The following is a 230686-nucleotide window of genomic DNA, read 5'->3' as shown; positions in this document are numbered from 1 at the left end:
AATGTTGTCTGAATTAATTCATGAAGGTGAGATATATCGTTTGATGAAAAAAAATATCATCATCTATAAACAAAGACGCGATTATTTATGTGAACTCCTAACTGAATATTTTTCAGAAATTATTCAATGGAAAGTTCCTTCGGGAGGGTTAGCTATTTGGTTAGAGTTTCAATCGAATATATCTTTAGTAAAACTAGCAGAAGAAGCAGAAAAAAATAATTTATTTCTACCAAAAACGATTTTGTATCAAGATAGAAACACCTGTGCTATTCGTTTTGGATTTGGACATTTAGAGATAGAAGAGATAGAAACTGTGATTAAAAAATTAAAAAGTGCTTATAATAAGGTTGTTGATCTTCTTGAAAACTAATTTTATTTTATCCGATTAAGATATTAACAACGCAATTTTGCCTGCTATTTTTTGATACTTTTATAACATGTTTGCACTCGTAGATTGTAATAATTTTTATGCTTCTTGTGAACGGGTTTTTAATCCGAATTTACAAGGAAAACCAATTGCTATTTTAAGCAATAATGATGGTTGTGTTATTTCTATGAGCGATGAGGCTAAGAAATTACAACTGCCTTTTGGTGCGCCAATTTTTAAATGGGATGCATTCTGTAAAGCAAATAATATTACCGTTTTATCTTCTAATTACCCTTTATATGGAGATATGAGTTCTAGAGTTATGAATATTCTTGCAGACTTTTCACCAGATGTAGAAGTCTATTCTATCGATGAATCTTTTTTGAAATTAGATGGTTTCGAAAATTATGATTTGATTGAATATGCAACCAAAATGAGAAGCAGAGTTCTAAAATGGACAGGCATACCAACTTGTGTAGGAATTGCACCTACAAAAGCATTGACAAAAGTTGCCAATAAAATTGCACGTTCTAACCTAAAACAATCGAAAGGAATTTGTGTAATTGATTCTGAAGAAAACAGAATTAAAGCATTAAAATGGACCAAAATTGGAAATGTTTGGGGAATTGGAAGTCGTTTAAAAAAACGATTACAAGCAAAAGGTTGTGTAACTGCGTATGATTTTACACAATTACCAAGTGATTTGGTTTTAAAAGAGTTTTCTATTGTAGAATGGCGTTTACAAAAAGATTTACAAGGAATTTCTAAAATTCCGTTAGAAGAAGTTTCATCAAAAAAGATGATTGCAACAACCAGAAGTTTTGAATATACATATTCTGATATTGATAATATTAAAGAACGTATTTCTACGTTTGCAGCAAGTTGTGCAGAAAAATTACGGAATCAAGAATCGAGTTGTCACATGTTAATTGTGCAACTTTCTAGTGATCGTCATAAAAAAGAAATGCAACAACATAGAGAAAGTACAACGGTTGTTTTTTCTTATCCAACAGATTCTACTTTAACGATTGCTAATGCTGCTGTAGCTGCTGTAAAATCTATTTTTAAAAGTGGCATAAAATATAAAAGAGCAGGCGTAATTGTTACTGGTTTAGTACCTAATGATAATTTTCAACTGAATTTATTTTCAAGCGAAAACCCAAAACACAAACCTTTAATGTCTGCTATTGACAAGTTGAATAAAAAGTTTAAATCTGATAAAATCAAATTAGGAAATCAAGATTTAAATCGAACTTGGAAAATGCGTCAAGAAAGATTATCTTCTAAATTCACGACAAATATTAATGAGATTATAACTGTAAAATAAACCTTCTTTTTATGAATGATAATTATAAAATTTTAGCTGTTTTTGAATATTCAACAGAAGCACATGTTACAAAATCGAGATTAGACTCAGAAGGTTTTAAAACGATGTTGATGGATGAAAAAACAATAGATTCAGATCCTTTAATTAGTAATGCAATTGGTGGCGTAAAACTATTAGTTCATCAAAATGATTTTGAGAAAGCTCTTAAAATTTATAATGAAATTAGAACCTATCAAAAAGATAAAAACGGGAATGATATTTTTTGTCCTAAATGTAATTCTAGCAGCGTGTTAATTGCTCCTATTCAAAGAAAAAATGTGTTTTATATGTTATTTCCTTTTTTTGAGAAGACAAGACACATCTGTAATGATTGTAAGACTATCTTTTAATTGTAAAATAATATCTAAAAGATTTAAAGAAAAGTTATAATTTGCAGTCAAATGAAAACAATAATAATGAAATATTTTACACTACTTTTTTTAATTACAATAGGGCTTTTAACAGGTTGTAAGGACACTGAAAAAGCAAAGCCTACAGAAGAAAAAGTTTCTGTAGAAAGCATAGCATCTTCAAATGCACATGAAGTTGTTGTACTAGAAAAAATAGCAGCCGGAGGATATATTTATCTTAAAGTTTCTGAAAATAATAAAGAATATTGGATGGCAATACCAGGTAGACCGATAGAAATAGGAGCTACTTACTATTATGACCAAGGAATGGAAATGGGGAAATTTGAAAGTAAAAGTCTAAAACGAACTTTTGAAAACATTGTTTTTGCTCAAGGTGTTAGAGATAATAAGGATGCAGTTAAGACTGCTACAAAGAAAATTATTAATAAAGGGAATTCAAAAGTAGTTAACGTTGATAAAGCTGCTAACGGAATACGAATTGCAGAACTTTTTGAAAACCCTGAAGCATATCAAAACAAACAAGTTATTATCAAAGCAAAAGTTGTAAAGGTTAATAACGGAATTATGGGTGTTAATTTTATGCATTTACAAGATGGTACAAAAGGAAACGGCCAATTCGATATTACAGTTACAAGTAATGATAGGTTTAGAGTTGGTAGCGTTGTTACCATAAAAGGAACTGTTGTTTTAAATAAAGACTTTGGAGCAGGTTACTCTTATGACGTACTTGTTGAAAAAGCCGTTATTTTACAATAAAATCGAATAAATTCTATATATCCGATTTTTATCATGCTGATAAAAATCAGCGACTATTTGCAAAATCAGCGGGAAAATAAATATAAAAGGAAATTGTCCCGCAGATTCAGCAGATTTACGCAGAATAAAAATAAATATTTGTTTTTTGTAACGTTACAAAGTAGACGCCGTAAAACAACAATTTATGGGTTTATGATACTTAGGGATAATCAAAAATAAATTTAAAGAAGAGCTGTAATTTACATTCAAATGGAAACATCTAAAACACTTACTTTTTTTACACCAAAAGCTTCCACTGGAAATGGAGCTGTATTTGTAGATGTTGGCATTTCTGCCGGATTTCCATCACCTGCAGATGATTTTAGAGAAACCAGAATTTCTTTAGATGATGAGCTTATTCAGAATAAAGACGCTACTTTTTTTGCAAAAGTAAAAGGTCAATCTATGATTGATGCTGGTTTAGACGACAATGATTTATTAGTTATTGATAGAAGTTTAGAACCTGCAAACAATAAAATTGCAGTCTGTTTTTTAGATGGTGAATTTACTGTAAAGCGTTTACGAGTAGAAAAAAATGAAGTTTGGTTACAACCAGAAAACCCTAATTATCCGATTATAAAAATTACTGAAGATAACGACTTTATGATTTGGGGAATTGTAACTAGCGTCATAAAAAAAGTATAAATTTCTACCTTACCTTTTATTCTTTTCTACAAAAAGAATACCTTTATTTAAAAATTTAAAATATGGAAAATACGTTTCAAAACAAAGTATTATTAATTGAATCTACAGATCAAGTTCGTGTAGAATTTTACAAAAAAACATACGCACACGTTGCTGGTGGTGTTTTAGTATTTGTGCTTTTTGAATATTTATTACTTCAAAGCAGTATGATTGTAGACTTTATGATGTCTATGACACAAGGTTGGCGTTGGTTAATAATGTTGGGTGGTTTTATGCTAGTTACAAATTATGCAGAAAGTACCATTTTAAAAACATCCGATAAAAACACACAATATTTGGCGTATGCGCTTTATATTTTTGCACAAGCACTTATTTTTGTTCCGCTTTTATACATCGCAATTTACTATACAGATAGTTCAGAATTGGTGCAACAAGCGGCAGTAGTTACTTTGGCATTATTTGCTGGTATATCTGCAGTTGTTTTTGTTACTAAAAAAGATTTTTCATTTATAAAAGCAGGTTTAACTGTTGGCTTTTTTATTGCAATGGGATTAATTGTTGCAGGTTCTTTATTTGGTTTCGATCTAGGTTTATGGTTTTCTGTAGGAATGTGTGTATTGGCTGGAGGTTCTATTTTATATCAAACTTCTAACTTGGTAAATAAATACGGAACAGAAGATTACATCCCTGCTTCTTTAGGTTTATTCGCATCATTAATGTTACTTTTTTGGTATGTTTTACGAATATTTATGTCTAGAGATTAAGATTTAATTTTATATAAATTTAAAGAAATCAGTACTTTTTAGTGCTGATTTTTTTTGCTTAAAATTAAAATAATTATCATTTTTAAATATTTTATTATTGTTTTTCGATAATTTATATATACATTTGTGAAAATATTTAAAGAAAAAAACCATGAAGTTTAAAAACGTATTGTATTTAGTAGTCTTATCTATAATGTTAAGTAGTTGTGCAGGAGCAAAAGTAAGAAAGATCCTTAAAGTGGGAGAAGTTACTCAAAAAAACTACAAAGTAACATTTCCGTTTGAATATACTAAAACAGGACATATTCTTTTAAAAGTAACAATTAAAGGGGAAGTTTATGATTTCATTTTAGATACAGGGGCCACTAATATTATTTCTAATGAATTAGCAGATAAATTAAATCTTATTACTGCTGGTTCATCTGATATAGCTGATATTAATGATAAGTCAGCGAATTTAGCATATGTAAAATTAGATGATATTGAGGTTGGTGGAATAAATTTTAAAGGAACTATAGGTTCTATATTAGATCTTAAAAAAGGAGATCTAGCTTGTTTAGAAGTTGATGGACTAATAGGTTCTAACCTAATGAGACATGCAGTTTGGGATTTTGATTTTCAAAACAAAATGATAACCATTACTGATAACGAAGAAACTTTAAATATACCAACGGATCATTCTGAATCAAAAATATTTGTAGGTGATGCCTATCAAGTATCAATTATTACAAAAGTAAATGGAGAAAAGGTATTAAATAATGTAATAGATTTAGGGAATTCTGGTGATTCTCATTTGAGCTATAAAGTTTTTAACGAACAAAAAGAATCAAAAAAAATTAGCAAATCTATTAGAGGTTCTGGTGGTTCTGGTTTTGGAGCTTTTGGAAAAAGTGCAAAATTAAGAAAATCACATTTGGCTAGAATTGAGAGTTTTAAAATAGGAGATTATGATATAAACGATGCTATTGTTATCGTAAAGGATCTAGACAATAATATAGGATTAGAATTTCTTAAAAATTATAGAGTTATTTTTAACTGGAAAACAAAAAGTTTAAAACTAATTAAACAAAGTAAAAGAGAAAAAAATGAAGGAGTCGCTTTTGGTTTTAACCCTACATTTGAGAAAAACAAACTCTTTGTTGACTATATATATGATGATATTGATGCCTCAAAATTTTTAAAATACAGAGATCAAATTCTAAGTATAAATAAAATAAATTATTCACACGTAACGCAAGAACAATGGTGTAAAATTGTACAAAATGGTCTTTTCAACGATGTAGAAACGAATACGATAAAAATAAAGGTATTAAGAAATGGTCAAGAACTTGAATTCATTATAGAAAAAGCAAAATTACTGTAACGCTCTTAAATTTATTTAATAAATTTAGAAAAAATAAAACTTTATGAAAAAAATTATTTACATCTGTGCAAAGTCTTTCTTTTACATATTTAGTACTTTCTTTTTGTTTGTATTTTTATTTTCAATTTTATCATTAATTGAACAGTATCGGTTTTTTGACGCTCCTTTTGTAGATGTTTTAGAGAATGACGTAAATGGTTTTAATGCCCAAATTAGTATTCCATTTATAAAAGGAGTTATTAAATACCAGTTTTCGTATACGATTATTTTTATGTGGCTTTGGCTATTGTTTTATTCAATATACTTTTATGTGTTAAAAGAATTTTTTAAGATTTTTATAGAAGACGAGCTGTTTACAACAAAATCTTTAAATAAACTTAAAATATTCTTTAGACTAAATTTTATTCCAATCATTTTAAATACTGGTATTATAATTATGGGTTGGATAGAAAATGAAAAAGTTAGTTTCGAAGAAGAATATTTTTATCTTTTTATTCACTCTTGTATAGCACTTATAATTTATACATATATCGATATTTTTAAGAAAGGGCAAAAACTACAGGAAGAAAACGATTTAACAATATAATATGGCAATCATAGTAAACTTAGACGTAATGCTTGCCAAACGCAAAATGCGGAGTAAAGAATTGGCAGAAATAATTGGTATTACAACTGCAAACTTATCCATTTTAAAATCGGGTAAAGCAAAAGCAGTTCGTTTTTCTACTTTAGAAGCAATTTGCAAAGCATTAGAGTGTCAACCTGCAGATATTTTAGAATATATAGAAGATTAATTCAAGTTTCTTTTTTCAACAAAAAAACGCTTTAAAAGCTGCGAACATTCGTTTTCTAAAATTCCTGCTACTACTTTTGTCTTTGGATGTAACGTAGTATTTAAGTTTTTAAAACCTCTTTCTGGTTCTGAAGCTCCATAAACAATCTTACCAATTTGAGCCCAATAACTTGCACCAGCGCACATTTGGCAAGGCTCTAAAGTAACATACAAAACACACTCTTTTAAATACTTTCCGCCTAAAAAATCTGCAGCAGCAGTAAAAGCTTGCATTTCTGCATGCGCAGTTACATCTGTCAATGTTTCTGTTAAATTATGTGCTCTTGCAATAATTTGATCTTTAAAAACAATAACAGCTCCAACAGGAACTTCGCCTTTATCAAAAGCAGTTTCTGCTTCCTGTAAAGCTCTTTTCATAAAATAAGTATCGTCGAAAGGTTGTATCATTTTTTTGAATATAAAAATCAATATTACAAAATTTGATGTTGTATTTTTGTGTTTGAATGAAGAACTTATTAGAAAACATATCAAATCCGTCTGATTTAAGAAAATTAAATCCAGAACAATTAACTCAAGTCGCAAAAGAATTGAGGGCATTTATTATTGATATTGTATCTACAAAAGAAGGTCATTTAGGTGCTAGTTTAGGTGTTGTAGAAATTACAATTGCTATTCATTATTTATTTGACACTCCTAATGATTTATTGGTTTGGGATGTTGGCCATCAAGCATACGGACATAAAATTTTAACGGGAAGAAAAGATAATTTTCATACCAATAGACAATTTGGTGGAATTGCAGGTTTTCCGTCAATAAAAGAAAGCGAATTTGATGCTTTTGGAGTTGGGCATTCATCAACTTCTATTTCTGCAGCATTAGGAATGGCAATTGCTTCTAACCTAAAAGGAGAAATAGAAAAACAACATATTGCTGTAATTGGTGATGCTTCTATTGCTAGCGGAATGGCTTTTGAAGCCTTGAATCATGCAGGGGTTTCAAATGCGAATTTACTCATCATTTTAAACGATAATGCTATTGGAATCGATCCTTCAGTTGGTGCTTTAAAAGAGTATTTAACAAAGGTAAAAACCGATAAAAGATTAGCAGTACAAAATAATATTATAAAAGCGTTGAATTTTGATTATTCAGGTCCTATTGATGGACATGATTTACCAAAAGTTTTATCAGAATTAGAAAGATTAAAATCTGTAAAAGGGCCTAAATTTTTACATGTAATTACCACAAAAGGAAAAGGTTTACAGCAAGCAGAAGAAGACCAAGTTACCTATCATGCTCCAGGGAAATTTGATAAAATTTCTGGAGAAAGAATAAAAAAGGAAGAAAGTTTATATACCAAATATCAAGATGTTTTTGGAAAAACAATTGTAGAATTAGCTGCTCAGAATGATAAAATTGTTGGTATTACACCAGCAATGTTAACAGGAAGTTCACTAAAGTTTATGATGGAGAAATACCCAAAAAGAACTTTTGATGTTGGTATTGCAGAACAACATGCTGTAACTTTAGCTGCAGGAATGGCGACACAAGGTTTAATACCATTTTGTAATATTTATTCTACGTTTTTACAACGTGCTTACGACCAAGTAATTCATGATGTAGCATTGCAAAACTTACCTGTTGTTTTTTGTTTAGACAGAGCAGGTTTGGTTGGTGAAGATGGAGCAACACATCATGGTGTTTTTGACTTGGCATATTTACGTTGCATTCCTAATCTAATTATTTTTGCGCCAAGAAATGAAATTGAATTGCGTAATATTATATACACTTCTCAATTAGTATTAAAAAATCCGATTGCAATTCGTTATCCAAGAGGAACAGGAACTATTATTGATTGGCAAAAACCTTTTGAAAAAATAAAAATAGGAAAAGGAATTCAATTAAAAAAAGGAAGTAAAACAGCAATTCTATCTGTTGGAACAATTGCTAAAAATGTTTCTGAAGCATTTAAGTTAATAGATAAAGACTTCGATAACCTCAACTCAAGCTCTTTATTTTCTCATTACGATATGCGTTTTGTAAAACCTTTGGATGAAAATTTATTACATACTATTTTTTCAACCTATAAAACAATTATTACAGTTGAAGATGGCACTATAAAAGGTGGTTTTGGAAGTGCTATTTTAGAATTTGCTTCTAACAACAATTATCAACATAAAATAAAGAATCTCGGAATTCCTGATGAATTTATCGAACACGGAAGTGTTTTAAGATTACAAAACGAAATTGGTTTAGACTCAGATAGTCTAGCTAAAAACTTTCAATTATTATCATAAAAAAAGACGCTTTTAAGCGTCTTTTTTTATGATAAATCAATATTTTCAAATCATTACATCGGAACTCCTCTTGTTTTCTTTTTAGTCAGTACTACTTTAATATACTTCTGTTTTCCGTTAATCAAACAACTAACTACAGCTTCGTTTTCATTTAAAACAAAAGGAATCTTCTCTTCTTTAGACACCTCTTTTTTATGATCCTTTTGAGCATCAGACACAAATCTATCCGAATTACTCTTATTTTTAAAAAAAGCCTGATAACTCCCTAAACCTTGTAATTTAAGACTGGCATATTTGTCCTTAAAATAAACGCCTTTTAGTTCAATCTTTTTATCATCAAGAGTATCACTTTCATCCATTTTTAAAAAGACACTAAAGCCAGAACCTCCACCTTTTACACCAGAGGACCAAGAACTATAAGATGAATCCGTAAAACTTAAAACAGGTTTTTTTTCTAATTTATAAGTATTTGCACACCCAAAAAGTACAATTAAAAAAAAGACGCTTAAAAGGTTAATTTTAGACATAATTTTTAATTAGTTTTTAATAAACTTAAAATTTTGTTGTTTACCATCAACATTTAACTTGACAAGATAAACTCCAGAATTCAAGTTTTCTACATTAATTTTTTTGTTTTCTACGGCTCCTTTTTTAACAACCTTTCCTGTAATATCAGAAATATTATAAATCAGGTTCTTACTTAAATCTAAGGTACTACTCTGTAGGTTTAATTCCTTTTTAGTAGGATTTGGATAAAACGATAATTCAATTTTATCACTATTATAATCAGAAGTAGAAAGTGTACCTTTTACAGTGGTTTCAAACATTCCATTACCATGAGTTCCAATTAATAATTTATTGTCAGAGGGTCTATATGCTAAACTACTAATTAAAGCAAGCCCTATATTATCTGCTCCTTCCATTTCCCAATCTTTAGTTGTAGGATCTGTTGAACTATACAAACCTCTTGCTGTACCTACAAAATAAACAATTTCATCTCCCACTTGTGTTATTGCTGCAGAACGAATTGAATGTGCAGATAAATTTCTTTCAACTAAAGTCCAATTTGGTGTTGCTGTAGTTGCATTTGTTGACAAAAATATACTAGGAATATCATAATTAGAATAAACCGCTAAAACAATATCTGGGTTTGTAGGATGAATTGCAATGTCATTAACTATTGCACCTGCTGAAGTTGTTGCGCCTGATGGTGTAATATTAATAGCCTCCGTAGTTAAACTTGTTAAATTTTGTGGATCGTTAACTTTAAAAACACCTCCGCTACTACCTCCAATTAATAAAAAACTAGTTAAAGAATTGTATGTTCCTCTAGTTGTTTCAAAAGTTCTTAAATCTTCGGAAGTACTTAAGGTACTTGCATTTACCCAAGTATCTGAAGCAACTGAAGCAGCATTACTTGTTCTATATAATTCACTTTTTGCAGCATAATATAAATTATCATTATTATCTGGATCTAAATAATAATAGGTAACAAATTGGGCATTCTCTTCTACTGGAGCGTCAGTAGGTGTAATTTCTCTATAAACATTATTTGGGTAGTTTGTATAAATTACTCCTTGTTGATAACCCAAAAATAATTGTGTATCTAAATCTGCATTTCTTCTTGCTATACCAACAGCAACTCCATCACCAGGTCCAACACTACTCATTGTAGTATTATCTATTAAACCTGCATCTGTACCTCCCATAGTTGTTCCATTATCTTGTGCTCCTCCTAAAACCATATTACTTCCGCTTAAAGGATCTATAGTAACATGATAATATTGATAGGTAATGTAATTATTATTTAAATTTTCCCAGACTACATCTGTAGCTCCAATATTTATAGTTCTATGCACACCTCCATCTGTTCCACTAAAAAGTTTGTTTGTATCATTTGTGTCAAACTCTATAACATGAATATCTGGATGATGTTCTACACCACCTTCATCATAAATATAATAACCAGAATTATTTTTATATCCTCCTATTCTAACGAATGTAGCATCAGTTGTAATGTTTGCTATCTTATAAATATTTGTACCACCAATTACTACAAAATTTTCATTATCTGGTTTTACAGACACCACAAGATCATAACCTCCTTGAACTGCAAAAGGATCATTACCCGGAGAATCTCCATCTGGCTCATCTGGTAATTTAGAAGAATAATCTGTCCATGCACTTGTTGCAGGGTTATATTGCCATAAATCTGCTTCTTTTCCTTCAGAATTTCCATTTACATATAATGCATAGATCATTCCATCAACAGAAGGTGCTTCGCCTAAAACTATTCTTCCTGTAGCTGCCCAATCAGTTGGAGTACCATTCTTAGAAATCTGAGACCAAGAACCATTTCCTGTTAGTGATAACCAAACTCCTTCTAAATCTGTACCTCCAGCAAAACTTGCGTATACTTTTCCGCTTGTTGTAACAACTACATCAGTAAAACCTAATGAGTTACCAGGTAATTGTAGTTCTATCGTTAAACTAGTTCCATCATACCTATAAATTCTACCAGTTGTAGCAATAAATAAATCACCAGTTATTGAATTCACTTCTAGTGCATTTGTATAATCAAAAAAACTATCAAAAATTGTATGATCAGAATCTGTACCAGGTATAATACTCCAAGTTAATCCACTATCAATAGATTTCCAAACACCTTGTCCTCTAAAAGTCGCTGTCTTTAATGAAGCACTGTTTCCAGACCATTCTCCAGTAGCATAATACCATATATTTTGAAAACCTACTCTTGTGTCTTGTGCTAAAGCTGTAACGTTATGGATTTCACCTGAAGGACTTACTTTTGTCCAGCTTGTTCCTCCATTTGTGGTTCTAAACACACCGCTACTAACACCTCCAGAAAGTATCGTATTACTAGTCGCATCAGAAACATCTACAGCAAAAGCTCTTGTTCTTCCTCCTAAATTAGAAGGGCCTCTTGTTGTATAGCTACTAGAAGTAGTTCTTTGAAGTCTTTTTTGTTTCATTAGAGATAAAGACATATTATTCTCTTTTGCTTTCTCTTCCAGAGGAATTTCTCCTGTTATAGGGTTTCTCTGCATATTTAATTCATATTTTTCTCTTTCAATGTTATATAATGCTCTCGCATTTTCAGGTTTATTTTTTTGTTTGATTTCAACTTCTGGAATAATAACCGATGACTCGCTTTTGTTACTTTGTTTTGTAACATAAAAAATAGCGATTGCTATAATAGCAAAGAATGGAATTAATAATTTTTTTTTCATAATTTTATCTACTTTTTAATAAAGGCAGGTTGTGCAATTATTAATTATTTTAAATAATATTTCCCGTTAATTTTTTATGCATTCTTATTGCATAACTGTCTGACATTCTAGAAACATAACTACAAATTTGTAGTATTCTATCGTATAAACTAGCTGTTTCTGTTTGATACTCTTGTGGTAATAAATTTAATACTAATTTATCAAAATTAGAAGAATTTCCATCAAATTTATTATTTAAAGCTGTTACAAATACATCTAACAAGTCAGCTATAATTCTATAACCTGCTACTTCTTTTTCAACAACCTCTTTACTTCTATAAATTTTATCAACACTTATCTTAATGATGTCGTTAATTTGAGCCTCATACTTACATTTATCTAGTAAAGATTTTTCGAAAGTTCCATTTAAAAGCGCTTCTTCGTTTTCTAAGAAAATAGTTACAGCTTCATCAATTAATGACCCAATAGCTAAAGCTCTTAAATATGCTGTTCTATCTGTTGTATGTTTTAATGCGTAATATTTATCTCTATCTATATTTTTCACCAATTTAGACATATACTCTAAAGTATAACTTTCATCAATTAAGCCTAAATTAATTCCGTCTTCAAAATCGATAATTGTATAACAAATGTCATCTGCAGCTTCTACTAAATAAGCCAACGGATGTCTGTAAAATGAAACAGACGAAGTCGATTTTTGTTTCATTCCTAGATCTTTAACTACATCTAAAAATTCTTTTTTTTCTGATTGAAAAAAGCCATACTTTTTATCAACAATATGATTTGTAGGTTTTTTAGGAAGACTTTCTTTTGGATATTTTAAGAATGCTCCTAAAGTTGCATAACTTAAACGCAAACCTCCAGAAATACCTTCTCTAGTTTCTGTTAAAATCTTAAAACCATTTGCATTTCCTTCAAAATCTATTAAATCTTGATATTCTTTTTCTGTTAATTGGTCTTTGTATTTTGAGCCATTTCCTGACTTAAAATACTCGCCAATAGCTTTTTCTCCAGAATGCCCAAAAGGCGGATTACCAATATCGTGCATTAAAGAAGCAGTACCTACAATAGCACCAAAATCATTAAAAGTATATCCTAGTTTTTGTAAATTCGGATGACGTTCTAACAACTCTTTACCAACTCTTCTACCCAAAGTTCTACCAACTACAGAAACCTCTAAACTATGTGTTAAACGTGTATGTACAAAATCGGTTTCCGATAAAGGAATTACTTGTGTTTTATCTTGCAGACTTCTAAATGCTGATGAAAATATAATTCTATCAAAATCTACATCAAAACCCAAACGGGTTTCGTCTTGTGCTATTCTTTCGCGTTTTTGGGTGTCGCCAAAGCGTTTTAAAGAAAGGAGTTGTTCCCAGTTCATTGTTTTATTTTAATTATTCAAAAATACAAAAAAGAAGCTACATAAAATTTCTTGTATTTATCAAAATAGTAATTGGCTACCAAACAAGTTTAGCCCAGATTGAACGGTTTGTTTGAGCTCTTTTTTATTCTTTTTTTGGAATAAAAAAAGCGAGTAGTGAAAGCTGGAAATAGCTTCAAAAAAAAAAGAGAAGTATTTCTACTTCCCTTTTTATGATCTTTAAATTATGAGATTTCTCCGTAAAGTCGAAATGACAATTTTACAAAAATTATTAAACTATCCTTCGCAAGAAGCACATTCTTTCTTTTGTTTAAATTTCTGTGCAGCATTCATACTGTGTTGGTAATACATAGATTTTACACCTAATTTCCAAGCATTTACATACACTGCATTTACTTCTTTAATTGGCATATCTGGATGCACCATAATATTTATAGATTGTCCTTGATCTATATGATTTTGTCTATTTGCTGCTTGATAAACAATTACATTTTGATCTATTTCTGAATACGTTTTAAAAACATCTTTTTCGTGTTCTGATAAAATACTTAAATGCTGAACAGATCCATCATTATCTCTAATACTTTTCCAAATATCAGAAGTATTTTGTCCTTTTTCTTCCAATAATTGTTCTAATACTGGATTCTTAATCGTCGTTTTAATCTTCGCAATATCTTTTACATAAATATTAGACCAAATTGGCTCAATACCCTGAGATACTTGTCCTAAAATAAAAGCAGACGATGTAGTTGGTGCAACTGCATTTAATGTTGCATTACGTCTTCCATATCCTTTTAAAACAGCTGGTTCGCCATACATTTTTGCCATCTCTTCTGATGCTTTGTATGATTTTTCTTTAATTACTTTAAATATTTCACTGTTTAAAGCATAAGCTTCTGCGCTATCGAATCCAAGCATTTTAGATTGTAATAAAGAATGCCATCCTAAAGCACCTAAACCTAATGCTCTGTTTTCTTTTGCAAAATTATATGCTTTTTCCATAAAACGAAACGTAAACTGATCGTCTCTATCTTCTGAATCTTTATATACTTCTAATTTATTGATAAATTCTTGCATTACTGCATCTAAAAAGAAAGCCAATGTTTCTACAGCATCTGTATCTTTCCATTTGTCATAATGCACCAAGTTAATTGATGATAAACAACAAACAAAAGACCAATCTTCGTTAGAAGGTAACATTATTTCTGTACAAAGATTACTTGCATAAATTTCGTGGCCTTTGTCTTTATAAACATCTACCGTTCCGTTATTTGCATTGTCTCTAAAAAGAATATATGGATACCCGATTTCTCCTCTTCTTTGTAATACTTTTGCCCAAAGACCTCTTTTTTCTACATCACCATCAATCATTTCTTGCATCCATTGGTCACTTACCGTAACACCGTGCGTTAATTCTTGAATTGGATTTCCTTCTGTTCCTATTTCTAAAAACTCTTTAATATCTTGATGATCTATTGGTAAATATGGCGAAAAACGACCACGTCTTACAGAACCTTGACTTACAACATCAACCATTTTTTCAAACAATTGCATAATATGAACCGAACCAGATGATGAACCATTATTTTTAACATCGGCTCCTCTTTCTCGTAATTTACCAAAGTAACCAGATGTTCCTCCACCTAATTTAGACATCATACCAACTTCTGATTGTGAGAATAAAATATCTCCCATATCATCTGCAACGTGCGAACCAAAACAACTTATAGGTAAACCTCTCTTTTTACCAAAGTTAGACCAAACTGGCGATGCTAAAGAAAAATACCCAGCAGCCATATATTTGTAAAACTTATCAGAAAAACCATCAATCTTTAAAATACGTTCTGCATTATCTGCAATTTCACGTATTCTTTCTTCTGGTGTTGTATTTCCTGTTAAATACCCTGACTCTAAAAATTTACGGCTATTATCTGTTAACCATTCAATTTCTGGTTCATTATTGTTTTTAAGCATTTCTTTTCGAGCAGCATTTCTTGCTTTAATCATTTTTTCGTACTCAGTAAGTTCGGTCGTAGTGGTCTTTTGATCGTGTAGGTTCATAGTTTAAAATAAGTCGTCGCTAGTTATACTTTTAGTTCTTTTGCTATAGTTTATAGATCTCTTTACGAAGAAATCACCGTGTTTGGTTCCAATAATTTCATCATCAAACCAATCTGTTTTAGATAATAATGTTTCGTCTACATCAAATACTTTTGAGATACCAATACTCTCTAAAGAGTTATTAAATCTATTTTTTATGAATTCTTTAATTACATTTTTAGGTAAGAAATCTAATTCTCCTTTTTCAAAAATCCAATCAATTAGTTTACTTTCAGAAAGAAAAGCTTCTTTACAAGTTTCTTGTACTAATTTATTATGATCTTCATTAAACCAATCTGGATTTTCTTCTTTAATAATTTTAATAAGGTCTATACCAAAATCTCCATGAATTTGCTCTTCTTTAGAAGTAGCTTCTACAACATTAGAAATTCCTTTTAATACATTTTTATGCTTATTAAAAGCCATAATAATCAAAAACTGAGAAAATAAAGATACATGCTCTATAAATAGAGAAAATAAAATTATAGACTCTGAGAACTCTTGATTGTCTTCGCTATTTACGTTTTTTAAAGCTGCTTCTAAGTAACTAACACGTTTCATAATTACAGGCTTCTTCTTTAAGTTTTTAAACTCATTGTTTAACCCTAAAATTTCTAATAAGTGTGAATACGCATCATGATGACGAACTTCACTTTCTGCAAACGTAGCTCCAACAGAACCAATTTCTGGCTTTGGCATCTTTTTATAGATGTCTCCCCAGAAAGTTTTAACAGCAACTTCTATCTGAGAAATTGCTAACATTGTATTTTTTATCGCATTTTTTTCTACCTCAGTAAGAGATGTCTTAAAATCTTGAATATCGCTTGTGTAATTAAATTCTGTATGAATCCAATAAGAGTGTCTAATAGCATCTACATATTCTCCTAAAGCAGGATAATCATATGGTTTTAGATTTATTCTCTTTTCAAAAATATTAGGCTTTCTACTTCTTGTTTGTTCATCTCTATATAATATGTACGCCTTTGCAACATCATGAAAAGGACTATCCATTAATTTATACTCTACAATGTCTTGCACTTGCTCAACAGTTGGAGTATAACTAGGTTCATTTAACTTTCTTTCTAGTAAAGTTCCATTAACAATATTAGTTATAGCAATAGCGTCTTCTCTAGTACCATTATTAACACTTAGCATTGCTTTTTCAATTGCGTTAATAATTTTTTCTAACTCAAAAAGGGTAGTTTCAGAGTCTCTTTTTATAATCTGGGTAATTTTCACGGTAAATGGATGTTATTTGAAAGTTAGATAATCGCCAAGAACGACTTCTACAAAGATTGGTTTTTTTGTTCCAAAATGAAAGCCATACTTATTCACAAAACCCTTGAAGTTTTTAACAAATTAGTCCTTTTTGCAATTTAAAGGCCTAAAATTTGATTTTTTTAAGAATCTTACTATCAAGATAATATCAATTAAAAAACGCTACAACTACTATTTCTATTGACATTCTTAAACCACCGTAAACAAAGGGTTTTTTATCACAAAAAACCACCATAAACATTCATTTTTATGACATTTATTTTTATCAAAATTGATAAACAAAATTATTTAAAACAGTCTTTTTGTAAAACCAATTAATTATAACCTTATATTTGTACTATTATTAACATTTATATTATATTATTTTGAAAAAAGGAACAGTAAAATTCTTCAACGAATCTAAAGGATTTGGATTCGTAACAGAAGATGATTCAAACACAGAGTACTTTGTGCATGTATCAGGATTAATTGACGAAGTTAGAGAAGGTGACGCAGTAGAGTTCGACCTTAAAGAAGGTAGAAAAGGTTTAAATGCAGTAGACGTTAGAGTAATCTAATTCTATTCTTTTAAATTTTTTGAAAAGAACAAGTCGCTTAATTTTTTAAGCGGCTTTTTTTTGTCTTATTTTTACAGAAACATTTACCCTAAATGAAAAATAAATTCTCAAAAACTGTACAGATTGCTATTATATCTGTTTACTTAATTTTTTTAGCAGGTTCTGTTGTTAGAATGACAGGTTCTGGAATGGGTTGTCCCGATTGGCCAAAATGCTTTGGTTATTACATTCCACCAACTTCTGAAGAACAAATAACTTGGAAACCAAACTCAGAATTTAAAGAAGGTTTTATTATTATTAAAGATGAAACTTTATTTGTTGCAGAAAAAAACATTAAAACTTCTTCTGAATTCAACAAAAATAATTGGGCAAACTACACAAAACACGATTACGCTAAATTTAATAAATATCATAGTTGGACAGAATACATCAACAGATTATCTTCTGTTTTAGCTGGCTTTGTTTTCTTATTTCTAATTTATGGAGCAGCAAAATTTTGGAAAACCGATAAAAGGATTCCTTTTTTAGCTTTTACAGCATTCTTTTTAATGTTAGTTGAGGCTTGGTTAGGAAAAACGGTTGTAGACACTAATTTAAAACCTACAATTATTACCATTCACATGGTTATTGGCTTAGTAATAATTGCACTTTTACTACAACTAAAATTTAATCTTTCTGATAGAAAAAAAATATACAGATACAATGCTGTATTTAATAAACTACTAATTGTTTCTGTTGTATTTTCTTTGATTCAAATTGCAATGGGAACCCAAGTAAGACAATTTATAGATGAACAAGTAAAACAACTAGGTTTCGAAAACAAGAATTATAGTTTGATGGATCCAAGTTTTAAATTCTATTTTCATAGATCGTTTACAATTGCAATTGTATTGGTAAACTTAGGTTTATTTTACCTAAATCAAGTAAAAAACTTAGGTTACAAACTCGTAAATTGGATTGTTTTGTTAATCTTTATAGAAACGATTACAGGAATATTAATGTACTATGCAGAATTCCCTATAGGAACACAAGCTATACATTTATTGTCTGGTGCTATTTTATTTGGATTGCAGTTTTATCTGTGGTTGCAGAGTAAGAAGACGGTTAGTAATTAGTAATTACTAATTATCAAGAATAAAAAGGCTTAGACAAACTCAGTCTGACAATTGTTAAAAATTATCAACTTTAAACCTTTGTCGCTTTGTAACTCTAATACTAATTACGGATGTGCATTTACCCAAACTTCACCATCTGAAAAATATTCTTTTTTCCAGATAGGAACCGTTTCTTTTAAAGTATCAATTGCAAATTCGCATGCTTCAAAAGCAGCTTTTCTATGCTTGGACGAAACAGTAATTATAACAGGAATTTCACGAATCTGTAACATTCCTTCTGCGTGATGAATTGCAATTTTTTTGATATCGAACTTTTCTAAAATCAAATCTGCAATTTTTTGCATTTCTTTAATTGCCATCGGTTTGTAAGTAGAAAAATCTAACTGTGTAACTTCTTTTCCTTGTGTATCATTTCTAACAGTACCAATAAAAGCCGAAATTCCACCACAAGAATCATCTTCTACAAAACGGTAGCATTCTTGTAAATCTAATTTTTCTGAAGTTATTTTTATTGAAGTTCTTATCATTCCTTGAGATACTGAAACATTTATTCTGAATTTAGTTCAGGAAGTTCAGTACTAAGGCAAAAATAGTAAAACAAAGTTGTATTTTTGCAAATCAAAACTTTGAAAAATAGTAAGTATGAAAAATATATTTAGAATTGTAAGCATATTAGAAGGAGTATCTTACTTATTATTACTTTTTATTGCAACTCCAATGAAACATTTTCAAGGTGATGCTTCTTATGTAAAGATGTTAGGAATGCCTCATGGAATCCTTTTTATGCTATATGTTGTTTTGGCTTTTATGCTTAAAAAAGAAATGAATTGGGATAATAAAACTCTCGGAATTGTTCTACTTGCTTCTATTTTACCTTTTGGTACTTTTTATATTGATAAGAAGTATTTAAGATAATCTTCATTAAAAGAAGTTGACCACATAGACACATAGAAAACATAGTTTTGTGAGTAAGAGTGTTTCTTCCCTTTGGGAAGATTAAGATGGGCTTTTTTCACCCTCCACTTACAGGAGGAATAATGGCAACTACATCATTCTCTTTTAAAACTAATTCATCAGTTGCATAACTTTCGTTTACAGCAATTGCATAAGAATCGATGTTTTCTAGTTGAGGATATTCTTCTTTCAATAAACTCTTAAAACTTACAACAGTTATACCTTCAACAACTTCTAAATCTAAATTTGAAGTTCCTATTAAATCTGTTGTAATTCCGAAAAGTAATATTTGAATTTTCATACTTCAAAATTAATTAAAACATACTTAATCTAAACAACAAACCATCGTTTTTAATTCCTCCATAGTTAGAACGAACATAATCTATTCGTAAAAAACGCCATTTCCCAAAACCGATGTTATCTAAACCTACAGAATACTCTGTATACGGATTTTTACCAGCCATAAATAAAGTTTTTGCACCTCCCACTAAATGGAAATTCAATTTATTTATCAACGGAATTTTACCCAAAATTGCTCCTTTAAAATTATGTTCTACGTGTGCTTCTGCATATTTATCATTTGTATAAAACTTATAATACTCTAACAAACCAAAACTATTCAATTTACCATCTAAAGGAAACCTAAGCTGATTTCCATTTGCTTGTAATTTATCCATAAAAGCAAGATATTTCTTCTTAACAAATATTCCTCCTCTTATATTATATGAGAAATTTCCATAATTACCTGCACTAATATCTTGTCTTAAATTTGCAGTAAATAAATCTGAATTATACTCAGAATTTGACGCTCCAAAAGTTTTTCTATAATTTACATTTAATGATGGATATTTATCATTTCCGATATTTTCTTTTCTATCAGGGTAAGACAAATATTTTTGATTAAAGATAAAAGTTGCTCCAACATTTAATGTTGCTATTTTATGCTCTGTAAAAGCTGCATTTGTAAAATCTGTTGGGTCTAATGGATTATTAGAAGTATAAGGTTCGTTTTTACTTTGACGAGCAAAGGAATAATCAGTTGTATTAAACAGTGGTTTTCTATTTGCATACTCTAAAGATGAAGAAAAATAAACTCCGTTTTTAATTTCTTCTGAATAACTAATTCTACCAAATTCCTTTTCATATATTTTTAAATAATCATTTCTATAAAACAAAGAACTAATGGCATTATTTAATCTCATAATAGGATTTCTATCATTAAATTGAGGTGTTGTAATACCTCCAGAAATTGTCATTCTAGGTTTAGAAAGGTTATTCCATTTTTTACTAAAAAAGAACGTTGGTCTTAAGCGTTTATCAGATAAACCATAATTTGCTTTTATTCCTGCATTCCACCATTTCCCTGTTTTATTTTGTTGATTAAAGTAGCTAAAACCTAAAGAAGTATTAAACCCTTGAACCGTATTAAAACCTAAATCACTTATTAAACCATTGTAAGATAGAGACCACTTTTCGTAAGAATTTCGATATGTATATCCTGTTATTGGCGAAAGTAAATTAAATTCATTTTGCTTTTTATTTACAGAGTCTAAATACTTCTTAGACTTACGAACAACCTTAATACTATCTTTAATTTGATAATCTTTAACCTCCTCTATCGTTAAAGGCACTGGTCTTAACTTATTCCAATAAAGAGAATCTTTTTTTGTAGCCTCTTTCTCAAAAGTTAATACTTCATTTGTAAATGTATTTTCTTCATATACAGGTTTAAAATTATAATCTGAATATGCGTAAGAAAATTTTCCACTAGGTTTAAAACCAAAAACAGAAATATCGAAATCTATTGTCTGACTGATTAAAACCCACGCATCTATTTCTTCTGAATAATTGTAACCTTGTTTTAGTTTTAGTAAATTTACAACAGGAATGTTCACTTGCGCTCCTGTTGCAACAATATCTGCACCGTACAAAGCCCAATCATCTTCTACAACATAAATAAAACCATCAAAAACTCGATCGTTTTTTCGCTTAGGAATCAATTTTATTTTGTTGATTAATTTTCCGTTTTTATCATAAAAAGTCCCTTCTAACTTAAATCGATAATAACTAAATGCATTTGTAGAAATTGGAGAAACCAAATTATTAAAAACTTCTACACTATTATCATACAAATTAATATTAGACTCTTCTGCCCTATTAAAACTGATACCGTTGTCTTGCCCAGAAACTTTAGATGCAACTATTCTCTCTTTAAAATTCTTCGGCTTTTTTTGAAAACTAATATCAGACACCGTTTCAGACAGATAAATAATTCCTGTTCTTGTCGAATCTAAACCACCTCCAAAATCTCCAGTAGTTTGCCCAAAGAACTTCTCTGGTGCATCTTTAATTTTCATTAATCCTCTAGAATAAAACTTAGCTGTGTAATTAGAATACTTATCTGTATTCTTCTCTTTATTTGCAATTACATTTCTAATAATTCTATTAGCAGGATTATCTTTTGTAGAGATAGAAATTTCATCTAACTGTACATTTTCTTCTTCTAATTCTACATTTAATTCAAAAGGAAAAGAGGTAATATTTACTTCCTTTTTTAGTGTTTTATAACCTAATATTTGATAAATAATGATGCTTTTTCCTCTTTTAGAGATATTTAAAACATAATCTCCATTATCATTAGAAGTAGTTCCTGTAACCGTTTTATCTAAATAAATACTAACAAAAGACAAAGGCTCTCCTTTTTTATCAGTAATCTTCCCTTTTACCTGTCCAATAATTGTTGACGTAATAAAAAGTAACAGTAGAAAAGTAATTTTTTGCATAGTCTAGGTTTAGTTAATAGACGCAAACATAAAGTTTATGTTACAAGAAAATGTTTAACTTTTGTTAAACCAAGTATAATTTTTTCTTAATTTTAATGGACTTGTTTTTAATTCTTTATACAATAATTAGCTTTTAGTAGAGTCCCTTTTTATAAGTTCTGTTTCTAAAACCAATTCTTTATAGGTAATTGTTTTCTTTTGCTTTCTCGCTTTTATTTCTTTATATAATAATTTAAAAGCGTTTTTACCCATTTCAAAACCTGGCTGATTAATTGTTGTTAAAGAAGGTGAAATTACAGAAGACATAAACCAGTTACTAAAACCAACAATACTAATATCTTCTGGTACTTTAACACCCAGTTTAGCAAATTCCGTCATTGCACCAATAGCAACTAAATCTGTATTTATAAAAATACCATCAACATCTTTATGGTCTTTTAATAGTTGTCTTGCATTTTCCTTTCCTTCCTCAAAACTCATATCTCCACACTGATTAACGTATACTAAAGAAGGGTCGTACTCTAAATTATTATCTAATAAAGCTTTCTTATAGCCAAGAAATCTATCTATAGAATTTTGAGGCAACAAAGCCCCTCTAAAATGAGCAATTCGTTTACAACCAATATCAATTAAATGTTTCGTTGCTATATACGCAGCCTTTCTATCATCAATAATAACCTTAGAACACTTTACCACTTTGGCAATTTTATCAAACATTACTAAAGGAGTTTCCTGTTCAATAATTTCTGTTAAGTGCTTAAAATCTCCTGTTCCGTTAGCTAAAGAAATTAAAATTCCATCTACTCTTTTACTAAGTAATAAATCTATTTGCTTTTTTTCTAACTCGTAAGATTCATCAGACTGAAGAATAATTACCAGATATCCTTTTTTTTCTGCTTGAGAAATAATTCCTTTAATAACACTAGAAAAAAAGTGATGCACAATTACAGGTATAATTAAACCTATAATTTTAGATTCTTTAGTTCTTAAATTAACGGCAAAAGAATTTGGTTTATAGTTTAATAAAGAAGCCGTTTCTCTCACCAACTTTCTTGTTTTTTTACTTACATCTGGGTAATCTTTTAATGCTTTTGATACGGTTGTTATAGAAATACCTAGCTGTTCTGCAATTTGTTTTAGTGTTACCAAAATATAATTGTTTATTTTTTAGAGTAAATATATGCTTTATTACCTTATAAATATAGTAAATTACCTCAATCGAAAACGTTTTCGTTAAATCGAAAACGTTTTCGATTTAAGAATTTGATAAAATTATACTTAATAAATTTAATTTTACTCAATATACAATTAACTATTTATTAAATTCACAATTACAATGAAAAAACAAATACAATTAAAAAGACTGTTTTTAATGCTGTTGGTATTTACATCTTCAGCCTTACTAGCACAATCTACTATTTCTGGATCTGTAAAAGACCAAAATGGTGAAATGATTCCAGGAGTTAACATTATACTTAAAGGTACAATGTTAGGAACAACAACAGATTTCGATGGAAATTACGAAATTAAGAATGTAGAAAACGGAACTTATAGTTTAACAGCTTCTTACATTGGCTTCGATAACTATACTAAAGAGGTTATTGTAAACTCTTCTAAAGTAACTTTAAATATTGTTATTAAAGAAAATGCCCAATCTTTAGATGAAATTATAGTAACAGGAGTTGTAAATCCTAAATCTAAATTAGAATCTAGTGTTTCTATTTCTACTATTGGACTTAAACAAATAGAACAAGCTTCTCCAAGAACAACTGGTGAAATTTTTAGAAACATTCCTGGTATTCGTGCAGAATCTTCTGCAGGTGAAGGAAATTCTAACTTTAACGTACGTGGTGTACCAGTTTCTTCTGGTGGATCTAGATATTTACAATTACAAGAAGATGGTTTACCTTTAAATTTATTTGGAGATACTTCTTTTGGTAATTCAGATAACTGGTTAAGAGCAGATAGAAATGTTGCAAGAGTAGAAGCTATTAGAGGTGGTTCTGCATCTACGCAAACATCTAATGGTCCTGCAGGGATTATCAATTTAATTAGCAAAACAGGAAGCACAGAAGGTGGTTCTGTAGCTACAACAATGGGATTAGATTACAATACAAATAGAGTGGATTTTGAATACGGAACTCCTCTAGAAAATGGTTTATCTTACCATATTGGTGGATTTATGAGAACTGGAGAAGGCCCAAGAGCTACTGGTTTTAATGCTAATAAAGGTGGACAAATAAAAGCAAACATTACAAAAAGATTTAAATCTGGTTACATTCGTACTTATTTAAAGTTTTTAAATGATAAAACGGCAATGTATATGCCAATGCCAATGCTATTATCTGGTACAGATGCAAACCCAACTTACGGTAACTTACCTGGTTTTGATATTACTACAGATGCTTTACAATCTAAATATTTACAAGAAAGTTCTGGTCCAACTAGTAGTGATAGAAACAGAGCTTCTAGAGATATTAGAGACGGGAACAATGCAATATCTAAATCTGTAGGTGTAGAGTTTTCTTTTGATCTTGGTGATGGATGGAAAGTTAGAAACAATGGTAGAGTATCTTTAAATAACGGTGCATTTATTGCTCCTTTCTCTGCAGGTTTTGGTGAAACTGATAGCTTTGTTGCAGGTCTTCCAATTCCTCAACCAGCAACTTTAAGTTATGCTGATAATGGTGATGCTTACAATCCTTCAAATGGTTTAATTCAAAATATTCACGTATTTGATACTACAATAGACGATTTAAGTAATGTAATTAACGATTTAAAAGTTAGTAAAAAAATTAATGATAACGTATCTGTTACGGCTGGTTATTTTACTGCAACTCAAAACACAAAAATATCTTGGCAATGGAATTCTTTCTTACAAGAAGTTAAAGGTGGTGGAGATGCAAGATTAGTAGATGTAGATGGTTTATCTAGAGGTGGTCAATATGCATACGGAACACCTGTTTGGGGTAACTGTTGTCAACGTAAATACAATACACAACATACAGTTAACGCTCCTTACATTGCAATAGATGCAGATTTAAGTGAAAAATTAAACTTTTCTGGTAGTATTCGTCGTGATAATGTAAGAGTAGATGGAACTATTGCTTTAGGAAATGAAACAGGCGAGTTTGATGTAAACAGCAATAATATTATTGAACCAATTGAAATGGCTGTACCAATTGTACAACCAAATCAAAATCAAATTATTTCTGATAAATATAGTTACACATCATATTCTGCAGGTTTAAACTACAAAATGAATGATGACTCTGCTGTTTTTGGTAGAATAAGTTCTGGTGCTTCTGGAAGAGCTGCAGATAGAAATGGTTATAATACTGATGGAACTGCTGATGTACAGTATGATCAAGTTTCTCAATTTGAAGTTGGGTATAAAAGACGTTTCGAAAAAGGGAGTCTTAACGTTACTGGTTTTTCTTCTATTACAGATGAAGCTGCAGGTTTTGAGCTTCAAAAAACAGTAGGTAGTAAATATACTGCAACTGGTTTAGAAGTAGAAAGTGCTTTTGTTTTTGGTGACCTATCAATAAACGGATCAGCAACATATACAAATGCTAAAATTAAAGAAGATAGAGGTGGTAATGGAGCTAACGATGGTAATAAACCTAGAAGACAAGCAGATTTACTTTACAGCATTGCTCCTACTTACAATTTTGGTGTAGAAAAACAACATTTACTAGGATTTACAGTCTTAGGAACTACAGAATCTTATGCTACAGATACAAATGATTTAGTACAGCCAGGTTACGCTTATATTAACTTCTTAGGAAGAGTAGGACTTACGAAAGGCTTATCATTATCTTTAAACATAAACAACCTTTTTGATACAGTTGGTATTACAGAAGTTGAAGGTCAAGATGGTATGGCAATGAATGGAACAGATCGTTATGTAAGAGCAAGATCAATTACTGGTCGTTCTTCATCTTTATCATTACAGTACAGTTTTTAAAGTTGATTAATTATTAATTGAAGTTTGAATTATTGAATAGAGCCAATATTATTTTCTATTGGCTCTTTCTTTTTCTAATTTGATTTCATTAGTTTAAAAAACCTATTATGTTTAAAAAACCCAATTTAAGTTTTTGGCAAATCTTTAATATGAATGTTGGATTCTTAGGAATTCAATTCAGTTTTGGATTACAACAAACGGCAGTAAATCCTATATTTTCATTTTTAGGAGCTCATCACGAAGACTTACCTCTGTTAAATCTAGCAGGTCCAGTTACAGGTTTAATTATTCAACCTATAATCGGAGCTATTTCAGATAAAACATGGTCTCCTCGTTGGGGAAGAAGAAAACCGTTTTTTCTAATTGGGGCATTAATAGGAAGTTTATGTTTATTTGCTTTTCCTTACAGTCCATCCTTATGGTTTGCAGTTGGTTTACTATGGATTCTTGATGTTGGAAACAACATGGCAATGGAACCTTATCGTGCTTTTGTAGGTGATAAATTACCAAACAAACAATTAAGTTTTGGTTACCAAATGCAAAGTTTATTTGTTGGTGCTGGTATTGTTTTGGCAAATGCTTCCATTTTCCTTTTTCAAGATTGGTTTGGAGGAGAAGAAACAGCAAGCGAAACAGTAACATCTATTCCACAATGGTTGTATTATTCATTCTTTATTGGAGCAGTATTATCAATTGCCACAATACTTTGGTCTGTTTTAAAAACCCCAGAAATACCTCCTTCTGATAAAGAATTAGAAGAAATTAAAAAACACAATGCATTACCCTTTGTAGAGAGAATAAAAACTCCTTTTACAGAAATTGTTCAGGCAATAAAAGACATGCCTAAATTTATGTGGAAATTATCTGCTGTTTATTTATTTCAGTGGTATGCTTTATTTATCTACTGGCAATTTATTTCTCCAATGTTTGAAGAAAGCCTGGGCTTTAACAAGTCTGAAGCTTTAAGTCAAGCTGCAAAAATGAATACAACCTACAATATTTCAACTATTGTTTTTGCATTAGCATTAGTCCCATTTGCATTAAAGTGGGGAGGAAAAAAAGTATATATATTAAGTCTATTTTTTACAGGAATAGCAATGCTTAGCATCCCTTTTATACAAGATCCAGTACTAGTTCTTTTACCAATGATTTTATTTGGTATTGGTTGGGCTGCAATGATGGGAATTCCATATTCTATGGTTTCAAAGATTGTACCTCAAGAAAGACGAGGCGTTTATATGGGAATCTTAAATATGATGATTGTAATTCCTATGGGAATTCAAACTGTAACTTTTGGACCAATAGTAAAAAACCTATTAGATAACAGTGCTGTTAATGCAATATTATTAGGTGGTGTATTTTTTGTTATTGCAGGTTTTTTAGCATTCAGACTAAAAGAACCAAAACCTATTGTTGAATAAAAATAAATCTATCAGTTAGTTTAAAATAGATTTATTAAGAAAGAAAAATAATTTTGAAAAATAATATTAGAAATATAGACATCTTATGTGTGGGTGAAGTTTTAATTGACTTTATCGGGCATCAAAATGATGTACTCATAAACGAAACTAGAGATTATCACAGATATTTAGGTGGTTCTCCTGCTAATGTTGCCATGAATTGTAAAAGGTTAGGATTAAATTCAACCATGGTTTCTGCTGTAGGTAATGATGGTTTTGGAGAGTACATTTTTAAAAGATTAGAAGAAGTTGGAATTAATCCAGAAAACATCAAAAAATTAGATAATAAGTCTACAAGTGTCATTTTTGTATCAAAATCTAACGGAACACCAGATTTTATTCCTTACAGAGATGCAGATTGCTCAATTTCTGAAGATCAAATTACTGATGAAATGCTTTCTCAAACAAAAATTTATCATACAACTTGTTTTGCTTTAAGTAAAAAACCAGCACAAACTACCATCTTAAACAAAGCTGAAGAGGCTTTTAAAAAAGGCTGTAAATTAAGTGTCGATTTAAATTACGCTAAAGAATTATGGAACAGTAAAGAAGAGGCTTTAGATGTTATTAAAACGTATTGTAAATTTAATCCTTTAATAAAAATTAGTGAAGATGATATGTTAAGGCTTTTCGAAAAAGAATTACCACATCAAGAAATATTTAATTTCTTTCATAATTTAGGAGTAGAAACAGTTTGTTTAACCTTGGGAAGTAAAGGTGTGAAGCTTTCTCAATTAAATAAAGAAATCATTCATTTACCAGCAATAAAAATAGAAAACGTAATGGATACAACAGGAGCAGGAGATGCTTTTTGGTCTGGTTTTCTATTCGCTTATATTAAAGAAAAACCAATACAAGATTGTTTACAAGTAGCTTTAAAATTAGCTGCTTTAAAACTTCAAAACGTAGGTAGATTACCTGATAACATTAATATTTTATCTAAACTTTTATAAGTTACTAAACAACATCCTTCTTATGATAAAAGAAAACAGCAACATTATTTCTAACGGAGTAATGCTAAACGCTTACCCAGATAGTATTGGTCATAAATTAAGTGACACTGTAAATATGCTTCAAAACGAAGCCTTTAAAGATGTGTTTTCTTTATTTTATGTATTGCCAACTTTTTTTAATAGCGATTTAGACAGAGGTTTTTCTGTAATAGATTATAATTTAAATGAAGAATTAGTTTCTAAGTCAGATTTAAAAGCATTAGAAAATTTAAATATTGAATTAAAATTTGATATTGTTCTAAATCATTTATCTGTTAATTCTCCTCAATTTAAAGATTTATTAAAGAATGGAGAAAACTCTAAATACAAAGATTTTTTTATCAACTGGAATACTTTTTGGAAGGAAAGTGGAACCTTAAATAAAGAAGGAATTGTTATACCGAAAGAAGAATTTCTTAATAAATTATTTATGAGAAAATCTGGACTTCCAATTTTAAAAGTTCCTTTTCCAGATGGCAAAGAAAAACCTTATTGGAATACTTTTTATCAAGAAATAAATCAACAAGAAATTGATGTAGAAGATTTAAAAAGCATCAAAAACATTAGTAATTTGGATGCTCATTTAATTTGTGATAAAGTAATTTTTACAATTATAAACAACATTGATTTAGCAACTTTTAATTTTAAAGCATTTGAAAAACACAAAAAAGAAATTCTTGAAATTGTTTATAAAAAAAGAACTTTTTTAGGCCAAATGGATGTAAATGCCAAGTCTGAATTGGTTTGGGATTTTTATGAAGAAACTTTGGCAAAAGTAAAAAGCTTTGGTTGTAAAATTTTACGCTTAGATGCTTTTGCTTATTTGCATAAAGAAATTGGGCAAACTAATTTCTTCAACAAACCAGGAACTTGGAATTATTTAGATAGAATTAATGAAATTGCGAAGAAAAACGATTTAATTCTTTTGCCAGAAATCCATGCAGAATACGGTATAAACCTACATGATGAAGTTGCAAAAGAAGGTTATCAAATTTATGACTTTTTCTTACCAGGATTAATGATTCATACGCTTGAAACATCATCTAATAAAGCAATTGTTACTTGGGCTAAAGAAATTATATCCAAAGGTTATAAAACAGTAAATATGTTGGGTTGCCACGATGGAATTCCTGTATTAGATTTAAAAGGAAAAGAAGTTAACGGAACTTATAACAAAGGTTTGTTAGAAGATGCTGAAATAGAATCTGTAATGAATACTATTATAGAACGAGGTGGTAGAGTAAAAAATTTATACGATCCTTCAGGAAAGAAAATTTCTTATTACCAAGTTAACGCTACTTTTTTCAGTGCTTTAGGCGAAGATGAAAAAAAACTATTATTAGCAAGAGCCATTCAAATGTTTATGCCTGGAATTCCTCAAGTTTGGTATTTAGATATTTTTGCTGGTAAAAATAATTATGAAGCTGCAGACAAAGGCGGAAGTGGTGGACACAAAGAAATTAATAGAACTACATTAACAAATAAAGATATTGAAGAAGGTCTAAAAACAGCTATTGTTTTAAATCAGCTTAAAATAATGCGATTAAGAAATACATCTAAAGCATTTTTAGGTAACATTAAGATTAACACTTCTAATGAAAACGAACTAGATATTATCTGGGAAAACGGTAATGAATTTGCACAATTGAAAGCAAATCTTACTACTTATACTTTGGCAATAACTTTTTCAGAAAATGAAATAACTAAAAAAATGACTTTCTAAACACTGCTTCAACAGATTATTCTTTGTTTATTTAATTTACTCTTTCAATGAAAATCATATATTTGTAAGTTAAACAAGCAAACAACAATTTTATGAGCGATTCTAGAAAGAGACACGAAGCTTTACTATACCACGCAAAACCAAAACCAGGAAAAATTGAAGTTGTTCCTACTAAAAAATATGCTACTCAGCACGATTTAGCTTTAGCATATTCTCCAGGTGTTGCAGAACCTTGTTTAGAAATTGCAAAAGATAAAAACAACGCTTATAAATATACTGCTAAAGGAAATTTAGTTGCTGTAATTTCTAATGGAACTGCAGTTTTAGGTTTAGGAAACATTGGTCCTGAAGCCTCTAAACCAGTAATGGAAGGAAAAGGTTTGTTATTTAAAATTTTTGCAGATATAGATGTTTTTGATATTGAAGTTGATACAACTGATGTAGAAACTTTTATACAAACTGTAAAAGCAATTGCGCCAACTTTTGGAGGAATTAACCTAGAAGATATTAAAGCTCCTGAAGCTTTCGAAATAGAAAGAAGATTAAAAGAGGAATTAGATATTCCTGTAATGCATGATGATCAGCATGGAACAGCAATAATTTCTGCTGCTGCTCTTAAAAATGCAATTGACATTACAGAAAAAGACATTAGTAAAGTAAACATTGTTGTTAATGGAGCTGGAGCAGCTGCAATTTCTTGTACACGTTTGTATTTAAAACTAGGTGTAAAAAGAGAAAATGTGGTAATGTGTGATAGTAAAGGTGTTATCAGAAAAGATAGAGGAAACCTTACTTCGCAAAAAGCAGAATTTGCAACAGATAAAGATTTAAATACTTTAGATGAAGCAATGCATAATGCAGATGTTTTTATTGGTTTATCTAAAGGAAATGTAGTTTCGCCAGAAATGCTTTTATCAATGGCAAAAGACCCAATTGTATTTGCTATGGCAAACCCTGTAGCAGAAATAGAATACGATTTAGCGGTTGCTACAAGAAAGGATATTATTATGGCTACTGGTAGATCAGACCATCCTAACCAAGTGAATAATGTACTCGGATTTCCGTTTATTTTTAGAGGTGCTCTAGATGTGAGAGCAACTAAAATTAATGAAGAAATGAAAATGGCTGCTGTACATGCTTTAGCTGATTTAGCAAAGAAATCTGTACCAGAGCAAGTAAATATTGTGTATGATGAAGTCAGTTTAGCTTACGGAAGAGAATATATTATTCCAAAACCATTTGATCCTAGGTTAATTTATGAAATTCCACCAGCAATTGCAAAAGCTGCTATGGATTCTGGTATTGCTTTAGAACCAATCGAAGATTGGGATAAATACCGAGAAGAATTAATGGAACGTTCTGGTTCTGGAAGTAAAGAAATTAGACTTTTACATAACAGAGCAAAAAGCAATAAAAAACGAATTATTTTTGCTGAAGCAGACCATTTAGACGTTTTAAAAGCTGCACAAAGAGTACATGAAGAAAGACTCGGTAACGTTATTTTATTAGGACGTAAAGACGTTATTTTAGAATTAATGGAAGAAATTGGCTTTATTGCTAATGTTCCTATTATAGACCCAAAAACTGACGAAGAAACACTACGTAGAGAGCGTTTTGGAGAAATTTATTGGAAAAACAGACGTCGTAAAGGACGTACATTATCTGAAGCACAAAAATTAATGCGTGAGCGTAATTATTTTGCTGCAATGATGGTAAATGAAGGTGAAGCGGATGCTTTAATTACAGGATACTCAAGACCTTACCCAACAGTTTTAAGACCTATTTTAGAACTGATTGAAAAAGATAAGGGAATTACAAAAATTGCAGCGACCAACCTTATGTTAACAAAACAGGGGCCTTTATTTTTATCAGATACAACGATTAATGTAAATCCGACTGCAAAAGATTTGGTAAAGATTTCTCAAATGATGGGGAACTTTGTTAAAATGTTTGGTATGAAAGCAAATATGGCAATGGTATCGTTTTCTAACTTTGGATCTTCAGATTCTGAAACTTCTAAAAAAATTAGAGAAGCTGTTTCGTATTTACATCGTCATTTCCCTGATACAGTAGTTGATGGAGAGTTACAAGCAGATTTTGCCCTAAACCCAGAAATGTTAGCAAAAGAATTTCCTTTTTCTAAACTAAATGGGAAAAAAGTAAATGTTTTAATTTTCCCTAATTTAGAATCAGCAAATATTACTTACAAATTATTAAAACAAGTAAATAACGCAGAATCTATTGGACCTATTATTTTAGGTTTAAGTAAACCTGTACATATTTTACAATTAGGATCTAGTGTAGATGAAATGGTAAATATGGCTGCTTTGGCTGCTGTAGATGCACAAGAAAAAGAAAAAAGAAACAACAAATAAAAATGGCTACATTAGAAGCCTGAAAAACAGTTCTATGATTACACAAATTAGAGGAAGATTAGTAGAGAAAAACCCAACAGAAGTTGTTGTAGATTGCAATGGTGTTGGCTATTTACTCCATATTTCACTAAATACTTTTTCTAGCCTACCAGATGATGAAGCTGTTATTTTATATACACATTTATCTATAAGAGAAGATGCACACACACTTTTTGGCTTTTTTACGAAGACAGAAAGAGAAGTTTTTAAATTATTAATTTCAGTTTCTGGTGTAGGACCAAGTATTGCAAGAACTATGTTATCTTCTATGACCGCAGAAGAAATACAACATGCAATTGCTTCAGAAAATATTCCGCTAATTCAATCTGTAAAAGGAATTGGAGCAAAAACAGCACAAAGGGTCATTGTAGATTTAAAAGATAAAATTCTAAAAACCTTTAGTATTGATGAAGTTTCTACATTTACGAACAATACCAATAAAGATGAAGCGTTATCTGCTTTAGAGGTTTTAGGCTTTAATAAAAAGCAATCTGACAAGGTTGTTTCTATGGTTTTAAAAAATAACCCAGATGCTTCCGTTGAAAATTTAATAAAATTATCTTTAAAGAACTTATAATAAATTGAGTAATTTTTTAAAAAGAACATTCTTATTTCTTGCTTTTGCTTTCATAGCAAACATTTCTGTGTATGCGCAAACAAGTGAAAAAAATGATTCTTTATCCGTAGAAAAAGACAGTCTAAAATTAAGATATAATTTTAAAAAAGAGCAAACTGGTGGTCTCTTTTTAGATTATTTGGCAACTAAAGAAATCATTTTTGACAAAGATTTAAACAAATACGTAATTATAGAAAAAATAGGTGATTACTATACAAGAACTCCTGTTTTTCTTACTCAAAAAGAATATGCAAAATATCGCTTAAAGAGAGATATGACGCAATACTTTAAAGACAAAGTAAGTGCTACAAATTCTAAGAAAAAAGGTTCTAAAGATGCGCAAAAAGATTTATTGCCAACTTACTATGTGAATTCAGATTTTTTTGAAACTATTTTTGGAGGAAATGAAGTTAAAGTAACTCCAACTGGAAGCCTGAATTTAAAATTAGGATTTATTTATCAGAATACAGAAAACCCACAATTATCAGAAGAAAACAGAAGTAGTTTTACTTTTGATTTTGATCAACAAATTAATGCTAGTATTCGTGCACAAGTTGGTACACGTTTAGATTTCACAGCAAATTACGACACACAATCTACTTTCGATTTTCAGAACTTAGTGAAAATTGGTTATGAGCCTACTGAAGATGATATTTTACAAGGAATTGAAGCTGGTAATGTTTCTATGCCAATTAAAAACTCTTTAATTAATGGTGCTCAAAGTTTATTTGGTGTAAAAACACAATTAAAATTTGGTAACACCAATATAACCGCTGTTTTTTCTCAGCAAAATTCAGAAAGTAAAACCGTTGTTGCAGAAGGTGGAGCTTCGATTCAGGAATTTGAATTACAAGCAACAGATTATGATAATGATCGTCACTTTTTCTTATCACAATATTTTATTGATAATTATGCGAACTCATTAAAAAATTATCCACTAATTAATAGTCAAATAAATATCACAAGAGTAGAAGTTTGGATTACCAACAGAAACGCGAGTACAGAAGATTATAGAAGTATTGTTGCTTTTGCAGATATTGGTGAATCTGATACAGATGTTTTGGTAAATCAAACTGGTGAAGTACAACCAATAGGTTCACCACCAACAACAACTGGTGGAAATATTCCAGCAAACGGATCTAATAATTTATCAAGTTTATTAACACCAACTAATGGTATTAGAAGTATTTCTACCTTAAATAGCACATTAAGCTCTTTTAGTAATAATCAAATGAATGAAGGTACAGATTATTCTGTATTAGAAAACGCTAGAAGATTAGACCCAAATGAATTTACCTTAAATTCTCAATTAGGTTTTATTTCTTTAAATAGAAGATTAAATGATGGTGAAGTTTTAGCAGTTGCTTATGAATATACAGTTGCTGGAGGTATTACAAATAGCTCAGATACTTCTTTTAAAGTTGGTGAATTTTCTAATGATGGAATTTTAGCACCTCAAACTTTAGCTGTAAAATTATTACGTAGTGAAATTTTAAAAACAAAAAGAGATAGAGTTGTAAATGGTGTTACTATTGAAGAGTCTTTTCCTACTTGGCGTTTAATGATGAAAAACGTGTATGCATTAGGTGCGTATCCTTTATCACAAGATGGCTTTCTTTTTGAAATACAATATAGAGATGATCAAACAGGAATTCCATCTAACGTTTTACAAAATGCACAAACTGTTGGAATCCCAAATTTACCATTAATTCAAGTTTTAAAATTAGATCAACTAGACCAAAGTCAGTTTAGATCTGCTGATGGGTTTTTCGATTATGTTGAAGGTATTACTGTAAATTCCCAGAATGGATATATCTTTTTTCCAGAACCAGAACCTTTTGGAAACGATTTAGTCCAAAAAAACTCTAATGATATTGGTTTAGATGAAACTGTAGATGAATCTTATTTATTTAAAGAATTATATTTAAACACCAAGATTAACGTACAGAACAATTATCAAAATAAAGATAAGTATTACTTAAAAGGATATTTTAAATCAGAAAATTCTGGCGGAATTCCGATTGGCGCATTCAATGTTCCTAGAGGTTCTGTAAAAGTAACTGCTGGAGGGAGGCAATTAGTAGAAGGAGTCGATTATGTTGTGGATTATCAATTAGGTCGTGTACAAATTATAGATCCAGGTTTACAAGCATCAGGGACTCCAATTAGCGTTTCAACAGAGAATAATGCTGTTTTTAATCAACAGAGAAAAACCTTTATGGGTGTAGATGTTGAACATAAGTTTTCTGATAAATTTATAGTTGGTGCTACCATCTTAAATGTAAATGAAAGACCAATTACAGCAAAAGTTAATTTTGGTTCAGACCCAATTAACAATACCATGTTTGGGGCAAATATAGATTACGCTACAGAAGTACCTTACTTTACAAAACTAGCAAATAAATTACCTTTTGTAGATACAGATGTACCTTCTAACTTATCAGTTAGAGCAGATATGGCTTATTTATTACCTGGAACGCCAAGTGGAATAGATGTAACTGGTGCTGCAACAACTTATATCGATGATTTTGAAGCATCACAAATACCTATTAGTATATTATCTCCATTAGATTGGTACGAAGCTAGTACACCTCAAAATAAAGCAAATGATGTTTTTAATGGAACAAGTAGCGATTTAGATTACAATTATAAAAGAGCAAAATTAGCTTGGTATAATGTAGATCAAATTTTTTATGGAGCTGGAGACACACCATCAAGCATTAATGCTGATGAGCTTTCTAGAGCAGAAACAAGACAAATAAATTACGGCGAATTATTTCCTAATGTACAATTAGATATCACTCAAAACTCTTTAATTAGAACATTAGATTTAGCTTATTTTCCTGAAGAAAGGGGTTCTTATAATTATAACCCAAATGCAACTTTTATTGGTGAAAGTGTAACCTTACCAAATCCGGAAACAAACTGGGGTGGAATTATGCGTCCTTTAACTACAAATAATTTTGATCAAGCAAATATTGAGTATGTTCAATTTTGGGTAATGGATCCTTATGAAAATTACTCAATGACTAATGAAGAAGGTTTACCTGCAGGCATGAATCCTACAGACCCTTCAAATCAAATTGGAGATTTATATATTAACTTAGGTAACGTTTCTGAAGACATCTTAAAGGATAGTCGTAAAATGTATGAAAATGGAATGCCAGAAACTGGTGGAGATATAAATACAAACGCAACAACTTGGGGTAAAGTACCATCAAACGCATCAATTATTTATGCGTTTAATGAAGAAGATGACGCAAGAACAAATCAAGATGTTGGTTTTGATGGTTTAAGTGATTTAGAAGAAAGAGGTCTTGATGGAATTAGCGGAACTAATTACGCGAACTTAATTGATCCTGCTTCAGATAATTTTCAATTTTTTAGAGGTGCTGAATTAGATGCAATTGATGCTTCTATTATTACCAGATATAAAAACTACAATAATACTGAGGGGAATTCACCAACATTAAATCAATCAACAGAAACGTATCCAATATCTTCAACAACATATCCAGATGTAGAAGATATCAACAAAGATCAAACAATGAATACCGTAGAAAGTTACTACGAGTATAAAGTTTCTATGAATAGAAATGATTTAGTTGTTGGAAAGAATTTTATTGTTGATGAAAAAATAACCAATGTTACTTTAGATAACGGAGGAACTCAAAAAACAACATGGTATCAATTTAGAGTTCCTATAAGAAGTGGAGTATCTGTAAATGAGATTTCTGATTTTAATAGCATCCGTTTTATAAGAATGTATTTAACAAATTTTAAAATGCCCGTTGTAATTAGAATGGGTGAATTAGATTTGGTACGTGGAGATTGGAGACGTTATACTAAAACTTTAGACGAAGATCTTACAACTCCTATCGATTTAGATGATGATGAATTAAAAGATTTTGAAGTAGGTGTTGTTAGTATAGAACAAAACGAAGGAAGCTACATACAACCTCCAGGAATAGAAAGAGAGCGTTTACAAGGAAGTACAACTGTACAATTACAAAATGAACAATCTGTTACCTTAAAAGTAAACAACTTGCCTGCAAATGAAGCAAGAGCAATATATAAAAATATTAGTATCGATTTAAGACGATTTAAAAACTTAAAAATGTTTATGCATCTTCAAAAAAATGAAGGAGCACTTGCTATAAATGATGATGACTTTTCTGCAATAATAAGATTAGGAACAGACTTAAATGACAACTACTACCAAATAGAAATGCCTTTAAAAGTTTCTACAAACGGAACTTCTGCTTTAGATCTTTGGCCAGAAGCAAATAACTTAGATGCTTTTTTAGAAACTTTTGGGTTGGTAAAACTAGAAAGAGATAAAATAGATTTTTCAATTATAGATTTATTTACATCAACAGAACAAGACCCATCAATACCTTATACTATTTCTGTAAAAGGAAACCCAACTTTAGCACAATTAAAAACAATTGTATTAGGAATAAAAAATAAAACAACTGCACCTATAAGTGGAGAAGTTTGGTTTAATGAATTACGTTCTTCAGGGTTTGATAATGATGGTGGTTGGGCAGCTGTTGTAAATGCTGATGCTAATTTTGCTGATGTTGCAAACGTATCATTATCAGGAAGTATGTCTACAATTGGTTTTGGTAACGTAGAAGACAGAGTAGGACAACGTAGTTTAGATGAAACTAAACAATACGATTTTGCTACCACTATAAATTTAGGTAAGGTTTTTACTCCTAAAGAATGGGGAATTCAATTACCAATGAGTTATAGTGTAGGAGAAAAATATATTGATCCAAAATACGATCCTCAATATCAAGATGTAGAATTGGCTGATGCTTTAGAAGCAAATGATAATAGTGAGTTCTCTAGAGATTATACAAAAAGAACAAGTATTAGTTTTACCAATGTTAAAAAGAATAGAAATCCTAATTCTACTAAAAAACCTAAATTCTACGATGTAGAAAATTTAGCAGTTTCTTACGCTCATAATAAAGAGTTCCAAAGAAATTACAACATTAAAAAACGTATTAACGAAAGTGTTAGAGCTTCTGCTTCTTATAACTTTAGTTTCGATTCTAAACCTATAGAACCTTTCAAAAACTCTACAGCTTTAGAAAGTAAATACTTTAAACTAATTAAAGACTTTAACTTTAACCCTATTCCTAAAACATTTGCTGTAAATTCTAGCATCAATAGAAATTATAACGAACAGCAATCTAGAAACTTAATAGAAGGATTATCTCCTCAACCAGAATTAAAACAACGTAGGTTTATGTTTGATTGGGACTATACGATTGGTTTTGATTTAACAAAGTCGCTACAATTAAACTTTAACGCAACAAATAGTTACTTATACGATACCTTTAATAACAGTGATGATATACAAGTATTTGACGATTTCTTTAATACAGGAAGAGCAAATCATTATCACCAAAAATTAAACGGAACGTACAATTTACCAATTGATAAAATTCCTTTTTTAAAGTTTATAAAAGCAGATTATGCCTATACAGCAGATTTCGATTGGCAAGCAGCACCACAAAGCACAATAAATATAAATGGTGTTGATGTTTCTTCTGTAGAACTTGTTGGAAACGTTATTCAGAATGCAAATACACACAATATAAATACAACACTAAGTTTTGATAAAATTTATAAAAGCTTAGGTTTCGAAAAATTATTATTAACCAAAGCGCAACGTAAAAATTCGAAAGGGTTAAAAGGTACTGGTTTACCAAGAACTCCGGGAAGGGTTAATAAAAATAAAAAATTATCTATAGGTAAGAAGATCTTAAAAGGAACTTATGATATTCTAACTTCTGTAAAACAAGGAAAAATAAGTTATTCAGAAAATAACGGACAATTATTACCAGGTTATAGTGAAGATATTGGCTTTTTAGGAGGAGCACCAAGTTCTTTTGCATTCGGAAGTCAAGTAGACATTAGAAATAGAGCTTTAGAAAATGGTTGGTTTGTAACAAGAAATCAAGGTGATGAATATTATAGTAAAACGTTTAGTAAAACGCATTACAATAAATTAGATTACACATTTACTTTAAAACCAATAAAAGATTTAAATATAGATGTTAGAGGAAATAAAATTCAAACTAGAGATATTTCTCAGCAATTGGATTTACTAAGTGGTAGCAATCAATTTGAAGACACACCTTTCTTTGAAACAGGAAACTTTAGTACAAGTTATTCTATGGTATCAACTGCATTTACAGATGGAGATGCTTTATTTCAAAAAATGAGAGATTATAGAAGTATTCTTTCAAACAGGTTAGCTACAGAAAATGGAGTACCTGTAAGTGGTTTCGGAGAGAATAGTCAACAAGTTTTATTACCAGCTTTTATGGCTGCATATTCTGGTAAAAGTCCAGATAAAGTAAATACAGGGTTGTTTAGAAATATTCCAATTCCTAACTGGACATTACGTTATAACGGATTAATGAAGTTCAAGTTCTTTAAGAATAACTTTAGTAATTTTGTAGTTTCACATGGTTATAGATCTTCATACACAGTATCTAGCTTTACCAATAACTTACAATATGATGCAAATAATCCTTATGGAAATATAAATGTTGCAGACAATTATGAACCTGAATTATTAGTCGCTGCTGTTACTTTGGTTGATGAATTTTCACCTCTAATTAAATTAGACATGAAAATGAGAAATTCTTTTTCATTAAGAGGAGAAGTAAAAAGAGATAGAACACTTACCATGAATTTTAACAATAGTACTTTAACTGATATTAAGGGTACTGAATTTATATTCGGAATGGGATATGTTTTTAAAGATGTAAAATTCAATACACGTTTTACAGGAAAAAAACAAACCTTAAAAGGTGATATAAATTTAAGAGCAGATGTATCTTTAAGAGATAATTTAACACAAATTAGATCTGTAGATGAAGATAATGATCAAATTAGTGGTGGTCAAAAATTATTTTCCATTAAATTTACAGCCGATTATAGATTGAGTAATAGTTTAACAGCATCGTTTTATTACAATCATCAAACATCTAAATATGCAATTTCTACCACTTTCCCTAGACAGGCTATAAATGGTGGATTTAATATTATTTACAACTTAGGAGGAAATTAAAAATAACAACATCAAATTATTAAAAGAATGAATTTACCATCAGAATTAAAATACACTAAAGACCACGAGTGGATTAAAATTGAAGGCAATGTAGCAACAGTAGGTATTACAGAATTTGCGCAAGGCGAATTAGGAGACATCGTTTATGTAGATGTAGACACTTTAGATGATACTGTAGAAGAAGGCGAAATTTTTGGATCTGTAGAAGCTGTTAAAACAGTTTCAGATTTATTTATGCCTTTAACTGGTGAAGTAACAGCTTTTAACGAAGAATTAGAAGACGAACCAGAATTAGTAAATTCTGATCCTTATGGTAAAGGTTGGATGATTAAAATAGAAATGTCAGATAGTTCACAAATAGCAAACTTATTAGATGCAGAAGCTTATAAAGAGCTTATTCAAGGATAATTTTTTTATCATAGCTATAGGCATCACAATTAGTATTGCATATTTAAGCTTGATGAAAATGCCAAAAATTGAAGTAAGCTATAGTAATATTGATAAAGTGTATCATTTATTTGCTTACTTTATGCTGAGTTCTTGTTGGTTATTCTCTTTTTATAAAAAACCAGCTCTAAAATACATAATAGTAATTTTTTGTGTAATTTATGGCATAATTATTGAAGTATTACAACACACATTAACTTTGTATAGAACAGGAGATTTTAAAGATGTCCTTGCAAATACATTAGGAATTGTCTTAGGATTGTTAGTTTTTAATCTAATTTTTAAAAAAATTGACTATAATTCATAATAAGACTTGTAATTAAACAAATAATTTAATTAAATTAGCGAACTATTAAAAACTCTTTACAATGGAAATCAAGAAAAACCCAAAGTCAAACTTAGAAAATTATAGCAAGATTTTTATGCAAATCGGTTTAGTTTTAGCCCTTTTTGTAACTTATGCTTCAATAGAAAAGAAAACTTACGATAGAAATATTGGAGACTTAGGTTCTGTGAATATGAATGCTGATATGGAAGAAGAAACGGTAATTACTGAAAGAGTAGAGCCAGTAAAACCAAAATCTCCACCACCACCAGCTCCAGAAAAAATTGAAATTGTTGAAGATGAGAAAGAAGTTGAAGAAACTGTAATCGAATCTACTGAAACAGATGAAACTGAAGCTGTAGAAGTTGAAGAGATTGTAGAGGTTGAAGAAGTTGAAGAAGTTGTAGAAGATGTAAGTTTTATGATTATTGAGGATGTACCTGTATTTCCTGGTTGTAAAGGATCTAAGGCTGAACTAAAAGCTTGTTTTAGTAAAAAGGTTCAAAAACACTTCTCAAGAAAATTTAATACAGATTTACCTAATGAATTAGGTTTGTCTTCTGGTAGAAAAAGAGTATTTATTGGTTTCAAAATAGATAGACAAGGTAATGTTGTTAATATTAACGCAAGAGCTCCACACCCAAAAATTAAAAGTGAAGTTATTAAAGTAATGAAACAATTACCAAAAATGAAACCAGGTAGACAAAGAGGTAAACCAGTTGGTGTAAAATATAGTATTCCTTTTACTTTACTTGTAGAGTAAAACAATATTAAAAATATATAAAAACGTTTAGAATGTTATTTCTAAGCGTTTTTTTTATGCCCTAAACTTAGCTTAAAAATCATCAAATAAAATTCTAAACATTACTTATAAAGCTAGAAAAGACCGTAATTATGGCTAAACAATTTATTTATCAATATAAAATTTCAAATAAATTTGATATATTTACTACATAAAAATTTAAATACATATAAAAATCATGGCTATAATGAAGGTTATTGAAGTATTAGCAAATTCTGAAAAAAGTTGGGAAGAAGCTACAAGAAAAGCAGTGAAGCAAGCAGCAAAATCTGTAAAGAACATTAAATCTGTATTTGTACAATCGCAAAGTGCTGTTGTTAATGGTGATAATGTAACAGAGTTTAGAGTAAACTTAAAAATTACTTTTGAAGTAAATTAAAAGCATAAAAACGAACTACTAAAAAGCGATTTAATATTAGAATTAGATCGCTTTTATTATTTTAAACCATATAATCATGAATGAAATACAAATCATCTTTATTAGCTTAGTTGCATTAATACATATTTACATTGTTTATTTAGAAATGGTTATTTGGACATCAAAGAACACGATGAAAGCTTTTGGAATACAAACAAAAGAGTTTGCAGAAGAAACAAAAGTAATGGCTGCTAATCAGGGTTTATATAACGGATTTTTAGCCGCAGGTTTAATTTGGTCGTTAATTGCTGATAAAGCAGATGTTGCAATGTTCTTTTTAGCTTGTGTTGCTATTGCTGGAATTTATGGTGCTTATTCTACAAAAAAGATTCGCATACTATATATACAGACTATACCAGCAACTTTAGGTATAATTTCAATCTTATTATTATAACTAATTTCTTCATTCTTCAACAAGAAACCATTATTTTTGCATTTAATTTCTAAGAAAAAAATAAAATGAAAGAATATATTGAATATTTGAAAAAGTTAGTCGTTGAGTTTACTCCACAAGTATTAGTAGCATTAGCAATGCTAATTATTGGTCTAATAATTATAAAACTAATTGTAAAGGCTTCTAGAAAAGTAATGGATAAAAGCGGTATTGACATTACACTTCAAAAATTTTTAGGAAACCTAATTGGTTGGGGATTAAAAATAATATTAATAATAGCTGTTATTTCTAAACTAGGTGTAGAAACAACTTCTTTTGCAGCAATTCTAGCAGCAGCAGGTTTAGCTGTTGGTTTAGCGTTACAAGGATCTCTTGCCAATTTTGCAGGTGGTGTTTTAATAATGATTTTCAAACCTATTAAATTAGGAGATTTAGTTGAAGCACAAGGTGAAATTGGTGTAGTAAAAGAAATCGAAATTTTTACAACAAAACTTACTGGTTTATCTAACAAAGAAATTATAATTCCAAACGGAACTTTATCTAACGGAAATATTATAAATTATTCTACAGAAGGAACTCGTAGAGTAGATTTAACTTTTGGTGTAGATTATGCTGCAGACATTAAACAAACAAAAGATGTTTTAATGAGTGTAATAACTTCTCATCCTAAAGTATTAAAAGATCCTGCTCCTGCAGTTACTGTTTCTGAATTAGCAGATAGTTCTGTAAATTTTGCAGTTAGACCTTGGTGTAAAACTGAAGACTATTGGACCGTATTTTTTGATGTAACAGAAAGTACTAAAATAGCTTTAGATAAGGCAGGAATTGATATTCCTTACCCACATCAAGTAAACGTTAAAAAGTAGGTTTCTTTTTCTTTTCAGGAATAGCAACAAAATCTTTTAAATAAAAAGGTTCAAAATAAGCGACATCTTCGATGTCGTTTTTTTTGTACTTATTATATGATAAAATTGCCATTTCTTTAGATGAAGGAAATTTATCATCAATAAAAACAGCATTTTTATGAGTGATTATTTCTTTACATTTATGAGCACCATCACCTAAAAAATAAACTTTACTCGTTTTTAAATATTCAGAATAAGAGTTTTCATCAATAATTTCTGCTTTAATCTCTCTTACTTCGTTATAATTTACATCAAAAACAGCAGCAAAAACTTCCATTCTTCTTGCATCTAACATTGGCACTATAATTCCTTCATCAACAGAAATAGCATTTGCTAAAGATTCTAATGTTTTTATAGAGATTAATGGCTTGTCAAAAGCAAAACAAAGCCCTTTTGCAGCAGAAACTCCAATTCTTAAGCCCGTATAAGAACCTGGGCCTTTACTTACTGCTACAGCATCAATTTCATTAGAATTAAGATTTGCTTCTTTTAAAATATCAACAATAAAAGGATGTAAAACTTCTGCATGAGAATAATTACCATTATTCAATTCTTTTATTGCTAAAATTGCTCCGTTTCTTGCAAGACTTACAGAACAGTTTTTTGTTGCAGTTTCTATGTTAAGGATTATTGCCAACTTGTAAATTTTTATGCAAATATAAGTGATAGAAAAAAGAAAACCTCGCAAATATGCGAGGCTTCATCAGTAATCTTTATTTTGTCTAATCTAAAACTAATTCTCCAGAATAGAATTGTAATACTTTCGTTTTAAAAACATAATCATATTTAGAACGAATAAGAGTTGCTTGTGCATTTACCAAACGTGTTCTAACTTGATCGAAATCGAACTGTGTCATTGCACCATAATTATATCTTTCTTGTGCATTTTTAAAAGCCTCTTCTTGTGCTTCTAAAGATATTTTAGCTGCTTCATAAGATTTTAAAGCTGTTTTTACATCTAAAAAGGCCTGTTCTATGGTTTGTTTTAAACTTAATTTTTCGCTTTCTAATCTTGTTTCTGAAATTTCTTTATTAATTTTAGATTGTGCTACTCTATTTTTAGTTTGAAAACGGTTAAATATTGGAATATTTAAAGAAAGACCAATATTATAACCTAAATTATTATCAAGCTGATTAGTAAACCTGTTATCTATCACAAAAGGATTACCTGTTGCATCTACACCTGCAAAAACTTCTGGTTCACCAAGAGTTGTATTATAAAAAGTATTTGCACCAAAAGAATAACTTAAAGTAGGTAAAAAAGCTCCTTTAGAAATTTCTATGTTTAAATCTGAATTTTCTATTGCTAATTTTGCTCTTTCTATTTCTGGCATTCTATCTAAAGATTTATTGTAGACAGTTGATGAGTTTTTGTAGAACAAATTAGCAGACGGTGTACCAACATCAATAGAAGAAACATCAAAACCTTCTACAGAAACCTGTAATAATTGCGCTAAATTTAACAACGCTAAATCCAATGCGTTTTCTTGAGATATAACAGTTTGTAGATTAGTAGCTGCAGTAGATTGTGTATTTAATAAATCTCCTTTAGCAATTACTCCTGACTTAAATCTACTTTCAGCAGCTTCAATTTGTTTTTTACTGATTTCATACTGAACTCTCCCAGCACTTAGGTTTTCTTTCGCAAACAATATATTTAAATACCCATTGACAACAAATAATGAAATATCATTTTCTATTTTCTTTAAATCTAAAAGACTTGATTCTACACCTAATTGAGCTTGCTTATATGTATTTGTATTTCTATAACCATTAAATATAATACCACCTCCATTTAATCCTAATGATAAGCTATATCTATCTGCTGAACTTCTAGTATTGTCTCCTCCGGTAGATAAACCAAAACTTCCCGAATTATTTAAATTACCATTAAAGTTTGGTAAAAAGTTTCCTTTAGTAAATTCAACATCTTTTTTAGCAAGTTCTAAACTTAATTTATTTTGTTGAATTGAAATATTTCTCTCTAAAGCTTGATCTACACATTCTTTAAGAGTCCATTTTTTTTGTGAAAAAGTAGCGACAGAAATTAACAGTGCTACAAATAGGATAAGTTTAGTTTTCAAAACGTATTATTTTTAATTGATAAAATATATTATACACATCAAAAAAAGAATTCTCTTGATAGTTTATATAGGACGACTAAAAGTAAAATTTGTTACAAGAAATTACACTTATATAATGTTAAATTTTTCCCTTTTTTTTATATCTATAAATAGCATAAAATAAAACACCAATTAAAAGATAAGGAAATACCATTAGATAGGTTATTCCATTATTAACACCTTCTGCCATAAAAACATCTCCGTTTTCTACAACTGCTTTACACATGGCACATTGTGAGAATGAAAATTTTGATGTAAAAACCATCAATAAAACTAGTAAAATGCTTTTTTTATACATAATAAGGAGAAATCATTAAATAGACAACAACACCAGTAATAGCAACATAAAGCCATAAAGGAAATGTAATTTTAGCAATTTTTTTATGCTGTGGAAAATTTCCTAATTTTGCTCTCATAAATGTAGTTAAAACAAACGGTATTATAACTATTGATAAAACAATGTGCGTAAAAAGAATAAATAAATAAATATATTTTATAACACCCTCACCACCAAAACTAGTAGAGTCTGATGTCATGTGATACCCAATATACATTACTAAAAAAAGTAAAGAACAACCTATTGCAAAAGTGGTTAATTGCTCGTGTAACTTTTTATTTCCTTTTTTTATTGCAATTACTGCTGCAATTAAAACAATTGCTGTTAAACCATTTATAGACGCATAAATTGGTGGTAAAAAAGTTAAAGGTTCTACATTAAAACCTAACTTTCTTAAATTAACAAGAAATAAAGCTGCTACAGCTATAGGAATAACAATAGATAATCCTGTAATTATTTTCTTGTACTTTTTTTCTTGTGATAAATTACTCATTCAATAAAATTTTAATATCCTCTTTTAATTCAGTTATTTGATCTGCAAAAGTTTGTTCTTTTAATGCTCTGTAATACATAATTGGGTTTCCATACTGATCTTTTCTAGATCTAATATTCCCTTCTTTATCTACCAAAGCAAACAAACCAGAATGTTCAAAACCTCCATGATCTTCATCTCCTTTTCCTACATACAATTTAAATCCTTTGTTTGATAAAGCATAAACTATTTCTTGAGATTTACCAGTTAATAAGTTCCAATTCTTATGTGTTATCTTATGTTCTAAAGCATAAGCTTTCATTACTTCTGGAGTATCAATCTCAGGAGTTATTGAAATGGATGCAATTCCGAAATCATTATTTCCTTTAAATTCATTTTGAATCTTTAACATCTGTTTATTCATCAAAGGACAAATAGTAGGACACGTTGTAAAAAAGAATTCAACTACATATACTTTTCCTTTGTAATCATTATTACTAATAGTAATTCCGTTTTGATTTATGAATTCAAAATCTGGAACCTTATTAAATTTGAATAAACTACTATTTGTACTAGTTGATTTCTTATCAATTTTATTCAATCTATCATCTTGAACAAGATCGTTTTCATCTATTCTTCTATCTAAGTTTCTAACAACATAAATTCCGAATAAAAGTATAATAAAAGAAATACCTATGTAAGAATACTTTTTTTTCATAACCCAACTTCTTTTCTTTGTGCTTTATTTTCGTTTTTCTCTTTAAATGCAGCATAGTACTCATAAAAAAGCACTAAAATATCATCTTTCATTATCTTATTTAAGTCTGCAACAGAATTCATATCATAACCAAGAATTTCTCTGTTTGGATTTTCTTTATCATCTGCACGCCCTCTTAAATCTCCATTTTTATCAACTAAAAAAGTTTTAAAAGTATACGACGAACTAGAAAGTGGATAACTTGAATTAAAACTAGCATGCAAAGCAGAAATATCTTCCTTACTACCTGGAATAAAATTCCACTTTACCATATCTGTAAATGCACTAATTTCCTTTTTAAGTTGTTTTGCTTCCTCCTCTTTTCCTTCAGGATAAATAGCAATTATTTGAAATTTATTATATTCAATAAATTTCTTGTAGATTTTTTCATTCAAGTTAAAGAAACCTCCTTTATGAGCATTCATATCATCACCTAAAAAACAAACTACAGAAATATTATCTTTAAATGTTTTTGCAGCATCTATTGTAGAAATATCAACAACATTTGTAGTAGCTACAGGTAATTTAGTAAAGTTGTTTGTTCCTGTAGACATTAATAGAAAACAGATTAAAGGAAAAATAAACAGTAAAAATAATACAACTCTTTTTTTTGTAAGTTTCATCATCTATATTTTATTGAAATACTGAATAAAGTTTAATGCAAAAAAAAGGTGGATAAAACCACCTTTTTAATTTTTTAAATTACCATTTTACAAGTGGGGCTAATGTGCTGTGTAAATAATTACCTTCTATTAACATAAGAGCCATTAAATAGCAGATTAAGAAAACGGCTGTCCAAACGATTGAACGTCTAAACCATTTTTTCTCACCCTCTAAGTGCATAAATGCCCATGCAATGTAATATGCTTTTACTAGTGTTAGAATAATAAACATCCAGTTTAAAGGACTTATACCTAAAAAACTAGTTAAGTGTAAAGATGCAGGTTTAACAATACCAAATGCAACCTCTACAGTTGTTATTACTGTTAATATTATTAAAACTACCCAAATTCTTTTTGTGTTCGATTCGTGTGCGTGTGCCATTTTAATTTCTTTTATAAATTAAACTAAATAGAAGAATGTGAATACGAATACCCAAACTAAATCTACAAAGTGCCAATATAATCCTACTTTTTCTACCATTTCATAATGTCCTCTACGTTCATAAGTACCTAGAATAACATTGAAGAAAATAATGATATTAATTATAATTCCTGAAAGCACGTGAAATCCGTGAAATCCTGTAATAAAGAAAAAGAAATCCGCAAAAATGGTATTTCCATATTCATTTACTTGCAAGTTTGCACCCTCAACAACTAATTTAGTTTTAGCTAACTGAGCCAAACCTTCTTCTCTTGAAAGAATTATTTTTTGTTTGGTAACAGGATCTATCAATTCGGAACGAACTAGTATCTCTGAATTAGATTTATAAGAATTTTGAATTTGAGCTATAGAATATGTAGCTATAGTTCCTTCCTTCTCAAACCATAATCCGTTTTCTCTTTCGTGTTGAACTCTTCCATCGGTTCTTTCTCCAACAACAAAGTCTGACAAAGCAATTTGATGACCATCTTTTACAAATTGTAAAATTTTACCATCAGTAGTTTTTACTGCTCCATAAGATCCATTAATAAAGTTTTTCCACTCCCAAGCTTGAGATCCAACAAAGATGATTCCAAAAATAATAGTAGCAAACATATACCAAGCTACCTTTTTTTGTTTCTTTTGATGACCAGCATCAACAGCTAAAACCATTGTTACAGAAGAAACAATAAGAATAAATGTCATTAATGCAACGTAATACATTGGTGCATGTACACCATGCAATCCAGGAAAGTGAGTAAACACTTCATCGGCAATTGGCCAAGAGTCTATAAATTTAAATCGTGTTAAACCGTAAGCTGCTAAAAAACCTGTAAAGGTTAAAGCATCAGAAACGATAAAAAACCACATCATCATTTTACCATAACTTGCTCCAAATGGTCGTTGTCCACCACCGCTCCAAGTTTCTTTACCATCTTCAGGTATAGCAATATTTGCTTCCATATAATAATTTCTATTAATTAGTGTTCTTAGTTAGTGCGCCAAAAATAGCTATTTTTCATCACCTAATAAAATAGAAAAAGAAAAATAGGTAAATCCATAGTATATCTACAAAATGCCAAAAGATTGCTCCTAGTTCAAAACCAAGCATATTGTCTGATTTGTATTTGTATTTAAAATGATTATAAATAACAACCAAAAGCACTAAAAGACCTGCTAACAGGTGTAAAACGTGCATAAATGTGATTCCTATTATAAAAGATGTTGACACCGTACTTTCTGGTCCTGTAAAAAAAAGACCAACACTTTTTAATTGATTAAAACCAACATATTGTTGCCACACAAATCCTATTCCTAGTAATAAAGTTGCAATAACAAACACTAATGAGAGTTGTCTTTTATCATTTTTTAAGAATTTTTGCGACAAAAACAGCGTAATACTACTTGCAACGATTAGAAAAGTACTTATATAAAATGCTCGTGGTAAATCAAAAGAAACCCAATCATCTCTTTTCATACTTATTACATATGCACTTGTTAATCCTGCAAAAAACATCACCATACTAATCATGGAAATCCATAACATAGGTTTTGCCGATTTTCTCTTAGCAACCGTTAATTCTTCTTGTAAATCTTGTTCTAATATCATTATTAATGTAAAAATTTATCTACTACGTATATAATTTGCACTGCTGTAATATACAAAACACTTGATAACATAAGTTTTCTTGCATCAATGTTTTCTTCACTTTTATGTAATTTAAATGCAAAGTACAGCATATAAATCCCCAACAAAGCAACAATTACTGCTGTTATAGGATGAATATAAAATGCTCCTGATAATTTTAAAACGGGTGCAATTGATACAAGTATCATAATTATAGTGTAAAATATAATCTGTTTTACTGCTCCTTTGTCTTTTTCTCCCATAGGCAGCATATTAAATCCTGCTTTTTTATATTCTTCATCTTGCAACCAACCAATTGCCCAAAAATGAGGGAATTGCCAGAAAAACTGAATCATAAATAAGAAACCTGCTTCTAAACCAAAATTATTAGTGGCTGCCACCCAACCTAACATAAAAGGAATTGCTCCTGGAATTGCACCAACAAAAACAGATAATGGTGTTACTGGTTTTAAAGGCGTATAAACACTTGTATATAAAAATATAGAAATAGCACCAAACAAAGCTGTTTTAGGGTTTATACTATATAAAATTGATAAACCAAGGATTGTAAATAGAATTGCGATGGTTAATGCAACATTAACAGACATTCTACCTGTTGGCAAAGGTCTATTTTGTGTACGTTTCATAATAGCATCTGTATCTTTTTCTATAATTTGATTAAATGCATTTGATGCACCGACCATAAAGAAACCACCAATAGCTAAAAGAAAAAGTGTAAAATAATTAACGACATCTATTGCTAATAAATATCCTGCAACAGAAGAAAAGACCACACTTAAAGACAAACCAACTTTTGTTAGTTGTTTAAAGTCAGAAAAAATAGCTTGCATAGATGTTGTATTGTTTGTAATTAGTGTTGTGCTCATTTTACAAAATAGTCTGCAAAGATATTTGATAATTATGACTTTACAATGTTTTTAGCCAGCTTTTAACTTTTACATATAAAAAAACCCACTCAATAAATTGAGTGGGAAAATTGCTATGAAAAAGAAAAAGTGTGATTTAATAAAAAATCACACTGCAAATATATATAATATTGTTTGTTAATACCAAATAAAGATATAAAATTTAAAAATCAAAATACCAATTAAATAAATCTGCTTTTACCCCTACACTAAACCACACATTTGATCCTGAAGGAGAGCTTATTATAGGTGTATCTGGTGAGAAATTTCTATAAGATAAACTTGCAAATAGATTTGTATTATTAGATGGGTTTATTAAATAGTTAGCTTGTATATCTGCAATAAATATGTTTGCAGTGTTACCTTGAGCAATTTCAATACCGGTATCCGCTAACCTATCTTCATAAGATTGATAAAGATCTCCACCATAACTTATTATTTGATCATCTAAATCAAAACCTTTTTTACCTAAGATAATTTTAGCACTACCACTCCATCTATCTTTTTTATATCTCGCAATTGCAATTGCTTCCCAAAAGTTAGCTCCCCATAAATGCCCAAGTGGCTGACTATAGTTACCATAATTTAAAATTGGCGATTTATGTGCAAAAGTATAAGGACGAGCACGATTGTATTCTAATTGTAAAAATAAATCTTTAACATTAAAAGCATCAAAATACTTTGCTCCCATTTGGTAAGCAAACTTATGTTTCCAATCACTTAAATCACTAAAGTTTCCAAAAGAAAACTCATCAATCATAAATTGAGAATATAAAGAAATATTATCGTTCAGTTTATATTTTCCTGTTAAACCAATAATTGCATTACCTGCATCTTCACCTCTATTAAACTCTAAAGATCTATAAAATATTATTGGATTTAAAAAACCTGCATCTATACCATTTTCTCCAGCAGAAATTGCTGTTTCAAAAAAGCCTAAATTTAATCGATCTGTAATATTAACACTCAAATAATGGGCTGCTACGTATTTTCTTGCATGTTCATTTGGGTCAGAAACAGAACTAATAGATGGTTCTGTATTCCACATCCAAATATTTGTGTATTGAAATTTCCATAAATCAACCTTCATTTTTAAATAGGTTGTTGGAGAAGAAACATCTGATAAAATAAAAGATCTATAACCATCTCCAATAAAGTTTTTACCATTACCAAATTGAAATTGCATGTGTTTATTTGGCGTGTATGCTAAATAAGCCTCTGCAACAGGATAATCATGAGAATCTGTTCTATGTCCTTTAGTCTTTCCTCTACCAGGAACTAAACCTTCTGAATTTTTAGGTTTAAAATTTGCTGCTGGGTTTGTAACGTAACTATTTACATACTCTGCAAACCTACCTTGACTTTCTGAATACGTTGTAGAGAATGAAAAATTATTTCCAATTTCTCCATTAACATTTACAATTCTAGAATTATTGAATGTATACGCTAAATCTGAATTATCTTTTCCTAACTGAACATCAAATAGAAAGTCTACTGTTAACCAATAATCTTCCTTTTTAATTTGTAATAAATGTTCGTTCCAAACTTTATTACCTAACCAAGTTCTTTTATTTGGTTTTAAAAACTTTTTCTTCTCTTCTGTTAAGTTATAATACTCACCAACTTCATTGTAAGTATATGGTTTAGAAGCAGTATGTGTTCCTTTTGCTTTATGTAAAGCAAACTCATAGTCTACATAGTTCTTATGCGTAAACGGAATATTTAATTTACTGCTATGCTCTAAAAAGGTAGAATCTGCAATTCTATTTTTTTCCACAACATCTAATAAGTTTTCTTTCTTAATTTCTATTGAAGGTTTTACATCGTAACTAATAGAATTTTCTATTATAGGAAACTTAATAGGAAGTTCGAACTTCATTTCTATTGCGTGGTTATTGTACCAACCTGGAGTAATTTTCGGAAAAACTTTAAAAGCTCTTTTTACTTCTTCTCTAATTCCTTCATAAGGAGTGTTAACGTAAATCAATTTAAATTCACCTTCTGCAGTAACTGCAAAAATAGTATTAACTGTTCCATTAAAACTTTCATTTTCTACAATTGCTGGAGTTTTAAATTCTGCAAAAAAATGTTTTCTTGCTGTTGTGTAGAAACAATCTTTTAAAGATTCTATTTCAGCTCCTTTACAGACATCAAAGATTGGATATCTTTCTTCTTGAGCAAAAAATAGTGTGGGAAATAATAAAACTAGAAATACGTATTTTTTTATCATCCTATAATTTTATAACAGTGTTATTTTTTAATTGATATTTTTGATTGCTTTCCTTACAAATTGCAATTCCGTTTTCATTAAACTCTAAAGTATGGCCATATTCACTTACCCAACCAATTTGTTTTGATGGGTTACCAACTACAAGTGCAAAAGGTAAAACTTCTTTAGTAACGACAGATCCTGCTCCAATAAAAGCATATTCGCCAATAGTATTACCACAAACAATCGTTGCATTAGCACCAATACTTGCACCTTTTTTTACTAAAGTTTTTTGATATTCGTTCTTTCTTTTGATAGCACTTCTTGGGTTTATCACATTTGTAAAAACCATTGAAGGACCTAAAAAAACATCATCTTCACAAATTACGCCTGTATAAATAGAAACGTTGTTTTGTACTTTAACATTTTTACCTAAAATTACTTCTGGAGAAACCACTACATTTTGACCAATATTGCATTGTTCACCAATAACACAATTAGACATAATATGACTAAAATGCCAAATTTTGGTATTTTTTCCAATACTGCAATCTGCATCTATTACAGCGGTTTCATGTGCAAAATAATCTTTCAAAATTAGTAACCTGAATTTGAATTATTTTCTTTATTAACAATCTCTTTAGAAGATGATGTACCAATTCTATCTACTCCTAATTCAACCATTTTTACAGCAGTTTCATAATCTCTTACTCCTCCAGCTGCTTTTATTTTTAATGGCTTTGCATTTTCTACTATTAACTTCATAGTTTCAAACGTAGCTCCATTTGGCAAATTGTTTTCTGTTTTAAAAAAACCAGTTGATGATTTTACAAAAACTTTATCTGCATTTTCTTCACCAAAAACATCAAAAACAATGTCTTTAATTAATTGCGAAATTACAATTATTTCTTTGCTTGTTAAGGCAGCTACCTCAATTATCCATTTTACAACCTTATTATTAGCTAAAGAAAGTTCAATTCCTTTTGTAATTTCATTTTTAACTAAATCTATTTCTCCTCTTTTAAAAGCTTCATAATTTACCACAAAATCTAACTCATCGGCACCTAAATTAATCGCTTTTTGTGCTTCTTCTAATTTTTCTTCAACGGTATAAGTTCCTTCATGAAAGCCAATAACTGTACCTATAAGGTTACTTTTACTTGCTTCTTGAAGCATTTCTTTTGCTAAAGGAATATATTTTGCACGAATCATTATTAATTTATAATCATACAAAATAGCTTCTTTGATTAGATCAATAACTTTTTGTTGATTCTCTTCTTCTGAAAGGTTTGCTTGACTTGCTGTTTTTAAGTAAGTAGCGTCTAAATATTGATTGATTTCCATATTACAAAAATAATAAATTATAAACCGTTTTCAACAAAAAACCCAACCAAATGGTTGGGTTTCTATATTACTCAATTTTAAAAGTAATTGGTAATAAATATCTAACTTTTACTGTTCTACTATTTTGCTTACCTGGTTTAAACTTTGGAAGCTTATTTATAATTCTTTGAGCTTCATTTTTTAATTTTTTATGAGGCGCTCTTATTTCCACATCTATAATACTTCCTTTTTGGTTGATGATAAACTGTGTTTGTATTCTATGATTACCAGAATGTAAACCTAATTCGTTTGCCAAAGAAATATCGAAATTACGTTGCACAAATTGCTTCATTTTTTTATCAAAACAAACTTTATTATCTTCTTTTGATAAATTTTCACATCCTTTAAAAACCGGTGCGTTTTGTAAATTCACAAAAGGAACTGCATCTTCTGGGTTAAATTTCTCAGGTTCTTTTACTACAACTAAAGCTTTAATATCTATTATGGTTGGGAGTTCATCAGGAGTATCATCAAAAATAATTTCTTTAATAGTATTATCTCCTTTTACAACTTCATCAATTAAAAGCGGTGCTATTTTTACTATTTCTGCTTTAGGAATAACTTTCGGTTCTCTTTTAAAAATAACGTCTGCGTCTGGTTCTATATTAACCACACTACCTTTATCTAAAAAGACACAACTTACAATAGTCTTTTGTTCTGTTTTATACTCTAAGGCTACATATACTACAAAGAGTACTAAGACCAACCCTAACTGCATAAAAATGTTAGAGAATTTCTCTAATTGTTTGCTTGGTAACTTTTTTACATTTTTCATAATCAGAAAGTTTTTAAATGTTAAGACTTTGTTAAAACAAAGAATATGCCACAAAAAAAAACATCACTAAAAAGTGATGCTTTTTTAATATAAATTGGTTAACCCCCTACAGTTAATCAATCAATAAACTTAATTCATTTTTATTTTTTGCATTTCCCCCAAAACGCTCTACAAAAGTAAGGGAAACAAACTATTTAAAAATTCACTTTTGTATGAATGGCACTAAATACTGTATAAATTGCATAAAAAATAAAATAAAGAATATCTATCAAATTAATAAAGCAACCTAAATTCAAAAATTACAGTATCTTTTATATTAATAGAAAAATTAGAGTTTTACAGAGTTATCTTGGATAATTATCAAATAAATTAAATTAGATCTTTTAATAACTAAAAATATATAAATGAATTCCACTAAAAAAGCATCACTAAATAGTGATGCTTTTTTACTATAAATTGATTATCCCCCTACAGTTAATCAATCAATAAACTTAATGTTTTCTTAAATTTTTGCATTTCCCCCAAAATGCTTTACAAAAGTAAGAGGAACTATCTGTTTTAAAATTCACTTTTGTATAAATGGTTTTAAATCCTGTATAAATTGTATTAAAAACAAAGCATCTTGTATTTTCTATTTAATTAAAACAATCAAAATGTAAATATTATAGTATTTTTGGTTAAAACATTTTTTATGCTAACATCAGTTATTGTTGATGACGAACCAAAAGCAATACAAGGTTTATCTTGGGAATTATCAAATTTTAATGACCAAATAAATGTAATTGCTACTTTTAATGACCCTGAAAAAGCTTTAATTTATTTAGCTAATAATGAGATTGATTGCCTGTTTTTAGATATTGAAATGCCAACTATGGATGGTTTTCAGTTTTTAAAGAAATTAAAATCTCGAGATTTTGCTGTAGTAATTACAACTGCTTATAATGAATATGCTATTAAAGCATTAAAAAACGATGCTATAGATTATCTATTAAAACCTATAGACACTGATGATTTAGAAGAAACTATAGCAAAAGTAAAGAAGTATAATATTAGATCTTTAAACTCTAACAAAGTAGAAAAAGTATTATTGAATTTTAATGAAAAATTAAACAATAAAAAAATTACAATTAATACAGATGGTAAACTAATTTTTTTAGAGCCTGAAGAAATCCTTTTTATTGAATCTGATGGGAATTACTCATCAATTTATACTACAAATAATAAAAAAATTGTTGTTACAAAAAAGCTGAAAGAAGTTAATACATTACTACCAGAAGAAGTGTTTTTTAGAATTCATAATTCTTATATTATCAACTTAAAAAAAGTGAAAGAATTCTTAAAAACAGATGGTTATGTCGTTTTAGAAAACAATCAGAAAATACCAGTTTCTCGCCAAAAGAAAGCAGAGTTTTTAGATAAATTTTAATTTATGAAGTCAAAATTATTTACGCTTACTTTTTTGTTTTTAAGTATTATCTCTTTTTCTCAAAAAAAAGAAAAAAATAAACAAATAGAATACCTTGTTGAGAATAAAATTTCTTCTTTAGATATTATTGACTCTGTTTTTAGAAAAAAAAGAGAAGACAAAGACCTCTTAGAACAACTAGTAAAAAGAAGTAAAGAAAACGCATATTTAGAAGGGCAGTTTTATGGTTCTAATGCTCTAGGCAGGCATTATAGAGATCGTTCTCTTTTTAACAAGTCTCTTTTTCAATATGAAAAAGCATTAATTATTAGCGAAAAAATAAAAGATACCGTTTCTGAAGTAAAAGTATTAAATGCTATTGGTTCTGTTTACAGAAGACAAGATGATATTAGAAATGCTTTAAATTATCATCAAAGAGCATTAGATAAAGCTATTCGTATTAAGAATCCTACAGTTAGTATTAAAAAAAGTATTAGTATTTCTCAAAATAGTATTGGTAATATCTACGTTTCTTTAAGACAATATAAATTAGCACTAAATGAGTTTAGCAAATCGATTATTACACAAAGAGAACTTGGTCATCAACTTGGTCTTGCTATTAACTATCAAAATATTGGAAGAGCAAATGAAGGCTTAGGTAATTTAGATAAAGCACTTTTAAATTATCACAAATCTTTAAATTATAACAATAAAATAGATTCTAAGCTTGGTAGAATAATTTGCGGATATAGAATTGCGAATATTTTAATAAAACAAAAAAAGTACAATCAAGCTCTTACTACTGTAGATACCGTTTTACAAGCAGCAATCAAGGAAAACGACAAGTATTATCTGTCTAAAACATATAATGCTTTAGGTTTAGCTCAATTACACTTAAATAAACTTACTGCATCTAAAGATAATTTAACTACAGCTTTAAATATTGCAACAGAATTTAACATACAAGCTATTATAGTTCAAGCAAATGAAAACCTAGCACTGTTAAATGACAAGAAAAAAGATTATAAAAAGGCTTACTTTTATTACAAGAAAGCAAAAGAAGAAGGTGCTAAAACACTTAACGACAGAAACGTACTATATGTCAGTGAGTTAACTAGTAAATATAACAAAGAACATAGTGAAAATCAAATAAAAGATTTAGCAAAAAAGAATCAGATTGCTCAATTACAAATTACAAGAAACAGAAACTTATGGATTATGGCTTTAAGTATTTTTGCTTTAACTACTGTAGTTGTCTTTTCTGTTAGTAAACAAAAACGTTTAAAAAATGAAAAAAGAATTCTTTCATTAAAACAAGATGCTTTAAGAAGTCAGATGAATCCTCACTTTATGTTTAATGCCCTAAATTCTATTAAACTATACATTATTGAAAACGATAAGAAAAAAGCGACTTCTTACCTAAACAAGTTTTCGAAATTGATGCGAAAAATACTAGAAGCTTCTTCTATACAAGAAACTACGTTAGCTGAAGAAATAGAAACGATGGAGCTTTATATGAGTATAGAGAATATTCGTTTTTCAAATGAAATAGACTTTTCTGTTATAGTTGATCCTTCCTTAAATTTAGAGTCGATAAAAATTCCACCTTTAGTGTTACAACCTTTCTTAGAAAATTCTTTATGGCATGGTTTATCTTCGAAAGGAAAAGATAAAAAGATGACAATTCATATTCATAAAATATCTTCTGATTATATTCAAATTGATATTGCAGATAATGGAATTGGACGTGATGCTGCTGCAAAAATAAAAGCTGAAAAATCTATTAATAGAAAATCTGTAGGAATAAATTTAACAAAAGATAGATTAACCAATTTCTCAAAGAATTTAATAAACGATTATTCTATAATTTATAAAGATTTAAAAGATGAAAATAATAATGCCCTAGGAACTAAGGTTGTTATTAAGTTCCCATTATTTTAAATGCTTTTCAGCTACTTTCTCTAATTCGTCATACCAATCTTGTCCGAATTTTCTTACTAAGGCTTGTTTTACAAACTTATATACGGGTACTTGTAACTCTTTCCCTAAAGAACAAGCATCATCACAAATTTCCCACTTGTGGTAATTTACTGCAGAAAACTCGCTATATTCTTTAACTCTTACAGGATATAAATGGCAAGAAACAGGTTTTTTCCAATCTATTTCACCAGAATTGTAAGCTTCTTCAATAGCACAAAGCGCAGTATTTTTTTCATCAAAAATTACATAAGCGCAATCAGCTCCATTAATTAAAGGAGTTTCTAACTCTCCCCATTCACTTGTAACCCAAGTTCCTTCTTTTTCAATTACATCTATTCCTTCTTTTCTTAAAAAAGGTTTTACTTTGGGATAAATTTTTTCTAAAATTTTAGTTTCCTCTTTATCTAATGGAGCACCAGCCTCACCATCTACACAGCAAGCACCACCACATGCAGAAAGATTACACACAAAATCTTTTTCTATAATATCTTCTGAAACTATTGTTTTTCCTAGTTGAAACATACCGCAAAAATAGTATTATTTTTTTCTATAACTTTACGTTTAGCTAAACTAAGTTTTTTAATTTTGCATAAATCTAAATTCATTTATCATGAACTTTAATCTAAAAGAAATTATTACTGCCTTTATGGTTCTTTTTGCTGTAATCGATATTATTGGAAATATTCCAATAATTATTGATTTACGTAGAAAATCTGGACATATTCAATCTGAAAAAGCATCAATTATTGCAGGTTTCATTATGATCCTTTTTCTTTTTGTAGGACAAAGTTTACTTCATTTTATTGGTATCGATGTACATTCTTTTGCTGTTGCAGGAGCATTAATTTTATTTTTTATTGCTTTAGAAATGATTTTAGGTATTACTTTATATAAAGATGACGCAAGTTCTTCTGCTGTTACTGCTACCGTTTTCCCACTAGCTTTTCCTTTAATTGCTGGTCCAGGAAGTTTAACAACGTTACTTTCTTTAAGAGCCGAATTTGCTATACAGAATATTATTGTTGCTGTTGTTTTAAATATGATCGTTTTATACATCGTTTTAAAAACATCCTCAAAAATTGAAAAATTAATTGGCCCAACAGGAATTCAAATAATACGTAAAGTATTTGGTGTAATCTTATTAGCTATTTCTGTAAAGTTATTTGCAGCAAATATTAAAATGCTTTTTTAAAATGAAATTTGATGCTCTTATTATTGGTGGTGGTGTATCTGGAATGCAATGTGCTTTAGTATTAGGTTCTGCAAAAAACAAACCTTTTGCTAAACCCAAAAATATAGGGATTATTACACATCAAAGAGCTTCTCACTTACAAGATGCTTTATTTAATAATGTATTAGGCTTACCTCCCAAAACTTTAGGGAAAGATATTTTAATAGAAGGTAAAAAGCAACTCTCATCTTTATATCCTCATGTTAAACAAATAAAAAATGAGAAAGTTGTATCTATACTAGAGGATGTAAATGGTTATCAAATAATATCCAATAACAACACCTACATAAGTAAAATAGTAATTATTGCATTAAACTACTCTAAGCCCTTTACAATAATAGGTCTAGACGACTTAATAGAACCTCATCAAAGAGCAAACCCTACAAAAGATAGAATTCAACTTAAAAACAATAATCACCTTATAAGAGAAGGTTTATATTGTTGTGGCACCATTGCTGGCTGGAGAAGTCAGTTTGCAATTGCAGCAGGAAGTGGTGCAAGTGTGGCCACAGACATACTTACGTTATGGAATAACAAAAGACCTACAAAAGTACATGATAAAGTATGATGGAAATCATATTTTAAAGCCCTTATAGTTTATAATTTTACAGTCATAAATCAAATTATTAAGAATTTGATAATTTATGGCAAACTATTTTAAGTAATATTATTAAAATCATAAACTTTAAAAGGGTTACAAAATGGAAATTAAAAAAAATCCAAAACAACAATTAGAAAATTACAGTAAAATTTTCTTGCAAATAGGGTTAGTACTTACCTTATTTATCACCTACACATTAATTGAGCATAAGACTTACGAAAGAAATGATTTAAAAGGCTTAGGTCAAGCAAACATGTTTGATGATATGAAAGAAGATATTCCTATTATCGAAATTCAAGAAGTAAAGCCACCGCCAAAAAACACACCTCCACCTGTAGTTGAACAAATAACAGTTGTGGAAGATGAAAAAGAAATCGAAGAGACTGTAATTGAATCTACAGAGACAGATGAAGATGAAGGTGTAATTATAGATACTGAAGATATTATTGAGGTTGAAGAAGCTGAAGAAGTTGAAGAAGATATTCCTTTTATATTAATTGAAAATGTACCTGTGTATCCAGGTTGTAGAGGTAACAATACAAAACTAAAAAAGTGTTTTACTAAAAAAGTAACTGAACACTTTGGTAGAAGATTTGATACCAATTTAGCAAATGAATTAGGTTTACAACCAGGTAAAAAGAAACTATTTGTAATTTTTACAATTAGTAAACAAGGTAAAGTTATTAATGTTAGAGCTAGAGGACCACACCCAAGACTAGAGAAAGAAGTAGTCAAAATAATTACCTCACTTCCAAAAATGACCCCAGGTAAACAAAGAGGAAATCCTGTAGGTGTTAGTTACAGTATACCCATAACATTTGAGGTTAGAACATAAAAAAAGAAATCCAGCTTAAAGCTGGATTTTTTTTTGCTAAACAAATTACTCAACAAAAACAGACTCCTTCTATTTCTAAATATTATGTAAACCATTAACTACACTTCCCTCTTCTTTACAACAAGAATATTATATAAAAACACCCACCTATTCATTTTATTAAAATCCTTAAAAACATTTGCATCATCTGGTTCAAGTTATTGAAAAATATGGTGCTGATAAAGGAATCTTAAATTATGTTTTATTTAATTTTTTATGATCTAAACATAACCTCAGTAAACACCTTCTTTCTCACCCATAATGGAAAGATTAAGAAAATTACCTATTGAATTTCCTTAGAATCTTATATATCTTTATAGTGTACTTATTAGTATATGTATAATTGATTTTTAACCCTCAAAAACCTTTATTATGAAAAAATTACAACTACTTATTACAGTTATAATAATAACTTTTTCAACTGGAGCCCAAGACTTAGCATTGAATACTCAAGCGAGTAATTATGATAACGTTAATTATAATGAAGCTAATAAAAAGATCATTCCTTTATTAGAGGAAACTACTTATACTTATAAATATAAAGGAGATAATGTTTTAGTCGTTTTTACTAAAAACAGACATATAGAATACTTTAATAATAAAAAACATTCTATAAAATCTAATCTTGTATGGACTTCTGAAACGGAATGCGAGATGACAATACTTGAATCTAATCTACCGAATTTCCCTTTTAGAAACGGAACTAAATTAAACATGAAAATTAATAAAGTTAAAAATGGGTATATCTATTACCAATCTACTTTAGGTGGTAGAAGCTGGACAGGTAAGATGAAAAAATTAAACTAATCCTTTTCATATAAAAAAAAGAGGGCAAAGGAGATCGTTCTTTGAGATATGGGGATATCTTTAACTTTCTTCTACCTCTTTCTTATTAAACAAACCCCCTTGCAAAGATCCAGCTTATAGCTGGATCTTTTTTTATAAAAAACAAATTGATCAACAATAAAAACTTATTAAAAGTCCTCTTTTTTTAACTCTAATTAGAAAGATTAAGAAAATTACCTATTGAGTTGCCTTATAATCTTATATATCTTTATAGTGTACTTATTAGTATATGTGTAATTGATTTTTAACCCTCAAAAAATTTTTATTATGAAAAAATTACAGCTACTTATTACAGTTATAATAATAACTTTTTCAACTGGAGCCCAAGACTTAGCATTGAATACTCAAATGAGTAATTATGATGACGTTAATTATAATGAAGCCAATAAAAAGATCATTCCTTTATTAGAGGAAACTACTTATACTTATAAATATAAAGGAGATAATGTTTTAGTTGTTTTTACTAAAAACAGACATATAGAATACTTTAATAATAAAAAACATTCTATAAAATCTAATCTTGTATGGACTTCTGAAACGGAATGTGAGATGACAATACTTGAATCTAATCTACCGAATTTCCCTTTTAGAAACGGAACTAAATTAAATATGAAAATTAATAAAGTTAAAAATGGGTATATCTATTACCAATCTACCTTAGGTGGTAGAAGTTGGACAGGTAAAATGAAAAAATTAAACTAATTATTTTTATATAATAAAGCAGAGGACAAAGGAGATTGCTCTTGATACGTAGGGGTCTCTCTAGCTTTCTCCGATCCTCTTTCTTTATGACGTGAACCCCCTAGAAAATCCAGCATAAAGCTGGGTTTTTATTTATAAAAAAAACTTAACAAAAGAGCTTCTTTTTAATCTTGATTAGAACGATTAAGAAATTCACCTATTGAATTACCTCACAATCTTCGATACTTTTATAGTGTACATATTAGTATATGTACAATTTACATAAACCCCCAATTATGAAAAAAATATTATTTACTTGCTGCTTTATGCTTGGTCTTTATAGTTATAGCCAAAACAATATAGAAATATCTCTACAACAAGATGTAAGACTATTCTTAGTAGGAGACAACAAAGGAAACGATCCTTTAACTGTTAATCTTTTATCTAAGGTTGAAATTCCTGTTTACAATCTTAAAAAAAACCATTTATCAACTTACCTTTCTTTAGAGTATGCAGATTTAGTTGGTAAAAACTACAAGCGTTACGCTATTGGTGCAGGATATGTTGTTAAAAGTGTTTATGGAAAAATAGGTGCTGGCGCCTATGCAGATTATGGAAAAATATACAGACAAAAAGAAGGTTTTTACAGTTTTAGCCTCAGTGGAGAACTTAACTACAAAATAAATAATAAGTTAAAGTTAATTTGTACATGGCAACTTACAGAAAGAGAAGACTTAAAAGTACTTTATAACTGCGAAGAAGATTATATAGTTAGTGGTTTTATTGGAATAAAATATCGACTATAAATTAAACTATTAAAAAAACAATAGAGGACAAAGGAGATCGCTTCAGGAGATGTGGGGATATCTTTAACTTTCTCCTACCCTCTTCCTTATTAAAAGATCCGGCTTATTGTTGAATCTTTTTTTCTATAAAAACACAAATTACTCAAATTAACAAACTCACTAAAAATCATATTTTTTTATCTTAATTGAATGAATAAGAAAATTACCTATTGAGTCGCCTTAGAATCTTATATATCTTTATAGTGTACTTATTAATATATGTATGATTGATTTTTAACCCTCAAAAAATTTTATTATGAAAAAATTACAACTACTTATTACAGTTCTAATAATATCTTTTTCAACTGGAGCACAAGATTTAGCAATGAATACTCAAGCGAGTAATTATGACAATGTTAATTATAATGAAGCGAGTAATAAAATAGTTCCTTTATTAGAGGAAACTACTTATACATACAAATACAAAGGTGATAATGTTTTAGTTGTTTTTACTGAAAACAGACATATAGAATATTTTAATAATAAACAACACTCTATTAAATCTAGTCTTTTATGGACTTCTGAAACGGAATGTGAAATGACGATACTTGAATCTAATCTTCCTAATTTTCCTTTTAGAAACGGTACTAAATTAAACATGAAAATAAATAAAGTTAAAAATGGTTATATCTATTACCAATCTACCTTAGGTGGTAGAAGCTGGACAGGTAAAATGAAAAAATTAAATTAATGTTCTTTATATAAAAGAATAGGGGACAAAGGAGATTGCTCTTGATACGTAGGGGTCTCTCTAACTTTCTCCGATCCCCTTTCTTTATTTAAATGAACTTATTAAAAAACAGAATTGATTAGTAAACTTGATAAAATAAAAAATTAAAAGAATACATTTTTTCATGTAAAAAGAATAGAGGAAAAAGGAGATTGCTATAGACACGTAGGGGTTTCTCTAACTTTCTCCAATCCTCTTTCTTTTTTATTTGAATCATTAAAAACAGATTTTATAGTTAGACGGGGAAAATAAAAAAAACAAACAAAAATATTTCATATAAAAAATAGAGGACAGAGGAGATTGCTCAAGATACGTAGGGGTCTCTCTAACTTTCTCCATTCCTTTTTCTTTATTATATGAACCCCTAAAAAATCCAGCTTTAAGCTGGATTTTTATTTTATAAAAAAACAAATTATTCAAATAAACAAACTCACTAAAAATTATATACTTTTTTACCTTAATTGAAAAAATAAGAAAATTACCTATTGAGTTGCCTTAGAATCTTATATATCTTTATAGTGTACTTATTAGTATATGTATGATTGATTTTTAACCCTCAAAAAATTTTATTATGAAAAAATTACAACTACTTATTACAGTTCTAATAATATCTTTTTCAACTGGAGCACAAGATATAGCAATGAATACTCCAACGAATAATTATGACAATGTTAATTATAATGAAGCGAGTAATAAAATAGTTCCTTTATTAGAAGAAACTACTTATACATATAAATATAAAGGTGATAATGTTTTAGTTGTTTTTACAGAAAACAGACATATCGAATATTTTAATAATAAACAACACTCTATTAAATCTAGTCTTTTATGGACTTCTGAAACGGAATGTGAAATGACAATACTTGAATCTAACCTACCTAATTTTCCTTTTAGAAACGGTACTAAATTAAACATGAAAATAAATAAAGTTAAAAATGGTTATATCTATTACCAATCTACATTAGGTGGTAGAAGTTGGACAGGTAAAATGAAAAAAATAAACTAATACTTTTCATATAAACAAACAGAGGACAAAGGAGATTGCTCTTGATACGTAGGGGTCTCTCTAACTTTCTCCTATCCTCTTTCTTTATGATATGAACCCCTTAAAACAAAACTTATAATTAGACCTAATAAAACAAAGAATTAAACGAACACATTTCATATAAAAGATAGAGGACAAAGGAGATTGCTCTAGGTACGTAGGGGTCTCTCTAACTTTCTCCAATCCTCTTTCTTTATGATATGAACCCTTAAAAAATCCAGCCTAAAGCTGGATTTTTTTTATATTAAATAAAATCTCAAAAATCTTCTCTTCAAAAAAGGTTTTACTTAGAAATTTTTATGGATTTATTTACTCCTAAGATTAGAAGATATTTGTGTATCTAATTAGTAGATTATTGAAGAATATGATATTGGTATTTACTTCTATAATTTTATTAAAAGAAAAGTAAAACTAACCTATTAACACCTAACTTTTTGTAATTGCTAAACTTAGTCAAAATAAAAAGATATTAGAATTGTTAAATTTAAAGAAAAACCACTTTTTAGTTAAGCTGCTTTAATCGTTTCAATTAATTTATCAAAATCATTCGCTTTATCGAAAAAAGCAGAAGCTCCATATCTTAAACAAATTTTTTTTAGTTCTGTATTTACAGAAAAAACAAAAACTTTAGTTTTTATTTGTTTTTCTTTAATCAATTTCAATAGCTCTAAACCACTTCCATCTGGCAAATTTAAGTCAAGGACAATTACACCAAAATTAGTAACATTTAAAAAAGAAATTGCTTCTTGTAAAGTTTCTGTTAAATGAAGAGCACCTATACCACTATGTTCTTTAGCTGCATTAACAATACTTTCCCCAATAAAAGGGTTATCTTCTACTATTAATAAATCCGTTAATGTTGAGTCCAGTACCAAAGCTAGATAATTTAAAAAAGTTAACGGGGGATATATTCAAATATACGTCTATTTTATAGATATTTATATTAAATAATCGTTAATTTATTCATTTTTACGAAGTAAAATATTGATACAATAATTCTTAAATATCTAATGTGGTTAATCCTTTTTGAATAGCATATTTTGTTAATTCAGGAATAGTATGTAAATCTATTTTTCTCATAATATTATTTCTATGAACATCTATCGTTTTTGAGCTTAAAAACAATATTTCTCCTATCTTTTTAGAAGAATTTCCTTCTGCAATTAACTGTAAAACTTCTTTCTCTCTAGAACTCAAAAGTGCTTTTACAATATCTTCTCCACTTTTAAGTACCGCAAGAAACTCTTGGTTAATGTCTTTTGATAGGTATCTTTTATTTTGAACTACGGTAGTAATTGCTGTAATCAATTCATCTGCATCTCCATCTTTTAACAAATAACCAAAAGCACCCGCTTTAAACATACCTTGTATAAATTGCTTACCAGAATGCATAGAAAGACCTATTATTTTTATGTCTGGTTGCGCTTTATGAATCTGTTTTGCTGCTTCTACTCCATTCATACCAGGCATTGCAACATCCATAACAATAACATCTGGCATTAATTTTGAAGATACTTTTATAGCTTCTCTACCATCAGAAGCTTCGCCAATTATATGCATATTCGACCTTTGTTCTATAATATTTCTCAAACCATCTCTAAGTAATTTATGATCGTCAACTAATATTATTTTAATTTCGTTTATATAAGTCATATAGCTAAAGGTATAAAAATTTTAACAGATGTTCCTGTATTTATTTTTGATGTTATTGTAAACTCTCCTTGTATGTTTTTAACACGTTCTTGAACAGCAAATAATCCGAAACCAGATCCTGAATGATTTTGATAATCATTTAATGTAGAAGTATCAAACCCACCACCATTATCTGTAAGGATAATATTAATTCCGAGTTTGTTTTTATCAAGATTTAAAGTTAATAAAGATGCATTGGCATATTTTACAGCATTTTTTATTACTTCTTGTATACACCTATAAAGTAAAATTGAATTAGCATCACTCAGTTTAATACTATTTACATTACTATTAACGATACATTCAATCTTGTGAGTAGCTTCCACATCCTCTAACAACCAATTTAAAGCATCAATAATACCTAATTGATATAAAACTGGTGGTGAAAGTTCATAAGTAATTTTACGGCTATTTTCTAAAGCTTCAGAAATATGTGATTCAATAAATTTTAAATCTTCATTAATGATTTTTAACTCAGATTTCTTTTTCATTTCATTAATTTTCATTTTTGAAATAACTAAAGATTGACTTAAATGATCGTGTATATTTGATGCGATTTCTTTTTTCTGTTTTTCTTCTATCAAGGTCATTTCAGTAGTCATTTGTTGAAGTGATGTTTGATATTTTTGAATTTCTAATCTTGCTAAAACCCATTCTGTAACATCTCTAGAAGAGGTAACAAAATAACTAATTTCATTATCTTTATAAACGGGAGACGACAGAGATTCTAACCAAATATAATGCCCTTGTTTATGACGAACTCTAAAAGTAGCAGCATCTTCTACACCATTAGTAATTCTTTGTTCCATAGCATCTACTAAAGACTGAATATCATCTTTATGGACTAGATCAAAAATTTGTTTACCTAAAAAATCGGACTGTTCATAACCCAATAGACTTTTTATAGAAGGACTAATATACGTAAAAGTACTATCTAGCTCTTGCAAACAGATTATATCGTTAGAATTGTTAGTCAATAGACTATACATTTCTTCGGCTTTTTCAATTTCACCAGTTGCTAATTTCTGCTCTGTGATATCTTGATTACTACCCGTTAAACGAATAACATCTCCATTATCTCCAAAAACAGGTTGACAAATACCTCTTATCCATTTTTGCTCTTCATTAGGCGGACAAATTCGAAACTCAATATCATAAGGAATTCCTTTAGTAATCCCTTTGTCTACTGAGCTTTTAAATAATTCTAAATCATCTTTATGAATTCTGTTTAAAAGGATATCCAACCCAGGTGCGTCTTTCTTTAAATCAAACCCCCATATAAAAAACATTTCTTCAGACCAAGTTGATTTTTGATAAGATATATTAAATACCCAACTACCAACATTTGCTAATTTTTCTGCTTCTTTTAATTTCTCTATTGATTTTCTTTTTTCTAACTCTGCATCTTTTATGCTTTGTATACTTTGTATACTTGCAGGAACTGATTTTTGCTCTAATTTTGTTTTTGGAATAGAAACAGAAAACAATGCTATAAACTCTTCTCCTTCTAAAGTTTTAAAATTTACTTCTGAAGTAAACGTTTTTTCTTTATTCCATATTGCAGCTAAAAGATTACCAAATACTTTGTAAGCCCCTTTACCAAAGGTATTTTGAATACCACCTAAAAATTGTTGATAATCTTTTGCTTTAAATAATTCTAAAGTAGCTTTGTTTACTGTATTTACTTTCACTTTTTCAAGTAATGAAAACAATACTTCTGGATGTTGTTCTAAATATATTTTAAAATTAGGTATCTCAAGTTTTCTAAGTTCATCTATTTCTTTAAATACATCCGTTAAATCTTCGTTCCAAATAGAAATTGTAGCATTCTCAAATAATCGTCTATAATTATCTTTTATTCTTAAATGTTCTTCTTCAATCTTTTTTCTATCAGAAATATCTTGTATAACACCTCTTCTACCAACAATTTCATTTTGGTCGTTATAAACAGGCTGAACTACCATTCGTATCCAAGCTTCTTTTTTCTTTATATTATTAAATATTTTTAACTCAATATCATAAGGGTTACCTTTAGAAATAAGTTCAATGTTGGCTTGCTCAAATTCTTTTATAAATTCTTTATCAATAATTGATATACTTTCATCTCTTGAAGGAACTCCATCTTTTATATCAAATCCAAGAATATCATAAACATAATCAGACCATATAATAATATCATTTATAGTATCATACCCATAATATCCTATTTTTGCTACTTTACTAGATTCTTTTAAGGAGTATTCACTTCTTTCTAACAGTTCTAAAGACGTTTTAATTTCTTGTCTAGATGCTTCTAATGCAAGTTGTGCTACTTTAGAAGCTGTAATATTCTGAAAAGTACCTCTTCTTCCAATAACTACGTTTTGGTCGTTATATACAGGCTGAACAACACTTCGTGCCCAAACGTCTTCTTTTCTTTGGTTGATAAATTTCAACTCAATATCATAAGAAGTACCATTCGTTTCAAGTTCTAAAACAGATTCTAATATCTTATTTTGTGATTCTTCATCAAAAAGTGTTAGAATTTCACTTCGTGGCGGAATTTTCTTCTTTGAATCAAATCCAAAAATTTCATACAAATAATCTGACCAGACAAAAGTATCTGATGCAATATCAAATTCTAAATGCCCCATTTTAGCCATCTTACTTGCCTCATTCTTAGAACGCTCACTTTTCCCTAACATTTCTAGAGATATTTGAATCTCTTGTTTAGAAAGCTCTATTTCAAATTGTGCATTTTTAGAAATTGTAATATTCTGAGTAACCCCTCTTCTACCAACAATCTCATTTTGTTCATTATAAACAGCTTCAGCTATGTTTCGTACCCAAACCTCTTCATTTTTTAAGTTGGTTATTTTCAACTCAAGATCATAAGGAATTCCTTTTAAATCAAGATCTAAAGTAGCTTTTTTCATCTTTTTCTGAGATTTTTCATCAAAAAGTGGCACAATTTCTTCTCTTGGAGGAACTCGCTTTGTTTTATCGAATCCAAAAATATCATATAGATACTCAGACCATATAAAAACATCTGTTGCAATATCATATTCATGGTACCCAATTTTAGCTACTTTACTCGCCTCATTCTTGGTATATTCACTTTTTTCTAACTCATATAAAGAGGTTTCAATCTCTTGTTTAGAAAGCTCTAACTCAATTTGTGCATTTTTAGAGGCTGTTATATCTTGTACAACACCTCTTCTTCGATCAATTTCATTTTGGTCGTTATAAATGGGCTGAACTATAAGTCTTACCCAAACCTCCTCATTTCTTAGGTTTATTAACTTCAACTCTAAATCAAAAGGAATACCTTTTAAATCAAGATCTAAAGTAGCTTGTGTCATCTTTTCTTGAGATTCTTTATCAAAAAGTGGCACAATTTTTTCTCTTGATGGTACTTCTTCTTTTGGGTCTAACCCAAAAATACGATAAACATAATCAGACCATTTATAATTTTTGGTTGCAATATCTTGTTCCCAATACCCAATTTTAGCTACCTTACTTACCTCATTTTTGGTATATTCACTTTTTTCTAACTCATATAAAGAGGTTTCAATTTCTTGTTTAGAAATCTCTAACTCAATTTGGGCTTTCTTAGAAGCTGTTATATCTTGAGTAACACCCCTTCTTCCAACAATCTCGTTTTGGTCGTTGTATACAGCCTGCGCTACATTTCTAACCCAAAATACTTCGTTTTTAAAATTTATTAATTTCAACTCAATATCAACAGAAGTACCTTTAGAATCAAGCTCTAAAAGAGCTTCTGCCATTCTTTCTTGAGATTCTTTATCAAAAAGCGGCACGATTTCTTCTCCTGGGGGAACTTCTTCTTTTGGATCTACTCCAAAAATATGGTAAATATAATCAGACCATATATAATCATTCGTTGCAATATCATTTTCCCAATACCCTATCTTAGCTATTTTACTCGCTTCATTTTTAGTAAATTCACTTCTTTCTAACTCATATAAAGAGGTTTCAATTTCTATTTTAGAAATTTCTAAATCAATTTGTCCTTTTTTAGAAGCTGTAATATCCTGAAAAACACCTCTTCTTCCAACAATCTCATTTTGGTTGTTATATACAGGCTGAACAACAATTCTAGCCCAAACTTCCTCTTTTCTTAGGTTGATTAACTTCAGCTCCAAATCAAAAGGAACTCCCTTCGAATCGAGTCCTAAAGTGGCTTCTTCCATCTTTTTTTGAGATTCTTCATCAAAAAATGCTGCAATTTCTTTTCGTGACGGAACCTTCTCTTTTGGATCGAATCCAAAAATATGATAAAGATGCTCAGACCAAATAAAAGTATCCGTTGCAATATCATCTTCGAGGTATCCTATTTTAGCTATCTTACTAGCTTCGTTTTTAGAATACTCACTCTTTTCTAACAAATTAAGAGAAGTTTTAATCTCTTGTCTAGAAAGTTCTAATTCAAATTGTGCATTTTTTGAGGATGTAATATCTTGCATAACTCCTCTTTTACCAATAATTTCATTTTGTTCGTTATAAATTGGTTGAGCTACATTTCTAATCCAAACAGTTTCATTTCTAATATTTACAAAATACAATTCAATATCATAAGGAATGCCTTTAGAAGTAAGACCTAAAGTTGCTTGCACTATTTTTTCTTGAGATTCTTTATCAAATTTATCTAGAACTTCTATTCTCCCTGGAACTCCATCTTTAGGATTTGAACCAAAGATATAATGAACATAATCAGACCATATTACACTATCTGTTATAAAATCATGTTCCCAATATCCTATTTCAGCAATTTTACTTGCTTCACTCTTAGAATATTCACTTTTTTCTAACAGCTCTAAAGAAACTTGAATCTCTTTTTTAGATAGTTCTAATTGAAACTGTGCGTTTTTAGATGCTGTAATATCCTGTATAACACCTCTTCTTCCAATAATCTCATTTTGGGCGTTATATACAGGTTGCACTACATTTCTTACCCAAACTACTTCCTTTCTTAAATTGATAACCTTTAACTCAACATCATAAGGCATACCATTTAAATTTAGATCTAAGGTTGCTTGTGCTAGCTTATTCTGAGATTCTTTATCATAAAATTCCAACATTTCTTTTCGTGTTGGAATTCCGTCATTAATATCTATTCCATAAATAGTATAAACATACTCAGACCATGTAAATAAATCTTTAGCAATATCATATTCCCAATACCCAATCTTAGCAATATTACTGGTCTGTTCTAAAGAATAATCTTTCTTTTCTAACAACTCTAAAGAACTTTCAATTTCTTTTTTAGATCGTTCTAATTCAAACTGTGCCTTTTTCGAATCTGTAATGTCTTGCATAACACCTCTTCGACCAACAATTTCATTTTGTTTGTTGTATACAGCCTGAATTACTCTTCGTTCCCAGACTTCTTCATTTTTTAAATTGGTAAATTTCAATTCAAGATCATAAGAAGAATTCTTAACACCAACATCTTTTACAGCTTGTGCTATTTTTTCTTGAGATTCTTTATCGTATAATGATATGATTTTTGTTAGTAATGGAATTTCGTCTTTTGTATCTAATCCATAAATTTGATATAAATAGTCAGACCACGTAAAAGTCTCTGTTGCAATATCAAGTTCCCAATACCCTATTTTAGCTATCTTACTTGCTTCGTTTTTAGAACGTTCACTTTTCCCTAACAAGTCTAGAGAGGTTTTAATTATTTCATTTGCTTCTACTCTTTGGGTAATATCTCTAGCAGAAGTAACAAAATAGCTAATTTCTTTCTCTATATAAACAGGAGAAGTTAGATATTCTAACCAAACAAAATGTCCGTCTTTATGACGAGCTCTAAAAGAATAAACATTGTCTGTAATTTCTCTACTAAATACTTTTTGTTCAATCGCATCTTTTAAAGACTGAATATCATCATTATGAATTATACTAAAAATTTGTTTCCCAATAAATTCTGATGGTTCATAGCCTAATACTTTCTTAATAGAAGGACTCATGTATTTAAAAGTACTATCTGGTTCTTGCAAACAGATTATATCATTAGAGTTATCAGTTAATAAACGATACAACTCTTCAGCTTTTTCAAGCTCATTAGATGCTCGTTTTTTTTCTGTAATATCTTGATTGGTTCCTTTTAAAAGAACCACGTTACCTTTATCATCTAATATTGGCCTACAGATAGATCTAATCCATTTTTCCTCATCGTTAGGCAAACAAATTCTATATTCAATATCATATGGGACTCTCCTGTTATAAACTAACTCAGCAGCGTTCAAAAATAATTCTCGATCATCAATGTGAATTCTATTTAGAATTATATCTTCATTTGGTGTAATTTCATTTAAATCAAAACCCCAAATGCGATACGTTTCGTCTGACCATTCTGATTCTTTAGTTACAACATTAAAAAACCAGCTTCCTACTTTAGCTATTTCTTGAGCTGCATTTAAATCTTTTATAGATTCTCTTTCTGCTGATTTTGCATCTTTTATGTTTTGAATACTTTGAATACTAATAGGAATTGTTTTTTGTTCTATTTCTGTTTGAGGAATAGGAATAGAAAATAATGCTACAAATTCATCTCCATTTAGTTTTTTATAATTTACTTCTGATGTAAATGATTTCTTATTGGTCCATATAGATTCTATTAGTTTTATAAATACCTTATCTGCACCTTCACCAAAAGTAGTGTCAATATTATTAAAAAAGTCTTCACTGTTTTTTGCTTTAAACAATTTTAAAGTGGCTTTATTTACACTATTTACAACCACTTTTGAAATTAATGATGATAATACTTCTGGGTTTTCTTCTAAATATATTTTAATATTAGGTATGTCTAATTTTCTAAGTTCTTCTATTTCTTTAAAAACTAGCGTAAAATCTTCATTCCAAATAGAAATTGTTGCATTATCAAACAAACTTCTATAACTATTCTTTATCCTTAAGTTTTCTTCTTCAATTATTTTTCTTTCAGTGATATCTTTAGTAACTCCAAAAACATTCTCTTGAGAATTTTTTTCAAGAGCCATAATATATAAGTTTCTAATTTCACCAGACGGTCGCTTTATTCTAAACTCAAAAGGAACAAACATTTTATCTATTAATAATGAGCTTAAACCTTTCTCTAGTTTATGTAAATCTTCAGGTAATACCGTTTTCATTACATTATCATTAGAAGGATAAAAATTCTCTTTAGTTACTCCATAAATATGATACATTTCATCAGACCATTCTGCTTTATCTGTTGCCATATTCCATTGCCAACTACCAATATGGCTTAATTTCTGCGCCTGATTTAAAGCATCATTTAATTCATATAGTTTTTCGGTTTTATGATCTAATTCGTCTTGTCTTCGTTTTTGTTCTGTAATATCTTGGTTAACTCCGTTTAAACTAATCACCTCACCATCAGAACCAAAGATAGGTTTACAAATAGATCTTATCATTTTTACCTCATCATTGTCTAAACAAATTCGATATTCAATATCATATGAAGCTCCTTCACTATAAACTAATTCTGTAGCGGTATTAAAAATATCTAAGTCATCTTTGTGAATTCTACCTAAAATAGTATCTCCATCTGGTGTTGGTTTTTTTGGATCGAAACCCCAAATGCGAAATGTTTCATCAGACCATTCTGATTTTTGACTTGAAAAATCATGGAACCAGCTTCCAACATGGGCTAATTCTTGAGCGGCGTTTAAAGTATTGTTTAATTTATAAAGTTTTTCGGTTTTCTGGTCTAACTCATCTTGTCTTAATTTTCTTAGAGTAATGTCTTGAAAAACACCTCTTCTTCCAACAATTTCATTTTGCTCGTTATAAATGGGCTGAACTACATTTCGCACCCAAACTTCTTCTTTTCTTAAATTGATTAATCTCAACTCAAGATCATAAGGAATACCTGTTGAATTAAGTTCTAGGTTAGCTTGTTCTATCTTTTTTTGAGATTCTTTATCATAAAGTGCTAGAATTTCATTTCGTGACGGAATTTCTTTGTTTGATTCGTACCCAAAAACAGAATAAATAGAATCTGACCAAACAATAGTATCAGTTGCAACATCAAACTCCCAATAACCAATCTTAGCCATTTTACTTGCCTTATTCTTAGAAAACTCAGTTTTTTCTAATAAATCTAGGGAAGTTGATAATTCAAGTTGTATTTTTTTAGATTCTGTAATATTGTGTAAAACACCTCTTCTACCAATAACTTCGTTTTGCTCGTTGTATACAGGCTGAACTATAGTTCTCAGCCAAATTTCTTCTTTTCTTCGGTTGATTAATATCAACTCAAGATCATAAGGAATATCCTTCGAGTCAAGATCGGAAGTGGCTTTTAATAACTTTTTTTGAGAGTTTTTATCAAAAAACACCAACATTTCTTCTCGTGTTAAGGCATCTTCTTTTGGGTCTAATCCAAAAACATGATAAACATAATCCGACCATGTAAGAAGGTCTGTTACACTATCATATTCCCAATACCCAATTTTAGCCATCCTACTCGCTTTACTCAAGGAGTATTCACTTTTTTCTAATAACTCTAAAGAGTTTTTAATTTTTTCATTTGCAACCACTCTTTCTGTAACATCTCTACCAGTTGAAACAAAATAGCTAATTTCTTGTTCCTTATAGACTGGTGATATTAAAAATTCTAACCAAATAAAACGTCCTTCTTTATGACGAACCCTGCAAGAAATAACATCTACAATAACACCATTACTAAACACTTTCTGTTCAATTGCTTCCTGTAAAGGCTGAATATCATCATTATGAATTATATCAAAAACCTGTTTACCTAAAAACTCTGATTGCTCATAGCCTAAAAGATTTTTTATAGAAGGACTGATATATTTGAATGTACTATCTGGTTTATGTAAACAGATTAAATCAGTAGAATGATCTGTTAATATACGATACATCTCTTCAGCTTTTTTAATCTCGTTTTCTGCAGATTCAAACTTTTGCTTAAAGGTTAGTAATTTAAATACATCTTTTGTTTTCAAGAAAGTTGATTCCTTTTCTTTTAGATCAAAATATTTTAAATAAACATAAAAAAGAATACTGTAAAAAATAACAAAAACTCCTTTTGAAATTAAACCAGATATTATAATAAAATTTAAGTTCTCAAAGTCAGAAAGAGCAAAGATTGAAAAAAAAGCAGTATCGAAACTCACTACAATTAACATCGTCAAACAAATCTGCAAGAATAAAAACTTCACTCGTTTCGATATAAATTCGAACATAATTATTATCAACAAAGAATCTAAAAAGAGTACTATTGTACCAATAATTAAAACCTTTCCACTAATATCAAAAAGACTTGTTGATACATTAAAAGGGTTATGTGTTGATACTTCTCTAAGACTCCACCCCAATGTCTGTAGAATAATAGCCATTATTACGTTTACAATAAATAAGGCGTAAATTATTTTTCTTGTTTCACTAGCGTCTTCTTTTATATATATGATTAGCAATGCAAAAAGACTTGCTGTAAAAAAAACGGCAGAACCTGGTGATACAAAAAAGTTATTAGTAATTGATACATAAACAGTACTTGTTAGAAATACCTGCACGAATTGAAATAACCCCAAGCAAGCGAATAAAACACCTATTCCTAATCGTCTTCGAAGTCGAAATAATAAAAGTATTGTAAAGGCAACTAAAGTACCTTGTAAAAATAAGATTGCTATCTGAGAATAATTCATAACTTAAGATTTTTAGAGGTAGACCTTAGAATTAATTTCTACTAATAATTTTTTAATGCCTAAGATAGGCATAATTTCTATCTTATTTTAAACATATAATCTTGTTTAAAATATTTAAATTGATGTCAATCAAACTCATAAATTGTAATTATGACTTTTAAAATTAAAGAAAATATTCCCTTAGTTTAATTTAAAATATACTTATTTATTTTGGTTATAAAGAAGAAAAAAGAAAGGACTTAAACATTGTTTTATTGAAGAATAAACTGCCTTTTTTTGATAACATTTTCAAGTAAACCTGTGTATAAAGTTTGTTAAAAATACCTATTGTTTTTGAATTTTGGGAATAAAAAAATCCAACTAAAAAGCTGGATTTTTCTTTATATCAAAAAACAATACTAGCTACTCAACAGTAACTGATTTTGCTAAATTTCTTGGTTGATCAACATTTTTCTCTAACATTACAGCAATATGATATGATAATAACTGAAAAGGAATTGTAGTTAATAAAGGTGTTAATGCTTCTTCCGTTTCAGGAATTTCAATAACATGGTCTGCTATTTCTTTAACCTGTGTATCTCCTTCAGTAACAATAGCAATTATCTTACCTGATCTTGATTTTATTTCTTGAATATTACTAACTACCTTTTCATAATGACCTTTATTTGTAGCAATGACAAAAAGCGGCATATTTTCATCAATTAAAGCAATTGGCCCATGTTTCATTTCTGCAGCAGGATACCCTTCAGCATGAATGTAAGAAATTTCTTTTAACTTTAAAGCTCCTTCTAAGGCAACAGGAAAATTAAATCCTCTTCCTAAATACAAGCAATTTTTAGCGTCTTTATATACAGCAGCAATTTCTTTAACTTTTTCATCAATCTTTAAAAGCGCTTCTACTTTTGCTGGAATTAATTCCATTTTTTGCAAATACATTCTAAAAGCAGAATCAGACATTGTTCCTTTTGCTTTTGCTAATTTTAAAGAAATTAATGTAAGAACAGTAATTTGAGTTGTAAATGCTTTTGTTGAAGCTACTCCAATTTCTGGTCCTGCGTGCGTATAAGCACCAGCATGAGTTTCTCTTGCAATAGATGAACCTACAACATTACAGATTCCAAAAACAAAAGCTCCTTTAGATTTTGCTAATTTAATAGCGGCTAAAGTATCTGCCGTTTCACCAGATTGAGATATTGCAATAACAACATCATCTGGTCTTATAATAGGATTTCTATATCTAAATTCTGATGCGTACTCAACCTCTACAGGAATACGTGCCATATCTTCTAATAAATACTCTCCAACCAAACCAGCATGCCATGAAGTACCGCAAGCAATAATTATAATTCTATTGGCGTTCAAAAACTTATTAATATTGTCGTCTATACCAGACATTTTAATAATACCTTCTTTAGGTAACATTCTACCTCTATAAGTATCAATAATAGCTTTCGGTTGTTCATGAATCTCTTTTAACATAAAGTGTTCATAACCACCTTTCTCTATTTGATCTAAACTCAGTTTAAGTTTTTGAACATTGGTATCAACCATAGAATCGTCCTTAATCTTACGAATTTTTATGCCTTTACCAATCTTAATAATTGCTAATTCTTCATCTTCTAAATAAATAGCATTTTTAGTATACTCAATAAAAGGTGAAGCATCTGAAGCCACAAAAAACTCTTTATTATCTTTTCCTACTCCAATAGCAATAGGACTTCCTAAACGAGCTACTACCAACTCATTTGGCTTTGTTTTATCAAAAACAGCTATAGCATAAGCTCCAATTACATTGTTTAAAGCCAATTGCACAGCTTGTCCAAGTTTGCAGTTTTCTTGCTTCTTTACTTCCTCTATAAGATTAACAAGAACTTCTGTATCTGTATCACTTTTAAAGGTATATCCTCTAGAAATTAATTCTTTTCTAAGAGAATCATAGTTTTCTATAATTCCATTATGAACTATTACTAAATCTCCAGACTGTGAAAGGTGTGGATGAGAATTAACATCATTTGGAACTCCGTGAGTCGCCCAACGTGTGTGTCCAATTCCTATATTTCCTTTTCTTCTTCCTTCTTCTTTATTAGTTATTGCTTCTAAATCAGAAACTTTTCCTTTCGTTTTAGACAGCTGTATATCTTTACCATCATACATCATTATTCCAGAACTATCATACCCTCTGTACTCTAGTCTCTTTAGACCATTAACAACAATTGGGTACGCATCTCTAAAACCAATATAACCCGTTATTCCACACATAACAATTCTTTTTTTTGTTAATTGATTATTTTTTTTCCTCTGAATACGAAATCTTTAGTTCCATCTTTTTATCATCATTAATAGCAGAATGATTAAAAAGAGTAACAGCTTTTGGGTTCCAATTAAAATTACTAAAAACAGTATCTGTAACTGCCTGTAAATCTGTCGCGTTGATTACTTTTAATCTTAAAGTTGGAGAATAATCTGTCTCTCCACTTAAAATATCTGAAATATAATCTGTAATTCTAAAAGTATATTTCTCTGGTTCACCGTCACTATTCCTTTCTAATAAACCACCAAAAGTTGTTGTGCCTTCTGTATAAACATCTTTAATATGACTATAAACTGGGTTCGCACTCTCGTCACTTTTATATAGAAATAATTGATAAGGTATTGCTGTAATATCTGCCGATTGATTAATATAGACTGTTAAAGAGGCATCGTTAATTAATAAATTTTTAGCTCTTAATTCTTCTATCTTATCTGCTAATCCATTTCCATCAGTGTCAGCTCCAAAAATATTTATTGTAGCTTCGTTTCCTGCCGCTCCTTGTAATATCACATTTTCATTTACAGGATATACTTTATCTTCCATCTTATAAGTACTTGCTCTGATTCCTGATAACAAAAAACTATCATTTTTCTGAATTGTATCTATAATTGCACCTCCTGTAAAAACAGTATTTGTATAATAAACTTCTATTGATGGTCTAATTGTACTACTAAAATTAAGAGAAACTAAAGAACCTTCGTCTCCTGTTGCTTCTAAAATAACTCCTCTAAAGTAATTATTAAATGCTCCTTGAGAATTAAATTCTGATGATTCATATTTATCTAAAAATAATTCTTTAATTTTATCTTCTTTTAAAGGTATTACCGCAAAAGGAAGAGGAATTGTTGAAGTTGTAGAACTTGTGTAACTAATAGTGTCGTTAGAAGACAACGCACCATTACTTAACCATCTTTTTATTACAATTGCTGTATCTGTAGCTTTTGGAATAAACTGAAAATTGTTACTAATATTTAGCTCAGTTCCTGTTTTTTCAAATACATCATTAGAATAATAACTATTTATTTTTGCAGGATTTGCTGGATCTAAACTACTTAAATAAGTACTTGTTTCATAAATATTTAAATTAAATGCTTTTGATTTATCACCAATTATAGAATCTAAATCATAACCAGTACTATCATCATTTAAAGTTGCTTGGTAGGGTAATCTTAAGAAAACAGTATCTATTGTAGTTACAACTGTAGTATCAGAATCATAAACATTTGCATCATCAATTACTTGAAAACCTGTATTGATTAAAAGTTGTGAAACAATTGAAGCTTCAATTTTCTCATAATCATCACTTGCATGAACTCCTAATAAATATTGCCCAGGTTCTGCAGATAAATTATCTGATTTAACCTTAGTAATAGCACTATTATTCATCTCAACATCTACAGTCATAGAACTTGTAGAAAATTTTGTATTATCAATAATACTTGAACCAATGTCTGTAAAATCTTTTTCACAAGAAATAACAGCTGTAAACACCAATATTAAAGCGACAACATATGTGCTTTTTTCAAAAATTCTCCTCAACATATAATAATTAGTTCGCTGCAATTAAATCAGCATAAAAATTTAAATAACTTTCTTTCATGTTTTCAACTTGATGCTCTAAAACAGGTATTTCCTTTCCTTCTAAGAAAGTAGACAATTCTTCTGAAATTGTTTCACTACCATGTATAATTGCATCAGAGTTTTCAATGGCACTTTTTAATATATTAGTAAAGCTAGGTATTTTAACTGTTGCTATTTTTTCGTCATTTATGTTATCAAACTCTAACTTTTCAGCTAAAGCTTCATCTAAACTACCTTCAAAAGGGTTATCGTATAAAGAAGTAATAATTTTACTTTCTGTAAACAAAGGTTCTTCTTTATAAAATTCTTTTAAATAAAGAGGTAAAAGAGAGGCCATCCATCCATGAACATGAATAATATCTGGCGCCCAGTTTAATTTCTTTACAGTTTCTACAACTCCTTTTGCAAAGAAAATTGCACGCTCGTCATTATCTTCAAACAACTCATCATCTTCATCTGTAAAAACGGCTTTCCTTTTAAAATATTCTTCATTGTCTATAAAATAAACTTGCATTCTTTCTTTAGGAATAGAAGCTACTTTTATAATTAAAGGCATATCCATGTCGTTAACTACCAGATTCATACCAGATAAACGAATTACTTCGTGTAATTGGTGTCTACGCTCGTTAATAACGCCAAACCTTGGCATAAAAATTCTTGTTTGTACACCTTTAGAATGTGCGTTTTTGGCAACATTAAAAGCTGTTGACGATAATTCTGTTTCTGGTAAATATGGAACTACTTCCGATGAAACAAATAATATTCTCTTGTCCTTCATTAAATCAATCTCTTTTATACGAAGCGCAAAAATACAAATTATTATGCTAATATCGTGTTAAAATGGTAAGTTTGCAGACTTTACTTAATTTCTAAGGATGAAAATATTCAATACTAAACAAGAAATAAAATCTTACTTAAACGCTCAAAATGAGGCTAATAAAACTATTGGTTTTGTCCCAACTATGGGTGCATTACACGAAGGTCATTTGTCCTTAATTAAAAAAGCAAAGAAGAAAAATGACTTAGTTGTTGTCAGTATTTTTGTAAATCCCACTCAATTTGACAATAAAGAGGATTTAGTAAAATACCCAAAAACTTTTAAAAATGACACTAAATTATTAGAAAGTGTATCTTGTGATGTCTTATTTTTTCCTTCAGTGGAAGAAATTTATGCAGAGAATATTTCATCTGAAAAATTTGACTTCGATGGTTTAGAACATCAAATGGAAGGAAAATTTAGAGATGGTCATTTTGATGGAGTTGGTACCATTGTAAAAACATTGTTCGAAATTGTAGCACCTCATAGAGCCTATTTTGGTCAAAAAGATTTTCAGCAGCTACAAATCATTAAAAAAATGGTAAAAAAGCATCGTTTAAATGTTAAAATTAAAGGATGTGCTATTTTTAGAGAAGAAGATGGTTTGGCTATGAGTTCTAGAAATACAAGACTTACTAAAGAACATAGAACTGCAGTACCTTTTATTTATAAAACGCTAAAAAAAGTTCGTAGTAAATTTGGCACAGAAAATGCTACTAAAGTAACTGAATGGGCAGAAAATCAATTTAAAAAACACCCTTCTTTGGAGTTAGAATATTTTACGATTGCTGATGAAAAAACATTAGAAACCGTAAAAAAGAAAGAATCTAACAAAAAATACCGCGCTTTTATTGCAGTATTCGCAGGAGAAATAAGATTGATAGACAACATTCGATTAAAAAACGATTAACCAAAAAAAATAGTATTTTTGCCATATGTTAGTACAAGTTGTAAAATCAAAAATCCATCGTGTAAAAGTTACAGGTGCAGATTTAAATTATATAGGAAGCATTACCATTGATGAAGATTTAATGGATGCTGCCAACATTATTGAAGGAGAACGTGTTCAAATTGTGAACAATAATAATGGAGAGCGTTTAGAAACATACGCAATTCCAGGACCTCGTGGAAGCGGAGAAATTACATTAAACGGAGCTGCTGCCAGAAAAGTTGCTGTAAATGATGTTTTAATTCTAATCGTTTACGGATTTATGGACTTTGAAGAAGCAAAAAACTTTAAACCATCTTTAGTTTTTCCTAACGAAAAAGATAATACACTTACATAGGTTTGAATATTAAAAAGATTTTAAAAATCATATTACCTCTCGTTTTGGGAGGTTTTTTAGTTTGGTACTCTATCTCTGGTATTTCTTTAGAAGTATTAGGTAAATATTTTAAAGAAGCAAAATATGGTTGGATAGCTTTAGGGCTTTTCTTTGGTATTTTAAGCCATTTATCTAGAGCTTACAGATGGAAATTTATGCTAGAACCATTAGGTTTTAGACCAAAATACACAAACAGTGTTTTAGCAGTTTTAGTTGGTTATTTAGTAAACTTAGCATTGCCAAGAGCAGGAGAAGTTTCTAGAGCATTGGTTTTAACAAACTACGAAGACGTTCCGTTTGAAAAAGGATTTGGTACCATTGTAGCAGAAAGAATTGCCGATTTAATTATGATGTTATCCATCATTGTAATCACACTTTTTGTGCAATTCGATTTTATTTACGAGCTCTTAACAAAGAATTTCAATCCTACTAAAATCATTATTGGTTTAGCAGTTGTAATTCTTGGTTTTTACATATTAACTTCATTTGTAAAGAAAGCAAAATCTGGATTTTTATTAAAAATAAAAACCTTTGTTTCTGGTTTAGCAGAAGGAGTTACCAGTATTTTTAAAATGAAAAATAAATGGGCGTTTATCTTTCACACCGTATTTATTTGGGTAATGTATATTGCAATGTTTTGGGCAACAATCCCTGCAATTGAAGGTTTACACATTCCTTTTGGCGGAATTTTAATCGGCTTTATTGCTGGTGGATTTTCTATTGCTGCAACAAATGGCGGAATTGGTTTATACCCAATTGCTGTAGCTGGCGCCTTGGCTTTGTTCGATATTCCTACAGAACCTGCAACCGCTTTTGGTTGGATTATGTGGACCGCACAAACTGCAATGATTATCGTTTTTGGAGGTTTGGCATTTTTACTTTTACCAATTTACAATAAGAATAAATAACTTCGAATGATTTTTTTTTAAAAAATTGTATCGAGAAGTTGGGCGTTCCCTAAAGGTCGCGCTTTCATTACTCGCTTTTTTATAAAAATAAAAAGAGTTCAAACACGCCATTCAATCGCTAACGCGAGTGTTTGCTAACTTTTAGAAAAATAGAGCAGTAAACTCCTATCTTTTAATTCATTATCTTTGATAAAAAGCAACTTCTATGGACTCAGAAGAAAAAAGAAAAACCTTAGAGAAACAGAATTCAGAAACAGATAAAAATGTTTTGAATGAAGTAGCCGCTATCTATAATGTTTCAGACAACATTATTTCTGATGAACATAAAAAAATATTAGACCACAGATTAGAACTTCACAAAGAAAACCCAACAAGTGGTAAAGATTGGAATCAAATAAAAGCAGATTTATCAACTAAATATGGCGTTTAAAATCGTCATTAAACCAAAAGCTGAAAAAGAACTTTTAGAAGCTTTAGATTGGTACAATACTAAAAACATAAATTTAGCCGCAGAATTATTCACTGAAATTTCAATTGTTTTAGATACAATTAAAGAAAACCCAAATCTATTTCAAAAAAGATATAAAACTATTAGAATTACTTTTACAAAGAGGTTCAAATACGGAATTCATTATACTTTAGAGAATAACATCATTTTCGTTCACGCAATTCTTCATACAAGTCAAAAATCACCAAAATAAAAGTTATTTTTAGTTTATCCATTACAACTGATAAACTTTGTAACTTTGTTACTTTCAAACCTTGCAACTTATATAAAAATGGCTAAAACCAAAACAACTTTTTTCTGTCAGAACTGTGGAACGCAACATGCAAAATGGGTAGGGCAATGTGGTGCTTGTAAAGAATGGAATACCATTGTAGAAGAAGTAATACAAAAAGAAGAAAAAAGAGTTTGGAAACAGTCTACAACTGCAAAGCAGAACGTAAATAAACCTTTAAAAATTGCTGATATTCAGTTAAACCCAGAAGAAAGAGTTGTAACTAATAACAACGAATTAGACACCGTTTTAGGTGGTGGATTGGTAAAAGGTTCTGTAACACTTTTAGGAGGAGAACCAGGGATTGGTAAATCTACTTTATTATTACAAGTTGCTTTAAATATCAGTCAGAAAGTATTGTATGTTTCTGGAGAAGAAAGTCAATCTCAAATAAAAATGAGAGCAGACAGGTTAGAAGCTAATAGTTCTAATTGTTTAATCCTTACAGAAACCAACACACAAAATATCTTCAAAAATATTGAAGAAACAGAACCAGAAGTTTTAGTAATAGATTCTATTCAAACATTACATACAAGTTCCATAGAAGCTTCTCCTGGAAGTATTTCTCAAATTAGAGAAACTGCTGCAGAACTTATAAAGTATGCCAAAGAAACTGCAACTCCGGTTTTATTAATTGGACATATAAACAAAGATGGAAACATTGCTGGACCAAAAATTTTAGAACACATGGTGGATGTTGTTTTACAATTTGAAGGAGACAGAAATCATACTTACAGAATTTTAAGATCTCAAAAAAACAGATTTGGATCTACATCAGAATTAGGAATTTACGAAATGCTTTCAAACGGATTAAGAGAAATCTCTAATCCGTCTGAAATTTTAATTTCTAAAAAAGATGCTGATTTAAGCGGAACTGCAATTGCTTCTACTTTAGAAGGAATTAGACCTCTAATGATAGAAGTACAAGCCTTAGTTTCTACTGCTGTTTATGGAACACCTCAACGTTCCACAACCGGTTATAATTTAAAAAGGCTAAATATGATTTTAGCGGTTCTCGAAAAAAGAGCCGGTTTTAAATTAGGTGCAAAAGATGTCTTTTTAAATATTACTGGAGGAATAAATGTAGATGACCCAGCAATAGATTTAGCAGTTGTTGCTGCAATTTTATCGTCTAACCAAGATGTTGCCATTAACCCAAATGTTTGTTTTGCCGCAGAAGTTGGTTTAGCGGGAGAAATAAGACCTGTTTCTAAAATAGACCAAAGAATTACAGAAGCAGAAAAGTTAGGTTACAAAACTTTAGTTGCCTCTAAATACAATAAGATTTCTTCTAAAAACCACGGAATAAGATTGGTTTTAGTTGGTAAGATTGAAGAAGCTTTTGCAACCTTGTTTGCTTAATTTTTTTTCTTTAAAATTGATTAGCAGTAAGACAGAAAATAACTAACTTTTAAATAACAACGATTATTCTAAATTTTAGAATATAATAAAACAGGAAAACATATTGTTTTCCTGTTTTAATCTAGAAAATTTAATGGTTTATAAAAATTTACCATTAGCATCAGTTTTAACTTTTAAGCGTTTGTTACCATTCTCTAAGGTTAATTTATATACTTTTTTAGCCTTTTTTTTATCATCACTATAACTCACTAAATAAACATCTTTAGAGATTACCCATTTTGGAAAACGCTCTACAACAGCTGTTGCTACTTTTTTTGGTATTGCTATATTTTTATACTTTTCTATAGTACGAGTAATATTACCAACTTTATCATAAACTGCAACAATTTTTCCTTTAGGAATAAAAAATGAAACTGTATAGTAATCATAATCATCATCATAAAAATCTGATTTTGTTACATCATAAGCAGCAGCTTTTCTTTGTAGTAATTTAACTGGTACAGCTACTTTTTCAGAATTAATCTTATCTAAATACCTATAATTTCTAGATAGAATAGTTATTTCAGACAACTCTATTGGATCTTGGGCAAATGCTGGCAGAGATATACCAACAACAAATAATAAAATAATTAATTTCTTCATAATTTATTTTTTTAAAATTATTAACAATAATGGATATTTTCACATCCTTTTATTCAAAATTAATACACTTATTATCTTCCCACAATGACTCTAGTCAGCTAGATAATAATGATTTATAAATAATTATTATTCAATTATTTAATAGACTACTCTCACTTAGAAAGAGTTATTGATAAGATATGTAAATATGGAAACCCTCTACATCAGTTGTTTTGTCAGACGTAATGTCTAACGAAAATATTATAGACACTTCTCATTTTTCCTGATTTTCGCTAACGTTAACAGTGATATAACGCCCGTTTTAATCACTTATATAAGTAGTTATTGAATTCAGTTCATCTCACGTAGAGGAGTTCGTTTTTTTGAGGTGAAAAAATCAATAATAAAAAAGCTAATTTCAATAAAGCAGATAGCCAACAAACAAGTTTAGCCCGGATTGAAACGGCATCCTTTTTGCTTTTTTGCAAAAAGATATAGTGGAAAGCAGGAAATAGCTTCTAAAAATAATTTATCTTTTAATTTTTCCAGAAGTATTACCTCCCATTAAACTCGTTACGTTTTCTACAGAAACCATATTTACATCTCCTTCTACTGTATGTTTTAATGCACAGGCAGCTGTTGCAAAATTTAAAGCGTCCATATCATTATCATAATGTAATAATCCATAAATTAAACCAGAAGCAAAGGCATCTCCAGTACCAACACGATCTATAACATGTGTTACATCTAATGTTTCTGCTTTAATAAATTTTTTACCATTCCACATTTTACCTTGTATTTGTTGATGTGAAGCACTAATAGATTTTCTTGTTTTACCTACAACCTTTTGAATTCTTGGAAATTTTTCCATTAATAATTTAGCTGATTTACTAAATCCACCTCCAAATTCTCCAATACCAAACATTTCATAAATTCCACGATTACTAGAAATTACAATGTCTGTGTTTTTGACTAATTCTGGCATAACTTCTTGCATGGTTTTACCGTATTTCCACATATTTTTACGCGAATTGATATCACCAGAAACTTTAATACCCATTTTATTTGCAGTTTTTATAGCTTCTAAACAACACTGAGCAGCACCTTCTGAAATTGCTGGCGTAATCCCTGTCCAATGAAACCAATCTGCACCTTCTAGCACTTCTTCCCAATTGACCATTTCTGGTTTTATTAGAGAAAAAGCAGATCCTTCTCTTTCATAAATGACTTCACTAGGTCTATGAACAGCTCCTTTTTCTAGAAAATATTTACCGATCATATTGTCTTCATAAATAACATCTTTTGTACCCAACCAATGTTTACGTAAAAATTGAGTAGCTGCTTTGCCAAGCGCATTCTCTGGAAAACGAGTTACATGAGCTGCTTGCATACCCAAATAACCACAAGAAATTGCAACATTTGCTTCACCTCCACCATAGACAAGGTCTAAAGAAGTTGTTTGAGAAAATTTTGAATATCCTGGAGGAGATAAACGCATCATTACTTCACCAAATGTTATCAATTTTTTAGCCATCTTACTGTGTTTATTTTTTGTTAATTTATTCTGTTTGAATATATTCAAAAAATAGGAAACTCACAATAATATTGGATTCAAAAGCCTACTAGTAAAAAACTGTATAAAACAAAAAACCGAACATTTCTGCTCGGTTTTCATCAATTTTATAATACGTTTCTGAATTACACATCGACAAGCTCAGTGTAAGAATTTAGAAGAAATTATTTCTTATTTACAATTTTAATATAATTATCTAAAGCCATTGTCATAGAAGGTGTTTCTGGTGAAGGTGCAGTTATATCGCACTTTAAACCTGCTTCTGTAGCTGCTTTCACTGTAGAATTACCAAATACTGCAATTCTTGTGTTTTTTTGTTTAAATTCTGGAAAATTCTTAAATAAAGAATCAATTCCTGATGGGCTAAAGAACACTAAAACATCGTAAACAACATTTTCTAAATCAGATAAATCACTAACTACAGTTCTGTATAAATCTAATCGCGTCCATTTTACTCCTAACTTATCTAATTCTGTAGGAATTAATGGTTTTAATTTATCTGAACTTGGTAATAAGTATTTTTCAGTTTTATGTTTCTTTATTAATTTTGTTAGATCATCAAATGTTCTGGTACCAACATAAATTTTACGTTTTCTGTACACTACATATTTTTGTAAATAGTAAGCTACAGCTTCAGACTGACAGAAATACTTCATTGCATCTGGCACCTTGAAACGCATTTCTTCAGCAATTCTAAAAAAATGATCTACGGCATTTCTACTTGTTAAAATAATAGCAGTAAAGTTATTTAAGTCAACTTTTTCTCCTCTTACTTCTTTAACAGTCATACCTTCTACGTGAATAAAAGGTCTAAAATCTATCTTTACTTTTTGCTTATCAGACAAGTCAAAATAAGGAGATGTTTCTGTCTTTGGTTCTGGTTGCGATACTAAAATCGTTTTCACTTTCATACGCTTTCTTTTTGTAGTTAAAACAGCAATTTAAACAGTATAAATAGCGGCGCTATTTCGAAGGCGCAAAGGTACAAAATAAAATAAAACAACTCGCTAAAAACCAGCTTTTTATTACGAACGATCAGTAATATAAAACGAATTGAAAATAATAACACTGAAAAATAAACTAAAAAACGAGTGTTTAATTGAGAGTACTCAACTAAAACAAGACCTATTAGCAAAATAAATGAAACAGAATACAAATAACTCGACTTAGAAAATAAAAAGAATTTTACTTGCTTTTCGATCTTAAATAAATGAGAAAACAAAAATTCTAACAACCATTTAATAGAAAAATAAGAAAAAACAACACCTGTAATTTTCATAAAGACATAAAACCCTTGCTCTATTGAGGAAGCGTAAAACAACAAAATGGTATACATTAATAACGATAAGACGAGCATTGAAAAAACAAAAATCACACTTTGAAATAAATTGAAAAAAGAATAATTCTCTTCTATTTCTGTTTCAATAAAACTATTACTTATAATAGAGAATGCATTTCCTTTTAATCTAAGAACACTTAATCCTTTTAAAAGAAAAATACAGGCTAATAAGACCACCAATAATATGGTAATCCAGTTAGTATCAATTATAGTTCTTTCTAGTGCTTGCACCTTTTTTTGTTTTGGTAAGATTAACACAAAATTAGTAATTAAATAATGTATATTTGCTTTCTTACTACATGAAAATTAATTTATGTCAGACACGTTAGTCATAATTCCCACTTACAACGAAAAAGAGAATATAGAAGCTATCATTAAAGCTACTTTTAACCAAGAAAAGGACTTTCATATTTTGGTTGTTGATGATAATTCTCCTGATGGAACATCAGAAATCGTAAAAAACTTAATTTTAGAATTTCCAAATCGTCTTTTTTTAGAAGAAAGATTGGGTAAACATGGTTTAGGAACTGCTTATATTCATGGTTTTAAATGGGCAATTGCAAAAAAGTATGATTATATCATAGAAATGGATGCCGATTTTTCTCATAATCCAAAAGATTTAATTCGCCTATATAACGCTTGTAAAAAAGAAGGTGGTGATGTTTCTGTTGGTTCTAGATATGTTAATAATCAAGTAAACGTTGTTAATTGGGATATGAAAAGGTTGTTACTTTCTTATTTTGCATCAAAATATGTACGTTTTATAACTAGAATTCCGTTGTTTGATACCACTGCAGGTTTTGTTTGTTGGAAAAGAGAAGTTTTAGAAAAAATACAATTAGATAAAATAAAGTTTATAGGCTACGCTTTTCAAATAGAAATGAAATTTAAAGCATGGAAACATGGCTATAACGTAAAAGAAGTATCTGTTGTTTTTACAGATAGAACTTTAGGAACTTCTAAAATGAGTGGAAACATAATTTCTGAAGCTTTATTTGGTGTAATAAAAATGAAGTTAAAAGGTTTACCTAAATAAATGAACCATTATGAGTGAAATTTCAATTAGAATTGCTAATTTAAATGACTTACAAACACTCTTAGAATTTGAACAAGGAGTTGTTGCAGCAGAAAAACCTTTAGATCCTTTTTTAGGTGAAGGAACTTTAAGCTATTACAACATCCCAGAATTAATTGCTGCAGAACATATTTATTTTATCGTGGCAGTTTCTAATGAAGAAATAGTTGCTTGTGGTTATGCTAGAATAGATAATTCTAAAATATACCAGAAAAACCCACAACATGGATATATTGGTTTTATGTATGTAAAACCAAACTTTAGAGGACAAAGAATTAGTACTCTAATTTTAGAATCTTTAAAAGATTGGGCTAAAGAAAAAGCTCTAAAAGAACTAAGATTAGATGTATATGACAATAATATTAGTGCAGTAAAAGCTTACGAAAGTTTTGGGTTTACCAAAATTTTAGTTAATATGAGAATGGATATTTAAGAAGAAAAAATGGCAAAATCAACTTTAATAAAAAACGCAAGAATCGTAAATGAGAACAACACTTTTTTAGGTGATGTTTTAATTGAAAACGAAATAATACAAGAAATTTCAACAGAAATAAAGGCGACAGAAAATGTTGAAGTTATTGATGCTGAAGGTAAATTTTTAATTCCTGGTTTTATTGATGATCAAGTTCATTTTAGAGAACCTGGTTTAACACACAAAGCGAATATTACCACAGAAAGTAGAGCTGCTGTTGCTGGTGGAATTACTACTTTTATTGAAATGCCAAACACAGTTCCTCAAGCTACAACCCAAGAATTATTAGAAGATAAGTTTACAATTGCTTCAAACGATTCTTATGCAAACTATTCTTTTATGTTTGGTGGAACAAACGATAATTTAGAAGAATTATTAAAAACAGACCCTAAAAAAGTAGCCGGAATTAAATTATTCTTAGGTTCTTCTACAGGAAATATGTTGGTTGATGACGAAGCTGTTTTAGAGAAAATTTTCTCATCAACAAAAATGATTATTTCTGTTCATTGTGAAGATGAAGCTACTATCAGAAAAAATACACAAGAATTTGTAGATAAATATGGTGATGATATTCCTGTAAAATATCACCCAATTATTAGAAGTGAAGAAGCGTGTTATTTATCGTCTTCAAAAGCAATTGAACTTGCTAAGAAAACTGGTGCTAGATTGCATGTTTTTCATGTTTCAACAGCTAAAGAAACGGAGCTTTTTAGAAACGATATTCCTTTAGAAGAAAAACAAATTACATCAGAAGTTTGTATTCATCATTTATGGTTTTCTGATAAAGATTATGCTGAGAAAGGAACACATATTAAATGGAATCCTGCTGTAAAAACAGAAAAAGACAGATTAGGTTTATGGGAAGCGCTTTTAGATGACAGAATTGATGTTTTAGCAACAGATCATGCTCCTCATACTTTAGAAGAGAAAACAAACGTATACACAAAAGCACCAAGTGGCGGACCTTTAGTACAACATGCAGTAACTGCTATTTTAGAGAAAGTAAAAGAAGGTGTAATTTCAATTGAAAAAGCAGTTGAAAAGATGAGTCATAATCCTGCAAAATTATTTCAAATTGAAAAACGTGGTTTTATAAAAGAAGGCTATTTTGCTGATTTAGTTTTAATTGACACAAATAAACCACAAACAGTTTCTAAAGACAATATATTATACAAATGTGGTTGGTCTCCTTTTGAAGGGACAACTTTTTCATCAACAATTACACATACATTTGTCAATGGAAACTTAATGTATAATAATGGTGTTTTTAATGATGAAACAAAAGGGAAAAGAATAACCTTTAATAGATAAAATGAAAAAACTAAGCTACTTACTTCTTTTTATTTTTCTTGCTTCTTGTACAAGTAATACCATTTTTAAGGAACCAGAAGACTTGATTCCTAGTGATACAATGAGTCTTTTAATGCAAGATATGATGATTGCTTCTTCTTCTAAGTTTGTAAAAAACATAAACAAGCAAACGAAAATTAATTATATGGGATTTGTTTATGACAAATACCAGATTGACAGTGCTCGTTTTCAAAGAAGTAACTATTACTATACATCTAAAATAGATTTGTATGAAGAAATTATAACCGATGCTAAGACTCAACTAGAAAAGAAAAAAGAGTTTTATGGTAAAATAGTTACAAGAAAAGATTCAGTTAGAAATGATTCTATTAAAAAAATTAATAAGAAGAAAAAGTTAGATACTCTTGACATCTCTGAAATGATTTTAGACACTATTAAAACCAATCTTAAAAAAAGTCTTGATCTGAAAAAGGAAGTTCCTATAAGTAGGGATTAGGATAATTTTTAGAAACACTTTTTATAACATTATCAATTTTTTTAAACTGAAAATGTAAACTTTTTTCAATTTTTTCTGATGAATATCTAGAAATTGAATGTGCACTTTTAGCAGAAGATTTACTTAACAAAGACTCCTTACCTGTTATTGCAGATAGTAACCAAGAAAACCTCCAAAAGATAGCTGTTTGCCAAGGTTTAATTTTTCTTGAAGGTAGCTTTTTATCCAAAGAACTTGCCATTGAAAAGAAAATTTCTTTGAATGATTTGTTTTCTGAAACTAAAATAAAACGTTCGTTTTTTATATTAGAATTCATCAATGAAATCATTGATTTAACCACATCTTTTACGCCTACAAAACCTGTAATTCCTTCAGTAAAATACTTGAATCCATTATAAACCTGGGTAAATAATTTACCTGATCCTGTTTCCCAAAAACCACTTCCTAAAATAACACCTGGATTTACAATTACAACTTCAACTCCTTCTTGACTAGCACGCCAAATTTCCATTTCTGCTCCAAATTTGGTAATAGAATAATCACTGTTATTTTCTTGTGAATTCCATTCGCAATCTTCAGTAATTAAACTTCCATTTGCAGAACTACCAATAGAAGCAATAGAACCTACAAAACAAATTTTATCAACTTTTGCATCAATAGAAAGATTTGCAATAATTGCAGTTCCATGAATATTTACTTTTCGCATTTCTCTGTAATCTTTCGGGTTAAAAGAAATTAATGCGGCACAATGATATACTTTTTCAATTCCTATAAAAGCAGGAATCATAGAAGGCACATCTGTAATATCAGCTTTAAACCATTCTATTTTTGAAATTAGAGAAGTATCATCCGTATAAAAAGAGAAAACTTCTTTTACTTTTTCAATTCTATTTTCAGAACGATAAATAGCACGTATTTTTTCATCATTCTTTATTAAATGATATAATAAATGAGCGCCAACTAAACCTGTTCCTCCAGTAACTAAAATCATAAGACGAATTTATGTTTTTTTAGCTGATAAACGTATATTTGCCCCTCGATTAATTTTATGAAAATGACAAACTTTGTTGAAGAATTACGTTGGCGTGGATTATTACATGATATCATGCCTGATACAGAAGAATATTTATTAGAAAATAAAACTGCTGGTTATATTGGTTTCGATCCAACTGCAGACTCTTTACATATTGGTAGCTTGGTTCAAATTTTTATTTTGAAACACTTTCAAAACGCTGGTCATAATCCTATTGCTTTAATTGGTGGTGCAACTGGTATGGTTGGAGATCCTTCTGGAAAATCTGCCGAAAGAAACTTACTAGATGAAGCAACTTTAGAAAAAAATATTGCTGGAGTTAGAGAAAATTTAGAGCGTTTTTTAGATTTTGATGCTACTGCAGATAATAAAGCCGAATTAGTTAACAATTACGATTGGATGAAAGATATTTCTCTAATCGATTTTGTAAGGGATACAGGTAAACATATTACTGTAAATTACATGATGGCTAAAGATTCTGTTAAGAAGCGTTTAGGTTCTGAATCTTCTGTTGGAATGAGTTTTACTGAATTTACATACCAATTATTTCAAGGATACGATTTTTATCACTTATACAAAGAGAAAAATTGTAAACTACAAATGGGTGGTTCTGACCAATGGGGAAACATTACTACAGGTACAGAATTAATTAGAAGAAAAGCACAAGGAAAAGCGTACGCAATTACAGTTCCTTTGGTTACAAAAGCAGATGGAACAAAATTTGGAAAAACTGAAGGTGGAAATGTTTGGTTAAATTCAGATAGAACTTCTCCTTATAAATATTACCAATATTGGTTAAATTCTTCTGATGAAGATGCTGAAAACTTTATTAAAAAGTTTACTTTTTTAAGTAGAGAAACTATAGAGAATTTAATTGCAGAGCATAAAGAAAATCCGCATTTACGCTTATTACAAAAAACACTTGGTGAAGAAGTTACTATTTTAACACACGGTAAAGAAGCATATGAGAATGCTTTAAAAGCTTCAAGTATTTTATTTGGTAAATCTACAGCTTCTGATTTAAAATCTTTGGATGAACAAACGTTTTTGGATGTATTTGATGGTGTACCACAAGCTACAGTTTCTGCTGCAGATATAGAAGAAGGATTAGATATGATTGGTGCTTTAGCAGCAAAAACAAACTTCTTAAAATCGAATGGAGATGCTAGAAGAGCTTTAAAAGAAAATGCAATTTCTGTAAATAAAGAAAAGGTAAAAGAAGATTTTACAATTACTAAAGAAGATTTAATTGCAAATAAATATGTGTTATTACAACGTGGTAAAAAAACGTATTATTTACTAGTAGTAGAATAGTACTATCTTACATATTATAACAAAGAAAAGAGCTGAATTAATTCAGCTCTTTTCTTTTCCTCTTCATTCACAAACTCCCCCAAGCCTGCTTTCGCTTATTTTTGTTCTTTTATCTTAATCCAGTTTTTATCTGCTTTTGTCTTTAATTGTTCTGCGCCTTCTTTTTGCCACAATTCTAAAGTATTTGTTCCCCAAGAATTGTAGAAAAGGTATAATTTACCATCTCTAATTTCGAATGTTTTGGGGTTTATAGATACTTTTTCTCCTTTTAAACCAATTGCATAGGCACAATATCCTCCATAAGCTGGAACATACTTTTTAGGTGATTTTTTAAAGGTTTCTAAATTTTCTTTTGATGAAAACTTAAACTTTACATCATCATATTTTGTTGCAAACTTTTTATCTCCATTTTCTGCTTTGTTATTAAAATAAGAAACAACATCATAGCCTTCTGCAACAAAACCTTTTTTGGTATTGTAATCGTGCTTTTGTGCAAATGCAGTAAATGAGATCAGTAAAAAAAGAAATCCGAATTTTTTCATTATTAATCTTCTTTATTTTTTAAGTTTTCCCAGTTTTTATCTGCTTTTATTTTCAATTTTTTGGTATCTCCTTCTTGCCAATCGTCTAATTTATTACCAAAAAAAGAACTATAAAATAAATATAATTTTCCATCTCTAATTTCAAAAGCTTCTGCATCTATATACATTTTAATGTTTTTTTCTGCAACTGCATAGGCACAATATCCTCCATATTGTGGAACATATTTTTTAGGATTTTCTGTAAACATATTTAAATGTTTTTCTGAAGAAAACCTAAATTTTGCGCCATCATAAGTAGTTTGAAATTTATTTTTTCCTTCTACAGGTTTACTTTCTACAAAATATGAAACTACATCATATCCTTCAGCTACATAACCTTTCTTAGTATTGTAATCTATTTGTTGTGCGGATAAAATTGTAGAAACTCCTAAAAAAAATAATAGTATAAACTGTTTCATCGATTTGATTTTTACCAATAGTCGAAGAAATAGTTGAAAAATTACAGAATAAACCTTAAGAATATTTAGTTACTTCTTCTCCTTTCATCATCATTTCCAAAACGTCTATCTTTTACGTTTACTTTTTTGTTTCCGAAGTCATAAGAAAGTGATATTCGAAAGCTTCTTGAGCTTCGATTTTGACTATAACTCTGTTCAATATTATTTACTGTAGAATTGTAATCTCTTAAACTCCCCGTATTTAAAACATCGCTAAAAAGCATAGAAAGTTTAATGTTGTTTTTAAAATCGTGTTGTAAGCCTAAAGATAAATGAAACATTTCGTCAATACTAAATAAACCATCGTTATGAAAAGAACTATACCAAGCATTGGCTTGTAGTTTTGTGCTTTCGCTTAAAATAAAAGTGTTGTTTGATGTTGCATAAAACTGAATTCCGTCATTTATTTCTGCATTAGTATTTTTGGTTAATTGAGTAATATGAGCTAATAAATTAATACTGTTTTGACTTTTGAACCAAGAGATTTTATTGTAAGAAAAACTTTCTTCTAATTGATATGTATATTTTTTAAAATAATTTTCTCTTGTTATTATTTGATTTTGATTGGCAACATCCGTATTAAAAAACACCCCAAAACCATCATTTGTAATACTTAAAGAAAGTTTTGTACTAAAATTGTTTTTGTATAAATGTGACAGCTCAAAATTATCTGAAAATGAAGGTTGTAAAAATGGATTACCAACACTATAACTATTATCATTTATGTAAAAACGAAATGGATTTAAATTTCTAAAATTAGGTCTATTAATTCTTCTTCCATAAGAAAAACCAAAGTTATTGGAATCACTTTTTGCATAAGAGAAATATAAACTCGGAAAAAACTTATTGTAATTATTGATGTTTTCTTGATTTAAATCTACATTTAATCCTTTGGTTTTTGTGTCTTCAAAACGCAACCCAAATTGTAGTTGCAATTTATCGTTTAAATTTGTGCTTCCAGAAAAATAAGCCGCCAAAACATCTTCTTTGTATTTGAATCTTGTAGACTGACTTTGATCTAAAATTGGTGATCCAGAAAGGTTGTCAAAAAACAAAACACCACTATTTGTATCGGTAAAACTCGCTTGAAGACCATAAGAAAGTTTTATCTTTTTTAAAGGATGTGTTACATCAATTTTAGAACTGAAATTTTCTATTTTCTGATCAGCATTGTTTAAAGCTGATGAGGTTTTTCCTTGAGAATTTCCAATATTATCAAAAGTTTCTGTAAAAAAATCTAAATCTCTATCAGAAGTAAAGGTAAAATAATCAGCATCAAAAGAAATGCTTTTACCCAAACTATCCAATTGTGTAATTAAGTGAAAATTTGCAGAATGACTTTTGTTATTTGTATTTGTATTGGCTTCATTTAATAATGATTTTTCTAAAGTATTATTGGTGTCAAATATATTAGATTTTGTTTCTGTTTCATTGTTGTTTTTTGATGTACCACCTAAATATTGCAAACCAAAAGTTGTTTTTTTAGTGATTGCATAATCAATTAAAAAACGACCAGAAAATTGATTTTGAGGTTCTTTGGCGTCAATAATAATATCCCAAAAATTATTTGGATAATTAATCTGCAACATTTCTAAATTTTCTAAAGCACCTTTCGTTGCATTTAAACTTCCAGAGAAAGAAACCTTACCTTTATTATAGAAGAAATTATTAGCAAGTGTTGTAAAGTTGTACCTGTTTTGATTGTAAGAAATTGTGGTAGAATTTTTCCAAGAATCTTGTACTCCTTTTTTTAGAATAATATTAATTAAACCCCCATTTCCTGATGCTTCATATTTTGCAGGCGGATTTGTAATTACCTCAACTTTTTTAATATCACTTGCTGAAAAACCACTTAAAAAACTTGCCAATTCATCTCCTTGTAATGGAGAAATTCTACCATTAATCATAATTTGAGTTGCACCTTTTCCGAGAATTTCTATTGTTCCGTTTTGAATTTGAACCCCAGGAGTAATTCTTAAAACATCCAAACCATTTCCACCAGTAGAAGCAATGCTTTTTTCAACATTAAAAACCAATCTATCAATTTTACGTTCTAAAATTCTTTTTTCAGTTTTTACAATAACTTCATCTAATGCTTGTGCATTTTCTAAAATTTTAATAGTTCCTAAATTGAGGTTTTGATGAACGTTAATTTCTTTAGTCCAATTTTTATAGCCTAAATAACTAATCGTAATTGTATACATTCCTTTGGCAACTTTTAATTCAAAAAGCCCATTATCATCAGAAGTTATTCCTGCAATTATTTTATTCTGATTATCAGTAATTGTAACATTCGAAAACGGAATAACATCGTTTTTATCAGTTACTTTTCCTATAATTGTTTGTGCTGTTAGCATTCCTGTAAGTAGTAATGCAACCAATCCTAAAAACTTAATCTTTTTGTTCATCTTGTTTGTGTTTTATTTGATTTCACAAAAATGCGATACAAAAGAAACCTGTGCGACCGAAAACACAAAGTCGAACTCTTTTCTTAAGTAGAAATGAGTTCGACTATATTTTACAATCGTTCGACTTTACGTTAACAATTTGATTTTAAGCTGTTTTTCTATATTGTGTTGGAGTATAACCTGTATGCTTTTTAAAAGCAGTATTAAAGGAAGATTTAGAATTAAAGCCAACTTTGTATAAAATTTCTAAAACTGTAAAGGCTTTTTTAGAGGGGTCTTTCAAGATTTTCATTGCTTCTTTAATTCTGTATTCATTTACAAAATCGAAAAAATGTTGGTTCAGGTTTTGATTGATTAAAACAGATAATTCCCTCATAGAGATATTCATTTCTAAAGCTAAATTTCTAATGGTTAAAGATGGATTTAAATAAGGTTTATTGTCTTCCATATATTTTTTTAACAATTCAATTTGTTGAGCAGTTTTTGTATTTAGATTTTCATCCAATACAATTTCTTTAGATGCCACTAAATTTACATCAATTCCTCTAAATAGTTTCGGAGAATTTAATGCTTTAAATACCAACCAAAAAATCAGAAAAACACCAAATGTTAAAGTTATTATTCGAAGAATATCTGTTACCTCAGCAGAATACCCTTGACGAGAAACGTTTTTAATAATGGTAAGAACTTGCCCAACAGTAATCAAAATTAGTAACTGTTTCAGCCATTTGTAATTTTTAAATGCATTTTTGTCAGTATAATTTTCTAATAATAGTTTTCGGTATCTTATTACGTAGTAGAGCTCTGCAACAAAATAAATAAGAGAAATAGCATATCCTAAAAAACTTAAAAATTTACCTTCACTTGTTTCATTAAAATTATTTAAAAACTGAATTTTAGATTCTTCATCAACAAGAAAAAAATTAGGGATTAATACAACAACACATATTAACCAAGGTAAAAGATGTACAAAGTGTATTTTCTTTAGTTTGAAGTTTGAATAAATAATAGATAATATATATAGAAAAAGTAGCGGGTCTTTAAAATTTGAAATTTGAATTCGAAGCATTTCTAATGCTAAAGGTAGTTGTAGAAAATTTGTGTAGAAAAAAGCGCTAATATCAATAGCAACCACAACTAAAAAAGTTGCTAATAAAATATTACTTAATTTTTTTTCTGTTTTTACTGTAAATAGAAAAACAGAGAAAAACAGAAAAAACACCACAATAATAATTGCTAAAAAGGGAATTGTTGATGCGTTATCCATAGATTCAAATATACTTAAAATAAAGTTTAACAACTCTTTACAAAATCTTTTAAAGTAGTAATCAATTCCTTCTTATTTTCAATATGACTCATATGTCCATCAGGAAACACAACAAATTCTGAGTTCGTTATTTCAGCTTCTTCTTTAGAGGTTTCAAAATCTAAAACAGGATCTTTCTCTCCAATAATTATCAACTTTTTAAAATTATTATCTTTTAAAAATTGATTTAAATTCGGGCGATTTTTCATTCCTTCATTGGCAGCAATATAACCTTGAACAGAAGTTTGTAAAGCATTCTTTTTTACAACCTCAATTTCTTGTTTAAATTTCAATAAATTTTCTTGATGAAACAAATTTGAAACCGATAATTTTATCATTGTTTCAAAATTATTTTGCACCATTTTATTTGCTCTTGTTCTTAATTTTTTTCGCTCTTTAGAATCTTCATTAGAAGTTGAATTAAGCAAGCATAATCCCTTTATTTTATTGGGATTCATTTTGGAAATAGCTAAAGAAATATAACCTCCTAAAGAATGGCCTACCAAAATATATTTCCTAATTTTTAGCTGTTTTAAGACAGCTTCTATTGTTTCTGAAAACAACTCCATAGAATGCACATAACCCAAACAATCCGATTTTCCATGTCCTAACAAATCAATGGTAATAACTCTATTCTTTTTGATTAATTCTGGAGTAATTTTATCCCACATAGTGGCATTTTCTAAAAACCCATGAATTAGAACAATTGCAGTTCCTTTTCCTTGATCTGTATAAAAAATATTCGCCTTTTTATATTCTAAAATCATGGAAACAAATATAGCATTTGATTCGCTTTTAGAAATTGAAAACATCATAAAGTATTTACTATATTTGATGAGAATTTATCACAATTTAAACTTATGTTTTTCAAAAAAATAGTACTTCTATTTCTCTTTACACTTTCTTTAACTTTAAACGCTCAAATTGACGAGAAAAATCTCGATAATTTAGTAAAAGAAACCTTAAAAACTTTTGATGTTCCTGGTATTTCTGTTGGTATTTTAAAAGACGGTGAAATCGTTTATGCAAAAGGTCATGGAGTTCGTTCTTTAACCAATAAAAAAGATATGAACGAAAATACCTTAGTTGGTATTGCTTCTAACAGTAAAGGTTTTACTTGTTTTGCTTTGGCAATGATGGTAGATGCTGGAAAACTAAATTGGGATGATAAAGTAAGAAAACACATTCCAGAATTTCAGTTATATGACGCTTGGGTAACGGAACAATTTACGGTGAGAGATTTAGTAACTCACAGAAGCGGAATGGGTTTAGGCGCTGGAGATTTAATGTTTTTTCCTGAAGGAAATAATTTTGATGTTTCTGATGTGATTAACAATGTAAAATACCTAAAACCAAAAACTTCTTTTAGAAGTAAATTTGCGTATAATAACAATATGTTTATTATTGCAGGTGAAGTTTTAAAACGTGTAAGTGGTCTTTCTTGGGAAGAATTTATTGAAACAAGAATTATGAAACCTGTTGGAATGAACAACAGTAAAGCGTCTTACAATAGAGTTATAAATAGAAAAAATATTATTGACGCTCACACAAGAACAGAAGGAAAAGTGATTCAAATTCCGCATGATTGGAGCGAAACTGCAAATCCTGCAGGCGGAATTATAAGTAACGTAAAAGACATGCTTATTTGGGCAAATTTTTTAATGAATGATGCAGTTACCAAAAATGGAAAACGCATATTAAGTGAAAAAGAATTTCATGAACTTTGGCAATTACAAACTCCTTTAAAAGTAAGAAAAAACGATTCTTTCAATTCTAATTTTAGAGGTTATGGTTTAGGTTGGTTTTTAACGGATGTAAAAGGCGGTTACAAACAAGTGTATCACACCGGTGGTTTATTGGGTACAGTTACTCAGTTTACGATGATTCCAGATTTAGATTTGGCAATTGTAGTGTTAACGAATCAAATGAATGGAAGTGCATTTAATACGATTACAAATACAATTAAAGACACGTATTTAGGGTATGAAAATAGAAATTGGCTAGAAAAATTAGGGAAAAATAATACCAAATATTTAAAATATAACGACGATTTAAAAGCTGAAATTTTCTCTAAAGCAGAAATTGCTAAAACCGATAAAAGCGTACCAAAACCATATCAGATTATTGGTACTTATACTGATAATTGGTTTGGAAACGTACTTATTTCTCATGATGGAAATTCTTACAGCATAAAATGTGAGCGTTCTTCTAAATTGATTGGCGAATTACTACCATACAACCAAACAACATACGTTGCAAAATGGAATAACAGAAGTTTTGATGCAGATGTTTTTGTACAGTTTACTTTTGATGAAAAAGGAAATGCAGTTGAAGCAACTATGAAGCCTATTGCACCAATTACAGATTTTAGTTTCGATTTTGGTGATTTAAAACTTAAAAAGCAATAATTATTTTGAATAAGAAAAAAGAAATTTGGATTGCAGGTTTTGCATTATTTTCACTATTTTTTGGAGCAGGAAATTTAATTTTACCAACATCTTTAGGAGTAAAAGCAGGTCCAGATTGGTGGATTGTAGTTTTAGGATTCGTAATAACAGCGATTGCTATTCCTATTTTGGCAATTTTTGCACACGCAAGATTACAAGGAACTTTATACGATTTCGGAAAAAAAGTTTCGCCACTATTTAGTACCATTTATTGTTTTTTAATTTACATCATTGCCATTGCAATTCCATCACCAAGAACTGCTGCTGTAACGCACGAAATAGCAATTCAGCCATTTATTGAGTCATCAGCACTTTTAACAAGTGTTATTTATTTTGTTTTGGTATTTATATTTGCTGTAAATCGTTCTAAAATAATTAGCTTAATTGGTCAGTTTTTAACGCCAATTATTGTCCTTATTTTATTGGTAATTATAGGAATTGCTTGTTTCACTTCTCCAGAATCCATAAATCCTGCAGAATTTAAGCATCCTTTTGTAGACGGAATATTAGAAGGTTATCAAACTTTTGATGCCATTGCAGGTGTTATCCTTGGAGCAGTAATTGTTATTTCTTTACACTTACGTGGTCACACAACTTTTGAAGCCAAAAAAGAACTCGTTTCTAAAGCAGGAATCATTGCAGGAGCAGGTTTATTATTAATTTATGGAGGTTTAATTTTTAGCGGATCTTTATTCTCATCAACCTTTGCAGAAAACGCAACAAGAATTGAAATTTTATCTGGTTTAAGTACACTTACTTTAGGGCATTTAGGAAGCACTTTTTTAAGTGTTTTAGTCGCTTTAGCTTGTTTTACAACAGCAATTGGAGTAATAACAGGAACAGCAGATTATGTAAGAGGAATCTGCAATAACTCTAACACAGCTTATACAATTACCGCTGCAGTTTCTGCAGTTATAGGTGTTATTGTTGGTAGTAATGATGTTGGTTTTATTATTGATATTGCAGTGCCAGCATTAATGTTTGTATACCCAATAACAATTGTATTAATTCTACTAAATGTTGTACCAGAAAAATATGCTTCTAAATTGGTTTTTAGAGGTGTAGTTATCGCTACTTTCATCTTTAGTATTACAGACTTTTTAGGCTTTGTAATACCTAGAGAAAACTTAGTCGGAATTAAAAGTGTTATTCCTTTTGCAGAACATAGTTTAGGTTGGGTTCTACCTGCTTTATTGGTTTTTGTTGTGTTTAATTTGAAGAAGATTCGCTAACGGTCTAGTATAAGAATAGTAGCGGATTTATAAACACTAACTTTTCGGTTAAACACAGACCTTTTTTATATTTACTTACTTTCGTTTCAACACTTAAACCGCTATTATTTTTATACATTGTTGGCAACTGCTTTTTATTCGAATGCAAATGAAACGGGTTCATTATGTTCCTTTTTCAAATGATTATTAACTTTCAAATAATTCATCCATTCCATTGCTCTTCCTCTTGAATCACAAGCATTCATATTATCTGAACAACAAAGTTTGTTAGGATAGTCAATAGTTGTCTTAAAAGTTAATTCCAAAATCTTAATAATTGAATAAACTCCATTATCCATTGTGCTTCCACCACCACCTGCTAAAGCAGTGTTAATGTCGTATTTCAGAATGTCATAAATCTTGTCAAAATCTAAATGATTATTAGAGGTTGTTAAATCAATTCCTGCTTCTTTTAAATAATGTTTATACAATTCTAACTCATTCAATTTTTGATAATTCTTTAAAAACTCTTTTCGAATTTTAATTTCTTCAAATTTTCCTAAATATGAAAAGCCAAAGTCACTTGCCATAAACGAATATTTCTCATAAGGTCTTATCGGAATATCCTCGATAGTCTCTAAAGCTTCTCCAATTTGGACGTATTCTATTTGCGAGATTAGAAACGAAATATCATCTTCAAGTTCAGAACTATCTTGTTTTTTTTGAATAATCTTAGAGTATGATGCCTTAAAGTTTTTTATATCTTTTGAAGTATTCCCATACCAAGTTTTCTTTTCCTCGGTAATGAATTTAATTGGTTTTTTTTGCGATTGCTAATGTTCTTTCGATTTGACTTTGAACTTTTGGGTTTTTTGAATTTAAATTTAGAATAGAAGTTATTGTTTCGTTCGATGAGCCATTAAACTTGACTAAATAATTATTACAAAATCCAATTATTCCAAGGTCATCAAATAACCTTGATTTAAGTAAATATATTTCAAGATATTTAGGGTTGTTAGTCAATTTAGTCCAATTTTTTGAATAGAATTTATCCAAGATTCTTCCAGCAGAATATGTCAATGACCAAGATTTTTCATAAATCAGCGACCAATATTCAAAAGACGTAATATCATCTAAAGTTAATTTATCGACTAGTTTGTCTTCTAATTTCCTTCGTTCACTAAATGTCAGTTTTGTTTTTAGAAGTTCAATTTGAGTTTTAAGATTTTCATTTCCTTCAAAATTTATATTTTTTTCTTTACAGTAATCTGTTAAATAGACCAACTGTTTTAAAAACCGAAATTCAAATGATGGAAGAATATAGTTATTCGAAATACGAGCCTTTCTGTATTGGTCTGACATATCACTAACTTTTTGAGCATCTAATTTTGTCAAACTTATGAATGCATTTTGAGCTATAGTATCATTCTCGCTTGATAACATTTCGAAAAGTGTTTTTTCTTTATCAACTTCTTTAATTTTTAAATTGTCGTTTCTAAACGCTTTAACAGAGTCATCCCATTTATATTTTCTATAATTGTTTGCAAAAAAAATAACTAAATTGATTTTTGACCTTTCATAAAAGTCTTTTTCTAAATGATAGCTTAAATCTCCGCTCTCGTTTGGAACAGCAATTTGGGATTTCGTTAGTAATTGTATTAAATCTACTACTTCTTCATTGTCGTGATGTTCGTCAAATCTATATCGGTTTTTTAATAGAATTGAAGCGATTTGTAATAGTGCTAAAGGATTTTTTGAATTTACTAAACTGTCTATTGTATTCTTTTTTACCCAATCCAGTTTCAATAAATGTTTACGTTTAGAATTTAAAGTATTCCATTTGAAATCAGTTATTTCGATGATTTCAAAATCCGTTTTTCTTTTGTTAAATGGTGTTATTAAAAAAGCATTTGCAAGATTTGAAAATTTAATATTCCTTTTATTTTTATTTAGAAATTTTTTGAAATTAGCGCTTGTTGTTGTTGAGTCGATGATTATCTCGGAATCTAGAAACATTGAATTTTCTCTAACTAGTCTTTTCGCTAAATTGGATTCAATAGTATTGATTATGTGATAACCTAAAAATTCGGTCAATTCAGTTTTACTGTCAAAATATTCAGACACTTCATTTAGAGCATTAAAGTCTCCCTTTCGTAATTGATAATCTAAAAAATCAAAACGCTCATTTTGTGCAAATAAATTCGCAGAAAAAAATATTAATAATATCAGTATGTTTCTTTTCAATCTCGATGTTTTTCAAAGTTGTTGCCAACGTTAACACTAATATGGAATGTTTCAATGTTTTATATTCGTAGTTAGCGAAGTTATCTGAAATTAAATTTAGAAACAAACTAAACTAAACGTAAAGTTTCAACTTACTTTTACGACCAAAAGACCACAATAACAAAATATGGCAGTTCAAGACATTCTAAAATATTCTTTTAAAGACACTTTTTCGGTGAGTTCTGTACAGTTCGAAAAAGCGTGTACCATAGATCATCATGAGCAACAAAATGCCTATTCTATTTATTGGATTCAAGAAGGAAGTGGGACTTATAATATCGATTTTGAAAGTTATACATTTAATGATAATGTGTTGTTCTTTTTATCACCCGGACAGGTATTTACAGTAGATTCCGAACTAATAAAAACAGCCTACAAACTTACCTTTGTACGAGATTTCTACTGCATACAAACCCATGATAAAGAAGTAGCATGTAATGGTGTTTTATTCAACAATATTTATGAAACTCCGTTTGTAAAACCTTGCGAAAAAGACACTAAAAAACTCAACTTTATTTTAGAAAGTCTTATTGAGGAATTTCAACAAAACGAAACCGCACAATACGATATGTTGCAGTCTTATTTAAAGCAATTTATTATTTGCGCAGTTCGTGTAAAAAAGGAAAATCACGTTATTAAAGAAGATGTAGAATCGCGTCTTTTTAAAGATTTTAGTTTGTTGGTAGAGCAGAATTTTAAAACAATGCATTCTGTAACGGATTATGCAAACAGATTAGGCCTTTCGCCAAAATCTATTACCAAACACTTTCAAAAATTGGGTGCAAAAACACCTTCGGACTTTATTAAAACCCGTATTTTATTAGAAGCAAAGCGTCAATTGATTTACACAGATAAAACGGTTAAGGAAATCGCTTTCGACCTCGGTTTTAACGACCCTGCCTATTTTACACGCTTCTTTACAAAGGCAATTTTAAAATCTCCACTTCAGTTTAAAAAGGACTACTAGTCTCTTTTTTTTTCTATAATTAACGTATCGTATTTGGGCGTGCCCTTTCAGGTCAGGATTTCACAACTCGCTTTTTAAAGTTTTATCAAACTTTAAAAGAGCTCAAACAAATTGTTCAATCCTTCACGCGTGCATTTTTGCCAACTTTTTTCCGCTGTCCAAACAGTAGGAACTTCTGTCCATTTTTAAACCTTCATCTCCGTTGCATCTTTGCAGTACCAAACAACAATAGAATATTTATCCTGCTTTAGCAGCAACTAAAAATAAGAGAAAATGGAATTACAATTAGAACAAACAGACTTTATCAATGTTATAGAAAACAACGACAATGTATTATTAGATTTTTATGCAGATTGGTGTGGACCTTGTCAGACTTTATTACCAACAATAAACAAATTAGCAGACGAATTAAAAGACGATGTACTTATCAAAAAAGTAAATGTTGATGAGTATCCAAAATTAGCAGCAAAGTTTAATGTTAGAAATATACCAACGTTACTTTTCTTTAAAAACGGAGAACCAGCAGACAGACATACAGGTTTAATTACAGAAAGAAACTTAAGAAGTAAAATAAACCGACTAAAATAAAGGCTGCAATCATCAAAAAAAAGGCAACTTTTTTACAGCGTCCAAACAGTAGGAACTTTTGTCCAATTTTTGAGGTTACTATCGGTTGCATCTTTGCAGTATCAAATAATAGAAACGCTTTTCGAAAGTAATTTCGAAAAAACAAAAAAGTGTCATTCCCGTGAAAACGGGAAACTAACAAAAAAATCAACAATTATGAAAACAATAGAAAACGCACAATGCCCAAACTGTTGGGTTATCAAACTTATGATGAACAAAACCCAGAACAACAACTTTGTGAATGTAAATAAAATGTCATTTCGACTGAAATGGAGAAATCTTATTTTTTAAAAATTAACAAAAGAAATTTTTCGACTCCACTCAAAATGACAACTCAAAAAGTAAAATAAACACAATAAAACAAATACAAAATAAAATTATGAGCACATTTAACGTACCAACAAAAAACGAAGTATCAGAAAACAACCAAGCAATTTTTAATCAATTAGAAAAAGGATTAGGTTTTGTACCAAATTTATACGCAGCGTTTGCACATAGTGAAACTGCATTAGGTAATTTTTTAGCAATCGGAAGCGGAAAAACAAGCTTTTCAGCAAAAGAAAAAGAAGTAATTAATTTAGCGGTAAGTCAAGTAAACGAATGTGTTTATTGTTTATCTGCGCACACTGCAATAGGTAAAATGAATGGTTTTACAGAAGCACAAATCTTAGAATTAAGAGCTGGTGAAGCTTCTTTTGATTCAAAATTAGATGCTTTGGCAAAATTTTCTAGAAGTGTTGCTATTAACAGAGGAGCAGCAACACCAGAAGCAGTTGAAAACTTATATGCTGCAGGATATACAAAAGGAAACTTAGCAGATTCAATTATTTTAATAGGAGAAATTACAATTACAAATTACTTTCATAAAACAACAGATGTTGCAGTAGATTTTCCTGTAGCACAAGCATTAGAAGTAGCAACTATATAATAAAAAGATTCACGAGGTTTTGCCTTGTGTTTCTATTAAAAATGTCATTCCCGTGAAAACGGGAATCCAAATCCATAAAATTTAAAACAATAGAAGTCATGAAAAAATTAATAGCAGTAGTAGTAGTAGTAGTAGTAATCGTATTAGGTTTTGCATTTAACACAAGTGCACAAGAAGTAAAAACAGTTTCTTTAGAACAAACAAAAGGTGAGTTTACGCAGAAGCAAATTACCTTATCTGAAGGAACGTACATTTTTGAAATTGCAAACAACAATGTTGGTCATAATGTAGGTTTTGTTTTAGCTCCAAAATCTGGTGTTAAAGCGCATATTAAAAACGCTTATGTAAAAGAACAAGTTAAGAATAACACAAAGCAAACTTCTAAAACGGTAACGCTTACAAAAGGAGAATATGTTTATTTCTGTCCTTTAAACCCAACACCACAATACACATTAATAGTTGAATAATTTTTTTTAATTCAAATGATGATTGGCGAACAGAAATGTTCGCCTTTTTTTAGTTATTGCAAAATTATCTTGTTAATTACAAATAGTAAATTAAAGCTTTACATTTTATTATAAAACAATATCTACATCAGAAAACAAGTGTCAAAAAAATGTAAAAGAAGTGTCAACAGTTACAAAAATTGATATAAATACTTGTTATTTGTATTAATTATGAAACAAAAGAACCTTTCTATATTTTTACTTTTAGTGATAACTTCGTTTTTTATTTGGGGTTTTGCAAATCCACAAGAGGACGAAAACGACTTTTCAGAACGCGTAAAAGTCAATTTAAGAGCCATTGGAAATCAGTTGCTATTATCTCAACAAGATTCTTTATCGTTAATTTTACCAATTACAAAAATTGAAGATTTTAAGTACAAAATTTCTTTTGAAAAGACGCTATCAATTGAACCAAGCACATTGGTAAACATTATAAAAAATGTTTTTGATAAAACAATGCTTTCTAAAAATTATAGAGTTGAAGTTATTGATGTTCTGTCTAAAGAAGTTGCCTATAGTTATGAAGTAAACACTAAAAAAGAGAAGACATTAATTTCTTGTGTTGGAAGAGTTTTACCTGAAAACAACTATTCAATTGAGGTAAAGTTTTTAGATCAAAAAAAATCAGAATCTAACTATAACTTTCTTTTTTACATTTTAATTGTATTGTTATTAGCTCTGTATTACAAGAAATATTTTTCAGCTAAGAAAACAACTGAACTTGAAAAAACTGCATCAGAAAAAGCAACTACTTTAGGAAGTTTTCAATTTTATCCAGAACAAAATAAATTGATAAAAAAAGCAATTGAAATACCGCTTTCTAAAAAAGAATGTGAGTTGTTAGCAATCTTTGTTGCAAACCCAAATATGGTTATTAAAAGAGAAGAGTTAACCAAAAAAGTGTGGGAAGACAATGGTGTTTTTGTGAGTAGAAGTTTAGATACTTATATTTCTAAACTCCGTAAAAAATTAAAAGAAGACGCATCTATACAACTTATAAATATTCATGGAGTTGGTTATAAATTAGAGATAAAATAAAAAAGGCGAACATTTCTGTTCGCCTTTTTTAATGAAAATTATTTTTTCCTTTTGTAATTATAGATTACTTCTTCAATTGTAAACCAACAGAAATAATAGATTCCTATAGAAAAGAGGATATCTCCAATCATTCTCATCCATTTTAATGTTTGTATTGTTGGTGAGTATAAAAGGTCTGATTCTCTTGCAAAAGAATATCCTTCTGTGATAGAAGTATACGCTTGTATAATTCCTATGGGTAACATACTAAATACCATCATTGCTATTAAACCGATATTTAAAAACCAAAAAGCTCTTTTTAGTTTTGTATTGCTCCAAGCTCTATCAGAATAAAAACGTAAACAGATAATAATAAAGCCCATTCCTAACATTCCGTAAACACCAAATAAAGCGGTATGTGCATGAACTGCTGTTGTATTTAAACCTTGAATATAGTACAATGCAATTGGTGGATTAATTAAGAAACCAAATACTCCGGCTCCTAAGAAGTTCCAAAAAGAAACAGAGATAAAGAAGAAAATTGGCCATTTATAATTCTGAATCCATTTTTTGCTTTTTAAGAGGTTCCAATTTTCTCTAATTTCAAATCCCATTAAAGTTAAAGGCACAACTTCTAAAGCACTAAATGTTGCTCCTAAAGCGATAGCTTGAACTGGCGTACCAGAATAATATAAATGGTGTAAAGTACCGATAATTCCACCTGCTAAAAATATAGATGCAGAAGCAATAGAAACTCTACCAGCAGTTTTAGCTGAAATTATTTCCATTCTAGAGAAAATAAACGCGATCACTACCGTTGCAAAAACTTCGAAGAATCCTTCTACCCACAGGTGAACTAACCACCATCTCCAATAGTTAATTACTGGTAAACTACTGTTTTCTCCATACATTAATCCAGAGAAGAAAAACATACCAATTGCCATAACAGATATTAATAGAATAATTAATAAGTGTTTAGATTCGTCGTTTTTTCTAATTGCATATAAAATATGTCTACTAACCATTACAACCCATAAAACAAGACCGATTCCTAAAAATATTTGCCAGAATCTACCTAAATCCATGTATTCATATCCTTGGTGACCAAAGAAAAAGTTGGTTGTTAAGTCTAAAAATTGATGAACTCCTAACCATTCTCCTAACATAGAACCTAGTACAATAACGATTAATGCAACAAAAAGGAAGTTGATTCCGAAAAGTTGGTATTTCATTTCTTTTTTAGAAATCATTGGCGCTAAAAATAATCCTGTTGCTAACCAAGTTGCAGCAATCCAAAAAACAGCCAATTGTGTATGCCAAGTTCTACTTACAGAATAAGGTAAATATTTTGCTAAATCGAAACCGAAGAAACTTTGTCCTTCTACAGTATAATGAACCGTTATAATTCCTAAAATGACTTGTAAACCAATTAATAAAGAAATTACAAAGAAGTATTTTAATACTGCTGTTTGAGATTTCACTAATTTCATATTCTGTAATGGATCTGAATCTGGTTTTGTAAGAGATTCTCCTTTTTCGTGATTTCTCAAGTAATAGAATGATAAGATTCCAATAAAAACAAGTAACAATACAATTGATAAACCAGACCAAATTATAGAACCATCTGTAATATTATTATCTATTAAAGGTTCATGTGGCCAGTTAGAAGTATATGTATACTCTTTACCTATTCTGTTAGTACTTGCAGCCCAAGAAGTCCAAAAGAAAAAAGCGTTTAATTGCTTTAGCTTAACTTCATCTGTTAAAGCTCCTTCAGGAATAGCATATCTTTCATTCCCTTTAGAAAATATGTCGCTAAAATGTTGAATATTATTATTTATTGCAGCAACTCTTTCTTGAGAAATTATAATTGTTTTTGTTGCAGAGTTATACGTATTCGTTTTAATATCTTTTATTAAACGAGCCTTTATAGCTGCCTTATTCTCAACATCTAAATCGTCGTATTTCTTATTGAAATCTTTTTTGGCCCATAAATCTAGCATAAAAACAGCTTCTCTATGAATCCAATCTGCAGACCAATCTGGTGCTACATAACTTCCATGTCCCCAAATTGAACCCACTTCCATACCTCCAATAGATTCCCAAACATTTTGACCTATTTGTATGTCTTCAATTGTATAAAAAACTTCATCTGTATCTTTAACTACTACCTTTTCTGGAATTGGTGGCTGTTTTTGATAGACTTCTGTTCCTACCCAAATTAGTACTGCAAAAGAGAGTACAACTACACTTATAAAAGCAATCCAAATTTTCTTCATTTTATTGATTTAATCTATTTTTATAAATTTAAGAGACTACGTCGTTTACTCTTTTTATTGAATCTGCTTTTGCTAATGTTAATCTTACAATAGCATCTTCTGTACATACTAAATCATGGGGTAAATTTGCATCTAATGCAATTAAATCTCCCTTTTTAAGATTTAATACTTTTTTATTGACACCAAAATTAATTTCACCTTCAAACATCTCTATAACAATTGGTTTTGGTGCAGAATGTTCTTTCATTTCTTGTCCTTTGCGCATCACTACTCTTATTTCTTTAGTAGTTTCAGTTTCCATAAGCAACGTTATTGTTGGCTTATCTTCTTTATAGGTGATGTTTTTTGTTATTGAAGCTGTAATCATAATATTTAATTTAGTTGATTTTAATAATTAGGAATAAAGGGTCTTAATATCCTTTATTGGAATAAATTTTTAGTTTTTTAGATAATAGTTTTGAAGGTTTTTATCTTCAGAAAGTTCTAATAATGTTGTGCTTTCTAGCATTTTTTTTAGTTCTTCTCTAATTGCTATAAACTTAAAGTGTAAAGGACATGGTTTGTTATCATTACACTCGTGTAAACCTAAGCCACAACCTGTATAAATAGTATCGCCATCTAAAACCTCAACAATATTACTTAACGTAATTGTTTTTAATTTTGTCTTATCAATAAAGAAACCTCCAGTTGGACCTTTAATAGATTGTGTAATTTTATTCTTTGTCAGTTGTTGCAAAATCTTTGCAGTAAAAGCTTGTGGAGAATCTATTGCCTCAGAAATAGTAGTAATACCTACTTTCTTTTCTGATTTAGTTTGTTGAGCAATAAAAATAACAGCTCTTAAGCCATATTCACACGTTTTTGAAAACATACATTTATTTTATGCTGCAAAACTACAAAAAATATTAATAGAAGATAAATTTATCTTCTATTGATATTAAATTATTTTTTATTGATAGAAATAAAGCATTAATTATAAATGAAGAAGTAAAATAAAAAAGATGAATATTTCTATTCATCTTTTCTATAATTTTAAAATTTTTCTGGCACAAATGTTTGATAATCCATTGGTGGACGCACATAGGCTTTTCCGTCTGGTAAAGGAGGAAGTTCTATCGGTTTTACGTCTATTTTTTCATAAGGTATTTTACTTAAAACATGACTAATACAATTTAATCTTGCTTTCTTTTTATTATCAGAATCTACAACAAACCAAGGAACTTGTTTGGTATCTGTATGAGCAAACATTTGATCTTTAGCTTTAGAATATTCTAACCAACGAGAACGAGACTCTAAATCCATCGGACTAAATTTCCATCTTTTTAAAGGATTCGAAATACGGTTTTTAAAGCGTCTCTCTTGTTCTTCATCACTTACAGAAAACCAATATTTTAAAACAACAGTTCCAGATCTAACTAACATGCGTTCAAATTCTGGACAAGAACGTAAAAACTCATCATATTCATCATTTGTACAAAAACCCATTACTTTTTCTACACCTGCTCTATTATACCAACTTCTATCAAGCAAAACTATTTCGCCTGCAGCAGGTAAATATTGAACATATCGTTGAAAATACCATTGTGTTTTCTCTCTTTCTGTAGGTACACCCAAAGCAACTACTTTACAAATTCTAGGGTTTAAAGGTTCTGTAAACCGTTTTATAGTTCCTCCTTTTCCAGAAGCATCTCTTCCTTCAAAAATGATAACTACTTTTAATCCTTGACTTTTAACCCATTCTTGTAAATGGACTAATTCTATATGCAGTTTTGCAAGTTCTTTATCGTAATTAAATTTATTTTTTTTATCGTTATTAGAAGTAGCTTTATTCATACAGGTAATTTACAAAAAATAGAAAAAACAAAAAAGGAAAAGTATACTAAGTCCTTATTTTAAATCAATTATAAATAATAAAGGCTCAAAAAAGGAGTTTTAACAATCATCAAAATTAAATACCCTATTTTAGCGTTTCGTTTATTTATCATATTAAAAATAAAGTCTTTGTTAAACTATTATTCTTATCCTCATACAACCTCTAAAGAGTGGGTTACTTTTGTTCATGGAGCAGGAGGAAGTAGCTCTATTTGGTTTAAACAAGTAAGAGATTTTAAAAAGCATTTTAATGTTTTAATCTTAGACTTACGTGGTCATGGAGATAGTAAACCAACACTAAAAGACACCTTTAATGTTAAGTATACTTTTGATTCTATAACGCACGATATTGTTGAGGTTATCGATTATCTTAAAATAAAAAAATCGCACTTTATTGGTATCTCTTTAGGAACAATTTTGATTCGTAATCTTGCCGAAAAAAGACCAGAATTGGTTAAGAGTATGATTATGGGTGGTGCAATTATAAAGATGAATTTTCGCTCTCAAGTTTTAATGAAGGTTGGTAATATCTTTAAATCGGTGGTTCCATATATGATGCTATACAAATTATTTGCATTTATAATTATGCCTAAGAAGAATCATAAAAAATCACGGTCTTTATTTGTAAACGAAGCAAAAAAATTATACCAAAAAGAATTTTTACGCTGGTTTAAATTAACATCAGAGATTAATCCATTATTACGTTTTTTTAGAACAAAGGATATAAAAATCCCTACTTTGTATATTATGGGTGCGGAAGATCATTTGTTTTTACCTTCTATAAAAAACATCGTTTCTAAACACGTAACTTCTTCGTTATTTGTTGTTGATAATTGTGGACATGTTGTAAATGTGGAACAACCAGAAACATTTAATAACCAAACGATTCATTTTATTACATCTTTAAAAATATAGTTTTTTATTAATTAAATTGGTTAACCAATTTTAATTTTTTTGAACTATCTTTGTTTTATAAAAGTTTTAATATGAATCAAATAATTACGTTTGGGGAAGTTTTAATGAGAATTTCACCTCGTGGAAACAAGAAGTTTATTCAATCGAATGCTGTAGAATTTTATTTTGGTGGTACTGAAGTAAATGTTGGTATTTCAATTGCTAATTTTGGAGGTAAAGTAAAACATATTAGTTGTATTTCTAATGATTTTATAGGTGATACAGCTATTTCTTATTTAAATAAATTTGATTTAGACACTTCAGAAATTGTTCGTTCTAGTAGACCTTTAGGTGTTTATTTTTTAGAAGTTGGTGCTGTAATGAGACCAAGTTCTATTTCCTATAACCGTTCTCATTCTTCATTTTCTGAAATTGAACCTTCAATGGTTAATTGGGAAACTTCTTTAGAAAATGGAAATTGGTTTCATTGGACAGGTATTACACCTGCTTTATGTAAAGGAGCACAAGAAACTTTGCTAGAAGGTTTAAAATTAGCTAGGAAAAAAGGAATGCAGGTTTCTGCTGATCCAACTTATAGAAGCGGATTGTGGAAATACGGAGAAGAGCCTCAAAAAGTTTTAGCTGAACTAATAGAATACTCAACTATTTTTATTGGTGGAATTAATGAAATTAACGAGCTATTAGGAACAGAATACTCGTATTCTAACGATGATTTTATAGATGCTAGTAAAGAATTAATGGAGAAATTTCCATCGATAGAAAAGGTATTTGATAAAATTAGAACTGCAAAAAATGCATCTTGGCATAAAATAAGAGCTAGAATGTGGAATGGAACAGAGTTTCGTGAAACAAGAGATCTAGATATTACACATATTGTAGATAGAATTGGAACAGGTGATGCTTTTGCTGCTGGATTAATTCATGGTTTACAGAATTTTAACGACTATAAAGCAATGCAATTCGGTTCTGCTGCTTGTGCTATTAAACACACGTATCAAGGTGATGTAAATTATGCAAATGAGCGAGAGGTAATCTCTATTTTAGAAGGGAATACTTCTGGTAGATTTAATAGATAAAACAAAAAAAGGGTGAATTATATATTTCACCCTTTTAAAATATTTATTTCAAGGATTAACCTTGCATCAGATCTTCAATTTCATCTACTTCAATAGGTATATTTCTCATTAAATTAAAAGGTTCTCCTTTTTCTTGAACCACAACATCGTCTTCTAAACGGATTCCAAAACCTTCATCAGGAATGTAAATTCCAGGTTCTACTGTAAATACCATATTTGCTTCTATTGGCAAGTGCAATAAGCCATAATCATGCGTATCTAACCCAATATGATGAGAAGTTCCATGCATAAGGTACTTCTTATATGCTGGCCAATCTTTATCTTCATTTTGCACATCAGCTTTATCTAGTAAACCTAATTTAAGCAATTCTGAAGTCATAATATGACCAACCTCTATATGGTATTCTTTCCATAAAGTTCCTGGAACTAATAATTTTGTAGCTTCTTTTTTAACGTGGTTTACAGCGTTATAAACTGCTTTTTGTCTGTCAGAAAATCTCCCAGAAACAGGTATTGTTCTTGTTAAATCGCTTTTATAATTTGCGTATTCTGCAGCAATATCTAGTAAAATTAAATCACCACTTTTACATTCTTGGTTATTTTCCATATAATGTAAAACATTGGCATTATTTCCTGAAGCTATAATTGGTGAATAAGCGAATCCTTTAGAACGATTCTTAACAAACTCATGTATTAATTCTGCTTCAAGTTCATATTCCCAAACACCAGGTTTTACAAAACCTAAAAGTCTACGAAACCCTTTTTCTGTAATATTACAAGCGTGTTGCATTAAGTCTAATTCTATTTGGCTTTTTACTGCACGTAAACGATGCATAATAGGACTACTTTTTGCAACTGAATGTGCGGGGTATTTTGCTAACAACCATTTTGTAAAACGATCTTCTCGAGTTTCTGTTTCTACGTTTGCTCTATAATGTTCGTTTGTATTGATGTAAAAAGTATCGCAATAGGTAGAAAGTTCAAAAAGTATTTTTTCTAAATCTTGCAACCAAAAAACGGTCTTGATTCCAGAAGTTTCAAAAGCGGCTTCTTTTGTTAATTTTGCTCCTTCCCAAACTGCAATATGATCATTTGTTTCTCTAACAAATAAGATTTCTCTATACTTTTCATTTGGGCAATCAGGAAATAAGAACAACACGCTTTCTTCTTGATCAACACCACTTAGATATAAGATATCTCTGTGTTGTTCAAAAGGCAATGTACTATCTGCACTAATTGGGTAAATGTCATTAGAATTAAAAACCGCCAAACTATTTGGCTTCATTGCTGAAGTAAAATTTTTACGGTTTTTGATAAATAATTGTGAGTCTATTTTATCGTATTTCATACTGATGAATTTATGTTGAAATACAAAGGTAGCAAATAATTGATACGAAGTTAAAATCTAGACAGTAAACAAAAAACCTTTTCTATTTTCAAAAACAGAAAAGGTTGAAGTATAAAATTAAATTAATTTTTTTTGTTAATAACGCTTCTTTTTTGGCGCTCCAGTTCTTCCTCTTCCAGTGGTTGTTCCTGCTGGTTTATTTCCTTTAAAATGAGGTTTTCTTTTTGGTTTTTTTCCTTCGGATGAATTAGAATTACCTCCTTTACTTTTCTTTCCAAAAGAACCTTTACTTTGTGATGCTGCTCTTTTTGGTGCCGCTGTATCTGTTGGTTCAAAACCTTCTACAATAGAAGATTTTAATTTTTCCTTTAAAATCTTTTCAATTTCATTCTGATATTCAGTTTCTTCACTACATACTAAAGAAATTGCTTCTCCCGCTGCTCCTGCTCTACCTGTTCTACCAATTCTATGCACGTAATCTTCGGGTACATTTGGCAACTCAAAATTAATAACATGCGGTAATAAAGGAATATCTAAACCACGTGCTGCAATATCTGTAGCAACTAAAATTTTAATAGAACCATCTTTAAAGTTTCTCAACGCTTTTGTTCTAGCACCTTGACTTTTATTTCCATGAATTGCAGCTGCAGAAATCCCTGCTTTAATCAGTTTTTCTGTTAACTTATTCGCTCCATGTTTTGTTCTTGTAAAAACTAAAACCTGATTCCAATTTCCGTCTTTTATCAACTTAATTGTAAACTCTGTTTTTTTGTTTTTATCAACTTTATAAACCTTGTGAGTAACTTTCTTAGCCGTTGAATTTTGTGGTTCAGCTTCTACAGAAACTGGATTTTTTAAAATACCTGCTGCTAATTTTTTAATATCGTTAGAAAAAGTTGCAGAAAACAACAAGTTCTGACGTTTTGCTGGCATAAAACTAATCAGTTTGTTAATATCTCTAACAAACCCCATATCTAACATTCTATCAGCTTCATCAAGAATTAAAACCTCAATTCTTTTAAAAGAAACTGCTTTTCTGTCATGTAAATCTAACAACCTACCAGGAGTTGCTACTAAAATATCTACACCTGCTCGTAAAGTTGCAATTTGTGGTTTTGCGTTAACTCCACCAAAAACTACGCAAGATTTTATGTTTACGTATTTGCTGTATTCTCGAACATTATCATGTACTTGTGCTGCCAATTCTCTTGTTGGCGTTAAAACTAATACACGTAATGGTCTGTATTTTGGGTGTTTCGTTTCTGCTAAATGTTGCAAAACGGGTAAAGTAAAACCGGCTGTTTTTCCTGTACCTGTTTGTGCTGAAGCTAAAAGGTCTTTTCCTTCTAATATATGTGGAATTGCTTTTTCTTGTATTGGTGATGGTTTGGTGTATCCTTTTTCTTCAACTGCTTTTACTAGTGCAGAAGATAAACCTAAATCTGAAAATGTCATAGAAAATATTTATGAAAGTAACTTTATGTAGTTGTTTCTAGCTGCAAAGATACACTGTTTTAAATTGAAGCGTTTTATTTCTCAAAATCCTTTTTGTGTTAATTTTTTTGATATTGATGATACAAGTGGTAATTTCATCACTTTAAACCAAACCTTACTTCTTATGAAATCTATTTTCAGTTATTTATTGATGTGTTTTTCGGCAACTTTAATTGCACAAACAGCAACAAATTCAGCTATAATTCAACAATCGTTAGAGAAGAAATCTCAAATGACAAATGCTTCTTTAGTTAAGAATATTGAGTTTACCAATATCGGACCAACAGTAATGAGTGGTCGTGTGGTAGATATTGCTGTAAACCCAGATAATACAACAGAATTTTATGTTGGTTACGCTTCTGGTGGACTTTGGTACACAAATAATAACGGAACTACTTTTACACCCGTTTTAGACAATTCGCCAACACAAAATATTGGTGATATTGCTGTAGATTGGAATTCTGGAACAATTTGGGTAGGTACAGGTGAAAAAAATTCTTCTCGTTCTAGTTATGCCGGAATCGGAATTTTAAAATCTACGGATAAAGGCAAAACTTGGCAAAATGTTGGTTTGCCAGATTCTCATCACATTAGTAGAATTCTTATCAACCCTAAAAATACAAATGAAGTTGTAATTGGAGTTATTGGTCATTTATATTCTTCTAATTTAGAAAGAGGAATTTTTAAAACTACGGATGGAGGACAAACTTGGACAAAATCATTATTTATAAATAAAGACACTGGTATTATTGATGTTGCTCATGCTCCTGAAAACTTTAATATTATGTATGCTTCTTCTTGGGAAAGAGAGCGTAAAGCTTGGAATTTTAGTGGAAACGGAAATAATTCTGCTATTTATAAAAGTACAGATGCAGGAAGTTCTTGGACAAAAATTGCCGATAAAAGCGGTTTTCCAACAGGAAATGGGGTTGGTAGAATTGGTTTAGCTGTTTTTAATGAAAATACAGTTTATGCTTTTCATGATAGCCAATTTAGAAGGAAAGATGACAAGAAAAAAGAGTCTTCAAATGCATTAACTAAAGACGATTTTAAAACAATGTCTGTAGAAAACTTTTTAAAGTTGACGGATAAAAAACTGAATACCTATTTAAAAACAAATGGATTTCAAGAAAAGTACAGAGCAGAAAACGTAAAACAAATGGTGCGTTCTGGTAACGTAAAACCTATTGATTTAGCAAAATATTTAGAAGATGCAAATTCTTTATTATTTGACACTCCTGTTGTTGGAGCAGAAGTTTTTAAAACTACAAATGGTGGACAATCTTGGAAAAAAACACATGATGGAACTTTAGATGATTTGTATTATTCTTACGGATATTATTTTGGTGAAATTCGTGTTGATTTGCAAGATGAAAACGGAATTTATGTAATGGGAGTTCCTATTTTAAAATCTAAAGATGGTGGAAAAACATTTGCTTCTATTAACAAAGAAAATGTGCATGCAGATCATCAAACATTATGGGTAAATCCTAAAAAGAAAGGTCATTTAATTGATGGAAATGATGGTGGTTTAAATATTTCTTATGATGATGGGGAAAACTGGATTAAGCTAAATGATCCTGCAGTTGGGCAATTTTACTCGGTGTATGCAGATAATCAAAAAGATTACAAAGTATATGGAGGTTTGCAAGATAATGGCGTTTGGGTAGCATCTCACAATGCAAAAATTGATAAATATTGGTATCAATCTGGTAAAAACCCTTACGAGTCAATTATGGGTGGCGATGGAATGCAAGTACAAGTTGATGATAGAAATCCAAACATTGTGTATACTGGTTATCAATTTGGTAATTATTATAGAATTGATAGAGAAACGGGCGATAATAAATACATTCAGCCAAAACATACTTTGGGCGAAAATCCGTATCGTTTTAACTGGCAAACTCCAATTCATTTATCTAAACACAATCAAGATATTTTATATTTAGGAGGAAATAAATTACACAGATCTTTAAATAAAGGTGATGATTGGGAAACCATTTCTGGCGATTTAACAAACGGTGGAAAAAAAGGAAATGTTGCTTACGGAACGTTGACTTCAATTTCTGAGAGTCCGTTTCAATTCGGATTAATTTATGTGGGTTCTGATGATGGTTTTGTAAACGTAACCAAAAACGGAGGAGGAAGTTGGACACGTATTTCTAACAATTTACCGCAGAATTTATGGGTTTCTAGAGTCATTGCTTCAAAATTTAAAAAAGAACGTGTGTATGTAACTTTAAACGGATATCGTTTTGACGATTTTACGTCTTATGTTTATATGTCTGATGATTATGGACAAACTTGGAAAAGTATCAGTAGTGACATTCCAACAGCAGCGGTAAATGTTATTAAAGAAGATTCTGAAAACGAAAATGTGTTGTATTTAGGAACTGATAATGGTTTGTATGTTTCTTTTAATTTTGGTACTTCTTGGGAAGCTTTTAGCAAGAATTTACCTAATGTTGCTGTACATGATTTGGTAATTCAACCCACTGCAAAACATTTAATTATTGGAACTCACGGACGAAGTTTATACCGAGCTAATATTGCACCAATACAAGAATTTACAAAAGCGGCTCGTAAACACGATAATTTAGAAATTTTCACCATTAATTCTATTAGAAAAAGTAATTCATGGGGAAGTTCTTGGAGCAAATGGTTTGAGGCTAATACTCCTGAAATTAATATTCCTTTTTATGCAAATTCAAGTAAAAAAGTAACTGTTGCTATTTTTTCTGATGATACAAAAGTAAACTCATTTTCTATAAATGCAGACAAAGGATTTAATGAAGCTATTTATGATGTTTCTTTTTCTAAAAACGGAAGAAAAGCTTACCAAAAAGTAAATAAAGAGGCAAATTTAAAGAAAGCAAAAAACGATCTATATTATTTACCTAAAGGAAAATACACCGTTAAAATTGGTGATGCAAAAGGTGAGTTTGAAATAAAATAAACTTAAGAATTAGCGCTAATCTCGATATGAATTTTGGCGCTTTTTTTTAATTCTGACGAATGATTAAAAAATACTATTTGTCCGTTAAAATCTGCTTCAACTAACCAAAAAGCTCCTTTAAAATAAGAATTTAAAACAGTTGCTTTCTCTTCGAAAAGCTCAATTTGACGACCTTTTTTCTCAACAACTTTAATTTGATGAGGATAGACTAAAACTCTTTTGTTGTTGATAGTAATTTCGTTTACATCATCGAACAAAGCTGCAATGTATTTTTCTTTTGGATTGTTATAAATTTCTTTTGGAGCATCGTTTTCTAGAATCTTATTTTCTTTGATAATAATGAGTGTATCTGCAAATGAAAGTGCGTCATCTTTATCGTGCGTTGCCACAATACAAGCAATATTTTTCTCTTTTAAATAACTAAATAAATTTCTTCTTAAAGAATTCTTTTTGAAGTTATCAATTTGTCCAAAAGGTTCATCTAATAATAATAATTGAGGTTCTTTTGCCAAAGCTCTAGCAATAGCAACACGTTGTTTTTGGCCACCGCTTAGGTTTTTAACCATTGTGTTTGCAAAGGCTGTCATTTGTATGACTTCTAACAGTTCTTCTGTTCGTGCTTGACTTTCTTCAGGATGAAAACGTGATAAGAATTTTTTAATATTTTCTGATACAGAAATATAAGGCATCAAGTCGAAATCTTGCGCTACGTATTTAAAGTTTTCGAAACCTGGAACTAAATGTTTTTTGGGTCCGAAGATTTGTTCTTCTTTCCAAAATATTTCACCTTGGTTTAAATCTACTAAACCATAAATTGCTTTTAAAAGTGTCGATTTCCCACAACCACTTTCTCCCATAACACACAAATGCTCACCTTGTTGTAATGAGAAATTAAAACCTTTTAAAACAGGTTTATTTTTTATGTAATTAAAGGAAATCGTATTCACTTTTAGCATGCTGCAAAAATAGGTATTTATGTTTTAAAAGTTCTCGATACGATTTCATAAAAAATGGAATCACTCGAACTGACAGTATGTTCTTACTGCTGATTTTAATTGTTTGTGGTTTAAAATTTAGTATTTACTAGCACAGAAACTGTCACTTCGAGTGAAATTCTTTTTTTTTAAAAGAATTTTGTACGAGAAGTCTTTTTATTGATAAAGAGAAAGAGATTAATCTTTTATAGATTCCTAATTTCTCAAGAATGACAAAAAAGCTCATAAACAGGCACGCGTTAGCGATTGAAACGGCATCCTTTTTGCTTTTTGCAAAAAGATATAGTGAAAAGCGCGACTTGGTCCTGAATGCCTTCAGGATAAAGTAACGCCCAAAGAAAAAACCGACACTTTCGCATCGGTTTTATTTCTATTCTTAATACTTACGTACTAATTTTAATACTTAAAGACACTGCGTGTCTACCAGATTCTAACTCTTTCTTCTGGTTTTAAATACATTTTATCACCTTCTTTTACATCGAATGCATCATAAAAAGCATCTACGTTTTTAAGTGGCATGTATGCTCTGTACATTCCTGGTGAATGTGTGTTTGTCATGATTAAGTTTTTTAAAGCTTCGTCACGCATTTTTGTTCTCCAGATTGTTCCCCAAGAGAAGAAAAAACGTTGTTCTGCTGTGTAACCATCAATATCTGCTGGTCTTCCGTTCTTTGCTAAGAAAATCTGTAAACCTTCGTAAGCAGCCTGAACTCCACCTAAATCTCCAATATTTTCACCTAAAGTATATTCTCCATTTAAGTGCATGCTGTCGATTGCAATAATATCGCTGTATTGCTTAATTAATTTACCACCAATTTCTTTAAACTTTGTAGAATCGTCTTCTGTCCACCAGTTTTTTAAGTTTCCATCACCATCAAAACGAGATCCAGAATCATCGAAACTATGAGAAATCTCATGACCAATAACTGCTCCAATTCCACCATAATTTACAGCTTCATCGGCTTTGTAATCATAGAAAGGAGGTTGTAAAATTGCTGCTGGAAAAACGATTTCATTATTTACCGGATTAAAGTAAGCGTTTACTGTTTGAGGAGACATTCCCCATTCAGTTCTATCTACTTCACTTCCTAATTTTGCCATGTTTTTATTGTAGTTCCATTTGGTAACATTAATTGCATTTTCGAAGTAAGAACCACCACTTTTTAAACCTTTAACTTGTAATTCTGAGTAATCTTTCCATTTATCTGGATATGCAATCTTAACAGTTAATTTATGTAATTTTTCTAATGCTTTTTCTTTAGTTACATCGCTCATCCACTCTAAACCAGCAATTCTTTTTTCGAAGCCTAACATTACATTGTCAATCATTTCCTCAGCTTTTTTCTTAGCTTCTGGTGGAAACATTTTGTCTACATATAATTTACCTAAAGCTTCACCAACTGCACCGTTTAAACTACCTAAAGCACGCTCATCTCTTGGACGTTGCTTTTTAGAACCACGCATTTCTTTGCTATAAAACTCCCAATTTGCAGTTTCTAAATCTGTAGAAAGAGAACCTAAAGAGTTATTAATCGTATTCCAACGTAATAAAAGTTTGATATCTGCTACAGAACGTTTAGAGAATATTTCGCTAAATGCTTTAAAGTAACCCAAATCTGTAACTATAACTTTATCAAGATCTGTAACACCAACTCCATCTAAATGAGCTTGCCAATCTATTGCTGGAGATAATTTTTGTAATTCTGCAACTGTCATTGGGTTGTAAAGTTTACGAATATCTCTACTCTCTTCTTTCGTCATCATTGGTTCTGCCAAACTAGTTTCAAACGCAACAACAGTAGCTGCATTCTTTTTTGCAGTAGCTTCATCATCACCAAATTCTTGTAGCATTTTTGCAACAAATTCTTGGTATTTTACCAGTTTGTCTTTTACTTTAGCATCTACATAATAATCTCTAGATAAACCTAAACTTCCTCCACCCATATAACCTGCATATTGGCTACTATTTTTTAAGTCGTTAAAAACACCAAAACCATAAAAACCACCACCTCCATAAGGTGCCATGTTTGTTAAATAAGTTTCAACATCTTTTTTTGTTTTAATCTCATCTACTTTTGCTAAATAAGGCATAACAGGTGCTTTACCTTGTGTGTTTCTAGCAACAGTATCCATTATTGTTTGATAATAGTTTACAGCCTTTTCTTGATCTGAATCTATTTCATTTCCTTTTGCATCTTTTACTTTCGGAAAATTTCTTTCTTTGATAGCTTTGTTTAAAATAGTTAAAACATCTGCATCCGTTTTTTTACGAAGTTGATTAAAACCACCCCAAGAAGTTTGATCGTCTGGAATTTCTGTTTTGTCTAACCAAGTACCATTTACATGTCTAAAAAAATCGTCAGTAGGAGCTACAGTTGTATCCATATTTTCTAAAACAATACCAGCAACTTTTTCTTCTGGTTTGTCTTGTTTACAAGCCACTAAACCTAAAGAGGCAACAGCTGATACAAAAAACACTTTTTTAATTATCTTCATTATTATTGGATTTTGATTGAGTTTAATTATATGATTAGTAACAAAAATACCAAATTGTTACATTTTTTAGTAATTAATTTTGACTTTTCGATTATTCGTAAAATTCGATATCAAATATAAGTAAATTTAAAAACATCTATTTTTTTGATTCCTTTATCGATAGAATTTGTCATCTATCAAAAACTTTATTTACTGATTATTATAATTATAAGCCTTTTAAATTGATTAGGTTTGTGACCATAAAACTATATATGAAGGATTATATAATCATTGGAGCTGGTCAATCTGGTTTAGCTATTGCATATCATCTAAATAAAAAAGGTGCTAATTATATGATTATTGATGCTAATTCTGAAACAGGTGCTCCTTGGTTAAAAAGATGGGATTCTTTAAAATTATTTACGCCATCGGAATTTAATAGTTTACCCGGAATGGAATTTCCTTATAAAAAAGGACATTACGCAAACAAATACGAAGTTGCAGATTACTTAAAAGCGTATGTTTTTAAATTTAATATCCCAATTGAGTTTAACCAGAAAATAACTTCTTTGAAAAAAGAAAATGGCATTTTTACTTTAAAAAGTGATACAGAAACTTTTGAAGCAAAAAATGTGATTATAGCTACTGGTCCTTTTCACAAACCTTTTACACCAAGTTGCCACACAAAAATATCGAAAGACATTTTACAGATTCATAGTGAACATTATAAAAGTCCAGATCAATTACAAGAAGGAGCAACATTAGTTGTTGGCGCTGGAGATTCTGGCGTTCAGATTTTAAATGAAGTTTCTAAAACAAATAGAACTGTTTACTTTTCTGGAAACACTAATATTATGTCTATTCCACAAGAAATATTAGGTAAAACATTATGGTGGTGGTTTAGTAAAGTCGGTTTTTTAACAGCCAATAAATATTCTTGGATTGGTAAAAAGTTAAGTAAAAGCGGACAACCAGTTATTGGAACTGATGTAAAAACATTGTTCAAAAAAGAAAATGTTACTTGTGTTGGTAGAACACTTGATGCCAATGAGAAAAGCATCACATTTGAAAAACAAGAAATAACTGATATTAAAAATATTCTTTGGGCAACAGGTTTTAAACCAAATTTTGATTGGATTGATGGTATTGAACTAGATGAAAGCCATTATCCTAAGAACTTTAGAGGCGTAAGTGATATTGAAGGTTTGTACTTTTTAGGACTTCCTTGGTTATACACAAGAGGTTCTGCTACTTTGGGAGGTGTTAAAAAAGATGCAGAATACTTAAATACACATCTTTCTAAAAAAGAAAAAAGATAGCCATTTATAACAGCTATCTTTTTATCAAATTTATTTTAGTAAAAACTATAATTTAATTTTCGCCTTTGGCGGATTTGGTAATGCATCAAACCCCATATTGAATAAAGTAAATCCAAAAATATCTGAATATTGCTCAATTGTTTTTGCAACAGGAGTTCCTGCTCCATGACCAGCATTGGTTTCTATTCTTATTAATGTAGGATTATCTCCTGTTTGTTTTTCTTGTAATTCTGCAGCAAATTTAAAACTGTGTGCAGGTACAACTCTATCATCATGATCTCCCGTTGTAACTAAAGTTGCAGGATATTTTACACCTACTTTTACATTATGAACAGGTGAATATCCTTTTAAGTAATCAAACATTTCTTTGCTATCATCAGCTGTTCCATAATCGTACGCCCAACCTGCTCCTGCAGTAAAAGTGTGGTAACGTAACATATCTAAAACACCAACTGCTGGCAAAGCAACTTTCATTAATTCTGGTCTTTGCGTCATTGTTGCTCCAACTAATAAACCTCCGTTAGAACCACCTCTAATTGCTAAGAATTCTGAAGATGTATATTTTTCTGAAATTAAATATTCTGCAGCAGCAATAAAATCATCAAACACATTTTGTTTCTTTAATTGAGTTCCTGCATCGTGCCATTTTTTACCATATTCACCACCACCACGTAAATTAGGAACTGCATAAACACCACCTTGTTCCATCCAAACTGCGTTTGCAATACTAAATGACGGTGTTAAACTGATATTAAATCCTCCGTAACCATATAAAATAGTTGGGTTTTTACCGTTTAATTCAACGCCTTTTTTATGTGTAATAATCATAGGAACTTTTGTTCCGTCTTTTGATGTATAAAAAACTTGTTTACTTGTATATGCTTCAGAATTAAAATCTACAGCAGGTTTCCAATAAGATTCATACGTTCCGTCTTTTGGGTTGAATTTATAAGAAGAATTTGGTGTACTATAATTTGTAAAAGAAAAATACAATTCTTTCGCTTCTGTTTTTCCGCCAAAACCACTTGAAGAACCAACGCCAGGTAATTTAACTTCTCTAATTAATTTTCCATCAAAATCGTATTGTAATACTTTAGAAACGGCATCTACCATATATTCTGCGAAGAAATATCCAGCACCAGAATTTAAACTTAGTACATTTTCTGTTTCAGGAATAAAATCTTTCCAGTTTTCTGGAGTTGGATTTTTAGCATCAACAGTAACCACTTTTTTATTTGCAGCATCTAAATTAGTTACCAAATATAATTTACTACCTCTGTTTTCTACAACATACGTATCACTATCAAAATTATTAATTACAGTTTTTAATGCTGAATTTTCTTCAGATAAATCTTTGATAAATAATTTATTTCCTGATGTTGATGTGGATGCAGAAATCATTAAATATTTACTATCCTCTGTTAAATAACCACCAACATATCTATGTTTTTCTGATGCTTTTTCACCAAAAATAACTGGATCATCTTTTTGTGAAGTTCCTAGTTTATGATAATATAATTTATGTTGATCTGTTTTTGCTGATAACTCGCTTCCTTTAGGTTTGTCGTAACTAGAATAGTAGAAACCTTCGTTTTTGTACCAAGAAATTCCTGAGAACTTTACATCAACCAAAGTATCACCTTTAATTGTTTTTGACTCAGCATCCATTGTAATTACCTTTCTCCAATCAGAACCTCCCTCAGAAATTGCATACGCAGCCATTTTTCCGTCTTTAGAAAAACTTAAAGAACCTAAAGAAGTTGTTCCGTCTTCAGAAAAAGTATTTGGGTCTAAGAAAACTTCTTCTTTACCATCTTTCTTTCTGTAAACAACATATTGGTTTTGTAAACCATCATTTTTATAAAAATAAGTATAATCGCCTTCAATAAAAGGAGTTCCTACTTTTTCGTAATTCCATAATTCTGATAAACGTGCTTTTAACTGCTCTCTGTATGGAATCTTACTTAAATAATCGAAAGTAACTTCGTTTTCTGCCTTTACCCAGGCTTCAGTTTCTTTACTTCTATCATCTTCTAACCATCTGTAATTGTCTACAACTACTGTTTTAAATAGTGTATCAATTACTGGTTTTTTAGTAGTTATTGGATACTTCAAATCTATGTTTCTTTGTTTAATTTCTTCTTTACAAGAAACAAAAATTGCACTTGCAAACAAGATAGGAATGATTAATTTATTCTTCATAAGTTCTAAATTTTGTAAATCTCACCAAAGTTAACACAAAAAAAAATTCCTACATTATTTTGTAGGAAGTTTTTAAGATTGCTTTAAAACACTGATTATTAACTTATCCAATGAACATTCAGTAAAAATAAATTATTTATTAACTTTTTGATGTTTGTAAGTTTTTATATGTCTGATAATCAACAGATTAACGTTTTTTTCTTGAAATTTTATGATTTTTCAATAATAAGAAGAAGTATATTTGTGGTAGTGCATTCTTAATGCAAACAAATAATAAAAAAAGCCAAACAGAATTGGAGTTCTAATTTAGCTTTTGTTTAATCTTAAATTTTATTTTCTATGAGAAAAAAAAAATTGAAATGGATTTACCTTATCCTTAAAGAGTTGGTAAAAGCCGCAAAACTTCTTTATGAAGTTCTGATTTAAATTAAGACCCTTCTGCTATAACAGGAGGGTTTTATTATTTTACAAATATATAAAACGAATAATTATTCTACTAGTAAAACAACAAGATTCTTTCATCTTTGTAATAAATAAACAATTAACACCTATCTAGATTACTCTATTTAATATATTGAAATACAGTTTTTTACTATTAAAATTATATTCCTATAAAACTTCAGGCCTTCTCAAAATTAACATAAAACCCCATAAATTATTTCGTAAGAGGTTTTAATTACTTTTAACGTTTTAGACTCTGTTTTATATAAATTTTGTAATTTATCGTTTATAAAAAGGACTATTTTTGTCTAAGAATTAGAAACAAGATTCCCATTTTATTTTGGGAACCACAGATTAATAAATTCCGACTTTGTCGGATAAGAATATTTTAAATTATGATAGAAAATTTAACAAAAGAGACTTTTTTAGAAAAAGTCTTTAATTTTGAAGAAAACAAAGAATGGAAATTTGAAGGAAAAAGACCAGTTTTAATAGACTTTTACGCGGATTGGTGTGGACCATGTAAAGCATTAGCACCAGTTTTAGAGCAATTATCTAAAGAATATGAAGGTAAAATTGATATTTACAAAGTAGACACCGAAGCTGAACAAGAATTGTCTGCAGCATTTGCAATTAGAAGTATTCCTTCTATGTTATTTTGTCCTGCAGAAGGGCAACCACAAATGGCAAACGGCGCTTTACCAAAAGCAGAATTAGAACGCATTATTGCTGATGTTTTAAAAGTTGAGAAGTAAAAGTGTAACCTTCCCAAAGGGAAGGAAATACAACTCTTATGTTTTTATAAAAAACGCAATATTTATTATTCAAAATCCTGAAAAGTAAATTTTCAGGATTTTTTTTATTAAAAAAACTATACATAAGAATTTGATGCATTAGAAAATTATGTATACATTTGTGTTAAGGAAATCGTCATAGCATGGAAGTATGACGAAGTAATCTCTTTTTTAATAATAAGATTGCTTCGTTCCTCGCAATGATCTGTGTTAAAAAACTATTATTTATTGTTAAAATTTCTTTTATTTCAGAAAATATAAGTTTTGATGATTTTCATTGTAAATTTGTTTGTTAGTCGCAATAGAAAAAATTTGCTTTATTAATTTATTAGCTATTGCAATTTTAATTACTCTCTCGGGTTTTCCTTTTTCTTTAAGTCGTTCATACATTTCGATACAATTTTTATTTACTCTTTTTGCAGACCAACTACATAAATACAAAAGTTTTCTAATTTGAGGTTTGCCCATTTTACAAATATGTCCTTTACCTTTTACACTTGTTCCTGATTGATATAGCCTTGGACTAAATCCTACAAAAGCTGTCAGTTGTTTATAGTTATCAAATTTTGTGAAATTATCTGTAATAACACTCATCATAATAGCCGTTTTTAGCCCGATTCCTGGTATCGTTTTTATTCTTTCAACCGTGTCTTTATAAGCTAATCTTCCTATTTGCTCTATCTTTTTTTCAAACTTATCAATACGTCTTATTAATAATATTAGTACTTGTTTTAATTCTTTTCTAAGATCCGAACTCAACAAACCTGTTGCTTCAAAGGATTCTAATTGTCTTTTTGTTTGATGTTTTTGTTTTTTTAGTAATTCTAAAGCTGTGTAAAGTTGTTTAATTTCTATACTAGGTTTACTCTCTGGACACCATCTTTTTAACTCATATTGAGCACCATATTCGGCAATTGTCTTTGCGTCTTTTTTATCTGTTATTGCTCTGTAATCTTGTTTGACTATATCTTCTAATTATCAAATGATTTAATACACATACATTAAAACTAGATGCATGTAAAAAAGTTTTTAACTGAACATAATAAGGACCACTAGCCTCCATTACAATCCAGTCTGATGCACCAATCAATTTATTAAATTGCTCAAAACCTGTATTTTAATTTTTTAAAAATTTTGTGTATCCATTTAACTTTTTCTAAATAAGAAACATCAAAAGTTTGCTTATTAATATCAATTCCTATAATTTTACTCATATCAAATGTTTTTATAGAAAAATTACTACATTTACTTATCAATCCTAAATACAGATTTGATGTTCTAATGATCTGTTCAAGTTTATGTAGTAAGGGGGAAAGTGATTAGCATTGCGAACGGTCTTTAATGACAAATGACGGACTATAATCTTTTCCTTTACCCTTACTTTTCTTGTTAAATATTAAATCTAATTTAAGCTTTTTAAAAGCAGATCCTTATTTTTATAAACATAGGATGACAATTACACGTTTAAACAAATAAACAGTTACACGATTACACATTTTTATAATATGGGAAATCAGAAATTATACAAAGGTTCTTTACAAACCATCATTTTAAAGTTATTAGAAAGTAACGATAAAATGTATGGTTATGAGATTACTCAGAAAGTAAAAGAATTGACCAAAGGCGAATTAAAAATTACTGAAGGTGCTTTGTACCCTGCATTGCACAAACTAGAAGCCGATGGTTTATTAGACGTAGAAGTTGCTAAAGTTGGTAACAGACTTAGAAAATATTACAAATTGACAGAAAGCGGAACCAAAGAAACAGCCAACAAGTTGGATGAAATGCAAGAGTTTTTAAAAACGATGCAACAATTGGTGAATCCTAAATTTAGTTTGGAGTAATATGAAAAATAACTATGAAATAACAGAAAAACAACTAACTTTTTTAGAAGATTACCTAAAAAGGAAAAAGAGAATTTTAGACCCCGAAGATTTATACGAATTAATAGATCATCTAGTAACTGATTTTGAAACTACAACAGAAAACGGGAATTTATCTCAATATTTATCAGATAATTCTGATTTTATTTTTAATTATAAAGGAAATAACAGAAGTGATATTCATTGGTCTTATCAAAGACAATTATGGTCTAACTTTTTTGGTTTTTTTACCACTCTTAAATTTATTCCAATAACAATTTCAGTATTATCTATTATCTTTTTTCTTTTTTATGAATTGGATTTTTCAAACAAAAACCTATCATTATTATTTGTCCTATTAATAGGTATACCTGCTATTTATGGTTTTATAAATACATATCATAAAAAGAAACAAATTAGAAGATTAGTTTCTTTTAAGTATTTAGGAAATATACTAGCATTACCACAAATGTTTCTATATCTATTTTCACCAATTAAAGACTTCTTATTTGAGCATAAATTTTTATTTTTTTTATACGTAACATTTGCTTTTGGGTTAAATATGGCAGGAGTTCTTTTGGTTAAACAAAAAAGAATTCTGATTTTAAAGAAATACAAACACTTGTTAAACTAATGCTATGGAATTAACAAAAGAACAAACACAACAAATTGAAGAGTATTTACAGAAAAGGAAATTTGATTTTATAGATTTAAATGTTGAAATTTTAGATCATATAATTTCTGACATTGAAAATTTACTGAATAAAAACGATACTTTTGAAGATGCCTTTGCAATGGTTAGAATTCGTTGGGAAAAACATTTTAGAGAAATTTCTAGTTTCTATTTTGGATTACAATATTCCGAATCTAAAATTGTTGTGAAAAAAGCTATAAAAATATTTAAACCTTTTTACTTAATTTATTTAGCTGCTTATTTTTTACCTGTAATTTTTCTTAAGAATTTTTCAATTGTTTTTAATGAAAATATTTTAGAATTTTTAAACGGATTTTTAAATACAATTACCTTATTTTCTTTAATCTACGTGGTTTTTATCATTATAAAAGTTATAAGATCTAAAGTAAAAACAACCTATAGTTTTATTCTAAGAACCCAATATCTAGGTATTATTTTCCTAATTATTCCTTTAATCTCTGGGAATCATTTTAATGATAAAGGAAATTTGAATGCAGTTTTTACTGGTTTTCTTTTTGGCGGTTTTGCAGTATCATATATATGTCATCACTTCTACAAAAAACACAAAGAAGCTATTCAAAATTACAAGCACTTGTTAAACTAACGCTATGGAATTAACAGAACAACAATTACAAAGAGTAGAACATTATTTAAATGTAAAACACATTACTTATATAGATTTAAGAATGGAGGTTTTAGATCATATTGTTTCTGATATTGAAACAAAAATGACAAAGGAAAATCTTGATTTTGAAACCGTTTTTTATAATGTTACTGATAAATGGAATCCGCAGTTAAAAGAATCATCTAGTTGGCTTTTTGGAATTGCATTTTCTGCTCCTAAACTTGTAATGAAAAAAGCTAAAACATCTTATATAAAATTGTTTTTAATTTCTAACTTTTTAATGATTTTACTATCAATTTTTGAACGTAAATTAAATCTCACAGTTTCAGATAATACACAGTTATACTTAACAAACTTTTTATTAATGATTAATTTATTCTGTGCCTTCATTTTTATTTATTTAATGATTAACAATTCAAAAATAAAACAAAAAACAACCTATCGTTTTATCTTAAAAACACAAAAAATGGGAATTATATTAGGAGGTATTGCAATCATTTTTTCAGGTGTAATTAAAGATGTTAGTCCTATTTACAGTCTAACTTTAATGTTTATTGCTATTACCTTTATTTATTTTCATTTCCTTAAGAAACATAAAAAGGCAATCAAAAAATATAAAGTTTCATAAACTATGGAATTAACAAAAGAACAACTCTTACAAATAGACAATTATATTTATAGTTGTGGCATTAAATTCTATGATGTTAGAACAGAAATAGTAGATCATTTTGCCAATATTTTAGAGCAAAAATTAGATGAAAATCCAGATTTAGTTTTTAAAAAGGAAATCATCAATATTCATAGAAATTTTAGCGACAATGGTTTTCATAAATTACTAAAAGAGAAAACAAAATCAGTACAAAATAAGTTTTATAAACAGTCATTTAAACACTTTATTACATTCTTTAAACTTCCAAAAGTTATTATTACAATTGCTTTATTTTATGCTCTATTTCAAATAATGAATTTGTTTGAAGACAAAGAAACTTTTTTTCAGATTTTAACAGGTTTAGGACTTGTAACTGTATTTAGTGTTTTCTTGAATTCATATTTAAAAAAGAAGAAGAAAAAAGAAATATTTCTAGCTTTAGACATGAATAATGACCTAACTCAGATAATAAATAACGCTGTTATCTATTTTAATACAATTACAATTTTCAGGAGTGAAGAAAGCTTTTTAAACCCAATTCATAATAATATTCAATTAGTGATTTTTGTTGCGGCTTTATTGTTTTATTGGTCTTGTCAAACTGTATTCTTCAAAAATAAAAAAGTTATTAAAGAACAATATCCAAATGTAATTGTATAAATAATGGAATTAACAAAAGAACAAATACAATATATTGATAATCGTCTTGAAAAAGACGGAATGAAATATTGGGATATTAGAATAGAGGTCTTAGACCATGTGGTTTCTGATGTAGAAAACCGATTGAAATCTAAAAACGTTAATGAAACTGATTTTAAAAATGTAGTACAAGAATCTTTTGTTTCTTTTGGGTGGAAAGAAAATTTTAACGGAAGTAGTTTTAAAAATTTAAATACTGTTGGCTGGAAAAATATAAATTTTGGGTATCGAAAAATGTATTTTCAAGGTTTTATAGATTTTTTTAAAAACCCATTAAATCTTTTTCTATTTGTAGTTAGTTTTATTGGTTATTATGTATTTTCAACTTTTTTAGAGCACAGTAATTTTATTAAAATGAGTTATTTTTTATTTGCTTTACCTATGATACTCTATTTTTATATTGCTTTTAAAACATGGAGAAAAAAATATGGCAAATCTATTCATAAAGACTATGGTTTAAATTATATGTTCCTTTCTTTTACAATACTAAACGTAATTATGCTACATCTTAAAACTGAAGGAAATTTTAATATTCCAATAACATATCATAAGCCTTTGCTTTTTATCATAATTCCACTTCATTCAATCTTATCACATTCTGGTTATCAAGTTTATAAAAAAGCAATTTCTAGAGTAGAAAAAATGAGAAAAGAATTATTATCATGAAACTAACAGAAACCCACATAGAAGAACTCTACAAATTTACAAGAAAACATTATGTTTATTTTTATGATGTACAAACAGAATTGGTAGATCATTTGGCTAACGACATAGAAACTATTTGGGAGGAAAACCCTAAATTGGCTTTCGAAAACGCGAGAGACAAATCGTTTAAAAAATTCGGAATATTTGGTTTTATGGATGTTATAGAAGCCAAACAAAAACAAATGAATAAACAATATGGAAAAATACTTTGGCGTTTCTTTAAAGAATGGTTTACACTGCCTAAGTTGGTAATAACGGTAAGTATCTTTTTATCACTTTTCTTTCTTCTAAAAACTCCTTATTCTAAATACATTATACTCGCAGGACTTTTAGTTTTAACAACTATCAATTTAATAAAACAGACTAAAGCAAAGAGAAAACACAAAAACAAAGAACAGCAAAAGGAGAAAATATTTCTTTTAGAATCTATGATTGGAGACACAAGACAAGGATTCTCTGGCTTAGCATTTATCAATATATTTAATTGTGTTAATATCATAAAAATTCCTTTTAATTCACTCGAAAATCATTGGCTTTTCTTAATTTCATTTTCTGTTACCTGTGTAATCCTTCTCTTCCATGTTACAGGTTTTATGATTCCACAAAAAGCAGAAGAATTGCTAGAAGAAACCTATCCAGAATATAAATTATCTAAAACTTTGTAACAAAACTGGTTTCTAAACTACTTATTATCAATCAAACTAATTACTAAAATATGATTTTACACTTTTTAAAATTAGAATGGAAACAATATTTCCGTTCTTCTCACTGGGAAAAAGGAATAGCAATAAAGATAATAATGGGCTTTTTTGTGCTATATTTTTTAGTTGCCTTTTTAGCAGTAGGAGTTGGAGGTTACTTTTTTTTAAGAAAAGAATTTCCAGAATCAGATCCATTACAAATCGTAAATTCATACTTGCTTTTTGCAATTCTTGGCGATTTAGTTTTCCGTTATTTAATGCAAAAATTGCCAATAATGAATATAAAACCATTGCTTATTTTACCAATTAAGAAAAATAAATTGGTACACTATGTTTTGGGAAAATCTGCATTTTCAATCTTTAATATTCTAAGTTTATTTTTTTACATTCCTTTCTCTGTGGTCTTAATAAAAGAAGGTTATAATACTGCTGGAGTTTTAGGTTGGTTATTAACCATGATTTTAATAATTCAATCTGCAAATTTCTTAAATTTTTTAATCAACAAAAGCAATAAAGCGCTGATTATTATTGGTACGCTTCTCGTTGGTTTAATTGGATTACAACAATTCGAACTTGCTAATGTTGTTGATTTTGGAGGATCTATTTTCGATTTTATTTACCAAAACCCAATATATTCTTTAATCGGGGTTATCGTTTTAGTTGTTTTATATCAACTTAATTACAAACAATTACGTAACCAAGTATATTTAGACGGAGCAGTTGCAACCAAGGTAGAAGAAGCAAATACTGCAGATTTATCTTGGGCAAATAAATTAGGAGATGTAGCTCCTTTTATAAAAAATGATATTCGTTTAATCTGGAGAAATAAAAGAACAAAAACGGTATTTCTAATGTCATTTTTATTCTTGTTTTACGGATTGATTTTCTTTACAATGGATGCTTATAAAGATAAATTACCAATGTTAATGTTTGCTTCATTATTCGTTACAGGAGGTTTTACACTAAATTACGGTCAGTTTATTCCTGCTTGGGATAGTGCACATTATAAAATGTTAATGAGTCAGAGTTTTAGATATCGTAAATTTTTAGAATCTAAATGGGTTTTAATGGTTACAATGACTACCGTTTTATACTTTTTAAGTTTTCCTTATTTGTATTTTGGGACAGAAATTTTTTTAATGATAACTGCAGGAGCAATTTTTAATATTGGTTTTAACTCCCTGTTTTTATTATATGCAGGATCTTTTAATAGAAAAAGAATAGACTTAACAAGAAGTGGTTTTGGTAATACTCAAGGAACAAGTGCAACTCAGTTTCTTATTATAATCCCTTTAATGTTATTCCCGATGTTATTATTTTGGATTTTCGACAAATTTGTAGGTTATAACTCTGGTTTTATAGTTGTAGCAGCGGTTGGAATTATTAGTTTATTATTAAAAAACCAAGCTATGAATTTCATCGAAAAAAAATACATTAAAGATAAATACGCTATGATTAACGCTTTCGGAAAAGAAGCATAATTTCAACTAAAAAGAAAACACAATGATTACAATAGATACAGTTTCAAAAAAATACGGAAAAGCAGAAGTTTTAAATGTTGCTTCAATAGAAATCCCTACAGGTCAAAGTTTTGGTTTAGTTGGTAATAATGGCGCTGGAAAAACAACATTATTTAATATTTTATTAGATTTAATTAGACCAACAACTGGCGCAATAACAAATAATGATATTATTGTAAGTGAAAGTGAAGATTGGAAAACGTTTACAGGTTCTTTTATTGATGAATCTTTTTTAATTGGTTATTTAACACCTGAAGAATACTTCGATTTTATTGGAGATTTAAGAGGAATGAATAAAGCTGATGTTACTACTTTTCTAACTCAATTTGATGAATTTTTCAATGGAGAAATTATTGGTAAGAAAAAATACTTAAGAGATTTAAGTAAAGGAAATCAGAAAAAAGCAGGAATTGTTGCTGCATTAATGGGAAACCCACAAGTAATAATTTTAGATGAGCCTTTTGCTAATTTAGATCCAACAACTCAAATTAGATTAAAAACCATCATTAAAACCTTAACAGAAAATAGAGATGTTACCGTTTTAATTTCTAGTCACGATTTAACACATGTAACAGAAGTTTGTGAGAGAATTGTGGTTTTAGATAAAGGAAATGTGGTAAAAGATATAGAAACATCTGCAGAAACATTAGAAGAATTAGAAAGCTATTTTTCTGTATAAGCCTTCTATTCTTAATTTATTACTATTTTTACACTCTTATTTATACTATTTTTCAAAGAAAGTAGTTGTGAATAAGAGTTTTTTGTTTTATTAGCTTATTAAAATAATCGTTTAATCAATATTTATTTTTGTGAAATTCACTAAAAAAATAGTTTTAATTCTTTCTGTATTTGCAGTTTTATATTCTTGTAGCACAAGAAAAGATACTGTTGTTAGCAGAAACTGGCATTCTTTAAATACAAAATTCAATGTGCTTTTTAATGGTAAAGAAGCTTTTAAAAAAGGTATTGAAGGCATTAATGAAGGTTACAAAGATGATTGGTTTCAACAATTACCTATAGAACCCATTAAGTTTGAGAAAGAAAAGTTAGAAATTCCGACATTTAATACAGGAATGGGTGCTGGTTTTGGTGATGCTGAAAATGAAGAGAAGAAAGCTTCCACTCCATTTGGCATTGCAGAAGAAAAAGCTGTAAAAGCGATTCAGAAACATGGAATGAATATTGACGATGTAGAACGAAATAGTCAAATTGATGATGCCTATCTTCTCTTAGGAAAAGCGCGTTATTATGATCAACGTTTTGTACCAGCAATAGAATCTTTTAACTATGTTATTTCTCATTATCCTTTTGCAAGTTTAATTAATGAAACTAAAATTTGGCGAGCAAAAACGAATATTAGATTAGATAATGAAGAATTTGCTATCGAAACTTTAAACTTACTTTTAAAAGTAAAAGATACATTAGAAATAGATTTACCAGAAAACATTAAAGAAGCAGGTTATACAGCTTTAGCAATGGCTTATGTTAAAACAGATAGTATTCAAAAAGCGAAAAAATTTCTTATTAAAGCTACAGAAACTTTAAATGATAGAAATCAAGGAGCTAGAAATATGTTTGTTTTAGGTCAGATTTATAGTTCAGAAAACAAGAAAGATTCTGCTTCTGCCGTTTTTAACAAAATTATCAACTTTAAAAAAGCACCTGATAAGTATAAAATGCATGCTAATATTGAATTAGCAAAAAATTCGACAAGCGATTCTGCTTCTGTTGTTATTTTAGAAAAAATGCATAAATTAATTAAGGATAGAGATAATAGAAAGTATTTAGACGAATTGTATTATCAAGTTGGTTTCTTGCATGAAAAAAACGACAGTATCGATTTAGCCACTGAATATTATAACAAATCATTGAGAGCAGAATCTGACAATGTAAAACAAAAGACATACACTTTTGAAAGATTAGGAAACATCAACTTTAAGAATTCTAAATATCAATTAGCAAGTTCTTATTATGATAGTATTTTAAATATTGCTGCAGATACTTTAAATTTAAGAATAAGACGAATTAAAAGAAAGCACAGAAACTTAGCTTCATTAATCAAATTTGAAAATACTGTAACTAAAAACGATAGTATTATTAGAATAGCTTCACTTTCTACAGAAGAACAAGCATCTTATTTTCAAAAATATATAGACGATTTAAAAAAGAAAGATGAAGACGCTGCTCAGTTAAAGTTAAATCAACAAGCATTTGGAGCAACTTTTGGAGGAACAGCTTTACAGTCTAACAAAAAAGGAAAATGGTATTTCTATAACTCACAATCGTTAGGTTTTGGTAAAACAGAATTTCAGAAAATTTGGGGAAATAGACAATTAGAAGACGACTGGAGATGGTCTTCTAAAATAGCAACAAATCTTACTAATAAAGATTCTGTACAAGTAAGTCAAAAAAGTTTACGTTATGATTTAGCGAGTTACTTAAAAACAATCCCTACAGATAAAAATAAGATTGATACTTTAAAATTAGATAGAAATCAAGCTTTATACGAATTAGGACTTATTTATAAAGAACAATTTAAAGACACAAAATTAGCCATCGAAAGATTAGAGAGAGTATCAACTTTAAATCCGAAGGAAGCATTAATTTTACCTATAAATTGGCATTTATACAAAGCATACTTAGATCTTGGTGATCAAACAAAATCTGATATTCACAAAAACATCATTCTTACAAAATATTCAAATACCATTTTTGCTAAGACAATTAGAAACCCAAATAAGAAAGTTGAGGAAGAAATTTCGGTTGATGAGATAGAAAATAAGTACAAAGAATTTTACTATTTGTATAAGGGGAATAAGTTTCAAGAAACGGTTAAAAAAATCGTTGATATTCTGCCTTCTATAGAAAATTCAAAATTAATCCCTAAATTTGAACTTCTAAGAGCCTACGCAATAGGTAAGTATACTGATAAAAAAGCTTATAAATTTGCATTAGAAGCTATTGTTATAAAGTATGGAAATACTGAAGAAGGTAAGCAGGCAAAAAAAATAGTAGAACAATTAAGTAAATAATATGTTTAGCAGTAAAGACAAAAAACCGCAAAAAAATAAAGTTATGGAAAGAAATGTTGTCGCTAAAAACACAACAATTGTTGGAGATATTAAATCTGATGGAGATTTTAGAATTGATGGTACTTTAGAAGGAACTTTAACTACAGATGGTAGAGTTATTATTGGTGCCGATGGTTTTATTAAAGGAAAAGTAGAAGCAACAAATGCAGATATTGAAGGTAAATTCTCTGGAGAACTTTTAGTATCTAATACCTTAACTATAAAAGCAACAGCAGATATTTCTGGAAACGTTATTATCGGAAAACTTTCTGTAGAACCTGGAGCTTCATTTAACGCAACTTGTGCTATGAAAGGAGCTGTAAAAGAATTGAATTCTAGTAATGAACAAAAAAGAAAGTCAGAAAAAACCGCTTAATAAAGCCATAAAACTCTCAGGTGCAGGTTTGCAAATGGGGTTAACTATATATTTAGGTTTTTTATTAGGTGAATGGTTAGATGTAAAATTTGAAACTACTTTTTTAACAGAAACCGTAACTTTAGTTGCCATATTTTTATCAATGTATTCATTAATTAAACAAGCAAATAAGATTAATGGTTAGAAGTATTCTAGTATATTCTGTAGTATTTTTTTCTCTTTTTTTAGTATGTTTTTCACTCCATAATTACTTTTTAGAAACAAAAAACATCATCTTACCTTTTTCACTAAAAAGAGTATATATATTTCACCTTGCTTTTTCATTAGTGATTTGTGTCAATTTTTTAATATTTTCTACAAAAGAGAAAGTTTTTGAACAGTTAGGTTTCATCTACCTTGGCACTATTCTTTTAAAATTAACACTGTTTAGTATCATCTTTTATAAATCAATCTTTGCAGAAGAGGGGCTGCCTTTTAATACAAGAATCTCCTTATTTATACCAATGATTATTTTTCTAATAACAGAAGTGATTTTTGTAGCCAAAATTTTAAAGATAAAGCAATAATAAAAAATAGGCTTAAAAAAGGTTTGTGGTTTTGAATTATTCTATATCTTTGCCGCGAATTTAGAAAGCGTATTTTTACAATGAAGATTGCACAAAAAACAATCAAGTTTCTTTTAATAGCAGCAATTACCCTCTTTACTTCGGCGGGTTTTGCATCAGAATCTGATAAAAAGCACGATGACCAGAATGATGGTGGTCGCGTAAATACGAAGGAAGAAGTTGAGGCATATATTTTGCATCACATTAAAGATTCTCATGATTTTTCATTATTTTCATACACAAGTGATGAAGGTGAAAGAAAACACTTTGGTTTTCCATTACCGGTAATTATTTGGTCGAGTGAAGGTTTGGTATCTTTTATGTCATCAGAATTTCATCATAATGATGATGGACATGTTTTAGTTGAAAGGAACGGATTAAAATTCGCGAAAATTCACTCAAAAATTTACGAAATCGAAACAGGTGCAACTTCTGTTACTTTTGATGAATCTCATCATGCAACAAATGCACATAAATTATTAGACTTCTCTATTACTAAAAGTGTAGTAGGTATTTTATTAATTGGTTTCTTATTATTATTCTGGTTTGCTAGATTAGCTAGACAATACAAGACAAAACAAATTCCAACAGGTTTTGCTAGAGTTTTAGAACCTTTAGTTTTATATGTTAGAGATGAAATTGCAAAACCAAATATTGGTGAAAAACATTATAGAAGATTTACAGGATACTTATTAACTGTATTTTTCTTTATCTGGGTTTTAAACCTTGCAGGTTTAACTCCATTAGGATTTAACGTAACAGGTCAATTAGCGGTTACAGGTTGTTTGGCAATCTTTACATTAGTAATTTATACAGTGAGTGGTACAAAAGGATACTGGATGCACATGATTTGGATGCCAGGGGTTCCTGTTTTAATTCGCCCAATTTTAGCGGTTATAGAATTAGCCGGTGCATTAATTATCAAACCGTTTTCATTATTAGTACGTTTGTTCGCAAACATATCAGCAGGTCATATTGTGGTAATGAGCTTAATAGCAATTATGTTTACTCTAAAAGAATCTTTAGGGGTTGTTGGAGCAACAGGATTGTCATTAGTATTATCATTTTTTATAACATTAATTGAGGTCTTAGTCGCTTTCTTGCAAGCTTATATCTTTACAATGCTTTCAGCTTTGTTTATTGGTATGGCAGTAGATGATCACTCAGAAGCTCATTAATACAAATTTGTTTAATTTAAAAATACAATTATTATGTACAACATGATTGGGGCAGGATTAATCGTAATCGGAGCAGGAATTGGTTTAGGTCAAATTGGTGGAAAAGCAATGGAAGGTATTGCTAGACAACCAGAAGCAACTGGAAAAATTCAAACAGCAATGATTATTATCGCTGCATTATTAGAAGGTTTAGCATTTGGTGCATTATTCTTAGGAAAATAATCCAAACAAAAACAAAAGATAGCGTTCTGTAACGGTTGGTTACAGAACCTATTTTTAAATTCTCTTTTTAATGAGAATACAATTTTAAAGAAAACCGAAAGGGATTCTTTAAATTAAACAAAAAAGAAACAAAAAAATTAATTAGTTTATAGAATGGAAACTTTATTAAACGATTTTTCACCTGGGTTATTTGTAGTTTCATTAATCTTATTATTAGCATTAATTGCTTTAATGGTAAAATTTGCATGGAAACCAATTTTAAATTCTTTGGAAGAAAGAGAATCAGGAATTGAAAATGCATTAGCAGAAGCAGAAAATGCTCGTAAAGAAATGCAAAATTTACAAGCAGATAATGCAAGTCTTATCAAAGAAGCTAGAGCAGAAAGAGATGCTATGATGAAAGATGCTAGAAATGTTAGTGATAATATTATAGCAGAAGCTAAAGAAGATGCAAAAGAGGTAACTACTAAGTTAATCGAAAATGCACAAGCTTCAATTCAGCAAGAAAAGCAAGCAGCTTTAGCAGAAATCAAAAAGAGCGTTGCAGAATTATCTATTGGTATTGCAGAATCAGTAATTAAGAAAGAATTATCTAATAAGGCAGATCAACTAGAATTAGTTGAAGGAATCTTAAAAGATGTTACTTTAAACTAAGTAAAGGATGAAAAACGCAAGAGCAGCAATACGTTATGCAAAAGCAATCTTAAATCTTGCTAAAGATTCTAAAGAAGAAACTGTAGTAAATGACGACATGTTATTTATTTCTACTACAATTTCTGAAAATGATGAATTTGAAGTAATGTTAAGAAGCCCTATTGTTAAATCTTCTGATAAAATAAACGTTTTAAACGCTATATTTGGAAGCAAAGTAAACAATATTACTCTTGGCTTGTTTCACTTATTACAAGACAATAAAAGAATAGCAATGCTTCATTCTATTGCTAAACAATATGCAATCATTTATGATTTTGATAAGCATATGCAAGTTGCTAAAGTTACTACAGCAGTACCTTTAACAAAAGAAATTGAGGCTAAAGTTTTAGCAAAAATCGTTGCTTTAACTGGCGACAATGCGAACTTAGAAAATGAAATCAATCCTGCCATTTTAGGCGGATTTATTTTACGTGTAGGAGATATGCAATATGATGCAAGTATCTCTAATTATTTAAACGAATTGAAAAAGGAATTTGACAATAGTCATTATATTCCTAAAATTTAATAATACATCAAATTATAAAAGATGGCAAGTATTAAACCAGCTGAAGTATCAGCAATTTTAAAGCAACAGTTAACAAACTTCGAAGCAAAGGCAACTTTAAACGAAGTAGGTACTGTCTTACAAGTAGGAGATGGAATTGCTCGTGTTTACGGTCTTTCTAATGTTCAATATGGTGAACTAGTAGAATTCGATAACGGATTAGAAGGTATCGTATTAAACTTAGAAGAAGACAATGTAGGTGTTGTATTATTAGGAGCATCAACTTCAATTAGAGAAGGTTCTAATGTGAAACGTACAGAACGTATTGCCTCTTTACAAGCAGGTGAAGGTGTTGTAGGACGTGTTGTAGATACTTTAGGTAATCCAATTGATGGTAAAGGACCAATTACAGGTAAAACTTACGAAATGCCTTTAGAGCGTAGAGCTCCTGGAGTTATTTTTAGAGAGCCAGTAACTGAGCCATTACAAACTGGTATTAAATCTATTGATGCAATGATTCCTGTTGGTAGAGGTCAACGTGAGTTAATCATTGGAGATAGACAAACTGGTAAGTCTACAGTTGCTATTGATACCATCTTAAACCAAAAAGAATTTTTCGATGCTGGTGAGCCAGTATATTGTATATATGTAGCTATCGGTCAAAAAGCTTCTACTGTTGCAGCAATTGCAAACATGTTAGAAGAAAAAGGAGCAATGGCATATACTACTATTGTAGCAGCAAATGCATCAGATCCTGCAGCAATGCAAGTTTATGCACCATTTGCTGGAGCTGCAATTGGAGAATTTTTTAGAGATACTGGTAGACCAGCTTTAATTGTTTTTGATGATTTATCAAAACAAGCAGTTGCATACCGTGAGATTTCTTTATTATTAAGAAGACCTCCAGGACGTGAGGCGTATCCTGGTGATGTATTTTACTTACACTCAAGATTATTAGAACGTGCTGCAAAATTAATCAATGATGATAAAATTGCAAGTGAAATGAATGATTTACCTGATTCTTTAAAAGGAATTGTAAAAGGTGGAGGTTCTTTAACTGCATTACCTATTATTGAAACTCAAGCAGGAGACGTTTCAGCATATATTCCAACAAACGTAATTTCGATTACAGATGGACAAATTTTCTTAGATGGAGATTTATTTAACTCTGGTGTTCGTCCAGCAATTAACGTAGGTATTTCTGTATCTCGTGTTGGTGGTAATGCTCAGATTAAAGCAATGAAAAAAGTATCTGGTACTTTAAAATTAGATCAAGCTCAATACCGTGAATTAGAAGCGTTTGCAAAGTTTGGTTCTGATTTAGATGCAGCTACAATGAGTGTAATTTCTAAAGGACAACGTAATGTTGAAATTTTAAAGCAAGCTCAAAATGATCCTTTCTCAGTAGAAGATCAAGTTGCAATAATCTATGCAGGTTCTAAGAACTTATTAAAAGATGTTCCTGTAAACCAAGTAAAGAAATTCGAGAGAGATTATATCGATTACTTAAACGCAAAACATAGAGATACTTTAGATACATTGAAAGCTGGTAAATTAACACCGGAAGCAATTGCAGTATTAGAAGCAGCAGCTAAAGAAATTTCTACTCATTTCGCATAAAACATAGTTGTCATTCCCGTGCAAGCGGGAATTTCAAAATTCCAATAGAATGGCAAACTTAAAAGAAATACGTAATAGAATTACCTCTATTAAATCGACAATGCAGATTACATCTGCCATGAAAATGGTATCTGCTGCAAAGTTAAAAAAGGCACAAGATGCAATTACGGCAATGCGCCCTTATTCATCTAAACTAACTGAATTGTTGCAAAATTTAAGTGCAACTTTAGATAGTGATACTGGTGGAGCGTATTCAACTCAAAGAGAAGTTTCTAAGGTTTTATTAGTTGTTGTAACTTCTAACAGAGGTTTGTGTGGTGGTTTTAACTCATCAATCACAAAACAAGTTATTAAAACTGTAAACGAGAAATACAGTGATGTTGAAGTAGATTTATTTGCTATCGGTAAAAAAGGTGGTGATGTTTTATCTAAACAATTCAATATTGTAGATTCTAGAAACGACATTTACGATGATTTAACTTTTGATAACGTTGCAGTTATTGCAGAAAAGTTAATGAGTTTGTATACTGAAGGAACGTATGATAGAATTGAAGTTCTTTATAATCAATTTAAAAACGCAGCAACACAAATTCCTCAAGTAGAGCAATTTTTACCAATTAAACCTATTGAAGGTGGTAATGCTGAAGCAGTAAACTCTGATTATATCTTTGAACCATCTAAAATAGAAATTATTGAGGCTTTAATACCTAAGTCATTAAAAACTCAATTATATAAATCTATTAGAGATAGTTTTGCTTCTGAACATGGTGCACGTATGACTGCAATGCATAAAGCAACAGACAACGCTACAGAATTAAGAGACGAATTATTGTTAACTTATAACAAAGCACGTCAAGCTGCAATTACTAACGAAATCTTAGAGATTGTTGGTGGAGCTGAAGCTTTGAAAAACTAAGAATAATTTCTAAATTACTGAAAAATAAAATTCTATAGAATTTCTTTTTTAGATTAACATATAAAAATCGCAATTGATATCTTTTTCAATTGCGATTTTCTTATTTTTATAAGCCATAGTAATTAGCCCTTTTAGTATGCATAAATTTGTTGTTTTACTTTTATTAATCTCAATTTCCACATTAACTATTAATGGACAACATACATCTAAAAATGATTCTATTTCTAGATTATTAAAGCGCGAATTAGAAAAATCTAAAGAGTTAACGAGTATTGCCAATTACCCAGAAGCTTATGATACAGTTTGGAATGTATTAATTACTGCAGATTCAATTCAGGATTCCACTATAAAATATCAGGCATATCAACGCCTTTCCGTTTTATACTCTATTTTTAATAAAAAAGAAGAAGCAATTTCTGCCATCGACTCCGTTTTTCACTACGTAAAAGATCTAAAAGAATATCAAGATTTAAAAATAAGGTCATCAATATATTATTCAGCTGCATTAACATATCGAATGAATAACAAATATGTTAAGGCAAAAGAGTTTCTTAAGATATCAGAACAATTATTAGATTCACTACAAGTTTCAATACCCAACAAAATATATATTTATACAGAAAAGGCACATCTACAAACATTAACAGGTAATTTAATTGAAGCAGAACGACTTTTAAATAACATTTCTCAACAAATTACACCTCAACATGAATATGCATCAATTGTATACTCTATGTTGGGTGATTTATATCTGCAAAAAGAAGATAAGAACAAAGCTTTCTTTTTTTTCAACAAAAGCTTAAAAAATATATCAGAACAAAAAACAAGGTTAGGTCTTAGAGTAGGATTGTTAAGTAAGGTTTCTAAAATAAATGAGCAATTAGGTAACTACAAATTAGCGTATCAACAAATAAACGAATCAAAAATACTTAGTGACAGTTTATTTGGAAGTAAGAGCGATAGAAATAATCGCTTATTTGAAATTAAAGATTCTTATAGAAAATCTATCATTGAAAATAATAAGATTAAAAAGGAACAAGAGTTAAAACTGATTAAAGCTCAAAAAGAAAAACTTAATTTACAGTTACTGTTTTCAATTATATTGATTGGTTTTATTATTCTAGGAGCATTTTTAGGAGTGAGATTATTACGAAAAAAACATGCAGTAGAAAAGAAACTTGCTATTGAGAGAATAAATTCGGAAATAGAAATTAAGAAAAAAGAATTGGCTGTAACTGCATTACAATTGATAGAAAAGGACAAAGTTCTAGCAGAAATTAAAAAAGGATTAAATGATGTTAAAAAGCATAAGGATGATGATGCTGTCGAAAAAATAAAAAGAACCATTAAGGTTAGTTCTTTAAAAACTTGGAAAGAATTTGAAACTAGATTTATTCAAGTAAACAGTTCTTTTTATGAATCGTTAGGAAAAAAACATTCAAACTTAAGTAGAAACGAACTTAAATTATGTGCTTTGATAAAATTGAATTTCTCTACAAAAGAGATGTCACAACTGTTAGGTGTTTCTACAGACACTGTAAACAAAGCTAGATATAGATTACGTAAAAAGCTAGAATTACAAAGAGAAGACAACTTGTTTACTTACATAAGTAGTATAAATTAAAAAAATCAGGCAATTATTATAATCACCTGAATTTCGAAATCGTAAATTATCGTTTACTTTTTTCTATTTATAATTTTAGAAATAGTAAAAGGTTTTACCTTACCTGGAGGAATAATTTTAATCGATTTGTGATCTATCTCACCCTTTTTAGTTTTAATTTTTAATCTGACGGGTTTACCATATTCTGGAGGAATAGGAATTTTGATTTTAAGCTTTTCTTGCCCTTTTAAAATAGAATACGACTTAATAGAGGCACCTGCCATAAAAGTTTCTATAATCGCTTCTTTACTTCTTGATTTAAAGTTCAATTCAGCATTCCATGTATTTACATAAAAACCAGGGTCAATAAAGGTAATTTCATATTCTATCCATTCAGAATCATCTTTTTTATCCTCATCAGAAGAAATCATATCAGATTCATTTTTATATAGATAATCCCATTTTCTAGCGTGCTTTTTGGCATCAAACTTATAGTAAGCACTTTTTTGTCCCACTTTAAGATCTGGTAATGTGCTTCCTTTAACTTCTATTGTTTTAGTAGCAATAATATTTTCACTAGAATTACCAACCATAATTTCAAAAGCGCCTTTTTCTACAACAAATTTTTCTTTTTCAGTATCGTAGTGTGAAAATGCTTCATAAGGTATTTCTATTACTACATCAGCAGTTTTCCCTGAATCTACAGAAACACGTTTAAATCCTTTTAGGGCTTTTATTGGTTTTTTATCTGATGAATTTACGTCTCTAATATAAACCTGAATTACTTCATCTCCATTTCTTTTACCTGTATTATTGATAGATACAGATATTTTAACTACTTCAGATGGTTTTAATTTTTTCTTATCAATAGAAACATTATCAATTTTAAAATCAGTGTAACTTAGTCCATATCCAAAAGGATATAATGGTTTTCCTTTAAAATACATATAGGTTCTACTGCTACTTTGAATATTATAATCAAAGAAACTAGGCAAATCTTTTTCAGATTGATACCAAGTTGAATTTAATTTCCCCCCAGGATTTACATCGCCAAATAACACTTTAGCTAAGGCTGTACCTTGTTCTTGTCCATTTGGCCACAAACAAATAATACCATTAATATTTTCTTGCTCCCAAGTAATTGCAGTTGGTCCACTAGGTACTAAAACTAATATTACATTTTTATTTACTGCCCTTACAGCTTTAATTAAGTTGTGTTGATGCCCTGGTAAATTCAACGTTTTTCTATCCGTATTTTCTGTTGAAGTTGTTTCATCATTACCAACAACCAAAATTACTTGATCAGATTTTTTTGCAAGTTCTACTGCTTCTAAAATTTTTTGAGCATCATCTTTTTGAGCGATCACATCACAACCTTGAGCAAAACTCACGTTTGCATTGGTATAATTTTGAATACCTTGTAAAGGACTCACTTTACTTTTTGGATGTCCGGAATAAATTCCCATCCAACATCTATCTGCAAAAGGACCTATTAAAGCAATATTCTTAATACCCTTTTTTAACGGAAGTACATTATCATCATTTTTTAACAAAACAATAGATTGTTCTGCAGCTTTTAATGCTAATTTTTTATGCGCTTTGCTTTCTAAAACACTCGCAGGAATTTTAGAATAAGGGTTTAACTTTGGATCATCAAAATCTCCTGTCATAAAACGAATTCTTAACAATCTACGAACAGAAATATTAATATCTTCTTCTGATAAAAGTCCTTGTTTTATGGCTATTGGCAAAGCATTTACCATAGGCGCATTTTTAACTTTGTTTCTATAACATTCTTGATCTATACCTCCTTTAATTGCAATGGCACTTGCTTCTGGAATCGATTTGGCATATTTCATAAAAGTATTTGCACTTCTTACGCCTGTCCAATCTGCAATTACATACCCTTTAAAACCCCATTGATTTCTTAAAACATCATTTGCTAAAAATCCATTAACAGAGCAAGGAACATCATTTAAACCATTTAAAGCCATCATTATTCCTGTAGATTCTTCATCAACAATACAAGTTTTGTATGCAGGGAAATAATACTCGTATAAATCTTTTTTATTAATGTAAGATTGTTGTGCTTCTCTACCTTCTTCTACATTATTAGCCACAAAATGTTTTACAGTAGTTGCAGTTTTTACATAATTTGGATCGTTACCTTGCATACCTCTTATATACATTCTGGCAATTTCAGACATTAAAAAAGGGTCTTCACTATAGCATTCACCATTTCTTCCCCATCTTGGGTCCCTTGCCATGTTTACAGTAGGAGAAAACATCATTACCTCCTTTTTACCCATATTTTTTAACGCTCTTGCTTCGTTAGAAATTGCTGTAGCAACATCAAACATTAAATCAGGATTCCAAGTTGCTCCCATCGCAATATTTTGCGGAAACTGTGTACAATTCCAAGCAATAATTCCATGTAAAGCTTCTCCATACCATTCAAAATAAGGAATTCCTAATCTATCAATTGCTGGAATTTTAGAACCACAGTAACTAATTTTTTCTTCCAAAGTCATTTTAGATAATAAATCTTCAACTCTTTCATCAATATTTACTTTTGGATTCTTCCATGTCTGGGCTGAAGAAGTAATAACAGTCAAGAGAAAGAATACAATAGAAAATGTTGCTTTTAAATAATTCATAAAAAATTGTTTTAGTATAATTCCTTCAAAGTTAATTTTAGATAAACATTAATTAATAAAAAGTCTATGGACATTAATTGGACAAGTCCCATTTTAAAGGAGATTTTTACATTTAAAAGAACTAATGCTATTAAAAATTAGAAATTTTTCTCACTTTTTAAAATATTTCTTAATTAACTACTCTTTTTTATAAATTGGCATAGCGTTTGAAACTTATTCATTAAATTTAAAAAAACAAAAACAATGAAATTTTTATCAATAATTGCTATCCTATTTACTTTTACACAATGTGGAAGCATAAAACTAGAAAATGACCCTCCTTTTAAATTTAAAAAAGCATCTTATAATAATTGGATTGGTGGGCAACCAGGAGTTAGAGGAACAATCGTTGAAATTGAATTGATGGAAAGTTCTAATATTGATTTTGATTCAATATTTTTTCAAAATAAATCAACCATAGTAGAAATAAATACTGCTACTGGTAAAACGCTTTTAATAGGTTATTTTAATACCTCAAAAAGACAAAATAGAGATCTTATTTTAGACGCAGATGTTACTAAAGAAATGAAAAACAAATTACCCGATGTAAAAAAAATTCCTTTTGAATTAAAAGAAGACGAGGCTATTCTTAGTTATAAATTAGGCGATAAAATTAACTATTTTAAAATAGAGGATATAAAAAAAGCAAAGCCCGTGTTTTATCCAAGAACAAATAAAGGTTAATACATAACTTCTTCTTTAATAAAAACCACTCAAATATGAGTGGTTTTATTTTTTGGCACGCATTTTGAAATTACATAAGCATAACCATTAAACTCAAGCTTATGAAATCTATAAAATTACTTTTAACAATTATAATAACAGGAACACTGTTAAGTTCTTGTACTGCAATTTATGAAGATTCATTTGAGAATAATTATCAAAATCAAATATCTTTAGAAAGCATCGTTACTGAATACGATCTATGGTACATAGATTATCACAGAACTACTGGAAACGGAGATATACCTTATGTATCTAAAGCATTTACTTTATCGTTTGTAAACGGAACATTATATGCAAACAATAACATTGTAGATATTGGAAAAACAGGAAATGGTTTTGGTATTGATGTAGGTACTTATAATACTTATAATGGTTTATTAGAAACCAATCATGATTTAGATGGAGCAAATGACTTTGACGTTACTGTAATATCTAATAATGAAATAAGAATCTATAATAACAGGCAAAACGTAAGCTATTATTTAATAGGATATCAAACAAACCAATTTGATTACGATAAATTGTTTTATGAAAATATAGAATACTTTTTACAAGAATATGTTGCTTGGGAAAAAGTAACAACAAATGGTGGTGTTGCAAATGCTTTTGATAATGAAAATTATTTAGCCTTTACACCAGAAAATATAACAACATTTTATAGTTCTCAAGACGGTTTTGGCACAAAAGTTGATTATATAGATTGGAGTTACGTTGGTGGTTATGAAATCTATGATGTAACAGATTATGAAGATCTAAAGATATTAACACTTAATTATGATAGTGGAGATACTGAAGAGTTTGAGTTAAGCGTTATTAATGATGGAAGGATAGAACTTTACAACGTAGATTCACAAACTACATATGAGTTTTCAGGAAGAGGATTTATACAATATTTAAAAGGAGCGAAATCTAAAAAAGAAGCGAAAGATATTGTAAGGAATGATGGTAGAAAACGTACTAAAGTAGAAAGAAAGACAAAGAATAGAAGAAATTTAAAATAAAGTTTGGTTAGTTGATTTTTGATTGGTTATTTCATAGTGACCAATTGATAGGAAAACCGCTCTGGGAGGAGCGGTTTCTTCTTGTTTATAATTTTTTTAAAATTCATATTTTAAAAACTATAAACTACAAGTTAATTTCATAATTTTATATCAGGTTGAACACATTAAAAATCTAATTGTTAAATCTATATTTTTTCAACTAAATTATGAAACAAACAGCATTTATTACAGGAGCAACATCAGGAATTGGAAAAGCAACTGCTGAAATTTTCGCAAAGAATAATATTAGGTTAGTTCTTTGTGGAAGAAGAGCTGAAAGATTGAAAGAACTTCAAAAGGGATTAAGTAAACTTACAGAAGTTACCACTTTACAATTTGATGTTTCTAAAAGAACAGAAGTAGAAACGGCAATCAATTCACTTCCAGAAAACTTTAAACAAATAGATATTCTAATCAATAATGCTGGTAATGCGCATGGTTTATCAACAATACAAGATGGTAGTATTGATGATTGGGATGCTATGTTAGATATTAACGTAAAAGGTTTGTTATACGTTTCTAAAGCGATCATTCCTCAAATGACAGAAAGAAATAACGGGTTTATTGTAAATATAGGCTCTATAGCAGCAAAAGACGTGTATCCTAATGGAAATGTTTATTGTGCATCTAAACACGCTGTAGACGCTTTAAATAAAGCGATGAGAATTGATTTAAACAAACATAACATTCGTGTGTCTGCAATTCATCCTGGAGCTGTAGAAACTGAGTTTTCTGATGTTCGTTTTAAAGGTGATACTGAAAAAGCAAAGTCTGTTTATGCAGGTTATAAAGCTTTACAAGCTGATGATATTGCAGATATTATTTACTTTGTAATTACTAGACCTTATCACGTAAATATTGAAGATTTAGTGGTGTATCCAACAGCACAAGCAACACCAACAATTTTAAATAGAAAATAAAATGTCAACATCAAAAATAATAATTGGTTGTATGTCTTGGGGAAAATGGGGAAAACAGTTTTCTACCAAAGAACAAGTTGATATGATTCAGTTTTGCATAGAAAATGGAAATTCAACATTTGATCATGCAGATATTTATGGCGATTATTCTACAGAGGCTCAATTTGGAAAAGCGTTTTTAGAAAGTGGAATTAAGCGTGAAGAAATTCAGTTAATTTCTAAATGTGGTATCCAACTTGTTGGAGAAGCTAGAGACAACAAATTAAAACATTATAATTATTCGAAAGAATATATAATTTGGAGTGTAGAACAATCTCTAATAAACTTAAAAACCGATTATTTAGATACTTTTTTATTGCACAGACCAAGTCCGTTGATGCAACCTAATGAAATTGCTGAGGCTATTTCTGAATTACAAAAAAGTGGAAAAATCATCAATTTTGGAGTATCAAACTTTACGCCTTCTCAAGTTGATTTAATTGCTGATAAAATTGATGTTTCAGGAAATCAAATTGAGTTTTCGTTAACGAATCATATTGCAATGCATAATGGTAGTTTAGATCAAATGCTTCAGAAAAGTATGCAACCAATGTGTTGGAGTCCTTTAGGAAGCATTTTTAGACACGAAACTCCTCAATCTTTAAGAATAAAAGAAATTTTAAATGTATTATCAGAAAAATATGCAGTTTCTGATGATGCACTTTTATTAGCATGGATTTTAAAACATCCTGCAAAAGTTTCTCCAGTTATTGGAACCACAAATAAAGAACGAATTCTAAACGCAAACAAAGCTTTAGAAATTAATTTAGATTTAGAAGATTGGTTTCTACTTTTAGAAGCTAGCAAAGGAGAAGAAATGCCATAAAAATGATAAACAAACGCTTACTTATTAAAAACCTACTTTCTCACAACGATGAGAATAGTTTTTATGATAAAAAGCAAGAAATATCATTAAGTTCTAAGGATGGAAAAGCGAAGTTTCTAAAACATATTTGTGCGCTTTCTAACTCAAATCCAGAAAACAATTCTTACATCGTTATTGGTATTGAAGATGAAGAAAATAAAATTATTGGTGTCGATTTTTTTGATGACAGTAAGATTCAGAATCTAGTAAATGCGTATTTAAAGAATCCACCAAAAATTGAATATGAAAATGTGCCTTTTCCAAGATTACCGCGTCATAAAGTAATTGGGTTGGTAACTATTCATCCTAATAATAAAGTTACTTCTCTTTTAAAAAACGCTTGGAAATATAAAAAAGGAAGTATTTTTTATAGAAGAGGAAGTAACTCTATGCATACTTCTTTGAATTATGAATTACGAAATACCAACAAAGAGATTGTTGATGCCATTGAAAAAAATGCACGTAATAATATAGAACTGACTTTAGATGGTGTTTTCGATTTTATAAAAAATCACAAGCCAGAATTTACGCCACAATACAAAGTTTTTAACGAGCAATTTGTGTTGTGTTGGGCAGGAGAAAAGAAAATTATAAATGGTGAAGAATATTTATCTAGAGTAGATATCGAATTGATAAACGAGCAAGTAAAATTGTTTTTTTCTGCTTTAGATGAAGTACAAATTAGTTATAACAAGCATTCATTTATTATCACTGAATATATTTATTTAGGCATCGAAAAGAAAGAGGAATTGTATCCATTAGAAAAAACAATTATCAATTTTAAAGACAATGGAAAGCACAATATTGTAAATGAATTCTTATTTGTTCCGCCAAAGTTAGATGTAGATATTATGTTTCGTATTTACGAAAATTGTAAATCTATTATAAAGAAAATTGAAGGTGAAATTCCACTTTCTACATTAGAACAAGAAGCTATTTTACGTTTGCCAACAAACTGTCTTATTTGCTTTTTACATGGCTTTGTTGATGCTGCAACACTACTATTGCAAGCAAAAAATTACTTAAGGAATTTAGAAGATAAAACGACGTATATCAAGTATAAAGAAGCAATGCGTGTTATTAGAAAAGTGAAGTATAATTAAGAGGTTTTGTACGTCAGTTTATCAATTTCTTCAATTATTTTTTCAATAAGAATAAAAATATTAGACAATTTATGTTTATCACTGCGACCAATTCTACAATTATAAACCAGGTATTTTCCATTCAGTTCAAAACTTGCTTTTTTCATTTTTAACAAGTAGAGCGAAAATTTACTTGTTAATAAAAGATCTGAGATCTCACTTGACTCTCCTGATAATTTATGATTATCATATCGAGCAATTATACTCATTATAAAATCCTTTTTAATTGAACAATGAGTGAATTGAGAATGAAGATTAGATTTTCGAGATTTTATAGTAAGGTCAATTCGTTTAGAATTCCATTTTGATTCAATTTCTAAAGTCCAATTTTGATAATTGTGAATGATTTTTTTATCCCCTTTTGGGAATAAAATCATTTCTTTTGTTAGTAATTCGGATAGTTTATGAAGTTTACTCAATTTTTTAGTATAAATTATTGAAAATGAAATCAACCATTTTCATATTTTATCTCAGTATTATTTAGAAGTAACTTACTTATTAAAAATTCTTCCAAAAAATGACTTTAGTCCTTTTGGTTCATCAGAGGCTTCTTTTTTCAATTGAAATTTAAAATCAGATTTCCAACTTACCTTATAAACACCAGAACCATCATCAGTTTCTGTTGCAATACAATCAAAAGCTCTTAAGAAAGTAATTAATGAAGAAGGTCCTCCGTATGGATAACCATTTACTTCAAAATCGAGTCTTCCAGTTCCGTTTTCACCCACTTCTAAACCAGTAAAAGTAACATCTAAGTCTTCAATTATAAATTGAAAGAGTTTAATTAAACTCCAACTTTTATTTTTCTCTGATAAATTTAAATAATCAATTACATAATCTGGTGTTCTTTTTAACCAAAATTGCGCTTTTTTTTTCGTTCCATTCTTTTTACAATCAATCAAAATATTAAAAACTTTGTTGCAGTCTTTAAATTTAGAAGCGTCACTAAGCGTAAACTCTATGTATTCTTGGTTATTCATAAACTACTGCAAAATTTAATGGATGTAAAACGAAGTTAATTATTTTTCAATAAAACCAACCACTAAACAAAATCTAATTTAGAAAACGATTTATTCAAAATAGCGACATCATCTACAGCTAACCATTTATCTAAAATAGTCGCGTAAATCTCTCTAAAATCTATCTCATATTTAAGATTACCGTTTTTATCTAAGTTTCCTAAATCTGGTAAATTATTATACAAACCTTGTTTCTTTAAGTTTTTTCCCATCACAAAAACATTATTTGCTGTACCATGATCGGTTCCTTTAGATTCATTTTGCTTTACACGTCTTCCAAACTCTGAAAATGTAAGAATTAGCACATCATCAAACGTATTATTTTTTTGTAAATCATCTACAAAAACAGCTAAAGTTTCAGCGTATATTTTTAATAATCGTTCTTGTGGGTTTGCCTGATTTGCATGTGTATCAAAACCACTTAAACCTGCATAAAACACTTGAGTTTCTAAGCCGGAATTTATAAATTGAGAAATGGTTTTTAATTGTTTTCCAAACAAGTTTTTCGGGTATTCTGCGGACGTACTTTTTGTACTACTTTTTTCGTAAATGTGTTTTGCAGATGATTTTGCATCAATCATTGTATTGTACAAATACCCTAAGTTATGTTCGCTTAAATGTGCATCATTATAATTGCTAACCACGTTGTTAAAAAACGGTGCTTTCATAGAATTATAAAACAATTTTGGATCTGTAATTGCCAACCCATTTTGCGTTTTTCCTTTCATCATTAAAGACAAACTTTCATCAACTTCAATAGCATTGTAAGGGTTTCCTTTGGTATAATCTAAATAACGCCCCACCCAACCGTTTTGTAAATATTCATTACTATCACTGGCAGTTTGCCAAATATCTGTAGATCTAAAATGTGATAAATTAGGATTCGGATACCCAACATTATTTATGATGCTAACAAAGCCTTTATCATATAATTTCTGTAAAGGTTGTAAGCTTTTATGAAGCCCAACTTCATCAGAAATCTTAAATAAATCGTTTTGTTTTATGGCGATATTATTTCTTTGCTGATAATAAATATCGTTGTTGAAAGGAACAACAGTATTTAAACCATCATTACCTCCTTTTAACTGAATGATAACTACTTTTTTATGACTAAAAGGTTTCATTGGGTTATTCTCAAATGCCTTTAAAAATTGAGGCACAAAAAACATTCCTGAAGCAAAAGTTGACTGTTTTAAAAAATCTCTACGTTTCATGTTTTTTGATTTAGCAAAGTTGATATTCAGGTAAACTCATTAATTGTACAACAAAATCTCGTTTAGACAATTGCTGATTTCTTTCTAACATTTCTGCCGTTCCTTTATTTACTTTTGATGTAATTATTAGATGCACCAATTCTTTATTGGATTCATTTTTATAATTCTCTTCAAAAGAACTCCAATCTGCAGTAACTTTTATAAAAGCATTTCTTCTTAATTTTCTTTTCTTAAAATTAGTAATCATTGTTTCTTCATCACCTTTTTCTGAATATGCAATTTCAGCATTATTCAACAATACAGAAGGCAAACGTAAACGTGTAACAATGGTATTACTGTCAATCCAATTTCTTCCTGTTTGCCAACCAGCAACATTTGGCTGACTAATTAATACTTGTCCTAATAATTTTTGAACGAGTAAAATTTGTTTTGGTTTTTCTATTTTATAAGGCACAATTGTATTGATTCCAATTAAAAATTCAATGGGCGATTTTATTTTAGTTCCTACGTTTTCATCGTCATAAAACCATTTTGAAAGCAACACAAAACGCATTAATTCTTCAATATTATAGTCTTTATAAAATACATTAACCATTTCATCAATATGTTTTTTATTGATGTTTTCATTTACAAAATAGCTGTAAATTTTTTCTGATATAAAACGTGCACACTGTTTTTGTTGAAGGATAATATCTATAATATCATCACCATTAAAGTTACCTGTTTTACCGAAAAAGGTTTTTTCGTTTTCATCATGATGTTTTTGTTTAAAGTAAAATTCACCTTTAAACTTATGATTATATCCTGTAAAAGAGCGTGCAGATTCTTTAATATCTTGTTCTGTATATTGATCTTGCCCCAAGGTAAAAAGCTCCATTAATTCGCGAGCAAAATTCTCATTCGGACTTTTTTTCTTATTCTGTTTGTTGTTTAAATAGCCAAGCATTGCAGCTTCCTTAGAAACTGTTTTTGTGAAATCGCCAAAATCCCCCAAAGCATTTTTACGCAACATATTATTATAACTCTCCACAAATAAGATGTTTTTACTTTCGCAAACAAAATGGTTTGTCCAGAATAAGGTCATTTTTTCACGTAAAATTTCCGTAGGATTATTTAATCTTTGAAACCAAGCTGTAGAAAATTCTTTTACTTTTTTTCTATTTATTTTCTGAAGTTCTTTCCGCTTCTCTTTGCTTTTAAAATCTGAATACGTTTTACCCTTCAAAAAAGAAGTATCAACCTCTAAAGTAGTTGTTTTCTTAGAAGAATTAAACAACTCGTTAACTACATTTTTTTTACTCTTTTTAGATAAACGAGCAAGTTCTTTTGGCGTAATACCAAAACCAACTCTATTATATAAATGCTGTATATGTGCTGATTTCATATTTTTTAGACTGTAGAATTTAAAGATAGTTTAAATTTATAAAAAAAAAATCTGAAACTTTTGTATTTCTTTCTCGTTTTTAATAATAGAACTAATCAAATTAATGTCTAAAGAACTTAACTTTTTAATTTTAAAAAGCAAAAAAGGAAATCAAAGAGCTCAAATAAAGCTTTATGACTTGTTTTGTGAAGCGATGTTTTTTATTTCTTGTAGATATCTTAAAAATGAAGAGGAAGCAAAAGACGCTATGCAAGATGCTTTTTTAAAAGCCTTTTTAAATTTAGAATCCTATAAAGAAGATACGAGTTTTGGTTCTTGGTTAAAGAAAATAGTTATTAATACTTGTATCGATGTATTAAAAAAGAAAAAAATAGAAACCATTTCTTTAGATAATTATCCTTTAGAAGTTTTAGACGATAATGATTGGAATTTTGATGTAAGAATTGATAAAAAAGAGATTATTGAGGCAATTGAAAGTCTAAAAATTAAATATCAATTGGTCGTTAAACTTTATTTAATAGATGGTTATGATCATACAGAAATATCAGAGATATTAGATATTCCCGAAAAGACTTCTAGAACACAATTAAGGAGAGGGAAAATGGAACTCAGAAATCTTCTAAAAACTTAAAATTATGGAACATGATATTAGAGATTTATTTAAGAATAAAGAATACCCAATAAAAAAAATACCAAAAGAGCATCGTAAAGATTTTATTACAAAATTAAATGGAGTGAAAAATAGTAAGAATAAAAAGAGTCCTTATTATTTCTTAAAAATTGCAGCATCCATTTTATTAATTCTTTTCTGTGGATATTTTTACCAGAATACATATTCTAAACCCACAAAAACTGCATTCGAAATTCAATTTGAAGGAATAGAAAATGAGTATTTAATCAATATAAATAAAGAATGGAATAGTTTTATTGAAGTAGCAAATGACACCATTTTAATAAGAAAGTATAAAGAGAAACTAAAAGATTCTAATACTGATTATAAAAAAATAACAACACAATTAAAAGAGCTTCCAAATAACATAAATGTTTTAGAATCTTTAATAGATAATTTGCAAAGACGTTTGCAATTAATCAAAGATATTAAAGAACATATTAATGAGTTAAATCAAAAAAAGACAAGTAATGAAACCATATATATATAGTATTTTATTTCTACTAAGCATCAATTTTTCTTTTTCACAAACAAAAGAATTGGTCTTAAAAGAAAGTTATGAAATTGATAAAAACACCATATTAGACATTGATATTGACAATGCATCAATTGTATTTGAAGAGTCTAATGATAATAAAGTTCATCTTGATTATTCGATTCTTTTTGATAAAGATTCAGAAGAAATTCAATATAAAGTTTTTAAGGGTATTAAAGCCAAATCTTCAAAAGTTAATAACAAAATAAATTTAGATGTAAAAAACTCAATGTACCTTGGAGAGTTATATTCTCTAGATGTTGATATAAATACATACAAAGAACATATTAGAGGTTTTTATTCAAATAAAAGGAAAAATGAACTTTTCTATAAATCGAAAGATTCAATATTAAAAGAAATCGATTTTAGTTTAGGAACATATACTGACGATTTTTTTAAGAATCTTCAGTTAGATAATCCAAATAAAGACTACGGAAAATCATCTCGAAAATTTAAACAAAGTTTTATAATCAAGGTTCCAAAAAACGTGAAAATTAATATTAAGGCACTTCATTCTAAAATTACGTTCCTTTATAATATTGAATATCCAATAGAGATAAATGCATTTAAAACATATTTAAAATTTAAAAAAATTACCTCTAATAAAAATAGAATTATTTTATCTAACGGAATTTTTCAGGTAGAAAAAGTAATAGATGCAAGACTTGAATTTTTAGATATGAGGAAAGTTGTAATTGGTGAAGTTTCTAATGTAAATTTAGCTTCAGAAACTTCAAAAATACAAATAGGTGAAATAGGAAAGAATGTGCTATTTAATGATTTTAATAGCAAGCTTCACTTCTATAACTTTGGAAAAAAGTTTACTACTTTTAATTTAATTGGTGATTATACTGACTTAAATTTATATAATGTTAAGGAAAGTAATTATTCAATGAATATAAATGGTTTTAATACCGTTTTAAATATGGATGATAACAAAACTACTTTTGGAGGTTCTAATGAAGATAAACTTACAAAAATCCTTGAAAAGAAGCCAAAAGAAAATATTGTTTCAAATGGAAATATTGCAATTGAGTTAAAAAATGGAATCATAAATATCAAATAAAAAATTATTCTATTTTCATAAATGGTGATTTTTTAGGGTTATTATTTTTTTTAAAACACAAAATAGTTCTAATGGAAAATTTCCATATATATAAACGAGTATTTCTACCCCGTGTTGTAAGCTTTAATGAATATACCTTGTAATCATTAAATAAAACCAAACAATATGAAATTAAAAATAGTAAATAACAGAGATGCTAATCAAGATTTGCATTTATTATTAACAGGAGATAATCAAAAAGGAATTAGTGGAATTATACCTAATAAATCTGTACAATTAAGCAGTTTATTAGCTAAAAACCCTAATTTAGAAATAGACATTGAAAGTATAAAAGGAGCTAGATTATATGTTGGTTATGGTGCTTTTCCTTCAGATGACGCACCTTTACCTGATGGTGATCAATACTATGGTTGGATAGAGTTTACTAAAAAAGCTAGCGGAACAGAGGTTTGGTTAAACCTTTCAAATGTTGATATAACAGGACTTCCATTAATTTTATCAGGTACAGATACTGCAAAAAAAGCTTTCACATTAGGATATAAAAAATCGATAACAGATATTATTTCTTTAATGAAAACGGCTGCATTAAAACCAGCTTCTGATAAAAACCCAGCATATATTACTTGTAAAACAGGACAGATTAAAATAGTTGGCCCAAATGGATCTCCAGATAGTTTTCCTTCTTATGATAAATATATAAATGATTTAAGCACAAATAAAGCTCCATTGATAATAACTTCTGATACTCCAAAAGGAGGTTCTGCTAAAGTATTTACAGGAAGTTTTATGAATGCCAAAAAAGAATCGGAAGTAATGATATCTTTAGTAAGTGCAGAAGGCGATACTTTTGAAGTATTAAAAAGTCAGTTTACAACAGAAATATGTTATAGATGTGATGGAGGAACTTTAATTTATAACAAAGCAACAGTAGATCAAAATCAATCTCCTCAAGATTCTAATGATAAAATGTATGCAAATTCTACATTTCGAAATATTTTGATAGGAATAAATGAAGGTTATTTTAAAACAGAAGGACCAAATATTAGTATCGATTTTCCTGGAGAAGTTCCATTCTCAACTGGTCAAGGAAGTGATTACGCAAAAGTTTTACATGAAAATTCTAATTCATATGGTTTTCCATATGCAGATTCTAACTTAAAAGTATTAATTACTGCATTACCTTCTGAGACTATAACAATGACTATTTGTAAAGACACAGAGGCAAAAGGTTATAATGATAATACAAATGACTCTCCAAATCAACCAACTTCAGGTAAGTTTCAATTCGGAATTGGAACTAAAAGTTCTGGACTTGGAATGATTACTATTGGTGGTTGGAGATATCCAGCTGATGATTCTGGTGCTTATGGAGGTTTCTTACCTACTTTAAGTGAATGGACAAAAATGAACTTTGAAGGTCCTGATAAGTTTATTTGGATTAAAACGACAGGTAATGGTTTTGTTGTTGCTGATAATTGTTTTAATACTGGTGCACCAACTTATAATAGTGATAATGTATTAATCTGGGGATCAGAAGTGAAATGGAATACAGGAACTAATTCTCCTGCTAAACCAACAAGTTAATTATAAAGTAAATGCAAATTAAAAAGGCTTCACAATTGTGAAGCCTTTTCAGTATAATTAAATGTCGATTATCGACTTATAAATCAAACTTTATTCCTTGTGCTAAAGGTAATTCATCAGAATAATTAACGGTATTTGTTTGTCTACGCATATATACTTTCCAAGCATCAGAACCAGATTCTCTACCTCCACCCGTTTCTTTTTCTCCTCCAAAAGCACCACCAATTTCTGCGCCAGAAGTACCAATATTTACATTTGCAATTCCACAATCTGAACCTGCATAAGACAAGAACTTTTCCGCTTCTTTTAATTCATTGGTCATAATTGCAGAAGATAATCCTTGAGCAACACCATTTTGTTTATCAATAGCGTCTTCTACTTCTCCAGAATATTTCATTAAATATAAAATTGGCGCAAAAGTTTCATGTTGTACTATTTCAAAGTGGTTTTCAGCTTCAATAATTGCTGGTTTTACATAACAACCAGATTCGTAACCCTCTCCTTTTAAAACTCCACCTTCTACTAATATATTTCCGCCTTCTGCTTTTGCTTTTTCAATTGCAGCTAAATAGGTGTTTACAGCATCGTGATCAATTAATGGACCAACATGTTTTGTTTCATCTAAAGGATTTCCTATTTTAATTTGTTTGTAAGCACCAACAATTGCATCTCTTACTTTATCATACACAGATTCATGAATTATTAATCTTCTTGTAGATGTACAACGTTGCCCACAAGTTCCAACTGCTCCAAAAACTGCTCCTGGAACCACTACTTTTAAATCTGCAGTTGGTGTAATAATAATTGCATTGTTTCCACCTAACTCTAATAAAGATTTTCCAAAACGTTGTGCAACAGTTGCGCCAACAATTCGTCCCATTCTTGTAGATCCTGTAGCAGAAACTAAAGGAACTCTAGTATCTGTAGTCATCATTTCACCAACTTTGTAATCTCCATTTATAATACAAGAGATTCCTTCTGGTAAATTATTTTCTTTTAAAATTTCTGCAATTATATTCTGACAAGCAACCGTACATAAAGGTGCTTTTTCAGAACCTTTCCAAACACAAACATCACCACAAATCCACGCTAAAGCTGTGTTCCAAGCCCAAACTGCAACCGGAAAGTTAAATGCAGAGATAATACCAACAACTCCTATTGGATGCCATTGTTCTCTCATAACATGTCCTGGGCGTTCAGACGGAATTGTTTGTCCGTTTAATTGACGAGATAATCCAACTGCAAAATCGCAGATATCGATCATTTCTTGTACTTCTCCTAAACCTTCTTGGTAACTTTTTCCCATTTCATAAGAAACTAATTTACCAAGTGCTTCTTTCTTTTCTCTTAATTTATTACCAAACTGACGTACAATTTCTCCTCTTTGTGGAGCTGGCATATTTCTAAATGATAAAAATGCTTTTGTAGCAGATTCCATCACCTTTTCGTAGTCTTCTTTTGTCGTTGATTTTACTTTTCCAATCAACTTTCCATCAACAGGTGAATAACTTTCTATGATTTCTCCATTAGAAAAATTGTTTGAACCTGTAGAAGTTCCATCATTTATGTCTTTTAAACCTAGTTCTAATAAGGCTTCTTTCATTCCAAAGTCTGTCATTTTGCTGTTCCGTTTTTGTTGTTTACATTCGAAGAACGAATCTACGAATAATTTTACAAATTTATAAATTAAACAAAAACAAGTATTTGTGTTTAATTTTAAACAATTGAGTTATGAAAAAAATACTTTTTATTACATTATTATTTATTTCTTTTGGATGTAAAAATGAAACAGACTCATCATCCGAAGAAAAAAAAATAGACCTGAAGAAAAATGAATTTGCTATTATAATTCATGGAGGAGCAGGAACTATTTTAAAGAAAAATATGTCTGCAGAAAAAGAGGCTGCTTATAAATCTAAATTAGAAGAAGCTATTAAAGTTGGTCATGCAATTTTAAAAAATGGAGGAACTAGCCAAGAAGCAGTAATGAAAACGATTCAAGTTATGGAAGAATCGCCGTTATTTAATGCTGGAAAAGGTGCCGTTTTTACCCATGAAGAAACCAATGAGTTAGACGCGTCTTTTATGGATGGAAAAACATTAAACGCAGGTGCAGTTGCAGGAGTTACAAACGTAAAAAGCCCTATAGAATTGGCCATAAAAATAATGACAGATTCTGATCATGTAATGCTTTCTGGAAAAGGAGCATCAATTTTTGCCAAAGAAAAAGGTTTAGAAATTGTAAATCCAAGTTACTTTTATACTGAAAAACGTTTTAAATCGCTTCAAAGAATAAAAAATAGAGCAAAAACAGCATTAGATCATGATGATAAAAAAGCTGCTTTTTATGATGAAGATATTAAAAACGCAAAATTTGGAACTGTAGGTTGTGTGGCTTTAGATAAAGAAGGAAATATTGCTGCTGGTACTTCTACAGGAGGAATGACCAATAAACGTTGGGGAAGAATTGGCGACTCTCCTATTATTGGTTCAGGAACGTATGCAAACAATTTAACTTGCGGAGTTTCATCTACCGGTTGGGGAGAATATTTTATAAGAGCTCAAGTAGCTTATGATATTTCTGCACAAATGGAATATCAAAATAAATCTTTAAAAGAAGCTACAAAAGATGTTATACAACACAAACTCACAGAACTTGGAGGAACTGGAGGTATTGTTGCTTTAGACAAAAATGGAAATATGTCTTTTGAATTTAATACTGCAGGAATGTACAGAGCTTCAATGAATGATAAAGGTGAATTAATTCTAAAAATTTACAAAGAATAAGACAACCACTCCTCTGGAATTGGTTTTAAATCTAATTCTCTTACTTCAGATTTAACAATCTTTTTTAAACCTAAACGCGTAATTTTAGGGATAGATAAATTGATATTGTGTTTTTTATTGATAACCTCTAACACTTCTTGTATTGGTCTTTTTGCACATAAAACAAGACTATTCATCATCGCATTAGATTCTTTCTCTAAATCAAAGAAATCTACAAAATACGCAGGACTATTATCTTTATAAACCACCCACTGTGTACTCTTTGGTACCTTTAAATCTATAATTTCTTTCGTTCCACTAAAAGTTCTATATGTAATTGCTAAAAATGTCATCTTTTTCTTTTTTTTATAGTTCAAAACAAAAACTAAGCCAAATTAAAAATTAAAAATATTATTTTTTAAATCTTTCGACGAAACCAATAAAAACATCGTTAAAAGGTGTATTTAATTCCAGAATATATTCCCAAATTAAAAGGAGCAAAACCATTCGATTTTTCACTAAACGTATTTAATTGTGCTTTAAACATTGGGTTTAAGTTTAAAGACCATTTACTGTTTAAAGAATAATTAAAATCAAAACCTAAGTTTCCACTAAAATTAATGGTATTTAAATTTGTTGCTTTCCCAAGTTTAGATAAAAATTGGCTTTTTAAATTCACTTCATTTTTGTTTAAAAACAAAGAGCTAAACCCAGCTACTATTTGTGTGTTAAACTTATTAGCGCTTAAAAAGTTATATTTTACTTCTATAGGAATTTCTATATAACCGTAAGTCTGATTTAATTGTCCGTTTAAACTATTAGTCTTTAACAATGAATTACTCGCAAAATCTGAACTTTGAGTAAAAGCCTCATCAAAAGAAAAAGAACCTCCACTTATAGATGTTACAGATGATTCACTTTTAGATATTGAAGGAGTAGCTGTTACTTGATTATTAGCATAACTCATTTCTTGTAAATGAATACCTGATTGAATGCTCCATTTTTTATTTATTTTATATCCTATTTGAAAACCGTAAGAAAATGAACTTTTCCCTTCTGTTGAGTTTGATAAACTTTTTTCTAGAGGAGATGAATTTGAAAATGAATTAGAATTTAAAACTGCAAAAACGGGAGCAATAGACCATTTATTTTTTAATATTTTAGTTGAAAAAACACTATCATTCTTCTTTACAAAATTATTTATATCTAATTTTTTTACAATTGATTTTTTCTGAACATTACTAATTTCATCCTTTATAATTTTCTCTTCTTCATCAGGAAATACTTTTTCAGTCTTAGAAATAACTTTTTCATTATCTTCTGAAGAATCAATAGTTTCATTGAAGGAATTATCAGCTATGAAAATCTTTTTCACAGCGCTTTTTTCGCTAACTAATTCCTTTTTATTGTAAGTCTTCTTCTTGCTTTTAGACTGATTTAAATTCATTTTTTCATCAGCAACAAGAATTTTATCTTCACTTTTTTTATGGTTAATTACTGAATCAATTTTAGTTTTATAAATAGTTTCTAATTTGTTTTCTTTCTTAGTACTCTCTGTAGTTATAATTACAGAATCATTTTCGATAAAATTATTTTCATCGTTAGAGAAAGGAAATATCAACATTCCTAAAACCAACATTGCTGCAATTCCGCTTGTAAACCACCAAATAGGAAATCCCCTTCTCTTTTTCTTTTTAAGTTTAGACTCAATATTGTTCCATACTTTATCACTCGGAGTTACCTCCAAATTCTTAAGCTGTTCTTGAAACAATTTGTCTAAATTATTTTGATCCATTAAATACTATTTTCGTTCTTCTTTTGATGACCTTCTAACTTCTCTTTTAAAATTTTTCTTGCTCTAGACAAGTTAGATTTTGATGTTCCTACAGAAATAGCTAACATTTCTGCAATTTCTTTATGTGAATAATTATCTAAAACATATAAATTAAATATCAATCTATATCTGTCTGGTAATTGCTGAATAAAACCTAGCAAAACATCAACATTAAAAACAGTGTTTTTTAATTCGAGTTCTTCAACCTCAACTTTATTAGAAACTTCTTCTACAATTTGCAAAGGAGCTTTCTCTCTGTATTTTTGTAAAGCTGTGTTTATAGTGATTCGTTTTAGCCAACCTTCAAAAGAACCTTTATTTTTATATTGCTCAATTTTCTCGAAAATTGTGATAAAACTATCTTGTAAATTATCTTCTGCATCTTCTTTATTATGCGAATATTTTAAACAAACAGCGAATAGCTTATCAGAAAAAATCTGATAAACCTTTGCTTGCGCTGCTATTTTTTGCTTGCAGCATTCCTGTATGAGTTCTTCTAGTTTGATGGTTCTAATTTACAGGAACTATCACTTCCTCAAAAATATTATCGCCATTACTATCTTTCCCTTTAAAAAACTTAAAAACATAGTCTTCTTCTTGAGAAGCTTTTACAGCAAACTTTTTTTCTCCTTCTATAATAGCCAGCGTACAATTTTCATCTAAAAGCACTGAAACAGAAACGGCAACAATTCTTGTAGTATCTTTTGTTTCGTAATAAATTCTATCAAAAGAATAACACCCATTAGGAAATGAATATTTAACAGTAATTGTATCTATTTCTCCAAAAGTAAAACTTGCAGGAGTTATTGCTGAATCTATTGGTATATACTCAAAAGTATAATTTGGTGTATCATTATCATTGTTTAAACAAGAATAGAAAACAAGTAAGCCAATTAAAAGTAGTATCGTTTTTTTCATTTTTTATGTATTATAAATTAATATTTAAGTATCGGATAACTGTTTTGACATTCTACAGAAATTGGTGCAGTTGGTATAGAACAATCAGAAACAACTCCATATTTTAAGTTAAAATCTTTTTCTGCTTGTGTATACGTTTCTATTTTTTCTAAAAATGAAACAGTATCTATTAGTGATGAATACGCTATAAAACCTTGAGGACCTCCACAAGCTTTTGCCCCATATGCTGTAAATAACCAATCACCAGAATCTGAGCAAGAAACACTATAAGACAAATTCTGAATTTCATTAAATAAATCCATTAAACTTCTATGATCAATTTCTTGTGCTGTTAATTCTCTTTTTACTACTAATTCACTTTCTGTAAGCGATACAATTCTCCAAGCATAATTTGTTGGATAACTTTGTGTAGAAATACGAATCAATGTGTTTTCTAGCTCAAAAGAGCCTTCAATATCAAAGAAAGATAAAGGAGGTGTTCCACACCAACCAGAAGTGTGTTCTATAAAGTCTCCATTTTCAGTAAATGAAATTCCATACGCTTCATTTGGTAAAGAGCTTCCTCTATTAAAAGTTGTCGTTACTCCATCATAAACAGGCGCTACCCAAAACCCAATTAATAAATTATCTGAATCTATAATTGCTTCATTATTTTCACAAGAAAACAATATAGTTGCAAAAAGCAAAATAACTATGTTTTTAAAATTCATACTTCTAAATTTTTAGTTTGGTAAATTTTTTGATATTTTTTCTGTTTTTGAGATAACTTCTATCAATGTATATTCAATGGAAGATGCGTCTTGAGGTGGATTTTCAATTTCCTTTTCTGAAATTAAAATCTCATATTCAAAACCTTCTTCATAGTTGAAGCCAATTATTGAATCATAAAAATATTCCCAGTTTTCATTATCTACTTCTCTTATTAACAAACATTTTTGCGCAGCTATTCCTTGACAATCTATTGTTTGTGAAGCAACTATTATTCTTGTTTGATTTAAATCATCATTATTTTGTTCACAAGAAACAATTGTAGATAGAAATAAAAATACTAAAATGACTCTTTTAATTACCATATAAAATAATTTCATCTGTTTTTAATGTATCAAAATCCGGACAAGTATTTAAACCTGTAATACCACCAAAAGTACAAACTACTTCTCCAGAACAATTATAAACTGATGTTTGTCCATCTGCAATTTGATTACAAATATTGACTAGAAAAACAGTTTCTGAATTATAAGTATATTGAATAATTGAACTTTTACCCGCACAATCTATTCTGTCAATATTATTTTTTGCTTCTTTTAAAAAAACCAATTCTTCTAATGGGTTTTCTATTTCGCAAACTCTAGAAACTTCATTTCTATCATTACACGAAAAAACAGCAAGTAATAAGAGAAAAAAAGTTGTTTGTAACTTCATAAAAAGGGTTCTTTTCTTATAAGATGCAGAATTTCTAAAAAGGTTGCGTTAAATAATTCTATTTTTGCAGTACAAAGATTTTTTTCAGCAAAAACTCTTTGTTTAGATTCCCTTTTTCAAGGGAATGACAATAAAAGGAAACCACAACACAATTGTTGTGGGAATTTTTTCGAGTATATGCAAAACAACATTTTTAACATACAAACCCAAGAAGATTTTAAGCAAGTTGCTTTAGAAGTTTTTAAACATCAATTTAAAAATAATAAAGTGTACCGATCTTTTTGCGATTTACTATACATTCATCCTTCAAGTGTTACTAAGGTTGAAGAAATTCCGTTTTTACCAATTCAGTTTTTTAAAAGTAGAGAAATCCTTTCTTCTACAGAAAAGGTTCAAGAAACTTTTTCGAGTTCTGGTACAACAGGTAGTATAACAAGTAAACATTATGTAACAGATATTAATCTTTACAAAGAAAGTTATCTAAAAGGATTTGCTCATTTTTATGGAAACATAGAAGATTATGTAGTTTTAGCTTTGTTACCTAACTATTTAGAAAGAAATGGATCTTCTTTGGTTTTTATGGTTGATGATTTAATTCAGAAATCTAAAAACCCAGAAAGTGGATTTTATTTGAATAACATCGAAGAATTAGCTGAAAAACTAACAGAATTAGACAAAAAAGGACAAAAAGTACTTTTAATTGGTGTTTCTTTCGCTTTGTTAGATTTGATTGAAACAGCGCAATTCAACCTAAAAAACACCATCATTATGGAAACTGGTGGAATGAAAGGTCGAAGAAAAGAGTTAGTGAGAGAAGAATTGCATCAAATTTTACAAAACGGATTTGGAGTCTCTGAAATTCACTCAGAATACGGAATGACGGAATTACTAAGTCAAGGATATTCGAATGGAAATGGAGTTTTTGAAACGCCGCCTTGGATGAAAATTCTTACTAGAGATACAGAAGATGCGTTAACAATTCAACAAGTTGGAAAAACAGGCGGAATTAATGTTATTGATTTGGCTAATTACAATTCTTGTTCATTTATTGCTACGCAAGATTTAGGAAAAGTGCATAAAAATGGAACTTTTGAAATTATTGGTCGTTTTGACGATTCAGACATTAGAGGTTGTAATTTGATGGTTTTGTAAAAAAATAAATTATGAAATTTAAATTAATAGAAGAATTTAAAGAGTTTGCTGTAAAAGGTAACATGATAGATATTGCTATTGGGGTTATTATTGGCGCAGCTTTTAATAAAGTAGTAAGCACATTAGTAAAAGAAGTTTTAATGCCACCTTTATCGTTTATAACGGGTGGTGCAAAGTGGGAAAATAAAAAAATTATTCTACGAGAAGCTGTTCTTGTTAAAGATAAAATTTCTTTTAATGAAATTGCCATTGGTTATGGAAAGTTATTTGAAGCAGGAATCGATTTTTTAATTATTGCTTTTACCGTTTTTATAATTGTGAAAGCAATGAATTCTATAAAGAAAAAAGCGGATGACCCAAAAAACAAAGCGATTGTTACTCCTAAAAATATTGAGTTAATGAGTAAAACTAATGAGCTTTTAGAAAAACAAAATGAATATCTATTGAAGGTTTTAGGTGATAAAAAGTAACTATACATCCGTTTTGTAAACTTATTTATAAAAAACGACTTACTTTTTTTAACTTTTGCTGTAAACTATCAATAGTTTTATCAAAAAATAGTAAATCGAAATTTATGAATATCAAAATAACACTTTTTCACCTAGTTCTTTTTTCTTTTATTGGTTGCCAATCCGGAGAAACCAATAAAACTCCTCAAGCAACTACAAATACTGAAAATAGTACGATCTCTGAAAACGATACATTTAATAATTACTGGTATTCTGGAAAAGCAGAAATAAGTAGTTATGCTTTAAAACAAGCTAGATATGGTGAGATACGAGATGGTGAAGTTGTATTAGTTTTTGTTACAGAACCTTTTTCTTTAAGCAAACAGGTTAAATTAGATAATCCACAAAAAGCAGGAAACGATAACGTTTCTGTATTGAAATTAAACCATGTGCGTAAGTTTAATACAGGTATTTATGATTATTCTATTATCACTTCTACTTTTACGCCAATCAACTTTAAAAAACATCCATTTACTCTAAAAGCAACCACAAGTATACAAGAATGGTGTGGACATACTTTTACCCAATTAAACCTTGGTGATAATTCCTATAATTTTAAACAATTCTCTTATTTTGAAGCTGATGGTGATGAAGAAAAAACAATAAATGCAGCTTTATTAGAAGAAGATTTAATGACGAGAATTCGTATTCAAAAAGGGCAATTACCAGAAGGAGAAATAAACTTAATTCCATCTACAATCTATAGTCGTTTTAATTACAAAAAGATGGACGTAGAAAAAGCCATCATTAGCAAAACAACATCAAAGAACAAGCTAATTTATAATATAAAATACCTAAATATTGATAGAACGATTTCTATTGATGTAGAAAAAGAATTTCCTTATAAAATTTTAGGTTGGTCAGAAGATAATGCAACTGGTTTAATAACAACTGCTGAACTAAAAGCAAGTAGTAATGAACCTTATTGGAAACAAAAGAAATTAACAGATAAATCTAAAAGAAAAGAACTAAAGTTAAAGTACTAATAGATTCTTTTACTTTTCTTTAAATAATTACAATTCTTGTTCATTTATTGCAGCTCAAAATCGATGCGAAATTCACGAAAACTGAACTTTTGAAATTATTGGTCTTTTTGACAATTTAGATATTATAAGTTGTAATTTGATGTTTTTGTAAACTTAGAATGAATAACTTTTGTATTAATTCTGACAAAATAAAAAATTACAAAACCCAACGCTTAATAGGTAATAACCTAATTTACTTCAATTTATAATTATCAATTATTATGCTACTTAAATTTTCTCACTGAAAACAGTGAGGGGATTCACTACTTTCAGTGAAGAGAAAATTCAACTGTTTTCAGTGATTGACAGATACTCTTTTATCTTCTATTTTTGTATTAAAGTTAACTACTAAAAAAACTATTTTTTAGTTATAAATTGTTAACAATAATTAAAAGTAACAGAACGAAAATAAAAATTGAAATTAAAAAAGTATGATAGCTAGTACTCAGTATAACGATTTTAAAGGAACCGTTTCTGCAGATATACCTGACGCATTTGGTGGTTCTTGTGGAGATGATATTAAAAACTTAGCAAGAATTTTTAAATTGAATCTTAATCGATTTAAACCAGTTGGAATATCACTTTATGGAACTGATGGATTTAGTATTTCTCTTATTTGTGTTGACAAAGAAAGAAGTACAGAAGAAAAAGAACACATTGTAAATATGTCTTGTGAAGTAGAAACCGAAAAAGAAATTATTGACCTTCTTTTTAAACGATTACATATTGTTCTTCATAATAGTTTTGATGATAAATATCCGAACTTAGGTTATGATGAAAAAGTAAGGTATAGTGATTTTCACTAAATGGAAAAAGTATAACTATTGATAAAACATATCTAAATGTTGATGGGTTTGTAAACTTGACTTTCTAAAAAAAATCAACTAACTTCGTTTAACTTCTGATATAAAACATTAAAACGTTCGATATCTTTATAGTTGTAAGTCATTGTAACCTTATGAGTCAATATTATTTGAATGATGTAAAAAGAAAGTTCTATGATGATGCTTTGAAATTGATCAGAGCTTGTCCTAATGATTTTTGGGATTTAGACAATGGAATTGACAAATATATTGACCTAATCAATTCGAATAATGATATTAGGACTATGTATTCATTTAAAGGCAATAATAAATTTGGTTTCGGACAAATGAGTTACTTAATATTTTGCTATACCAAATCGTTTGAAAAACAAGTTTTAAACGTGATAATACCAAAAATGAAAAATGAATTTGGAAGTATGGAATACGCAGAGTTAAACGTTTACATTGAAAAGCCTAAACTTCAGAAAAAAGAAAAAGATGTAGCTCCATATTTGAGATTCATTAATCATCCTGACTACTGGAATATAAACCATATTAAAATAGAATTGATGGATGGAAATTCTTATGAGCATGAAAATCTATGGAAAGTATTAACGAAGTCTTTAACAACCTAGAAAATAATTAACGCCTTACAACACCTCATAAAATTTATGCTTACTTAAACTAAATATAAACCGACAAACATTCAACTAACGATTTGTTACAACCGAAAAATCTCCGATTTTTAAGTCGCACAAATCTTATAAAAACTCGTTAAACGAACCTTCCAAAAAAACAAAAAAAAGCGAAAATTTAAAATTTTCGCTTTTTTAATATATAGATTTATCTTGTTCTAGTTAACTATCTAAAGAATTCCAACCTTGTGCTTTTAATTCAATTTCTTGTTCAGCTCTTGTTACTAAATTTAAACCTTGGTTTTCTGCTGTAATATGACCAATAATAGAAAAATTTGGGTTTGTTTGTATTTTATCAAAATCAGCAATTGGCACTGTAAATAAAAGTTCGTAATCTTCACCTCCACTTAAAGCAACCATTGTAGAATCTAACTCAAATTCTTCACAAGCAGAAATTACTTGAGGGTCTAAAGGCAATTTATCTTCATACACCTTACAACCTACTTTACTTTGTGTACAAATATGAAAAAGTTCTGATGAAAGTCCATCAGAAATATCAATCATAGAAGTTGGTTTTACTTCTAAATCTTTCAATAAACCTGCAACATCTTTACGTGCTTCTGGTTTTAATTGACGCTCAATTAAATACGTGTAATTATCTAAATCTGGTTGATTATTTGGATCAACATTAAAAACTTGCTTTTCTCTTTCTAAGACTTGTAATCCTAAATAAGCTGCACCTAAATCTCCAGAAACCACAATTAAATCTGTTTCTTTTGCAGTATTTCTGTATACAGCTTCGTCTTTATCAACCTTACCAATTGCAGTAACAGAAATTAAAATTCCTTTGGTAGATGAAGTAGTGTCACCACCAATTAAATCTACTTTATAAGTATCACAAGCTAACTGAATACCCGCATACAATTCTTCAATTGCTTCTAAAGTAAATCGATTAGAAACAGCAATAGAAACCGTAATTTGTTCTGCAACCCCATTCATTGCATACACGTCAGATAAATTTACCATCACAGCTTTGTATCCTAAATGCTTAAGCGGCATATAACTTAAATCGAAATGCACACCTTCTATCAACAAATCTGTTGTAACCAACGTTTGTTTTTCTGAAGCATCTAAAACAGCTGCATCATCTCCAATAGCTTTAATTGTTGATGTATTTTGTACTTTAAAATATTGTGTAATATGATTGATTAAACCAAACTCACCTAGTTCAGCTAACGATGTCTTTTGTGTATTTTTGTCTTCTAACATATTGCAAAGATAGTTACATTCTAAAAAAGGACAGAACTACTTTAACACCTATATTTATTTATTTTATATTTTAAATAGTATTTTTGATAAGAAGTCTGCAACAATAATATTTTTACAAAAAACGTTTAATAGTTCTAAAAAGTAATAAAATGATTAAAAAGAGTTTCTTTCTTATAATAATTGTGTTTATAAGCTGCTCTAAAACAGACGTTTTTAATAGAGATAATCAAATTATAATTAACCCGATAGCTAAATGTGAAAACGGTTTTGCAGGAGAATATCCTTGTAATGATTATGATTTATTAACTCATATTTCTTTAGAAGATATTGGTGGTGCAGATACTACAGGAAGTAATTGTTGGGGTTGGACAGACCCAATTAGTCAAAATGAATATGCTTTAATGTCTACAAATAAAGGGGTTACTTTTATAGATATTACAGACCCTGCAAATGCCGTAATTTTAGGAACATTAAATACCAGAACAGAAAATAATGCCTCGAGAAATATAAAGGTTCATGAATCTATTGCTTACATTGTTAGTGAAGCAGCAGGTCATGGAATGCAAACTTTTAATCTAGGTAAATTAAAAGATGTTAAAAATCCTCCTGTAGAATTTACTTCAGATAGAGATTATACTGGTTTTGGAAATGCACATAATATTGTTATTAATGAAGATTCTGGTTTTGCCTATGTAGTAGGTTCTAATACTTTTGATGGCGGTCCACATTTTGTGGATATAAATACACCTTTTAAACCAACAGCAGCTGGAGGTTATGCAGAAGGCAAATATGCTCATGATGCACAAGTATTAACTTACAATGGTCCAGATACAGATTACACAGACAAAGAAATTTTAATTGGTAGTAATGAAACCGAAATTGTAATTTTAGATGTTACAGATAAAGAGAATCCTGTAAAAATATCAACAATTTCTTATCCAAATATTGGTAAAACAAATCAAGGTTGGTTTACAGAAGATTTTAGATATTTTCTTTTGGGTGATGCCTTAGATGAAGTAAATAACGGAGTTAATTCTACAACGATTGTTTTCGGTTTTACAGATTTAGACAATCCTATTCATCATTTTAATTATGAAGGAAATACGCTTGCAATTGATCATAATGGTTACGTAAAAGACAATCTTTATTATCAAGCAAATTATACAAATGGTGCAAGAATTATTGATATTTCTAATATCGATACGAAAACATTTACAGAAGTTGGTTATTTTGATACGTATCCAGAAAACAACAATACAGAAACTAATGGGGCTTGGAATGTGTATCCTTTTTTACCAAGTGGAAACATTATTATTAGTGATTTTAACAACGGTTTATTTATCATCAGAAAAAGTAAATCATAGTAAAGCAATAAAATTTAAGTACTTTTAATCATCAAATATTTTTTATTTATGATTCGTTTTATTTTGATTTGCCTTTTTGTTTTCATCAATATATCTATAACAACTGCCCAAGAAATTATTGAAATTTCTGAAGCTGAAGCAAAATCTGCCGCATCAAAAGTTCATTTTAGAGTAAATCCAAACACATCAAATTACGATATTACCTATCATAAATTAGAGTTTACTGTAGATCCTGCAGTAGCAGATATTGCAGGGAAAGTAACGACTACTTTTACTGCTTTAGAAAACCTAACTACCATCACTTTTGATTTAAATGATAATATGATGGTAACTTCTGTTACTGAAAATGGAAATACCTTATCATTTACTCAAAACTCAAATGATGAACTAGTAATTACACTTCAAAACACTATAAATCAAGGAAATTCAGCATCCGTTTTAATAGAATACAATGGAACTCCTACAAGTTCTGGGTTTGATTCTTTTGAAGCATCAACTCATGGTGTAGATGCAACACCAATACTTTGGACACTTTCTGAACCTTATGGAGCTTTAGATTGGTGGCCTTGTAAACAAGATTTAAATGATAAAATTAATGAAATTGATGTTTATATAACTGCTCCAGAAATTTACACTTCGGCTTCTAATGGTTTAGAACAAAATGTAACAATAAATAATGGTAAGAAAACCACGCATTTTAAACATCAATACCCGATTCCTGCATATTTAATTGCTTTTGCAGTGACCAATTATGCAACCTATTCTCATACAGTTGCAAATAACGGAAAACCATTTCCTATTGTAAATTATGTATATCCAGAAAGCTTAACTAGCGCACAAAATAGTACAGGTATTACTGTTGATATTATGAATCATTTTATCAATTTATTTGGAAATTATCCATATGAAAATGAAAAATATGGTCATGCTCAATTTGGTTGGGGTGGAGGAATGGAACACACCACTATTTCTTTTATGGGAAGCTTTAGTAGAGGTTTAATTGCACATGAATTGGCGCATCAATGGTTTGGTGATAAAGTTACTTGTGGAAGTTGGAAAGACATTTGGTTAAATGAAGGTTTTGCAACCTATTTATCTGGCTTAACGATTGAACATTTAGATGGTGAATCTTCCTTTAAAAGTTGGAGAAGTTCTACCGTAAATTCGGTAACTTCATCTACAAGTGGTGCAGTTTACCTCACAGATGTTGACACCACAAATGTTAATAGAATTTTTAATAGTAGATTATCTTACAATAAAGGCGCAATGGTTTTACACATGTTGCGTAAAAAACTAGGTGATACTAACTTTTTTAGTGGCGTAAAAAATTACATTACTGACCCAAATTTAGAGTATGGTTATGCTAAAACTCCAGATTTAATGGCACATTTAGAAACAGCTAGTGGTTTAGAGTTAGGTGAATTTTTTAACGATTGGGTTTACAATCAAGGATATCCTACTTATAACGTAGCATGGCATCAACCAACATCAAACTCAGTTAGTATTCAATTAAATCAAACCCAAAGTCATAGTTCTGTTTCTTTCTTCGAAAACAAAGTTCCTATTCGTTTAAATGGAACAAATGGAGAAGTGTTAGATCTTGTTTTAAACAACATAAATAATGAGCAAACGTTTGTAGAAAATGTAAATTTCACGATAAGTTCTGTTGAATTTGACCCAGATCTTCATTTAATTTCTAAGAACAATAATGTAACTCTAGGCTTAGAAAATAATAGTTTTGTAACAGAAAACATTTCATTATTTCCCAATCCAATAAATGATATTTTATCGATTCAAGCATCAGAAAATATCAAAATAAATAGTAGTATTATTTACAACACTTTGGGTAAGAAAATGATTGAAGCTACCAACAAACAAATAAACTTGAGGCAACTTAATACAGGAATTTATTTTATTACGATTTTTACGGATCATGGGTACTTCCACAAAAAAATTATTAAAGATTAACTTTATAAATAAGTTTTTCTATTTTTACCGATATAAATAAACAATTATTTGATTTCCATAACTACTTCAGAAAATAAAAAAATCTATTTTGCTTCAGACCAACATTTTGGTGCTCCAACTCCAGAACTTAGTTTTCCTCGTGAAAAAAAGTTTGTTGCTTGGTTAGATGAAGTAAAAAAAGATGCAGAAGCAATTTTTTTACTGGGTGATTTATTCGATTTTTGGTTCGAATATAAAACAGTTGTTCCAAAAGGTTTTGTAAGAGTTCTTGGGAAATTAGCAGAAATAAAAGATTCCGGAATTCCTATTTACTTTTTTATTGGTAATCATGATTTATGGATGAATGATTATTTCGAGAAAGAACTCAACATTCCTGTTTATCATGAACCACAAGAGTTTTTAATCAACAATAAAAATTTTCTTATTGGTCATGGAGATGGTTTAGGTCCTGGAGACCTAGGTTATAAAAGAATGAAAAAAGTATTTACTTTTCCTTTATTTAAATGGATGTTTAAATGGCTGCACCCAGATTTAGGTGTAAGTTTAGGTCATTATATGTCCGTAAAAAACAAACTAATTTCTGGTGATGATGATGCTAAATATTTAGGTGATGATAATGAGTGGTTAGTGCAATACTGTAAAGAAAAGCTAACTGAAAAACAGTACGATTATTTTGTGTTTGGTCACAGACACCTTCCTTTAGAAATAAAGCTTCAAGAAAACAGCACATATATAAATCTAGGAGACTGGATTCAATACTTTACCTATGGAGAATTTAATGATTCTGAATTCAAATTGTTAAATTTCAACGATAATTCCCTTTAAAATAAACAAAAACTTACGAAATCTTTAACCTACTTTTAACAAATATCAATATGTTAAAATTGTAGATTTGCTTCACTTTAAATAACACTTAATACAATATTACAATGGATGTAGATGTAAGAGCGATTAATGAGAAAATAGAAAGAGAAAGTGCCTTTATAGACATTCTTACTTTAGAAATGAATAAAGTAATTGTTGGTCAAAAACAAATGATAGAAAGTTTGTTAATTGGACTGATAGGAAATGGTCACATTCTATTAGAAGGAGTTCCTGGATTAGCAAAAACATTAGCAATTAATACATTATCTAAAGCTATTGATGCAAGTTTTAGTAGAGTTCAGTTTACACCAGATTTATTACCTGCAGATGTTGTTGGTACTATGATTTATAACATGAAGGAAAATGACTTCATGATTAAAAAAGGTCCGATTTTTGCAAACTTTGTTTTAGCAGATGAGATTAACAGAGCACCTGCAAAAGTGCAATCTGCTTTATTAGAAGCAATGCAAGAGCGTCAAATTACAATTGGTGACACTACTTTTAAGTTAGACGAACCTTTCTTAGTAATGGCAACTCAAAATCCTGTAGAACAAGAAGGAACATACCCTTTACCAGAAGCACAGGTTGATAGATTTATGCTAAAAGTGGTTATTGATTATCCAAAATTACAAGACGAACAAATTATTATGCGTCAGAATTTATCTGGCGGATTTGCAAAAGTAAATCCTGTTGTTACAGTAGCAGAAATTTTAAGAGCAAGAGAAGTTGCTAACGAAGTTTATATGGATGAAAAAATTGAGAAATATATTCTTGATATCATCTTTGCAACTCGTTATCCAGAAAAATACAACTTACCACAATTAAAAGACTTAATCAGTTTTGGAGCTTCACCTCGTGGAAGTATTAACCTTGCAAAAGCTGCAAAATGTTATGCTTTTATCAAACGAAGAGGTTATGTAATACCAGAAGATGTTAGAGCGGTTGTTTTTGATATTTTACGTCACAGAATAGGAATTACCTATGAAGCTGAAGCAGAAAATGTAACTTCTGTAGACATTATCAATTCAATTATAAACGAAATTGAAGTACCATAAAGAAGTTAACAGTAAAATTAGTATTCAGTAGGCAGTTACTTACTCGAATCTGATCTACTGAATATTATGACTGCAAACTGCTGACTGAATACTGCATACTGAAAAAATGGAAACTAAAGAAATACTTAAAAAGGTTCGTAAAATAGAAATTAAGACAAAACGTTTGTCTAATGATATTTTTGGAGGTGAATATCATTCATCATTCAAAGGACGAGGTATGACTTTTTCTGAAGTAAGACAATACCAATTTGGTGATGATGTAAGAGCCATTGACTGGAATGTTACTGCACGTTATAACGAGCCTTATATAAAAGTTTTCGAAGAAGAACGTGAATTAACAATGATGCTTTTGGTAGATGTTTCTGGATCAGAATTATTCGGAACATCAACGCAGTTTAAAAAAGATACTGTTACAGAAATTGCTGCAACATTAGCTTTTTCTGCAACTCAGAATAACGATAAAGTGGGTTTAATTTTATTTTCTGATGATGTAGAACTTTTTATTCCTCCTAAAAAAGGAAAAAGTCACGTTTTAAGAATTATTAGAGAGTTAATAGAATTTAAACCAAAGAGTAAAAAAACCAATATTGCTGCTGCTTTAAAGTTTTTATCTAGTGTGATGAAAAAAAGAGCGATTGTTTTTATGTTATCCGATTTTATGGATGATGATTATGAAAAAACATTAAAAATTGCAGCAAAAAAACACGATTTAACAGGAATTAGAATTTTTGATAAACATGATGAGGAAATTCCTAATTTAGGAATGGTACCAATGTTAGATTCAGAAACGGATAATGTTCAGTTGATAAATACAGCATCGAAATCTGTAAGAACAAGCTATAAAGCAAATGCTTTACGTTTAACAGATTATTATATAAACATGTTTAAAAGAAGTGGCGCAGGAACTGTTAACACAAGAGTTGATGAAAACTACGTGAAAAAATTATTAGGTTATTTTAAACATAAAGGGAGATAGTAACTCAGTTACTTTTAAAAATGAAAAAACAAATACTCTACATACTATTATTAGTTTCAACTATAAGTTTTGCTCAAAAACCTATGGTTAAAGCAGAAATTGACACCATAAATATTAGAATTGGTGAGCAATTCAATTTAAAGATTTCTGTTGATGAAACTCAGAATGTTATCATTCCTAAATTGGAATTAAGAGGTTTAGAAATAATAGATTCTACCAAAACAGATACCGTAAAAAACAGTTTAATCAGAAAGTATATTTTAACAGGTTTTGATAGCGGTGCTTTTTACATTCCGCAACAACAAATATTTGTAAAGAATCAAGCGTTTTTAACAGATTCATTATTGGTAAATGTGGCAACAATTGCAATTGACACCACAAAAGTGAAGAAGTTTCCTATTAAGTCTATTAAAAGTGAACCTTATACTTTTGATGATTTTAGAATCTACGTTTATATCTTATTAGCTGCTTTAGCAATCATTGGTTTCTGGATTTACTGGTTTGTTATCAGAAAAAGAAAAGAAGAAGTAGAAGAAGCTACTTATAGAGCTTTACCTCCTTATGAAGAAGCTATTTTTAAACTGAATGAATTAGACGAAAAATTATTGTGGCAAAACAATAAAGTAAAAGAATATTATAGCGAATTGACGGAAATTGTACGTGGTTATATTGAGCGAGAATTAAAAGTTCCTGCTTTAGAAAAAACTACGGATCAGGTTTTAGATATGCTAAAAGATTTTAAAGATTCAGAAGTGATTCAAACTTCAGAAGACACTATTAAAAAGTTAAGAGATTTATTACGTGAAGCAGATTTAGTAAAGTTTGCAAAATCGAAACCTTTAGCTTTAGAAATAGAAGAAGACAGAAAAGATGCTCAAGATATTGTGAGTAGTTTAAAACCTAAACCAATTATTGAAGAAGATGATGAATTGGAATAATTTTGAATTTAATAATCCGGAATTTTTATGGTTACTCATCGTAATTCCATTGGTTGCAGTTTGGCATTTTTTTATGCGCAAAAAAGAAGCTGCAGTCTTAACAATGCCGAGTATAAAAGGTTTTAAACCAGATTCTATTTTATCAAAAATAAAACCAATTTTATATGTATTAAGATTGTTAGCATTAGCAGCAATTATAGTTGCTTTGGCAAGACCTAGAAATGTTTCTGTAAGTAAAAAAACGAAGACAAATAAAGGGATTGATATTGTTATGGCAATTGATGTTTCTGCAAGTATGTTGGCTAGAGATTTAAAACCAAACAGATTAGAAGCATTAAAAAAAGTTGCTGTAGATTTTGTTGATAGAAGGCCAAATGACAGAATAGGAATCGTTGTTTATGCTGGTGAAAGTTTTACACAAACACCAATTACGAGTGATAAAGGAATTGTAAAACGTACCATTTCTGAACTAAAATGGGGACAATTAGAAGGAGGAACTGCCATAGGAATGGGATTAGGTTCTGCTGTAAACCGATTAAAAGAAAGTACTGCAAAAAGTAAGGTTATTATTTTATTGACGGATGGTGTAAATAATTCAGGAAACATAGATCCAAGAACAGCTACAGAATTAGCAAAAGAGTTAGGCATTAAAACCTACACAATTGGTATTGGAACAAATGGAATGGCCGATTTTCCTTGGAGTAGAGATCCAAGAACAGGAAAATTACAGTTTAGAAAACAACAAGTTGAAATAGACGAAGCTTTGCTAAAAGAAATTGCTTCAGAAACTGAAGGAAAGTACTTTAGAGCAACAGATAATACATCATTAAAAAAGATTTATGATGAAATTGATAAGCTTGAAAAAACAAAAATAGAAGAATTCAAATACTATAATTATCAAGAAAAATACAGAATTTTTGTTTTCTTGGGATTAGGCTTTTTATTATTAGAATTTATTTTAAGAAACACAATTTTTAAGAGTTTTATTTAAAAAATTGTGTAAATGTTGAATTGTTTAAACGTGTAATTGTAAAAAGGATGTATATATTTTCATTTGAAAAATTAGAAGTTTGGAAAGAAGCAACAAAGCTTTCTAAAGACGTTTATAAGGTTACTTCTTCTTTTCCTTCGGATGAAAAATTTGGGTTAGTAAGTCAAATTAGACGAGCTACTAATTCAATTGGCGCTAATTTAGCAGAAGGAACATCTAGAATTACAAACAAAGACAAAGCACATTTTACAACAATTGCTTTTAGTACAACAATGGAAGTATTAAATCATTTAATACTATCAAAAGAATTAGAATTTATTTCTGAAGAGGAATATCTAAATTTAAGAGAAAGAATATATAAGATTTCTAATATGCTAAATGCATTAAGAAAATCACAATTAAAAAAAGAGTAAAAAAGTGTAACTGTTTAATTGTTTAAACGTGTATATGTTTAGCAACGCGAATCAACAATTAAACAATTAACCGCTTAAACAATTACACAATGTATAAGATTGAAGAACCAATTTATTTTTCCTTACTAATAATCATTCCAGCAATGATTGTTATTTTCTTGTTGGTTTTATGGTGGAAAAAAAGAACTCAACGTAAATTTTCAGATTTAAATTTACTTAAAAAACTAGCGCCAAATTCGTCCACTTTTAAATCGGTTTTAAAGTTAATAATCTTACTTTTAGGAATCACTTTTTTAGTAATTTCTTTAGTAAACCCAAAAATGGGAACCAAACTAAAAACTGTAAAAAGAGAAGGTGTAGATATTGTATTTGCTTTAGATGTTTCTAGAAGTATGTTGGCAGAAGATATTGCGCCTAATAGATTAGAAAAAGCAAAACAAATTATATCAAAAACAATAGATAAATTAGGTTCTGATAGAGTTGGAATTATAATTTACGCAGGTAATTCTTATCCGCTTTTACCAATAACAACAGATCACGCTGCAGCACATATGTTTTTGCAAAATGCGAATCCAGATATGGTTTCTAGTCAAGGAACAGATATTAATGGAGCGCTAGAATTGGCAAAAACGTATTATAATAATGATGAACAAACAAATCGTTTTTTAATTATTATTTCTGATGGTGAAGATCATCAAGAAGAAACAAAACAAGTAGCTCAAAATTTAGCAAACGAAGGTGTAAAGATTTATACAATTGGTGTTGGTTTAGAAGCTGGTAGCCCAATTCCAATTCGTATGAATGGCTCTATGATTGGTTATAAAAAAGACAGAAAAGGAGAAACTGTACTTACCAAACGTATGCCAGAGGTTTTACAAGGTATTGCAGATGCTGCAGATGGAGAATATATAGATGGTAATGTTACAGAAAGACCTGTAAAAGTGATTGCTGAAATTATTGCAAATGCAGAAAAAAGTGAGTTTGAAACAAAACAATTCTCTGATTATAAAGACCAATTTCAATGGTTTTTAGCAATCGGGTTGTTCTTTATAATTGTTGATATTTTCTTATTTGAAAAGAAAACAAAATGGTTAACAAAAGTTGATTTGTTTAATGAAGAAAAAACAAAAAAATAATATGAAGCGTTTACAATACATATTGATTGTTTTCTTGATGCTATTTTCATCCGCAGAAGTTATAGCACAAAAAGATTCTATTGCTCTACAACGTAAAGCTAGAAAATTGTTAAGACAAGGAAATGAATTATATAGCAAAAAGCAGTACACAGATGCTTCTGTTGCTTATCAGAAATCATTAGCCAGCAATACTAAATACGACAAAGCAACTTATAATTTAGGGAATGCTTTATATCAAAATAAAAATTATAAAGAGGCTGTTCCTCAATATGAATTAACAGCAAAAACTGCGAAAGATAAATTTACAAAAGCTGAAGCTTACCATAATATTGGTAATGCTATGATGGAAGGTAAACAATATCAACCAGCAGTAGATGCTTATAAAAACTCGTTAAGAAATAATCCTAATGACGATGAAACTCGTTATAATTTAGCTGTTGCTCAAAAATTACTTGAGAAAGAAAAACAAGACAACAAAGATAATAAGGACAACAAAGACAAGGATAAAAAAGATAAAGACGACAAGAACAAAGACAAAAATAAAGATAAGAAAGACGGCGACGATAAGGACAAGAAGAAGGACAAAGACAAAGATGGTGAAGGAGATAAAGACAAGGATAAAAATAAAGATCCTAAAAAGGACGAGAATAAAGAAAAACAAAAACCTAAGCCTCAACAGGGAAAAATGACTCCTCAGCAAATTAAACAACTTTTAGAAAGTTTAAATAATGAAGAGAAAAAGACCCAAAAGAAGATGAATGCTAAAAAAGCAAAAGGGAAAAAAGTAAAACAAGAAAAAGATTGGTAGATTAGCAATATCATAGAAAATGAAGATGAAGTTGAAATTTTACATAACAATATTTATAAGTTTGCTTTCGCTTACGATAGCTGCTCAAGAAGCAACTTTAATAGCAAAAGTGAGTAAAAACAAGTTGGGTGTTAACCAACGTTTACGTATTGAATTCTCAATAGATAAACAAGGTGGAGATCATTTTTCGCCTCCTAATTTCTCAAACTTTAAAGTAGTTGGTGGCCCAAGTCAGTCTGTAAGTCAATCTTGGATTAACGGAAAAGCAACATTTTCTCAATCTTATAGTTACATTATTCAACCAAAAGTAAAAGGTGAATTAATTATTGGAACTGCTAGTATAAAAATTGGAGGAAAAACAATAACCTCTAAACCGATAAAAATTATAGTTTTAGATGCTGTAGATATTCCAAAAAATCCTAATGACCCGAATTACGTTGCGCAACAAAACATACATTTAGTAGCAGAAATTTCTAAAGATAGACCTTACGTTGGTGAAGGTGTTTATGTAGAATATAGGTTATATGTAAGCGAAAATGTTAGTGTATATAATTATGGAGTTACAGAAGCTCCTAAATACAATGGTTTCTGGAATCAAGTAATAAAAATACAAGGACAATCGCCTGTTAAAATGGGTAAGTATAATGGAGAAGATTATAGATATATTGTACTTCAGAAAGCTTTATTGATTCCTACAAAAACTGGTAAACTGACAATTGATCCGATGAAAATGGATGTTGTTATTGGAGTTCCTACAGGAAGATCAGATTTTTTTGGAAATGTAATTACTAGAAATGTAAAAAAAGAATTTGCTTCAGCAAAAAAGATTGTTAGTCCAAAAAGTCTTCCTTTAGAAGGAAAACCAGCAAACTTTAATGGTGCAGTTGGTGATTTTAAATTTGATGTTTCATTAAGTAAAGAAACTTTAAAGGCAAATGAAAGTTCTCAAATAAAAGTAGCTGTTTCAGGAAAAGGAAACCTTAAATTATTTGAATTACCAGAAATCACTACCCCTGTTGAGTTAGAAAAATATCAACCAGAAAGAAAAGAAAGTGTTCGTGTAAATTCTGGTGGAATTACAGGTGCTATTTCAGATTTATATACTGTGGTTCCTCAATATAAAGGAAAATATAAAATACCTAACGTTTCATTTTCGTACTTCAACCCAAAAGAGAAAAAATATCATATAATTGTTACGGATGATTTCTTTGTTGATGTTTTAGAAGGAAAAGAATTAAAACCAATTGTAGACACAAATGCTGTAAGAAAGCAAACAGTAACTTCTACAGGTAAGAACTTTAGATATATTCAAACAAAAAGTAGTTTAGAAGTTGTAGATACTGATGATTTCTTTAAATCAAACTTGTTTTATATTTTATTATTACTACCATTAATTACAATTCCTATTGGTATTTTCATCGCTAAAAAGAATGAAAAAAGAAGTAATGATCTAATCGGTAACAAACAAAGAAAAGCAGAGCGTTTAGCAAAGAAATATTTATCTGAAGCTCAGAAGCAACTAGGTAAAAAAGACGCTTTCTATGAAGCTTTAGAACGCGCTCTACACAATTACTTAAAAGCGAAATTAGGTATTGAAACTGCAGATATCAGTAAGGAAAAAATTACAGATATCTTAAAGAATAAAAATATTGAAACAACAACTATTAATCAATTTATTGAAGTTCTAAAACATTCTGATATGGCTCGTTATTCACAAATAACAAATACAGAAATGGAAGCCGAATTTGAAAGAGCGAAACAAGTTATTGTTCAGTTAGATAAACAATTATAAAAATGACCCTCACTGAGGATTAAGTAAAATTATTTACTCAAAAAATGAAAAAAATCTTATTTTTATTATTGATAATTACCAATTCAGTTACTGCACAAGATGTAGATAGCTTATTTGTTGCTGCAAACAATTTGTATAAAAATGGCAAATTCGAAGAAGCAATAGAAAAATATAAAAAAGTAGAAGCTAAAGAATTAGTATCTACAGAATTGTATTATAATTTAGGAAATTCGTATTACAAACTAAACAAGGTTGGACCTTCAATTTATTATTATGAAAAGGCTCTAAAATTAGATCCTTCTAATGAAGATGTAAAAAATAATTTGGTCTTTGCAAAAAGATTGGCACTAGACAACATCGAAGTGTTACCGCAAACTGTTTTGCAAAAATTTAATACAAATTATTTACAAAAACTAACTTACAACGAATGGGCAATTGTTGTAATTGTCTTTTCAATACTAGGTAGTTTATTGTTTTTACTATTTTATTTTGCTGAAGTTCCATCAAGAAAACGATTCTACTTTGTTACGAGTATTGGTAGTTTTATATTCTTATTAGCTTCTCTATTTATTACTTATAATCAATATAATATCTCTAAGAAAAATAAAGAAGCGATTGTTTTTGCTGAGAAAACTGAAATTAGAAATGCACCTACTTTAAATTCTGAAATCGTTTTTACGTTACACGAAGGAACAAAAGTTATTGTTTTAGATGCTGTTGATAATTGGAAGAAAGTTAAAATTAACGACGGAAAATTAGGTTGGATAATTGCTGAAGACATAAAACTGTTGAACAATTTTTAATTTTTATTTAACAATTATTCAGAAAACCTTTACTATTTTCGCAACAAATCCAGATAATCATTGAGAGTTAAAATTGCACTTTTTTTTATCCTTATGTTTTCAACAGCCTTAATTACTCCTACAGTAATTAGTTTTTTTGATGACGGTCAGGATGTTGCGTTATTTCTTGATATGACTGAAGAAGAAGAAAATAAAGGTAAAGAAGCTTCTAAGGACTTAGAAGTTAAAATTAATCCAACTGAACAATTCAGTTCTTTATTCTTAAATAGAATTCAGAAAAAGAAAAATGTAAGTTTTCAATCTAAAACTTATATTTCAGAATACCCAAAGAATACCACTCCACCACCAGAATTCTTGTCGTAACATCTGGTTAATTAAGACAAATTCAATTATTTTTTAAAATTCAAAATCTCTAAATCAAATTATTTAGGGATAAAATATTATATATATATGTTTAAGTACATTAAAAACGACCTACCAGCAAGTGTAGTAGTATTTTTCGTAGCATTACCATTATGTTTAGGTATTGCATTAGCAAGTGGTGCACCACTTTTTGCTGGTCTAATTTCCGGAATTATTGGAGGTACAATAGTTGGAGCTTTAAGTGGCTCTAAAATAGGAGTAAGTGGTCCTGCAGCAGGTTTAGCTGCAATAGTCTTAACAGCTATTGGAACTTTAGGTAGTTATGAAAATTTTTTAGTAGCAGTAGTTTTAGGAGGAATTATTCAATTAATTTTTGGTTTACTAAAAGCAGGAATTATTGGTTATTATTTTCCTTCATCGGTAATTAAAGGAATGTTAACAGGTATTGGTATCATTATCATCTTAAAACAAATTCCTCACTTTTTTGGCTATGATTCAGATCCTGAAGGAGATTTTGCATTCTTTCAAGTAGATGGACAAAACACATTCTCAGAAATTTTTAGTTCACTTAACAATATTAGTTTAGGTGCTACAATTGTAGGTTTTATTGGTTTAGCAATTTTAATACTTTGGAGTAATGTTTTATCTAAAAAAGGTAAGTTTTTTCAGATAATACAAGGTCCTTTAGTAGCAGTTGTTGCTGGTATTGTTTACTATTTTGCAACAAGTGGAAGTTCTAAATACGGTATCAGCTCACAACATTTAGTAAGTGTGCCTGTTCCTGATAGTTTAGATTCTTTTTTAGGACAATTTAGTTTTCCTAATTTTAGTGCAATTTCAAATCCACAAGTTTGGGTAACAGGTTTTACGATAGCTTTAGTTGCAAGTTTAGAAACTTTATTGTGTGTAGAAGCTACTGATAAATTAGATCCGCATAAAAATGTAACACCAACAAATAGAGAATTATTAGCACAAGGAACAGGAAATATTATTTCTGGTTTAATTGGTGGTTTGCCAATTACACAAGTAATTGTAAGGAGTTCTGCAAATATACAATCTGGTGGTAGAACAAAGATCTCTGCAATTATTCATGGTTTATTATTATTAATTTCTGTAATTTTAATTCCTACTTTATTAAATAAAATTCCTTTATCTGTTTTAGCTGCAATCTTATTAATTGTTGGTTACAAATTAGCAAAACCTAGTGTTTTTAAAGAAATGGTACAATTGGGATGGAAACAATGGATCCCTTTTACAGTAACTGTTGTAGGTATTGTTTTTACAGATTTATTAGTTGGTATTGGTTTAGGTTTAGCAGTTGGTATTGTAGTAATATTAATAAAGAGTTTTCAAAATTCTCACTTTCTTCATATTGAAGATAAAAGTAATGGAAAACACAGAATTAAAATGACACTTGCAGAAGAAGTTACTTTCTTTAACAAAGGTGCTATTTTAAAAGAATTAGACAGTTTACCAAGAGATACTTTTTTAGAATTAGATGTTAGAAAAACTAGATATTTAGATAATGATATTATAGAAATTTTAGAAGATTTTGCTTTTAAAGCAACAGAAAGAAACATCGATATTCAATTAACTTCTGAAAGAGGAATTGTTGAAAACCCACCAAGTTATATAGAATTTTTTAATTTAAGAAAAAAATCAGCCTAAATATATGAAACAGAAATGTAAAATATTGGTACTTTCAGATATAGATTCATCAACAGAAAAAATTATAAAAAATGGTGTAAATTTAGCTAAAATAGTAGATGGAGAAATTAACTTTTTCTGTGTTAAAAAAGCTATAGATATTGTAGAAAAAGAAAGTCAGCTTTCTGCAATGAGAACCATAAATGAGAAATTTTTAGAAGCAGATAATAAAATTAAAAAAATTATTAAAGAGCAATCTAAAAATGAAGATGTAAAAATTGATTACAAAATTTCTTTTGGTAATTTAAAAAATGAAATTAGTAAAGAAATTAAAGAAACCAACCCAGACATTATTGTTTTAGGTAAAAGTAAATCTAAAGTTTTGTCTTTTATTGGAGATAATATTATAAGTCATGTATTAAAAGAATATTCTGGTACTGTTATGATTGCTTCAGATAATAATTTATTAGATGCAAGTTCAGATATTTCTTTAGGTGTATTAGATAATATAAATACGTTTTCAAATAAATTTGCAGAAACTATAGTTTCTTATTCAGATAAATCTTTAACATCTTTTTGTATCAATGATGATAAATTAAATTCTAATAATACTACCGATTCATCTAAGAAGATTGTAGAATTTGTTTTTGAAAAAGGTGATAACGTAATAAAAAACATTTCTAACTACTTATCTAAAAGTAAAGTAAACTTACTTTTTATTAATAGAGAAGGACAAGAGATAAACTCAGTAAAACCAGACATTAAAAGTATAATCAAAAACCTTGATTGTTCATTAATTTTAACAACATAAAAAACACCATGAAAGCACATACAAAAGAAACTCAAGCAACCATGACGCCTAAAAAAGCGTTAGATTTTTTAAAAGAAGGTAACCAAAGATTTCAAAATAATTTAAAAATAAATAGAAACCTTTTAGAACAAGTAAATGATACTAGCGAAGGTCAGTTTCCTTTCGCTACTATTTTAAGTTGTATAGACTCTAGAGTTTCTGCAGAATTAATTTTTGATCAAGGTTTCGGAGATGTTTTTAGTGTAAGAATTGCAGGTAATTTTGTAAATGAAGATATTTTAGGAAGTATGGAGTTTGCTTGTAAATTAGCAGGAACCAAAGTAATTGTTGTTTTAGGGCATACAGCTTGTGGAGCAATAAAGGGTGCTTGTGATGATGCAAAGTTAGGAAACTTAACTGCTTTAATTAGTAAAATAAAACCAGCAGTTAAGGCAGTAATAGAACCAAAAGATCCAAGCTTAAGAAACTCTAGCAACATGGATTTTGTAAATGAAGTTTCTGATAAAAATGTTCATATGACAATTGATAATATTCGTGTTCAAAGCCCTGTTTTAAAGGAAATGGAAGATAATGGAGAAATTGCAATTGTTGGAGCTATGTATGATATTACCGACGGTTTAGTAACCTTTTACTAATTAAAAATTAATTGTTTAGAAAAGCCAATCCTTTTTAGGATTGGCTTTTTTTTAAATAATAAGTACTAAATTGTGGGTTAATAAAAATATTCTATTAAAAAAAATATGAAAAAATTATTTTCAAATATAAAAGGTGATGCATTTGGTGGAATAACTGCAGGTATTGTTGCCCTACCTTTAGCATTAGCTTTTGGGGTTTCTTCTGGACTAGGACCAACTGCAGGACTTTATGGAGCAATTTTTATTAGTTTCTTTGCTGCTTTATTTGGAGGAACAAGTACTCAAATATCTGGACCAACTGCACCAATGACTGCAGTAAGTATGGTTGTTATTGCAGGTATAATTGCCGCAAATGATGGTGATGTAACTAAAGCGTTACCAGCAATTTTAACGGTATTTGTATTAGCTGGTTTATTTCAAATAGGATTAGGACTTATTGGATTGGGTAAATATATTAGGTACATTCCTTACCCAGTTGTGTCTGGTTTTATGACAGCAATTGGATTAATTATTTTATTGACTCAAATACTACCTTCTGTTGGTTATTACCCAAAAGAAGATATAGAATTTGTATCAAAATTTAATACACAAGCCCAAGAAGTAATTCTCAAAAACATCTTAAAAGAAGAAGCAGGTGAAGGTATATTAGTTTTAGAAAATTTTGAAGAAACAAATAGAAGAGGTAAATTAATATCTTCTTCTGATATAACAACAGAATCTCAAACGCTAGCGGCTAAAGAAACTTCTGGTGCTTTAGGCGCTATAAAAGCAATACCAAGAGCTCTACAATTTATTAATTGGCTAGAACTTTTACTTGCTTTAGGTACAATTATAATTATTTATGGTTTTAAGCGAATAACAACAAAGGTTCCTAGCACATTAGTTGCACTTATTGTAATGTCTGGAATTGCAGTTGCTTTTAACTTAGAATATAGAACCATTCAAGAAATTCCTGGTGGAATACCACAAATAAAGTGGGAAATATTTACAACTTTTTCTTTGAACAACATTACTCCCTATATTTTTACAGCCTTAACATTATCCCTTTTGGGAGCAATAGATTCGCTTTTAACAAGTGTTGTTGCAGATAATATGACCAAAACAAAACATAAGCCTAATAGAGAGTTAATTGGTCAAGGAATAGGGAACAGTATTGCTGCTTTGTTTGGTGGAATTCCAGGAGCAGGAGCAACAATAAGAACTGTAGTGAACATTAATGCTGGTGGTAAAACAAAGCTTTCTGGTATGATAGCAGGAATTATGTTATTAATTATCATGCTAGGTTTAGGACCTATTGCTTCTAAGATTCCGGCAGCAGTTTTAGCGGGTATTTTAATAACAGTTGGTATTGGAGTAATGGATTATAAAGGACTAAAAGCAATACCATTTTTACCAAGAGACATTAAATTTGGACCGATTAAATTAAGTTCTGAAGTATTAATTATGATGATTGTTTTATTACTATCAACATTCTGGAATTTAGTTTACGCAGTTGGTATAGGTTTAGTAATAGCTTCCTTAATGTTTATGAAAAAAATTGGAGATTTAACTGCAGAACGTTCAGATGTTAAAACTTTAAAAGAAGAAGCTTGGGATGATGAAACAAGTTTTCCTGAAAGCTTAAAAGAAAAAGTTTTTATAAAACACATAAAAGGACCTCTATTTTTTGGTTCAACTAGTGATTTTCAAGCGCTATATCTTCAGATTCCTGATACAGCAAAAACAGTAATTCTACGTTTAGGAAGAATGCAATATATGGATCAATCTGGTTTATATGCTATGGAAGATATGCTGCAAGATTTAAAGAGAAAAAACGTTGAGGTTTTATTTGTAGGGCTATTACCACAGCCAAAATACATGATGGAAAGAATTGATATTATTCCTGATTTTATCCCCGAAGAACACATCTTTAAGACTTTTAAAAAATGTGTAAGTTGGATAAAAGAAAATAATTAAAACTTTAAAAAAAATGGATTTAGATAAAGTATTTCAGAATAATGATAAATGGATAAAAGATAAATTATCTGAAGATAAAAATTATTTCGAAGAGTTAGGAAAAGGTCAAAATCCTGAATTATTATATATTGGTTGTTCAGACAGTAGAGTTACTGCCGAGGAGTTAATGGGAGCAAAACCAGGAGAGGTTTTTGTGCATAGAAATATAGCTAATATGGTTATTAGTATAGATCTAAATGCAATGTCAGTTATAAATTACGCTGTAGATATATTAAAAGTTAAGCATGTTATTGTTTGTGGTCATTATGGTTGTGGTGGTGTTAAAGCTGCTATGCAATCTGCAGATCTGGGTATTTTAAACCCATGGTTAAGAAATATTAGAGATGTTTATAGAATTCATTCAGAAGAACTTAATGCTATAAAGGATGAAGAGAAAAAATACGAACGTTTAGTAGAGTTAAATGTTAAAGAACAATGTGTTAATTTAATTAAAACAGCTGCTATACAAAAAGCTTTTAGAGACCGTGGTTTAAAGGTACATGGTTGGGTTCTTGATATTCATACTGGAAAATTAATAGATCTTAAAATTGATTTCGAAAAATACTTAGAAGATATAATGGAAATTTATCATTTAGATTAAACATAAACTTCGGAAAAAAGAAATTTTAATATGATTAAAAGTAAGTAAATTATCTATTTCTTAGGTGCTCTTTTTGTTAATCTTCCTTCCCAAGATCTTCCTCCTAAAGAGGAAGTATAATAAACTTTTTTACCTCTAACTTTATTTACAACAATATGCATCTTTGTTCCCATTTTGAATGGAAAATTGGGCAGAGTAGATTCTTTTATTATTAAATAATATTCACAATTATTTACCCACTCTATATCAGACTTAATATAATACTCTTCGTTATTATGATATTCTACATGTTTATTATCTTTAAAAACAACAATAACCTCTTTCTTTGAATTTCTGTAGGTAAAAGTATTATCCTTTAAAATACCACAGTCTTTAGAAGAACTAAAAGACATCAACAATGTTATACTAAATAACATTAAAAGTTTATAAATTTTTCTCATCATGTGCCTTTTTAAAAGTCGCAATTTACATAATTACAACTTAAATTTCAATGTTATTTAACAGGGTTTTTTCCTGTTTTTCTTCTTTAATAATAGAGGGGAAAATCGTAGGGGCAATTTTTTTAACAGGGCTATATAAAATAGAATCATCTAATGTTTCCTTTTTAATAAAAGGAATTGTATCATTCATTTTTCCAAAGAAAATAAAAACAACACTTAAAATTAGTCCAATTTTTAAAGCTCCAAATACGCCTCCTAATATTTTATTAATAATTCCTAGAGAAGCGAAATCTGCAATTTTTGTTAATGCTTTTCCAAGAAGCGCAATTACAACAATAATTATTACAAAAGTTATTGCAAAAGACGCTAAAGAGATGTATTCTGGCTTCCAAGATACATATTCTTTTAGGAAATTAGAAACAAAATAAGAAAAATGAATAGCTCCATACACTCCACCAATCAATGCAACCAAAGAAGCAACCTCTACAAATAAGCCTTTCATTAAGCCTCTAACAAAGCCAAAGAGTAATAAAGCAGCTATAATAATATCAAAAACATTCATGAAATTAATTTTTTCAAACCTACATTTTTTTTTTCACAATTTAAAAATGTCGGTTGTATCTTTACATTTTAAAAATAAGTAACATGCCAAAAATAATCACCCTAAAAGAAAAATGGGATTTATTAGTGAACAAATTAACCAATCAATTTGCAGATGGTGACGAATTAAATATGGATGGTATTATCTATTTAATTGGTGTACAAGAATTAGGACAAAGCCATCCTGAATTTAAAAAAGACGATAAAGTAAACTTAATGCATATTGCAATTTGTAAACTTTTAGAACCTTATGGTTATTACGAATTCGATTATTTTGATGATGACAGCTGGCCGCATTATAAAACAATTACTGAGTTACCAAACTTAAAACCCGGAGAACAAACTGTGTTAATGAAAGAAGCTATTATTACCTATTTTGAGGCATTAAACTATTTTGATTAGGTTCTTTTTATCTTTATTAAAGTATTTTAAGTAACGCTTAGTTTTCTAATCATTATAGATAATAACTTTGGAAAAAAGCGCTTTGCAAAAACACCTAACTTTTCTTTTGCTCCTGCGATATAAACTTCCTCTTTTTTCTTTCTAATTGCTTTTGCCATCAATTTTGCAAAGTGGTCTGGATGAATTCCATTTTCGGTAGCAACATCCATTTTTCCTTGTGAAGAACCATCACCAATTAGAGCATTCTTAGAAACATTTGTGTTTACAAAACCAGGACAAACTAAAGTTACTACAATATTATTTTTGTGATTTTCTGCTCGTAAGCTATCAAAAAAACCATGTAAAGCATGTTTACTTGCTGCGTATGAAGAACGTAAAGGAGTTCCTATTTTACCAACAATACTTGTTGTAACAACAAATTGACCGCTTTTGTTTTCTATAAAATGAGGCAATATTGCTTTAGACAAAGCTACAGTTCCTAGATAATTTATATCCATAATCCGTTTATCAACCGAAACTTGTGTGTCTTTTACCAAAGAACGCTGACTAATCCCTCCATTGTTTACCAAAACATCAACCCTACCAAAACAAGCAAGAGCTTCATCAACCTTTGGTTGTAAATTGGTATAATTTTCTAAATCTACTGTGATAATTTTTACTTCGGATGAATTATTACATTCACTCTTTACCAACTCTAATTCGGTTTTATTTCTTGATGATAAAATTAGTGTTGCTTTTTGATGAGATAACTCAATGGCTAACGCTTTTCCGATTCCAGAAGAAGCACCAGTTATCCAAACAACTTTATTATTAAAAGGCATAACTTAGTTTTTTATGCTACAATATACTTTTTTTAATAGAGAAATAGTATTTTTGGTACACTTCTTGAAAATAGTATAGCAAGAACAAAATCAACTTTAAAATAATGAAAAAAATACTCGCTTTTATATTCTTAATTTCAGCATTTGCACAAGCACAACATACTATTAGTGGAACAATGTCTCCAACAATAAAAAGTGATTGGGTTCTTTTATATAAGGTAGAAGGAGCAAAACAAACGTTTGTTAAGAATACTAAAATAAAAATTGATTCATTTGATGTTGATGGAAAAAAACAAGCTTTAGGTAGTTTTCATTTTATACTTCCTAAAAACACAAAAGTAGGTTCATATAGAATAACTTATAGATTAGAAGGAGCAGGTTTTGTCGATTTTATTTATAATAATGAAGATGTTAATTTTGGTTTTCATCCTGAATATCCCAATCAATCTGTAACTTTTACAGAGTCTAAAGAGAATATAATTTACAGAAACTATTTAGATAAAATTGCGGATGCGCAACAAACATTAGACTCTATACAAGTTACAGCTATACAAAACCCTGATTTAGATTTAAATAGAAAATACAAAAAAGCTCTAAAGAACGTAAACAGTGTTCAGAAAGAATATTTAGACGCCTCAAAAGGCATGTATGTTCAACCTTTTATTAAAGCTTCATTAAGAAATAGTCCTTCAGAAATTATAAGTACTCCACAAAAGTACATGTCAAATATGATCGATACTTTTTTTGACAAAATGGACTTTAATAATAAAACACTTTTAAACTCTTCTTTTCTAATTGATAGAATTACAGATTATGTTTTTTCTATTAATTATGCTGATGACGCAACAATACAACAAGGATTATATAAAGAATCTGTAGATAAAGTCTTATCTAAAATTGAAACAATTCCTTTTAAAAAGGATGCAATTGAGTTTTTAATTAGCCAATTTGAAATGTCAATGAATTTAGAATTAATAGATTATTTATTCGAAAATCATTACAATAAATTACCAATTGATGTTCAAAGTAAAAAGTTTAAAGAAGATAAATTATCATTATTTGCTGCGGAAGTTGGCAGAATAGCTCCAGACTTTTCTTGGAAAGAAAATGATAAAACATTAACGCTTTCTAAATTAGATGACGCTGAAAATTATTTATTAATTTTTTGGAGTACAAGTTGTTCTCATTGTTTAAGAGAAATTCCTCAGATACATAAATTTTTAAAGGAAAACAAAAAAGTAAAAGTGATAGCTTTTTCTTTAGAAAAAAATGACTTTGGTTGGAAAAATTACAAGAAAACACTACCAAATTGGCATCATGTTTTGGGCTTAAATAAATGGGAAAACAAAACCGCAAGAACTTATAACATAGTATCTACACCTAGTTATTTTGTGTTAGATGCTGACAAAAAAATTATTGCAAAGCCAGATGATTTAAAAGATGTAAAGAACATCATTAATAAACTTTAAAGATTTAATTTCTTTATCAATTACTTTTTCTTAGCTTGGTTTAATGAGGTTATAACAATACCTAATATAACCAAAAGTGCGCCAAAAAATTGAAATAAAGTTAAACTTTCGTTTAGAAAAAAAGAAGCTAATATAATTGTAGATATTGGGCCAACTCCTGCAACGATTGCAAAATTAGAAGAACTAATTATTTTTATAGAAGCACTCACTAAAAAAGAGGGAATTACAGTTGCAAAAATAGCTATTAAACCACCAAAACCATATACTTGCCAAGGTAAATTAAATAAATCTGTTTCACCAATAACACTAAAGTGTATAAATACACAAAAACAAGAAACCAACATTGCATAAGCAGTGAATTTTACAACTCCAAATTTTGGAATTAACCAACCACTTCCTACCAAATAAGAGGCGTAAGTAATAGCACATAAAAGCACAAAAAAGCCTCCTAAATACACATTGTTTCCAGAAATATCAACTTCATCAGAAAAAGCAATTACAATTCCTAAATAGGATAAAAAGATGGCAAGCGCTTGAATTTTTGTAATTGGTTGTTTAAAAAAAAGTCGATTTAAAAGAATTACAATTGTTGGATATACAAATAAAATGATGCGTTCTAAACTTGCCTTTATATATGTTAAACCTACAAAATCAAAAAAACTTGCTAAATAATAACCTACCACACCAAAAAATACAACCCAAGCATAATCTATTTTAGTCGTTTTTATTTCTTGATTTTTATTTCGATATAAATATGCAATAACCACATAAAAAGGAAAAGAAAACAACATTCTTAATAGCAACATAGTAATTGCATCTACATTGTAATTGTAGGCAAGTTTAACCATAACTGCTTTAGAAGAAAAGAGTACAATACCCAAAACGCCTAAAAACACACCAAACCAAAACCTTTTTGTTACCATAAAACGAAACTAAAACTTACTGTTTTAGAAAGTTGCTTTTAGATGTATTGATTACGATGTTCAGTAGATGAATAATTGCTTAAAAATGGAGAAAAGCATCTTCTAAATGCTCAATTTTAATTGTTTTTTGATGAATAATCGCAATAATATCAAAACGGACTTCTACGTCTAAATCTTTTTCATTAACATAATAATCAATTGCAGAAAGCAACAATTTTATTTTCTTTGGATTTACAAAGTCTTGCGGATTTCCAAAATAATCTGAAGAACGTGTTTTTACTTCTACAACAGCTAAAGTGTTTTCTTTTTGGGCAATAATATCTACTTCTGCTTTTAAATAACGATAATTTTTTTCGAGAATTTTATAGCCTTTATCAATCAGAAATTTGATGGCTAGTTCTTCTCCTTTTTTTCCTAATTCATTATGTTCTGCCATAGCCTCAAATTACAAATTATTAATTACTTTTATTCAAAATTAATTAAATGACTTTTATCAAAAGTAAACTATCTCTTTTACTCATTATTTTCTACTCTTTTACAAGTTTTGGTCAAACCAATTCTAATGAATTTGAGCCTTTTCTAAGTCAGAAAAATAGGAGTTTTCCTTTTTTATTATTCAGTCCAACAGATAATAGTAGTGCTTTTAAGGTAAGTCCTTTAACAGCAAAAAGTGCAAGCGATTTTCAATTCAATTCCTACAAAGTATTGGTAAATTTAAAAGCAAATGTTTTTAAGAAAATCTATTCTAAAGATAATTATCAGTTAGCAATTAGTGGCCATATAGACAATCAATTTGTGTTCAGAGAAGAAAAATCTGACAACTTTAATGGTGTAACCCATTCGTTATTTAACACAGATTATTTTATCTATTTTCACAATGATTTTGTGTTGAATGAAAATAATTTTTTAAGAATTAATTTATACCATAGATCTTCTCATTTAGGTGATGATTTTCTGTTGAAAAACGATTATACAAGAACAGAAAACTCAGATTATTGGTCTAATGATCCTGCTAATTATGAAACTGTAGAAGTTTTATATGCATACAACAAAGAGAAAATTGGTTTATATGCTGGTGCTTCTTACATTGTAAGAACGGGAGGTAATCGTAAAAAAGTAAGTTTTCAAACAGGTGGAGTTTTTAAAAATTTCGAAACTGATAGTGAATTATTAAATAGAGTTTTTATTGGTTATGATCTTCGTTTTTTAGAAAACAACGATTACAATTTAGATTTTAATGGCGGATTTGGATATGCTTTTAAAAATAATAACAGTTTACGTCTAGAATATTATAATGGTTATTTACCTTATAGTAGATTAGAAAAAGAAATAAAAACAAGTTGGTTGTCTTTGGCTTTTTATTATAATTTAGAATTATAAATTTATGACTGAAGAAACTTTAATTAAATATTTAGAATTTCTAAAAACTGAATGTTTAAGGTATTCTAGAGATAAAGTCGTTGATGAAAATGAACTTCAACTTTTTAAACTTGAAGTTGATAAATTTAAATCTCTTTTCAATCAATCAGAATTAAAACCAATTATAAAACAAAAAGTAAATACTATTGATTTTGATTTATCACTTCCAAAATATAAAGGAATTAACCTATTAGCTTACATTATTGGTAATCAGTGGTCAAATAGCAAACAAAGAGAAGAAATTATGGCTAAAAAACTCAAAACAATTTCAGAAAAAATTGAGCATATAATTATCGACGTTAAAACTTTAGTTTAATTTTTAAAAATCACCGAAGATTGTATACTGCCAACTGACAATTTCACTTTTCTTCCAAAAATTAAAGCTCTATTATCTGCTTTATGTCCTGCTGGAAAATCAAACAAGACTGGAATGTTTTTAGGAACAACCTCTAAAATAAGTTGCTCAATAGAATGTCCCCATTTTGTAGAATTCTTTTTAATAGAAGAAATATCCCCAATAATTAATCCGTTTACATTTTCGAAATAACCTGCACGTTTTAAACTTTGTAACATTCTGTCAATAGAATATTTGTATTCACCAATTTCTTCAAGAAAAAGAATCTTCCCATCTGTATTTAATTGGCTTTTAGAACCCAACATAGATGTTAAAATAGCAAGGTTACCTCCTATTAATTGTCCTTCTACAATTCCTTCTTTATTGTATGTTGAAGAAGCAATAGTATAAGAAATATCTTGACCAAATAACGCTTTCTTAAAACTAGAAATTGTTTTAATAATTTCTTCTGGCTTCTCCTCTACACTAGTTGCCATCATTCCATGAATGGTTTCAACGCCTAAATTATGTATATGATTGTGAAAAGCAGTAATATCTGAATAACCAATAATCCATTTTGGGCTTTTCTTAAACTTCTTGTAATTCAATTTATCTAAAATTCTAACAGAACCATAGCCTCCTCTTGCAGCCCAAATTGCTTTAATATTTGGGTTGTCTAATGCTTTTTGAAAATCTGCAGTTCTTTGTAAATCAGAACCTGAAAAATGATGTCCGTTTTTAAATAAATTATCACCCAAAACAACACACAAACCCCAACCTTCTACTAATCTTTTCGCTTTTTGGATTGTTTCTTGTCGGTTTTTTAAAATCCCTGCAGGCGCAACAATTGCAATTGTATCTCCTTTATGTAAATAAGGAGGCCTTATTAATTCATTCGTTTTTTCTTGAGCAAATAGTGATGAAAAAATCATCAGAAATAAAGTAGTAATTGCAATTTTATTTTTCATTATTTATATTTTTTATACCATCCTAGACCAAAACTAAAACCTAAACCAATATAAGATTTCTTTCCAATATTTGCGTATAAATTTATACCAGCAGATCTTCCAAATCCAGTAGGTTTTCCAACAGGAATTAGGTCAAAAATTCTATATTGTTCTTTTTTAGCATTAAACCAGGTTACACCAATTTGCAATGGAAACCCTGTAGATATTTTTGTTGTGATCTCACCATTATCATCTCTTGTATAATCATTATAAGAAATACCGGCTGAAATGTGATAAGAAAAATCATCTTTAATAAATCGTTTTCCATATAATAAAGAATATTCAGATAATGTATTTGTTACCACATCTGTAGGAATTAAACCAAATAAAAAATCTCGAGCTGTTTCAACCTGATGATTTTGAATAAATCGAAATGAAAATAGATTTTTTTTAAATTGATAATTGATACTTAAACCCGCAGAAATCTTACTCGAAGTTCCTTCTAAATAACTAACATTTAAATCTACAAATACAATAGAGTTCTCTTTTTGCTGTAAAGAATCTAATTTTTCCTGAGCATTTATTGATGAAAATAGCATCAATAAAATAACGATAAAAACTGTTCTTATTTTCAAAATAGCATCTTTTTACATCACTTTTAAAACCTAAAAGCAATTTCAATGTAAATGTATCAAAATTCCATCGTTATTAAAACTCCCTTTTTTGTACTTTTGCACTTCAAAAATCAGTCCATAAAACTAAGAGAAACTCATGAGTGCTCCAAAAAGATATACAATTACAGCAGCTTTACCTTATACAAATGGTCCAATTCATATTGGGCATTTAGCAGGCGTTTACGTTCCTGCAGATATTTATGCGCGTTATTTACGCTTAACTGGTAATGATGTTGCTTACATTTCTGGTTCTGATGAACATGGTGCTGCCATACCAATGAGAGCAAAAAAAGAAGGCGTTTCTCCGCAAGTTATTATCGATAAATATCATGGAATTATTAAAAAATCTTTTGCAGATTTTGGTATTTCTTTTGATAATTACTCAAGAACCTCATCTAAGATTCATCATGAAACTGCATCAGAATTCTTTACAAAGATGTATAATGATGGTGAGTTTATTGAAGAAGTTTCTGCACAATTGTATGATGCAGAAGCAAATCAGTTCTTAGCAGATCGTTTTGTGGTAGGAACTTGTCCTAAATGTGGTTTTGAAGAAAGTTATGGAGATCAATGTGAAAATTGTGGAACTTCTCATAACGCAACAGATTTAATTAACCCTAAATCTGCAATTACAGGAAATGTACCAACAGTAAAAGAAACAAAACACTGGTTTTTACCTTTAGATAAACACGAAGGTTTTTTACGTGAATGGATTTTAGAAGGTCATAAAAAAGATTGGAAACCGAATGTTTACGGACAAGTAAAAAGTTGGGTAGATGATGGTTTAAGACCAAGAGCTGTAACCAGAGATTTAGATTGGGGAATTCCTGTTCCTTTAAAAGATGCTGAAGGAAAAGTTTTATATGTTTGGTTTGATGCACCTATTGGATACATTTCATCAACCAAAGAATGGGCAGCAAGAGAAGGAAAAAACTGGGAAGATTATTGGAAAAAAGACGATACAAAGTTGGTTCATTTTATAGGGAAAGACAATATTGTTTTTCACTGTATTATTTTTCCTGCGATGTTAAAAGCACATGGCGATTATATTTTACCTGATAATGTACCAGCAAATGAATTCTTAAATTTAGAAGGAAATAAATTATCGACTTCTAAAAATTGGGCAGTTTGGTTACATGAGTATTTAGAAGAATTTCCAAATCAGCAAGATGTTTTACGTTATACATTAACAGCAAACGCGCCAGAAAGTAAAGACAACGATTTTACTTGGAAAGATTTTCAGGCAAAAAACAACAACGAATTAGTTGCCATTTTTGGTAATTTTATTAACAGAGTTGTCGTTTTAACTAACAAATATTATGAAGGAATTGTACCTGAACCAAATGATTTTACAGAAGTAGATGAAGATGTTTTAGCTGCTGTAAAAGAGTTTCCAAATATTATTGGTAAGTCAATTGAAAGATACAGATTTAGAGAAGCTTCTCAAGAATTAATGAACTTAGCAAGACTTGGCAACAAGTATTTAGCTGATGAAGAGCCTTGGAAAGTGATAAAAGTTGATGCAGAACGCGTAAAAACAATTATGTATGTTGCTTTGCAAATTTCTGCAGCTTTAGCAGTAGTTTCTAAACCATTTTTACCTTTTACTTCAGATAAATTAAAAGGTATTTTAAATGTTGATGAAAACTTGTCTTGGGAAGATATAACTACAAAAGACGTTTTATTACCTGGAGCTCATCAAATAAACAAAGCTGAATTATTATTTTCTAAAATTGAAGATAAAACGATTGAAGCTCAAATTGAAAAATTACAAGCAACTAAACTTGCCAACGAGCAAGAAAACAAAGTTGTAGAGGCTCAAAAAGAAACCATTGAATTTGATGATTTTACAAAATTAGATATTAGAATTGGTACTATCTTAGAAGCTGAAAAAGTAGCAAAAACTAAAAAACTTTTAAAATTAAAGGTTGATGTTGGTATTGATACAAGAACCATCGTTTCTGGTATTGCAGAAAGTTTTTCTCCAGAAGAAATTATTGGTCAGCAAGTTTCTGTTTTAGTAAACTTAGCGCCAAGAAAAATTAGAGGCGTAGAAAGCCAAGGAATGATTTTAATGACAGATACTCCTGATGGTAAATTAGCTTTCGTAGAACCTACAAAAGAAGTTAAAAACGGACAACAAGTGAGTTAAACTAATCTATCTCAATTCATTTAAAAAAAAAGTTCCTTTTATCAAAATCGATAAAAGGAACTTTTTTTATATACTACTTTTGTGTGATGTTTATTTTTTATCAACTAATTTTTTTTATCCCAAAACACTATTCTTCTTCAGCTCCTTTACAAAAGGTTGACTATACATTCTTTTGCCAAGAGCAGTATTAATTGCATTTGCAACAGCTCCTCCTGCAGGAGGTAAACCTGGTTCTCCTAAACCTGTTGGAGATAATTCGTTTTCTACAAAATGAACCTCAACTTGTGGCGTTTCTTGCATTCTAATCATTCTATAAGTGTCAAAATTATTATGCTTTGGCTTTCCATCTTTAAAAGTAAAAGCAGCATACATTGCATGACTAATTCCATCTATAACACCACCTTCAACTTGGTTTCTTGCTCCTGTTGGGTTTACTACAACTCCACAATCTACAGCAACAATTACTTTTTTAATCACCGGAAAACCATCTTTTAATTCAATTTCTGCAACTTCTGCAACATGAGTATTATGACTATAATATGCAGAAAAACCTTGATAAGTTCCTTCTTTAGTTTTTCCCCAATTTGCTTTTTCTCTCACTAACTTAATAGTGTCTTCCATTCTTTGTCCAGAATACTTAATGCTTTTATCTGTAGTTCCTTTTACATTTTGAAGTAAATCTAAACGTAATTGAATTGGATCTATACTTAACTCTTTAGCTACTTCATCAAAGAAACTTTGTTCTGCAAATGCTAAGAAGTTGGTATAAGGCGCTCTCCAAGCACCCGTTGTAACATTACTTTTATAATTACCTAAATCTACTTTGTAATTTGGAATACATCCAGCAGGAAAAAAATCAGGAATGATACCATACATATTTCCATTTATTGCAGCTTCTTTTAAATGATAACCTGTAATTTTACCATCTTTTAATGATGCAGTAATCCTGTATTTTACAGAAGGTTTGTAGACTCCTGTAGTCATATCATCTTCTCTTGTAGAAATCATTTTTACTGGTTTTCTAATTTTATTTGAAATTTCTGCAACTTCTAATGCAAAATCTGAATATAATCTTCTTCCGAAACCGCCACCCATTCTAGTCATTTCTACACTAATATCTTCAACTTTTCTATCTAATAAAACAGCAACAGATTTAGCAACTTCATTTGGTGTTTGGGTTGGTCCAACCAACTCAATTTTATCTGATGTTACATTTGCATAAAAATTCATAGGTTCCATGCAATTATGAGGTAAAAAAGGAGAGGAATATGTTCTTTCTATAATTTTATCAGCTTCCTTAAAAGCTTTTTCAATAGTACCATCTTCTCTAGATGTGTTCAGTTTTTTACTGTCTAAAATTGCTAATAACTTCTTATTATGAAATGCTGTACTTTCTGCAACAGATTCTTCTTTCCAAACTGCTTTAATTGCTTTTTTTGCTTTGATTGCAGCCCAAGTTGAGTTAGCAATAACTACTATTTTATCGCTATTATTTAAAACTGCTGTCCAACTAACATATCCTTTATCTAAAAAATTTCTTGCTTTATCACCAATAGTAAAAACATCTATTACACCATTAATAGACTTCGCTTCTGAAGCGTCAAAAGATTCTAAAACTTGTCCAAAAACTGGAGGCCTTAGAACTGATGCATATACCATTCCTTCTGTTTTATAATCCAATCCAAAAAGTGGTTCTCCAGTAATAATTTTATCAATATCTACATTTACAATTTCTTGTCCTATAATTGTAAAATCTTTAATTTTCTTAAGTTGTACATCTTCAGGAACCTCTAATAAAGCTGCTTCTTTTACAACTTCTCCATAACCTAATTTATCTCCTTTTGTGTTTGTTATAATTCCTTTTGAAGCTTTACAAGTTGATGCATTTACATTCCATTTTGCCGCAGCAGCATTTATCAACATTTGTTTTGTAGTAGCTCCTGTTTCTCTTAAAGCTTTCCATCCAAAACGTATAGATTGACTTCCACCAGCCATTTGTCTTTTAAAATTGTCTGTATCTAATGCACCTTGAACAACGTTTACTTTACTCCATTCTACATCTAATTCTTCAGCAATAATCATTGGCATCGATGTTTTTACACCTTGACCAATTTCTGGGTTTGGAGAAAAAATAGTGACATATCCTTCATCAGAAATCTTAATAAACGCGTTAAAATCATTGAAATTTAGTTTTTCAATATCAACAGGCATTACTGCTTCTGGTTTGCATGCAGTAATTAGATTAAACCCAATTAACAGGCCTCCACTTGCTAAAACAGATGTCTTTAAAAAGTTTCTTCTACTAAAATTATTTTTGTTTTGAGATTTCATTTCTTGAAGTAGTTTTAAAGTTTAAGACATTTTTTCTGCAGCAACTTTCACTGCTTTTTCAATTCTATTGTAAGAAGCACATCTACAAATATTACCATTCATAGCTTTTCTAATTTCGTCTTCTGAAGGATTTTTATTCTCTTCTAAAAAGGCAGAAGCTGTCATAATTTGTCCTGCTTGACAATATCCACATTGTGGGACATCAATCTCTTTCCAAGCTTCTTGTACTGGATGCTTTCCTTCTTCAGAAAGGCCTTCTATTGTAGTAATTTTCACATCATCTAAAAAAGAAACTTGCATCTGACAACTTCTTGTTGCAACACCATCTATATGAACTGTACAAGCGCCACATTGTGCTATTCCGCATCCAAATTTTGTGCCCACTAAATTAAGCTCATCTCTTAAAACCCATAACAAAGGTGTATCTGCGTCAGCTGTAACAGAACGTTGTTTTCCGTTAATATGAAGTGTGTAATTTGGCATGAAATTCAGTTTAAATTTAAGTTGTAAGTTACATAAAAATGCTTTCTAATATTTATCTAAGTCCAAAATGGGGTTGTTTTGGGAAGCTTTTAACAAAAAGACCAACCTATATAATTAGAAATGAAATACGTAAACCTTCTCAATTATAATTATTTTTAGCTTTATTTGATTTCTAAAGAACAAAAAAAAATCCAACCAAAAATGATCGGATTATTCTTTTTCATAGCAATTTTAGAAGTTCATTATTCTATCTCCATTTTCTTCAAAAGATTTTCTTCCTCTAAAGTAAAAATCAGCAAATTCACATAATCATCTACAGTTTCTTGTATAGAAGAAGGATCAACAATATCTATAGATCCTTTCCAAACTAATTCTCTTTCTTTTATAGGACAAATACAGTATAATGAGGTTTCTGCATGGTAAATATTAAACTTCCTATTATAGTCTGGATTATAATAAATTTCTTGATTCTTATAATAATCATCTTTAAATCTTATATCTAGATATTCTTTATTTTTAAACGTTTTTGTATAAGCTACTTTACTTTCTACTCCTTGAATCTTTGTAAATAAGATAGCATCAAAATAACTAGTTGCTAAAATTTGCTCAACAATTCTTAGCTCTAACTTAGATTTCTTTTCAGCTGTAAACGTTGGCTCAAATAACTCTAAACTCATTACAGCTTCTACACCCCTAGCTTCATATTCATTTTTTAATTTTTCTTCAAATTGTTTTCTAGCTTCAATATTAGAAGTCATACCAACTATTAACACTTTATTTACAGAAAGTGAATCTATTGTAGGGTTTTTCCATCTTTCTACAAGCTCTGTAGTGGTACAATTCATTAATAATAATGCCGATAGTAAAAAAAGAAATTTTTTCATCTTGTGGTGTTTTTATTCTATATCTATTAGCTTTTTTTGTTTCTCATTTTTCTTAATTTTTTTTAGAATATCAAATAAATTTGCTTTTAATTCTCTGTGTTTTTTTAAATGATTTTTAAACGACATTAAGAGTGCTTTATGTTCCTTTTTATAGGCTTCTTCTTTTTCAGGATGCTCTATTTCAAGAACTAAAACTTCAAGATTATTTTCGTGTTTTTGAACCAATTTATATAATTCTTCATTGGTTTTTTTTAATTTACTTAAAGTATCAATGATTCTTTTACTTTTATAATAAGCCTGAACATCAATTAATTGAATTGTATTCCAATTTACTAAATCTACAAAAAACAGATATTCATCTTTTAAAAACGCTAACTCTAAAAGCCATTCTTTTGAATCATTGTGCATATCTGCTGCAGTTAACCATTTTATAAAATTCGGATTTTCTTGTTTTGTTTTCATAATGACTTTTTTAATTTAGACGAAACTTTTACTCTTTTAAATTTACATTTATAAAATGATAAATATCAGATTGTTACATTGTTTTTGAAATTTAACCTTTTAACACACTTTCTAGATATTGAAATAATTGAATTTTAAAACTGGTACATTCAATAAAGAATTTTTGAGTTTTTTCTTCTAATTTATCATGACCTTTTATAAAAAAATTATCGCAAAACAAGTCTTGGCATTCAATTTTATTTGTAATTGAGTTTGAGTGCAAATTAATTTCTTTTAATAACTCTAAAGCTTCTTTTTCTGTGGCATTAATACCTTTCTTATACTTCTCTAAGTTTTCAAATAAATTGATTGTTTTTGATTTATAAATTGATGCCTCTAAGAGATTCTTATAAAATTTATATTCAATAATTTCTTCTTCTATTCTTGTTTTAAATTGAAGCATATTATACTTTAATTCTTCAATAGATTTATTTTCATTAAAGCATTTATAACTGTTTTTTGCCTCCATTTTATTAAGTATTAATTAAACCATCACCTCTTCAATACTATCTAGTTTAGGGATAACTACATTCCAATTATAAGTGTCTTTTATTTTTACTCGAAAAGCATCTAAAGCAGTTGGCTCTCCATGAATTAAAAATACTTTTTCTGGAATATTTTTAATATTTTTTACCCAGTTTAACAAATCTTGCTGATCTGCATGAGCTGATAAACTATCTATACTTATAATAGTTGCTTTTATAGGATAATATTTGCCATAAATACGAATTTCATGAGCACCTTCTAATAATTGTCTTCCACGAGTTCCTTCTGCTTGATAACCAACTAATAAAACAGTTGTAGAAGGTTCTTCTATTAATTGTTGTAAATAAGTTAACACTCTACCTCCTGTTACCATTCCGCTTCCAGCAATAACTATTTTAGACCTTTTATTATCAATCGTTTCCCAGGTTTCTTTATAAGATTGAATAATATTTATGTGATTACACATTTCATTATACGATTCCATCGATAACTTATGCCAATTAGGAAAGCGTTTAAAAACATCTAAAACTCTATTTCCCATTGGGCTATCAACAAATATTGGAATATTAGGAATCTTATTTTCCTTATACAATTTCCATAAAATATACATCAATGTTTGCAAGCGTTCTACTGCAAAACTCGGAATAATAAGGTTTCCTTTATTCTGAATAGTGTCTCTAATAATATTTGCTAGTTTACGCTCAACATCTTCTTCTGGATGCAGTTTGTTACCGTAGGTACTTTCAAGAAATAAATAGTCTGCCCATTCAGGAGTTTTTGGGTCTTCTAAAAGATAATCGTTACTTCTACCAATGTCTCCAGAAAATACAAAACGTTTTCGATTAATATCTAATTCTATAAAAGTTGCGCCGATAATATGACCATTATATTGAAAACGATATTTAATGTTTTCTGATAAAACAATCCACTTATTTTCTACTTCTACTTCAAATTGATTTATTGTTTTTTCTGCTTCTTCAATTGTGTAAAATGGTAAAGCAGGTTTATGAGAAGAATACTGCTCTTTGTTTGCTTTTTCTGCTTCTTCCTCGTTAATTTTAGCACTGTCATTCAAAATAATCTGAGCAATAGCTAATGTTGGTGCTGTACCAATAATTTTGCCTTTAAAACCTTGTTTTACCAATCTTGGCAAATAACCAACATGATCTAAATGACCATGAGTTAATAATACAACATCAATCTCTTTTACATTTACAGATAAGTTTTTCCAATTAAGCTCTCTAAGTTCTTTAACCCCCTGAAACATACCACAATCTATAAGTATATTTTTTTCTGAAGTTTCAATAATAAATTTTGAGCCAGTTACAACACCTGAAGCTCCCAAAAATTTGACTTTTACAAAATGTTCCATTTTTAGTGATTTTTACCGTTACACAACTGCTTTATTTCATTTAATATTTTTTCTTTTCTGGTTGTAGAAATCTCTAAATGGTCTAAGTAAAAAACGTCATTTATTAATTCTCTACATAAAACGATATTTCTATTTAATAAAAACTGTTTTTCTCTATTTGTAAGTAATGTAGATACTGTTATTGGGTACAATCCTAAACGATCTATTCTGTCTTTTAAAGCATCATCTTTTGGGTAATCCCAACTTAATAAATACAAACCACAACATTTACCGTATGCTAATGCGTCTTTTGTAAATCTAGTATTAGTTACCACCCAACATTCTATTAATTTATTTTTATTTTTTGTGCTTTTATCCCATTGTGCCTCCACATCTAAATAACGAGAGTTAATGTATAAAGGAACTTTAACGTTACAATTAAGACCTTGCTCTCCATGAAACTTACATTCTACAATTGTAGTTTCATTGTTTTTCTTTGCAATAACATCTATTTCGTGAGCAACACACTTACCGTTTAAAATTGTTCCTACTTCTATGTTGTATCCAGAATATTTTAAAATTGAGGCAACAAACCTTTCAAAAGGAAAACCAGTTGGTCCTAATTCGTAAATAGCTTTTTTAAGTTTGTATTTAGAAGCAAAATAACTTTTCTTCTTTTTGAGTAACGAAAAGGCTCTATTATAAATTTCTTTTGTTGATATACCTTGATATAAATCGTCTCTTACTTTATCTATAATTTGATTTATAATAGCATCTTCTGCACCCGTTTTTTTTAATGAAGCATATAGCTTATTAGTAGAAAACTTTACTTTTTCTCCAGAATATTTTATGATATCTATGTCTTTATCATTCATATTTAAAAATCAAAAAATTATAAACAAACTAGTTCGATTTAAAGAAATCTCTAACCCATGCTTTTACTTGATTGTCTGTCATACTATCTGCTATTTGAACAGCTTTTACTTTTGCATTAATATCTTTATAAGAGTCTTCTAATTCTTTTTTTAATTTATCTTTTGCTTCTGCTGGTCCAAAAATTAGAATTCCATCTGCATTTTCTATTTCTAAAGCTATTTCTTTAAAATATGCTTTAAATTGATGCTTTTCTCTTTCTAAATATTTACTATCCTGTATTACATCTTGAGGTCCTCCTTTAAAACGTGTTCCAGATCCTCCATGAATATGAAAGTTTTCTATGTTCGATATAATTGTTTCAAACACTTCCATATCATCTGTTAATTTAAAAATAAGTGCTTTGTCTTTGTCTAACCAAATTCCTATGTTTTTCATCTTATCTGTTTTTAGTTTCTTAAATCGTGCATTACAAGTACCGGAACTTTAGAATTAAAACCCATTTCTTTAACTAATGGTTGTGTTAATTTACTACTAAAGAAAATATGTTTTTTATTTATAAATGCAACCATATCAGCATCTCTACTTTCTACAAAAATGCTAATTGCAGACTCTAATGAATTAATACTTAATTCGTGAAAAGAATGAGGTACATCTTCAAAAATTTCTTTAAGCATTTCCTTATGCTCTTCTTGGTTTTTATCTAGTTTTCTTCCTTCAGAAACATGTAATACTTCAATTTTCGCGTCGCATTTTACAGCTATTTCTATTAAATAATTTAACTCACGTCTTTTATAATGTGTTTTATAACTTGTTGGAAATACAATCTCTTTAGGTAAATTATGTTTTGCTTCTTTTGGAACAACAATTACGGGGCAATTTCTAACTTTTTCCATCACATAAATTGCTGTACTTCCATAAGCTATCCCTCTAGAATTGCTTGCTCCTTTAGTACCCATTACTATCATTTCAATATCTTTGGTTTCAACAATATTCTTAATTGCTTGTAATGGGTTATTAAAAGTTGAAATTGTTTCAATATGATGATTAGGGTTATTATATCCCTGTACATCAAGTAAATCAATAATTTTATTTAAGCCTTTTTCAGATTCAGATTTTGCTGCTTCGTATAACTCGCTTCCAGGTTCTAAACGAGCAAGACTTTCCATTATATTTCCTGTAGCGTAAAAAACATTTAAAAGATAAAAATTACAATGATCATTTTTATAAAGCTCTAAAGCATACTTTATAGCATGCCATGAATTTTTTGAAAAGTCTGTTGGTAATAATATTCTCCGTTTCATAATTTGTTTTGTTATAGATTCTGGTATAAAATTAACTAATGATTAAAAAAAACAAAATGACCTCAATCAGTTTAGTTCTTTTTTGTCCCTGAAGGAATTACTAAAAAAGGGGTATTTAAATGAAAGCCTATTTGATTAATTTTTGATTTAAAAAATAGATTTTCGAAAAAAGAATGTTTATTATTAATCATAACTAACAAGTTAATTTGCCTACTTAATTGAAATTCAGAAATTGCTCCTGTTACACTTTCATTATTTACGCTATGAAATAAATGGGTAACATTTTTGAATAACTTGGCTAATTTTTGTTTATTTTCTTCTTGTTCATCAGATAATTCATACCCATCAGAAACATTTAAAATATTGATTCTTGAATTATGAGTAACAGCTATATCTATAATTTGCTTTACACGATTTTCATTAAAAGAAACATCATAATCTGATGGAAATAAAATTTCATTCGGAGGTTCAAAAATAAAATCACTAGGTATTGCTAACACAGGACATTTTGCGCTTTTAATTACATGTACAGTATTAGATCCAAATAAAATTTCGCCTAAACCAGTTGCTCCTTTGGTTCCCATAACAATAAGATCCATTACATTTCCTTCATGAAGCTGTTGTATCTCATTTGTTAAGGTGTTAAATGAAGAGATTTGATTATAATTGTGATTAGGATTCTTAAATTTACTTTCAATTCTTTGCTGAATATCATTTATGTTCTTTTTTGATATATCTCTCATTACTTCAACCAAGCCAAACCTAGAAGTATACTCTAAATTATAAATCATTGGAGTATATGTATTCAGTAAAAAGAAATTACATTTTTCATCTTTAAATAATTCAATTGCATATTGAATTGCATTCCATGAATTATCTGAAAAATCGGTAGGTAAAAGTATATTTTTCATGATATATGTTTTAATAATTTATTAATTCCGTCTCATATTTTGTAACGCCAAAAAAGGAATATCTATGGATAAACTTATTTTATCTACATTATCTTGAAATAGAATATTTTCTAAAAAAGAATGTCTTCTATTTATCATAACTAGAATATCTGTTTCATAATTTTTTATGTACGAGTAAATTTCGTTTGCAATATTTTTATCTTTTGTAATTTTAAAATGAACCTTTCTATTTCTTAGATTTTCTTTAATAAAAGATCGGTTGGCTTCTTGTCTAAGAGATAAATAATTATCGTCTGAAATGTGGAGTATATCTACTATAGCACTATTATCTAAAGCAATTTTATTTAAAAGCTCTAACTCTCTTTGTTGATAAGGCATGCTATAATCTGTAGCAAAAAGAATATGATTTGGTTTTTTATAAGAATAATTTTCTGGAATAACCAAAACAGGGCATTTAACATATTTTAAAACCTGTAAAGTATGGCTTCCAAAGGTTCGTTCTTTATCATTTGTTTTACCATGAGTTCCCATAATAATGAGATCTATATTTTTTTCATCCACAACTTTATCTGCCTCATCAACAAGAATGTTATTGGCAGATAAAATTTTAAACACATGTTTAGAATTTGGCGAAAGCTTCTTAATTAGCTTTAGCGTGTTTTTTAGTTGTAATTGAGAGTCTTTACCTACAGTTCTAATAACCTCTTTAATGACTTCTTTAGTAATAGGAGGTTTACCTAAATAAATATCTTCTTGATATGCATGTAAAATATAAAACTTGCAGAACTCATCTTTAAATAATGCAAAAGCATAATTGATAGCATTTATTGCATTTTCTGAAAAATCGATAGGAATTAATATCTTTTTCATTGTAAGTATATTTAAGGCGTACCTAAAGCTACACCTATATTTACAATAAGACAATGACATTCATCAGATTAAGAAAGTTTTTTTAATTAATGAATATTTAAACCTGTATTTAATTTACATATAAGGTTTTGTAATTCCTTTTCTCTTTTTTAATTGTATTTGTAAATCTTTTATGGTGTTTTTTACAGCAAGTTCATAATTTTTCTCATTAGAAGAAGCAAACAACCTTGGTCCTGGTGCGCTTAACTCTATTTCACAAATTACCCCTTTATCTTTAGAGTCATTTTCTTTTTTAAAGAACACGTTTGCTTTAATAATTTTATCAAATTTTTTAACCAAACTATCTAACTTACTTAAAGTATAAGCTTCCATAGTTTCACTTGTAGACATGTTAACAAACTGAATATTTACTTTCATCTTTATGGTGTTTTAAGTTATTATAGATTCCCGTTTTTACGGAAATGACAATTTCAATAGAAACCTCGGGCAGAAGCCTAGAGGAATAATTTTTTGATTAAATTAGAACGATAGCATAAGCTATATTTAATAGGTATAATCCTATCAGAAAAAGTAGTGTATATATTACTTGTACAAATTTTATGTTTATAAATTTTAACCAATTTATTGTTTGTTTCGGAAAAATAAAAAGGAACAACCCTATAAGCAATGCAATCCAACCAATTAATGTAATTATAAGTTTCCAATTAGATTCCCAAATATTATGGAATAAAATATTTATCAACCCTATAATAATTGATAAAAATGATAAAATGATTAGAAATTTTTGATCCTCTAAATCATTAAATATTTGTCTTATTCTCTTGGGATTAAAACTCAGTATAACGAAAAAAATAAGTAAATAATATCCCCAAAACTTTGCTAAAAAAATTGAATTATCCATAACTTATTGTTTTTATTCATGTAGTACCAAAAATGGAATATCTGTATGATAACTAATTTCTTCAACTTTATTGTGAAATAGTATTTGTTGAAAATAATTAAGGTTTTTTGCTACCATGGCAATCATATTGATATTTCTGTTTTTAACAAAACCCTGTACAGCATCTTCTACTTTTTTGTTTGTTAAAAAATGAAAACTATGTGAGTAATTATAAAAATAATCTTCTAGTAATTCTTTGCTTTTTTGTTGTTGAGGGTTTAATTTAGAAGATTTTTTAGTAATATTTAATATTTTTAAACACGCTTTATTTTTATCTAATATTTCTGTTATCGGTTGTAAAACATGTAAACCATTAGATAATGAAAAATCTGTAGGAAACGCTACCTCTTCTATCTTATTAAATTTTGCATTTTCAGGCACAACCAACGTTGTACATTTTACTTGAGTAATAACATCTCCTGTATTACTACCAATAATGAATTTACTTAATCCACTTGCTCCTTTTGTTCCCATAACAATTACATCAACTTTTTTTTCTTCTATATGTTTTCTTATAGATTCAATAAAGAAATTGCTATCTGCTAAGGTGTAAAATTTATGTTTTTTACTATTAGGAAATTTTTCTGATATTTTCTTTAGAATTGTTTTTAATTGCTTTTTGGCTTGTTGCACATCTGTATCAACAAGAACATCTTGAGCAGAAGAATATAAATAATCTTCTGTTACAGCATTACTTAATCTAAGTACATGTAATAAATAAAAATTGCAAACTGAGTCTTTATAAAAATTTAAAGCGTACTCAATAGCATTCCAAGAATTGTCTGAAAAGTCTGTAGGTAATAAAATAGTTTTCATTAAAATTCATCTTTGTAATAGACAAATTTATAGTTATAGGGCATTTTAAAAAATGATATTGGTCATATCGACCGTAATTATATCAATATCAGCAGATTTCTTTTAGTTTTTCTAGGTCTAAAATTCTAATAGTTCTGCCTTCAATCTCAATGATACCTTGTTTTTTAAAGCTAGACATTGTTCTAATTAATGTTTCTGTTGCAATACCAGCAACACTAGCTAAATCGTTTCTAGAAATTTTTATTTGCTCTTCTGGTTTTCGATTTAGTTTTTCTGCAAACATTAAAATTGTATTTGCTGTCTTTTTACTTACAGAACTATAAGCCATTTGTAAAAGTTGGTCTTTTACAATTGCCAAATCTTCTGTTAACAACTCTATTAATTCTAAAGTTACTTTATGGTTTTTATCTAAAACGTTTGTTAGTGCTTTTTTAGAAAGACCTACTAATTCTGTTTCCTGAATTGTAGTTGCAGATTCTTGATACGCTAAATTTTGACTAAAAGATGTGTAACCAAACAGATCGTCTTCTTTATACAAAGCAGTAGTAAGTTGTTTTCCTTGCTCGTCTAACTTATGGCATTTTATGAGTCCACTAGTTATTAAATAAATATAATTAGAGTTTTTACCTTCTTTATATATACTTGTTTCTTTAGCATAACGAAAAGTTTCTCCATTATCTTCAAAATAATTTTTTAAATCATTAAGACTTCTTAAGGCTTCTGTATCTTCTTTATTTTCGTCTTTTTTTTCTCTAAGATCTTTTAGGATGGATGCTTTTGCTAACCTACTTTCTATAGCGCTTATCAATTCGTCTTCGCTAAAAGGTTTCGTTATATAGTCATCAGCTCCTAAATCCATTCCTTTTCTAACATCTTTTCTTTCTGTTTTTGCAGATAAAAATATAAAAGGAATATGTTGGGTACTTTCGTTTTTAGTTAAAGCTTCTAGCACACCATAACCATCTAGTTCTGGCATCATAATATCACAAACAATAATGTCTGGCAATGTTTCTTTTGCTACTTCTACACCAATTTTACCATTGGGTGCATTAACAACCTCGTAGTTTGATAATTCTAAAAGTTCTGAAGTGTTTTCTCTTAAAACTACATCATCCTCAATTAATAGTATTTTTCTCATTTTGCTTTATTAATAATCTTCATCGTAAAAGTAGAACCTACATTCTCTTCGCTTTCAAAGGTAATAGTTCCTCCTAAATTTTCTAAATGGCTTTTAATAATATTTAAACCAATTCCTGTTCCTTGACTTAATAAAGCATTTTCTGCTCTAAAATAACGATTAAATATATTTTTCTGATCTGCTTTCGGAATTCCAATTCCTTTATCTATAATCTTAAAAGTAGTAAACTTATTATCTTGTTGTATGTTGATGTTAATCTCTGTATTTTCTGGCGAATATTTAATAGCATTATTTACTAAATTAGATAAAGCTAGTTCTATTGTTTTTTCATCTTGCGTTAAAGAAAGTTCGCCTATATCCTCTGGATATTTAATTCTTTGTCCTCCTTTTAAAAGCATATTTGCATTATAAATTACCTCATCTACAACTTTACTTAGTTTAAATGTTTGAAATTTATAATTTATTTTACCTGTTTCTAATTTTTCGACAGATAAAAAGTCATTTAGAATATTATTTAAATAATGAACTTTATTGGTAATAGTTTCTAAATGCTTATCTCTTTTTTCTTGTTGTTCCGCTAATTTATACTTACCCAACAACATTGTAGATGTTAAAATACCACTTAAAGGTGTCTTAAATTCATGAGAAACTAACGACAAAAACTTTGTCTTTAATTCATTCAATTCTTTTTCTTTCTTTAGAGCATCTTTTATTTGATTCTCCGCTTCAATTCTTTTTTGGTTTTCTTCATCTAACTCAACATTTACAACCTTTAACTCATTAACGGTTTTACTTAACTCTTTTGTTCTTTCATTAACCTTCTTTTCTAGCTCTTCATTTAATTTATAGATTTCTTGTTCTTGTTGTTTTCTAACAGAAATATCTATAACTAAAGCCATTACAAACGTTTTTCCGTAAATTTCAAACGGATTTAAACCTGCTTCTAAAGGAAAAACATCTCCGTTTTTTCGAGCACCATAAAGATCTCTCCCATTTCCCATCTGCCTTTTTTCCTTATTTTTCATAAACCCATTAAAATGAGCTCCATGACCAGCATGATAATTTTTAGGAATTAAAATATCTAATTTTTGTTTAACAAGTTCATCTTTCTCATAACCAAACATTTTTTCTACAGAAGTATTTACAGAAACTATTTTTTGCTGATCATCAACAACCACAACACCTTCAGAGACTGCTTCAAAAAGTACGTTAAAAATATCTTGCTCTTTATTTAGCATTTTGGTAATAAATTATTGGGTTAAATAAGGATTTAAAAATACTACATTTTATGTAAAAAATGTGGTTATTTATGACTTAAGTCATAATTTAATAACATCTAATATTTTAACTTTACTCATATTCATAAATTCATAAGGTTATGAAACCTTCACAAAATACAGTTATTTCTTTTTATGAAAATCTTGGTAAATTATTTTATGCAGTAGCTGCAGCAGATAATGTTGTTGAAGAAATTGAATTTAATGTTTTAAAAGAAATAGTAAAAAATAAATGGACTAAAATTGATTCTATTGATGATGATTTTCATTCTGATGCAGCATATAAAATAGAAACCGTTTTTGATTGGTTAAATAATGAAGGTTTTTCTAATTCTGAAACTTGTTATAATGAGTTTTTAGAGTTTAAAAACGAGCATCCTTCTTTGTTTACAAAAAGTATTAAAAGTCTTATTCTACAAACAGCTACAAAGATAGCTGCTTCTGTTGCCGATTTAAATAAATCGGAATTAATGCTAGTTGCAAGACTTAGTATTGAATTTAAAAAGTAAATAGTTATTACCATAACGCTACTGTAGTTGATAATAAAATCAACCAGAAAACTCTACTCAAAAAAGTAGTCCTCTATACCTCTTATTGCACGATAATTACAAGATTTAAACTTAAAATATTTTAGTCATGAAGAAAGTTGTACTATTATTTATTCTAATTCCTTTTTTAGGATTTTCTCAAATCACTGATAAACTTGATTATATTTCTCCTTTTAATGAAGGTTATTCTGCAGTACAAAAAGGAGATCAATGGGCATTTATCAACCATAAAGGAGACATTGTTATCAACTTTAGAGATGACTTAGTTTTAACAGAAACAGACAATAAAAAGTATCCTATTTTTATAAATAAAAGATGTTTAATTTCAGAAATAAAAGATGGAATCTCTTATTTTGGATTTATTGATACCTCTGGGAAAACAGTAATTAAACCTCGGTTTTTAAATGCAACTAATTTTTATACAGAGTTTGCAATAGTAATTAAGCTATACAAAGAACCTTTAGGTGAAAATGATGTATTAAAAAAACATGTTGTACGATATGAAACTACAGAAGTTTTAATTAATAAATCTGGTGTAATTAAACATAGCTTAAATGAACCAAAAGGTCTTCTACTTTTAAAAGAATATTTAAGTAAACCTCCAAAAATATACAGTAAACTTATTGAAAAAAATTTATATTCTATTGTAGGAAAAGATAATAAATTAATGATTAAAATAATAAAATAACTTAATCAATGGCATCTGTAGATTATTATAAAATATTAGGAATTACTAAAAGTGCTTCTGAGGGTGATATTAAAAAAGCCTACAGAAAAATGGCGCGAAAATACCATCCAGATTTAAACCCAAATAATAAAACTGCTGAAAAAAAATTTAAAGAAATTAATGAAGCAAATGAAGTTTTAAGCAATCCAGAAAACCGTAAGAAATACGATAAATACGGTGAGCATTGGAAAAATGGAGAGGCTTATGAACAAGAAAAACAACGGCAACAACAATATCAAAGAAGCTCACAAGGTTCTTCTGGTGGATATTCTCAAGAAGATTTTTCTGACATATTTGGAGACATATTTGGAGGTGCTTCATCCGGAAGAAGAACAAACGCTAGGTTTAGAGGGCAAGATTACAACTCTGAGATTCAATTAAGTTTAAAAGATGTTTACAAAACTCAAAAACAAGTTATTACTGTTAATGGAAAAAATATTAGAATTACAATTCCTGCAGGAGTAGAAAACGGGCAAACTATTAAAATAAAAGGTCATGGAGGAAAAGGTGTAAATAATGGTCCGAATGGAGATTTATACATTCAGTTTTCAATAATAAACAACACAAAATTTAAAAGAGACCATAACAACTTACACCAAACAATAGATTTAGATTTATATACTGCTTTATTGGGAGGAGAATTAATGGTTGATACTTTTGATGGAAAAGTGAAACTTACAATTAAGCCAGAAACAGAAAACGGAGCTAAAGTTAAGTTAAAAGGCAAAGGTTTTCCTAAATACAAAAAAGAAGGTCAGTTTGGTGATTTGTATATAACATATCAACTTAAAATTCCTACCAAATTAACCGAAAAAGAAATAGAATTAATTAAAGAATTACAAAAACTACGCTAATTATGGAAACTCAAAATTTAATATCTATACAGCGTTTTTGTGAACATTATAGTATTCCTATTCATTTTATGAACGAATTAAAAGAATACGAATTAATAGAAACTATTGTAGAAGACAATGAAGATTATATAAAAATAACGCAGATTAATAAAGTAGAAAAAATAATTCGTTTACATTATGATCTCAATATAAATTTAGAAGGAGTTGATGTAATTTCTGGGCTTTTAAAACAAGTAACCTCTTTGCAAGACGAAATTCTAATATTAAAAAATAAATTACGTTTTTATGAAGATTAATTCTTGATTTTATTTACGAATTTCATGAATTTCGAAAAAATGTAAATCAAGCTTTTGAAGTGATGTTTGTCATTTTCCAAAAGAATAATATCTCCTATTTTTATCAAAAAAAACAAAAATGCTAGCTTTTAAAAATTTTAACATTGCAGATTGGTTTTCTTTTTATAGAATTTTTGCAGCTCCATTTTTACTACTCTTAATTTGGTTTGATGCTCAGTTAGTTTTTACATGTTTTTTATTAATTAGTTATTTAACAGATGCAATTGATGGTTATTTGGCCAGAAAACTAAAAATTACAAGTGCAAGAGGTTCTCAATTAGATTCTTTTGGCGATCAAATAACTTTAATTATTGGACTTATTGGTTTATTTTCTTTTGAAAAAGAATTCATAAAAACAAATATTACATTAATATTAATTGCATTTATCCCTTATATTTTTCAAATGATAATAGCATTTCTAAAATATGGAAAAGCGACTGCTTTTCATACCTATTTAGCAAAAACATCTGCTGTTTTGCAAAGTGCATTTATTCTTTGGTCTTTATTTTTTAATCCTGAATATTCATTATTTTATATAATGATTGTTATAGGGATTTTAGAAACTATAGAAGAAATTTCTTTAATATTTATGTATAAAAATTGGGTTTCTGATGTAAAAAGTATTTTTTGGGCTTTTAAGGATAAACGAAGAAAACTAAAGTAATCTCTTATGAAAAGCTACTCTTTATTTACAATTTCACTATTGTGTTTCGCAATTTTCATTGTAGATACTTTAGCTTTTTATTGGCTACAATCTATTACACAATTGATCACTTCAGAAATTCTAAAAACTACAATAAATGTAATTTTCTGGATTTTTACGATTGGTTTAATCGCCTTAATAATAATTCTTAAAGTTACTTTAGATGATATAAATCCAAAGAGAAAACACCTATTAGTTTCTTCTTTATACGGATTAACTATTTCTTCTTTTGTTCCTAAATTTATATTTGTTGTTGTAATTTCAATACTGTTTTTTTCTAACTATGTCTTTTCGGAACAAGAATCATTAATTATTGTTCCAGTTATTGGTTTGTTTTCTGGGTTTCTTCCCTTTTTTGTAATTATGTATGGTGTTTTTAGGTCTTTATACAGATTTAAAGTACATCATGTTACTATTAGATTTAAAAACCTACCAACTTCTTTTAACGGCTTAAAAATTGTTCAAATATCAGATCTTCATTTAGGTAGTTTTAATTTTAAGTATCGCATTTTAGATAAAGCTATTAAAATAATTAACGATTCTAAACCAGACTTTATATTTTTTACTGGAGATTTGGTTAATAATTATGCTTGGGAATTAAGAGGTTGGAAAAAAGTATTCGAAAAATTAGAAGCAAAACAAGGTAAATATTCAGTTTTAGGGAATCATGATTATGGAGATTATAGTCAATGGAATTCTACAGAAGAAAAGCAAGATAATTTTGAAAAAATAAAACGATTTTATAAAAATATTGATTTCAAACTTTTGTTAAATCAATCTGAAATAATTGAGTTAAATCAACAAAAAATAGCAATAATTGGAGTTGAAAATTGGGGAAAACCACCTTTTAAACAATATGGAAACCTAAACAAAGCGCTAAATAATGTTGCAGCAATTCCTTTTAAAGTATTATTATCTCACGACCCTTCACATTGGACAGAAGAAGTTATACAGAAAACAACTATTTCATTAACCCTTTCTGGTCATACACATGGAATGCAAGCTGGTTTTCAATATAAAAAAATGAAATGGAGCCCTATTAAATACAAATACAAACATTGGGCAGGATTGTATCATAAAAATGAACAGTATTTATACGTTAATCGTGGTTTAGGTTGGCATGGTTTTCCTGGTAGATTAGGAATGAGACCAGAAATTACAGTATTTGAGTTACTGAAAAAATAAATTTACCAAACTGATCTACATCATTTTTATTTTATTGTATTAAAAATATCTTAGCAACTCATTTTACCTAAAAATTGCACTATGATAACTGATTTAAAAGACAATAAATGTGTAAACCTATTAGCAAATAATTATGTAGGTCAACTTGGTTATATTTATATTGGCAGACCTTTTATTGTACCAATGACTTATTATTTTGATAAGGAAAATCATATTATTATTGGTTATTCAGAAAATGGACACAAAACAATGTCGATGAGAAAATACAGAAAAGTTTCTCTACATGTTTCAGAAAAAGAAAACAATGATAACTGCAATTCTGTTTTGGTTCATGGTCTTTATAAAGAATTTTCTGGCTCTGAAGCAAAAAAATATTTACATGAATTTACAAAGGGTATTAAAAATCTTATCTTAAGAAAAGAAGAAAAAAACTTAGATTGTATTAGCGATTTTTCACATAAAGTAAATACTCAAAAGATTCCTATTATATTTAAAATAACTATTGATGAAATGACGGGTAAAGAAATTACAAGAAAATATTCTTAAACTTTCACCGTTTTTAAGATAGTGTCTATAAAAATTATATATCTACATTATGTTGAAAACCTAACTTGGCTCTATAAGATGGAACTTCCCATTTTATCATTTCTTTTAAAAACTCGTCTACTTTTTCAACAATAAGTTTCACTGTAATTTCTGTAGGATTATAGACTCCAAGATCTAAGCTAGTGTTTTCTAATTGTAATTGATCTACAAAAGGAAAAAGAACCAACACATACACATCTCCACTATAAGATTGTGAAAAAACTAATGCGCCTCCTTGTATAAATTGATATGCAGGAATCTTATTTGTACAATCAATAAGATCTGAAGGAAAAGAATCAAATATAATATTTACAGCTTCATTGTTGTAAATCCAATTGAGTTCTTGTACTTTCCAACCTATACTATAATTTTTAGCAGTATTTTTTAAGGTCTTAATTATTAATTTTTTAGTACTATTTTCCCATTGTGTCTTTTTATCAACAACTGTTTTAATAGATTTTCTATAGTCATTAACGCGCTCTTCTAAATGTTCTATTTTCATAATCTGTTTCTTTAATAAAAAAGTTTTTTATTAAGATATAAAAGAAATGATTAAATAGTAATTCTGAAATGATTTTCATCATCTTTTATTAGCTCTAAAAGATTAAGTTAGAATTACGAACTTAATCATTTCTTAATTTTAAGCTATTTATTAGGCGAGATACCCTTTTTTGGATAGAGAGGAATATGATTTTGACACTTAACTTTATTTTACTAGTTTTAGTTATTCTTTTTTTTTATTTTTTTCTCTTGTCTCTCTAGTTTTCTAAAATAACCTCTAAAGAAAAAGTTGTGTTTTAAAGCTTCCATATTCTGATCGAATTTATCTGTACCTTGATTGATGTTGTCTAACGTAGATTTTAAACTATTTACCATTGTGGTATCTTTTATAATATAGTTTAAAGCTCCTTTGCTTGAGTTAATATCATTTACAACAGTATTCATATTACTAACAACTTTTTTAATTTCTATACTTGATTCTTCAATGTTAGCAACAATATTTTTTAGTTTTTGACCAGAAATTGAATCATTTAATAATACACCTAAAGTAGTTTCATTATCTGTTTTTAATGTAGTAACAAAACCGTTTAATTCATTAATTGATTTTACAGCGCCTCTACTTGCAATTTTAAGATTAATAATCGTCTTTTTTAAATCTTTTGCCATAATAGTATCGTTTAGTAAAGCACTCAAAGTCCCTTTACCTTCTATCATTGCATTTGTAATTTTTAAAAGATCAGATGTAAGTATTGCAGCATTTTCGTTAGTAACACTTAGCGTACTTAAAATATCATCTGCTCCAATTTTACTATAAGATTCTATAGTATCTCCACTACTAATAATTTCTGCGGTGCCTTTTCCTGGTACTATATTAATAATCATATTACCAACCAAACCATCTGATCCAATAGTTGCAATAGCATCTTTCTTTATATGATTAATAATTTTTTTATCTATATTCATATCTACTTTTATGGTAGAATCATTAACCATTAAAATATTCTTAACTGTTCCGATATTAATTCCAGAATAACGAACATTATTTCCTTTTTGTAAACCATTTACATTTTGAAAATTTGCACTTAGAGTATAGGTTTTATTAAACAAATTTTGCTTCTGACCGATTAGGTATACTGCGGCTACAAATAGTATGGTCGATAATATAACAAAAAAACCTAATCTTACTTTTTGTGAGTTTGAATTTTTCATCTATTAAAATTTAAATTATTTAAAAAACGCTTTTATTTTTGGGTCATTAGATGCAGATAATTCTTCAAAAGTTCCTTCAGCGTAATTAGTTCCATCAATTAATAAAATCATTCTCTCAGAAATAACTCTTGCACAATCTACATCATGCGTAATTATTAATGATGAAGTGCTGTATTTTTTCTGAATATCTTGCATCAAAATAATGATTTCTTTTGATGTAATTGGGTCTAAACCACTTGTTGGCTCATCATATAAAATAATTTTTGGTAGTAAAATAAGTGTTCTTGCTAAAGCAACACGTCGTTTCATTCCTCCAGATAATTCTGATGGCATTAAATCTATAGCAGCTGCCAATCCAACATTTTCTAAAGCTTCAATAATCATTTTATTAGTATCTATATTACTTTCAAATTTATTGGTATGTCTTCTTAAAGGGAATTCTAAATTTTCTCTAACTGTCATGGAATCGTACAATGCACTTCCTTGAAATAAGAAGCCAATATCTGCTCGTAAATGATCTAATGCTTCTCTATCTAACTTAGTAATATCATTATGCATTACAGAAATAACGCCACTATCTGCTTCCATTAATCCAACAAGACATTTAATCATAACCGATTTTCCTGAACCTGATTTTCCCATAATTACCAAATTTTCACCTTGATAAAGTTTCATGTTAAATCCGTTTAAGACATTGTTATCTCCAAAACTTTTATACAAATCTTTAACTTGAAGAACAACTTCACGTTCTTCAAATTTTTTATGTTGTTTTATGTTGCTTTTTGTTTTCATAAGTCAAAGAAAATATCGGTTACAAAAACAGCTATAAAATCTATAAAAAATAATAACATTGACGTAAATACTACTGCCGAATTTGCTGCTAAACCCACTCCAACGGTTCCTTTTTCGCAGTAATAACCTTTAAAACACCCTACAATTCCGATTGCTAAACCAAAAAAGAATGATTTAACTGTTGCAGGAATAATATCACCATATTCTAATGAATTAAAAACTTGATTAAAATATAATTGAAAAGAAACATTTCCTTTTAAATTTTCAACTAGATAAGAACCATATAAACCAACAGCATCTCCAACAATTACCAATAACGGAAGCATTATAGTAACAGCCAAAACTCGTGTAACAACAAGGTATTTAAAAGGGTTTGTGCCAGATACTTCCATTGCATCAATTTGTTCTGTTACACGCATAGAACCTAATTCTGCCCCAAGACCAGAACCTATTCTACCAGCACAAACTAACGCAGTTATCATCGGTCCTATTTCTCTTACAATAGAAATTCCAACCATAGATGGCATCCAAGATTCTGCTCCAAACTCCATAAGTGTTGGTCTTGTTTGTAATGTTAACACCAAACCAATAATAAAACCTGTAACACATACAAGTAATAATGAACGGTTTCCCATATTATAACATTGACGCAAAAACTCTTTAGATTCAAAAGGAGATTTAAATACTTCTTTAAAAAAACGTCCTACAAAATAAGAAAGCTCTCCTATTTCCATAAAGAAAGCTTTTAACTTAACTTCTATTTTTTTATACCAAAACATTCGTTTAATATATACTTCTACCAAATATATTCTAAATCAACTATGTATCAAATGACAATCATCATATTACTATGTTGATATACTTCACTTTAAGAATAACAATTTTGCTTCATTTTAATTTTGATAAAATTCAGATTTACTTTCTAAATGTGCTCAATGAAATAATAAACTTCTTTTGGGAAAAGGTAAAATTGTAAAAAAAATTAACCGATAAAGAAGTTTTAACTCACTATAATTTAAGGTGACTGATATTAATCATTTGAACCCTCTTTTATTAAACATAACTTAGCTAAAGAACGTTTCTAATTCATTGAAGAAATGAGACATAAAATAAAATTTTCTGTAATTATCTTTTTGCTAATATGTTTTAATATTAGTGCTAAAAATACTTTTGCTCCTCTTCAAATAAAAAATATTATAATTCGTACTATTTCACCGAAAAAAATAAAAGTTAAAAAAGATATTACTGTAGAAAATTATTTTCAGTTTTTAGATTCTATTGTTATAAAATATGATTCTTTAACCACCTACAAATTAACAGAACACCTTTTAGTAAGAGCAAATCCCTGGATTATTAATACCTTAAAAAACACTGATTATTATCTAATGAAAGAAAAAGATTCTTTTGTTTATAATCAGAAAAAAATGATAGTTTTAAAAAAAGGAGATCAACTAATACTACCAGACTCTAAATTAGCAAAGAAAATATATACTTCATTTGAGAACACTAAAATTGATATAAATATCCCTGAATTTAAACTTCGGATTTTTGAAAACTCTGAAGAACTTTTTAGTTTTTCTGTTAGAGTTGGAAGAAATCAAAAAAAGTATCTTAAAATGGCAGGAAGAGTTTTAGATTTAAGAACCAAAACTGGAGAAGGTACAATTGTAAGACACGAGCGTTTTCCTGATTTCTATAATCCTGCTAACGGACATCAATATTATCTAACAAATAGAGATGATAAAAAAGTAACAAAATTACCTCAAATTCCTTTTATAGAAACTGAAATTAATGGTTTACGTTATGGACAATTAATACACCCAACAACAAATCCTAAAACATTAGGAAAAGCCTATTCTAATGGTTGCATTGGTACGAACGAAACAGATATTTGGATACTTTATTATTACGCGCCAATAAACACTAAAATAATAATTAGATATGATTTAATAATTAAAGATTCTGTTAATGGTGGTAATATAATTTTAAAAGATATTTATGGTTACAGTAAGAAATAATCATTTTTTCTTACTAACAATCTTTGTTAGTTCATTTTCTGTTACTCCATTTTTACTCCAGCAATCTAAATTATAAATGGTTGTTTCTGCAATATTTGTTAGCGCTTCATCAGTTAAAAAAGCTTGATGACCTGTAATTAGTACATTAGGCATTGCGTTTAATTTAATAATCATTTCATCTGTAATAATATCATTAGAATGATTTGTAAAAAATAATCCTCTTTCTTTTTCATACACATCTATTCCTAAAGCTCCAATGATTCCCCTTTCTAAACCTTTAATAACATCTTTTGTATTTAAAACGGCACCTCTTGCAGTATTTATTATTACAACACCAGGTTTCATTTTATCAATTAAATTTTTATCAATTAAATGATGCGTTTCACTATTTAAAGGTACATGTAGTGAAATAATATCTGAGTTTTTACAAAGAGCTTCCAAAGACTGATATTGCATTCCATATTTTTTTGTTAATTCTTCATTTTTAACAACATCACAACCCAATAATTCACATCCAAAACCATGCATTATTTTAGTAATAATAGCACCTATTTTACCTGTACCTATAATACCAACTGTCTTTTCGTTTATATCAAAACCAATAAGATGATTTAAATCAAAATTGAACGATTTTACTCTCTTATTTGATTCAATTAATTTTCTATTTAGTGTTAATAATAAACCCACAGCATGTTCTGCAATTGCATAAGGTGAGTAAGCGGGTACGTTTGCAACTCTTATTTCAATTGTATTTGCTGAGTTTAAATTTACATTATCATGTCCTACAGATCTTAAAGTGATATATTCTACTCCAAAATCTTTTAATTTTTCTATTACAATTGGTGAAGCTTCATCTGCTGAAGAGATTGAAATGGCTTTATACCCAATAGCTTTCATTGCAGATTCTGAGGACAATGATTCTTCTAAAAAAGTAAATTTATGTTTTTTACAATTCGCTTTTTCTAAATAAGGAATTTCAAAATCTTTAGCACTGTATATAAGTGTTTTCATGAGTAACTATTTGTTAGATGCAATGATGCCTTCTTTTTTTAAGGATTTAATAATAACGTTTACATATTCGTTAACAGTTGTATTTATTGAACTAGGTTCTATTATTTTATTGGAAATAACCCAGACTAACGATTTATCATTATTTTCTTTTAGTTTGTATAATGAAGTTTCTACGTGATAAATTTTATATTTATTATAATAACCTGTATCAAAATATACGGCTTGATTTAAATAATAATAACGTCTAAAAGGGTGTCTTCTGTAATAATAATTGGTGTAATAATTATTATTGTAGCTTACTTCTTCATCTACTCCTTTAACAGCAGAAATTAATATTGCATCAAAACCATTTTTAGTAATTTTTTCTATTTCTTCCTGAATATTTTCTTCTGTTTGTTTTTCATTTGTAAATTTAGGTGTAAACATTTCATAGCTTTCTCTGGCTTCAATACCTTTCAAATTTAGCTCCTCTTTTAATTCCTCTTCAAAGATTCTTCTTGCTGTTAAGTTTTCTGTAATTCCAATAATTAATACTTTTTGAGGTTTAAAATCTGCATGGTTTTTACTTTTCCAACTGTCTATTGTTTTAATTGATGAACAGCTAAAAAAGATTGTTATCACTAAAAGGTATATGAAGTTTTTCATGGTATTTTGTTTTCATCTCCTAAATTATTAAAATTAAAAACTTACACCAATGACCCCAATCAGTTAAACATCTTAAAATCAAATAATTTAACTTAACAGAAAAACCCACTCTTTATAAGTGGGTTTTATCTTTTTACAGTAATATATTTTACTGCTTATTTCCTAACATTAAAACTTCATTTGCTACAACCTCTGTAATGTATCTTTTTTCGCCTTCTTTGGTTTCGTAAGATCTAGAAGTTAGTTTACCTTCTATAGCAACTTCATTTCCTTTTTCTAAATATCTCTCAATAATTTCTGCTGTTTTATTCCAAGCTACAA

Annotated in this window: 222 protein-coding genes (2 of these 222 only partly in view); 125 read left to right on the top strand and 97 right to left on the bottom strand. The window is 29.1% G+C overall.

What is annotated here, in order from left to right:
* The 9 genes from BTO07_RS13095 to BTO07_RS13055 all read left to right on the top strand — a co-directional run.
* Window positions 1-370: the 3' portion of an aminotransferase-like domain-containing protein gene (locus BTO07_RS13095; protein WP_087521659.1), read on the top strand. The gene continues 1139 nt to the left of window position 1, outside the view; 370 of the gene's 1509 nt are visible here — the last part of the coding sequence; its start codon lies beyond the left edge, outside the window; the stop codon is at window positions 368-370.
* Window positions 371-437: 67 nt separating this feature from the next.
* Entirely contained in the window at window positions 438-1694 is a 1257-nt protein-coding gene (locus BTO07_RS13090; RefSeq protein WP_087521658.1) for a Y-family DNA polymerase, read from the top strand.
* Between the two features lie 11 nt (window positions 1695-1705).
* A complete protein-coding gene (locus BTO07_RS13085) occupies window positions 1706-2083 on the top strand; it encodes a DUF2007 domain-containing protein (RefSeq protein ID WP_087521657.1) in 378 nt (125 codons plus the stop codon).
* A gap of 51 nt (window positions 2084-2134) precedes the next feature.
* Complete coding sequence (locus BTO07_RS13080) at window positions 2135-2860, top strand: OB-fold nucleic acid binding domain-containing protein (RefSeq protein WP_157663351.1); 726 nt, start codon at window positions 2135-2137, stop codon at window positions 2858-2860.
* A 249-nt stretch (window positions 2861-3109) separates the two neighbouring features.
* Window positions 3110-3544 carry a LexA family protein gene (locus BTO07_RS13075; protein WP_087521655.1) on the top strand — a complete coding sequence of 145 codons (435 nt, stop codon included), beginning with the start codon at window positions 3110-3112 and terminating at the stop codon, window positions 3542-3544.
* 62 nt (window positions 3545-3606) lie between these two features.
* Window positions 3607-4308 carry a Bax inhibitor-1/YccA family protein gene (locus tag BTO07_RS13070; RefSeq protein WP_087521654.1) on the top strand — a complete coding sequence of 234 codons (702 nt, stop codon included), beginning with the start codon at window positions 3607-3609 and terminating at the stop codon, window positions 4306-4308.
* A gap of 151 nt (window positions 4309-4459) precedes the next feature.
* On the top strand, window positions 4460-5671 hold the full coding sequence (locus BTO07_RS13065; RefSeq protein ID WP_087521653.1) for a retropepsin-like aspartic protease: 1212 nt from the start codon (window positions 4460-4462) through the stop codon (window positions 5669-5671).
* A gap of 43 nt (window positions 5672-5714) precedes the next feature.
* A complete protein-coding gene (locus BTO07_RS13060) occupies window positions 5715-6257 on the top strand; it encodes a DUF2975 domain-containing protein (RefSeq protein WP_087521652.1) in 543 nt (180 codons plus the stop codon).
* A gap of 1 nt (window position 6258) precedes the next feature.
* Window positions 6259-6465 carry a helix-turn-helix domain-containing protein gene (locus tag BTO07_RS13055; protein WP_087521651.1) on the top strand — a complete coding sequence of 69 codons (207 nt, stop codon included), beginning with the start codon at window positions 6259-6261 and terminating at the stop codon, window positions 6463-6465.
* Here the strand turns inward: BTO07_RS13055 and BTO07_RS13050 are convergent.
* Window positions 6462-6911 (bottom strand): nucleoside deaminase, encoded by a 450-nt coding sequence (locus tag BTO07_RS13050; RefSeq protein ID WP_087521650.1) that lies wholly within the window; start codon window positions 6909-6911, stop codon window positions 6462-6464. The two genes, BTO07_RS13055 and BTO07_RS13050, sit on opposite strands and share 4 nt — an antisense overlap.
* Before the next feature lie 56 nt (window positions 6912-6967).
* Between BTO07_RS13050 and dxs the strand changes: the two genes are divergently transcribed.
* Window positions 6968-8758 carry a 1-deoxy-D-xylulose-5-phosphate synthase gene (gene dxs, locus BTO07_RS13045; RefSeq protein WP_087521649.1) on the top strand — a complete coding sequence of 597 codons (1791 nt, stop codon included), beginning with the start codon at window positions 6968-6970 and terminating at the stop codon, window positions 8756-8758.
* 53 nt (window positions 8759-8811) lie between these two features.
* Here dxs and BTO07_RS17460 read toward each other — a convergent pair whose 3' ends face one another.
* From BTO07_RS17460 to BTO07_RS13020, 5 genes are all read right to left on the bottom strand, one after another.
* Complete coding sequence (locus BTO07_RS17460; protein ID WP_198342469.1) at window positions 8812-9285, bottom strand: hypothetical protein; 474 nt, start codon at window positions 9283-9285, stop codon at window positions 8812-8814.
* A gap of 9 nt (window positions 9286-9294) precedes the next feature.
* Complete coding sequence (locus BTO07_RS17565; protein ID WP_232457033.1) at window positions 9295-12009, bottom strand: T9SS type A sorting domain-containing protein; 2715 nt, start codon at window positions 12007-12009, stop codon at window positions 9295-9297.
* Between the two features lie 49 nt (window positions 12010-12058).
* The gene (locus BTO07_RS13030; protein ID WP_087521648.1) at window positions 12059-13393 is read right to left on the bottom strand and encodes a deoxyguanosinetriphosphate triphosphohydrolase; all 1335 of its coding nucleotides are present in this window, start codon (window positions 13391-13393) and stop codon (window positions 12059-12061) included.
* A gap of 276 nt (window positions 13394-13669) precedes the next feature.
* Window positions 13670-15400 carry a ribonucleoside-diphosphate reductase subunit alpha gene (locus BTO07_RS13025; protein WP_442956793.1) on the bottom strand — a complete coding sequence of 577 codons (1731 nt, stop codon included), beginning with the start codon at window positions 15398-15400 and terminating at the stop codon, window positions 13670-13672.
* Between the two features lie 57 nt (window positions 15401-15457).
* Complete coding sequence (locus tag BTO07_RS13020) at window positions 15458-16732, bottom strand: ribonucleotide-diphosphate reductase subunit beta (protein ID WP_087521646.1); 1275 nt, start codon at window positions 16730-16732, stop codon at window positions 15458-15460.
* Window positions 16733-17136: 404 nt separating this feature from the next.
* Here BTO07_RS13020 and BTO07_RS13015 point away from each other — a divergent pair, with 404 nt between their 5' ends.
* Both BTO07_RS13015 and BTO07_RS13010 read left to right on the top strand, forming a co-directional pair.
* Window positions 17137-17328 (top strand): cold-shock protein, encoded by a 192-nt coding sequence (locus tag BTO07_RS13015; RefSeq protein ID WP_087521645.1) that lies wholly within the window; start codon window positions 17137-17139, stop codon window positions 17326-17328.
* A 92-nt stretch (window positions 17329-17420) separates the two neighbouring features.
* The gene (locus BTO07_RS13010) at window positions 17421-18443 is read left to right on the top strand and encodes a COX15/CtaA family protein (protein WP_087521644.1); all 1023 of its coding nucleotides are present in this window, start codon (window positions 17421-17423) and stop codon (window positions 18441-18443) included.
* A gap of 104 nt (window positions 18444-18547) precedes the next feature.
* On the opposite strand, the gene BTO07_RS13005 is transcribed toward BTO07_RS13010, so the two are convergent.
* On the bottom strand, window positions 18548-18970 hold the full coding sequence (locus tag BTO07_RS13005) for a molybdenum cofactor biosynthesis protein MoaE (RefSeq protein ID WP_087521643.1): 423 nt from the start codon (window positions 18968-18970) through the stop codon (window positions 18548-18550).
* Window positions 18971-19085: 115 nt separating this feature from the next.
* On the opposite strand from BTO07_RS13005, the gene BTO07_RS13000 reads away from it, so the two are divergent.
* Window positions 19086-19358, top strand: coding sequence for a DUF3817 domain-containing protein (locus tag BTO07_RS13000; RefSeq protein ID WP_087521642.1), 273 nt, complete (start codon window positions 19086-19088; stop codon window positions 19356-19358).
* Window positions 19359-19455: 97 nt separating this feature from the next.
* Here the strand turns inward: BTO07_RS13000 and BTO07_RS12995 are convergent, their stop codons facing one another.
* The 3 genes from BTO07_RS12995 to BTO07_RS12985 all read right to left on the bottom strand — a co-directional run bounded on the left by BTO07_RS12995 (window position 19456) and on the right by BTO07_RS12985 (window position 23332).
* Complete coding sequence (locus BTO07_RS12995; protein ID WP_087521641.1) at window positions 19456-19698, bottom strand: MoaD/ThiS family protein; 243 nt, start codon at window positions 19696-19698, stop codon at window positions 19456-19458.
* A gap of 13 nt (window positions 19699-19711) precedes the next feature.
* The gene (locus tag BTO07_RS12990; RefSeq protein ID WP_087521640.1) at window positions 19712-22180 is read right to left on the bottom strand and encodes a DUF5686 family protein; all 2469 of its coding nucleotides are present in this window, start codon (window positions 22178-22180) and stop codon (window positions 19712-19714) included.
* Window positions 22181-22306: 126 nt separating this feature from the next.
* Window positions 22307-23332 (bottom strand): LacI family DNA-binding transcriptional regulator, encoded by a 1026-nt coding sequence (locus tag BTO07_RS12985; RefSeq protein WP_087521639.1) that lies wholly within the window; start codon window positions 23330-23332, stop codon window positions 22307-22309.
* Window positions 23333-23516: 184 nt separating this feature from the next.
* Here BTO07_RS12985 and BTO07_RS12980 point away from each other — a divergent pair, with 184 nt between their 5' ends.
* From BTO07_RS12980 to BTO07_RS12920, 13 genes are all read left to right on the top strand, one after another.
* Window positions 23517-26150 (top strand): TonB-dependent receptor, encoded by a 2634-nt coding sequence (locus BTO07_RS12980; protein ID WP_087521638.1) that lies wholly within the window; start codon window positions 23517-23519, stop codon window positions 26148-26150.
* Between the two features lie 107 nt (window positions 26151-26257).
* Entirely contained in the window at window positions 26258-27571 is a 1314-nt protein-coding gene (locus tag BTO07_RS12975; protein WP_442956792.1) for an MFS transporter, read from the top strand.
* A 53-nt stretch (window positions 27572-27624) separates the two neighbouring features.
* Window positions 27625-28563: a carbohydrate kinase family protein gene (locus BTO07_RS12970; RefSeq protein WP_232457032.1), complete on the top strand. Its 939-nt coding sequence runs from the start codon at window positions 27625-27627 to the stop codon at window positions 28561-28563.
* 22 nt (window positions 28564-28585) lie between these two features.
* Entirely contained in the window at window positions 28586-30325 is a 1740-nt protein-coding gene (locus tag BTO07_RS12965; protein ID WP_087521636.1) for a glycosidase, read from the top strand.
* Window positions 30326-30417: 92 nt separating this feature from the next.
* Entirely contained in the window at window positions 30418-32700 is a 2283-nt protein-coding gene (locus tag BTO07_RS12960; protein WP_087521635.1) for an NADP-dependent malic enzyme, read from the top strand.
* A 34-nt stretch (window positions 32701-32734) separates the two neighbouring features.
* A complete protein-coding gene (ruvA, locus tag BTO07_RS12955) occupies window positions 32735-33316 on the top strand; it encodes a Holliday junction branch migration protein RuvA (protein WP_087522644.1) in 582 nt (193 codons plus the stop codon).
* A 4-nt stretch (window positions 33317-33320) separates the two neighbouring features.
* Window positions 33321-40451 carry a T9SS outer membrane translocon Sov/SprA gene (sprA, locus tag BTO07_RS12950; protein ID WP_087521634.1) on the top strand — a complete coding sequence of 2377 codons (7131 nt, stop codon included), beginning with the start codon at window positions 33321-33323 and terminating at the stop codon, window positions 40449-40451.
* A gap of 27 nt (window positions 40452-40478) precedes the next feature.
* Window positions 40479-40859 carry a glycine cleavage system protein GcvH gene (gene gcvH / locus BTO07_RS12945; protein WP_087521633.1) on the top strand — a complete coding sequence of 127 codons (381 nt, stop codon included), beginning with the start codon at window positions 40479-40481 and terminating at the stop codon, window positions 40857-40859.
* Between the two features lie 58 nt (window positions 40860-40917).
* The gene (locus tag BTO07_RS12940; protein ID WP_232457031.1) at window positions 40918-41205 is read left to right on the top strand and encodes a VanZ family protein; all 288 of its coding nucleotides are present in this window, start codon (window positions 40918-40920) and stop codon (window positions 41203-41205) included.
* Between the two features lie 61 nt (window positions 41206-41266).
* Window positions 41267-41986, top strand: coding sequence for an energy transducer TonB (locus tag BTO07_RS12935; protein WP_087521631.1), 720 nt, complete (start codon window positions 41267-41269; stop codon window positions 41984-41986).
* A 217-nt stretch (window positions 41987-42203) separates the two neighbouring features.
* A complete protein-coding gene (locus BTO07_RS12930) occupies window positions 42204-42404 on the top strand; it encodes a dodecin family protein (protein ID WP_087521630.1) in 201 nt (66 codons plus the stop codon).
* Window positions 42405-42480: 76 nt separating this feature from the next.
* Complete coding sequence (locus BTO07_RS12925; RefSeq protein WP_087521629.1) at window positions 42481-42837, top strand: DUF1304 domain-containing protein; 357 nt, start codon at window positions 42481-42483, stop codon at window positions 42835-42837.
* 65 nt (window positions 42838-42902) lie between these two features.
* The gene (locus BTO07_RS12920; RefSeq protein ID WP_087521628.1) at window positions 42903-43703 is read left to right on the top strand and encodes a mechanosensitive ion channel family protein; all 801 of its coding nucleotides are present in this window, start codon (window positions 42903-42905) and stop codon (window positions 43701-43703) included.
* On the opposite strand, the gene tsaB is transcribed toward BTO07_RS12920, so the two are convergent.
* The 14 genes from tsaB to BTO07_RS12850 form a co-directional block, all read right to left on the bottom strand.
* Complete coding sequence (tsaB, locus tag BTO07_RS12915; RefSeq protein WP_087521627.1) at window positions 43693-44379, bottom strand: tRNA (adenosine(37)-N6)-threonylcarbamoyltransferase complex dimerization subunit type 1 TsaB; 687 nt, start codon at window positions 44377-44379, stop codon at window positions 43693-43695. The genes BTO07_RS12920 and tsaB overlap by 11 nt on opposite strands.
* An 85-nt stretch (window positions 44380-44464) precedes the next feature.
* The gene (locus BTO07_RS12910; protein WP_087521626.1) at window positions 44465-45826 is read right to left on the bottom strand and encodes a TolC family protein; all 1362 of its coding nucleotides are present in this window, start codon (window positions 45824-45826) and stop codon (window positions 44465-44467) included.
* Window positions 45827-45944: 118 nt separating this feature from the next.
* A complete protein-coding gene (locus BTO07_RS12905; RefSeq protein WP_442956790.1) occupies window positions 45945-46091 on the bottom strand; it encodes a hypothetical protein in 147 nt (48 codons plus the stop codon).
* 64 nt (window positions 46092-46155) lie between these two features.
* Window positions 46156-46695, bottom strand: a complete 540-nt coding sequence (locus BTO07_RS12900) for a DUF420 domain-containing protein (protein WP_087521624.1) — start codon at window positions 46693-46695, stop codon at window positions 46156-46158.
* Entirely contained in the window at window positions 46688-47392 is a 705-nt protein-coding gene (locus BTO07_RS12895) for an SCO family protein (RefSeq protein WP_087521623.1), read from the bottom strand. Before BTO07_RS12895 ends, BTO07_RS12900 begins: the two co-directional genes overlap by 8 nt.
* Window positions 47389-48054 (bottom strand): hypothetical protein, encoded by a 666-nt coding sequence (locus BTO07_RS12890; RefSeq protein ID WP_232457030.1) that lies wholly within the window; start codon window positions 48052-48054, stop codon window positions 47389-47391. The genes BTO07_RS12895 and BTO07_RS12890 overlap by 4 nt, the downstream gene beginning before the upstream one ends.
* Before the next feature lie 79 nt (window positions 48055-48133).
* Window positions 48134-48475 carry a cytochrome C oxidase subunit IV family protein gene (locus BTO07_RS12885; RefSeq protein ID WP_087521621.1) on the bottom strand — a complete coding sequence of 114 codons (342 nt, stop codon included), beginning with the start codon at window positions 48473-48475 and terminating at the stop codon, window positions 48134-48136.
* An 18-nt stretch (window positions 48476-48493) separates the two neighbouring features.
* Window positions 48494-49477 (bottom strand): cytochrome c oxidase subunit 3, encoded by a 984-nt coding sequence (locus BTO07_RS12880; RefSeq protein ID WP_087521620.1) that lies wholly within the window; start codon window positions 49475-49477, stop codon window positions 48494-48496.
* Between the two features lie 58 nt (window positions 49478-49535).
* A complete protein-coding gene (locus tag BTO07_RS12875; RefSeq protein WP_198342468.1) occupies window positions 49536-50123 on the bottom strand; it encodes a cytochrome c oxidase subunit 3 in 588 nt (195 codons plus the stop codon).
* A gap of 2 nt (window positions 50124-50125) precedes the next feature.
* Entirely contained in the window at window positions 50126-51028 is a 903-nt protein-coding gene (gene cyoE, locus BTO07_RS12870; protein WP_087521619.1) for a heme o synthase, read from the bottom strand.
* 202 nt (window positions 51029-51230) lie between these two features.
* The gene (locus tag BTO07_RS12865) at window positions 51231-53297 is read right to left on the bottom strand and encodes a hypothetical protein (protein ID WP_087521618.1); all 2067 of its coding nucleotides are present in this window, start codon (window positions 53295-53297) and stop codon (window positions 51231-51233) included.
* Between the two features lies 1 nt (window position 53298).
* The gene (locus BTO07_RS12860; RefSeq protein ID WP_087521617.1) at window positions 53299-53871 is read right to left on the bottom strand and encodes an acyltransferase; all 573 of its coding nucleotides are present in this window, start codon (window positions 53869-53871) and stop codon (window positions 53299-53301) included.
* Window positions 53872-53873: 2 nt separating this feature from the next.
* The gene (deoC, locus tag BTO07_RS12855) at window positions 53874-54620 is read right to left on the bottom strand and encodes a deoxyribose-phosphate aldolase (protein ID WP_087521616.1); all 747 of its coding nucleotides are present in this window, start codon (window positions 54618-54620) and stop codon (window positions 53874-53876) included.
* A 67-nt stretch (window positions 54621-54687) separates the two neighbouring features.
* Window positions 54688-55434: an energy transducer TonB gene (locus BTO07_RS12850; RefSeq protein WP_087521615.1), complete on the bottom strand. Its 747-nt coding sequence runs from the start codon at window positions 55432-55434 to the stop codon at window positions 54688-54690.
* A 691-nt stretch (window positions 55435-56125) separates the two neighbouring features.
* Between BTO07_RS12850 and BTO07_RS12845 the strand changes: the two genes are divergently transcribed.
* On the top strand, window positions 56126-56860 hold the full coding sequence (locus tag BTO07_RS12845) for a LytR/AlgR family response regulator transcription factor (protein WP_087521614.1): 735 nt from the start codon (window positions 56126-56128) through the stop codon (window positions 56858-56860).
* A 3-nt stretch (window positions 56861-56863) separates the two neighbouring features.
* Window positions 56864-58780, top strand: coding sequence for a tetratricopeptide repeat-containing sensor histidine kinase (locus BTO07_RS12840; protein WP_087521613.1), 1917 nt, complete (start codon window positions 56864-56866; stop codon window positions 58778-58780).
* Here the strand turns inward: BTO07_RS12840 and BTO07_RS12835 are convergent.
* Complete coding sequence (locus tag BTO07_RS12835) at window positions 58772-59341, bottom strand: DUF3109 family protein (RefSeq protein WP_087521612.1); 570 nt, start codon at window positions 59339-59341, stop codon at window positions 58772-58774. The genes BTO07_RS12840 and BTO07_RS12835 overlap by 9 nt on opposite strands.
* Before the next feature lie 88 nt (window positions 59342-59429).
* Between BTO07_RS12835 and BTO07_RS12830 the strand changes: the two genes are divergently transcribed.
* The 8 genes from BTO07_RS12830 (at window position 59430) to BTO07_RS12795 (ending at window position 65633) form a co-directional block, all read left to right on the top strand.
* Window positions 59430-60011: a MarC family protein gene (locus tag BTO07_RS12830; RefSeq protein WP_087521611.1), complete on the top strand. Its 582-nt coding sequence runs from the start codon at window positions 59430-59432 to the stop codon at window positions 60009-60011.
* 1 nt (window position 60012) lies between these two features.
* The gene (locus tag BTO07_RS12825; RefSeq protein ID WP_087521610.1) at window positions 60013-60618 is read left to right on the top strand and encodes an NAD(P)/FAD-dependent oxidoreductase; all 606 of its coding nucleotides are present in this window, start codon (window positions 60013-60015) and stop codon (window positions 60616-60618) included.
* 133 nt (window positions 60619-60751) lie between these two features.
* Window positions 60752-61486: an energy transducer TonB gene (locus BTO07_RS12820; protein ID WP_087521609.1), complete on the top strand. Its 735-nt coding sequence runs from the start codon at window positions 60752-60754 to the stop codon at window positions 61484-61486.
* A 411-nt stretch (window positions 61487-61897) separates the two neighbouring features.
* On the top strand, window positions 61898-62332 hold the full coding sequence (locus BTO07_RS12815; RefSeq protein ID WP_087521608.1) for a hypothetical protein: 435 nt from the start codon (window positions 61898-61900) through the stop codon (window positions 62330-62332).
* 306 nt (window positions 62333-62638) lie between these two features.
* Window positions 62639-63073: a hypothetical protein gene (locus BTO07_RS12810; protein ID WP_087521607.1), complete on the top strand. Its 435-nt coding sequence runs from the start codon at window positions 62639-62641 to the stop codon at window positions 63071-63073.
* 275 nt (window positions 63074-63348) lie between these two features.
* Window positions 63349-63858: a hypothetical protein gene (locus BTO07_RS12805; RefSeq protein WP_157663350.1), complete on the top strand. Its 510-nt coding sequence runs from the start codon at window positions 63349-63351 to the stop codon at window positions 63856-63858.
* A 295-nt stretch (window positions 63859-64153) separates the two neighbouring features.
* Window positions 64154-64588, top strand: coding sequence for a hypothetical protein (locus BTO07_RS12800; RefSeq protein ID WP_087521605.1), 435 nt, complete (start codon window positions 64154-64156; stop codon window positions 64586-64588).
* A 610-nt stretch (window positions 64589-65198) separates the two neighbouring features.
* Entirely contained in the window at window positions 65199-65633 is a 435-nt protein-coding gene (locus tag BTO07_RS12795) for a hypothetical protein (RefSeq protein ID WP_087521604.1), read from the top strand.
* Window positions 65634-66178: 545 nt separating this feature from the next.
* Here BTO07_RS12795 and BTO07_RS12790 read toward each other — a convergent pair.
* The 6 genes from BTO07_RS12790 to BTO07_RS12765 all read right to left on the bottom strand — a co-directional run bounded on the left by BTO07_RS12790 (window position 66179) and on the right by BTO07_RS12765 (window position 81717).
* Entirely contained in the window at window positions 66179-66547 is a 369-nt protein-coding gene (locus tag BTO07_RS12790; protein ID WP_157663349.1) for a response regulator, read from the bottom strand.
* 124 nt (window positions 66548-66671) lie between these two features.
* Window positions 66672-67325, bottom strand: coding sequence for a response regulator (locus tag BTO07_RS12785; RefSeq protein WP_198342467.1), 654 nt, complete (start codon window positions 67323-67325; stop codon window positions 66672-66674).
* Window positions 67322-77047, bottom strand: a complete 9726-nt coding sequence (locus BTO07_RS12780; RefSeq protein WP_087521602.1) for a PAS domain-containing protein — start codon at window positions 77045-77047, stop codon at window positions 67322-67324. The genes BTO07_RS12785 and BTO07_RS12780 overlap by 4 nt, the downstream gene beginning before the upstream one ends.
* A gap of 402 nt (window positions 77048-77449) precedes the next feature.
* Entirely contained in the window at window positions 77450-79306 is a 1857-nt protein-coding gene (gene glmS, locus BTO07_RS12775) for a glutamine--fructose-6-phosphate transaminase (isomerizing) (RefSeq protein ID WP_087521601.1), read from the bottom strand.
* A gap of 25 nt (window positions 79307-79331) precedes the next feature.
* Complete coding sequence (locus BTO07_RS12770) at window positions 79332-80900, bottom strand: DUF4270 family protein (protein WP_232457029.1); 1569 nt, start codon at window positions 80898-80900, stop codon at window positions 79332-79334.
* A gap of 7 nt (window positions 80901-80907) precedes the next feature.
* Entirely contained in the window at window positions 80908-81717 is an 810-nt protein-coding gene (locus BTO07_RS12765; protein WP_087521600.1) for a glycogen/starch synthase, read from the bottom strand.
* A 97-nt stretch (window positions 81718-81814) separates the two neighbouring features.
* Here BTO07_RS12765 and panC point away from each other — a divergent pair, with 97 nt between their 5' ends.
* From panC to radA, 6 genes are all read left to right on the top strand, one after another.
* Complete coding sequence (gene panC / locus BTO07_RS12760) at window positions 81815-82666, top strand: pantoate--beta-alanine ligase (RefSeq protein ID WP_087521599.1); 852 nt, start codon at window positions 81815-81817, stop codon at window positions 82664-82666.
* Window positions 82667-82691: 25 nt separating this feature from the next.
* Complete coding sequence (gene panD, locus BTO07_RS12755; protein ID WP_036825265.1) at window positions 82692-83042, top strand: aspartate 1-decarboxylase; 351 nt, start codon at window positions 82692-82694, stop codon at window positions 83040-83042.
* 2 nt (window positions 83043-83044) lie between these two features.
* Entirely contained in the window at window positions 83045-83989 is a 945-nt protein-coding gene (locus tag BTO07_RS12750) for a lysylphosphatidylglycerol synthase transmembrane domain-containing protein (protein ID WP_087521598.1), read from the top strand.
* A 205-nt stretch (window positions 83990-84194) separates the two neighbouring features.
* Window positions 84195-84419 carry an addiction module protein gene (locus tag BTO07_RS12745; protein WP_087521597.1) on the top strand — a complete coding sequence of 75 codons (225 nt, stop codon included), beginning with the start codon at window positions 84195-84197 and terminating at the stop codon, window positions 84417-84419.
* The gene (locus tag BTO07_RS12740; protein WP_087521596.1) at window positions 84409-84690 is read left to right on the top strand and encodes a type II toxin-antitoxin system RelE/ParE family toxin; all 282 of its coding nucleotides are present in this window, start codon (window positions 84409-84411) and stop codon (window positions 84688-84690) included. Before BTO07_RS12745 ends, BTO07_RS12740 begins: the two co-directional genes overlap by 11 nt.
* Before the next feature lie 78 nt (window positions 84691-84768).
* Window positions 84769-86130 carry a DNA repair protein RadA gene (gene radA / locus BTO07_RS12735; protein WP_087521595.1) on the top strand — a complete coding sequence of 454 codons (1362 nt, stop codon included), beginning with the start codon at window positions 84769-84771 and terminating at the stop codon, window positions 86128-86130.
* Window positions 86131-86268: 138 nt separating this feature from the next.
* Here radA and BTO07_RS12730 read toward each other — a convergent pair whose 3' ends face one another.
* The 4 genes from BTO07_RS12730 to BTO07_RS17695 all read right to left on the bottom strand — a co-directional run bounded on the left by BTO07_RS12730 (window position 86269) and on the right by BTO07_RS17695 (window position 89894).
* On the bottom strand, window positions 86269-86772 hold the full coding sequence (locus BTO07_RS12730) for a nicotinate-nucleotide adenylyltransferase (RefSeq protein ID WP_087521594.1): 504 nt from the start codon (window positions 86770-86772) through the stop codon (window positions 86269-86271).
* A gap of 508 nt (window positions 86773-87280) precedes the next feature.
* On the bottom strand, window positions 87281-88285 hold the full coding sequence (locus BTO07_RS12725; protein ID WP_087521593.1) for a sugar kinase: 1005 nt from the start codon (window positions 88283-88285) through the stop codon (window positions 87281-87283).
* 203 nt (window positions 88286-88488) lie between these two features.
* Entirely contained in the window at window positions 88489-89235 is a 747-nt protein-coding gene (locus BTO07_RS12720; RefSeq protein WP_087521592.1) for a uroporphyrinogen-III synthase, read from the bottom strand.
* Window positions 89236-89252: 17 nt separating this feature from the next.
* Window positions 89253-89894, bottom strand: coding sequence for a DUF4271 domain-containing protein (locus BTO07_RS17695; protein ID WP_157663348.1), 642 nt, complete (start codon window positions 89892-89894; stop codon window positions 89253-89255).
* 82 nt (window positions 89895-89976) lie between these two features.
* Between BTO07_RS17695 and BTO07_RS12710 the strand changes: the two genes are divergently transcribed.
* Genes BTO07_RS12710 through BTO07_RS12695 form a run of 4 tightly spaced genes read left to right on the top strand, consistent with a single transcriptional unit; the run spans window position 89977 to window position 93017 of the window.
* Window positions 89977-90699, top strand: a complete 723-nt coding sequence (locus BTO07_RS12710) for a polyprenol monophosphomannose synthase (RefSeq protein WP_087521590.1) — start codon at window positions 89977-89979, stop codon at window positions 90697-90699.
* Window positions 90700-90709: 10 nt separating this feature from the next.
* Entirely contained in the window at window positions 90710-91171 is a 462-nt protein-coding gene (locus BTO07_RS12705; protein WP_087521589.1) for a GNAT family N-acetyltransferase, read from the top strand.
* 9 nt (window positions 91172-91180) lie between these two features.
* On the top strand, window positions 91181-92521 hold the full coding sequence (locus BTO07_RS12700) for a dihydroorotase (protein WP_087521588.1): 1341 nt from the start codon (window positions 91181-91183) through the stop codon (window positions 92519-92521).
* Between the two features lies 1 nt (window position 92522).
* Window positions 92523-93017, top strand: a complete 495-nt coding sequence (locus BTO07_RS12695) for a DUF4296 domain-containing protein (RefSeq protein ID WP_087521587.1) — start codon at window positions 92523-92525, stop codon at window positions 93015-93017.
* Here the strand turns inward: BTO07_RS12695 and BTO07_RS12690 are convergent.
* Window positions 93001-94008 carry an NAD-dependent epimerase/dehydratase family protein gene (locus BTO07_RS12690; protein WP_087521586.1) on the bottom strand — a complete coding sequence of 336 codons (1008 nt, stop codon included), beginning with the start codon at window positions 94006-94008 and terminating at the stop codon, window positions 93001-93003. The two genes, BTO07_RS12695 and BTO07_RS12690, sit on opposite strands and share 17 nt — an antisense overlap.
* A 63-nt stretch (window positions 94009-94071) precedes the next feature.
* Between BTO07_RS12690 and tyrS the strand changes: the two genes are divergently transcribed.
* Window positions 94072-95364, top strand: coding sequence for a tyrosine--tRNA ligase (tyrS, locus tag BTO07_RS12685; protein ID WP_087521585.1), 1293 nt, complete (start codon window positions 94072-94074; stop codon window positions 95362-95364).
* Between the two features lie 95 nt (window positions 95365-95459).
* Here tyrS and BTO07_RS12680 read toward each other — a convergent pair whose 3' ends face one another.
* From BTO07_RS12680 to BTO07_RS12660, 5 genes are all read right to left on the bottom strand, one after another.
* Window positions 95460-95906, bottom strand: coding sequence for a YHS domain-containing (seleno)protein (locus BTO07_RS12680; RefSeq protein WP_087521584.1), 447 nt, complete (start codon window positions 95904-95906; stop codon window positions 95460-95462).
* A gap of 2 nt (window positions 95907-95908) precedes the next feature.
* On the bottom strand, window positions 95909-96364 hold the full coding sequence (locus tag BTO07_RS12675; protein WP_087521583.1) for a YHS domain-containing (seleno)protein: 456 nt from the start codon (window positions 96362-96364) through the stop codon (window positions 95909-95911).
* Between the two features lie 65 nt (window positions 96365-96429).
* Window positions 96430-98811 carry a TonB-dependent receptor domain-containing protein gene (locus BTO07_RS12670; protein WP_087521582.1) on the bottom strand — a complete coding sequence of 794 codons (2382 nt, stop codon included), beginning with the start codon at window positions 98809-98811 and terminating at the stop codon, window positions 96430-96432.
* Window positions 98812-98956: 145 nt separating this feature from the next.
* Complete coding sequence (locus BTO07_RS12665) at window positions 98957-100078, bottom strand: helix-turn-helix domain-containing protein (RefSeq protein ID WP_157663347.1); 1122 nt, start codon at window positions 100076-100078, stop codon at window positions 98957-98959.
* 26 nt (window positions 100079-100104) lie between these two features.
* The gene (locus tag BTO07_RS12660) at window positions 100105-100932 is read right to left on the bottom strand and encodes an alpha/beta fold hydrolase (RefSeq protein WP_232457028.1); all 828 of its coding nucleotides are present in this window, start codon (window positions 100930-100932) and stop codon (window positions 100105-100107) included.
* A 45-nt stretch (window positions 100933-100977) separates the two neighbouring features.
* On the opposite strand from BTO07_RS12660, the gene BTO07_RS12655 reads away from it, so the two are divergent.
* Window positions 100978-102525 carry a serine hydrolase gene (locus tag BTO07_RS12655; RefSeq protein ID WP_087521579.1) on the top strand — a complete coding sequence of 516 codons (1548 nt, stop codon included), beginning with the start codon at window positions 100978-100980 and terminating at the stop codon, window positions 102523-102525.
* 5 nt (window positions 102526-102530) lie between these two features.
* A complete protein-coding gene (brnQ, locus tag BTO07_RS12650) occupies window positions 102531-103796 on the top strand; it encodes a branched-chain amino acid transport system II carrier protein (RefSeq protein WP_087521578.1) in 1266 nt (421 codons plus the stop codon).
* A gap of 134 nt (window positions 103797-103930) precedes the next feature.
* On the opposite strand, the gene BTO07_RS12645 is transcribed toward brnQ, so the two are convergent.
* Both BTO07_RS12645 and BTO07_RS12640 read right to left on the bottom strand, forming a co-directional pair.
* Complete coding sequence (locus tag BTO07_RS12645; protein ID WP_087521577.1) at window positions 103931-104365, bottom strand: hypothetical protein; 435 nt, start codon at window positions 104363-104365, stop codon at window positions 103931-103933.
* Between the two features lie 220 nt (window positions 104366-104585).
* On the bottom strand, window positions 104586-106019 hold the full coding sequence (locus BTO07_RS12640) for a hypothetical protein (protein ID WP_087521576.1): 1434 nt from the start codon (window positions 106017-106019) through the stop codon (window positions 104586-104588).
* Between the two features lie 166 nt (window positions 106020-106185).
* On the opposite strand from BTO07_RS12640, the gene BTO07_RS12635 reads away from it, so the two are divergent.
* The 5 genes from BTO07_RS12635 (at window position 106186) to BTO07_RS12615 (ending at window position 110124) form a co-directional block, all read left to right on the top strand.
* Complete coding sequence (locus tag BTO07_RS12635; protein WP_087521575.1) at window positions 106186-107025, top strand: helix-turn-helix domain-containing protein; 840 nt, start codon at window positions 106186-106188, stop codon at window positions 107023-107025.
* A gap of 273 nt (window positions 107026-107298) precedes the next feature.
* On the top strand, window positions 107299-107613 hold the full coding sequence (trxA, locus tag BTO07_RS12630; RefSeq protein WP_087521574.1) for a thioredoxin: 315 nt from the start codon (window positions 107299-107301) through the stop codon (window positions 107611-107613).
* Between the two features lie 418 nt (window positions 107614-108031).
* Window positions 108032-108580: a carboxymuconolactone decarboxylase family protein gene (locus BTO07_RS12625; RefSeq protein WP_087521573.1), complete on the top strand. Its 549-nt coding sequence runs from the start codon at window positions 108032-108034 to the stop codon at window positions 108578-108580.
* 98 nt (window positions 108581-108678) lie between these two features.
* Complete coding sequence (locus BTO07_RS12620; RefSeq protein WP_087521572.1) at window positions 108679-109047, top strand: plastocyanin/azurin family copper-binding protein; 369 nt, start codon at window positions 108679-108681, stop codon at window positions 109045-109047.
* A 210-nt stretch (window positions 109048-109257) separates the two neighbouring features.
* Window positions 109258-110124, top strand: coding sequence for a winged helix-turn-helix domain-containing protein (locus tag BTO07_RS12615; protein ID WP_087521571.1), 867 nt, complete (start codon window positions 109258-109260; stop codon window positions 110122-110124).
* Between the two features lie 38 nt (window positions 110125-110162).
* On the opposite strand, the gene BTO07_RS12610 is transcribed toward BTO07_RS12615, so the two are convergent.
* From BTO07_RS12610 to ppk2, 4 genes are all read right to left on the bottom strand, one after another.
* Window positions 110163-112382, bottom strand: coding sequence for a nitric-oxide reductase large subunit (locus BTO07_RS12610; protein WP_087521570.1), 2220 nt, complete (start codon window positions 112380-112382; stop codon window positions 110163-110165).
* A gap of 28 nt (window positions 112383-112410) precedes the next feature.
* The gene (locus BTO07_RS12605; protein ID WP_087521569.1) at window positions 112411-112749 is read right to left on the bottom strand and encodes a cupin domain-containing protein; all 339 of its coding nucleotides are present in this window, start codon (window positions 112747-112749) and stop codon (window positions 112411-112413) included.
* Window positions 112750-112818: 69 nt separating this feature from the next.
* On the bottom strand, window positions 112819-113253 hold the full coding sequence (locus BTO07_RS12600; RefSeq protein WP_087521568.1) for an RrF2 family transcriptional regulator: 435 nt from the start codon (window positions 113251-113253) through the stop codon (window positions 112819-112821).
* Between the two features lie 161 nt (window positions 113254-113414).
* Window positions 113415-114215 (bottom strand): polyphosphate kinase 2, encoded by an 801-nt coding sequence (ppk2, locus tag BTO07_RS12595; RefSeq protein WP_087521567.1) that lies wholly within the window; start codon window positions 114213-114215, stop codon window positions 113415-113417.
* 168 nt (window positions 114216-114383) lie between these two features.
* Between ppk2 and BTO07_RS12590 the strand changes: the two genes are divergently transcribed.
* Both BTO07_RS12590 and BTO07_RS12585 read left to right on the top strand, forming a co-directional pair.
* A complete protein-coding gene (locus BTO07_RS12590; protein WP_087521566.1) occupies window positions 114384-115169 on the top strand; it encodes an alpha/beta fold hydrolase in 786 nt (261 codons plus the stop codon).
* A gap of 71 nt (window positions 115170-115240) precedes the next feature.
* Entirely contained in the window at window positions 115241-116245 is a 1005-nt protein-coding gene (locus BTO07_RS12585) for a sugar kinase (protein WP_087521565.1), read from the top strand.
* Window positions 116246-116300: 55 nt separating this feature from the next.
* Here BTO07_RS12585 and BTO07_RS12580 read toward each other — a convergent pair whose 3' ends face one another.
* Entirely contained in the window at window positions 116301-117593 is a 1293-nt protein-coding gene (locus tag BTO07_RS12580) for an aminopeptidase P family protein (RefSeq protein ID WP_087521564.1), read from the bottom strand.
* Window positions 117594-117728: 135 nt separating this feature from the next.
* Entirely contained in the window at window positions 117729-119048 is a 1320-nt protein-coding gene (locus tag BTO07_RS12575) for a DEAD/DEAH box helicase (RefSeq protein WP_087521563.1), read from the bottom strand.
* 163 nt (window positions 119049-119211) lie between these two features.
* On the opposite strand from BTO07_RS12575, the gene BTO07_RS12570 reads away from it, so the two are divergent.
* On the top strand, window positions 119212-122043 hold the full coding sequence (locus BTO07_RS12570) for a WD40/YVTN/BNR-like repeat-containing protein (protein ID WP_157663346.1): 2832 nt from the start codon (window positions 119212-119214) through the stop codon (window positions 122041-122043).
* A gap of 2 nt (window positions 122044-122045) precedes the next feature.
* Here BTO07_RS12570 and BTO07_RS12565 read toward each other — a convergent pair whose 3' ends face one another.
* Both BTO07_RS12565 and BTO07_RS12560 read right to left on the bottom strand, forming a co-directional pair.
* Window positions 122046-122999 (bottom strand): ABC transporter ATP-binding protein, encoded by a 954-nt coding sequence (locus BTO07_RS12565; protein ID WP_087521562.1) that lies wholly within the window; start codon window positions 122997-122999, stop codon window positions 122046-122048.
* Between the two features lie 459 nt (window positions 123000-123458).
* Window positions 123459-125534, bottom strand: coding sequence for a M13 family metallopeptidase (locus tag BTO07_RS12560; protein WP_087521561.1), 2076 nt, complete (start codon window positions 125532-125534; stop codon window positions 123459-123461).
* Window positions 125535-125785: 251 nt separating this feature from the next.
* Between BTO07_RS12560 and BTO07_RS12555 the strand changes: the two genes are divergently transcribed.
* The gene (locus tag BTO07_RS12555; protein WP_087521560.1) at window positions 125786-126832 is read left to right on the top strand and encodes a flavin-containing monooxygenase; all 1047 of its coding nucleotides are present in this window, start codon (window positions 125786-125788) and stop codon (window positions 126830-126832) included.
* A 45-nt stretch (window positions 126833-126877) separates the two neighbouring features.
* Here BTO07_RS12555 and BTO07_RS12550 read toward each other — a convergent pair whose 3' ends face one another.
* Window positions 126878-129034, bottom strand: coding sequence for a prolyl oligopeptidase family serine peptidase (locus tag BTO07_RS12550; RefSeq protein WP_087521559.1), 2157 nt, complete (start codon window positions 129032-129034; stop codon window positions 126878-126880).
* 836 nt (window positions 129035-129870) lie between these two features.
* Here BTO07_RS12550 and trxA (BTO07_RS12545) point away from each other — a divergent pair.
* Window positions 129871-130230 carry a thioredoxin gene (gene trxA, locus BTO07_RS12545; protein ID WP_087521558.1) on the top strand — a complete coding sequence of 120 codons (360 nt, stop codon included), beginning with the start codon at window positions 129871-129873 and terminating at the stop codon, window positions 130228-130230.
* Window positions 130231-130512: 282 nt separating this feature from the next.
* On the opposite strand, the gene BTO07_RS12540 is transcribed toward trxA (BTO07_RS12545), so the two are convergent.
* Both BTO07_RS12540 and BTO07_RS17345 read right to left on the bottom strand, forming a co-directional pair.
* Window positions 130513-131028, bottom strand: coding sequence for a transposase (locus BTO07_RS12540; protein ID WP_087521557.1), 516 nt, complete (start codon window positions 131026-131028; stop codon window positions 130513-130515).
* A gap of 172 nt (window positions 131029-131200) precedes the next feature.
* Window positions 131201-131359, bottom strand: coding sequence for a hypothetical protein (locus BTO07_RS17345; protein ID WP_157663345.1), 159 nt, complete (start codon window positions 131357-131359; stop codon window positions 131201-131203).
* A gap of 415 nt (window positions 131360-131774) precedes the next feature.
* Between BTO07_RS17345 and BTO07_RS12535 the strand changes: the two genes are divergently transcribed.
* The 20 genes from BTO07_RS12535 (at window position 131775) to BTO07_RS12440 (ending at window position 148534) form a co-directional block, all read left to right on the top strand.
* Complete coding sequence (locus tag BTO07_RS12535) at window positions 131775-132113, top strand: PadR family transcriptional regulator (protein ID WP_087521556.1); 339 nt, start codon at window positions 131775-131777, stop codon at window positions 132111-132113.
* A gap of 1 nt (window position 132114) precedes the next feature.
* Window positions 132115-132765, top strand: coding sequence for a hypothetical protein (locus BTO07_RS12530; RefSeq protein ID WP_087521555.1), 651 nt, complete (start codon window positions 132115-132117; stop codon window positions 132763-132765).
* Window positions 132766-132769: 4 nt separating this feature from the next.
* On the top strand, window positions 132770-133429 hold the full coding sequence (locus tag BTO07_RS12525) for a hypothetical protein (RefSeq protein WP_087521554.1): 660 nt from the start codon (window positions 132770-132772) through the stop codon (window positions 133427-133429).
* A 4-nt stretch (window positions 133430-133433) separates the two neighbouring features.
* On the top strand, window positions 133434-134078 hold the full coding sequence (locus BTO07_RS12520) for a hypothetical protein (RefSeq protein WP_087521553.1): 645 nt from the start codon (window positions 133434-133436) through the stop codon (window positions 134076-134078).
* 3 nt (window positions 134079-134081) lie between these two features.
* Window positions 134082-134759, top strand: a complete 678-nt coding sequence (locus BTO07_RS12515) for a hypothetical protein (protein WP_087521552.1) — start codon at window positions 134082-134084, stop codon at window positions 134757-134759.
* A gap of 3 nt (window positions 134760-134762) precedes the next feature.
* Window positions 134763-135464: a hypothetical protein gene (locus BTO07_RS12510; RefSeq protein ID WP_087521551.1), complete on the top strand. Its 702-nt coding sequence runs from the start codon at window positions 134763-134765 to the stop codon at window positions 135462-135464.
* Window positions 135461-136168: a hypothetical protein gene (locus BTO07_RS12505; RefSeq protein WP_087521550.1), complete on the top strand. Its 708-nt coding sequence runs from the start codon at window positions 135461-135463 to the stop codon at window positions 136166-136168. Before BTO07_RS12510 ends, BTO07_RS12505 begins: the two co-directional genes overlap by 4 nt.
* 50 nt (window positions 136169-136218) lie before the next feature.
* Window positions 136219-137685: a DUF5687 family protein gene (locus tag BTO07_RS12500; RefSeq protein ID WP_087521549.1), complete on the top strand. Its 1467-nt coding sequence runs from the start codon at window positions 136219-136221 to the stop codon at window positions 137683-137685.
* A gap of 22 nt (window positions 137686-137707) precedes the next feature.
* Window positions 137708-138403 carry an ABC transporter ATP-binding protein gene (locus BTO07_RS12495; protein WP_087521548.1) on the top strand — a complete coding sequence of 232 codons (696 nt, stop codon included), beginning with the start codon at window positions 137708-137710 and terminating at the stop codon, window positions 138401-138403.
* A 130-nt stretch (window positions 138404-138533) separates the two neighbouring features.
* Complete coding sequence (porW, locus tag BTO07_RS12490) at window positions 138534-140756, top strand: type IX secretion system periplasmic lipoprotein PorW/SprE (RefSeq protein ID WP_087521547.1); 2223 nt, start codon at window positions 138534-138536, stop codon at window positions 140754-140756.
* Window positions 140757-140799: 43 nt separating this feature from the next.
* The gene (locus tag BTO07_RS12485; RefSeq protein WP_442956788.1) at window positions 140800-141171 is read left to right on the top strand and encodes a bactofilin family protein; all 372 of its coding nucleotides are present in this window, start codon (window positions 140800-140802) and stop codon (window positions 141169-141171) included.
* Window positions 141137-141355 carry an AtpZ/AtpI family protein gene (locus tag BTO07_RS12480; RefSeq protein WP_087521545.1) on the top strand — a complete coding sequence of 73 codons (219 nt, stop codon included), beginning with the start codon at window positions 141137-141139 and terminating at the stop codon, window positions 141353-141355. The genes BTO07_RS12485 and BTO07_RS12480 overlap by 35 nt, the downstream gene beginning before the upstream one ends.
* Window positions 141348-141737, top strand: a complete 390-nt coding sequence (locus tag BTO07_RS17560; RefSeq protein WP_087521544.1) for a DUF6168 family protein — start codon at window positions 141348-141350, stop codon at window positions 141735-141737. The genes BTO07_RS12480 and BTO07_RS17560 overlap by 8 nt, the downstream gene beginning before the upstream one ends.
* An 80-nt stretch (window positions 141738-141817) precedes the next feature.
* The gene (atpB, locus tag BTO07_RS12470; RefSeq protein ID WP_087521543.1) at window positions 141818-142954 is read left to right on the top strand and encodes a F0F1 ATP synthase subunit A; all 1137 of its coding nucleotides are present in this window, start codon (window positions 141818-141820) and stop codon (window positions 142952-142954) included.
* Window positions 142955-142987: 33 nt separating this feature from the next.
* Window positions 142988-143176 (top strand): ATP synthase F0 subunit C, encoded by a 189-nt coding sequence (atpE, locus tag BTO07_RS12465; RefSeq protein ID WP_027076586.1) that lies wholly within the window; start codon window positions 142988-142990, stop codon window positions 143174-143176.
* Between the two features lie 153 nt (window positions 143177-143329).
* Window positions 143330-143830 (top strand): F0F1 ATP synthase subunit B, encoded by a 501-nt coding sequence (locus BTO07_RS12460; RefSeq protein ID WP_087521542.1) that lies wholly within the window; start codon window positions 143330-143332, stop codon window positions 143828-143830.
* 7 nt (window positions 143831-143837) lie between these two features.
* Complete coding sequence (gene atpH, locus BTO07_RS12455; protein WP_087521541.1) at window positions 143838-144395, top strand: ATP synthase F1 subunit delta; 558 nt, start codon at window positions 143838-143840, stop codon at window positions 144393-144395.
* A gap of 21 nt (window positions 144396-144416) precedes the next feature.
* Window positions 144417-145994: a F0F1 ATP synthase subunit alpha gene (gene atpA, locus BTO07_RS12450; protein ID WP_087521540.1), complete on the top strand. Its 1578-nt coding sequence runs from the start codon at window positions 144417-144419 to the stop codon at window positions 145992-145994.
* A gap of 49 nt (window positions 145995-146043) precedes the next feature.
* Complete coding sequence (gene atpG, locus BTO07_RS12445; protein ID WP_087521539.1) at window positions 146044-146910, top strand: ATP synthase F1 subunit gamma; 867 nt, start codon at window positions 146044-146046, stop codon at window positions 146908-146910.
* Window positions 146911-147046: 136 nt separating this feature from the next.
* A complete protein-coding gene (locus BTO07_RS12440; protein WP_087521538.1) occupies window positions 147047-148534 on the top strand; it encodes a hypothetical protein in 1488 nt (495 codons plus the stop codon).
* Between the two features lie 53 nt (window positions 148535-148587).
* On the opposite strand, the gene BTO07_RS12435 is transcribed toward BTO07_RS12440, so the two are convergent.
* The gene (locus BTO07_RS12435) at window positions 148588-151170 is read right to left on the bottom strand and encodes a glycoside hydrolase family 3 C-terminal domain-containing protein (RefSeq protein WP_087521537.1); all 2583 of its coding nucleotides are present in this window, start codon (window positions 151168-151170) and stop codon (window positions 148588-148590) included.
* 243 nt (window positions 151171-151413) lie between these two features.
* Here BTO07_RS12435 and BTO07_RS12430 point away from each other — a divergent pair, with 243 nt between their 5' ends.
* The 5 genes from BTO07_RS12430 (at window position 151414) to BTO07_RS12410 (ending at window position 155902) form a co-directional block, all read left to right on the top strand.
* Window positions 151414-151893: a hypothetical protein gene (locus BTO07_RS12430; RefSeq protein ID WP_087521536.1), complete on the top strand. Its 480-nt coding sequence runs from the start codon at window positions 151414-151416 to the stop codon at window positions 151891-151893.
* Between the two features lie 101 nt (window positions 151894-151994).
* Window positions 151995-152936 (top strand): hypothetical protein, encoded by a 942-nt coding sequence (locus BTO07_RS12425; protein WP_087521535.1) that lies wholly within the window; start codon window positions 151995-151997, stop codon window positions 152934-152936.
* 206 nt (window positions 152937-153142) lie between these two features.
* The gene (locus BTO07_RS12420) at window positions 153143-153895 is read left to right on the top strand and encodes an SDR family NAD(P)-dependent oxidoreductase (protein WP_087521534.1); all 753 of its coding nucleotides are present in this window, start codon (window positions 153143-153145) and stop codon (window positions 153893-153895) included.
* A 1-nt stretch (window position 153896) separates the two neighbouring features.
* A complete protein-coding gene (locus tag BTO07_RS12415) occupies window positions 153897-154760 on the top strand; it encodes an aldo/keto reductase (protein ID WP_087521533.1) in 864 nt (287 codons plus the stop codon).
* A 2-nt stretch (window positions 154761-154762) separates the two neighbouring features.
* Window positions 154763-155902 carry an ATP-binding protein gene (locus tag BTO07_RS12410; protein ID WP_087521532.1) on the top strand — a complete coding sequence of 380 codons (1140 nt, stop codon included), beginning with the start codon at window positions 154763-154765 and terminating at the stop codon, window positions 155900-155902.
* Here BTO07_RS12410 and BTO07_RS12405 read toward each other — a convergent pair.
* From BTO07_RS12405 to BTO07_RS12390, 4 genes are all read right to left on the bottom strand, one after another.
* Window positions 155899-156360, bottom strand: coding sequence for a hypothetical protein (locus BTO07_RS12405; protein WP_087521531.1), 462 nt, complete (start codon window positions 156358-156360; stop codon window positions 155899-155901). The two genes, BTO07_RS12410 and BTO07_RS12405, sit on opposite strands and share 4 nt — an antisense overlap.
* 72 nt (window positions 156361-156432) lie before the next feature.
* Window positions 156433-156921 (bottom strand): hypothetical protein, encoded by a 489-nt coding sequence (locus BTO07_RS12400; protein WP_087521530.1) that lies wholly within the window; start codon window positions 156919-156921, stop codon window positions 156433-156435.
* Window positions 156922-156983: 62 nt separating this feature from the next.
* Window positions 156984-158174, bottom strand: a complete 1191-nt coding sequence (locus BTO07_RS12395) for a DUF1501 domain-containing protein (RefSeq protein WP_087521529.1) — start codon at window positions 158172-158174, stop codon at window positions 156984-156986.
* Window positions 158175-158184: 10 nt separating this feature from the next.
* Window positions 158185-159558, bottom strand: coding sequence for a DUF1800 domain-containing protein (locus BTO07_RS12390; RefSeq protein WP_087521528.1), 1374 nt, complete (start codon window positions 159556-159558; stop codon window positions 158185-158187).
* 103 nt (window positions 159559-159661) lie between these two features.
* Between BTO07_RS12390 and BTO07_RS12385 the strand changes: the two genes are divergently transcribed.
* The 4 genes from BTO07_RS12385 to BTO07_RS12370 all read left to right on the top strand — a co-directional run bounded on the left by BTO07_RS12385 (window position 159662) and on the right by BTO07_RS12370 (window position 163413).
* Window positions 159662-160189 carry an RNA polymerase sigma factor gene (locus BTO07_RS12385; protein WP_087521527.1) on the top strand — a complete coding sequence of 176 codons (528 nt, stop codon included), beginning with the start codon at window positions 159662-159664 and terminating at the stop codon, window positions 160187-160189.
* Window positions 160190-160193: 4 nt separating this feature from the next.
* Complete coding sequence (locus BTO07_RS12380) at window positions 160194-160718, top strand: hypothetical protein (RefSeq protein WP_087521526.1); 525 nt, start codon at window positions 160194-160196, stop codon at window positions 160716-160718.
* On the top strand, window positions 160699-161829 hold the full coding sequence (locus BTO07_RS12375) for a hypothetical protein (RefSeq protein WP_087521525.1): 1131 nt from the start codon (window positions 160699-160701) through the stop codon (window positions 161827-161829). Before BTO07_RS12380 ends, BTO07_RS12375 begins: the two co-directional genes overlap by 20 nt.
* 165 nt (window positions 161830-161994) lie before the next feature.
* Window positions 161995-163413, top strand: a complete 1419-nt coding sequence (locus BTO07_RS12370) for a beta-1,3-glucanase family protein (RefSeq protein WP_087521524.1) — start codon at window positions 161995-161997, stop codon at window positions 163411-163413.
* 76 nt (window positions 163414-163489) lie between these two features.
* Here the strand turns inward: BTO07_RS12370 and amaB are convergent, their stop codons facing one another.
* Window positions 163490-165031 carry an L-piperidine-6-carboxylate dehydrogenase gene (amaB, locus tag BTO07_RS12365; protein WP_087521523.1) on the bottom strand — a complete coding sequence of 514 codons (1542 nt, stop codon included), beginning with the start codon at window positions 165029-165031 and terminating at the stop codon, window positions 163490-163492.
* A gap of 113 nt (window positions 165032-165144) precedes the next feature.
* Between amaB and BTO07_RS12360 the strand changes: the two genes are divergently transcribed.
* Entirely contained in the window at window positions 165145-166200 is a 1056-nt protein-coding gene (locus tag BTO07_RS12360; RefSeq protein WP_087521522.1) for an isoaspartyl peptidase/L-asparaginase family protein, read from the top strand.
* On the opposite strand, the gene BTO07_RS12355 is transcribed toward BTO07_RS12360, so the two are convergent.
* The 7 genes from BTO07_RS12355 to BTO07_RS12325 form a co-directional block, all read right to left on the bottom strand.
* The gene (locus BTO07_RS12355) at window positions 166188-166532 is read right to left on the bottom strand and encodes a hypothetical protein (protein WP_087521521.1); all 345 of its coding nucleotides are present in this window, start codon (window positions 166530-166532) and stop codon (window positions 166188-166190) included. The genes BTO07_RS12360 and BTO07_RS12355 overlap by 13 nt on opposite strands.
* 98 nt (window positions 166533-166630) lie before the next feature.
* Window positions 166631-167974 carry an outer membrane beta-barrel protein gene (locus tag BTO07_RS12350; RefSeq protein WP_087521520.1) on the bottom strand — a complete coding sequence of 448 codons (1344 nt, stop codon included), beginning with the start codon at window positions 167972-167974 and terminating at the stop codon, window positions 166631-166633.
* Window positions 167974-168519 (bottom strand): RNA polymerase sigma factor, encoded by a 546-nt coding sequence (locus BTO07_RS12345; RefSeq protein ID WP_087521519.1) that lies wholly within the window; start codon window positions 168517-168519, stop codon window positions 167974-167976. The genes BTO07_RS12350 and BTO07_RS12345 overlap by 1 nt, the downstream gene beginning before the upstream one ends.
* Before the next feature lie 4 nt (window positions 168520-168523).
* On the bottom strand, window positions 168524-168931 hold the full coding sequence (locus tag BTO07_RS12340) for a hypothetical protein (protein WP_087521518.1): 408 nt from the start codon (window positions 168929-168931) through the stop codon (window positions 168524-168526).
* 17 nt (window positions 168932-168948) lie between these two features.
* On the bottom strand, window positions 168949-169641 hold the full coding sequence (locus BTO07_RS12335) for a hypothetical protein (RefSeq protein ID WP_087521517.1): 693 nt from the start codon (window positions 169639-169641) through the stop codon (window positions 168949-168951).
* A 12-nt stretch (window positions 169642-169653) separates the two neighbouring features.
* Entirely contained in the window at window positions 169654-170019 is a 366-nt protein-coding gene (locus BTO07_RS12330; protein ID WP_198342466.1) for a DUF4377 domain-containing protein, read from the bottom strand.
* The gene (locus BTO07_RS12325) at window positions 169994-170353 is read right to left on the bottom strand and encodes a DUF6970 domain-containing protein (protein WP_087521516.1); all 360 of its coding nucleotides are present in this window, start codon (window positions 170351-170353) and stop codon (window positions 169994-169996) included. The genes BTO07_RS12330 and BTO07_RS12325 overlap by 26 nt, the downstream gene beginning before the upstream one ends.
* 177 nt (window positions 170354-170530) lie before the next feature.
* Here BTO07_RS12325 and BTO07_RS12320 point away from each other — a divergent pair, with 177 nt between their 5' ends.
* From BTO07_RS12320 to BTO07_RS12300, 5 genes are all read left to right on the top strand, one after another.
* Entirely contained in the window at window positions 170531-171505 is a 975-nt protein-coding gene (locus BTO07_RS12320; protein ID WP_087521515.1) for a LuxE/PaaK family acyltransferase, read from the top strand.
* Window positions 171506-171516: 11 nt separating this feature from the next.
* Window positions 171517-171975: a large conductance mechanosensitive channel protein MscL gene (gene mscL / locus BTO07_RS12315; RefSeq protein WP_087521514.1), complete on the top strand. Its 459-nt coding sequence runs from the start codon at window positions 171517-171519 to the stop codon at window positions 171973-171975.
* A 104-nt stretch (window positions 171976-172079) separates the two neighbouring features.
* Window positions 172080-173000, top strand: coding sequence for a hypothetical protein (locus BTO07_RS12310; RefSeq protein WP_087521513.1), 921 nt, complete (start codon window positions 172080-172082; stop codon window positions 172998-173000).
* 470 nt (window positions 173001-173470) lie between these two features.
* Window positions 173471-173845: a hypothetical protein gene (locus tag BTO07_RS12305; protein WP_087521512.1), complete on the top strand. Its 375-nt coding sequence runs from the start codon at window positions 173471-173473 to the stop codon at window positions 173843-173845.
* Window positions 173846-174054: 209 nt separating this feature from the next.
* Window positions 174055-174477 (top strand): hypothetical protein, encoded by a 423-nt coding sequence (locus BTO07_RS12300; RefSeq protein ID WP_157663344.1) that lies wholly within the window; start codon window positions 174055-174057, stop codon window positions 174475-174477.
* 222 nt (window positions 174478-174699) lie between these two features.
* On the opposite strand, the gene thiL is transcribed toward BTO07_RS12300, so the two are convergent.
* Window positions 174700-175746, bottom strand: a complete 1047-nt coding sequence (gene thiL, locus BTO07_RS12295) for a thiamine-phosphate kinase (protein ID WP_087521510.1) — start codon at window positions 175744-175746, stop codon at window positions 174700-174702.
* A 149-nt stretch (window positions 175747-175895) separates the two neighbouring features.
* Between thiL and BTO07_RS12290 the strand changes: the two genes are divergently transcribed.
* The 18 genes from BTO07_RS12290 (at window position 175896) to BTO07_RS12205 (ending at window position 194906) form a co-directional block, all read left to right on the top strand.
* The gene (locus BTO07_RS12290; RefSeq protein WP_087521509.1) at window positions 175896-177110 is read left to right on the top strand and encodes a choice-of-anchor B family protein; all 1215 of its coding nucleotides are present in this window, start codon (window positions 175896-175898) and stop codon (window positions 177108-177110) included.
* A gap of 48 nt (window positions 177111-177158) precedes the next feature.
* Window positions 177159-179078: a M1 family aminopeptidase gene (locus tag BTO07_RS12285; protein ID WP_087521508.1), complete on the top strand. Its 1920-nt coding sequence runs from the start codon at window positions 177159-177161 to the stop codon at window positions 179076-179078.
* A 48-nt stretch (window positions 179079-179126) separates the two neighbouring features.
* Window positions 179127-179903 carry a UDP-2,3-diacylglucosamine diphosphatase gene (locus BTO07_RS12280; RefSeq protein ID WP_198342465.1) on the top strand — a complete coding sequence of 259 codons (777 nt, stop codon included), beginning with the start codon at window positions 179127-179129 and terminating at the stop codon, window positions 179901-179903.
* A 104-nt stretch (window positions 179904-180007) separates the two neighbouring features.
* On the top strand, window positions 180008-180997 hold the full coding sequence (locus BTO07_RS12275; RefSeq protein ID WP_087521507.1) for an AAA family ATPase: 990 nt from the start codon (window positions 180008-180010) through the stop codon (window positions 180995-180997).
* Between the two features lie 106 nt (window positions 180998-181103).
* Window positions 181104-181973: a DUF58 domain-containing protein gene (locus BTO07_RS12270; RefSeq protein WP_087521506.1), complete on the top strand. Its 870-nt coding sequence runs from the start codon at window positions 181104-181106 to the stop codon at window positions 181971-181973.
* Between the two features lie 20 nt (window positions 181974-181993).
* Window positions 181994-182911 (top strand): hypothetical protein, encoded by a 918-nt coding sequence (locus BTO07_RS12265; RefSeq protein WP_087521505.1) that lies wholly within the window; start codon window positions 181994-181996, stop codon window positions 182909-182911.
* Window positions 182898-183902 carry a vWA domain-containing protein gene (locus tag BTO07_RS12260; protein ID WP_087522637.1) on the top strand — a complete coding sequence of 335 codons (1005 nt, stop codon included), beginning with the start codon at window positions 182898-182900 and terminating at the stop codon, window positions 183900-183902. Before BTO07_RS12265 ends, BTO07_RS12260 begins: the two co-directional genes overlap by 14 nt.
* Window positions 183903-183949: 47 nt before the next feature.
* Window positions 183950-184315, top strand: a complete 366-nt coding sequence (locus tag BTO07_RS12255) for a four helix bundle protein (RefSeq protein WP_087521504.1) — start codon at window positions 183950-183952, stop codon at window positions 184313-184315.
* An 89-nt stretch (window positions 184316-184404) separates the two neighbouring features.
* Window positions 184405-185451, top strand: coding sequence for a VWA domain-containing protein (locus BTO07_RS12250; RefSeq protein WP_157663343.1), 1047 nt, complete (start codon window positions 184405-184407; stop codon window positions 185449-185451).
* Window positions 185429-186259, top strand: a complete 831-nt coding sequence (locus BTO07_RS12245; protein ID WP_232457027.1) for a tetratricopeptide repeat protein — start codon at window positions 185429-185431, stop codon at window positions 186257-186259. Before BTO07_RS12250 ends, BTO07_RS12245 begins: the two co-directional genes overlap by 23 nt.
* Window positions 186260-186284: 25 nt before the next feature.
* Window positions 186285-188051, top strand: coding sequence for a BatD family protein (locus BTO07_RS12240; protein ID WP_087521503.1), 1767 nt, complete (start codon window positions 186285-186287; stop codon window positions 188049-188051).
* A 44-nt stretch (window positions 188052-188095) separates the two neighbouring features.
* Window positions 188096-188854, top strand: a complete 759-nt coding sequence (locus tag BTO07_RS12235) for an SH3 domain-containing protein (RefSeq protein ID WP_087521502.1) — start codon at window positions 188096-188098, stop codon at window positions 188852-188854.
* A 93-nt stretch (window positions 188855-188947) separates the two neighbouring features.
* On the top strand, window positions 188948-189217 hold the full coding sequence (locus tag BTO07_RS12230) for a hypothetical protein (RefSeq protein ID WP_087521501.1): 270 nt from the start codon (window positions 188948-188950) through the stop codon (window positions 189215-189217).
* Between the two features lie 87 nt (window positions 189218-189304).
* Entirely contained in the window at window positions 189305-190885 is a 1581-nt protein-coding gene (locus BTO07_RS12225) for a SulP family inorganic anion transporter (protein WP_087521500.1), read from the top strand.
* A gap of 4 nt (window positions 190886-190889) precedes the next feature.
* Window positions 190890-191675 carry a universal stress protein gene (locus tag BTO07_RS12220; protein WP_087521499.1) on the top strand — a complete coding sequence of 262 codons (786 nt, stop codon included), beginning with the start codon at window positions 190890-190892 and terminating at the stop codon, window positions 191673-191675.
* Between the two features lie 8 nt (window positions 191676-191683).
* Window positions 191684-192310 (top strand): carbonic anhydrase family protein, encoded by a 627-nt coding sequence (locus tag BTO07_RS12215; RefSeq protein ID WP_087521498.1) that lies wholly within the window; start codon window positions 191684-191686, stop codon window positions 192308-192310.
* 105 nt (window positions 192311-192415) lie between these two features.
* The gene (locus BTO07_RS12210; protein ID WP_087521497.1) at window positions 192416-194266 is read left to right on the top strand and encodes a SulP family inorganic anion transporter; all 1851 of its coding nucleotides are present in this window, start codon (window positions 192416-192418) and stop codon (window positions 194264-194266) included.
* Between the two features lie 13 nt (window positions 194267-194279).
* Window positions 194280-194906 (top strand): carbonic anhydrase, encoded by a 627-nt coding sequence (locus BTO07_RS12205; protein ID WP_087521496.1) that lies wholly within the window; start codon window positions 194280-194282, stop codon window positions 194904-194906.
* A gap of 53 nt (window positions 194907-194959) precedes the next feature.
* Here BTO07_RS12205 and BTO07_RS12200 read toward each other — a convergent pair whose 3' ends face one another.
* Both BTO07_RS12200 and BTO07_RS12195 read right to left on the bottom strand, forming a co-directional pair.
* On the bottom strand, window positions 194960-195346 hold the full coding sequence (locus tag BTO07_RS12200; protein ID WP_157663342.1) for a hypothetical protein: 387 nt from the start codon (window positions 195344-195346) through the stop codon (window positions 194960-194962).
* Window positions 195347-195386: 40 nt separating this feature from the next.
* Window positions 195387-195908, bottom strand: a complete 522-nt coding sequence (locus BTO07_RS12195) for a CvpA family protein (RefSeq protein ID WP_087521494.1) — start codon at window positions 195906-195908, stop codon at window positions 195387-195389.
* Window positions 195909-195991: 83 nt separating this feature from the next.
* Between BTO07_RS12195 and BTO07_RS12190 the strand changes: the two genes are divergently transcribed.
* Window positions 195992-196348: a hypothetical protein gene (locus BTO07_RS12190; protein WP_087521493.1), complete on the top strand. Its 357-nt coding sequence runs from the start codon at window positions 195992-195994 to the stop codon at window positions 196346-196348.
* A gap of 26 nt (window positions 196349-196374) precedes the next feature.
* On the opposite strand, the gene BTO07_RS12185 is transcribed toward BTO07_RS12190, so the two are convergent.
* Entirely contained in the window at window positions 196375-197169 is a 795-nt protein-coding gene (locus BTO07_RS12185) for an SDR family oxidoreductase (protein ID WP_087521492.1), read from the bottom strand.
* A gap of 104 nt (window positions 197170-197273) precedes the next feature.
* Here BTO07_RS12185 and BTO07_RS12180 point away from each other — a divergent pair, with 104 nt between their 5' ends.
* Window positions 197274-198638 carry a TlpA family protein disulfide reductase gene (locus tag BTO07_RS12180; protein ID WP_087521491.1) on the top strand — a complete coding sequence of 455 codons (1365 nt, stop codon included), beginning with the start codon at window positions 197274-197276 and terminating at the stop codon, window positions 198636-198638.
* A gap of 20 nt (window positions 198639-198658) precedes the next feature.
* Here BTO07_RS12180 and BTO07_RS12175 read toward each other — a convergent pair whose 3' ends face one another.
* Both BTO07_RS12175 and BTO07_RS12170 read right to left on the bottom strand, forming a co-directional pair.
* The gene (locus BTO07_RS12175) at window positions 198659-199561 is read right to left on the bottom strand and encodes a DMT family transporter (RefSeq protein ID WP_087521490.1); all 903 of its coding nucleotides are present in this window, start codon (window positions 199559-199561) and stop codon (window positions 198659-198661) included.
* Between the two features lie 79 nt (window positions 199562-199640).
* A complete protein-coding gene (locus BTO07_RS12170; protein ID WP_087521489.1) occupies window positions 199641-199997 on the bottom strand; it encodes a YraN family protein in 357 nt (118 codons plus the stop codon).
* Between the two features lie 47 nt (window positions 199998-200044).
* On the opposite strand from BTO07_RS12170, the gene BTO07_RS12165 reads away from it, so the two are divergent.
* A complete protein-coding gene (locus BTO07_RS12165; RefSeq protein WP_087521488.1) occupies window positions 200045-200941 on the top strand; it encodes a DUF1207 domain-containing protein in 897 nt (298 codons plus the stop codon).
* Between the two features lie 4 nt (window positions 200942-200945).
* Complete coding sequence (locus tag BTO07_RS12160) at window positions 200946-201296, top strand: hypothetical protein (protein ID WP_087521487.1); 351 nt, start codon at window positions 200946-200948, stop codon at window positions 201294-201296.
* Here the strand turns inward: BTO07_RS12160 and BTO07_RS12155 are convergent.
* Window positions 201293-202282 carry a S66 peptidase family protein gene (locus BTO07_RS12155; protein ID WP_232457026.1) on the bottom strand — a complete coding sequence of 330 codons (990 nt, stop codon included), beginning with the start codon at window positions 202280-202282 and terminating at the stop codon, window positions 201293-201295. The genes BTO07_RS12160 and BTO07_RS12155 overlap by 4 nt on opposite strands.
* Window positions 202282-202896 (bottom strand): hypothetical protein, encoded by a 615-nt coding sequence (locus BTO07_RS12150; protein ID WP_232457025.1) that lies wholly within the window; start codon window positions 202894-202896, stop codon window positions 202282-202284. Before BTO07_RS12150 ends, BTO07_RS12155 begins: the two co-directional genes overlap by 1 nt.
* 136 nt (window positions 202897-203032) lie before the next feature.
* Between BTO07_RS12150 and metG the strand changes: the two genes are divergently transcribed.
* Window positions 203033-205087 carry a methionine--tRNA ligase gene (gene metG / locus BTO07_RS12145; RefSeq protein WP_087521485.1) on the top strand — a complete coding sequence of 685 codons (2055 nt, stop codon included), beginning with the start codon at window positions 203033-203035 and terminating at the stop codon, window positions 205085-205087.
* Window positions 205088-205201: 114 nt separating this feature from the next.
* On the opposite strand, the gene BTO07_RS12140 is transcribed toward metG, so the two are convergent.
* The 15 genes from BTO07_RS12140 to BTO07_RS12065 all read right to left on the bottom strand — a co-directional run bounded on the left by BTO07_RS12140 (window position 205202) and on the right by BTO07_RS12065 (window position 219213).
* On the bottom strand, window positions 205202-207418 hold the full coding sequence (locus tag BTO07_RS12140; RefSeq protein WP_087521484.1) for a xanthine dehydrogenase family protein molybdopterin-binding subunit: 2217 nt from the start codon (window positions 207416-207418) through the stop codon (window positions 205202-205204).
* Window positions 207419-207439: 21 nt separating this feature from the next.
* Entirely contained in the window at window positions 207440-207901 is a 462-nt protein-coding gene (locus BTO07_RS12135) for a (2Fe-2S)-binding protein (RefSeq protein ID WP_087521483.1), read from the bottom strand.
* 242 nt (window positions 207902-208143) lie between these two features.
* Window positions 208144-208785 carry a hypothetical protein gene (locus BTO07_RS12130; protein WP_087521482.1) on the bottom strand — a complete coding sequence of 214 codons (642 nt, stop codon included), beginning with the start codon at window positions 208783-208785 and terminating at the stop codon, window positions 208144-208146.
* Between the two features lie 12 nt (window positions 208786-208797).
* Entirely contained in the window at window positions 208798-209247 is a 450-nt protein-coding gene (locus tag BTO07_RS12125) for a hypothetical protein (protein ID WP_087521481.1), read from the bottom strand.
* 91 nt (window positions 209248-209338) lie between these two features.
* A complete protein-coding gene (locus BTO07_RS12120; protein WP_087521480.1) occupies window positions 209339-209755 on the bottom strand; it encodes a hypothetical protein in 417 nt (138 codons plus the stop codon).
* A 15-nt stretch (window positions 209756-209770) separates the two neighbouring features.
* The gene (locus tag BTO07_RS12115) at window positions 209771-211144 is read right to left on the bottom strand and encodes an MBL fold metallo-hydrolase RNA specificity domain-containing protein (protein ID WP_087521479.1); all 1374 of its coding nucleotides are present in this window, start codon (window positions 211142-211144) and stop codon (window positions 209771-209773) included.
* A 2-nt stretch (window positions 211145-211146) separates the two neighbouring features.
* Window positions 211147-211998: an ATP cone domain-containing protein gene (locus BTO07_RS12110; RefSeq protein ID WP_087521478.1), complete on the bottom strand. Its 852-nt coding sequence runs from the start codon at window positions 211996-211998 to the stop codon at window positions 211147-211149.
* A gap of 28 nt (window positions 211999-212026) precedes the next feature.
* Complete coding sequence (locus tag BTO07_RS12105; protein ID WP_087521477.1) at window positions 212027-212434, bottom strand: hypothetical protein; 408 nt, start codon at window positions 212432-212434, stop codon at window positions 212027-212029.
* An 11-nt stretch (window positions 212435-212445) separates the two neighbouring features.
* A complete protein-coding gene (locus tag BTO07_RS12100; protein ID WP_087521476.1) occupies window positions 212446-213300 on the bottom strand; it encodes a universal stress protein in 855 nt (284 codons plus the stop codon).
* A 71-nt stretch (window positions 213301-213371) separates the two neighbouring features.
* Window positions 213372-214211, bottom strand: a complete 840-nt coding sequence (locus tag BTO07_RS12095; protein ID WP_087521475.1) for a universal stress protein — start codon at window positions 214209-214211, stop codon at window positions 213372-213374.
* Window positions 214212-214232: 21 nt separating this feature from the next.
* Window positions 214233-215081 carry a universal stress protein gene (locus tag BTO07_RS12090; RefSeq protein ID WP_087521474.1) on the bottom strand — a complete coding sequence of 283 codons (849 nt, stop codon included), beginning with the start codon at window positions 215079-215081 and terminating at the stop codon, window positions 214233-214235.
* 114 nt (window positions 215082-215195) lie between these two features.
* On the bottom strand, window positions 215196-215498 hold the full coding sequence (locus tag BTO07_RS12085) for an HPF/RaiA family ribosome-associated protein (protein ID WP_087521473.1): 303 nt from the start codon (window positions 215496-215498) through the stop codon (window positions 215196-215198).
* A 496-nt stretch (window positions 215499-215994) separates the two neighbouring features.
* Window positions 215995-216837 carry a universal stress protein gene (locus tag BTO07_RS12075; protein WP_087521471.1) on the bottom strand — a complete coding sequence of 281 codons (843 nt, stop codon included), beginning with the start codon at window positions 216835-216837 and terminating at the stop codon, window positions 215995-215997.
* Window positions 216838-216925: 88 nt separating this feature from the next.
* Complete coding sequence (locus BTO07_RS12070) at window positions 216926-217975, bottom strand: response regulator (protein WP_087521470.1); 1050 nt, start codon at window positions 217973-217975, stop codon at window positions 216926-216928.
* The gene (locus BTO07_RS12065; RefSeq protein WP_087521469.1) at window positions 217972-219213 is read right to left on the bottom strand and encodes a PAS domain-containing sensor histidine kinase; all 1242 of its coding nucleotides are present in this window, start codon (window positions 219211-219213) and stop codon (window positions 217972-217974) included. Before BTO07_RS12065 ends, BTO07_RS12070 begins: the two co-directional genes overlap by 4 nt.
* A gap of 140 nt (window positions 219214-219353) precedes the next feature.
* Between BTO07_RS12065 and BTO07_RS12060 the strand changes: the two genes are divergently transcribed.
* From BTO07_RS12060 to BTO07_RS12030, 7 genes are all read left to right on the top strand, one after another.
* The gene (locus tag BTO07_RS12060; protein ID WP_087521468.1) at window positions 219354-219761 is read left to right on the top strand and encodes a hypothetical protein; all 408 of its coding nucleotides are present in this window, start codon (window positions 219354-219356) and stop codon (window positions 219759-219761) included.
* Window positions 219762-219888: 127 nt separating this feature from the next.
* Window positions 219889-220488, top strand: coding sequence for a WG repeat-containing protein (locus tag BTO07_RS12055; RefSeq protein WP_087521467.1), 600 nt, complete (start codon window positions 219889-219891; stop codon window positions 220486-220488).
* 8 nt (window positions 220489-220496) lie between these two features.
* Entirely contained in the window at window positions 220497-221381 is an 885-nt protein-coding gene (locus BTO07_RS12050) for a DnaJ C-terminal domain-containing protein (RefSeq protein WP_087521466.1), read from the top strand.
* 2 nt (window positions 221382-221383) lie between these two features.
* Window positions 221384-221677, top strand: a complete 294-nt coding sequence (locus tag BTO07_RS12045; protein ID WP_087521465.1) for a chaperone modulator CbpM — start codon at window positions 221384-221386, stop codon at window positions 221675-221677.
* Window positions 221678-221795: 118 nt separating this feature from the next.
* Window positions 221796-222380, top strand: coding sequence for a CDP-alcohol phosphatidyltransferase family protein (locus BTO07_RS12040; protein WP_087521464.1), 585 nt, complete (start codon window positions 221796-221798; stop codon window positions 222378-222380).
* A gap of 6 nt (window positions 222381-222386) precedes the next feature.
* Complete coding sequence (locus BTO07_RS12035) at window positions 222387-223604, top strand: metallophosphoesterase (RefSeq protein ID WP_087521463.1); 1218 nt, start codon at window positions 222387-222389, stop codon at window positions 223602-223604.
* A gap of 81 nt (window positions 223605-223685) precedes the next feature.
* Window positions 223686-224150, top strand: coding sequence for a pyridoxamine 5'-phosphate oxidase family protein (locus tag BTO07_RS12030; RefSeq protein ID WP_087521462.1), 465 nt, complete (start codon window positions 223686-223688; stop codon window positions 224148-224150).
* Between the two features lie 34 nt (window positions 224151-224184).
* Here the strand turns inward: BTO07_RS12030 and BTO07_RS12025 are convergent, their stop codons facing one another.
* The 4 genes from BTO07_RS12025 to BTO07_RS12010 all read right to left on the bottom strand — a co-directional run bounded on the left by BTO07_RS12025 (window position 224185) and on the right by BTO07_RS12010 (window position 227470).
* Window positions 224185-224691: a hypothetical protein gene (locus tag BTO07_RS12025; protein WP_087521461.1), complete on the bottom strand. Its 507-nt coding sequence runs from the start codon at window positions 224689-224691 to the stop codon at window positions 224185-224187.
* Window positions 224692-224909: 218 nt separating this feature from the next.
* Window positions 224910-225899: an MlaD family protein gene (locus BTO07_RS12020; RefSeq protein ID WP_087521460.1), complete on the bottom strand. Its 990-nt coding sequence runs from the start codon at window positions 225897-225899 to the stop codon at window positions 224910-224912.
* 15 nt (window positions 225900-225914) lie between these two features.
* Window positions 225915-226691: an ABC transporter ATP-binding protein gene (locus tag BTO07_RS12015; protein ID WP_087521459.1), complete on the bottom strand. Its 777-nt coding sequence runs from the start codon at window positions 226689-226691 to the stop codon at window positions 225915-225917.
* A complete protein-coding gene (locus BTO07_RS12010; protein WP_087521458.1) occupies window positions 226688-227470 on the bottom strand; it encodes an MlaE family ABC transporter permease in 783 nt (260 codons plus the stop codon). Before BTO07_RS12010 ends, BTO07_RS12015 begins: the two co-directional genes overlap by 4 nt.
* 318 nt (window positions 227471-227788) lie before the next feature.
* On the opposite strand from BTO07_RS12010, the gene BTO07_RS12005 reads away from it, so the two are divergent.
* Entirely contained in the window at window positions 227789-228709 is a 921-nt protein-coding gene (locus tag BTO07_RS12005; protein WP_087521457.1) for a L,D-transpeptidase, read from the top strand.
* On the opposite strand, the gene BTO07_RS12000 is transcribed toward BTO07_RS12005, so the two are convergent.
* From BTO07_RS12000 to BTO07_RS11990, 3 genes are all read right to left on the bottom strand, one after another.
* A complete protein-coding gene (locus tag BTO07_RS12000; RefSeq protein WP_087521456.1) occupies window positions 228710-229720 on the bottom strand; it encodes a 2-hydroxyacid dehydrogenase in 1011 nt (336 codons plus the stop codon). It lies immediately after the preceding gene.
* Window positions 229721-229726: 6 nt separating this feature from the next.
* Window positions 229727-230365 carry a hypothetical protein gene (locus BTO07_RS11995; protein ID WP_087521455.1) on the bottom strand — a complete coding sequence of 213 codons (639 nt, stop codon included), beginning with the start codon at window positions 230363-230365 and terminating at the stop codon, window positions 229727-229729.
* Between the two features lie 148 nt (window positions 230366-230513).
* Window positions 230514-230686 carry the 3' portion of a single-stranded DNA-binding protein gene (locus tag BTO07_RS11990; RefSeq protein WP_087522633.1) on the bottom strand. It continues 166 nt past the right edge of the window, so 173 of the gene's 339 nt are visible here — the last part of the coding sequence; its start codon lies beyond the right edge, outside the window — the gene reads right to left on this strand; it ends in the stop codon at window positions 230514-230516.

The organism is Polaribacter sp. SA4-12, assembly GCF_002163675.1.
Lineage (GTDB): Bacteria > Bacteroidota > Bacteroidia > Flavobacteriales > Flavobacteriaceae > Polaribacter.
The sequence above is the reverse complement of the archived record's forward strand: the minus strand, read 5'-3'. Positions and strand labels throughout refer to the sequence as shown.

Excerpts from the sequence above, each read along its gene's own strand:
- BTO07_RS12885 (WP_087521621.1), bottom strand. The coding sequence starts at position 48,475 with ATGGCACACGCACACGAATCGAACACAAAAAGAATTTGGGTAGTTTTA.
- BTO07_RS12045 (WP_087521465.1), top strand. The coding sequence starts at position 221,384 with ATGGAAACTCAAAATTTAATATCTATACAGCGTTTTTGTGAACATTAT.
- BTO07_RS12510 (WP_087521551.1), top strand. The coding sequence starts at position 134,763 with ATGGAATTAACAAAAGAACAAATACAATATATTGATAATCGTCTTGAA.
- BTO07_RS12605 (WP_087521569.1), bottom strand. The coding sequence starts at position 112,749 with ATGATTACAGCTTCAATAACAAAAAACATCACCTATAAAGAAGATAAG.
- BTO07_RS12980 (WP_087521638.1), top strand. The coding sequence starts at position 23,517 with ATGAAAAAACAAATACAATTAAAAAGACTGTTTTTAATGCTGTTGGTA.
- BTO07_RS12645 (WP_087521577.1), bottom strand. The coding sequence starts at position 104,365 with ATGGCAAGTGACTTTGGCTTTTCATATTTAGGAAAATTTGAAGAAATT.
- BTO07_RS12275 (WP_087521507.1), top strand. The coding sequence starts at position 180,008 with ATGGATGTAGATGTAAGAGCGATTAATGAGAAAATAGAAAGAGAAAGT.
- BTO07_RS12115 (WP_087521479.1), bottom strand. The coding sequence starts at position 211,144 with ATGGAACATTTTGTAAAAGTCAAATTTTTGGGAGCTTCAGGTGTTGTA.
- BTO07_RS12670 (WP_087521582.1), bottom strand. The coding sequence starts at position 98,811 with ATGAACAAAAAGATTAAGTTTTTAGGATTGGTTGCATTACTACTTACA.
- BTO07_RS12230 (WP_087521501.1), top strand. The coding sequence starts at position 188,948 with ATGTTTTCAACAGCCTTAATTACTCCTACAGTAATTAGTTTTTTTGAT.
- panC (WP_087521599.1), top strand. The coding sequence starts at position 81,815 with ATGAAAATATTCAATACTAAACAAGAAATAAAATCTTACTTAAACGCT.
- dxs (WP_087521649.1), top strand. The coding sequence starts at position 6,968 with ATGAAGAACTTATTAGAAAACATATCAAATCCGTCTGATTTAAGAAAA.
- BTO07_RS12845 (WP_087521614.1), top strand. The coding sequence starts at position 56,126 with ATGCTAACATCAGTTATTGTTGATGACGAACCAAAAGCAATACAAGGT.
- mscL (WP_087521514.1), top strand. The coding sequence starts at position 171,517 with ATGAAATTTAAATTAATAGAAGAATTTAAAGAGTTTGCTGTAAAAGGT.
- BTO07_RS12850 (WP_087521615.1), bottom strand. The coding sequence starts at position 55,434 with ATGAAAAATGTAAAAAAGTTACCAAGCAAACAATTAGAGAAATTCTCT.
- BTO07_RS13075 (WP_087521655.1), top strand. The coding sequence starts at position 3,110 with ATGGAAACATCTAAAACACTTACTTTTTTTACACCAAAAGCTTCCACT.
- BTO07_RS12265 (WP_087521505.1), top strand. The coding sequence starts at position 181,994 with ATGAAAAAACAAATACTCTACATACTATTATTAGTTTCAACTATAAGT.
- BTO07_RS12200 (WP_157663342.1), bottom strand. The coding sequence starts at position 195,346 with ATGAGAAAAATTTATAAACTTTTAATGTTATTTAGTATAACATTGTTG.
- BTO07_RS12250 (WP_157663343.1), top strand. The coding sequence starts at position 184,405 with ATGTATAAGATTGAAGAACCAATTTATTTTTCCTTACTAATAATCATT.
- BTO07_RS12815 (WP_087521608.1), top strand. The coding sequence starts at position 61,898 with ATGAAAAAATTACAACTACTTATTACAGTTATAATAATAACTTTTTCA.
- BTO07_RS13030 (WP_087521648.1), bottom strand. The coding sequence starts at position 13,393 with ATGAACTGGGAACAACTCCTTTCTTTAAAACGCTTTGGCGACACCCAA.
- gcvH (WP_087521633.1), top strand. The coding sequence starts at position 40,479 with ATGAATTTACCATCAGAATTAAAATACACTAAAGACCACGAGTGGATT.
- BTO07_RS12460 (WP_087521542.1), top strand. The coding sequence starts at position 143,330 with ATGGAAACTTTATTAAACGATTTTTCACCTGGGTTATTTGTAGTTTCA.
- BTO07_RS12825 (WP_087521610.1), top strand. The coding sequence starts at position 60,013 with ATGAAATTTGATGCTCTTATTATTGGTGGTGGTGTATCTGGAATGCAA.
- BTO07_RS12335 (WP_087521517.1), bottom strand. The coding sequence starts at position 169,641 with ATGAATTTTAAAAACATAGTTATTTTGCTTTTTGCAACTATATTGTTT.
- BTO07_RS12435 (WP_087521537.1), bottom strand. The coding sequence starts at position 151,170 with ATGAATTATTTAAAAGCAACATTTTCTATTGTATTCTTTCTCTTGACT.
- BTO07_RS12110 (WP_087521478.1), bottom strand. The coding sequence starts at position 211,998 with ATGAATGATAAAGACATAGATATCATAAAATATTCTGGAGAAAAAGTA.
- BTO07_RS12505 (WP_087521550.1), top strand. The coding sequence starts at position 135,461 with ATGAAACTAACAGAAACCCACATAGAAGAACTCTACAAATTTACAAGA.
- atpB (WP_087521543.1), top strand. The coding sequence starts at position 141,818 with ATGAAGATTGCACAAAAAACAATCAAGTTTCTTTTAATAGCAGCAATT.
- BTO07_RS12350 (WP_087521520.1), bottom strand. The coding sequence starts at position 167,974 with ATGGATCAAAATAATTTAGACAAATTGTTTCAAGAACAGCTTAAGAAT.
- BTO07_RS12330 (WP_198342466.1), bottom strand. The coding sequence starts at position 170,019 with ATGAAATTATTTTATATGGTAATTAAAAGAGTCATTTTAGTATTTTTA.
- ppk2 (WP_087521567.1), bottom strand. The coding sequence starts at position 114,215 with ATGAATAAAGCTACTTCTAATAACGATAAAAAAAATAAATTTAATTAC.
- BTO07_RS12535 (WP_087521556.1), top strand. The coding sequence starts at position 131,775 with ATGGGAAATCAGAAATTATACAAAGGTTCTTTACAAACCATCATTTTA.
- BTO07_RS12375 (WP_087521525.1), top strand. The coding sequence starts at position 160,699 with ATGAAACCATATATATATAGTATTTTATTTCTACTAAGCATCAATTTT.
- BTO07_RS12695 (WP_087521587.1), top strand. The coding sequence starts at position 92,523 with ATGAAAAAACTAAGCTACTTACTTCTTTTTATTTTTCTTGCTTCTTGT.
- BTO07_RS12195 (WP_087521494.1), bottom strand. The coding sequence starts at position 195,908 with ATGAATGTTTTTGATATTATTATAGCTGCTTTATTACTCTTTGGCTTT.
- BTO07_RS12270 (WP_087521506.1), top strand. The coding sequence starts at position 181,104 with ATGGAAACTAAAGAAATACTTAAAAAGGTTCGTAAAATAGAAATTAAG.
- BTO07_RS17560 (WP_087521544.1), top strand. The coding sequence starts at position 141,348 with ATGGTTAGAAGTATTCTAGTATATTCTGTAGTATTTTTTTCTCTTTTT.
- BTO07_RS12805 (WP_157663350.1), top strand. The coding sequence starts at position 63,349 with ATGAAAAAAATATTATTTACTTGCTGCTTTATGCTTGGTCTTTATAGT.
- BTO07_RS12040 (WP_087521464.1), top strand. The coding sequence starts at position 221,796 with ATGCTAGCTTTTAAAAATTTTAACATTGCAGATTGGTTTTCTTTTTAT.
- BTO07_RS12060 (WP_087521468.1), top strand. The coding sequence starts at position 219,354 with ATGAAACCTTCACAAAATACAGTTATTTCTTTTTATGAAAATCTTGGT.
- BTO07_RS12420 (WP_087521534.1), top strand. The coding sequence starts at position 153,143 with ATGAAACAAACAGCATTTATTACAGGAGCAACATCAGGAATTGGAAAA.
- BTO07_RS12140 (WP_087521484.1), bottom strand. The coding sequence starts at position 207,418 with ATGAAATCTCAAAACAAAAATAATTTTAGTAGAAGAAACTTTTTAAAG.
- BTO07_RS12865 (WP_087521618.1), bottom strand. The coding sequence starts at position 53,297 with ATGATAAAAAAATACGTATTTCTAGTTTTATTATTTCCCACACTATTT.
- BTO07_RS12615 (WP_087521571.1), top strand. The coding sequence starts at position 109,258 with ATGAAACAAAAGAACCTTTCTATATTTTTACTTTTAGTGATAACTTCG.
- BTO07_RS12160 (WP_087521487.1), top strand. The coding sequence starts at position 200,946 with ATGACTGAAGAAACTTTAATTAAATATTTAGAATTTCTAAAAACTGAA.
- BTO07_RS12100 (WP_087521476.1), bottom strand. The coding sequence starts at position 213,300 with ATGAAACGGAGAATATTATTACCAACAGACTTTTCAAAAAATTCATGG.
- BTO07_RS12005 (WP_087521457.1), top strand. The coding sequence starts at position 227,789 with ATGAGACATAAAATAAAATTTTCTGTAATTATCTTTTTGCTAATATGT.
- trxA (WP_087521574.1), top strand. The coding sequence starts at position 107,299 with ATGGAATTACAATTAGAACAAACAGACTTTATCAATGTTATAGAAAAC.
- BTO07_RS12840 (WP_087521613.1), top strand. The coding sequence starts at position 56,864 with ATGAAGTCAAAATTATTTACGCTTACTTTTTTGTTTTTAAGTATTATC.
- BTO07_RS12690 (WP_087521586.1), bottom strand. The coding sequence starts at position 94,008 with ATGATTTTAGTTACTGGAGGAACAGGTTTAGTTGGCGCTCATTTATTA.
- BTO07_RS12900 (WP_087521624.1), bottom strand. The coding sequence starts at position 46,695 with ATGAGTAATTTATCACAAGAAAAAAAGTACAAGAAAATAATTACAGGA.
- BTO07_RS12530 (WP_087521555.1), top strand. The coding sequence starts at position 132,115 with ATGAAAAATAACTATGAAATAACAGAAAAACAACTAACTTTTTTAGAA.
- BTO07_RS12995 (WP_087521641.1), bottom strand. The coding sequence starts at position 19,698 with ATGAAAATTCAAATATTACTTTTCGGAATTACAACAGATTTAATAGGA.
- BTO07_RS12920 (WP_087521628.1), top strand. The coding sequence starts at position 42,903 with ATGAAAGAATATATTGAATATTTGAAAAAGTTAGTCGTTGAGTTTACT.
- BTO07_RS13085 (WP_087521657.1), top strand. The coding sequence starts at position 1,706 with ATGAATGATAATTATAAAATTTTAGCTGTTTTTGAATATTCAACAGAA.
- BTO07_RS12070 (WP_087521470.1), bottom strand. The coding sequence starts at position 217,975 with ATGAGAAAAATACTATTAATTGAGGATGATGTAGTTTTAAGAGAAAAC.
- BTO07_RS12975 (WP_442956792.1), top strand. The coding sequence starts at position 26,258 with ATGTTTAAAAAACCCAATTTAAGTTTTTGGCAAATCTTTAATATGAAT.
- BTO07_RS12625 (WP_087521573.1), top strand. The coding sequence starts at position 108,032 with ATGAGCACATTTAACGTACCAACAAAAAACGAAGTATCAGAAAACAAC.
- BTO07_RS13000 (WP_087521642.1), top strand. The coding sequence starts at position 19,086 with ATGAAAAATATATTTAGAATTGTAAGCATATTAGAAGGAGTATCTTAC.
- BTO07_RS12565 (WP_087521562.1), bottom strand. The coding sequence starts at position 122,999 with ATGCTAAAAGTGAATACGATTTCCTTTAATTACATAAAAAATAAACCT.
- BTO07_RS12835 (WP_087521612.1), bottom strand. The coding sequence starts at position 59,341 with ATGTTTCAACTAGGAAAAACAATAGTTTCAGAAGATATTATAGAAAAA.
- BTO07_RS12355 (WP_087521521.1), bottom strand. The coding sequence starts at position 166,532 with ATGACATTTTTAGCAATTACATATAGAACTTTTAGTGGAACGAAAGAA.
- BTO07_RS12015 (WP_087521459.1), bottom strand. The coding sequence starts at position 226,691 with ATGAAAACAAAAAGCAACATAAAACAACATAAAAAATTTGAAGAACGT.
- BTO07_RS12525 (WP_087521554.1), top strand. The coding sequence starts at position 132,770 with ATGGAATTAACAAAAGAACAAACACAACAAATTGAAGAGTATTTACAG.
- BTO07_RS12075 (WP_087521471.1), bottom strand. The coding sequence starts at position 216,837 with ATGAAAACTATTTTATTACCTACAGACTTTTCAGACAATTCTTGGAAT.
- BTO07_RS12550 (WP_087521559.1), bottom strand. The coding sequence starts at position 129,034 with ATGAAGAATAAATTAATCATTCCTATCTTGTTTGCAAGTGCAATTTTT.
- BTO07_RS13065 (WP_087521653.1), top strand. The coding sequence starts at position 4,460 with ATGAAGTTTAAAAACGTATTGTATTTAGTAGTCTTATCTATAATGTTA.
- BTO07_RS12135 (WP_087521483.1), bottom strand. The coding sequence starts at position 207,901 with ATGCCAAATTACACACTTCATATTAACGGAAAACAACGTTCTGTTACA.
- radA (WP_087521595.1), top strand. The coding sequence starts at position 84,769 with ATGGCTAAAACCAAAACAACTTTTTTCTGTCAGAACTGTGGAACGCAA.
- BTO07_RS12820 (WP_087521609.1), top strand. The coding sequence starts at position 60,752 with ATGGAAATTAAAAAAAATCCAAAACAACAATTAGAAAATTACAGTAAA.
- BTO07_RS12340 (WP_087521518.1), bottom strand. The coding sequence starts at position 168,931 with ATGAAAAAAACGATACTACTTTTAATTGGCTTACTTGTTTTCTATTCT.
- BTO07_RS12360 (WP_087521522.1), top strand. The coding sequence starts at position 165,145 with ATGAAAAAAATACTTTTTATTACATTATTATTTATTTCTTTTGGATGT.
- BTO07_RS17565 (WP_232457033.1), bottom strand. The coding sequence starts at position 12,009 with ATGAAAAAAAAATTATTAATTCCATTCTTTGCTATTATAGCAATCGCT.
- atpH (WP_087521541.1), top strand. The coding sequence starts at position 143,838 with ATGAAAAACGCAAGAGCAGCAATACGTTATGCAAAAGCAATCTTAAAT.
- BTO07_RS12515 (WP_087521552.1), top strand. The coding sequence starts at position 134,082 with ATGGAATTAACAAAAGAACAACTCTTACAAATAGACAATTATATTTAT.
- BTO07_RS12050 (WP_087521466.1), top strand. The coding sequence starts at position 220,497 with ATGGCATCTGTAGATTATTATAAAATATTAGGAATTACTAAAAGTGCT.
- BTO07_RS12620 (WP_087521572.1), top strand. The coding sequence starts at position 108,679 with ATGAAAAAATTAATAGCAGTAGTAGTAGTAGTAGTAGTAATCGTATTA.
- BTO07_RS12710 (WP_087521590.1), top strand. The coding sequence starts at position 89,977 with ATGTCAGACACGTTAGTCATAATTCCCACTTACAACGAAAAAGAGAAT.
- BTO07_RS12575 (WP_087521563.1), bottom strand. The coding sequence starts at position 119,048 with ATGACATTTTCAGATTTAGGTTTATCTTCTGCACTAGTAAAAGCAGTT.
- BTO07_RS17460 (WP_198342469.1), bottom strand. The coding sequence starts at position 9,285 with ATGTCTAAAATTAACCTTTTAAGCGTCTTTTTTTTAATTGTACTTTTT.
- BTO07_RS12290 (WP_087521509.1), top strand. The coding sequence starts at position 175,896 with ATGATTAAAAAGAGTTTCTTTCTTATAATAATTGTGTTTATAAGCTGC.
- BTO07_RS12560 (WP_087521561.1), bottom strand. The coding sequence starts at position 125,534 with ATGAAGATAATTAAAAAAGTGTTTTTTGTATCAGCTGTTGCCTCTTTA.
- BTO07_RS13050 (WP_087521650.1), bottom strand. The coding sequence starts at position 6,911 with ATGATACAACCTTTCGACGATACTTATTTTATGAAAAGAGCTTTACAG.
- BTO07_RS12320 (WP_087521515.1), top strand. The coding sequence starts at position 170,531 with ATGCAAAACAACATTTTTAACATACAAACCCAAGAAGATTTTAAGCAA.
- BTO07_RS12260 (WP_087522637.1), top strand. The coding sequence starts at position 182,898 with ATGAATTGGAATAATTTTGAATTTAATAATCCGGAATTTTTATGGTTA.
- BTO07_RS12165 (WP_087521488.1), top strand. The coding sequence starts at position 200,045 with ATGACTTTTATCAAAAGTAAACTATCTCTTTTACTCATTATTTTCTAC.
- BTO07_RS12225 (WP_087521500.1), top strand. The coding sequence starts at position 189,305 with ATGTTTAAGTACATTAAAAACGACCTACCAGCAAGTGTAGTAGTATTT.
- BTO07_RS12055 (WP_087521467.1), top strand. The coding sequence starts at position 219,889 with ATGAAGAAAGTTGTACTATTATTTATTCTAATTCCTTTTTTAGGATTT.
- BTO07_RS12175 (WP_087521490.1), bottom strand. The coding sequence starts at position 199,561 with ATGGTAACAAAAAGGTTTTGGTTTGGTGTGTTTTTAGGCGTTTTGGGT.
- BTO07_RS12390 (WP_087521528.1), bottom strand. The coding sequence starts at position 159,558 with ATGAAATCAGCACATATACAGCATTTATATAATAGAGTTGGTTTTGGT.
- BTO07_RS12170 (WP_087521489.1), bottom strand. The coding sequence starts at position 199,997 with ATGGCAGAACATAATGAATTAGGAAAAAAAGGAGAAGAACTAGCCATC.
- BTO07_RS12935 (WP_087521631.1), top strand. The coding sequence starts at position 41,267 with ATGGAAATCAAGAAAAACCCAAAGTCAAACTTAGAAAATTATAGCAAG.
- BTO07_RS12425 (WP_087521535.1), top strand. The coding sequence starts at position 151,995 with ATGAAATCTATAAAATTACTTTTAACAATTATAATAACAGGAACACTG.
- BTO07_RS12030 (WP_087521462.1), top strand. The coding sequence starts at position 223,686 with ATGATAACTGATTTAAAAGACAATAAATGTGTAAACCTATTAGCAAAT.
- BTO07_RS12285 (WP_087521508.1), top strand. The coding sequence starts at position 177,159 with ATGATTCGTTTTATTTTGATTTGCCTTTTTGTTTTCATCAATATATCT.
- BTO07_RS12130 (WP_087521482.1), bottom strand. The coding sequence starts at position 208,785 with ATGAAAAAATTTCTTTTTTTACTATCGGCATTATTATTAATGAATTGT.
- BTO07_RS12610 (WP_087521570.1), bottom strand. The coding sequence starts at position 112,382 with ATGAAGAAAATTTGGATTGCTTTTATAAGTGTAGTTGTACTCTCTTTT.
- BTO07_RS12965 (WP_087521636.1), top strand. The coding sequence starts at position 28,586 with ATGATAAAAGAAAACAGCAACATTATTTCTAACGGAGTAATGCTAAAC.
- BTO07_RS12585 (WP_087521565.1), top strand. The coding sequence starts at position 115,241 with ATGAATCAAATAATTACGTTTGGGGAAGTTTTAATGAGAATTTCACCT.
- BTO07_RS12205 (WP_087521496.1), top strand. The coding sequence starts at position 194,280 with ATGGATTTAGATAAAGTATTTCAGAATAATGATAAATGGATAAAAGAT.
- BTO07_RS12185 (WP_087521492.1), bottom strand. The coding sequence starts at position 197,169 with ATGCCTTTTAATAATAAAGTTGTTTGGATAACTGGTGCTTCTTCTGGA.
- cyoE (WP_087521619.1), bottom strand. The coding sequence starts at position 51,028 with ATGAGCACAACACTAATTACAAACAATACAACATCTATGCAAGCTATT.
- BTO07_RS12800 (WP_087521605.1), top strand. The coding sequence starts at position 64,154 with ATGAAAAAATTACAACTACTTATTACAGTTCTAATAATATCTTTTTCA.
- atpA (WP_087521540.1), top strand. The coding sequence starts at position 144,417 with ATGGCAAGTATTAAACCAGCTGAAGTATCAGCAATTTTAAAGCAACAG.
- BTO07_RS12580 (WP_087521564.1), bottom strand. The coding sequence starts at position 117,593 with ATGAAATACGATAAAATAGACTCACAATTATTTATCAAAAACCGTAAA.
- BTO07_RS12095 (WP_087521475.1), bottom strand. The coding sequence starts at position 214,211 with ATGAAAAATATACTTTTACCTACCGATTTTTCAGATAATTCATGGAAT.
- BTO07_RS12380 (WP_087521526.1), top strand. The coding sequence starts at position 160,194 with ATGGAACATGATATTAGAGATTTATTTAAGAATAAAGAATACCCAATA.
- ruvA (WP_087522644.1), top strand. The coding sequence starts at position 32,735 with ATGATTACACAAATTAGAGGAAGATTAGTAGAGAAAAACCCAACAGAA.
- BTO07_RS12310 (WP_087521513.1), top strand. The coding sequence starts at position 172,080 with ATGAATATCAAAATAACACTTTTTCACCTAGTTCTTTTTTCTTTTATT.
- BTO07_RS12960 (WP_087521635.1), top strand. The coding sequence starts at position 30,418 with ATGAGCGATTCTAGAAAGAGACACGAAGCTTTACTATACCACGCAAAA.
- BTO07_RS12370 (WP_087521524.1), top strand. The coding sequence starts at position 161,995 with ATGAAATTAAAAATAGTAAATAACAGAGATGCTAATCAAGATTTGCAT.
- BTO07_RS11995 (WP_087521455.1), bottom strand. The coding sequence starts at position 230,365 with ATGAAAAACTTCATATACCTTTTAGTGATAACAATCTTTTTTAGCTGT.
- BTO07_RS12035 (WP_087521463.1), top strand. The coding sequence starts at position 222,387 with ATGAAAAGCTACTCTTTATTTACAATTTCACTATTGTGTTTCGCAATT.
- BTO07_RS12930 (WP_087521630.1), top strand. The coding sequence starts at position 42,204 with ATGGCTATAATGAAGGTTATTGAAGTATTAGCAAATTCTGAAAAAAGT.
- BTO07_RS12700 (WP_087521588.1), top strand. The coding sequence starts at position 91,181 with ATGGCAAAATCAACTTTAATAAAAAACGCAAGAATCGTAAATGAGAAC.
- atpE (WP_027076586.1), top strand. The coding sequence starts at position 142,988 with ATGTACAACATGATTGGGGCAGGATTAATCGTAATCGGAGCAGGAATT.
- BTO07_RS12500 (WP_087521549.1), top strand. The coding sequence starts at position 136,219 with ATGATTTTACACTTTTTAAAATTAGAATGGAAACAATATTTCCGTTCT.
- BTO07_RS12830 (WP_087521611.1), top strand. The coding sequence starts at position 59,430 with ATGAACTTTAATCTAAAAGAAATTATTACTGCCTTTATGGTTCTTTTT.
- BTO07_RS13060 (WP_087521652.1), top strand. The coding sequence starts at position 5,715 with ATGAAAAAAATTATTTACATCTGTGCAAAGTCTTTCTTTTACATATTT.
- BTO07_RS12410 (WP_087521532.1), top strand. The coding sequence starts at position 154,763 with ATGATAAACAAACGCTTACTTATTAAAAACCTACTTTCTCACAACGAT.
- BTO07_RS12215 (WP_087521498.1), top strand. The coding sequence starts at position 191,684 with ATGAAAGCACATACAAAAGAAACTCAAGCAACCATGACGCCTAAAAAA.
- BTO07_RS12740 (WP_087521596.1), top strand. The coding sequence starts at position 84,409 with ATGGCGTTTAAAATCGTCATTAAACCAAAAGCTGAAAAAGAACTTTTA.
- tyrS (WP_087521585.1), top strand. The coding sequence starts at position 94,072 with ATGACAAACTTTGTTGAAGAATTACGTTGGCGTGGATTATTACATGAT.
- BTO07_RS13080 (WP_157663351.1), top strand. The coding sequence starts at position 2,135 with ATGAAAACAATAATAATGAAATATTTTACACTACTTTTTTTAATTACA.
- BTO07_RS12415 (WP_087521533.1), top strand. The coding sequence starts at position 153,897 with ATGTCAACATCAAAAATAATAATTGGTTGTATGTCTTGGGGAAAATGG.
- BTO07_RS12770 (WP_232457029.1), bottom strand. The coding sequence starts at position 80,900 with ATGTTGAGGAGAATTTTTGAAAAAAGCACATATGTTGTCGCTTTAATA.
- BTO07_RS12025 (WP_087521461.1), bottom strand. The coding sequence starts at position 224,691 with ATGAAAATAGAACATTTAGAAGAGCGCGTTAATGACTATAGAAAATCT.
- BTO07_RS12600 (WP_087521568.1), bottom strand. The coding sequence starts at position 113,253 with ATGTTTTCAAAAACGTGTGAATATGGCTTAAGAGCTGTTATTTTTATT.
- BTO07_RS12520 (WP_087521553.1), top strand. The coding sequence starts at position 133,434 with ATGGAATTAACAGAACAACAATTACAAAGAGTAGAACATTATTTAAAT.
- BTO07_RS12555 (WP_087521560.1), top strand. The coding sequence starts at position 125,786 with ATGAAGGATTATATAATCATTGGAGCTGGTCAATCTGGTTTAGCTATT.
- BTO07_RS12990 (WP_087521640.1), bottom strand. The coding sequence starts at position 22,180 with ATGCAAAAAATTACTTTTCTACTGTTACTTTTTATTACGTCAACAATT.
- BTO07_RS12765 (WP_087521600.1), bottom strand. The coding sequence starts at position 81,717 with ATGAAGGACAAGAGAATATTATTTGTTTCATCGGAAGTAGTTCCATAT.
- trxA (WP_087521558.1), top strand. The coding sequence starts at position 129,871 with ATGATAGAAAATTTAACAAAAGAGACTTTTTTAGAAAAAGTCTTTAAT.
- BTO07_RS13070 (WP_087521654.1), top strand. The coding sequence starts at position 3,607 with ATGGAAAATACGTTTCAAAACAAAGTATTATTAATTGAATCTACAGAT.
- deoC (WP_087521616.1), bottom strand. The coding sequence starts at position 54,620 with ATGGAAATCAATCAATATTTAGACGCTACTTACTTAAAAACAGCAAGT.
- BTO07_RS12795 (WP_087521604.1), top strand. The coding sequence starts at position 65,199 with ATGAAAAAATTACAACTACTTATTACAGTTCTAATAATATCTTTTTCA.
- thiL (WP_087521510.1), bottom strand. The coding sequence starts at position 175,746 with ATGTTAGAAGACAAAAATACACAAAAGACATCGTTAGCTGAACTAGGT.
- BTO07_RS12480 (WP_087521545.1), top strand. The coding sequence starts at position 141,137 with ATGAACAAAAAAGAAAGTCAGAAAAAACCGCTTAATAAAGCCATAAAA.
- BTO07_RS12090 (WP_087521474.1), bottom strand. The coding sequence starts at position 215,081 with ATGAAAAAGATATTAATTCCTATCGATTTTTCAGAAAATGCAATAAAT.
- BTO07_RS12785 (WP_198342467.1), bottom strand. The coding sequence starts at position 67,325 with ATGACTTATATAAACGAAATTAAAATAATATTAGTTGACGATCATAAA.
- BTO07_RS12120 (WP_087521480.1), bottom strand. The coding sequence starts at position 209,755 with ATGGAGGCAAAAAACAGTTATAAATGCTTTAATGAAAATAAATCTATT.
- BTO07_RS12245 (WP_232457027.1), top strand. The coding sequence starts at position 185,429 with ATGAAGAAAAAACAAAAAAATAATATGAAGCGTTTACAATACATATTG.
- BTO07_RS12395 (WP_087521529.1), bottom strand. The coding sequence starts at position 158,174 with ATGAAACGTAGAGATTTTTTAAAACAGTCAACTTTTGCTTCAGGAATG.
- BTO07_RS12065 (WP_087521469.1), bottom strand. The coding sequence starts at position 219,213 with ATGCTAAATAAAGAGCAAGATATTTTTAACGTACTTTTTGAAGCAGTC.
- BTO07_RS12010 (WP_087521458.1), bottom strand. The coding sequence starts at position 227,470 with ATGTTTTGGTATAAAAAAATAGAAGTTAAGTTAAAAGCTTTCTTTATG.
- BTO07_RS12255 (WP_087521504.1), top strand. The coding sequence starts at position 183,950 with ATGTATATATTTTCATTTGAAAAATTAGAAGTTTGGAAAGAAGCAACA.
- BTO07_RS12705 (WP_087521589.1), top strand. The coding sequence starts at position 90,710 with ATGAGTGAAATTTCAATTAGAATTGCTAATTTAAATGACTTACAAACA.
- BTO07_RS12495 (WP_087521548.1), top strand. The coding sequence starts at position 137,708 with ATGATTACAATAGATACAGTTTCAAAAAAATACGGAAAAGCAGAAGTT.
- BTO07_RS12905 (WP_442956790.1), bottom strand. The coding sequence starts at position 46,091 with ATGTGTAAAGCAGTTGTAGAAAACGGAGATGTTTTTATGGCAGAAGGT.
- BTO07_RS12720 (WP_087521592.1), bottom strand. The coding sequence starts at position 89,235 with ATGAAAGTGAAAACGATTTTAGTATCGCAACCAGAACCAAAGACAGAA.
- BTO07_RS12665 (WP_157663347.1), bottom strand. The coding sequence starts at position 100,078 with ATGGATAACGCATCAACAATTCCCTTTTTAGCAATTATTATTGTGGTG.
- BTO07_RS12880 (WP_087521620.1), bottom strand. The coding sequence starts at position 49,477 with ATGGAAGCAAATATTGCTATACCTGAAGATGGTAAAGAAACTTGGAGC.
- BTO07_RS12570 (WP_157663346.1), top strand. The coding sequence starts at position 119,212 with ATGAAATCTATTTTCAGTTATTTATTGATGTGTTTTTCGGCAACTTTA.
- BTO07_RS12240 (WP_087521503.1), top strand. The coding sequence starts at position 186,285 with ATGAAGTTGAAATTTTACATAACAATATTTATAAGTTTGCTTTCGCTT.
- amaB (WP_087521523.1), bottom strand. The coding sequence starts at position 165,031 with ATGACAGACTTTGGAATGAAAGAAGCCTTATTAGAACTAGGTTTAAAA.
- BTO07_RS12940 (WP_232457031.1), top strand. The coding sequence starts at position 40,918 with ATGCCAAAAATTGAAGTAAGCTATAGTAATATTGATAAAGTGTATCAT.
- BTO07_RS12125 (WP_087521481.1), bottom strand. The coding sequence starts at position 209,247 with ATGAAAACAAAACAAGAAAATCCGAATTTTATAAAATGGTTAACTGCA.
- BTO07_RS12235 (WP_087521502.1), top strand. The coding sequence starts at position 188,096 with ATGAAAAAAATCTTATTTTTATTATTGATAATTACCAATTCAGTTACT.
- BTO07_RS12325 (WP_087521516.1), bottom strand. The coding sequence starts at position 170,353 with ATGAAGTTACAAACAACTTTTTTTCTCTTATTACTTGCTGTTTTTTCG.
- atpG (WP_087521539.1), top strand. The coding sequence starts at position 146,044 with ATGGCAAACTTAAAAGAAATACGTAATAGAATTACCTCTATTAAATCG.
- BTO07_RS12780 (WP_087521602.1), bottom strand. The coding sequence starts at position 77,047 with ATGAATTATTCTCAGATAGCAATCTTATTTTTACAAGGTACTTTAGTT.
- BTO07_RS12000 (WP_087521456.1), bottom strand. The coding sequence starts at position 229,720 with ATGAAAACACTTATATACAGTGCTAAAGATTTTGAAATTCCTTATTTA.
- BTO07_RS12085 (WP_087521473.1), bottom strand. The coding sequence starts at position 215,498 with ATGAAAGTAAATATTCAGTTTGTTAACATGTCTACAAGTGAAACTATG.
- BTO07_RS12660 (WP_232457028.1), bottom strand. The coding sequence starts at position 100,932 with ATGATGTTTTCAATTTCTAAAAGCGAATCAAATGCTATATTTGTTTCC.
- BTO07_RS12385 (WP_087521527.1), top strand. The coding sequence starts at position 159,662 with ATGTCTAAAGAACTTAACTTTTTAATTTTAAAAAGCAAAAAAGGAAAT.
- metG (WP_087521485.1), top strand. The coding sequence starts at position 203,033 with ATGAGTGCTCCAAAAAGATATACAATTACAGCAGCTTTACCTTATACA.
- BTO07_RS13090 (WP_087521658.1), top strand. The coding sequence starts at position 438 with ATGTTTGCACTCGTAGATTGTAATAATTTTTATGCTTCTTGTGAACGG.
- BTO07_RS12890 (WP_232457030.1), bottom strand. The coding sequence starts at position 48,054 with ATGAAACTTACAAAAAAAAGAGTTGTATTATTTTTACTGTTTATTTTT.
- BTO07_RS12430 (WP_087521536.1), top strand. The coding sequence starts at position 151,414 with ATGAAATTTTTATCAATAATTGCTATCCTATTTACTTTTACACAATGT.
- BTO07_RS13010 (WP_087521644.1), top strand. The coding sequence starts at position 17,421 with ATGAAAAATAAATTCTCAAAAACTGTACAGATTGCTATTATATCTGTT.
- BTO07_RS12210 (WP_087521497.1), top strand. The coding sequence starts at position 192,416 with ATGAAAAAATTATTTTCAAATATAAAAGGTGATGCATTTGGTGGAATA.
- BTO07_RS12810 (WP_087521607.1), top strand. The coding sequence starts at position 62,639 with ATGAAAAAATTACAGCTACTTATTACAGTTATAATAATAACTTTTTCA.
- BTO07_RS12925 (WP_087521629.1), top strand. The coding sequence starts at position 42,481 with ATGAATGAAATACAAATCATCTTTATTAGCTTAGTTGCATTAATACAT.
- BTO07_RS12655 (WP_087521579.1), top strand. The coding sequence starts at position 100,978 with ATGTTTTTCAAAAAAATAGTACTTCTATTTCTCTTTACACTTTCTTTA.
- BTO07_RS12020 (WP_087521460.1), bottom strand. The coding sequence starts at position 225,899 with ATGAAAAATTCAAACTCACAAAAAGTAAGATTAGGTTTTTTTGTTATA.
- BTO07_RS12105 (WP_087521477.1), bottom strand. The coding sequence starts at position 212,434 with ATGAAAAACATAGGAATTTGGTTAGACAAAGACAAAGCACTTATTTTT.
- BTO07_RS12725 (WP_087521593.1), bottom strand. The coding sequence starts at position 88,285 with ATGGCTAAAAAATTGATAACATTTGGTGAAGTAATGATGCGTTTATCT.
- BTO07_RS12400 (WP_087521530.1), bottom strand. The coding sequence starts at position 156,921 with ATGAATAACCAAGAATACATAGAGTTTACGCTTAGTGACGCTTCTAAA.
- BTO07_RS12155 (WP_232457026.1), bottom strand. The coding sequence starts at position 202,282 with ATGAAAAATAAAATTGCAATTACTACTTTATTTCTGATGATTTTTTCA.
- BTO07_RS12220 (WP_087521499.1), top strand. The coding sequence starts at position 190,890 with ATGAAACAGAAATGTAAAATATTGGTACTTTCAGATATAGATTCATCA.
- BTO07_RS13005 (WP_087521643.1), bottom strand. The coding sequence starts at position 18,970 with ATGATAAGAACTTCAATAAAAATAACTTCAGAAAAATTAGATTTACAA.
- BTO07_RS12875 (WP_198342468.1), bottom strand. The coding sequence starts at position 50,123 with ATGATATTAGAACAAGATTTACAAGAAGAATTAACGGTTGCTAAGAGA.
- BTO07_RS13025 (WP_442956793.1), bottom strand. The coding sequence starts at position 15,400 with ATGATTAAAGCAAGAAATGCTGCTCGAAAAGAAATGCTTAAAAACAAT.
- BTO07_RS12305 (WP_087521512.1), top strand. The coding sequence starts at position 173,471 with ATGATAGCTAGTACTCAGTATAACGATTTTAAAGGAACCGTTTCTGCA.
- BTO07_RS12180 (WP_087521491.1), top strand. The coding sequence starts at position 197,274 with ATGAAAAAAATACTCGCTTTTATATTCTTAATTTCAGCATTTGCACAA.
- BTO07_RS12745 (WP_087521597.1), top strand. The coding sequence starts at position 84,195 with ATGGACTCAGAAGAAAAAAGAAAAACCTTAGAGAAACAGAATTCAGAA.
- BTO07_RS12190 (WP_087521493.1), top strand. The coding sequence starts at position 195,992 with ATGCCAAAAATAATCACCCTAAAAGAAAAATGGGATTTATTAGTGAAC.
- panD (WP_036825265.1), top strand. The coding sequence starts at position 82,692 with ATGTTAGTACAAGTTGTAAAATCAAAAATCCATCGTGTAAAAGTTACA.
- BTO07_RS12635 (WP_087521575.1), top strand. The coding sequence starts at position 106,186 with ATGGCAGTTCAAGACATTCTAAAATATTCTTTTAAAGACACTTTTTCG.
- BTO07_RS12730 (WP_087521594.1), bottom strand. The coding sequence starts at position 86,772 with ATGAAGAAATTAATTATTTTATTATTTGTTGTTGGTATATCTCTGCCA.
- BTO07_RS13055 (WP_087521651.1), top strand. The coding sequence starts at position 6,259 with ATGGCAATCATAGTAAACTTAGACGTAATGCTTGCCAAACGCAAAATG.
- BTO07_RS12895 (WP_087521623.1), bottom strand. The coding sequence starts at position 47,392 with ATGAAAAAAAAGTATTCTTACATAGGTATTTCTTTTATTATACTTTTA.
- glmS (WP_087521601.1), bottom strand. The coding sequence starts at position 79,306 with ATGTGTGGAATAACGGGTTATATTGGTTTTAGAGATGCGTACCCAATT.
- BTO07_RS12675 (WP_087521583.1), bottom strand. The coding sequence starts at position 96,364 with ATGAAACAGTTTATACTATTATTTTTTTTAGGAGTTTCTACAATTTTA.
- BTO07_RS12485 (WP_442956788.1), top strand. The coding sequence starts at position 140,800 with ATGGAAAGAAATGTTGTCGCTAAAAACACAACAATTGTTGGAGATATT.
- BTO07_RS12680 (WP_087521584.1), bottom strand. The coding sequence starts at position 95,906 with ATGAAAAAATTCGGATTTCTTTTTTTACTGATCTCATTTACTGCATTT.
- BTO07_RS12440 (WP_087521538.1), top strand. The coding sequence starts at position 147,047 with ATGCATAAATTTGTTGTTTTACTTTTATTAATCTCAATTTCCACATTA.